Origin of the sequence: Roseibium sp. (assembly GCF_965232425.1) — a bacterium.
Lineage (GTDB): Bacteria > Pseudomonadota > Alphaproteobacteria > Rhizobiales > Stappiaceae > Roseibium.
The window spans coordinates 3,578,177-3,808,862 of record NZ_OZ246971.1; the positions used below are offsets into that span (position 1 = coordinate 3,578,177).

Here is a 230,686-nt window from a genome sequence, read left to right on the forward strand (position 1 = left end):
GCGTTCAGCGGCTCGATCACCGTCGACGAGGAGCAGAACGCCATCATCGCCAACGGCAACACCATCCAGGTGATCTACGCCAACTCTCCCGCCGAGGTGGATTACACCCAATACGGCATCCACAATGCGCTGGTGGTCGACAACACCGGCATCTGGCGCGACGAGGAAGGCCTCGGCCAGCACCTGAAGTGCCCGGGGGCGTCCAAGGTCATTCTGACCGCGCCGGGCAAGGGATCGATCAAGAATGTCGTCTATGGCGTGAACCACGGCGACATCACCGAGGACGACGCCATCCTGAGCGCGGCTTCCTGCACCACCAACGCGATCACGCCGGTGCTGAAGGTGATCAACGACGAATTCGGCATCGAGAACGGCCATGTCGAAACCATCCATGCCTTCACCAACGACCAGAACCTGATCGACAACTACCACAAGGGCGACCGCCGCGGCCGGGCCGCGCCGCTCAACATGGTGCTGACGAGCACGGGTGCGGCCAGCGCGGTTGCGAAGTGCCTGCCGGAAATGAAGGGCAAGCTGACCGGCAACGCGGTGCGTGTGCCGGTTCCCAATGTCTCCATGGCGATCCTGAACCTGAACCTCGGGCGTGAGACGACCGATCAGGAAATGAACGACTACCTGCGCGGCGTCTCTGTGCAATCCTCCCTGCAGGACCAGATCGACTACACGGCCTCCACCGAACTGGTCTCCTCGGACCTCGTCGGGTCGACCCATGCCGGCGTCGTCGACAGCCAGGCGACCATCGTCGACGGCAACCGGCTGGTTCTCTACGTCTGGTACGACAACGAAGCCGGCTACAGCACCCAGGTCATCCGCCTGATGCAGGAAGTCGCGGGGATGAAGTATCCGTCGGTTCCGGAGTGAGGGAAATAGCAGGGGCGAACGCGGAGGTGGATTTTCGAGCGGGAGCGGCGGCGAGGGTTCTGTCCATCAACACCATGGTGCCGCAGCCGAACGCTCACTAATTGTCGGTGAAGAAATCCTGAAGTCTGGGTGGAATGCTGAGACCCAGCGTGGCGTGTTCGAGTGGCTGGATCGGGGCCGCAAACAGAGTGACGGGTTTCCCAATTATCGAGCGAGAATGCAGACATTGGCGCACCCGGATATGGCTGCATTTACGGCCCATTGCCGAGCTTGGAGTAAAGCCCAAAGATCTCAACTGTGTTACGAAATCCGCTAATCCCTCAGATCTCATTTTGTAGAGTTGAATTGCCAGTGTGCGAACAAGTTACCAAACGTCACATCTTGGAGACGACTGTTATTGATTAGACATGAGTATTTTTTATTGAACCGTTTATACTCGACGTCTATTAGCCTCATGGAGTCCCTCTGTTGCTAAATCATGGTACGGACCAATTCGTTGGGGGCAGACCACACACCCACTCTTCGCCATGAGGCAGCGTTGCAGTTACAACCGCATTTAAGACTCTGAAATGCCGGCCAACACACAAAGCTCCTCTATCAACCGCCGAAATTTGCTTTGAACGTTATCAACATCTGTCTTCTTTGTTATGTAAGTCCTGTTGTGCGCTGCTGTGTCACCCAAGTCTTTAATCGAATCCATTACGTCGCCCATGCCGCGCGAGAGTCTGAAGTTGGAAGGATTTTTGGCTTGGCTGATCAAATCTTTCAACATCAAGTAATTGCCATCTGCATCACGAATTTGAGCCTCTTTTCCCTTTTTCTCAAAAGAGGAAATAATGAGAGATTCCATCATTCTGCGCATCAATACAGCCGCGCCATCATAGAACCCGTAGGTGTAGCTTCCATTGATTTGTTCTACCAAAGAGACCAAATATCTTCGTCCTCCGGTGCAAGAACTAGCCGTCAAAATGCTCTCATTTGAAACAGGTTTTACGACACCGGTGTAGCTTGAGAGCTTTTCGTTCAACTTAGCTAAATTAATACGGTGAAGTGCGTAGCCTTTGCCTCGTTTGACATACTGACGACGCTGCTTGCTGGTTCCTTCGTTGAGATACTGAGCAATACGACCTGGGACTGGGTGATTGATCGAGTTGAAAATGTTTCGGATTTCCGCAGATGCGCAATAGTCATTCTTTTGAACCACAGTCTGGTAGTAAACTATAAGCTCGACGAGCTCACGATTACTGAGTTCTTCGTCGGTTTCACAAAAAACCAAAAGTTCTTGCAGGCTAGCCAATTACTTTTCCCGCTTTGCAATATCGTGGTTGAACAGGTTTTCACCTTTTGGCGTTAGCGTAATTTCCCTGAAACCTCTCTCATAGACAATCAAATGATCACGATTCTGTGCGTTCCGAAGCGTATCCATAAACGATCCTGGCAGTTTGATCTTTGACTTACGCTCAGCGAAACAAGTATAAATGTCGTCTCCCGATATACTTTCAATGCTCGCTTTATCAGTGAGGAATTTAAGGAACACCACCAAATGTTCCGAATTGTTGTTCGATTTGTACGTTTCTGAAAATTCGTCTAATCCATGTAAGTCGAGCGTTGCATTGTATTTTGGCTTGTATGCAGTCGACCTTTTTCCTTTTGGTGTGGGCGTTGCGCTCTTTATAGGGTTTGTTTTATTTGCGCCAGCAAACTTAGAAGGCTGCTTCCGCGATCTGACTTTTGCAAGTCCTACGTTCTCTCCGCTCAATACTTCTTCGAAATACTGTTTACCCGGTCTATTTATCGAGTAACGGATAATCACTCCCTTTTTAGTGACATTGTCTTTCATTACATATTTGTTAGCCTTGCGCGAAATCGCCAGGGAAACGTTTGATGTCGCAACTGAAATCCCAAGTTGCGATAATATCTTGCTGATTTCACCAGTAGTCAAAGCTGGCTGTGAATTGAAATATTTTTCATTGATGTAGAGACACATCATAATTTTGTTCACAACGTCAGAATGACCTAAAATATGCTTTTCTAATGCTTCAGTTTCTTCGCAGTCGAATATTGTGTTTGCGATCTGAGAAAGATCCACGTCGTCGCTAGGTCCATCGGTTGCAGCAGCCTTTATATCTTCTTTGGGCTGGCCACTTTTTGCGGACGGTGCAGTCGGCTGAGACCCGCCACTGTATAGCATGGCCACGTGAGCGACCTCCTCCGCTGACCCTGAAACAGTTATCGTGGTCCCGTTAGCTAACTTGATCGTTGCTTCAGCCATCTGAATTCTCCATAAACTGAAACCTGATATATGTCTCGTTATTAAAGTCTTCAAGAATTTTTTTCTATTAAAATCTCATTTTACAAGAAAAATGCAGAGAATTTTACGAGTTACGAAATTGAAGTAAAAATAATTTGAGGTTATAGATGCGAGTTAAATGTGTTCAATGTATTGAAATATATATGACTTTTAGAATTTTTGAAATGATTAATCAAAGTGCTACGCTAATTTTTTTTGAATTTTCTATCTTTTGCTGATTTAGAGCCAACTAAATTTCTTGCAGTTTCAGAACATGCTCGCAGGCATTTGGGAGCTAACTACTCTGCAACGCCCGGCTCACCGTTGCCCGCGAAAAACCACACAGTTTAGCCAATGCTTCAGCGATGTTCATTTAAAACACTGGCATGACAATTATCTCAGATGTAGTTACGGTTGCATTCCGCCCTTTCTGGACAGTTATCGAATTCGCGCCGAATGTCCGCTTTCAAAAAAAACGTTTTTGAAGCCTTGAATGTCCGAAATGGGAGCGCAAAGCGGAGAGTTGCTCCAACTGTGCATCATGGGTAGCGGGGAGGGAGACACCCCTTGCGATGACAAGGCGGTTGTCGACATGCGCCCGGACAAAGACCACCCCCCTAAGGCTTTCCATAACTATCCGCAGTGCCACCCCTGTGCTTTGCTCAGCTCGCTTGGCCTTCGACCAACATCAGATTGACTAACTTCATTTTTTCCCACCGCCGGGTTTCTCCGGCCTTCAGACATTTCAAAACCCGGAGCAAGTCCCGTGTTCAAACGCATCAGGTTTCCGCTTCTTCTTGTCGTGCTGGCGATCGGGTTGGTGGGGTGCAACGGGGACGAGACGGAGAGCGGGCAGGGGGAGGCTCCCGAGGGCTTGAGGATCGTGCCGGTGTTCGGGCCGGAGCGCACGGATGTCAGTGCCGATGTCGAATGGAATTTCAGCAAGGTCGGCAAGGTGGAAAGCGTCGACAGGGGCGGGGACGGGTCGATCTTCTGGATCAACTGGGCCGAGCGGTTCGACCCGCTTGGCACCGACGGCGTCCACCCGCTGAGCGACGGCGAGATCGGCGTCGAGCTGACCTTCAAGGGGCATGACCACCGCGACATCGTCGAGCTGCCCGCCGCCGAAGACGGCAACCAGCGGCTTGAACTGGAAATCACCGGGCAGGGCCGCCTGGTTCTGGAAGCGGAGGGGTTGGCGGATGACGCGCTGATGGAACTCGGTTTTCACGGCAAGGGCGGCGGCGTGGGCGGCAGCGAGATCGGCCGGACCGGCTGGCGCAACCAGCGGGGCGCCAATTACGTGGCGCCGGGGATCTACGACGTCACGCTGAAGAACGAGGACACCGGCGAGACCCACACGCAGTCCGTGACCATCGGTGAAGGTGAGACGAGCACCTTGACCTTCACGTTTACCCAGTAACGGACCGCGCAACATGAGCCTCCTGTTTTCAGCGGAAGGAAGGATCGGGCGCGGCCGGTTCTGGATCGGGTTCCTGGTCCTGTTGATTGCCGGCGTTCTGATGTCCCTCGTGGTCACGGGGCTTGTGCTTACCCTCGGACAGACGGGCCAGTGGATCGGGTTCGCTCTCCTGCAGCTCTTCCTCTATCCGGCCATCGTGCTGTCAATGAAACGTCTGAGGGATCGCGGGCGCGCGCATCTCAACCTGTGGCTCATCGCCTATTTCGCACCGGGCATCCTGGCGAATTTCGCGCAGACTTCCGGCATCGGCTTCACACACGAAGACATCGGCGGGATCCCTGTTTCAAGCCCGACCGCGCTCGGCGGCGCGCTCCTGATTTTGGGCTTTGTCGCCTTTCTCGCCGCGATCGTCGATCTGGGCTTTCTGAAAGGCAAGGCGGCGCAGGCCTGAAACAGGCCGCCGTCACGCCGCAGGATGCGGGTCATGACGGCAGCCTATGCTGAACTCAGGCAAACGGATCGACCTGATAGTCGAACGGATTGTCCATGTGATCGACACCGTCGAACTCGCCGTTCTCGCGCATCTCGTTGAGCAGCGCCTCAAGTATGTCGTTGAACTCTCCCAGATCGGTCCAGGCATCTCCCATCAGGTTCACGAATTCGGCGAAGGCCGCATCGAAATCGCTGCCCAGGTTGAAGTTGAACTGGTCAAGGCCGGTCAGGAACTCCTCGCTGAACAGGACCGTGTCCGAATAGACGTTTTCGCCATCGAAGACGATGTATTCGAACATCACGTTCATCGACACCTGATAGGCCCCGGCCGTCTCGCACCAGGTCATTTCCATCTCGACCTCGAGCGTCATGGCGAAACTCTCGATGTCATAACCATCGGCCTCACCCATGATGTCCATGTTGAGGCCGTAGTAATAGTCCTCGAAGTTCTCGAAATCGGGCCCGGAGATCTGCTGGTTCTCGCCATAGGAGATTGTCACGTCGAGCAGCTTGCCTTCCCCGGCGCTGTACTCGCCCTGCAGGTTCTGGGAAACGCGGAAGCTCCAGATCGAAGTTTCCTGGCCGTTCGCATCGGTCTCCGTGGTCACGAAGCTTTCCCGGCGCTCGCCGAACAGCAGGTTGGAAACACTGCCCTTGTCGGAATCCACCTGCTCGGAATAGACATGGATGTTGCTGAGACCGGCGTTCTCGGTATTGGAATACATGAAGCCGGTTTCGACATCTTCATAGGTGACCTGCGGCAGGGTCTCCGGATCGAAGGACTGGAACGGATCGATGTTCTTCAGCGGAAGGTCGACCGAACCGGATGCGGCGTCGGAAAGATCTGTGTCCGGGAGGTCGATGCCGGTGCCGTCCTGACTGCCAGAGCTGTCTGCGTCCGCTTCCTCCATCCAGACCTGCTCATCAAGCCCGATCGGCGGTGTCACGGTGACCGGGGGGGCCGTATCGGCTTCGAAGTCAAAAGACGGACTGCCGTCCAGAAAAAACTGGTTCCAGGCGATTTCCCTGGTCGTCTGTGTATTTTGTACGTTGGTATCCATCTTGCCGTTCCGTCTTTGGTAAATTTATATTTGTACTCATGTCGCGTGATCCTGATTTGATTTGTATTTCCCGATTTTCAATAGAAAAACGTAATTATTACATTAGTTTAATTCTTGCTATTCCGTAATAATTCTACGTCTTCCTTTCGTTCTACTCACGTTATGCTTTTCGGTGGGGTGGGTCATGAACGTGATTGCTGCTTCGGGCGGCGGAAGACCTGCGGGGGTGCCGGTGGACGCGCGCGCTCCGGACGCAGGCGACAAGGCGTCTTTTCGGGTTTGGAGCAATCCCGTGCCGGAGGGTGGGCTCCCTCAGCGGTGTTGGTCCTGCGCGATCTTCTGCTTCAGCACCTTCAGGAACCGGTCCTCGATCGGGCTGGATTTTGCGTTGATGCGGCGGATCGCGCCGAGGGGGCGGTGAAACTGCGGGTGGTCGAAGGGCAGAAACACCAGGCGGTCCTCCAGGTAGGAGGCGGTGGTGGCTTTCGGCATGGTCGTGATCAGATCGGTTTCCGAAACGATCTCCAGAACCGACCGGATGGAATCCGTCTCGCAGCCGATCTGCATCGAGCGTACGCCGGAGGCGATCATGGCCGCCTCGGTCTGCTGGCGCAGCAGGCTTCCCCTGGAATGGGCGAGCCAGACCTGGGCTTCCAGGTCCGAGGCCATGATGCGCTTGCGCGAGGCGAGCGGATGGCCCGCGCGGCACATGACGCCGACCCCGTCGTCGATCAGTTCCTCGAACACCAGTCCGTCGACCGGTTCGGCAAGGCTCTCCGGTCCGAAGACCAGGTCGACCTGTCCGCGCTCCAGCATGGTCCTGAGTTCATGAACCAGACCGGTGCGGATCTCGACGCTGCAATTGGGGTTGGCCTTCATGAAGGGCGTCAGGGCGTTGCTCAGGAACCGGCCCGAGACGATCGGCGGCGCGCCGATGCGCAGCTCGCCGACGGAGCCCTTGGCCGACTGGTCGGCAACGATGCCCGCCTGTTCCTCGGCCAGCCGGATCGCCAGCCCGTTGCGGGCCAACCGCAGGGCGAGGTTGTTGGGGATCGACCGCCGCCCCTCGCGCTGAAACAGGGGCGCGCCCAGCCGCGCCTCGAGCGCCTTCATGTTGCGGCTGAGCGCAGGCTGCGTTGTGCCGAGGCGATTGGCGGCGGACTGGAAGGAGCCCGCCTCGACGACGACCGAGAGCTGGGCCAGGTGTTTGGGGTCGAGTTTCATGCCTGATTGGTATTTATAAGCCCAAAAGTTTGATTATTCCATATCAATCAGACTTGGTAACGTCCGGGAAACGTCTATGGGAGGATAGCATGTTTCATTTCAAGTCACTCGGCCGGGCCCTTCTGGGCGCGAGCCTTGTTCTGGCGCTGCCCGGTGCCGCGTCCGCGCAGATCTTCAAGGGGGAAACCGCCGGTGTCGGTGACCCGGTTCACACCATGTTCGTGGCGTTCGCCAACCAGGCCGGCAAGTCCGGGGTGGAGATCCAGGTCAATGCCGGTCAGACCCTGACCAAGTCCATGCTCAAGGGCGCGAAGGGGGACATCGATTTCTTTTCCACCGTGCCGTCGCTGGTCAACCTGATGGCCGGCCAGAAGCGGATGTACGAGAAGATCGAAGGCGCACCCGAGCTCGCCAAGAACATCCGCGCCATTCTCGGCTTCAAGGCCGGGGCCTATCACCCGGTGACCCTTTCAGGCTCGGGGATCGAAAGCTGGGAGGACATCAAGGGCAAGACCGTGTTCACCGGCCCGCCCGCCGGCTCGGCCTCCGCCACGTCGGAAGCGCTGATCAAGATCATCACCGGCTATGTCGCCGGGGAGGACTACACCGCCGTCCGGCTGAGCTGGGGTGAAGGCTACGCGGCGCTGGCCGACGGCAAGATCGACATGATGGTGCGCCCCGCGGAGATCGGTTCGGCCAATATCGAGCGGTTCGGCCTCAGCGGCGAGTTCCGGGTGCTGTCGATCCCCGAAGACAAGGTTGAAAGCGAAGAGATGCAGGCCCTGTTCGGTCGGCCGGGCCGCGGCATGCTGCAATTCAAAGGCGACGTCTACAAGGGGCAGCTGACCGACGGCGAGATCACCGCGCTCGGCTTCACCCAGTTCGTCGGCACCCATGCCGGCGTCGACGAGGACGTGGTCTACAACGCCACCAAGGCGTTCTGGGAGAACCTTGCCGAGGTGCACAACACCGCGTTCTTCCTCAAGGACGTGACGAAAGACAGCGCCTTCACATCGGTCAACGTGCCGCTGCATCCAGGTGCCGTGCGCTACTATGACGAGGCCGGCATCGCGATCCCGGACGGCCTGCGCCCCTGACCCTTCGTGACTGCCGGGCGGCGGGCCACCGTCACCCGGCAGCGTCTCCGATCCCTTCAATAAGTGATGGTTTGTCATGACCGATGCGGCTTCTTCTGCCAGCGTCACGACCCGCCTGTTCGGCTTCGCAGCGGCGCTCAGCTGCCTCGCCCTGGGTCTGATCACGCTCTACAGTTCAGGCGTCGGCCTGATCGATCCCAAGCTGCACCGCGCCGCCGGGTTCGGGCTTGCCCTGATCGTCGCCGTCTCGGTCTCGCAGAAGCGGCGGGGCGGAACCACGCCGCTCCATCTCGGTCTCGATGTCGCCCTGATCATCGCCGGGCTCTGGTCGATCTGGTCGTTCTACTTCGTCCAGACCGAAATGGAGACCGCGCTTTATGACGTCACCAATCGCGACGCGTGGCCGGCGCTTGCCGGCCTGGTCGTGTTCCTGGAACTCTGCCGCCGGCTTTGGGGCTGGGGTCTTTTCTGTGTCGGCACGTTCGGCGTGGTCTATCTTCTCTTCGGGCAGGACCTGCCCGGCATCCTCGCCCATTCCGGCTTTTCGCTGAAGGAGGTCGCCGAGGCGCTCTGGTACAACACCAACAAGGGCGTGTTCGGCTCGATCACCAACATCGTGCTCAGCACGGTCTTCATCTTCATCATCTTCGGCGTGCTGCTGGAAGGCACCGGCGCGGGCGACACCTTGTTGAAATTCGCTTTTCTCGCCACGCGCCGCACGAGGGGCGGTCCGGCCCATGCGGCCATCCTGGCCTCGTCCATGTTCGGCACCATGTCCGGCTCGACCGTTGCCAACATAGTCGGCACCGGCACCTTCACCATCCCGATGATCAAGAAACGCGGCTTCTCGCCGACCTTCGCCGCCGGGATCGAGGCAACGGCCTCGTCGGGCGGACAGATCATGCCGCCGATCATGGGGGCCGCGGCCCTGGTGATGGCCGATCTCACCGGCGCGGGCTATCTCAACATCATCGTCGCCGCGCTGCTGCCGGCGCTCTTCTACTATTTCAGCCTGTTCGCCGCCGTCACGGTCGAGGCCCGCCGCCAGGGCATCGAGGTGCAGGAAATGACCGTCGACGACGAGATTACCCGGACAGACCTGATCAACTCGGTGCTGTTCATCGGGCCGATCCTGGTGGTCATCGGATCGCTTGTCGCCGGACTGTCCACCTCTGCCGCCGGCTTCTACGCAGTCGTGGTGCTGCTGGTGCTCTCGGTCATCAATCCGGAGGTGCGCGGCGATCCGGCCCGGCTCTGGAAGTCGTTCCTGAAAGGCGCTGAATCCGGGGCGACGCTGCTGATCGCGATTGCCGCCATCGGCATCCTCGTGGGCTCGCTCGACAGCACCGGCCTCGGCCTCAAGCTGGCCAATGTCATTGCCAGCATCCGCGGCGAAAGCCTGTTTTCGGCGCTGCTCGTCGCCATGGCCGGGGCGCTGATCCTCGGCATGGGCATGCCGACGCTGCCCGCCTACCTGATCATCATCCTGGTGATGGGGCCGGCGATCCAGGAACTCGGCGTTTCGATGCTGACCGCGCACATGTTCGTCTTCTACTACGGTGTCGCCTCGTCGCTGACCCCGCCGGTCGCGATTGCCGCCTATGCGGCAGCGCCGATCGCCCAGGCCAATCCGCTGATGACCGCGTTCATGTCGTTCCGGCTGGGCATGGCGAAATTCATCATTCCGTTCATCTTCGCCTTCTACCCGACGATCCTGATCATCGAGCAGTTCAGCCTGTTGCCGTTCCTTTGGATCGTTGCCCGCACGTGCTTCTGCATCTGGCTGTTCTCGTCGGCTCTGTCCGGTTACGACCGCCGCCGGCTGACCGTGCCGGAGATCGTGGTGCGCTTTGCCGCCGCGTTCGCCTGCCTTGCCACCGATCCGATGATCCACCTGCCCGCCATCGCCATCGGACTTGCGCTGATCGCGTTCGATATCCATGCCGGCCGGGCCAAAGCCGCGATGTCCGAGGCGCCGAAATGACCAAGAGACCCAACTTCCTGTTCATCATCACCGATCAGCACCGGGCCGATCACCTGGGCTGCTACGGCAACAGGATGGTGAAGACGCCCAATATCGACGGGATCGCGGCCGGCGGCACGCGGTGGGAGCGCTTTTATGTCGCCAACCCGATCTGCATGCCCAACCGGGCCTCGATCATGACCGGGCGCATGTGCTCGGTGCATGGCGCGCGCCACAACGGCATTCCCCTGTCGAAGGATCACACAACCTTTGTCGAACTCCTGCGCGATGCCGGGTACAGCACCGGCCTGATCGGCAAATCCCACCTGCAGAGTTTCACCGGCCTGCCCGCCACCAACCGCTTCGAGGCGCGGGACGGTTTGACCACCCCGTCGGCGCATCTGCGCGATGCCTACAAGAACAACCGCCATTCGGCGGATTATGATCTCGAGGTTGCCCCCAATTGGGAGACACCCCTGGCCGAGCGGCTGAAAGGGGATTTCTACGGCTTCGGCCATGTCGAGGTCGCCGCCGATCACGGCGACCAGGCCTCCGGCGACTATCTCCTGTGGGCGCGGGCGCAGACGCCGGATTTCGATCGCCTGACCGGTCCGGAAAACGCGCTGCCCGACAACCGCATCACCGCGCCGCAGGCCTGGCGCACCGCCGTGCCGGAAGAGCTTTATTCGACCTCGTGGATTGCCGACCGGTCGGAAGCGTGGCTTGCGGAACAGGCAACAAGTGACGCGCCGTTCTTCCTGCAGATGTCCTTCCCGGACCCGCATCACCCGTTCACACCGCCGGGGCGGTACTGGGACATGTACGACCCGGCCGAGGTGGCGCTGCCGGCCTCGTTCGGCAAGGGCGACCTGCCGCCGATCCGGGCCATGAAAGAGGCGATGGAGAAGGGCACCGATCCGCGGGACAACCAGAACCCCTTCGCCGTGACCGAAGACGAGGCGCGGGCCATCATCGCCCTGACCTACGGCATGATCACCATGATCGACGACGCCATCGGCCGGGTTCTCAAACGCCTTGAAACGCTTGGGCTGGCCGACAACACGGTCGTGATCTTCACCTCCGATCACGGCGACTACATGGGCGATCACGGCCTGATGCTGAAACTGCTGCTGCACTACCAGGGGATCATCCGCGTGCCGTTCCTCTGGCACGATCCGGCCCACCCGCAGCACAGCCCGGTCGACACGGGGCTGGCCTCGTCCATCGACATTGCTGCCACCGTCCTGGCCCGGGCCGGCATCCAGGCCTTCAACGGCTGCAGGGCCGGGACCTGATCACCACGGTGCCGCCGGAGGCGATCGTGGTGGAGGAAGACAGCCAGCGCACCATGACCGGCTTCGACCGCCCCCAGCGCGTGCGCACGGTCGTCACCGACCGCTACCGCATGTCCCTGCGCGCGGGCGAGGACTGGAACGAGCTCTACGACCTTGAGGCCGATCCGCACGAACTCACCAATCTCTACGACGCCCCAAGCGCCGCCGCCACCCGCCACACCGTCACCGAAACAATGCTCCGCCGTATGATCGACCTGCAGGATCGTGCGCCGCTGCCGGCGTACCGGGCGTGAGGGGGGGATCTGGTCGAGCACATGGTGTCGACCCTTCAGAAAGGTGCCGGGACACGGTTTGGGACCGAATGTTTGAGCACAATCCGGTCTGCGTTCGAGGCAGTTCCAGAACCTGGTCTCAGCGTCGAGCGCAACGGTTGCGCCACCGATGTTCGCCGACTGCTTGCGTATGACAGATCCATTGTCACCAGCACCAGATCTAGGGTCTGTTGCTAGAGCACGATGTCATCCACGCTGCGCAGCACCCTAATGCCGCTTGTTCCGCGCAAGCTCTCAGCGAGAGAAAGATCTTCCATGGCATCACGACCAGTGAGCCGGCCGAAGTCCAGATGCAGGTCGCGTTCCAAGTTGCGGATCTTCACTTGATAGACGCCAAATGCTCCAGCCGAAAAGCGTTCAGCGGGCAAATCATTCAAAAGACTCTCCTGGCCAATACGGAAAGCGTGAGCCCTCAGGCGGCCATTGTCGCAGCTGAGGACGATTTTCCAGAAGGCTTGCGGGATCTGGAGACCTCGATGGCTTGGATCATCGGTGGAAAAGACCGGCCCATTGAAGATGGAAACACGACCATCGCGTGCCTGTGCGGCCACATGGTTCTCCAGTTGGCCCCACAAAAGCCACTCCTGTTCCAGGCTGCTCCGATTGTAGACTTTGTGCTGCGGGGCAATGTTCGTCCAAAAATAGGTGTCGTGATCGGCGCGAATGGCGGCGTCCCGTGTCTTTCCCCATGCCCCGTCTGCGCGACGGAACAGATGTCCACGATCGAGATCGTTGCTTTTGTAAAAATCATTGTTGGCTTGATGTTCGCTGCCAATCCGCGGGTCCAGGCTCCACGGTTCCTTGTCACGGGTTGCTCTTTTGCGAGCACTGGCATCGAAGTTGCCTGCCGACACAAAGGCCAGGCGGCGTTCCTTGCACATGAGCACGCTGTAATGGTCGTAAGTCAGCTCGGAGCCGTTTCCGTCAAGGCGTTGAACCAGGTTGTAAGGTGAGGTGTTCAAGAGCTTCGGCATTTCGACTCGTTCGCACAGGAAACTGCGGTCAAATCCCAACCGGTCCGCAAGCTCTTCCGGTCTGTACCGCCGTTCGGAGGCGATTGAGAAAGGTTCGCGAGGGGGGGTGACGACTGTTGAAACGGCCTCCGGTCCGTGGCCACCAAGCCGAACGGTCACTTCAAGCGGGACGGAAATTTGAAACCGTTGCTCTCCGCTTTCAGCTCGAGTTTGCATGTTCCCGGAGCTGTATTCATTGGCCGACGAAGCATCGTTGCCGGATGCCGGCATGGGTTCCGGGTGACGAGTCTTGTCGCTTTCATCGCTGTTGATGTATGGGTCCGGCACCCTTGGACGCATGTGGGCGAATGCCCCGTTCCTGCCGGCATTGCGTCCGATCTTCAGAATACGCTCCAGATATTCTATTTCCTTCGGTGACTGCGAAGCATTTTGCGCTGCCTCAAGATGCCGAATGATCTTTGAGATCCGAATACCCTGGTTGGCCCGCCAATAGATATTCTTTTGCATATGAGGATTGGCCTTGAGGTCGGCGACACTGCGATATGTCACCATATCATCCATCAGATAGTCACCGGCCTCATTGCGTTGTGGAACACCTGAATGGTGCAATCCGATCACCTCCCAGCGATCGCTGAAGACAGGCGACCCTGACGAGCCCTGAAGCGTATCGCCTGTGTATTGAAGCACATTATCGCGCAGGTGGCCCGTGGCTGTCGTATTGGCTGGCGTCGTTTCTGGCAGCGGCAGCATTTTGCTTTCGCGAAACACAACTTCCTTGAGGCGGCCTTGCGGGTGCTGGATAATATTGACCGGACCTTCAGCGCGCGCCTTTCCCAGAACATCCATCACCGGTATGTATCCATACGTGCTCAAGGAGGCGTTGTTGGTGAGGGAGTTCGGTGCCACCGCGACGACACTAAAGTCGAGCTCAGCATTGGTGACAAAGAACTGATCCGGCAGCAGATGGAATTCGTGCGAGGGCAGCGTGCCTTCGCTGAAGCGCAACTCATAATCCATCTGCACCATGGATCTGCGGGCTTCCTCCATTGTCGGCAGCACATGGTGGTTCGTTATCAAGATGCCTGGCGCAACCAGGAAACCGGTTCCGAAGCCGCTTTGCGGCGCGTGTTTGTATGTGATCCTGCCGACGCTTCGCAGAACGATAGGCGCACGCTTCAAATACTTGACGGAGACAAATTCTTCAAAGTCTCCAACGATACGTTCATTGTTTATGCCATCCAGACCACTTTCCATCGTGCTGAGCGTTTCAGCGATAGCAGTCGGGACTTGCAGTGTCGGGTCTTCCTCAATGATCCGCTTAACCTCATCTGCCAAACGCTTGGTGTAGAGCTGTTGCCGCTCTTTCGGCTCGGCTTTCAGAGAGGCACCGACACTTGCATGCTTCTCGCTTGCGATGCGCCGCTCCTCATTGATTTCCCAAACATCAACGGCGTTCTCCAGGGCGCCGATGGGGTATCCTGCGATTTTGTCGATGAAGCTCGTCGCACCAGCGTCCGTTGCAGTTTGAGTATAGCGTTCGCTGAAGATTGCGGATTGCGGTCCGGGAATATTCGCTGAATCGCTTGACTGAGATTTTTTGACGGCTGCCCCCTCGATATCGGTGGACATCATCGATTGATGTCCGCCGCCAACGAATTGACCAAGGATATCATTCTCGGTCATTTCTCCGGCTGAAGGCATCTGATTGTCGATCTGGGTACGAAGTTCAGCGCTCGCAACACCAGTCGCTGTTGCGCCTTCGCTCGCCAGACTGGTCAGTGAAGCCGGTGGCCTTGTAGGCAAGACATCCGTTTTTTTCTCAGCAATCAGATCTTTTACGGCATCAATAACGTCGCCTTGATTGGCCAACCAGCCGTGTTCACCCTCCACGTAGTAGCGCGGAACATCGCCCATTTCGGCGAGGTCCCTTGGGACCGTACCGTCACCGTCGAAGCTACTGAAAAAGGTAAACCCACTTTCGCTCAACTGAGCTGACTGCACTGTTGATTGGTTGATACCTATGATCTGATAAAACCGAGTGTCAGGTGCGGCTAGGCTGGCACGGTTTTGATCCGCATTCTGCAGGGTCACCGCTGTCGGAGCAGCACCCCCGGAAGGCCAGCCAGCTGGAGTGAAGAAGGGTTCACTAGGCCGACGATCGGGCGACGGCATCATCTCCACCAGACCAGGAAAATGCCGGATGATATCCTTGGCAAGTTGTTGTGGCGTGTGAATTTGGTCAATCTTGCCTATCGCCCTCAGCATTTTGCTTGTTAAGGCAAAGACCTCGACAGGTGAATAAGAGCCGTAGTTCGGCGTGCCGATGGTCACGACCTGCTCAACGAGTGACTTGTTTTGATCAAGGTCGGCAACGGCTCGTGCAACCAACCCACCCATACTGTGGCACACCAAGATGGCATTGCTGACACCGTCCGCTTGAATTCTTGCGTGTGCCCGACGCCCAAGCTCCGCAACGGTCAATCGCCAGTCATATGGCATCTCAGTCACTCTGTAACCGGCAAGCCGCAGACTGAACTTTAGCTTCAAATAAGGGGGTTGAATCACACCGGACGCATAGATTTCGCGTGAGTTGTCGCTGAGCTTCAGTTTCTTGAGCCCACCCAGAGGAATTTCCTTCGGATCGAGCCAGATAAGGTCATCCAGCAGAAACCTGCGCGCCGAGAGTCTCGAGCCCATAATCCCAGGCAGTACGTAGACGTGCTTTCGCGCTCTTTCACTTGCAAGGAAAGAAGCGCTCTCATCTTGAGAAATCCGATTGAGTTCATCAGCTAGCGGTTTCAACTCATTAAATAACTCGTCGCCAAGATAGGCGCGTAATACTGGTTCATTTTCGCCGGATAGCAAATTTTTTTCAATATCACCAATACTATGCATTAGTCTCGCTCCCAAGATTTAAAAATTATCTATCCTGCCTCTACGGTAATTTTCTTGCTGGATTGGCCTTTCTTCGGATGGCAAAATCGATGCTGGAATCAGATTCGCGCGGAAAATCACGATTCTTTTCAATCACTTGATATTTGCAAACAAAACTGTGGCATCGACACCGTCGCATTCAATCAAGGTAGTATACTCAATTTGTGCAATTTATGCGACATTATTCGAAATAAATTCGTCCTTTCTGTGTTTTCTTGGATTTATGCAAAGCGTTGGCACTGACCTCCCAACCTCCGACAACGGGTGGATATTGCTTGGCTGCGTAGATCACTCAATGACGCAGAATTCGCTCGCCGATTCCGATTTGTTGAGGCTCATGGCGTTTCAAATTGGTTTTCAAGATGACAGTGGATCGCTGAAATCAGCCGGAATGCGCGCCGACTTGACCGGGCGCCAATCAATCACATCCTAACTCTCTGGAAAAACTCCGGTCGTTCCAACAAAAGTGCTTAAAGCTTCCATCCGGAGCCGCACGAGCGGCCGGTCATTGACCGCCTCACAATTCGTGGCCGTCGCAGGTTGAGATCGACCCTACACCCCCTTCTATCCACGGGCGCCCTCTAGACCAGACGATCCGTGATGACCGTCAAGTCCGGCGATGTCGGCCCGTCCAAGACCCTCAGGTGTTTCAGAGATCGCCCTCGTTTCTCACAACCGACCCCCCAAGAACCGTCCCACATTTCCGCTACGTGACCCTCCCCTGACCAAGATCAAGGCGGTGCGGGGTTTCTGATGCTACTCAGCCGGGCGTGCCGGGTTTGGCGGTGGAGGGACCGTTGCGACGGTTCTGCCTGAGCGCGCCGGTGCAGGAGGTTTGATCGCGCAACAGTCTTCCGGGGGATTTGTCATGGGTGATGCGCATGCCGATTTGCCGACAGAAGGGGCCGGGCTCGAGCCGCCGATTGCCGCGGTGCGGGTGCTCAATGGCGGCCGGGCGGAGCAGCACCGGGAGCATCGCTTCGGCAGCCGGATGCCGAGGCTCTGGTGGGTGTTCTTTTCCAAAGAGTGGGTGCCGCTGCCGCTGCAGTTCTTCCTGATCGCGCACCGCGACGGACCGATCCTGTTCGACACCGGCATCGATCCGGCGATCACATGGGACAAGGGTTATATCTCGCAGGCCATCGGCCGTTTCCTGCTGCCGCACATCTTCCGGTTTGACCTCAGCGAAGCGGACCGCATCGACCATGTCCTGGAAAGAGCGGGCGTTTCTGCAGGCGACATAAGGACAGCGGTGATTTCGCATCTTCATTTCGACCACACCGGCGGGATCGCGCAGATCCCGCAGGCGGATCTGCTGGTGAGCGAGCGGGAGTGGTCGATCCTGTCGGAGCCCCACCCGGAGCGGGAATGGATCCTGCGCGAGCATCTGGAAATCCCGTCGGCGAAGTGGCGGCAGATCCGGTTTTCACCCACCGAGGATCCGCTTTTCGACGGCTTTAACGGGATCCATGATGTTCTGGGGGACGGATCGATGATCCTCCTGCCGACGCCGGGACACACCAGGGGGTCGCTGTCAATGTTGATCCGCCAGGCGGGGTGGGACCCGATCCTGCTGGTCGGCGACCTGACCTACGAGGCTGCTCTTCTGGACCAGGACGTTGTTCCGGGCGTCGGGGAGGCAGAGGTCCTGCGCGCGTCGTTTGCCAAGGTGCGCGCGCTGAAAAAGCGGCTGCCAAATCTCGCGATCGCCGCCTCGCATGATTTCGCCGCGGCGGAGATTGTCGCGCGCGCAACGGGCAATCCACCGGAGCGGAACGAGACGCGCGACTGAGCGAACGTATCCGGTCCTGAAGGCGGCGCGGTCCGGGGCTCGTTGGGTTTGTCAGAACCTTGGTGGTATTATTTGATTTTTCGGAAGAGTGTTTCCGTGTTCTTCCGGATTATCAGGGCGAAAAGACATTTTATCTGGTGTCCTGACCCTGGTGCGCAGAAATTCGCGCGCGTGTTGTCGCCCTGGGTCGGGTGAACGTCTTTCCACCTTTCAATTCGAATGTCCGGAGCACGCAGACAGAATGGATTCGCTGACACAGTTTGCCCTCGGTGCAGCCCTTTCCGCGGCGTGTCTCGGCTCGAAGACGGGACCGAGAAAGGCAGCGCTGATCGGCGGGGTGATCGCAACGCTGCCGGATCTGGATGTCCTGATCCCGTTCGAGACGCGGATCGATCAATATGTCTATCACCGTGGCTGGTCGCATTCGTTCTTCATTCATGTGCTTGCAACGCCGGTCATCGGCGAGGTGCTGGTTCGGGGTTTCAATTCTCTCAAGCACCACCGCGCACTTGTCTGGATGACCGTTTTCCTGTGTCTGACAACCCATGCGCTGCTCGATGCGATGAACGCCTACGGCGCGCGGATTTTCTGGCCGTTTCATCCCGATCCCGTCGGGACGGGATCCGTCTTCATCATCGATCCCGTCTTCACCGTTCCATTGCTTGCCGCTGTCGTCTGGGCGCTCGCCAGCGGCAAATGGTCAAAGGGGTTGAGCAGGTTCCTTGCCGGATCACTTGTCTTCAGCGCCGGGTATCTGGTGTGGGGCCTTGCCGTTCAGGCCTACATTCATGATCGGGGGAAAGCGATATTTGCCGCGAAGGGCCTGGACGTCAAAAACGTGAAGACCGTGGTCACGCCCTTCAACACGCTGCTGTGGCGTGTCATCGGCCAGGCGGACGGCCAGTATCACAATCTCTATGTGTCGCTGTTCGACGGGGACGAAGACGCAATTGTCTATTCGCACGCCTATGACGCGTCGCTCGTCTCCTGCGTCGCCGACGATCCGGAGTACCGCAAGATGCTCTGGTTCAGCGACGGCTTCGTCCGGACCGATCTCATCGACGGCAGGATTGTCGCCTCGGATTATCGCCTTGGCCTGTCGCCAACCTACATTTTCCGCTTCGCGATCGCGGACTACGCGGATGGCGCGGCCCGAAAGATAACGCCCGAGCCGATCGTGCCGAGCATTTCGAATGCGGGCACGGAATTCGGCTGGCTGGGAACCCGGATGTCGGGACAGCGCATGATCCGGGCGTCCGAGCAGGAGCTTGTAAAACAGACCAACGCGAACCAGGTTGCCGGATGCTAGGCGCTAAAATCCGTGATAACCGCCGTGCCCGGTGACGTCGGGCCGTGCATGGCGCGGAGTTCCGCGCTGGCGGCGGAAAGGGGGACTTCGCGGGCGACGATCGGGCGGATGTCGACTGCGCCGCGTTCGATCATGTCGAGAAGGCGGGGGTATTTCCACGACGGCATGCCACGGGTGCCGTAGAAGGCAAGCTGCTTGGTGTAGATGGCGCGCATGTTCACCTCCATCCGGCCACTGCCCGAGGGCATGCCGACCTGGACGTGGCGGCCGAGAAGAGCGAGGCACTCGAGCGAGGCATTGGTCGTCGCCTCGATCCCGAGCGCCTCGATGGAGACCTGCGCGCCGCCGCCGGTGATCTCGCGGATCCTTGCCGCGACATCGCCTTCGGACGCGTTCACCGTGGCATCCGCACCGTATTGCCGGGCGTAGTCCAGCTTCTCCTCGACGATATCGACGACGACGACCCGAGCGCCAAGCATCTTGGCCAGCAGCAGGACGGAAAGGCCGATGCCGCCGGTTCCGTGAACGGCGACCCATTCCCCGGCCGTGACGGCGGCCCGGTCGGTCAGCGCGTGCCAGGCGGTCGTGACCCGGCAGCCGAGACCTGCGGCCAGCGCCGGCGACAGCCACTCCGGCAGGCGCACGAGATTGTGGTCGAACGGCACGGCGACATATTGCGCATAGGCACCCGGTGTGCCGAAGCCCGGCACGATCTGGTCCGGGCAGGTGTTGGAAACACCCGTCTGGCAGGCGGGGCAGCGGCCGCAACTGAGGATGAACGGGGCGATCAGCCGGTCGCCAACGGCATATTGGGCGTTCGGGCCCGCTTCGACGACGGTGCCGCAATATTCGTGGCCGAGGATCGACCCGCTGACGACCTTCGGATGTTCGCCGGTCCAGCCGTGATAGTCGGAACGGCAGACGCCGCAGGCGGCGACCTCCAGCACCACGCCGTTATCCGGGCAGGCCGGATCGGCGACCGTCTCGATGACAAGATCCTCGTTGAATGTCCGAACGACCGCCGCGCGCATTCCGCCGCCCCCCTTGCTTCAGGCCGCTTTTCAGGCCAGCTCTCAGACCGGCCGTTCTCCCTTGACGGTGACACGGCGGCCCTTGCGCTCCTCCGGCCAATAGTCCCAGATCGCGCGGTGCATGCAACAGCGATTGTCCCAGAAGGCCATGTCGTTCAGCGACCAGCGGAAGCGGATCTGGTAGTTGATGTGCTCGGCATGCTGGAACAGCATCTCGAGGATCGCGTCGCTTTCATGGTCCGACAGGCCCATGATGCGGGTTGTGAAGGTCCGGTTGACGAAGAGCGACTTGCGGCCGGTCTCCGGGTGCGTGCGCACGATCGGGTGCACCGCCTCGGGGCATTCGATGTCCGCATCCTTGCGGCCCCGGTCACTATAGCGGCCCTTGTAGATGTGCTCCGAACTGTGCAGCGCGGAGAGCCCGCCGAGCATCTCCTTCACCGGGTCCGACAGATCGTCATAGGCGGCATACATGTCGCTGAACATGGTGTCGCCGCCGCAGGGCGGCAGGATGTTGATCTGCAGCATGGTGCCGAGCGGGGGCGTCTCGTCGCAGGAGACGTCGGAATGCCAGAACTCGCCATTCGCCACCTTGGAGTCCTTGGTGGCGTGGATTTCGAAGATCTCCGGGTAGCCTTCCATCGTCGGTGCGGCCGGGTGCGCATGCAGCGGGCCGAAGCGCTTGCCGAAGGCGATGTGCTGCGCGGGCGGGATTTCCTTCTGCTCCTTGAAGAACAGGACCTGGTAGCGGAAGAAGGCGTCGCGGATCTCGTCGAACTGATCGTCCGGCACGGGCTCGCTCAGATCCACCCCGTAGATCTCCGCGCCGAGGTTCGGGGCAAAGGGTTTGGCAGTGATCAGCTGGTAATCGTTTGTTCTCGGAGCGACCATCGGGAGCCTCGTGTTATCCGGCGTGTTTGAGATTGGCCGCGACCATAATCATAAAATCAAATTGATAAAAACGATTTTTCCTTTATCAAAACACAAGAAAAACTTTATCAGAATAAGCCCTTTGCCCGGCCAGGAGACCATTCATGAGCATTCGCGCGCTGCGCACGCTTCTGTCGATCCATCACCACGGCAGCTTTCGTGCTGCGGCGGAGGCGGAGAACCTGACGCCGTCCGCCGTCAGCCTGCAGATGCGTACCCTGGAGGAGGCGTGGGACCTGACCCTGTTCGACCGCTCCCTGAGGACGCCGAAGCTGACGGAGACAGGACTTGCGCTGGTGGGCGAGGCGGAGATGGTCATTGCCGCCTATGACGGTCTGGCCGACCGGGTGTCGCCGAAGGACGAGATTTCCGGCGAGCTGATCCTGGGCGCGGTTCCGACAACGCTCACCGGGCTGGTGCCGCTCGCGCTGTCGGAATTGAAAAAGCGGCATCCGGGCATTCGTGTGCGCATTGTCCCTGGGCTGTCGAACCAGCTGCTTTCCCAGATCGATCGCGGTCAGATCCATGCGGCCGTCATCTCGCGCCCCGACCTGCTCTCAAGGTCGATGCGTTTTTCAAGGCTCGCCGAGGAGGTGCTGGTTCTGCTGGTTTCGCAGACGACGGAAGATCTCTCCCCGGAGGCGCTGCTGCGTTCCCGCCCGTTCATCCGCTTCAACCGGGACGCGGTGGTGGGAAGGCAGATCGAAACCTGGCTGCAGAACAGCTCCATCCCGGTCCATGACGCGATGGAGCTGGAAAGCCTGGAGGCGATTTCCAGCATGGTCGCTGCGGAGCTCGGGATCTCCATCGTGCCGCAGCGCTGCATCCGCGAAAGCGGCCGCCTGCCGCTGAAGACGCTGTCGCTTGGCGACAACAGCCCGAGCCGGGTGCTGGGTCTGGCAAGCCGGGACGGCTCGCCCCGGACCGGCCTTGTCAGCGCTGCGGAAGCCGCCCTTCTGGAAGCCGTCGCGATCGGCGAGTTCACGATTGCGCCGTCACGGTGAGGGGGATGTGAGTCTGCCGGAAGCACGATGCCGTATTGCGCGCGTCCGGGAGCGGTCCCGGAGGTGTCGGTTCCGGTCTGCTCCTCATCCTGAGGTGCGGAGCGAAGCGAAGCCTCGAATGATGGGCCGCGCACACATGCCTGCCGCCATCCTTCGAGACGGACCTTCCGGTCCTCCTCAGGATGAGGCTCTGGGACTGGTCAAGTCTGTTCGGACCGCACCCACCGGCGTTATCCCGGACTTGATCCGGGATCCATTCCACGTTGCGGCGGATGCGTGAGCCGGGGGCAGGGGTGGGCGGTTGCGTCGTGCTTGCGAAACTCCTGCTCTGGAAACGAGTGGATCCCGGATCTCCGCTGCGCTGCGTCCGGGATGACGGTGGAGGGGCGTATGACCGGTAGCGCCAACTCACCTCATCCTGAGGCGCGCAAGCGTGTGTCTCGAAGGGGGCACACGGTATTGTCCTCTAGCAGATCCTTCAATACAGGCCTGAGGTCTTTCTCAGGATGAGGGTGTTGTTCTTGTCGTTCTCAAGCCGCACGCCGGACCGCACCCAACGGCGTCATCCCGGACTTGATCCGGGATCCAATCCACGCTGCGGCGGATGCGTGAGCCGGGGGCAGGGGTGGGCGGTTGCGTTGTGCTTGCGAAACTCCTGCTCTGGAAACGAGTGGATCCCGGATCTCCGCTGCGCTGCGTCCGGGATGACGGTGGAGGGGCGTATGACCGGTAGCGCCAACTCACCTCATCCTGAGGCAGCGCAAGCGGGCGTCTCGAAGGATGGGCCGCACGGTATTGTCCTCTAGCAGATCCTTCAAGACAGGCCTGCGGCCTTCCTCAGGATGAGACTGTCTCTGCCTTCGTCTGGCAGTGGCGGAGAGATGGCCAATTGCAGCCTCTGCCGGACGACAATTCCGAACAAGGGTCCGTCGCGCGGTTCAATTGCCTTTTGAGACCCGGCAGCAGCCGATCAGGTGTGCGCCGGACGGCCGGACAGGAACGCCAGCAGCCTTGCCGTCAATTCGTCGGGGGCTTCCTCAGGGATGGCGTGGCCACAGGGGAGCGCACAGCCGGTCACGTTGTCCGCCTTTTCCTGCCAGGTCGAGATCACATCGTAAAGTTCGCCGACAACGCTTTTTGCGCCCCAGAGCGCGAGAAGCGGCGCGGCTACGCGGTGGTGCGCGTCGGCTTCGTCGTGTTCCAGGTCGATCGTGGCCGAAGCGCGGTAGTCCTCGCAGATCGCGTGGATCGTTTCCGGGTTGCGATAGGTTCTGAGATATTCGGCGATGGCGTCCTCGCCGACCGCGCCTTCTGTCCTGACCTGGCCGGAAATGTGGCGCCGCAGGAAATATTCCGGGTCACCGCCGATCATCCTTTCGGGAAAATCATGGGGCTGGATCAGGAAGAACCACCAGAAGTATCTCGTGGCGAATTCCTTGTCCGTCTGCGCATACATCGTGCGTGTCGGGGCAATGTCGAGAACGGAAAGGCGCTCCACCGCGTCCGGAAAATCGAGCGCCAGCCGGTGCGCAACGCGGCCTCCGCGATCATGGCCGATGACGGAAAACCGCTCGTGGTCGAGGCTTTCCATCAGCGCGATCTGGTCTCCGGCCATCACCCGCTTGGAATAGGGCAGGTGCTCGGCATCGCTCCCGGGCTTGCCGCTGTCGCCGTAGCCGCGCAGATCCGGGGCGATCACCGTATATCCGGCGGCGGCAAGCCGTGTCGCGACCTTGCGCCAGACAATGTGTGTCTGCGGATGGCCGTGAAGCAGCAGGACAGGCGGGCCTTCACCTGCGCAGGCATAATTGATGTCGACGCCGGGCAGGTTCGCCGTCTTCAGTGCAAACCCCTGGAGGAAGCGTGATGCGGTCATCTAAGGGGTTTCCATAACCGCGTCTGCAATCGCGGTCCCGCAGGTCTTCGTGTCCGCCGGGCCACCGAGATCGGGTGTCCTGAGAGCCTGTTCGGACAGCACGCGTTCGATCGCCGTAACAATCGCCTGGCTCGCCTCGCCCGCTCCAAGGTGATCGAGCATCATGGCCGCCGCCCAGATCTGGCCGACCGGGTTGGCGATGCCCTTTCCGGCAATGTCGGGCGCCGAGCCGTGGACCGGTTCGAAGAGCGAAGGGTATGTGCCTTCCGGGTTGATGTTGCCCGAGGGGGCGATGCCGATCGTGCCCGTGCAGGCGGGGCCAAGGTCGGACAGGATGTCGCCGAACAGGTTGGAGGCGACGACGACATCGAACCAGTCGGGGTGCAGCACGAACTGGGCCGTCAGGATGTCGATGTGATACTTGTCGACCTTCACGTCGGGATAATGTGTCGCCATCTCGGCGACCCGTTCGTCCCAATAGGGCATGGTGATGGAGATGCCGTTCGACTTGGTCGCCGACGTCAGGCGTCCGCCGCGCTGTTCGGCAAGGTTGAAGGCATATTTCAGGATCCTGTCGACGCCGGTGCGGCTCATCACGGTTTCCTGCATGACGATTTCGCGATCGGTGCCGGGGAACATCTTGCCGCCGATCGAGGAATATTCGCCCTCGGTGTTTTCGCGCACGATCATCATGTCGATGTCGCCGGGCTTGCGATTGGCGAGCGGCAGCGGCACGCCCGGCATGGCGCGCGCCGGACGCAGGCTGACATACTGGTCGAATTCCCGCCGGAACTGGATCAGCGATCCCCAGAGCGAGATGTGGTCGGGCACAATGTCCGGCCATCCGACCGCGCCGAAGAAGAGTGCGTCGCTCGCGCCCAGCCGTTCCTTCCAGTCAGGCGGCATCATCTCGCCGTGTTTCACGTAATAGTCGGCGGAGGCGAAATCATGCTCGATGAACTCGAAGCCGAGGTCGAATCGCTTTTGCGCCGCGTTCAGGACACGCAGTCCCTCGGGAACGGTTTCCTTGCCAATGCCGTCGCCGGGGATGACCGCTATGTTCCAGCTGTTTTGCGCCATTTTCATTCTCTTCCAGGTGGTTTGATTGCCGGGCAACGTGGCACTTCGGGCAAACGGTGTGCAAGGAAAAAGAGGCAAAAGGCCGTGAGGGGACGCGGTCCGCAAAATGCGGATCGAGCTGCCCACCACCCGGTCCGGCCGGTATCGCCGACAGGTGTGAAAGGTTCGTCCGGGGTACCGGCTCACGGCTTCTTGCCAGCAAATCAATTTCTAGCGAGTGATCCAGAATTTATTAATATTCACAACGACTTGAGGGAGATCGAGTCTCGCGCGAATGTGTGCTGTGCGTGTGGCGAAGTGAGCTGAATCGAGGGTCTGTTCCCTTAAGGTCTGCCTGCATCCAATCACGGGTGCCTTTCAAACGGGTTGACCAGGAGGGCAACATGAAGACACTGAAAACGCTGCTTGGGGCAAGCGTGATGGGCCTGCTCATGGCAGGGTCGGCGCAGGCCGCCACGATTGACATTACCTTCAACAATTCCAACGGGTTCGGATTTCTGGTGACGCCTGTCTACACGGGTGTTCATTCCGGTAACTTCGATGCGTTCGACGCAGGTTCGGCGGCAAGCGCCGGCGTCGAACAGGTTGCGGAAGTGCCGGTTCCACCCAATCCCCCCAACCTCATTGCGGGTGAGCGCCTCGCGGTTGAGCCCAATTCGCAGGGCGGCTTCATTTTCGGTCCGGGCGGACCGATCCAGGATGGGGAATCAGGCACGCTGACCATCGATGTCGCGGACCCGACAACGAACCGCTACGCGACCTTCCTGTCGATGTTCGTGCCGTCGAATGATACGTTTTTCGGTAATGACAATCCGTTCGCCTACGAAATCTTCGATGCGGCGGGCAACGTGATCGAGCAAACGATCGAGATCACGGGAAGCTCCATCTGGGATGCCGGAACCGAAGTGAACCAGTTGCTGGGAGCGGCGTTTCCCGGCCAGGATATTCAGGACGGCGTTGCTGAAGGCGGGGTCATCCAGCGTCTTCTCGACATTGACGACGGTCAGGGCGGTAACGGCTTCACCGCGCTTGAAGCCCTGTTCGGGGTTACCAATGCGGGCCTGATCACGTCCGATACCGTTCTCTTCACCATCGATATCGAAGCGACGCCGGTGCCGCTGCCTGCCGGTGGTGTTCTCCTGCTTGGCGGCCTCGGTGCCATGGGTTTCGCCGCCCGCCGCCGCGCCAAAAAGGCCTGAGCCGACTTTCTCATCCGGGCGCGCATGCGCCCGGATGACCCTGTCAGCGCCGAAACGTCCGCGGCCGTTGCAATTCATGTCGCCTGGCGGCCTTGCTGGCGGAGGCCCGTGGCGTAGGCCCACAGGCTCAGTGCGACGGCGGCGGTGGATACGATCGTCATGACCGTCCCCGGCACGAAGTGCACGTAGCCGCCGAGATCCATGAATACGAAATAGCCGACATCGGTGACCCAGCCGACAATCGCGGTCATGAAGATCGCCGTGACCGAGCCGCGCCAGACAAAGATACCGCCCACCACCGTAAAGGCCCCGATCCAGAGCAGGTTGAAGCCGTGCTGGTTAATGAGCGCGCCGACGGCTGCGTGGTAGTCGTTTGCCAGCATTGCAGGATCGACCGCATCGGCAATTCCGGCGACAGCCGCGGATGTTTCCTGCCCGATGGTCATGATACCCGCGAACATGTGGACGAGGCCCCAGATGACCCAGAGGATTGCCGCGGCCCTGAGTGCATGCCTATGATTGCCGGTCATTGAACCTCTCCTTTTCCGAGTCGGCCCGATCGCCGGTCCGGAGATATTTAGTGGACTTAATCCACTATTCTGATTTAGTGGATAAAGTCAACAATATCGTGGCCATGCAAAACACCGAACTTGCGCTTCTAGTCGACCGCTTCATGCGGAAGATTCACTTCGGCCTTCAGTCCAAGGCGCACGACTTCGACCGGGAGCGGGTCGGTCCGGGCGGTGGCATCGTACTGCTGACGCTTGCCGACATGGGCTGTCCCAGACTGAACGAGCTGACCCGCCGCGTGGCGCGCGACAAGTCGCAGATGACCCGCACGATCCGCTCTCTGGAAACGAAAGGCCTGGTGGCCCGCAAGACGTCGCCGGACGATGCCAGGGTGAGCCTGGTTCATCTCACCGGGGAAGGGGAAGCGGTGGTCGACGAACTCCGGCAGGCGGTCGCGGAAACGATCGGAGAGATCCTCGCGCCGATTTCAAGGCAGGAAGAAAAGGTGCTGCAAGATCTGCTGGAGCGCGCTCTGGCGGCCGGGGATACAGGCGACAGGCCTGCAGAAAAAACATGATTCAGCTGTTGCTGTTTTCCGACTTCGCAGCACTTGGAGCGGCCGGTATCAGGGTCTGAAACCAGATGGCGGCTTCCATGCGGTGTGGCCGGCGCCGCAGTGCTGAGCGGCGCGAACCCGCTGTGTAGGCTACCGGATGACAAGCGTTGCCTTGAAGCTTCTGGTCTCTTTGGCCTGCGCGGGTTCGTTGCCAAGAAGCGCAACCACTTCCCGCGCCAGGTCTTCCACCGGAAGCCGGACCGCCATGATCCCTTGCGCCACCCAGGCGTACCAGTGGGGATCGCCATAGCCGACAAAGGCGAAGTCCCGCCCCGGCTTCAGTCCCTGATGCATGAGCGCGCTCAAGGCGCCGTTTGAAATCTCGACACCTCCGCAGACGATACCGGTGGCCTTTCCTGCCGCCAGCAGGTGTTCCGCACTTTTTCGCCCCATCCCGAATGACGGTGCATCCGTGTGAACAAGTGCCGGGTCTTCGGGCAACCCGGCCTGTCTGAGCCCCTCCCGATAGGCGTTCAGCCGGTTGCGCCCCGAAGACAGGTCGCCGCTTGCACCGATATATCCGATCCCGCGGTGCCCATGGTCTGCAAGATGCAGGACCGCGTCGCGCAGAGCGTCATGATCGTCCACCAGGACGGTCGCCTGCGCACCAGAGCCCTCCCGTCGGCGGACAAGCTCGATGATGCTCATGGGGGTCATATCCGGAAGGGAGGCGTCAGGCGCACCTGGTGAGGGAACCATGACGACCGCCATCGCCTGGAGTTCGCGCAGCCGTTCGAGCGCCTGTTGTTCCAGGCCGAGGTCGTCATTGGTCAGGTGAATGACCAGATGCAGGGACTGCGCCGCGCAGACCTCGGCCATCACGTTTGCGAAGCGGGCGTAAAAGTCGTTCACGATGTTGGGCAGCAAGAGCCCCACGATCCGCGTTCCGTCACCGCGCATGGCCGTCGCGGCGGCGTTTTTGACGTAGCCGAGTTCCCGGGCACGTTTCACGATCATCTCGCGCGTACTTTTTTGCACATTCGGGTGGTTGGACAGTGCCCGCGACACCGTCATGTGCGAGATGCCAAGATCCCTGGCGATGGATTTGATCGTGATGCGTCCGGACACGGAGCTACCCTGATTTTTCTTTCGGTTGGACGAAACCTGCGCGGCAGCCTTGACAGGTTTCTGCCATATATACTAATTGTTCACGTGAACATTGCAAGGAAATCGATCGTGGCGACGGAGCTGGACAAACGATGCCGTGCCCTGGTGGCAGAGCTCGGGCTCGGAATGCCAGGCGACGTCGAGGAAGTTGTACCGTTAACGGGCGGCGTTGCGTCGGACATCGCCATGCTGCGTGTCGGGGAACGGCAGATCTGCGCGAAGTTCGCCTTGCCCAAGCTGAAGGTGTCCGCGGACTGGTTCGCGCCGGTGCACCGGAATGCGGCAGAGTATGCCTGGCTGAAGGTCGCCGCCGACGTGTCGCCGGAAAGTGCGGTGCAGTTGTTCGGGCGATCTGAAACCCAGCACGGTTTCGCCATGGAATATCTTGCCGGGGACGATGTCTACCTCTGGAAAACCGCGCTTTTGGACGAGGTGCCGGATCAGGGCGAGGCCGCGCGTGTCGCCGACACGGTTGGCCGCATCCACGCGGTGTCGGCCCGGTCCCGATTTGACCGCGCACCCTTTCAGAACAGCGATGACTTCCATGCGCTGCGCATAGACCCCTATCTGAAATACACCGCGGGCCTGCACCCGGGACTTGCGCAGCAAATCGGGGCGCTGGCCGACATGCTTTACGACAATCGGCAGGTGCTCGTGCATGGCGATGTCAGCCCGAAGAACATCCTGTTCCGTGCCGGCCGTCCGATCCTTCTGGATGCGGAATGCGCGAGCATGGGGGATGCGAGCTTCGATCCGTCTTTCTGTCTGAACCACCTGGTTCTGAAAGCTGCGCATCTGCCGGGGTCGCGCGGCCGGCTTCTTGAAGATGTCGGCGTGTTCTGGAAGAGCTACGAACCGCATGTCGGCTGGGAGCCGGCCGGCGATCTTGAAGCGCGCATCTGCCGCCTTGTGCCTGCCCTGATGCTGGCGCGGGTCGACGGCAAATCCCCGGTTGAATATCTCCGTGAACCGGTGAAGGCGAAGATACGCCAGACGGCGATTGACCTGCTCAAGAACCCTTCTGATCACCTGGACCATTTCTCGTCGAGACTGGCCAAAGAATTTAAGGACATTTGAAGTGACAGCGATCAGATCGATCAACGGGAGACGTGTGTGGGACTCCCGCGGCAATCCCACGGTAGAGGTGGACGTCGTCCTTGAAAACGGCGCATGGGGACGGGCAATTGCACCGGCGGGCGCGTCGCGCGGGAGCCGTGAGGCGATCGATTTGCGTGACGGCGGCGAGCAATTGCGCGGCAAAGGCGTCGGCAAGGCCCTCAAAAGCGTGAACGGTCCGATTGCGGACGCCTTGACCGATCTGGACGGAACAGACCAGCCGGTGGTGGACCGCGCGATCGTGAGCCTCGACCCGTCACCGCTGAAGACCGATCTGGGTGGCAACGCAGCCGTGGCGACCTCGCTCGCGGTCCTGCATGCGGCAGCGGCCAGCAATGGCAAAGCGCTCTGGCGGCATGTGGCCGACACATATGGCTGCACGCCGTCGCTTCCGTTGCCCGAGATTCAGATCTTCGGCGGCGGCGCCCATGCTGGACGCCGTGTCGACATTCAGGATTTCATGATCATGGTGCCCGGCGCGTCCAGCTTTGACGAGGTCATGGAAATCACCAGCGAAGTCTACTTTGCCGCCGGCGACATCATGGCCGAACGCGGCAAGCTGGCCGGTGTCGCCGATGAAGGCGGCTGGTGGCCCCTGTTCGACAGCAACGAGGAAGCGCTTGAAACGCTCGTGGCCGCCATCGAGAAAGCCGGTGAGAGGCCCGGCGAACGTGTGGTGATCTCCCTCGACATCGCGGCCTCGGAATTCGGCCGGAAGGGCAAGTACCGGCTTGCGCTGGAAGGGCGCGAGATGGACAGCGCCGACCTGATCGATCTGCTTGGCGGCTGGCTCGACGCCTATCCGATTGCCTCGATCGAGGATCCGGTGGGCGAGGACGACACATCCGGCATGATCGAGTTCACGCGCCGGTTCGGCGACCGTGTGCAGATCATCGGCGACGACTACCTTGTGACCAACGCTTCGCTTGTCGGGCAGGCCGTCGAGGACGCTGCCTGCAATGCGGTGCTGATCAAGGTCAACCAGGCGGGGACGGTGAGCGAGGCCGTCGATGCGTTCGTTGCTGCGAGAGCGGCCCGCTGGGGGGCGATCGTCTCGGCCCGCTCGGGCGAAACTGAGGACACGAGCATCAGTCACCTGTCCACCGGTCTTGGCGGCGGTCAGCTCAAGGTCGGGTCATTTCAGCGTTCGGAACGCATGGTGAAATGGAACGAATGCCTACGCATTCAGGATGAGCTTGGCGCCCAGGCCTTCGTCGGCGGAACACCGCTTGCCGGGACGTGGTGGGGGAGGCAATAACACTCCCATGCGACTATAATACGCTGCGGAACACGAACCAGTTGAAGGCCACATAGGCGAGCGGGAAAACGAAGCGGCACGCGATGTCGAGAATCTTTGCGCCCTCGCGGTACTTGATCGTGTTCAGATATGTCGTCGTCAGCGAGACCAGCAGCGCCAGGAAGACGAATATGGTCGCGCCGCCGATGAAGAAGTCCATGAGCGTGAAGTATCCGAGCGGTGGCAGCATGTTGGTCGCCGCGAAGATGAACGCGATGATCGTCAGCATGGAGGTTGCGGAGAGGCCGATCTGCGGGCCGTATTGTGCGGGGTCGATCCAGAAGACACTCCATGACATGAAGACGATCAGCGAGATCGGCAGAATGATCTTCCAGACATAGAACGCGCGGATGCGTTCGGCCTCGATCGTTAGATCGAGTTTCGTCCGGGTTTCGTCGAATGCGTCGGCGATGAAGCCGCTGTCGATCTGCGCCGCCACACCCTTGATGCGCCAGTCGGAAATGTTGAGAACATCATAGATCCCGACAAATTCCGCATCGAGTTCGATGAAGGCTTCCTCCGGTTCATAATCCAGCAGAATGAAGCTCAGATCGATCGCCTGGGAATCGAAGGGGAAGTCGCGCAGCGCGTGATAGCTGGCGAGCGTGCCGGAAATGCGCTGGAGGTATGTGACCGTGCCATTCGGACCGATGGTTACCGTCTCCGGCCAACGCTCGAAGAGCCGCCCGGAGTTCAGCAGAACCAATTCCGGAAACCAGACGGATCCGATTTCCAGTTTGCAGCCTTCCAGGGCCGCAAGCCGGTCGTCCTGCCACGTGCGGCGGATCGCCAGATCGATCGTGATGGTCTGGTCGACGTCGTTGATCTCACGAATATCGATGACTCGGACACCTGTCTTTATAACGGTCGGCACCCCGTCCGGGTCAGGTCTGATATGCGTGCGCATGTCCGGAACAGCGCATGTGTGCTGGTCTGAAGCAGACAGGTTTTCCTGCGGGGTCTGAGAGTGTGCGGTTGACGCAAGAACAAGTAAAAAGAGTAGAGCAAAAATACGCACCATCGATCCGACCAATAGTTTCCGGGTAGTATTGCCGCTCCGCGGGCGAAATGAAGAAAAATTATTTCTTGTTCCGATGGTCGCATCATACGAAAAAAAGCTATGTGCACAATCTTGAAAATGCGACTTGCGGCGAGGGAGCTATCGAAAACTGACCCTGCTTGAGGGTGTCCGGAAGGATTACTGGGTTGGGTGGAAACATGCGCAAGCCGACGCGGGCCAGCGAGGCCCGCGTCATCAGTCCGTCAGCCGATTGCCTTCGGCAGGTCGGGATCGCTTCCCCATTCTGCCCAGGAGCGGTGATAGACCTGAAGCCGCGGAAAACCGAGAAGGCGAAGCGCAACGTAGCTGTGGGACGAGGCCAGGCCCGTCTGGCAATGCATGATGATCTTCCGCTCAGCCGTCACGCCAAATCTTGCGAAATGCGCCTGCAGATCACCGGCGGGCAGAAACCGTTTGTCCGCATCGAGGTTGCCGCCCCAGGGGATGTTAACCGCCCAGGGAACATGGCCTTCCGCATAAAGTTTTTGCGGGCGTACATCGATCAGGATGCTGTCCGGATCCGAGCGCCGCTGCAGCACGTCATCCGCCGTTGCGATGCGCCGGGGACTGAGCGCTGCCGCGAAGTCCGTTTCCGGGTTGGCCGTGGTTTCTGCCGACAAGGGGAACCCGGCGGTGCGCCAGGCGGCAAGTCCACCGTTCAGCAAGGCGACGTTGCGATGTCCGAGATATTCAAGCAGCCAGAGCATGCGCGCGGCGTGGAAGCCTCCCCGGTCGTCATAGAAGACGACACGTTTTGCAGCGGTGACACCAAGTCTGCCCAGAAGCTGCTCGATCTCAGTGACCTGCCGGAGCGCACCCGTGACCGGACTGTGGCCGGTCGCGACGGCATCGGGATCCAATTGCACCGCCCCGGGTATGTGCCCGGCGGCATATTCTTCGGCTTTGCGCACGTCGATCAGCACAAGGTCTTCCTGATCCGCAACGTCTTCCGGCTCGACCAGCAGGCCCGTGTTGGCAAAGCCGGGTGTCGCGGCGAACCCGCTGCCCGGCAGGGCCAAGAGGGTCATCGACAGGCCCATGAGGCCGAAGCCGCGGCGCGTGAGTTTCAGTGTCATATCTTGTTTCTCCGGTTCTGCGTCAGGACGGCATTTCAACAAGTCTCAGGTAGGGAACCGGGCTTTCCCAGCCACCCGGGAACCGTTCCTTGGCAATGTCGTCACTGACGGAGGGAACGATCACGACGTTCTCGCCCGCCATCCAGTTTGCCGGCGTGGCGAGCTGGTGCCTGGCGGTGAGTTGCAGACTGTCGATGACGCGGAGCACTTCATCGAAGTTCCGGCCGGTTGTCATCGGATAGGAGACCGTCAGCTTGATCTTCTTGTCCGGACCGATGATGAAGAGGGTCCGCGCCGTCGCGTTGTCCATGGCGGTGCGCGAACTGCTGTCGCCCGATGCATCGTCCGGCAGCATCTTGAACAGCTTGGCAATGCGAAGATCCGGGTCACCGATCATCGGAAAATTCGGGCTCTGACCGGTTACGGTGTGAATGTCTTCCGACCAGCGCAGGTGTTCCGCAACCGGATCAACGGAAAGACCGATGAGCTTCACGCCGCGGCGGTCGAACTCGTCCTTCACCTTTGCGACCGCACCGATCTCGGTCGTGCATACCGGGGTGAAATCTTTGGGATGGGAAAACAGGACGCACCAGCTGTCGCCGAGCCAGTCGTGAAACTGGATCATGCCCTCGGTCGTGTGGGCCTTGAAATCCGGAGCCGCTGTATTGATGGAAAGTGGCATATCGCAATCCTTTTCTGGATGTCGCGCCGCCGTGGCGCGCTCAATGCCGTTCTCCTAACGTCTGCCTCCGGTTCGATCCTGAAGGACTTGTGAAAGAAACCTGAAAGCTCGAGGGTCAGGACCCATAAATGAGGCTGAAATGGCATGCGAAATGGCGAAATGCCGTTAGGAAGCCCGCTTGTCGCGCTTTTCCTCGCAGCGCATCGCCGTTTCCTGCACCAATTCAACCAGATTAATGAGTCCTGACCCTAGGCGGCTGCCAGGGCATGGCGCATGCGGCGGAAGCGCCGGTCCTGCCGCAGCCCGGTGAGCCCGGGATCGGCATCAAGCCAGAACACATCCCGCCAGCCGTGGTCGAACAGCTCCTCCAGCAACAGGATCGCCTCATCGGTTTCCCCGATCAGGGCCATGGCGGAAGCGTGATAGATCGCCTGGCTGCTTCCACGCACGTCTATATCGTCCATCGAGGCATAGGCGGCCTGCCGTTCACCCAGCAACGCCATCAGGACGGCTGCGGCCGTCAGGGCACGCGGGTCTGTCGGATCCTCTTCGATGCGCGCCCGCGCCCGTTTCAGGGCGCGTTCCGCGTTGCGGCGCGATCGTGCCGGATCGGTGGCCGACGACAGTTGCGCAGCGATCAGGTAACCCTTGATGTTGTGGGGCTCCAGGTCTCCGACCTGTTCAAAATAGGACATCGCAGCATGCCGCTTGCCGCAGGACATGAGGTACCAGGCCGCGTTGTGCAGGATCAGCGGGTCGCGCGGGTTTCTGGAGAGCGCGAGCGCGTGGCCTCTTTCGGCGGCCTCCCAGCGTCCGAAGAGGGCATGCACGTATCCCAGAGCGGACTGTGCGAGCGCCGAGCGCGGATCGAGCGAAACCGCCAGTTCTGCCTCCGCACAAGCCTCGTTCAGAATGTGCCTGCCTTCCGACCAGTATGTGTGAGATCTTGCAAGAGCGATCGAACGTTCCGCGCGCACGGACGGGCAATCGGGCGCTATTTCCACCGCTTCCGCCGTCAGCTGTTCGGCACGTTCCAGGGAGCCTTCGCCGCAGCGAACCATTTCACTCCGGGCTTCAAGGCAAAGCGCGTGCGCTTCCAGACTGAAATCCCGGTCCGTTGCGGTGCGCGTGACCGGGACCCCGCTGTCGACGGGGCGTATCACGGGTTTTGTCAAGCGGTAGCCGGTTCTCGCGATCGTCTCGATCAGCGCCCGGTTGCGAAGCTTCCGGCGAAGTTCCGAAACGACCTGCGAGAGGCTTTCGTCGCTTACGGTGACATCCGGCCAGATGCGATCCAGGAGATCGCCACGCTGCAGAACACGCCCTTCTGCTTCCGCCACGACCAGCAGCAGCCTGAGCGCGCGCGGCGACAAGGTTACAGTGACGTCTTCCCTGATTGCCTGGCGCGTGTCGCAGTCGATGCGCCAACCGTCTAGCTTGATAATCATGTTTGCAAACCGGCAGAAAAATTCTGCAGACCCTAGTCGCGGTCCCAAACGGTTTCCATACGAAATCTGCAATCGCACGCAAAAGTGAATGATTGAAAAGGGCCGGAGGAGAGTCTGCGTCGCGTGCCCAGGTGCTGGCTGTCTTGTTCTGTTGATACGCAGTCAGTGCAGGCTCAGGAGCACTTCGATATCCCGCTGGCTGAGCGGGGCGAGCAGGGCCTTTTCCTCGGCAGTGAGTTTGGCGTCGCCGTCGACATACTGCCTGATCTGAAGCGCAATCTGGCTGGTCGGCTGATAGTAGAGATCGCCGCCCAGACGGCTCAGCTCGACAACGAGCCGCTGCACCAGTTCCTTGCGCTTTTCGGCATCCAGATCGTGACGTTTTTCCTGCAGCATCGGTCGCTGTCCCCGTTTCGGTCCTCGGCCCCTCATAACAAATCTAGTGCGGATGCGGGAGCGGTCGAGGGCCAGAAGCCTAGACCGTCGCGAGATCCTCCTTGCGGCGGCCGTCCCGTGCGGTGCCGGTGTTGATTGTGGTCGCGGGCTCCAGGAGAATGACTTCGCAGGTTTCCGTCAGGGCGACTGGGCAATGTTCGACACCGTGGGGCACCACGATGAACTCTCCTTCCTGAATGATTTCCTCCCGGTCACGGAAACGCATCAGAAGCCGCCCGCGATGGACGAGAAAGAGCTCGTCTTCCCTCTCATGGAAGTGCCATGTGAAGTCGCCCTCGAACTTTGCAAGCTTGATCAGCATGTTGTTGATCTGCCCGGCAATACGCGGAGCCCAGTGGTCATCAAAACTGCTGAAGGCACGGTCGAGATTTTTCTTGGCGAAGGGAGACAGGTGACCGTTCAATTCGGCAACATCGCGAATGATTGCCGAAAGCTGGGCTTCCAGACCGTCGCCTTCACTCGGGTAGTCGCCATCAAGGGCGGCCGTTCCGATCGTGAAGCCGGCGGCCCCGGCCTCTTTCACGGATGCAATCCGTTCCGGATCTGCAATCGAGCCGGCAACAATCACCGGCTTTTCCGCGGCCCTGCAGACAGCGGCGATGAGACCTGAAATGTCGTCCAGGGGGGAGCGGTAGGCCAGCAGATCAAGGCCATGGACACCTTCGCGTGCAGCCATTGCCCGGGCGCTTTCGACGATCTCCTGCTGACTTCCCTTCAGGATGCTCGGGTGTCCGACGATCTCGCCGGGGAACGGGTAGTACTCGGTCGCGGTGCCTTGCAGGATCGGCAGAACGTCGTCCACCCGCGTGCCGCCGAGCAGGATGTCGACGCCGATCTCGACGGCGGCCTGCGCCGAGGCCACTTCACTGTTGCGGTCAAGGCTGACCACTTCCAGGTAGGACGTCGCTCCCTTGGCCCTGATGGCTGAATTGAGCTCCTTCAGCTCTTCGATTGGCAAGCCGATATCCTTGAAGCCGATATGGCGGACACCCAGGGATAGAGCGGTCTCAAGATGCTGTGCGGCTTCCGCCACCGTGCGGTCGTTCCGGGTGAGCATGAAAATGAAACGCAGACCCATCAGGCGGCCTCCTCGTTGTGTTGGCGTGTGGCGGCCAGCTGCCGCGCAGTGTGAATGGCGACGGCCAGGCTGCCCGCATCCGCGATGCCTTTGCCGGCAATGTCGAATGCGGTGCCATGATCAGGCGAGGTGCGCACGAAGGGCAAGCCCAGGGTCACGTTTACCCCCTTTTCCACGCCGAGATATTTCACCGGAATGAGTCCCTGGTCATGATACTGCGCCACAACGACATCGTGTTCACCCTTGCGTGCGGCCATGAAGACAGTGTCGCCGGGCCAGGGGCCCGATGCGTCGATGCCCTCGTGCCGTGCCGCCTTGATCGCAGGTTCGATGACGTCGATCTCCTCGCGGCCAAAGAGCCCGCCTTCGCCCGCATGAGGGTTCAGACCCGCGACGGCAACTTTTGGCCGTTCAATGCCGAGATCCCGGCAGGCCTGGTTCGCCAAACGGATCGCCGTCATTTGGGCCGTGAAATCCGCCCTTTCGATGGCATCGCGCAGACTAAGGTGGATCGTGACCAGGACAGTCCGGATATCATCATTCACCAGCATCATGGCGGCCTGGCCGGTTCCGCCCAGTTCGGCCAGGATCTCGGTATGTCCCGGATAGTCGAAACCGGCAGCGGCCAGGGCCTGCTTGTTGATCGGCGCCGTCACGAGGCCGGATGCCCGGCCGGATCTTGCGAGCATGATCCCCGCCTCGATCGCCCTGAACGCGGCATGTCCGCTTTCAGGCGAGACCGCACCGACAGGAAAGGCGCCGTCGGGTGATGTCCGCAGAACCTCCATGACACCTTCCATGGGCGCGGCAGTTTCGAGCGCTTCGATCTCGCGAACAAGCAGCCCGGAACCGAGCGCGTTAGCAGCGTCCTTCAGGATGAAGGGACACCCGGTTACAACGCAGTTGTCCGCGTCACCCTTCGCAAACGCCTTGACGATGATTTCCGGGCCGATCCCGGACGGATCACCCATGGAAATGACGAGCGGTTCAGAGATCGGGGTCACGTTGCGCGCTCCTTGAAACCAGGACTGATACTGCGATCTGCGAAACCTTTCCGCAGGCGGCAGGATCGCCGGTGCACAGTTTGAACTCATGGCTCTCAATCTGGCGCAATTCCCGCCGAAGACAAGCAATGGTTTCTCACCAAAAACGGTGATAAAAGATCACCAATGAAACGATCCGAACTTCCTTATCTCGACGACCTGCGCGCCTTCGAGGCAACCGCGAGAAACGGGTCTGTGCGCGCTGCCGCAGACGAGCTTTCCCTGACCCACGCGGCGGTGAGCCGCAGGGTCGCGCGCGTGTCGGAGACGGTCGGTGCCAAGCTGTTTCGCAAGGTGGGGCGCGGGTTGGTGCTGACGCCGGCGGGGGAGAGCCTGCGCGATGCCTGCCGGCGCAGCTTCGACGATTTGCTGCGCACGATCACTTCCATCCGAAACGCGGAGGGAACCTCGGACCACGCGGTCCTCCTCTCCTGCGAACGCTCGGTCGCCATGCGGTGGCTGATCCCGCGCCTGAGCCGTTTTCAAGACGCGCATCCGGACGTGAAGGTTCACCTGTCGGTTGGCGGCGGTGCCATCGAAGTGCAGGGCAATGGCGCGTTTCTCGCACTTCGCCGGCTGGATTTTGCGCTCGACGACGGATGGACATATCAACCGCTGTTTCCCGAACGTGTCGGTCCCGTCATGGTGGATGGCATGCGCGCGCGTTTCGAAGCGGGCGACTATGTTGCTCTCGTCACCAAAACCCGTCCGGACGCATGGGACCGTTGGCTCGTCGCCAACCCAGACGCGCCGCGGCCGCGGGACCGCCTGGGCATGGACCATCATTTCCTAATGGCGGAGGCGGCGTGTTCCGGCCTCGGCGTGGGATTGTCACCCTATGTGATCGCCGCCGACGATGTCGCCGGCAACCGCCTTGTCGCCCCTTTCGGCTTTTCACCCGACGGGTCGGACTATGGCCTTGTGTATCGCGCCGGTGCGGCATTGTCGGAAGAAGCGCAATGCCTGGCGGACTGGATCCGGTCCACATGCAAACCGCTTGGGAACCGGTCTGACTGAGGCGAGGTCAACTAGCCTTCATCGCCACGTGCCGTGAAACGATGGATGTCGACGGCTTCGATATCCACCTGGATCACGACCTCCTGCTTTATGTCGCGCGAGAGTTGGGCCACGAACCGGTCCAGACCGGCCTGGGCGCTGTCGAGCTCTGCACGGTCCGCCGTCATGACGACGGAGACAAGCACCCGGCCGTGCCGGTAGTCCACACTGACGGAATGGATACGGCCAACCTTGTGGTCTTCGTTCATGGCCCTGTCGAGATCGAGGTTCTTGTTGACGATCCTGAGCAGGCGGTTCTTGACGTAGATTTCGTAAAGTGCGGTCTGCAGGGGCGGCATGAGCGCGTAGCTCCCGACCATCATCACCATCAGCGTCGCGAGGCCCTTTTTCCAATCGCCATAGTTCTGGACGATGAAGACAAGGCCCGCGATGATGACGATGCCAACAAAGTTGGTCAGGAACAGCAGAAACCCTCCAGCGGCAATATCAAGACCGCCATCGCGGAGCCCCAGGTCTTCCATGCCGACACCGAGCGCCGAACTCGCCTTGTCGCCGAGGGCGAGCCCGATCCCCGTCACCGCCAGCGGCGGCACGAGGGCAACGGCAATCGCGACACCGGCGATCGAGTCGGCAATGCGGGGCCGCGTCTGCGCATACGCACCGGCGCATCCGGCGGCGAGGGCGACGACGAGGTCCAGCATGGACGGACTGGTGCGGGCAAGGATTTCCGGACCGACGACACGCGCGCCAACCAGGAGAACACCGCAATAGCCGACCGCCACAACGCAACAGGACCCCAGAACCGCCGTCACCAGTGCACGCAGGACAAGTTTGATGTCGAAGGTGGCGATCCCGAAAGCCGTGCTCATGATCGGTGACATCAGAGGGGCGACGATCATCGCGCCAATCACGGTCGCCGTGCTGTTGGCGATGAGGCCGAGAGTCGCAAGCACGGCGCTGAGCGAGAGCATCAGGAAAAACGGCACCGTTGCCCGCGAGGTCCGGTCCATGCGGTCGGCGAGATCTTCCCTGCTGGTCAGCTCACTGTGGAGCGGGCTGTCGAACAGCCTCGACCGGACGGCGCTCCAGAAACGCTTCATAGGGCGATCCGCCCACGAAGCCCGAATATGGCCAGGCTGTCCTCACCCGGGTTCAGAGCCGGATTCGCGATCAATTGTACACTCGGCGTGATCGCCAGGTTCGGGGAAACGGTCAGGCGATAGAAGACCTCCGCCGTATACTGATCATCGGGGAATGCCTCTCCGGGATCGGACCAGTTCAGACCGATGCCGAAGAGATCGGTCTGGCGGGTGTAGTAACCCAGTCCTGCCGAGACGGTTGCCTTGTAAAGGGCGGCTTCTCCCTGTGAGATCCCGGCACGCAGGAACGGCATCCAGCGATTGTCGAAGAACCACGACGCGGATCCGGCGACTCCCCAGTCATCCCGGCGCGAACCGTCCTCCGCGCCGTCGCTTTGCCAGAAGGTCAGGTGGATGTTGTCGAAATAGATTCGATCCTGGCTGCTCATGTAGCCGATCTCGATGCTCTTGAACGTTTCGCCGGTCTTGAAGACGTCGAAGTTCGGTTCAGCAGGATTGCCGTTGGCATCGGCGATGCTCGCGATCGCATAAATGTTCTCGTGAAGGCGAACACCGCCGGCAATGGCAAGGCCGGGATTGGGTGCGTTGATCGTCGGGTTGGTGTTGAAGGCCAGGTTCTGGAAGGCAGTGTAGGGGCTGACAAGGCCGTAGACATCGACAAAATCCGTGACGTCGATCTGGCCGGCCTGCACCGTCCAGATCCGGTTTGGTCCCCGCTGTGTCCAGAACAGGTTGGTCAGGGCGAGCTGGATGTCGTTGAAGGCGGTTCCGGTGATCGACTGGGCGCCGCTGTCGAAGCCGAAGAATTGCGGCGCGACGGTCGTATAGGCGGTTCTGTGCTCCAGCTTGGCGGTGAGACCGCCACTCTCAAACGCCTGCCAGGTGCCGTATACCCTCGCAATGCCGCCGGCGGCGTGACCCTGGCCGACATCCGCGTTCGACCATTGCCCGAGGCTGAGATAGTCGATCTTGAAGTCAATGTTGGCGTTTTCCTTCAGGGTCTGCTTGAAGCCGAACCAGGCCGGCAGGTTCGCCTGGAGAAAGCGGGATCTGAACTGCGGGTCCGTCAACCCGTCGCCCTCCGCGAGCTCCGCGCGGACGGAACTTGGTCCGCCAAGACCCGGTGGGTCCGTATCTTCCGCCCATGCCGGACCCGCTGCCGCTACAGCGAAAACGAGGCAGAGCGACAGCAGCGATGTCCGGGAGCGGCCAGTCATTTCCGGTCAGCCTGCCTGCCATCGTCGGCGGACGATGGCCGAAGGGGCCACGGTTTTGCGGTCTTCGGGGACGTGAGCGTTTCCACGCTGGCGACATCTATGGTGAATGTCGAGGCCATTTTCACCGGGCCATCCACCACGCGCATGATCCGGTTTGAGGGATCGATTTCAAGTCGGCCGCTCACTTTGACCGGCTCGTAGATGAACTGAGGGTACCAGGCTTCCTCGAAGACGAGCCTCAAAAGCTGATTGGGCGGCGGCGGCGGCACGTGGCTGCACATGCCGCGCTCGGGAACGAGGTAAGCAGTGAACCTTCCCTCTGCGTCCGGTGGCGCCGGGATCACGAAACCCGACAGCGTTGCCTGCGAACCGTCGAGATCGGGATTGCCGGCAGTCGCCGCCCGCTCGCGCCGCTCGGCAACGACCCAGCGTTGGGAGATCAGCCAGTCCGGCTCGATCCCGGCCGCTTCCAGTTCGCCAACCGCGTCGGCAAGGGTCTCTTCCAACCCGGCGCGCCGGTTGCCGGCAAGGTCCGGGCCTTGCAGCTCAGTGCGGGCGCGAACAATCGTCAGAAGTGCATCAAGCTGCTCAGCGCTCAGATCGCGGTAAGGATCCTCGAAGGTCTGCACGGACCGGTCGGGCAGTTCGTTCCAGGAAACCTCGGTTGCAAGCGCCGTGTCATGGCATGGCAGCGCAAGAAGCGCGGCGAGTATTCCCGTGAGGCCAAACGTCATCACTGATCCAAGCGATAGAAAAGTCATCTTTTCCGGCTCCCGATCAGTTCAGCGTGTTCTTGAAGATCTGGCCGTCCTTCATGATCAGGCGGATCGTTTCAGGGCTTTCCGGACGCGGATCCGCGCCGAACCATTGGTCCCCCGTGCCGACAACGGAAAAATCCTCCAGCGGGTTGCCGTCGATCAGGAGAATGTCCGCATACGCTCCCTCCTCGATCACGCCGAGCTTGCCCTCCAGATAGGGGTTCATGAAGTCACCCGAGAGGGCAACGATCTCGCCACCGGTCGAGGTCAGCGTGACCATGGAGGTGTACGCGCCGAAGAAATCGTTGTTGAGATGCTTTTCGTAGGCGATCTGAATGTTGCAGGCCTCCACGGAGCCGACGCAGTCGGTTTGGAAACCGCGCTTTACCGGGCATTTTTTCATGTTGTCGATGTAGCCTGCGAAGGTTGCGGAAGCCGATTTCGCCTTGGCGAGGCTCGACGGCACGTTGGCGACCGCAGGAATGTCGAGCAGGCCCGGGTCGAATGCGGTGAGGTTCGTTGTGATATAAGCACCCTTTTCGTTCATGACCTCAGCGATTTCGCAGTCGAACGAAAATCCGTGCTCGATCGACTTCACGCCTGCCTCAAGTGCGTTCAGGATGGCTTCCTTGCGATAGGAATGTGCCATCACGTAACTGCCATATTCGTTTGCGACCTGGACGGCTGCCTCGATTTCCGCCTTTGATCCGGCGAGCAGCTGCCAAGGGTCGAAGGCGGACACGACACCGCCGGACTGCATGTATTTGAGCTGGGTGGCTCCCATGCGGAAATTGTTGCGGCCGTATTTCTGGACGTCGGCGACGCTGTCGACTTCCTGCGCCATGTTGAGGCGGCTGAAGTTGGTTTCCGATCCCGGAGGCGCGGTGAAATTGGCGAAGTCGGCGTGGCCGCCCCGAGTGCCGAGGAAGGCAGCCGACGGATAGTATCGGGGCCCCGGAATCTGACCCGCATCGATGGCCCGGCGCAGGCCTCCATTGCCGCCGCCCGCGTCACGCACGGTGGTGAAACCCTGCATCAGGTACATTTCTGCCATCCTGGTTCCGTGAATGCCGAAATCTTCCCAGGTGGTGTTGGACTCCATCAGCGGCAGGCTTGGTCCCATGAGCATGAGGTGCGCGTGGGTCTCGATGAACCCGGGTGTCAGCGTGCGTCCACCGCCGTCTATGACCTCGGCGTCCGGCGCGTCGATGGCACCGGTGGAGACCGACTTGATCAGGTTTCCTTCCACAAGCACGCTCGCGTTCTCGATACGCTGCTCGTTCACACCGTCAAAGACGTGGACATTGGTGAACAGCACCTGGCTCGGCGCGGAGGGTTCCTGGGCGGTGCCGCCACTGGTCAACAGGCCGGCGAAACCCAAGAGGCCCAATGAAAGGCCCACTGACTTGCTGAAATAGTGCATGCGACTCCATCCCACTTTCTTGTTTCTTCACCGGATCCGTTCGAACGGATGATGTTTATTTGTTCAAGTGGATTTATTGCAGACAATTTATGTTCTGCTGTCAAACAAGAAGTAGTGCGTTACATAATTACTATGTTTATCTGACAATGGAAGATTTGATTAATTTTTTGGAAGCTCTCGAAGTGCCTCCCGGTTACGCCGTGCCGACCGGAGTGTTGTGCGGCCGCAGGTCGTCCGGGCGGGTGGCGATATGCTCTTCCAGTTTCGCGCGAATGCCGGCGGCGTCCGGGTCGTCGAACAGATTGGTCTGTTCGAATGGATCCGCGGTCAGGTCATAGAGTTCCCCCGCGCCCGAGTTCAGGTCGATGGTCAGCTTGTGCGTGCGCGTGCGCACGGTTCGCAGTTCCAGCGCCACGCCGACGCGCCCGGGCAGAAGCCCCCACTCATTCAATGCGAAGTCGCGTGTCGCGTCTGCCGTTTCCAGGAGCGGGCGCACGCTTTGTCCATGCTGGGTGAGCAGAGGATCGGCGCTCCCATAGTCAAAGAAGGTTGGGCCGAGGTCCAGGGTCGACACCGGCTGGTCGACCGCCGCACCGGCCCGGATACCCGGGCCCCTTGCGATCATCGGAACCCGGAGCAGGCCCTCGTAGTGCATCGGGCCTTTCAGGATCAGGCCGTGATCGCCCAGCCAGTCGCCGTGATCGGAAACGTAAATCACGATGGTGTTGTCAGCGATGCCGGCTTCCTGCAACGCGATCATCAGTCGTCCGACCTGGTGATCGATGAAAGCCAGTTGCCCGTAGGTGTTGGCGATGATCTCGCGCAGCTGTTCGTCCGTCTGCGGGGCGATGCGGCTGTACTGCTTGCGAATGTCCGCGAATTTCGGGTCCGCGGGATCGTTTTCCATCGCGGCCCTGTGCCACCAGGGCTTGTCGTCGAAGTGACGGGTGCGGTTCTCGGGAAGATCGACGTCCTCGGGCTTGTGCAGCCAGGACCAGGGTTCGGGGCAGTCGAAGGGATGATGGGGATCGGGAAAGCTGACCCAGGTGCAGAACGGCTTTTCGTTGTCGCGCCCGTGCTTGAGCCACTCGATTGCCCGGTCCGCGGTCCAGGGCGTGTTGTGCCAGGCCGTCGGCAGCCGCGAATGCCAGGTCTGCGCGGCGTCCTTGGTGTCGCCGGCGTTTTCCCACATCAGTTTGATCTTTTCGTCGCCCTTCCCATCCATGTGAAAGAAGCGTTCGTAATGCTGTCCGGCGGGCGGCTTTTCAGGCGCCCACCAGTTGTGGCCGACAAGCATCAACTCAAGGTGCTGGAAGCCCATGTAGGGCCCGTTCCAGTCTGCCGGGTAGTCGGCGGAAGAGCGCAGGCACTCGGGTGAACCGGTCGGCTCGTAAGTGTGATAGGTCGAGAAATGCGCCTTGCCGAAATAGCTGGTCTGGTAGCCGGCGGCCGCCATGGCACCTGCCCAGCCTTTTTCGCCGATCTCAGGGTCGAGATCGATGCCGTTGTCATGGACCCCGTGGGTCCTGCAGAGCTGACCCGTCAGGATCGAGGCGCGCGCAGGCTGGCAGACCACGGACGGGGTGATGCAGGCCGTAAAGTGCGTGCCTTCGCGCGCCAGCTGATCGAGATGGGGCGTCTTGACCTTGCGCCCCATGAAGCCGAAGCAGTCGGCGCGTTGCTGGTCGGCTGAAATCAGCAGGATGTTGGGACGGGTCATTTGCCTGAAACCTTGGGACTGCGGATGGAGAAGAAAACGATCGCGACCGCTGCCAGGATGAAGACCGCGGCGATGGGGCTTTTCAAAAGAAAGAAGGGGTCACCGCCCGTGGCGGAGAACGCCTGGCGCGCGGTGTCCTCGAGCCGGCTACCGAGAACAAAGGCGATCACGAAGGGGAGCGGGGAAATCCCGAAGCGTCTCATGAAATAGCCCAGGACGCCGAAGCCGAAGGCGAACCAGACGGCACTCATTGCCGTTTCCTGAACGTAGAGAGAGGCGAGCGTCAGCAGGAAGACGACTGGCAGAAGAAGCTGTTTCGGGATCCGGGACAGCACGCCCAGGGATCGCATGAAAACGCCGCCAACGGTCCAGTTCAGGATGTTGGCGATGATCATCGTCGTGAACAGCCCGAAGACGATCACCAGTTCCGGGTTGAGGTCGGTCGAAAACTTGAAGACGGCCGGGCCCGGATTGAAACCGCCGATGCTCTCGGCGGCCAGGATCAGGAAAACCGCCGCCGTGTTTCCGGGAATGCCGAGCGACAGCACCGGGATCAGGTTGGCACCCGAGACGGACGAGTTCGCGGCTTCGGTTGCCGCAATCCCTTCAGGCGCACCCTCGCCGAAATCCGGGTCTTCGGGAGCCTTGCGCCGGTTGTAGAAGCGTTGCCCGGTGGCGTAGCCGATTGTCGCTGCCAGCGTGGAGCCGATCCCCGGGAGCGCGCCGATTGCCGTTCCGATGACCGAGGAGCGGGCGATGAACGGCAGAATGCGCTTGATGTCCTGCCAGTGCAGGCGCTGGTCGCCCTCGTCCTTGACGATCTCGATCGCACCCGTGCGGCGGGACTGGTGCCAGAGGGTTTCGAGCTCGGTGAAGATCGCGCCCAGCACCAGGATGCCGATCACGGCCGCGGTAATCGGAATGCCGTCCGACAGGGCATCGGTGCCGAAGCTCAGACGCGGGTAAAAGTCCTCGCCGGTTCCGATGAACACGGCCAGGAGACCGAGGCCGCAACTCAGGAGACCCTTGGCCGGAGAACCGCCGACGACGGCCGCAATAAAGCTGAGCGAAAGAATGATCAGCGCGGTCTTTTCGGGAAGGTCCAGGTAAGCCTCGACCAGGATCGCCAGAAAGGGTGCGCAAACGATCAGGACGAGATCGGAAAACGTGTCGCCCGAAGCGGAAGAGAAATGCGAGATCTTCAGCGCTTTCCGCGCTTTTCCGGAGCGCGCCATCGGGTAGCCGTCGAGCGTGGTCATGAAGGCGTCCGGCGTTCCGGGCGTGTTGAAGAGGATCGCCGGTACGGCGCCGCCGACCGTCGATCCTTTCATGACGCCGATGAGGAAGCCCATGACCGGCAGCAGGGCGTCGGCGTTGAAGCCGAAGACCGAAATCAGGATCGGCAGGGAGATCGCCATGGCGATGACGCCACCGAGCCCCGGCGTCGCGCCAACCACGATCCCGAGGACCAGGCCGAACATGACCATCACCAGTGTCACGGAGACGGGCAGGCCGAGAAACGAAAACAGTTCCGGTCCCTGAAAGACCGCGAGAGCCCCCATCCAGATGTAGTCGAGCGCGCCGAGGTCACTCATCAGACGTCTCCGTTCGGAGGCAGGAGCACATCGTCAAAAGGCAGGTCGTAGAGCATGATGATCCCGGCGACCGCGAAGAGCGCGATCAGACCCGCCCGCAACGAGGGTTTGCCCTCCACGAAGGCGATCATCGAAAAGACCATGAGGCCGCCGCCAAGCGCGAAACCGACATATTTCCAGGGGGGCGTGTCACGCAGGAGCCTGTATTCCTGATCGCCGTGAAAGAGCCCGACCGCCGCGGGCCCCGCCCATCTCATGACAAGGATCGAGGCAGCGCCAAGCACGACCATCGCCGCGATGAATTTCAGGTTTTCCAGGCTGGGGCGCGTTTCCTCGGAGCGGCGTTCGATCAGCAGCATCAGGCCGGCGAGCAGAATGAACACCGCGGCAAGCGTGGGCGCTAGACTGTCACCGACAACATACTTTCCGCGCGAGCGCTCAACCAGCCACGTATCCGTGTCGAGAGGAATCCAGACAAGGGCGACAACAAGCGCAAAAACGATACAGGCAAGGCCCAGAACAAGATTGGTCGAGGATTTCTGCATGTTCCGGCCCCCGTCGGTAAGAAAGATTGCGGGCGGGATCAGACCGCCCGCAAAAGGGGTGTCGGTTTATTCGTTGACCACCGAGATCAAGGCTCCGGATGCGTCGAAGCTTTGCTGGAGGCTGGTTTCCAGGTCTGCGCCGGAGATGACGACCGGTCCGCCGAATCCCTTTGTGATGAACGCATTTGCCTTGCCGCCGTCGCTTGTGACGATCTCACCGATCGCTTTTGCAATCGCGTCGCGCGCGGCCGGGTCCATGTCGGGTGGCCCGGCGAAGAGGAAGGTGGTTTCGTTGACGAACTCGACGCCGAATTCCGACAGCAGCGGTGCATCCGGCGAATTGATCAGCGGCTCGCCCCTTGCCGACGCGAGTTCGACCATGTCACCCGCCGCGACGGCCTTGGCCTGAATGCCGGCGCCGAAGCCTATGTCCATGTCGCCGGCGTTGAGGCCGTTCATGACCGCCTTGCCGCCCCGGACCGAGATGATGTTGAAATCGACGCCGTTTCTCTTGCCGGCGAGGTAGGCAATGTCGCCCAGCAGACCGGTCATGACGCCGAAGCGGATCTCCTCTCCGCCCTTGGCGGCTTCAATGACGTCGGCAAAGGAGGTGTAACCCTTGGACGTGAGCGCAACGACGGCCATCTGGGTGCCGGCCGTCGTCGTGATCGGAGTGACATCGGTTGGCTTGCCCGCCTTCGCGGATGCCATGTTGTAGCCGAGCGTTTCTGAGACGATCATGCCGATCGTGGTGCCGTCGGCAGGGGCGTCTTTCAGCGCCTTGACGGCGTTCAAGCCGCCTTTGCCGGTCACCTGCTCCGGGATGACCTTCCAGCCATGACGGGCTTCCAGTTCCTCCGCGATGAGCCGCGCCTGGGTGTCGGCTCCGCCGCCTGCTGCGAAGGCTATGATCATTTTGATGGGGCCAGGCGGTGTCCAGTCGGCAGCTTGGGCAGATCCCCCCGCGACGGTGAGGAATGCGGCTGCCATGATAGCTTTGAGCGTTTTTTTCATGTTGTCCTCCCTGTTTGAACAAGAGAGCCACAAATTAGTTGACTGGTCAACATTAAAGTTGACGGGTCAACCAAACCGGGTGAAACTGCTGCCATGACCAAGAGCCCGAGCCAGCAGGCGGAAGATGCCGACGCGTTGTTCGCCCAACCGCTGCACCAGTTTCTGACGTATCGTCTGTCGCGCGTTCAGGCGAAGCTGAACACGCAGGCGCAGCGGATCCTGTCCCAGGCGGCAGACATTTCGCTCATTCAATGGCGCATCATCGCACTGATCGGCTCGTCCGGGGAAAGCCATGCGGGTGAACTCACGCGGCGGGCGGCGCTCGACAAGGGGCTTTTCAGCCGGAACCTGAAGACCCTGATCAAGCGTGGGCTGGTTTCAAGCCGCGAGGACGACGCGGACCATCGCATTTCAATCCTGTCCCTGACAGAGGGCGGGCACGCTCTTTATCAGAAAGTCCTGCCGATCATGCGTGCGCGCCAAAGCGCGCTGAGGTCCACCATGAGCAAGTCGGAACTCGACACGTTGTACCGCGCGCTCGACAAACTCGAGATCGCGGCAGAAAGGGATGACCTGGACATATGACGCAGCCGAATTTCCTCGTCATCATGTCGGATGAACACCAGTCCCGGGCCATGGGCTCTGCCGGGCATCCGTTCGTGCAAACGCCGAACCTCGACCGGCTCGCCGCACGGGGTGTCCGTTTCACCGATGCCTATACACCGTCGCCGATCTGTGTTCCCGCGCGGGCTGCCTTCGCGACCGGCAAACACGTTCATCAGAACCGGCTCTGGGACAACGCCATGCCCTACACCGGTACGCCCTGCGGCTGGGGTCACGCGCTGCAACAGGCGGGTATCCCCGTGGAGAGCATCGGCAAGCTGCATTACCGGCATGACGAAGATCCGGCAGGTTTCGACACAGAGCATATTGCAATGCAGGTCGCCGGGGGCGTCGGCATGGTGTGGGCCTCGATCCGGCAGGAAGACGAGCGTCTGAAGATGCCGGGCCGGATGCTCGGCGACTATATCGGGCCGGGCACCAGCAACTACACGGATTACGACGATGCGGTGGTTGAAAGAACGGTTCGCTGGTTCAAGGAAAGAGCGCTTTTTGAAGAGGCGCGTCCCTGGTGCCTTTATGTCGGCCTGGTCGCGCCGCATTTTCCCTTCGTGGTCCCGGAAGACTATCTCGGCCTTTATCCTGCCGATCGCCTGCCGGAGGTGAAGCTGCATCCGAACACGGGCTACGTGCGGCATCCCTGGGTCGAGAAACAGAACGCGATGGCGGATTCGGAAAGCAAGTTCCGAGATGAGGCCGAGCGGCTGTGCGCCATGTCGGCCTATTACGGACTGACAACCTGGATGGACCACAATGTCGGCCGGATCCTGAGAGGTCTGGAAGCGGCGGGCTTTGGTGAGGACACCCTTGTTGTCTACACGTCCGATCACGGCGACAATGTCGGCGCGCGCGGCTTGTGGGGCAAGTCGAACCTCTACCAGGAAAGCGTTTCCATCCCGATGATCATGGCAGGGCCGGGGATTGCTCCGGCGACCTGTGACACGCCCGTCAGTCTTCTGGATCTGTCGGCGTCGATCCCCGCGCATTTCGGTCTGGACTTCGCGTGCGAAGGGGAGCCGCTTCAGGCTATTGCCGGCCGGCCCGTAGACCCGGAGCGTCCGATCCTCAGCCAGTATCACGCCGTCGGCGCCGTCTCGGGTGCCTTCATGCTGCGCAAGGGGCGCTGGAAGCTCAACCGGTACGTGGATTTTCCACCCGAATTGTTCGATCTCAAGTCGGACCCGGAGGAGTTGACCGACCTTGCCGCCGATCCTGCTTACCGGGAAACGGTCACGTATCTGGAGGGTGAACTGCGTGGTCTCGTGGATGTCGAGGCCGCGAATGAACAGGCCTTTGCCGACCAGGCGGCGCTGATCGAGGGTTATGGCGGCCGCGAAAAAGCAGTGACACTCGGTGCGCCCGCCGCGACACCGCCGCCGGAGCTCAACGGATGAAACTGACGGTGCTCGGCTCCGGTTCGCCAGAACCCTATTCCCGGCGCGCCTCGTCAGGATACCTGATCGAAACGGGTGAGGAGAAGATCCTGTTCGACTGCGGCGGAGGGGTGGTGAGCCGGTTGATCGAGGCCGGCCACAGCCCGGCCGATATCGACATGCTCTTCTTCAGCCACCTTCATTCCGATCACATGATGGACTACGCCCGGCTTGTGCATGCGGCCTGGGAAATGGGCGGCAAACAGCTCAGGGTGTTCGGTCCGCGCCCGCTGCAGCACATCCATGACTGCCTGTTCGGACCGGAGGGCGCGTATGCGCATGACCTGCGTGCCCGGATCGACTTCGCTCCCAGCCAGGAGGTCTGGCGCGCGCGCGGCGGCAAGGTGCCGCGGCCGTGGCCGGCGCCCGAGATAACGGAAATCGACCCCGGTTTCGCGCTGGATACAGGGCAGTGGCGCTTGTCATCATGCAGCGTTCCACACGCACAGCCGCATCTGACCTGCATGGCGTTCCGGCTTGAGTGCGGGGCGAAGACGTTTGTCTATTCCGGGGATGCAGGTCCTTGTGATGATCTGAATGCGCTCATGCAGGGTGCTGACCTGCTCCTGCACTGGTGCTACCGGCTCGACGGGGAACCGGCGCAGCCGCTGATGGCCCAAATGACTCCGACGCCGCGCGAAATTGGCGAGCTTGCGAAATCGGCGGGGGTGAAGCGGCTCCTCCTGACGCATTTCAGGGTGCACATGGATGCTCCCGGGAACATGGCCTCCGCGCTTACCGTGCTCGCCGATGCGTTCGGCAGCAACGCCGCTGTCGCCGAGGATCTTGACGTCCACGAAATCTGACATCACGCCGGATTGCAGTGCCGTGATCGATGGCCGTCTTTCCGTGCTTTCTGATCTGGCGCATGTTTGCGGGATGGAAACATATCTGTTGCGTGCGCTTCTCCTCCTCGCCCTGTGTTTCGCAGGTCCCGCCGGGGCGAATGAACATCATCGGTTCCTCGGCACGTGGGGGACGGCAGAACAGTGTGCCCGTGCGCCGATCAAACCCGGCGGCACGGTGCTGGCGGCACCGTTCGAGATCGGACAGCTCTGGATGAAACAGGGGCAGCTCTGGTGCAGGCTCGACTGGGGGCCGGTCGAGACTGGTGACAACAGTGCTTTCACGGCGGCAACGGCACAATGCGGCGAGGACAGTGTGCGCGGCTATTTCCTCGGTATGAGACTGACCGGCGAAGAGCTGACGCTGCGCTGGGATTTTCCCTACTACAACGGCCCCCTGAAACGCTGCCCGGCTTCGTGATGCCGGATGACGGCTGCCGAGGCCGACGTGCTCGCAATGAATTGAAGCGGGCGCTTTTGCACGTCTAACCCTGATGTTTCCGTGAACTCGAAAACCCTCAAACAAGTATTCGAAAGTCAAATATCTTCTCGGATCGTATGGTGTACTCTTTACACAGGCGATTACGGCACGCTTTAATTTGAAGCAGCCAGATGTCTTGGACTCATGGGAGGGGAAAAGGACGTGCGAGCCACCGATACGACGAACCCGGAATATTTTCACAAGGTCGTCGACTGCCAGTATGCCTGCCCGGCGCACACGCCGGTGCCCGCCTATATCCGCCTGATCGCGCAGCAACGCTATACCGATGCCTACCTGATCAACTGGGAAAGCAACGTGTTTCCGGGCGTGCTCGGCCGGACATGCGACCGTCCGTGCGAACCGGCCTGCAGGCGCGGCCGCGTCGAGGAGGAGCCCGTGGCGATCTGCCGGCTCAAGCGCGTCGCCGCCGACTTCAAGGACGAAGTGGCGGACATGCTGCCGAAGGCGGGGCCGCCCAACGGCAAGAAGGTCGCGCTGATCGGGGCCGGCCCGGCTTCCCTGACCGTCGCCCGCGATCTTGCTCCGCTCGGCTATGAGCTGCATCTATACGACGAACAGGCCAAGGGCGGCGGCTTCATGCGCAGCCAGATCCCCTCGTTCCGGTTGCCGGAAAGCGTTCTGGATGAAGAGATAGGCTATATCCTCGACATGGGCATCACCACCGTGTTCAACACCTATGTCGACAGCATGGCCGACATGCTGACCAAGGGCTATGACGCGGTCTTTGTCGGCTCCGGTGCGCCCAAGGGGCGGGATCTGCCGAAGCTTCCGGGCCGCAAGGAAGCCGATGCGAATATTCACATCGGCATCAACTGGCTCGCCAGCGTCGCCTTCGAACACATCAAGGAGATCGGCAAGCGCGTGATCGTGCTCGGCGGCGGCAACACCGCCATGGATTGCTGCCGTACCTCGCGCCGGCTTGGCGGCGAGGATGTGAAGGTGATCGTCCGCAGCCCGTTCGAAGACATGAAGGCCTCGCCCTGGGAAAAGGAAGATGCCATGCACGAAGGCATCCCCATCATCGACAACCATGTGCCGCGCGAGTTCGTGGTCGAGGACGGCAAGCTCGTCGGCATGACCTTCGAAAAAGTGAAGGCGGTCTATCACCGGGACGGACGCCGCGAACTGGTGCCCACTGGCGAGGAACCCGAGTTTTTTCCCTGCGATGATGTGCTTGTCGCCATCGGCCAGGAGAACGCCTTTCCGTGGATCGAAAAGGAGACGGGCATCCGTTTCACCAGTTGGGGCACGCCGATCATCAATGATGACGAGACGTTCCAGTCCACCCGCAAGGAAGTCTTTTTCGGCGGCGACTCCGCCTTCGGGCCATCGAACATCATCACCGCCGTTGCCCATGGCCACAAGGCGGCCGTCTCCATCGATCTCTACTGCCAGGGCAAGGACCTTTCCAAGCGGCCTCCGCCGGATGTCACTCTTGTCGGACAGAAAATGGGCATTCACGAATGGAGCTACGATTCCATTCCGATCACCGACGAGCGCAAGATCGTCCCGCTGGAGGATCTGAAGAAATCCCTGAGCGACCGGATGGTCGAGGTGGAGCTCGGTTTCGATCCGGAAACGGCTTTCATCGAGGCGGAGCGCTGCCTCAACTGCGATGCGCAGACGGTGTTCACCGATTCCAACTGCATCGAGTGCGATGCGTGCGCGGATATCTGTCCGACAAGCTGCATCACCTTCACCCAGAATGCTCCGGAGAAGGAACTGCGCGGCAAGCTCATGGTCCCGGCGGACAATCCCGAGCAGGATCTTTATGTCTCCGGAAAGCTGCCGACCGGGCGGGTGATGGTCAAGGATGAGGACGTGTGCCTGCATTGCGGCCTGTGCGCCGAGCGGTGTCCGACGGCCGCATGGGACATGCAGATGTTCTTCTACAACGTTGCCAAGGCGACGCCCAACCTGGTGGATGTCAAATGAAACAGCTCGAGGGCGTCAACGATTTCGTGGTCAAGTTCGCCAATGTGAACGGGACCGGGTCCGCGTCGGCAAACCATCTCTTTGCCAAGGCGATCTTCCGGATGGGCGTGCCGGTCAGTCCGCGCAACATCTTTCCGTCGAACATCCAGGGTCTGCCGACCTGGTACGAGGTCCGGGTCAGTGCCAAGGGCTATCTCGGCCGGCGGGGCGGCGTGGACCTGATGCTGTGCGTCAATCCGCAGACCATGGAAGACGATGTCGCCAGTGTCGGGCCGGGCGGCTATTTCGTCTATGATTCCACCCGCCCGCTGGCGCCTCACCTGAAGCGCGACGACATCAGCTATTTCGGTATCCCGCTGACGGAAATGTGCATGCGCGAGTTCAAGGTCGCGCGCCTGCAGCAGCTGTTGAAGAACGTAGTCTATGTTGGTGCCCTGGCCGCTCTGCTCGATATCGACTTTTCGATCCTGAAGGACCTTCTGAACGATCAGTTCAAAGGCAAGGAGAAGCTGATCTCGCCCAACGTGCACGCGCTCGAAATGGGGTATCAGTTCGCCCAGGAAAACTTTTCCTGCCCGCTGCCGATCCGCCTGGACCCGAGTGTCATCGACGCTCCGCATATCCGCGAGAGCCAGCATATCCTGATGAACGGCAACACGGCGGCAGCCCTTGGCGCCATTTATGGCGGCGCGACGGTTGCGGCCTGGTACCCGATCACCCCGTCAACTTCGGTGGTTGATGCCTTTTCAAAATATGCGGAACGGATGCGGATCGATGCCGGTACCGGCAAGCGGAATTTCGCGATCCTGCAGGCCGAGGACGAACTGGCAGCCATGGGGATCGTGGTGGGAGCCAGCTGGAACGGCGCGCGGGCCTTCACGGCAACATCCGGCCCCGGACTTTCCCTGATGAGCGAGTTTCTGGGGCTGGCCTATTTCGCCGAAGTCCCGGTCGTGCTGATCGACGTCCAGAGATCGGGACCGTCCACGGGGATGCCGACCCGGAGCCAGCAGTCGGATATCCTTGCGGCCGCCTATGCCTCCCACGGCGATACCAAGCATGTCCTGCTGTTCCCGGCGACACCGCGGGAGTGTTTCGACATGACCGTACAGGCCTTCGACCTGGCGGAGCAGCTTCAGACGCCCGTGATCATGATGTCGGATCTCGATCTGGGCATGAACGACTGGATGTCGCCGCCACTTGAGTGGGACGACGACTACGAGATGAACCGGGGCAAGGTGCTGGACAAGAACGCGCTGGAGGAAGCGGAAACCTGGGGGCGCTACGTCGATGTCGACGGCGACGGTATCTGTTACCGCACCCTGCCGGGCACGCATCCGGACAAGGGCGCGTTCTTCACGCGGGGATCGTCAAAGAACGACATGGCGGTCTATTCAGAGAAGGGCGATGACTACGTCGAAAATGTCGACCGGCTGCTGCGCAAGTTCGAAACGGCAAAATCCTATGTTCCCGTTCCCAAGGTGCATGACCCAATCCCGGTCAAGAAACCGAAAACCAAGCAGAAGCTCGGTGCGCTATTCTTCGGAACCTCCGCGTCGCCCTCCTATGAAGCGGTCGAGATCCTCGCCGCGGAAGGTTACCCGATCGACGTGATGCGCATCCGGGCCTTCCCGTTCCATGAGAGCCTCGACGCCTTCATTCACGAGCATGACCTGGTGTTCGTGATCGAGCAGAACCGCGACGGTCAAATGCGGCAGCTGATCATGAACGAATGTCATATCGCGCCGGACAAACTGACCTCTGTCCTGAACTATTCCGGTACGCCGATCACCGCGCGCACGATTGCGCGGCAGATCCGGCGCTCCCTGAACGCCACGAGCGCAGATGTCGTCAAGCTGCATCCGGAGACTGCCTGATGTCCTATTACAAGCCGAAATTCCAGCACCCGAAACTGCCGAAGAATGCGCTCGGCTACACGGTTGCCGATTATGACGGATCGATTTCGACGCTGTGCGCTGGATGCGGGCACGACAGCATTTCCGCCGCGATCCGCAATGCCTGTTTCCTGTCTTCGATTCCGCCACACCGCATTGCCAAGCTTTCGGGCATCGGCTGTTCGTCGAAGATGCCGACCTATTTTCTCGGGCGCAGCCACGGCTTCAATTCGGTGCATGGACGGATGCCGTCCGTTGCGACCGGGGCGAGCGTTGCCAATCGCGACCTCATCTACCTGGGTGTTTCCGGTGACGGCGACACCGCCTCCATCGGCATGGGCCAGTTCGTTCACCTGATCCGGCGGAACGTCAACATGACCTACATCGTTGCGAACAACGGCTGCTACGGTCTGACCAAGGGCCAGGACAGCGCGACCGCCGATCTGGGGTCCGTCGGCAAGTACGGCACGCAGAACCCGTTCGAGGGCATAGACCTTGCGAGCCTTGCAGTGCTTCAGGGGGCAAGTTTCGTCGCGCGCAGCTTCTCCGGCGACAAGGAACAGCTGGAACCGCTGATCCGCGCGGCCATGGCGCATCGGGGCTTCGCCTTTATCGATGTGGTGTCGCCATGCGTGACCTTTGCCAACAATGTGGGGTCGACAAAAAGTTATGCGGCCACGCGTGAGAATCTTGAGGCCATGCCCGTCGACTTCGTACCGATGCGCGAGGAGATCCGCACGCAATACAAGGAAGGATCGACCCAGACGGTCACGTTGCATGATGGCTCGAACATCAATCTTCACAAGGCCAGCAAGGACTACAAGGCCGACAGCCGCGAAGACGCTCTCATGGCGCTCCAGGCGGCGGATCGCAATGGAAAGGTGCTGACAGGGCTCCTCTACCTCGATCCGACGTCACAGGATCTCAACCATACGCTGGAACTCGCCAGCCAGCCGCTCAACAGCATGGGCAAGGACGAACTCTGCCCGGGAAGCCGGGTGCTGAAGAGCATCAACGAAGGTTTGCGCTAGTCACGCAATCCAGCGTTGACCGGTGTGTCGAGGATCGCCGTTTTGAGGTAATTCTTCCGTCTCTGGATTTGTCATTCCGGCTGGAGCGAAGCGGAAGGCCGGAAACCAGTAGTCTCTTGTTTCGCCGGTTTTTTCCAATCGCCAGCCGCGTAGTGTCCTGGGTCCCGGTCTTGCCGCTTGCGCGGCAAACCGGGAGGGCAAATCCGGGAAACCGTTCCGTGCTTTGACTCGGCGCTGGGCGCATTGGACGGATGAAGCTCAGGGCACTCAGATGTTGTCTTCCGACAGCCAGCCATCTGCCTCGGTCTCGACCCAGGTCGCGTTGCGCTCATCGAGAAAATCCATGGAATGGATGACGGTGCTGCGGGCGTCCAGAAACGCGACATTGTAGTTCTGCGCCATGCCGCCGTAACCGACGCGATCCTTGTTGCCGGAAAAGTCCGGCCAGTTCGGATGGCTCGTCGAGCGTGGGGCGGAGAGCGGAATACCGCAGACGGACCCGGACAGGCTGAAGTGGCAATGGCCGAAGAAGATATGCCGGATGACGGCTTTGTAGTCTTCCAGAATGTCCTGGAATGCGTCCAACTGGACGATGCCGATCTGGTCCGCGTTGGCAACATGGACCGTCATCGGATTGTGATGCAGGAAGATGTAGGCGTTTGAGTTTTGGCGCACGACATCGTCGAGAGCGGCGCGCAGCCAGGCCTGCCGTTTGGCGCAATAGTGACCCGCGTGGGTGTCGGGCTCGTTGGTGTCCAGAAACAGGAAGTGCCCAAGCGGTGTTTCCTCTACCCACTGGACAAAGCCGTCTCCGTCGACAGGTGTCTGTGGAAATGACGCGCGAAAGGCCGTCCGGTCGTCGTGATTACCGATCATCAGGCGTGGGTTCATCGAGACCAGGCCGGTTTCGTCCAGAAGCGCGGTCAGATAGGCGTAATTCGCGTCCGTGCCGTGATGCGCAAGATCACCCGAAATGACAACCATGTCCGCATCTGAACAGTGTTCCTGGACGTGCGCGGCGCAGGCCCGAAAGTTGTCTGCCGGGATCGACCCCATGATGGGATCATCCTGAATGTGCGTGTCCGAAATGTGAACGATCTTCAAGGCAGTGGCTCCGTTCCGAGTGTGTTTGACGACTGATTTCGCAGTTTGCGGGCAAAGTCAATCGGGACCGACATGCGGAAGGACCACCCGGTCATCGGCGCACAAGTCGCGGTTAAACGGATCGCCGTGCATGCGCGTGAGGCGCGGCTTCAGACATTACGAAATTTTCTAAAATGAAGGAAACTCGTGCTATGATTTCCCGATACAGCGCATGAGGCCTCTATGACCGGACACCAAATCGACCAACTCCTTCAGCCGCCACGTCGCGGATCTATCCCGCGGGCCCCCGCTTTTATCGTCACGCTTTATGGCGACGCGATCGAACCGAGGGGCGGGACGTTGTGGATGGGAGATCTTGTCAGTTGTTGTGCGAAGCAGGGGATCAGCGAAAGTCTGGTCAGAACCGCGGTATCAAGGCTTGTCGCGGCCGGCAAGCTGCTGGGCGAGCGGATCGGGCGCCGGAGTTTCTACAGGCTGACGGAACAGGCGCAAGAAGAATTCAGGTCGGCGTCAAAGGTGCTCTATACACCCCCGCCCGTGGCGCGAGGCTGGCTGCTCGCCTTGAAGACCTGTGAAGCCCTTCCGGATGGCTGGGTTTCGATGGGGAGCGGCGTCGCTCTCGCCCCCAATCGTTCCGATATCGTTCGGCTTTCCGGCGCTGTTGTCTCGGGCGAGGCGATCGGCGAACGGAAGGACTGGCCGGACCTTGCCGCCGATCTGTGGGATCTGAAAGTCGTCGCCGAGAGGTACCGGTCGTTTCTGGAGCGTTATGACGCGCTTGGAAAAGTGCTGCGTGACAGCGGCCTGAATAATGTTGACGGCAAGAACGCGTTGGGCCTGCGGTTGTCGCTCATCCATCACTATCGGCTGGCGGCGCTGAAAGATCCACGACTGCCGCGCGAAGCCTGGCCCGAAGACTGGCCGGGACCTGACGCACGGCGGCTTTTCGTGAGCATCTACCTGGCGCTTGCTGCTGCCGCTGACGCGTATATCGGGGGATCGTTCAGCGATTCCCGCGGTTTGCTGCCATCTGCGACAGAGGTGACGGACCTGCGGCTGGACAGGCTGGCACGCGAGGCGGTCTCGTTCACCGGCTGAACAACACTGCTTCCCAACACTTGCCGCATCAAAGGATCACACTTTCTTTTGATCTGGGGTTTCAAGTGTGATGTTTTGATGTTATAACGCTGACCGTTCGGTCGACGAATAAAGGTCGTCCGCGAGTTTGCTGCGGGAGAGAGCAATGCCGGAAGCCTATGTCTGCGATGCGGTCCGTACCCCGATCGGGCGCTATGGCGGCGCCCTGTCATCGGTGCGCGCAGACGATCTGGCCGCAATTCCGCTTGCGGCCCTGAAAGAGCGCAATCCGGATGTGGACTGGGACGCGGTCGATGACGTCATCCTGGGCTGCGCCAACCAGGCGGGCGAAGACAACCGGAACGTGGCGCGCATGGCCGTGCTCCTGTCCGGTCTCCCGGTGAACGTACCGGGCACGACGGTCAACCGGTTGTGCGGGTCCGGCATGGACGCGATCGGACTGGCCGCCCGAACGATCCGTGCAGGCGATGCAAACCTGATGCTCGCCGGCGGTGTGGAAAGCATGAGCCGCGCGCCGTTTGTTGTCGCAAAGGCGGGAACGGCCTATTCGCGCAATGCGGAAATGTATGACACGACGATCGGCTGGCGCTTCAAGAACAAGCGGCTTGAGAGCGCGTTCGGGACGCATTCCATGCCCGAAACGGCCGATAATGTCGCCAAGGACTTTTCTATTTCGAGGCTTGACCAGGACCGGTTCGCGGCGGAAAGCCAGCGCCGCTGGGAAGCTGCTCAACAAGCAGGTGTCTTCAGGGACGAGATCGTTCCCGTCACGATCCCGCAGCGCAGGGGCGAGCCGATCATCGTCGATACGGACGAGCATCCGCGCCCGGGCACCAGCGCCGAGGCGCTGGCGAAACTGCGCGGTGTCAACGGGCCGGACCTCACCGTGACCGCCGGGAACGCGTCCGGCGTCAATGACGGGGCGGCCGGGGTGATCGTTGCTTCCGAAGCTGCGGCACACGCAAACGGGCTTGTGCCGAAGGCGCGGGTTGTTGCGATGGCAGCGGCAGGCGTGCCGCCCAGGATTATGGGGATCGGACCGGGGCCGGCGACCCGGAAGGTGCTCGATATTGCCGGTCTTGGCCTTGAACAGATGGACGTGATCGAACTCAATGAGGCCTTCGCGTCGCAATCGCTGGCCGTCCTGAGGGAACTCGGGCTGCCGGATGATGCCGCGCATGTCAACGCGAATGGCGGCGCCATTGCGCTCGGACATCCGCTCGGCATGTCCGGGGCACGGCTGGTTCTGCACGCGGCCTACCAGTTGCAGCGCACCGGCGGTACCTACGCGCTCTGCACCATGTGCGTGGGTGTCGGGCAGGGCATCGCGCTGGTACTGGAGCGGGTGTAGGATTGGAACGCACACGGCCTGAACAGGTGCTTTTGGAGGAAATGCGATGTATGCGCAGCTCGTGAAATCGGAAGGTCTCAAGTCCCGCGAAGAGATGTCGCCGGAAGAACGTGCCTTTCAGGACCGGGTCGACAACGGTGAAAAAATCGAGCCGAAGGACTGGATGCCGGAGGGGTATCGCAAGACCCTGATCCGCCAAATCGGCCAGCATGCTCATTCGGAAATCGTCGGTCAGCTTCCGGAAGGCAACTGGATCACCCGGGCACCGACCCTGGAACGCAAGGCCATCCTGCTGGCAAAGGTCCAGGACGAAGCCGGGCACGGGCTCTATCTCTATTCGGCGGCCGAGACCCTTGGAGTTTCCCGGGACGAGCTTCTGGAGAAGCTGCATTCGGGCAAGATGAAGTACAGCTCGATCTTCAATTACCCAACCCTGAACTGGGCCGATATCGGCGCGGTCGGCTGGCTTGTCGATGGTGCGGCGATCATGAACCAGGTGCCGTTGCAGCGCACATCCTACGGGCCCTACAGCCGGGCCATGATCCGGATCTGCAAGGAAGAAAGCTTCCACCAGCGCCAGGGTTACGCGATCATGATGAAAATGGCCGCGGGGACACCGGAACAGAAGGACATGGCGCAGGATGCGCTGAACCGGTTCTGGTTTCCCTCGCTGATGATGTTCGGGCCGTCCGACAAGGACTCCGTTCATTCGGCGCAATCCATGGCCTGGAAGATCAAGATGAACACCAACGACGAGCTGCGCCAGAAGTTCGTCAACGAGACCGTGCCGCAGGCCGACTATCTCGGCCTCAAGGTCCCGGACGACAAGCTGGCGTGGAACGAGGACAAAAAGGGCTACGATTTCTCCGAGCCCGACTGGTCCGAATTCTTTGAAGTCATCAAAGGCAATGGCCCGTGCAATCGCGAGCGCCTCGATGCCCGCGTCAAGGCGTGGGACGACGGTGCCTGGTTCCGCGAGGGGCTGAATGCCTATGCGGAGAAGGCCGCCGAGCGCCGCAAGGCGGCTGCGGTCGCAGCTGAATAATCGAAACGAGGAGAGGGAGGAACTGCCATGTCCAAGAAAGAATGGCCTCTCTGGGAAGTGTTCATCAGGGGGCAGCACGGCCTGAACCACCGGCATGTCGGCAGCCTTCACGCACCGGATGCCGAGATGGCGATCAACCACGCGCGTGACGTTTACACACGCCGGCGCGAAGGTGTGTCGATCTGGGTTGTGCCGTCGAAGGAGATCACTGCATCGAGCCCCTCCGAGAAGGGGCCACTGTTCGACCCGGCCGAAAGCAAGACCTACCGGCATCCGACTTTCTTCGACATCCCCGACGAAGTGGGGAAAATGTGATGTCCGATGCGCAGACAAACGTTGCCGACCGGCAGGCGGATCCGTTCCTGACCGAGGAGGCCATCCGGCCCGCGTTTTTCGAATGGCTCTGCCGGATGGGCGACAACGCGCTCATCCTCGGGCACCGGACGTCCGAATGGTGCGGTCACGGACCGGTTCTGGAAGAAGACATCGCGCTTGCCAACACGGCGCTCGACCTGATCGGGCACACACAGATGTGGCTCGGGCTGGCGGGTGAAGTGGAAGGAAAAGGTCGCGACGCGGACGATCTCGCCTATCTGCGCGACGCCATGAAGTTCCATAATCTGTTGCTGGTGGAGCTGCCGAAGGGCGACATGGCGGTGACGATCGTGCGCGAGTTCCTGTTCGATGCCTATCATCACCTGTTGCTCGGGTGGCTTGCCGAACAGTCGAAGAGCCCGCGTGTTGCGGAGATCGCGGCCAAGGCGCTCAAGGAAGTCAGCTACCATCTCGACCGCGCGTCCGACATCGTCGTGCGGCTCGGCGACGGAACCGAGGAGAGCCATCGCCGGATGCAAGAGGCGCTCGATCTGCTGTGGCCCTATACCGGTGAAATGTTCACCGGCGATGATGTCGACACGGCGCTGGCTGAAGCCGGCATCGTGCCGGATCTTGCCGGGTTGCAGGGTCTTTGGGATGAGAGTGTCCGCTCCATCCTGGACGAGGCGACGCTCAAGACACCCGAACCCGGCGGCTATGCGCATCTTGGCGGCAAACAGGGACGGCACACGGAACATCTCGGCTTCATCCTTGCCGAGATGCAGTTTCTGCAGCGTGCCTATCCGGGCGCGAGCTGGTGAGGCGCGGCGATGTCTTCAACGCTTCTTCCGGCAATCGACGAAATCTGGACCTGGCTCGCAGAGGTTCCCGATCCTGAAATCCCCGTCGTCTCGGTAACAGAACTCGGCATCGTCCGGGATGTCGGATACGAGGGCGACCTGCTTGTTGTCGCGGTCACGCCAACCTATTCGGGATGCCCGGCAACGGCCGTCATCGATCTCATGATCGAGGAGAAGCTGCGCGAAAAGGGTGTGCGCAACCTGCGCCTTGAAAGGCGGCTTTCGCCGCCATGGACCACGGACTGGGTCACGCAGGATGCCCGGGACAAGCTGAAATCGTTCGGGATTGCACCGCCCATCGACGGCACCGCCAGCGATGGAATGAGTTCCCGGGCGGCACGGCTGTCAGGGGCAAGCGGCCCGGACGTCGCCTGCCCGCGTTGCGGCAGCACCGATACGGAGCGGGTCAGCCAGTACGGCTCGACACCGTGCAAGGCCGCGTGGCGCTGCCGGGCATGCCTGGAACCGTTCGACTATTTCAAATGTATCTAGACGCAGGAAGAGGGCAGCGCCCATGGCACGATTCCATTCGCTCGAAGTGACCGACATTCGCCGCGATACGCGCGATGCGGTTGTGGTCACGCTCAGGCCGGATGCGGCTGATGCCGACGCGTTCAGTTTCATCCAGGGTCAATACCTGACGTTCCGCCGGGACTTTGACGGGGAGGAGCTGCGCCGGTCCTACTCGATCTGTGCCGGTCTCGACGAAGGCTGCCTGAAGGTCGGCATCAAGCGTGTCGATGGCGGTGCCTTTTCGACCTGGGCGAATGAGGAACTGAAGGTGGGGGACCGCCTCGATGCAATGACACCGATGGGCCGGTTCCATACCGAATTGCAGCCTGCGTCTGCAAAAGGCTATCTCGGTTTTGCCGGCGGATCCGGCATCACGCCAGTGCTGTCCATCATCAAGACGGTTCTGGCGCGTGAACCGGACAGCACCTTCACGCTGATCTACGCCAATAGGCAAACCAGCTCGATCATGTTCCGGGAGGAACTCGAAGACCTCAAGAACCGGTATCTCGGGCGGTTGTCGCTGATCCATATCCTGGAAACGGAAAGCCAGGACATCGATCTCTTCACCGGGCGGATCGACGCGGAGAAGATGGACCTCCTGTTCAAGCTGTGGATCGACGCGGACGAGGTCGACACCGCCTTTATCTGCGGCCCGGAACCGATGATGCTGACCATTGCGGAGAGCTTGCGCAAACACGGTCTGACGGACGAGCAGATCCGGTTCGAACTGTTTGCTTCCTCCCAGCCGGGACGTGCGAAGGCAAAACCGGTCTCGAAGGCTGCCGCCACCGCTGCGGGCACCTGCGAACTCTCCGTCACGCTCGACGGGACGACGCGAAATTTCCAGATGCAGAAAGACGGAACGTCCGTACTGGAGGCAGCGGTCGCCAACGCCATGGATGCGCCGTTCTCCTGCAAGGCCGGGGTCTGTTCCACATGCCGCGCCAAGGTGCTGGAAGGCGAAGTGGAAATGGAAGTGAACCATGCGCTTGAAGACTACGAAGTCCGCGCCGGCTATGTCCTTTCCTGCCAGTGCATTCCCGTCTCCGACAAGGTGGTGATCAGCTATGACGAATGAGGCAACACTTCCCGACGAAGACGCGATGACGCTGTCCGACTATCTGGAAAAGGGTGGAAAACTGACGTCACCGGAAAACGTCCCGGCGCGCTACCGGGGCGAGTTGCTGCGGCTGATGTCGTCCTTTGTCGATAGCGAGCTTGCCGGGTCGGCCGGTTTCGCCGATGCCATCAACTGGGCACCCGGTTTGAAGGAGCGCATCGCCGCGTGCCGGATCACGCTGGAAAAGGTGGATCATGCCGAGCGCATTCTCGATCTGATGGGTGATTTTGGAACCGACAAGGCGCTCTACACCAACGCGCATTCCTGGTCGCAGCGCCAGGATCGGGACGCGCAGGTCGATCCGAAACGGCAGGGCGGCGACATGCGCCTGTCCGTCTTCCACTATCCGCTGGAAGGCTGGACCGACGCCGTCGTCATGAATTTCCTCATGGGGCTTGCGACGGTGCACCAGCTCAAGGAACAGGTGCTGACATCCTACCAGCCACTCAGCGAGGAATTCCGCGCGATCCTGCCAAAGGAAACGCGGCACATGGAGCTCGGGCAGGAGGGGCTTGCGCGTGTGTCGGAAACACCTGCCGCGCGCTCCGACGCTCTCGCTTCGATCGCCTACTGGATGCCGAAAGTTGCGGAGACTTTCGGTCCCGCGCAGTCGACCCGTTTCGACCGGCTGAAGAAAATGGGCCTGCGGCACACCGAAAACGAGACCTTGCGGCGCGCGTGGACAGCCGATGCCGAGGCACGTCTGGCAAGCCTCAAGCTTGCCTGAACATTCTAGAAAGGACGATCCATGAGCGGGACGGGGACGGCTGCGCGCCGATTGAAGAGCTATGTCGAAGGCGCCTGGCGCACGGGCGACGGTGAGGGTGCGCCGGTCCTGAACGCGGCAACGGGCGAGGTCCACGCGTTGATCGGGACCGTCGGGCTCGATTTCAAGGCGGCGCTCGAATGGGCGCGCGCCGTCGGTGGTCCGGCACTGCGGGCCCTGACCATCCACGAGCGTGCGCTGATGCTCAAGGCGGTCGGCCTGAGTCTCATGGATCAGAAGGAAGAGTTCTACCAGGAAAATTTCGCGACCGGGGCGACCCGCACCGATGGCTGGATCGATATCGAGGGCGGGATCGGCACGCTGCTCACCTTTGCCTCCAAGGCACGCCGGGAATTGCCGAATACGAAGGTCCTGACCGAGGGCCCTGTCGAACCGCTGTCGCGCGACGGGACGTTTTCCGCGCAGCATATACTGACGCCACTGCGGGGCGTTGCGGTCCATATCAACGCGTTCAACTTTCCCGTCTGGGGCATGCTTGAAAAAATCGCGCCGACGCTGATTGCCGGCATGCCATGCGTGGTCAAACCGGCCTCCCAGACCGCATACCTGACTGAACTGGTGGTGCGCCGCATTCTTGAAACCGGTATCTTGCCTGACGGCGCGCTTCAGATCGTGACCGGGTCGGCGGGCGACCTGCTCGACCATGTCATCGAACAGGATGTCGTGACCTTTACCGGTTCCGCATCCACGGGGCAGAAGCTGAAATCAGGCGCGGCGATCCTGCAGAACTCCGTGAGGTTCACCATGGAAGCCGACAGCCTGAATGCGTCGATCCTCGGGGCAGATGCAGGACCGGGCACCGATGAGTTCAACCTCTTCATCAAGGAGGTCGCGCGTGAAATGACCGTCAAGGCCGGGCAGAAATGCACGGCGATCCGGCGTATCATCGTGCCCCAGTCCTACGAAGACGCTGTCGCAGAGGCCTTGTCCGCACGCCTGGCGTCAACTCCGATCGGATTGCCTGACAACGAAAACACCCGGATGGGCGCATTGGTCTCGCTCAGGGACCGGGAGGATGTGAAGACCAAGGTCGGGCTTCTGACCAGGGAGGCAGAGATCGTCTCCGGTTCACTTGATGGTGTCGCGCTGTCTTCGGGTGACGCGGAGAAGGGCGCGTTCCTGTCGCCGATCCTGCTGCGCTGCGCCGATCCGGCCGGTGCGGAGGCTGTTCACTCGGTCGAGGCCTTCGGTCCCGTGGCCACGGTCATGGCCTATTCCGACAATGATGAGGCGGTTGCGCTTGCTCAAAAGGGCCGGGGCTCGCTCGTCTCTTCGCTGTTTACGGATGACAGCACGGTCGCCCGCGAGATCGTGACGGGCCTTGCGCCTTTCCATGGCCGCGTTCTGATCGGCAACCGACGCTCGGCGAAAAGCTCAACGGGACACGGGTCGCCGCTGGCTCCGCTGGTACATGGCGGTCCGGGCCGTGCCGGTGGCGGTGAGGAGATGGGCGGCATGCGGGGTGTGAAGCACTTCATGCAGCGCAGCGCGATCCAGGGAACGCCCGAGCTTCTGTCTGCGGTCACCGGTCAATGGACCGAGGGAGCCGCGGGGCACAGCGACATCCATCCGTTCCGAAAATCCCTGGCGGACCTGAGGATTGGCGATCAGATCATCACGAACGCGCGCGAGGTCACTCGGGAAGATGTGGAGCACTTTGCCGAGTTCACCGGGGACACGTTCTATGCGCACATGGACAGCGAGGCGGCGAAGGCAAATCCGTTCTTCGATGATCGGGTGGCGCACGGATACCTGATCGCTTCCTTTGCCGCCGGGCTGTTCGTCGATCCGGAGCCCGGGCCGGTGCTTGCCAATTACGGTGTCGACAACCTGCGTTTCCTGACCCCCGTCTATTTCGGCGACAGTCTCAAGGTCCGGCTCACCTGCAAGGAAATCAATCCGCGTGAGAATGCCGAGCACGGTGAAGTGCGCTGGGACTGCCAGGTAACCAACCAGAAGGACGAGGTCGTCGCCCAATATGATGTCCTGACGATGGTGGCCAAGGAGTGGCCGGCGGCCGCCTGATCAAAGCCGAGATGTATGTGATAGGCTGAGAGCGGAAACGGCACTACGGCGAGGAAGACGGCTTGATTGCACACACACATCTGCATGTCAGCGACTATGAGAGGTCCAAGGCGTTCTATCTGAAGGTGCTTGCGCCGCTTGGCTACTCGATCTCTATGGAAGTCGGCGATGCCGCCGGCTTTTTCGACGGCAGAAACACGGATCTCTGGGTGGTGAAGGACCCGGTCGTGCCGACCCATATCGCCTTTGAAGCCAAGAGCCGGGAGGAGGTGCACGCCTTCTACGAGTCGGCGCTACTGGAAGGGGCGGTCGACAATGGCGGTCCCGGCTATCGTCCGCAATACTGGCCCGGATACTACGCGGCCTTCGTTCGCGATCCAGACGGCCACAATATCGAGGCGGTCTGGTACGATCACAGCAAGGTTGACTGAACCCGGATGGGTGGGTCACCGCGCGTGCCGCGTCCCGGATCGTTCACCCGCTTGGACTGAGGTCTCCCGCCGGTCAAAAAAATCGGCCGGTCACAAGGACCGGCCGATCTGCTTTTTCAAGGACTGTCGCGATCAGCCGACGAGGCCGCCGTCTTCCCGTGTCACCGCGATGATTGCGGACCGCGGAACGGAGTCGCCGCCGCCCGGCCAGTGGCTGTTGCCGCGCTCGCCCGGGTGCTGGATACCGACGAACATGGTCCGGCGGTCCGGGCTCCAGGTCAGGCCGGTGATCTCGCACTCGTTCGGGCCGACCATGAAGCGGCGGATTTCGCCCGTGACCGGGTCGCCCGCGAGCATCTGGTTGTTACCCTGGCCGGCAAAATCGCCTTCGTTCTTGTAGCTGCCGTCCGTCTGGATCCAGACGAGGCCATTGGAGTCGAAGGCCAGGCCGTCCGGCGAGTTGAACATGTTGTCGGCGTTGACGTTTGCGGAGCCGGCGTAGGCGTCGGAGTGAACCGTCGGGTTGCCCGCGAGGACGTAGAGGTCCCAGGTGAAGCCCGGAGCCGTGTGGTCTCCGCTATCCGGACGCCAGCGTACGATCTGACCGTAGTTGTTTTCCGCGCGCGGGTTCGGTCCGTTGACGGAGGTGTCGTCACCGCCGGCATTCGGCTTCACACCGCGGTTCTTGTTGTTGGTCAGGCAGCAGTAGACTTCCGGGGCCTTGGGATTGGCCGCAACCCATTCCGGGCGGTCCATCGTGGTTGCGCCGACAGAAGACGCAGCCTGGCGCGTATGGACATGGATCTCGGCGTGATCCATTCCGGTCGTTTCCGGGGTCAGGGCGACCCAGGCGCCCGTGCCGTTATCGGAGAACTTGGCGACATAGAGTACGCCATCACTCAGCAGGTCGTCGGTCGGAGCACCGGGTGCATAGACGCCGTTGGAGACGTAGCGGTAAACGAACTCGCCGCGCTCGTCGTCGCCCATGTAGACAACCACGCGGCCGTCATTGTTGACCACCGTTGCTGCGTTTTCGTGCTTGAAGCGGCCGAGGGCGGTCCGCTTTTTCGGTGTCGAGGCCGGATCGGTCGGATCAATCTCGACAACGTAGCCCGCACGGTTCGGCTCGTTCGGGTGCTTGGCGACATCGAAGCGCTCGTCGATTTCGGCCCAGCCGTAGCCCCAATCCTTGGTGTTTACACCGTAGCGTTTCATGGCCGGGGTGATCGACTTCGGATTGTCGTCCTTGACGTCTTCGCTGGAAGAGAAATACCCGTTGAAGTTTTCCTCGCAGGCAAGATACGTGCCCCAGGGGGTGGTGCCGTTGCCGCAGTTGTTCCAGGTTCCGAGCGTTTTGGTTCCGGTCGGGTCGGCATCGGTTTTCAGCAGGTCGTGTCCTGCCGCCGGACCTGTCAGGTCCATCTCGGTGTTCGGCGTGATGCGGCGGTTATAGGGGCTGTCCTTAACCATCTGCCACTTGCCGTCGACGAAGGCGATTTCGACGACGGAAACACCGTGCGCCATCATGCCCTTTGCGATGTCGTCCTCGCCGACAAGGCGGCCGTCTTCCGCATTCGCCGAGATGATCGAACGGTTGGTGTATTCATTGTTCACGACAAGCAGAAGTTTGCCGTCGTGCGGGAACACGTCCATTCCGTCGGTGTTGTCGCCGAAGGCGCGTTCCTGGCTCGCAGCGGTGCCGCGTGTCGCATCGTCGAATTCTGCTCCGTCCGACCACATGGGGTCGCCCCAGCGCATCATCACGTCGACCTTGTAGCCGTCCGGCACGATGACTTCATCAGCGGTGGAGGTGCCGATCTGGTCGAACGCGAAGCGGCCGGACGCAGCCTCTGCAGAACTCAGGCTGCCGCCAAGGGCCGCGAAGCTGCCGAAAGCCATGACGCCGCCGAGAAAACCGCGACGGCTCAGGGCCGATTCAACGATCCGGTCAAAGTCACACTCTTCCGGGCGCGGGTTTACCATTTCGTCGAATTCGTCGAAGGTAAGTGTGTGATTCTCGTTATCTTTCATGAGTTTATCCTACTGGCTCGCATAAACACTAGCTGGCTCTTGCAATGTCGCAACACCGATTCCAGACCCCGTCAAAAGCGCACATGCCATCCCGTATCTGGAACAACATGACCCCGCGCCCGTCCGGCAGGTGCAACGTATCACAGAGGTGATAGGGTCTTACGTTTCTTTTTTTTAACTTTGATGACGCCGCCGGAATTTGAATACTTGTTTTTATTTTTCCGGCTAAGTTAATCACCTTTTGGCGCAAGACACCAGAACCTGTTGCAGGACAGCCAATTGTTGCGATGTTTCAATCAGTTCTTCGGAAGGGACAGCAAGAACAGGCAGATTTTCTCGTTCCGGCTGTTGCCAGGGTTGTGGTGTTCATTGAGTGTCGTGCCACCGGAAGACGGCGGATCTCTCGCTTCCAGGCTGCGTTTGCAGTCGTCAATCGTCAATTGAATTTGGTCAAAAAGCACCTAGACTCAGTGTATGCCTGAGGTCGTAGCGGAAAAAATGATTTTGCCGGCAGGGGGCGGAGCATTTGCCCTGTCGTCACTGACGCTCGGCATTTTTCTGAACGATCAACTGTCGCACCGGATCTCGCAGGGCGCGGACAGGGCCCTCCATCGTCCGCTCCGCAAACACCAGGGCTGGCTGCTCCCGGCCGGGAGCGAGGGTGTGTGCGAATACGACGAAGACCTCGAGTTCGTGACCGTTTCACTGGATGACAAGCTGCTCGACGAATTCGGCCTGTCTTCGGGAGCCGGATTCCAGGCGATCATCGGCGACATCGATCCGGTCGTTCTGAGCATCTCGCTCAATGCGGCAAAACTCGGGGATGGCGGACTTCTCTACCGGGAGACCATGTCCAGGGCGCTCGCGGCACAGGTCGTACAGCTGATCAAGCCCGCACCGGTCTGGCATGCCGGCATTGAAGACCGGCGGCTGCGCAGGGTTCTGGACTACATCCATGACAATCTGGCGAATGACCTGACGCTTGCCACCATGGCGGACCTTGCGGCGATGAGCGGCACGCATTTTTCCAAGGCGTTCAAGAAGCAGGTCGGCGTGTCACCGCTGCAATACGTCATCGGGGCCCGGCTTGACCTTGCCTCGGTCCTGCTCAGGACAAGCCATCTTAGCGTATCGGAGATCGCATGGCGGGCAGGATATCAGGACATGAGCCGCTTTTCGCAGCATTTCAAACGCAAATTCGCCGTGACCCCGGCGGTCTACAGGGAGCGTTAGGCGGGCCGGAAGCCGATGCGTAGGGTTTGCTGCCTGCGCTGACAGGCAGCAAACCGCCCCGTCATTTGGCTTGTGCGGCGCGCTCGCCGGCCGTGGCCACCAGGCCCCGGTCACCCGTCTCCCACAAGGCGGTCATTGTCAGTGAGGTGACGAGCCAGCGGCCGCCGCTGCTGGTGAGTTCGTAGGTGTAGCGCCCGCCGAGTGTCCAGAGGCCATCGCCGATCCGGTGTGTTGCCGTGAAATCAGCCTCTGCAACGGCGTTTTCACCGTCAATGGATGTGATCGAATGGTTGGTGACCATGTGGTGCGTGCTGTCGAAGCCGGGCAGAAAGCCGGACCAGCCCGCGACCAGTTCGTCGGCGGGCTGGGTGACCGGATCGCCGCCCCACAAGCTGGTGTAGTCACTGGTGACGGTGTCGGCAAAGGCACCGCGGACGCGCTCCCAGTCATGCCGGTCGGCTCCGGCGGCAATGTCGGTGATGGAGCGGCTGATTTCCGTCTGGTCCGCTATGGCGGTTCCTCCGAGCAGGGTTGTTGCAGCGAGTGCTGCCAAAAGCGTGTGTTTCATGTGATGTTCCTTTGAAATGAGGCGTCTCATTGCGCTGACCCGGGGCGCGCGGTCAGGCGAGTTGTCCGCCGGTCGCGTCGATATCCATGCCGTTGAAGGCCGTTGCCGCATCCGAGGCCAGGAACAGAACGCCTTCGGCCATTTCATGAGGGTCCATGATGCGGGGTGTTACGAAAAAGCCGGCCATGCCCTCATAGGTCAGTCCCTGGTGGTCGAAGCTTTCCCGCAGCATCGGCGTGTCGACGGCCAGCGGCGAAATCGATGCGACGCGGATGTTGTCCGCAGCCAGCTTGGCACCTGCGCGGGTCAGTCCCAGAACCGCGTGTTTGGATGCGTTGTAATGCGCCGTGTTCGGAAATCCGCGGTGGGCCGCAACCGAGGCCATGTTGATGATGACGCCGCCCCCTTGGGCCTTCATCACCGGGATCGCGTATTTCATGCCGTAGAAAACACCGAAAGTGTTGGTGCGCATCATGTCCTCGAAGTTCCCGATGTCGATGTCTTCGATCAGGTTGGGCGTCATGAAGATGCCGGCATTGTTGAACAGGACATCCAGGCTTCCGTAGGTTTCGGTCGCTGACCTGATGAACCGGTCCACCTGATCCGGTTCCCGCACGTCTGTCTGGATCCATGTGACATCGCCGCCCGTGTCGCGGATGTCCGCTTCAACCTGACGGCCCAGCTCGTCACGGCGGGCACCGAAGACGACCTGTGCGCCTTCCATGGCGAACGCCCGCACGGTTGCTTCACCGATACCGGAATTGCCGCCCGTCACGGCAACGACCTTGCCCTTGAAGCGGCCGTCGGGCCTGAGCTGGCTCGGAGCTGCTGCCGGCTGCATGCTGTTGGCCAGCGCGGCCGAAGAGGCGAGCGTCGCTGCTGCCGCGACACCGCCTGTCAGGATCGCGCGGCGTGAGGTGTTGGTGTCATGTGACATCGTCTTTATCCTTTCCATTGGAAGTGATTGGGTGATGAAGATTGACTGTTCGCGAAACGGCCAGAAGCGTCCGTTCAACGCCCGCCGGACATGGCCGCCTTGAAGTGACCAGCGACGAAATCCGCCGCCTGCGTCATGATTTCCGGATCGTCGTAGAACTCGAACTGGGTCACGTTTTCCAGCCACTTGACGGATGCGTCTCCCTTGAAACCTTCAAGGAAAAGGTGCGCACCCTGCGGTATCGCGGCGGCTTCCGAGTGAATGAGCGCCATGGGCTTGTCGAGGCGGCCGGGATCGTCTGCCGGCCAGTAGGTCAGCCATCCCTCCCAACCGGCATTGTTCCACTTGTTGTCATATTGCGGGATCGCGCCGCGCGCGGGCTCGTGGTAATAGCCGCCGATGGGCATCAGGACGCCGTCCGCGCCTTCCGGGCCGGCTGCCGGGATGATCTCCCCACCTGCGGCCGCGGCCTTGCGCGACGCGTCAATGAGCGCTGCAACGCTGTCCGCTCCACCATAGACCGTCTCGACGATTTCCCGGTTCTGGAGCCAGGGGGCGACCAGCGCGATGTGCTCCACCAGAGGGTTTTGCGATACGGCGTCGATCATGTAGCCGGCCGATGCGCAAATGCCGAGGCCAAAGATCTGTGAGGCGTCGACTTCGGGGCGGGCTGCGGCGAATTCGAACGCTTTTCGAATGTCGCTGGTTTTCGCCTTCGGGCTCTCCACGTAGCGTGCACCACCCGGCAGATCACCGGACTTGCCCCAGCCCCTGAAGTCGAAGGTGAAAGCGGCGAACCCGTGCCTGACCAGCGCGCGTGCGTAGTTCGCGGGCATCTGTTCCTCAACGGCGGTCCACGCGCCCGTGATGATGACGGTGGCGAGCGGTGAGCCGTCGTGGTTTTCCGGCAGGTATAGCGTGCCCGCGAGTCTGGACCCGGTATTTTCAAACGCAACGGAACGGGTCATGACCTTGGTGCCCGTGCCAGTACCCGGTGCCGTCTCGTTCGACGAAGGGGTGTGCGAAGTCGGCATGTGAAAACTCCATCTGAAGCCAACGGGATCGTGATGACGTGAAGATGGCGGTTTTCGCCGAGCCTGGTAGGCGCGATTCCTGTCAAAGCCTATGCGTATCCTGTGTTTCACCAGGAGCGGACGATGCGATCGTCCGCCAGGGACCTGTTCTAAAGTGCACTGGCCCGTGACCTAGCTCTTCCCTAGTCTGAAATGCATCAACGTGACTTTGCCGCCGCGGCGGTCTCATTGATCGGGGGGAGCGGAATGAAGAGGCTTGCGTCTTTGTGCCTGGCATTGGCCTGGGGTCTTCTTCCTGGCCACGTGCAGGCCGTTTCCTTTGAGGGCAAAAAGACGATCAGTCTCGTGGATCAGGCAGGTGAGCGTTTCCCCGTTGCGCAGGTGGTTTTCACGCCCGCGGACAGCGGCAGCCGTTACGAGATCATTTGGCAGGATGGTGTCTTTGCCGACCACTTTCTGTCGATGCGGCCATTCAAGTGCCTTGAGGGCACGGACAAACACTGGTGCCGCGTTCCCTATCCCTACGAGATCAGGCGCACCATATCCGAACAGGACCTGACGGACCTCGAATATGATCTTCTGTTCGTTTGGAAGGGCGCAACCGAATACGGCATCAATCTCTGGAACGGCGTCTACTACAAGCTTGAAAATCAGGATGGCAGGCTGGTCGGCACGCTGCATGAAATGGACATGGACAAGCTCGGCGTGCCGCCGGAGGCGGGCGACCTCAGACCGGTTCGCGAAGCCGATCTTGAAGAAGGCTACCCGGAGAGCCACTGGCTTCCGGGCCTCGTAATCGAGTGAGCGGACCGGCACCGCCGTTGAAGCAGCCCCGGTCCGGTCCGGATTGAAACCTATGCCCGGTCAGGGTTTTGCGGCGGCCGTGTCCATCCCCGAAATGTCTTCCGAAGGCTCCGGTTTTGCGCCGGTGATCTTGCGCAGCATCGGCGCGATCTCGGCATGCCGAAATTCAAATCCGTGATCAATGAGCTTCTTCGGAATGACGCGCTGGCTGACCAGCATGGTCTCTCGCGCCATGTCGCCAAGGGCCCAAGTCAGAGCCCAGGCGGGAATGCGCAGGAATGCCGGCCTGCGGACGGCCTGGGCAAGGGCGCGCGTGAAGGCAACGTTGCGCACGGGAACCGGAGCGGTGGCGTTGACCGGCCCGCTCAAGGTGCCGTCCGCGATCGCGTGCGCAATGACCCGGATGAGATCGTCCCGCTCGATCCACGACATCCACTGCCGGCCATCCCCGAGCCTTGCACCGCCGCCGAATTCAAACGGGGTCAGGAGCTGTGCCAGCATGCCGCCGTCAACGCCGAGCACGAGACCCATACGCAGCCGGATGACACGAACGTCGAATTTTTCGATTTTTGCTGCCGCCTGCTCCCAGCGCGCACAGACCTCGCGGGTGAAGGCCGCTGCCGGTTCCGATTTTTCCGTGAGCACTTCATCACCACGCGGCCCGTACCAGCCGATGGCCGATCCGCTGATCAGGCAGTCCGGTTTGTGATCGAGGCGGGCGACCAGAGCCTCCAGTGCCTCTGTCGTTTGAACACGAGACCGGATGATCCGCGCACGTTTCTTCGCGGTCCAGAGGCCGTTCGCGATCGGATCACCGGCAAGGTTCACCAGCGCATCGAAATGCGCGTCGTCCCTGACCTGGTCCAGGCTCGTGATCACGCGCACCGGGTGACACAGCGTCCCGGCCTTTCTGGCATCGCGTGTCAGAACGGTGACGTCGTGGCCCGCCGAAACCAGCGCCTCGACGAGACGCGAGCCGACAAAACCGGTGCCACCGGTCACGAGAACATGCCGGTGCGGCGGCAGTACCGACACGAGTTCCGCCGGGTCGCCGCGCAACAGCCTTTCACTTCTGGCGGCTGCCAGCAGGTCGCGCGCTGCGAACACGGCGACGCCGCATGCGGCGAGGCTTGCCATCACGCTCCACCATCCGTAACTGACGAAGGTTGCCGCCGTCGGTTGCTGGCTCCACTGCCACAGGATCGGGGCCAGAAGGGCCAGGATCGCACCGTAGTTCAAGGTCAGCAGCGTGTGATTGATGCGCTCGGTCCAGGGGAGCTTGCGCGACAGATCCTCTTCGACGAAGTCCCAGAGCGTGATCATCACCTCAACGACGAGAACCAGAGCCAGCGCCGCCGCAAACAGACCGTGCGGCTCGATCCATGCAAAGCAGAGAAAGATCAACCCGTAAAAAAAGTTCCTGATGCCGTGCAGCCGCAGTTCCAGTTTCTGGGACGCACGCCAGGCAAGGCGTTCGGTCAGTTCATGATGAAAGAGCGTGTCGAACAGGCCCATGGCAATCTGAACGGTAATCAGGGTCCAGAGAAAGGGATCGGTCATGGTTGAACCTCCATGTCGTGAAACAGCGCATCCTGGTGGATGAGCTCGCCGAAAAACCGGCTTTCAAGGGTGAGAGAGAACAGGAAACGGGTGCCGCCGAGGTCCCGGTGGGTAATGGTCAGCGCGCCGGGACTGCACCAGCCGGGCAGCCGCAGCCGCCATGACCCGAACTGCAGAAAGTAATGGTCGCTTGTGAAGCTCAGGCCGTCGTCTGCGACACCAACGCGAAGCGCCATGCCGATCCCCGAGCCGATATATTCCTCGATCCCGGTCGGACCGGCAAAGCGTTTCGAACTGTGAATGACCTGCGGAAAGCCGGAGGCCCGGCCGTATTGCCGGATCCAGAACTGTCCGTCTCCTGCGCAGTCTTCGGTGACCGTGACAACGGCGGGCTGGTTGACGGATGTCATGTCATGCGGAAGCGGTGCACCGACGAGCCTTGCCAGATGTGAAAGGATGCAGCCGGCGAAATTGCGCCGCATCGAGACGACGATGCCCTGATAGACCACGCTCGAACCGCCTTTCAGGCGTTTGCCGAAACGGCGGCGGACGGACGGGGGGAGTGCCTGCCAGGCCGGTTCGCCGAGCAACCGGCGGAACCGTTGGTCCGGGAGCGTTGTGCCTTGGTGACCGTCGATATTCTCCAGCATATCCAGTCCTTCCTGTTTTATTTGTTATTTCTGTATAAAGAGAAATTAAAGAGCAAAAAAATTTGCGGCTACCTTGCGGTCTTGCCGCCGATCTTCAGGAGGGTGAGTACCTTGTTGCCCATCTTCATCAACGCGGCAAGGTTGGACTTGGGAACGCTGAGCATCTGGGCCGACCACTTGTCAGCCGTGGCCAGAAAATCCTGCATTGCGTGCATGCGCCCGAGCACCGCAGGATCGAGGGCGGTTTCGGTCTCCGCCTGTGTCACGCACATGTCGATCGCCCGGATTGCCGGATCGATCTCCCGCTCCTTGCGGCCCCTGGCGATGAGCAGCGCCATTTCCCAGACATCGGTCTCGGCGATAAAATGCTCACGCCGGTCACCCGCGACGGGCACGCGCTGGATCAACTTCCAGCCGACCAGTTCCTTCAGGGAATTGGAGACGTTGGAGCGCGCGATCCCGAGTTCCTCGGAGATCTGTTCCGCATTGAGCGGTTCGGTGCTGAGATACAGGAGGGCGTGGATCTGCGCCACGGACCTGTTCACGCCCCACTGGCTTCCCATGTCTCCCCAATAAAGGATGAACTGAGATTTGGAAGAGTTTTTATCTCTGTCGGTAATTTCTGTCATGACAGAAATATCTGTCAATTATGTGCGAGAGTCAAGGCCCGCGCAACTTCGCGCCCGTCCGGCATCGGATGGATCAGGGCCGCGAGAGACATCGTGAGACTTGTTGACGTAGTGAGATCATTGGAACAAAGTAAGAACAATCTAATCTCCAAGACGGAGCGAATCCATGCATCTCGACGGCTATTCGGCAAAATCCGGTACCTTCCTGCCAGTCTGGACCCTGGAGATACAGACCCTGCCGGAGGATACCGACCGTATTCTCGACGAGGTCATGAAAGTTCATCCGCTGAGCTTCGGGCGGTACCAGCGCAATGCGAGTATTTCCGCCGTCGGCAGGGAAACCGCCCAACCGGAACCAGGGTCCACGACAACCACCCACGTGGCGGGTTTCGAGGCGGGAAACACCGAAACCTACCCGATGGTCGAACTCAAGATCTCCATTGAGCGGGATCTGGCGATCCTCGAAAAGGTGATGGATGCGATCCTTCTTGTGCATCACTACGAAGAACCGGTGATCTTCCTGCGTGAGGACTGGGCCTCCAGGGCGGCCTATGACCCGAACAGCAGCAATCCGAACCGGTGGTGGAACAACGGGCGCGGCCTGCCGGACCGGATCGACTAGGTGATGGACTCACAAATGAGGCCGATTTGGCGGCAGAAATGGGGCTGTACCCTAGCCCGGTCTGGTTATGATCTGCGTTGAGGCACGACCGGTGCGAAGATCTCCAGTGGGTCGGCGACGCCCTTCAACTCGCGGGGTCCGACGGACCGCCAGCTGTTTTCCGATTTTGCCGCAAAGTCGCCGGAGGCCAGAACGGTTTCGCCCAGCGCACCGCACAGGCCCTCAATGCGGCTGGCGATGTTGACGGACGACCCGATGACGGTGAAGTCGAGCCGGTTGCCGCCGCCGACATTGCCATAGAAGACGGAGCCGGGATGAAGGCCGATGCCAAACGTATAGTTGGTCCGCGGCCGGTCTGTTCCTGAAACCTGCAGGGCCGCAGCTTCCGCTCTTGCCACGGCTGCTCCGACATCATCTTGATGCGGAAACACCGCCAACAGGGCATCCCCAATGAATTTCAGGACTTCGCCGGAATGGGCCTCGATCGCGTCCGTCAGCGTGCCGAAATAGTCGTTCAGAAGTTTCAGCAGGTCATCCTCGCTGCGCGATTGCGCCAGGGACGTGAAACCGCGCAGATCGGAAAACCAGATCACCGCGTCGATGGTGCTGCCGTCACCGCGGGCGATCTCACCATCAAGCACCCGAAGACCGGCCCTCGTGCCGACATAGGTCTCCATGAGCGTTCTTGCGGTATTGCGCGCGATGAAACCCTCGAACACGAGCGTCAGCGCGGGCAGCGTCGCGTCAATCAGGGCCTTGGCGCGGCCGTCAAATCCGCCGGGCGACTTGGTGGCCAGGGTCAGGACCTTGAAGGTTTCATCGGAGAACTGCAGCGGCAGGGCCTTGTATTGAAAATACCCCTCCGCCCACAGATCCTCACCGATCGGGTAACGGCTCCTTTCGCCCGGCAGATCCAGGCGAAGTGATGTTGCTTCGCCGCGCGTGTAGATCTTGTGGATCGGGCTCGCCTTCAGCATTTCCATCTGGTCCGGCGTATAGACGAACCAGCGTTGCTCCGGGCCGGTCTCCAGATCCCAGAAAACATAGGATGACTTCGCGATCGGGTGCAGGATCGGTGCGCCGAGTGTCGACCTGTCGACCTGAAGTCCGGCCTCACGGAGTTTCAGGCTGTAGCCGTTCAGCAGCGCCGAGGGCGTTTCCAGGCGAGGTCCCTCGACCATCAGCCAGCGGATGATCTCGTCACTTGATATCGTGGCGTTGGTGTTCATAGCGCACCCTGTCTGATCCGGTCCGACGCGGCGAAGCCGGTCGCCAAGACAATAGGACCGTTTTCCGTTTCGTGCGCGATAACGCTACCGAAATTCTTTTTTCAACGAAAAGAAAAAGACTTAGGGCATCGCAAAGCCGCTTTATACGAAAGCCGGGGATTAACACTTTTGGCTGACTGCGCTAAGTAAGTTGCGTACGTTTCTTTTTCCAAAGGGCCGGTCAAGGCCCACAAAAAAACCCAGGGGGAAACATATGACGATCCGTACTTTCGCCATTGCTGCGGCGACGAGCCTTGCATTGACGGCACCGGCTGCCGCCCAGGAAGCCTTTGAAATGACCTCGGCCTTCGGTAAAAACCTGCCGATCCTCGGCACGGCTGCCGTGGGCTTTACCGAAAAGATCAATTCCATCTCCAACGATGTCGAGTTCGAGCACTTCGATCCGGGCGAGCTGGTTCCGGCCCTTGAAGCGCTTGACGCCGTTTCCAGCGGGTCGGTCGATGCCGCCTACACGACATCCGGGTACTGGCAGGGCAAGATCCCGGCCGCTTCGCTGTTTGCCGCAGTGCCGTTCGGCCCGGAAGCCGGCGAATTCCTCGCATGGATGCTGTATGGCGACGGTGCGGAGCTGTTCCAGCGCATGTATGACGAAAACGGCTACAACGTTCACGTCATTCCCTGCGGCATCATCGCTCCGGAAACCTCCGGCTGGTTCAAGAACGAGATCAACGGCCTCGAAGACCTTGAAGGCCTGAACATGCGTTTCTTCGGTCTCGGCGCGGAAGTGATGCAGAAACTCGGTGTGTCCACGTCGCTGCTCGCTGGCGGCGATATCTTCCCGGCGCTGGAGCGCGGTGCGATCGATGCGACCGAATTCTCCATGCCGCGGATCGATGCGCGTCTCGGGTTCCACAACATCGCGAAGTACAACTACTTCCCGGGCTGGCACCAGCCGGCAACGATGTTCGAGCTTCTGATCAACAAGGACCGCTGGGACGATCTGGACGAAGTTGCCCAGAACCAGATCCAGATCGCCTGCATGGCGAACATCACCGACAACTTCGCGGAAGGTGAAGCCACCAACTTTGATGCGATGCAGGAAAACGTCGAGAAGAACGGCGTGACCATCAAGCAGTGGTCGCCTGAAATGCTTGACGCTTTCGAAGCAGCGTGGGTCGAAGTTGCCGCCGAGCTGGCCGCTGAAGATGCGTTCTTCAAGGAAGTCTGGGACAATCTCCAGGAGTTCCGTGCCGGCTACAAGGTCTGGAACGACAACATTTACCTGCCGCGTCCGCGCAACTAAGCGGGCTGCACTGATCCGTCCGGAACCCCGGACGACACAATGCATACCGGGGCGTCATCGCCCCGGTATTCTGCTGGGTGTGGAGGCGTCCGGCATATCGCAGGCAAGGCGGGGAGCATATGGACAAGCCTGAAGAAGTCATTTCAGCCGATGGCAGCGTCGCGATCACCGATCCGGGCGCGGTTGGACGCGAGGAACAAAATCGCGGCGACCGGTTCGTCGTTTTCATTTCCAATCTTTTTGCATGGCTCTTCCCGTTCCTGATGGTCGCGATCTGCGCCCAGGTTGTCCTGCGCGGGGCCGGCATGAACCAGGCCTGGCTCGACGATTTCCAGTGGTGGCTCTACGGGTCGGCGGTGCTGGTCGGCATCGCTTATGCCGTAACAACGAACAGCCACGTTCGCGTTGATATCCTCTATGAAGGCTTCTCCAGACAGAAGAAGCTCAGGACCGACATCGTCGCCCTGACCTGGCTGTTCCTGCCGTTCATCATCCTGAGTTGGGATGTCACGCTGCACTACACGCTGTCGTCCATCAAGGCTGACGAGGGATCCGACAGTCCGAACGGGCTGCACAATCTCTGGATCCTCAAGACGCTGATGAACCTGTCCTTCATACTCATGGCGGTGGCGGCGTGGTCGATCTACGTGCGTCTCTTGTCCAAGCTGACGAAGCCGGTTCTCTGGAAGCAGTTGCTCTACGCGTTTCCTTCGACAATGTTCGCGGTGAACCTTGCCACATACTACGCGCTCTGGTGGGTGGTTTGGCTCATCAGCCCGCCCGACACAACGGCGCGGGATATTGGTCGGCACGTGATTTTCGACGAGGTCGAAGTCGGCAATTACGACATCAAGTACACGATCATGATTACGCTGGTCCTGACCTTCGTGGTGATCGGCACAGCCAGGCTTTTCAGCCGCAACAAGACGGCGTGAGACAGATAGATGCTTGAATTCATTGGCCAGTTTCTCACGCTGAACGAAATCGCCGTGATGGTGATGTTCATCACCTTCATCTGGATGCTGTTTCGCGGCATCCCCGTCGCCATGGCGCTGGTCGGGGTCAGCCTCGTCTTCGTGCTGCTTGCCGAGTTTCTGCTTGATCCGAACCGCTCGTTCTTCCGGGACATCATCGAGTTCGACCGGACCGGCATCAGCTATCAGCGCATGCAGGCGCTGTCCGGGCGACTGTTCGGCGGCATTGTCAAGAACCCGGTTCTTGTCGCCCTGCCGATGTTCATCTTCATGGGTCTGATGCTCGATCAGTCCGGTGTCGCGCAACGCATGATGCACTCGATGCAGAAGCTGTTCGGATCTCTGCGCGGCGGCCTGTCGCTGACAGTCATGCTGATTGGTATCATCCTGGCAGCATCCACCGGTGTCATCGGCGCATCCGTTACGCTCCTCGGCGTCATGGCGCTTCCGGCAATGATGAAGCAGGATTATTCGAAACCGATCGCGACGGGGACAATTGCCTCTGCAGGGACGCTCGGAATTCTCATTCCGCCGTCGATCATGCTGGTCATCATGTCCGACCAGTTGGCGATCAGTCTTGGCGACCTTTTCATGGGCGCGCTGTTTCCGGGCCTGATCCTTGGCGGGCTGTACATCGTCTTCATCGTCATCTACGGCCTGATCAATCCAAAGGCGATGCCGGCCCCCGAAAAGCCTGAAAAAGTGCACTGGGACGACGTCAAGGAGGTTCTCCTTGCCGTGGTGCCGCCCATGTTCCTGATCCTGCTTGTTCTGGGATCGATCTTCGCAGGTATTGCGACACCGACCGAAGCCTCCGGTCTCGGGGCGATGGGGGCGACGCTGCTGGCTCTGGCCAACCGGAGGCTGAACTGGAAGGTTGTCAAGGACGTAAGCCGGTCCACATTGAACACCTCCGGTTACATTGTCGGTATCTTTCTTGCCGCCAACTTCTTTGCGTTTGTGCTCAGGCGCTATGGCGGTGACGAGATCGTGCAGCACCTGGTGCTCTCGGTGTTTGAGGACCCCTACATGACCGTGGGCTTCATCCTGCTGATTGTCTTCCTGCTGGGCTTCCTGCTCGACTGGATCGAGATCACGATCATCATCATGCCGCTGATGCTGCCGATTATCGTCGGCCTCGACCTCGCCGTTCCCGGTTTCGACCAGGTTCGGGATCCGTCGGTGGTCTGGTTCGCCATCCTGGTTGCGGTCACATTGCAGACCTCGTTCCTGACACCACCCGTCGGGTTCGCGCTGTTTTATCTGAAGGGCGTCTGTCCACCCGGCGTGACGCTCGGGCACATCTATCGGGGCGTCGTTCCCTTCGTGATCCTGCAGTTGTTGGGTCTGCTGATCGTGTTCTATTTCCCGGCACTGACGACCTGGTTGCCGTCTGTTGCCTACGGTAATTAGCGAGGCCGCCTGGAACGAGCAGACCGGTTGAATTCGGCCCTCAAGCGTGCGCGCTGCCGGGCATGGCTGGCGCCGGGTTCGCGGATCGATAAACCCTTGTCGTATCTAACCCCGGCGCGCCGTTGCAGAGTGCCGGAACGCGGAGGCATCCATGAGTGAAAACGAGGCTTTGCTCAAGCTGAGTGCGGTAGAGCTGCGCGACCGGCTTGCCGATGGCAGGCTGTCCGCCGTCGAGCTTGCGAAGGCCTGCATTGAGCGCATAGCAGCGCGCCAAGTGGACGTGCTGGCCTGGGAATGGTTCGACAAGGATGTCGTCTTGCGAGAAGCCGAGCGCCTGGATGCGCTGAAGGCAAGCGGAGCGCCGCTCGGTCCCCTTCACGGCCTGCCCGTAGGCGTCAAGGACGTCATCGACACGGCGGGCATTCCAAGCGAGAACGGCTGTCCAGTCGATGCGGGGCGCGTGCCCCGGGAAGATGCGGAGGCGGTGAAACGGCTCAAACAGGCCGGAGCCATCATGTTCGGCAAGACGGTCACGACGGAACTCGCCTTTCTCCACCCCAACAAGACACGGAACCCGGAGAACCTGGAGCACACGCCCGGCGGGTCCTCGTCGGGGTCGGCGGCGGCAGTGGCCGACGGAATGGTGCCTCTGGCCATTGGGACGCAGACGGGCGGGTCCGTCGTGCGCCCGGCCTCGTTCTGCGGCATTGTCGGCCTCAAACCCAGCTTCAACGCGATCCCGCGAAAGGGCACGTTGCTGCAATCCCATTCGCTGGACACGCTCGGTGTTTTTGCGAATGACCCGGCAGGGGCTGAGCTCCTGGCCGATGTTCTGAGCGGTGAGGCAGTGCAGAGCCCGGAGCCTGCCGCATCGCCCGTGCTCGGGTTCGTGACGCCTCCCGGATGGGACCGAGCAGACCCTTCGCTTCCCGCCGCGTTCGATCGCTTGCGTGCTGCGCTTGGAGACAAGGTGATCGACCTGTCGCTGCCGGAGGCATTCGATGATGCCGCTCGGCTGCGCGCGGTGATCAACACCGTGGAGATGGGCCACTATTTCGAGCACTATCTTCAGCGCGGCGCAGACAAGCTCGGTCCGCCGACACGGGCTGCGATCGAAGAAGGCTTGACGCTTCGCGCCGTCGACTACCTTGCCGCCAAGGCGTTCCAGGACGACATGGAGGGGATGCTTGCACCGCTGTTCGAGCGCTGCGATGCGATCCTGTGTCCGGCGGCGCCCGGGCCCGCGCCAGCCGGTTTGACCTCGACGGGCGACTCGATCTTCAACGGGCTGTGGACGATGGCAGGCACGCCGGCGATCACCCTGCCGCTGCTTTCAACGCCGGGTGGTCTTCCCATGGGGGTCCAGCTCGTCACGGCACGCGGAGAAGACAAGGCGCTTATGTCGGTCGCGCATTGGCTCTGGGACTGGAGCAAGGAGAACGATTGGTAAAGGCGGCGCGTTGCGCCGCCTTTAATCAGGCTCTCCAAAGTTCCGCGCGCGCCGCGTCGCCGCATAGGGACCCTAGCGGTGGCGGTTGCGCGGAACGAAGCCGGTGTCTTCCGCAGGTCTCATGTCGCGGACCCAGACCTCACGGTTCGGATGCAAGCCGCCGCCACGTACCGCCGGGACCGCCGTGTGGCGTGCCCGGTGCAGCAGCCGGGTGTCGGCGACCCCGCAGTTCGGATGAATGCCGCCATTGTCGGCAACGGCTTTCTCCCAGACCGCCTTTCGCGCCGCGAGCGTTGCCGGATCGTCCAGCGCCGCACAATTCACCGTGTTCGAATTGAGGTCGACGATGATCTCGTCGCCGTCCTCGACAAACGCGATCGGTCCGCCGAGCGCGGCCTCGGGGCCGACATGACCGATGACCAGGCCGACCGAGCCGCCGGAAAAGCGCGCGTCGGTCATGAGCGCAACCACGATGCCGCGTTCGCGGCAGAGTGTCGTGATGCGTGAGGTCGGATCGAGCATTTCCGGCATACCCGGACCTCCGCTCGGTCCGTCGTAGCGGACGATGACCATATCCTGATCCTGAAAGCTGTCCGGCGCTTCGTCGAGCGCCTTGATCAGGCCGGCCTCGCCCTCGAACACCCGGGCTCGTCCCTTGAAGAGATTGTTCTCCAGACCGCCCTCGACACCCGCGAGTTTCAGGATCGCCGAAAAGTCCGGTGACAGGTTGCCGCCGAGCATCCGCAGGCCGCCGGTCGGTTTGAACGGGTCTGCAACGGTGTGGATCACGTCGCCATCGGGTGCAGCGGCATCGAGATCGGCGACCTGTTCGGCAAGCGTGCGGCCGGTGCAGGTCATCATGTCTCCGTTCAGGAGACCGGCGTCCAGAAGTTCCTTCACGATGACCTGAACGCCACCCACACGATCGATGTCGAGCATGGAATACTTGCCGTATGGACGCGCATTCGTCAGGACCGGAACGACATCCCGGGAGAGATGATTGAACTCTTCCGGTGTCATCACGTCGCGCCAGAAGTGTTCATATCCGGCCGCGCGGGCGATTTCCGGAACGTGCAGGACGACGTTAGTCGATCCGCCGATGGCCATGGCCACGATCACCGCGTTGCGAATGGAATCGCGCTTGACGATGTCGCGTGGCTTCAGGCCGGTTTCCATCATGGATGCCAGATAGGCGACAAGCTGCTGCGGAAATTCCTCAAGACGGCGCGGGTCGTCCGACGGTGGGGCCACCATGTGCAGCGGCTGAAGGCCGACCACGCCGATGAAGGTCTGCATGGTGTTGTAGGTGAACATGCCGCCGCAGCTTCCGATGCCCGGGCAGGCGTGGCAGGCAATGCGGTGGCGAACCGCCGCGTCGTGGTGGCCGGCGACCTGGTAGGCGCTGACGATGTCCAGCATCTCGCCCGTTTCCGGGTCCTTGCCCGGCCTGATGGTGCCGTCGGACATGATGATTGCCGGTTCGTTGTGTTCCAGAACCGCGGCCATCGTCCCGACCGGGGGTTTGTCGCAGGCAACGACGGCAATCGTTCCGGCGAGTCCCGACGCTTCCAGGTGCTCGCACAGGCCATCATTGGTGACCTCACGGCCGATCAGCGAATACCGCATTTCACGCGTGCCGTTGCGGATGCCGTCCGACGTGGCGATGGTGTATTCCGGCTGAACCAGCCGGTATTTCAGCTGGCCTTCGCCGTTGCCGATACGCGACTTCAGGTGCTCGTGAATGGCATCTACCTTGCGGGCAACGCCCAGGTAGCACTGGCTGTCCCCCTTGGTTCCGACGACGCCGACAGAGGGTTCGTGGATGAGCTCCGGATCGGTGCCAAGTTCATTGGCAATCCCAATCGTTTGTGCGGACCGGCCGGGGTGGCGGTCAATCAGGACAATTCTGGATTTCGTCATGTGTCACTTCTTGTTCAGCTGCGCCCGCCCCGTGCGTTTCTCGGTCCTGGTCCCGATCCCTGGAAAGCCGCGGGGTGGGTATGCTTGTAATCGACATGGGCGCAATTTCAACCGGCGAATCGGCAATACCAGTACGGTTTGCGCGAATGACGCCGGTGCATCGATGCCGGGATCAAGCGCAATCCTGCACCAGCGCCGGTTCTTTTGAAAGAACCGCCGCGGGAAGCACGATGCCGCGCAGAACCGGCAGACAAAGGTTCTTCCGAGGCCAGTTCCGGTGGAATACCCGGTCCCTTCGGCGAAATTCATTGATCCTGCAAGCAGATTTCTGTTGGGATAAAGGCCTCAGAAAAAAGAAAAGCGAGTACTGCGTCCCGAACAGGTTTCCAGAAGTTACTGACTTGCCGCAAGGCACGAAAGAGTGGGTGAGACCGGAATGCACTTTGAAGTCTTTGCAATCGGAACCGCCTTCGTTTTCGGGCTCATGGTGCGGCAAATCGGTCTGCCGCCGCTGGTCGGGTTTCTTGCCGCCGGTTTCTTCATCAATTTCATTGGTCCGGGTTTCGGCATGCCCGTCGAAACGGGCCCCATTCTCGACTACGTCGCCGAACTCGGCGTTCTGCTCCTGCTCTTCACCATCGGGTTGAAGCTGAAACTGCGGCAGATCACCGAGCCCCAGGTCATCGGCGGTGCGCTGATCCATTTCGCGGTCTCGGTCGCCCTGTTCACGCCTATTGTCTGGCTGCTTTTCACGTCCGGCTGGTTGAGCGCCGTTCTGATCGGCATCGCTCTTGCCTTTTCGTCCACGGTGCTGTCGGCAAAGATACTCGAAGCCAAACGCGAACTGGGTACGTTTCATGGCAGGACGGCCATCGGCATCCTGATCGTTCAGGACATCATTGCGCTGGTCGTTCTCGCGATCTTCGCCGGAAAGCTGCCCGGTCCCTGGGCACTGCTGATCTTCGCCACGCCCCTGCTCAGGCCGCTGCTGTTCCGGTTGCTTGATCTGGCCGGACATGACGAAGTCCTGTTGCTGACCGGCATGATGCTGAGCCTTGTTGTCGGCGGGGTCGGCTTTGAACTTATCAGCCTGAAGGGCGAGATCGGCGCCCTGGTCATGGGGCTCTTGCTCTCGGGCCATCCGCGTGCCGGCGAGTTGTCGAACTCGCTCTGGGCTCTCAAGGAAGTCTTCCTGATCGGTTTCTTCCTGTCGATCGGAATGTCCGGTTTGCCCGACTGGAACGCGCTCTCCTTTGCGCTTGCCCTGGGGCTTCTGCTGCCGCTGAAGGGCGTTCTGTTTTTCTTCATCCTGATCGCGTTCAAGCTCAGGGCGCGCACGTCTTTCGTGACCGCCCTTTCCTTGATGGCCTACAGCGAATTCGGTCTGATCGTGGCCGCAGGCATTCCGGCCGCCGAGGAATATCTCGTGCCACTGGCCATCGCGGTTTCGGTGTCCTTTCTGATCGCCGCGCCGCTCAACCGGTTCGCGCATGCGATCTTCGAACGTTTCGAGACGCAGCTGCAACGGTTCGAGTTGCAGGCCCGGCATCCAGACGAACAGCCGACTGATCTCGGCGATGCGGATGTCATGGTCTTCGGAATGGGCAGAACCGGAACCGCGGCCTATACCGCGCTGATCGACAAGGGGCATCGCCCGGTCGGACTGGATGCGGACATGTACAAGGTCGAGGGGCACGCCGGCGCCGGGCGCAACGTGATCTTCGCCGATGCGGAAGACAGCAATTTCTGGCATGGCGTGGATTTGAAAGGCATCTCGGCTGCCGTCCTGGCAATGGACGATCTGGAAGCCAAGCTGATCGCCGCCCGCATGCTGCGGGCCAGCGGTTTTTCCGGAACGATCGTCAGTCATGCGCTGCATGCGGACCACGTTGAACAGATTGCCGAGGCAGGTGCCGATCAGACCTATCTGACCATGCAGGAAGCAGGAGAAAGCCTGGCAGCGCACGCCATCGAGCCGGCCGTGGTGCGCGAAACCTAGAAGCCCGGCGTTTTTGAAACTCGGTCAGGTGCTAGTCGAATTCAAAGACAAAACTGCTGATCCGGGCGTATAGCCCCTGCTGCGCACCAACAGAAACGTCATTCCAGGTATTCGGCCCCGATTGGCCTGTTTTCTGACGTCCTGCACCGAAAAACTCGCCGTAGTGTTCTTCACCGTTTTCGTTGTTCGGTTGCCCCTGAGCCCAGTTGGTGAACGTCAGATCCTCTCCGTTTATCCAACTCCATCCACCAGATGGTTCAGTAGAGCGAGAGATCTGAATGAGGCCGAATCCCGGTCCGTGCATATTGCCTTGCCGCTCTCGAACGAACTTCGGATCCTTGCTAAAAAGCGTGTAAATGAAGTCGTTCTCTGCCTCACTTGACACGGTTGCCAGGTATCCGCCAGCTGCTTGAGCCAATTGACTCGCCATTTCCCAGGTCAGCTTGAGCGAAGGCGAGCTGTTGTCGTTTCGCAACACGACATACAGGCGGCCTTCGAAATAACCGAACACGTAGTGGTACCGCGACAGGGTTTCCATGACGCGCTTGAGTCTCGGTTCCAGAAATTCCGGAATATCAAGGGTCGTGTATTGCCGACTGACATCTGACTGCAATTGCAAAACCGGACGGGGGTCGACGAGGGAGCGCAAGAGATTTTCGTCTATCTTGTCGCCGATCGACAGTCCGTAACGAGCTCTTGCCGCAAAAACCGCGCGTCGTGTTCTTGGTCCCAGACTGCCATCTGAAGGCCCCGGATCGAAGCCGGAAAAACTCAGTGATGCCTGGAGCAACTCTGTCTGCTCGCCGGTTAGGATCGCTTCACCGGAACCATCGTATGCGGCATTCAGCCAAGCGCCCGCCTCCAATCGATTGGCACTGTCCCGCAGCGATTCCAGTCTCCGTCTCGCTGATCTCACAAGCTCGTTGTCGGGATACGCATTTGCGTATTTCTCAACGAAACTTTCCCAGTTGATGACGGTGTTCAGCCGATCTGCGCGGACAAAGGCAGCACTCAGATTTGTCTCGGGTCGATCGGGGGGCGGGACGAGAAATATGTCGGTGCTTGGCAACGAGCCGTAGGTAAACGGCTGCTGTGCACCCTGGGTTTGCTTGAATACACTGTCTCGAACCTTCCGGAAGAGCTTGCCAATTTCCAGGCCCGGTTCATCCATGTGCTCAAGGAGCCCGCTGGCATAGGGGCTGTTTCTTCCCAGTCCGTCAAACGCCACGGTTCCTTCCTTTGCCGCGTAACCTATGAGTACGCCGTCCGGTAGCGCTCCCCCTTGCGGATCAACGCGAATTAGTCCTGTTCCGATCGATCGGGTTGGCTGGTTCTGCCTGAGGCGTTCGGCGAACGGATTGTTCCGGCATGCGTCAACAAGAACCAGTTTGATGCCTCGCATCCTGGCGACGGCAACCATCAGACTATCGAGCGTTACCGTCTCGTCTTCCGCGTCATTGTCCCTTTCAAGTTTGGCGTCAACGGGAATCAGGAAATTGGTCTGGTCGAGTTCGATGCCGTGACCTGCGAAATAAATCAGGGACAGGTCCGCATTCTTGGCCGCGTCTGCGAAATCGGTGATTGCGCTCTGCAGCTGCTCGCGATCCAGATCCAGTTCGAGACGAACCGTGAACCCGATTTTGGTAAGTGTTGCTGCCAGGTCGGAGGCATCATTGATCGGGTTCGCGAGCGTCGCAACGTTTTCGTACGTGGCGTTGCCGATCACAAGCGCGAAGCGCTTTTCATCGTCGGCATTTGCCGCAAATGCGACAAGCATGGAAAGTGCACAAAGTACAGATCTTAGCATTCCCGTTCTCCTCGCAACTGCGAGACGCAGTGCATCGGTACAACGCTCGAAATGCCCGTTGTCGAACCCCGCTCTACAAAGACTAGCTTACCGACAAGTCTTTTCGCAACAAACGTCCACGCGCGATGAGCGGCGCGCCGATGCGGGTGTCGATGATCTTGTTGGGAAGCCGGCAGTGACAACGGATGCCGCGGGTGCCTCATCGCGGAGGGGCAGTCTATTTTCCACTCCGGCTGACTTCGCCTACCGCACCTTCTTGATGCCTTCCAGGATCAGGGTCGTGGCGACGTTGGCGTAGTCTTCGCGGGAGATCGGCCCGCCCTCCTTGAACCACATGTAGACCCAGTTCATCATGCCGAAGAGGGACATGGTGACCGGCATCAGAAGCGGCCGGTCGGGGTTCGCAAGATCCGGGTGGATGTCCTTCAGGACACTTGAAAAGTGCCGTACGATCCGCCGCTCGATGGCGACGATCTCGGCCTTCTGTTCCTCAGAGAGCGCCGGGCCGGCATTGAGCTGGACCTTGTGCTGATCATCGGCACCCCGATAGCTGTCGAGCACCGTCAGGACGAGTTTGCGCAGTCTCTTTTCGGAGGGTAGCGACGGGTCGTCTGCCTCTTCCAGCGCGGCATCGAGGATGGCCAGATGCGACTGAATGATGGCGAAGATCAGCGCGCCTTTCGACGGGTAGTAGTGGTAAAGCAGCGATTTGGAGACCCCCGCCTCCTGCGCGATCTGCGACATGGACGCCTTTTCCATGCCCTGGGTCGCAAACACATTGGCCGCCGTCAGCAACAGACCGTGCTGTTTTTCTTCAAAGTCACTGGCGCGGGTTCTCGCCATGTGTTCCGGCCTCCGTTTTCGAAACCAGGTCTTGCCCTCACGAAATTGACGGCATTGATATGACCTAAGTTTGCGCCTTCATTGGGGTTTTAGCCTGCGTTTCCTGGATTGACCAGCCGGTCCGTCAATTAACGGTGGACCGGTGGATTGTCGGTTTCGGCCCGGCTCGTGGCGTGACGGTCAACGCCACGACAGAGACCGGACCCTTGCACTCAGTCCTTGGGGCGGTTGTCGACCACACGCTGCGCCTTGCCTTGCGAGCGGGCCACGCCGTGGGGTTCATGGATCTGTACCTTAGACGACACACCGATTGTCGACTTTATGTGATGGGCCAGTTCCTTCGCCGATGCATCGCGGGCTTCACTGCTGCTTTGTTCAGGCGTTGCCTCGGCGTGAATGATCATCGCGTCCATGCGTCCCTCCCGTACCAGTTCGATCTGGAAATGCGCCGTCAGGCCGCCGCATTTCAGGATCTGTTCCTCGATCTGGGTCGGGAAGACGTTCACACCCCGCAGGATAATCATGTCGTCGCTGCGTCCCGTGATCTTTTCGATCCGCCGCATGGACCGGGCGGTGCCGGGAAGGATGCGGGTGAGATCGCGCGTGCGGTAGCGCACCATCGGCAGACCTTCCTTGGTCAGCGTGGTGAAGACCAGCTCGCCGGTCTCGCCGTCCGGCAGAACCTCGCCACTGACGGGATCGATGATTTCCGGATAGAAATGATCCTCCCAGACATGCAGCCCGTCCTTGGTTTCCACGCATTCCTGGGCGACGCCGGGTCCCATGATCTCCGACAATCCGTAGATGTCGACGGCGTGCATGTCGAAGGCCTCCTCGATTTCCGCACGCATGGCGTTGGTCCAGGGTTCGGCGCCGAAGATGCCAACCTTCAGCGAGGATCGGCGCGGATCGAGGCCGAGACGCCGGTATTCGTCGAGGATCGAGAGCATGTAGGAGGGTGTCACGGTGATGACGTCCGGCCGAAAATCCTCGATCAGCGTGACCTGGCGTTCCGTCATGCCCCCGGAAATCGGAACCACGGTGCAGCCGAGTTTTTCGGCGCCGTAGTGAGCTCCGAGGCCCCCGGTGAACAGGCCGTAGCCGTAGGCGTTGTGGAGGATGTCGCCCTTGCGTCCGCCGGCGGCGCGGATCGAGCGCGCGACGAGATCGGACCAGTTGGAAATGTCATTTGCGGTGTAGCCGACCACCGTGGGTTTGCCTGTGGTGCCGGACGAGCCATGAATGCGGACCAGTTCCTCGCGCGGTGTGGCGAACATGCCGAACGGGTAAGTGGCCCGCAGATCCTGCTTTACCGTGAACGGAAATTTGGCCAGGTCAGCGAGTGATTTGAAGTCCTCCGGGTGGACGCCGTGTTTGTCGAACTGGTCCTTGAAGAACGGTGAGTTCCGGTAGGCATGATCGAGTGTCCAGGCAAGGCGTTTTTGCTGCAGGTCCGAGATCTCGTCGCGGCTGGCGATCTCGATCGGGTCAAGGCTGTCACGGTCAGGGGTGAGATCGATCATCGAGGGTCCTCCCGGGTCGCGGAGTGCGCTGTTTCTGGTTATTCGGTCAAGAATGTGCGGTTGACGGTGCGGGAGTGGCCGCGAAATTCCGCGATCACCGTGCCGTCTTCGCGTGTGAGACTGATGTCGTAGATTCCCGATCGTCCCTCTTTGGAAACTTCGCGCGCATGTGCGGTCAGTACATCGCCGAGGGCGCCCGGTTTGACATATGTGATCGCGCAATGCTGGGCGACCGTCATCTGGTTGTAGGTGTTGCAGGCAAAGGCGAAGGCGCTGTCGGCCAGTGCGAAAAGATACCCGCCATGCATGTTGCCGTGACCGTTCGTCATGGTCTTCGTTACGGTCATGCGCATGTCGGCCTCGCCCGGGGCGATGTGCACCAGTTCCATTCCGAGCGCCTGCGAGGCATTGTCGTCTTCCCACATGATCCGGGCGCAGGCTTCGGCCAGTTCCTGCGGTGTCATTTCGGCAAGGGGCTTCATGCTATCGCCCCTTGAACACGGCCGGGCGTTTTTCGAGAAACGCCGTCACGCCTTCCGCGTAGTCGTCGGTGCAACCGGCCGTTCGCTGGCAGTCCCTTTCCATGTCCAGATGGGTGTCAAGGTCCTGTGTCGGCGCCGCCTGGATCAGCCGCTTCGTGAGACCGAGACCGACGGTCGGGCCGGCTGCGAGCCGCGTTGCGATCATTCCTGCCTCTTCCATGAGGGCATCATCGTCGACGGTCTTCCAGATCAGGCCCCAGCTCTCGGCCTGCTCGGCCGGCAGCGGCTCGGCAAGGAGGGCAAGTGCCTTGGCGCGCGGCTCTCCCAGAATGCGTGTCAGGGACCAGCTGCCACCTGCATCCGGAATGAGGCCGATCCTGGAAAAGGCCTGAATGAACTTTGCGGACCGTGCTGCCAGAACGATGTCGCAGGCCAGGGCTATGTTGGCGCCTGCGCCCGCAGCAACGCCGTTCACGGCGCAAACAATCGGCTTTTCGAGCGAGCGCATCAGCCGCAGCGTGGGATTGTAGAAGGTGTCGAGCGTGTGGCCGAGGTCCGGTTTTTCGGTGCTTTTGCGCGGGTCGCGGTCGCCAAGGTCCTGGCCGGCACAAAAGCCCCGGCCCGCTCCGGTCAGGAGAACCGCGCGGACCGCATCGTCCTTCGTCGCCTCTTCAAGCGCAGCCCGAAGGGCGTGGTGCATGTCCTCGTTGAACGCGTTCAGCTTGTCCGGACGGTTCAGCATGATGTTCAGGACGCCGTTCTCAAGCGTCGAGACAACGGTCTGGCTTTGCGTCATTTTCCACTCCCTGGACCCCTGGCTCCCCGGTCCGCGATTTCTTTATTGCATAAACCGTCCGGTCGATCAATTATAGTATTGTCTGATTTTCGTTCGTGATCAGCGTCTGGGGCAGAGCAAGCGCATCTAAACCGTATGGTGCCCATTTGAACCGGGGATCGCAAGCGGCCGGATCTGTCTGATTTCTTCAAGGGGAGGGGCCATTGGACAGCATGTATGGAAGGAATCCGCCGCAGGGCCCGGCGTCCGGGACTGCGTTGCTCGACAGCAAACCGGTGCATGGGCACTGCCGGCCAGTTGACCGGTCTTCTCTTTACCGCAGAGCGTTGCCGGGTCTAAGCTTGCCGGGACACGAGCGAACCCACGCTTCATCTCCCGTAGCGAACAGGTCGATCGAATGACGCCTGACAACATCGATCTCGCCATCTCACCGCTGGCACCGACGCGTGCCCGGCTGCAGCCTGTCGAGGAACTGACCGGAAACATCCGAAATGTGTGTGGCGATTTCGAAATCGAACCGCCGGATACCGAAAGCGGATGTGTGAACGGCGACGTTTCCACCGTGAGCGTGTCACGCTTCGAAACAGCGATTGTTTCCCTGAACGCGAAACGAGTTCTGCGCGACAAGCGCATGATCAAGAGAGACCCGGGAGAGCATCTCTTCCTGGTGATACAGGACAAAGGCAATTGCTGGATCCATCAGAACGACACGTCCGTTCATCTCGCACCCGGTGACATGTACCTGGTGGACAGCGCGCATTGTTCGGAGTTCGTCTATAACGGGGTCGACGCGCGGCAGGTGTCGATCCATCTCCCCCGATCGGAAATGCTGCACCGGTTTGGTGCGATCTGTACCGGCGGAATTGCCATCGATCGCACGGATCCCCTGTTCGTGGCGATGCGGGCCGTGCTCACCAAGATCTTTGCCGATGACGCGAGCGTCGCGCCGCATCACGGGGAAGCCTTTCTCAGTATCCTCGGGGCCTATTTCCGGAGTGTCGAACATCAGGAGGCTCTTCGGGACCGGACATCCAAGGGGGTGTTGTCGCGAGCCCTGTCGCTGATTGACAGGCACGCGACGGACCCCGATTTCGGGCCGCAGAAACTGGCGGAGCTCCTCCAGGTTTCGCCGCGGACGCTTCAACGGCAATTCGGGGCGCTTGGCGAACCCGTCGGCAAGCGCCTGCTCGCGGTCCGACTGGAAACGGCGCGGGCACGCCTCAACGCGGCACCGGCAGGGCCGGGGCGCAATACGATATCCGATGTCGCCTATGAAAGCGGCTTCAACGATCTTTCCTATTTCTACCGGGCTTTCCGCGACAGGTACGGGATGCCGCCCGGCGATCTCAGGAAGAAAGTGTCGCTCTGAACCAAAGCCTTTGGCGTCCTCGCCCAAGACTGCCGCGCCTAGGTGAGTATCGTATTCGTGAGGGAGCCGGTCCGCGAAGACACGCATTGGACCAGGAGCCGGGAGGACGCTCTTGATCCGAACCTGAAGCGGTGTTCGATGTTCCGGTTCCGGGCTCAAAAAGAGAAACCGGAGAGGGTTCATGAAAATCAAGCAGATCCTGACCTCAGGCGCGGTTCTGGCCGGCATGGCCACGAGCGCGCTGGCGCATCCGCTGGACGGACTGACTGCCGAAGAATACCAGAAGATCAACCAGATCCTGAAAGACAGCGGGACCGTCACGGACGAAACCCTGTTCCCGTTGATCGAGCTGAAAGAACCGCCGAAGGCGGATGTTCTGGCGTGGAGCGATGGCGACGCGCTTGACCGCAGGGCCATGGTTCAGTTCACCACCGCGGACGGGTTCAGCGAAGCCGTCGTCAACATCACGCAAGGCACAGTGGAGAGCAATGCGGCGATCCCGGATTCCGGCCAGCCGATGATCCTCTTCGCCGAATTCATGACCGCGCTGGAAGGCGGGCTGAGCCACCCGGACATGATCGCCGGACTTGAGGCCCGCGGGCTGACGCCCGAGGATGCCTTCTGCCTGCCACTGACAGCCGGAAACTTTTTCACGCCGGAGTTCGAAGATTCCCGCCTGATGAAAATCCCGTGCTACCAGAACCCGACCGGTTCGAATTTCTATGCCAAGCCCATCGAGGGGCTGTTCACGCTTTTCGACGTGGGCAAGAAGGAAGTCATCGAGGTCGTCGATACCGGGGTCGTTCCCATACCCCAGGATCCGTGGGGCTACACGGAAGAGGAAATTGCCGAACGCGTGCCGCTTCGTCCCGAGACCAACCGGGTTCTCCTGAAGCAGGAAGGCGGCCCGAACTACAGGATCGACGGCAGCCATGTCGAATGGGACATCTGGCGTTTCAATTACCGCGTCGACAAGCGGCCGGGGCTGGTCATTTCCAATCTTGACGCAAATGACCAGGGAACATGGCGGTCGGTGATCTACCAGATGCATCTTTCGGAGGTGTTCGTCCCCTACATGGACCCAACCGAGGGCTGGTACTGGCGGACCTACATGGACAGCGGCGAATACGGGTTCGGCCTGTTCCTGACACCGCTGCGCGCCGGGATCGACTGCCCGGACTACGCGACCTTCCTGCCCGCATTGATCACGGATGACGCCGGCGCTCCGCTGGAAATACCGGATGCGATCTGCATCTTCGAACGCAACATAGGCGATCCGGCCTGGCGTCATTTCGAGATCTTCGCGCAAGGTCCCGACCAGTTCACTCCGGCCGAAGGACGCCCGGAAACTGAACTGGTGGTGCGCACCGCATCTGAAGTCGGCAACTACGACTACCTGATCGACTACCGCCTGAAGCAGGACGGGCAGATCTTCATCAAGATCGGCGCGACCGGTCTTGATGCGGTCAAGGGTGTCGCCTCGACGTCGATGAATGATGCAACGGCGGCCGAGGATACGAAATACGGCACGCTGATCGCGCCCAACCTGGTGGCCGCCAATCACGACCACTATTTCAACTTCCGCATCGACTTCGACATCGATCAGCCGGTCAACCACATGGGCACGATGGAAATCGTTCCCGCGGACCTCGACCCGAACCATCCGCGCAAATCCATGTGGACCTGGAAGCACGAGATGCCAGACAGCGAACTGGACGCACGCTACCGTTTCAGCGCTTCAAAGCCCAAGCACGTGCACATCACCAATCCGGCACGAGAAGGGTATCTGGGGCAGACTCCGAGCTGGATGATCCATCACGGCTCGATCGCCTATGGCCCGTTCGATTTCGAGAACGATCCTCCGTTCAAGCGCAACGCCTATATCGAATACTCGTCCTGGACCACGGTACATGATCCGGAACAACGCTATGCCGGCGGAAAATACGCCATGCAGAGCGACGGGTCGGACACGCTTGCCGAATGGGTCAAGGCGGACAGGCCGCTGATGGGCCAGGATGTGGTGTCCTGGTTCACCGCCGGCTTCCATCACATTCCCCGCATGGAGGATTGGCCGGTCATGTCGACGGAATGGAAAACGGTGCACATCATGCCGTTCAATTTCTTCGCGCATAACCCGGCGATGACATTGCGGAAATAGCATTCCGGCCGGGGCGTGCGCGCCCCGGTCCGTGTTGTTACGCCGGTGCCGGGACTTACAGGCGCAATAGCAGAGTGGACAGGAAGACGTCTTTGGTGTCGTCCAGTTTGCTTCGCCCCCAGATCGCCTGCAGCGTGGGTTCGGAAATCGCGAAATAACTGACCGCACCGATCAGCTGGTAGGCGGCTGCGGTGCGTTCCGCTTCGGTGCGGTAACGCCACTTGGGCAGGTCGGTGAGGAGATCGACGCTCTTGTCGAGGAAGGTCTTCAGGTACCACTTGCGGCTGGTCTCGACACGGTCCAGATTGTCGAGCAGCTCCCTTGCGATGAGTCGGCCGTCACACGGCGCGTGCTGCGCGTGGTCCAGCAGTCTTTCCAGAAAGAAACGCAGCCTTTTCTCCGCGCTCTGATCCAGTCGCGCAACGTCCTCGATGATGACATCGAACCGCCCGGAAACGTCCGTCAGCACCGCGGCGTAGAGGGCTTCCTTCGTCTTGAAGTGATACAGGATCGACTGTTTCGTCAGCCCCAGTTCAGCGGCGACATCCGCCAGGGACGCGCCGTAGAACCCGCGTTCGGAGAACAGCCGCAATGCCGTGTCGATGAACTTTTTTTTCGGAGAATCGATTTGCCCGGTCATGGCGCGATCATAGCATTCATTTGACAACTTACCAGTCGTAAAGTAAAACTTACCGAATGGTAAGGATTGTTGAATTGCGGAGAGAAAGAAGATGGACCGCGCGCTGGAAATCTCGCTGTTGCAGGAACTGAAGGGGTTGAAGGAGAACGGCCTGTTCTTTCTCGATGACGACACCCAGTCGTCCCCTGTCGCACGTTATCTGTGTGCCGACCGGTTCGAGCGTGAGCGGAGCGGGATCTTCCGGCGGTTTCCGACGATTGCCGCACATGCCGGAGAATTGCCCGAAAGCGGCAGCTTCCTGACGCGGCAATTTGGCGGACTGCCGATGTTGCTCACGCGTGACAGGAAGGGCGCGATCAATGCATTCGTCAATGTGTGCCGTCACCGGGGCGCGCGCCTTGTCGGTGAAGACAGGGGCTGCAAGCACAGCTTCAGTTGTCCCTATCATGCCTGGACCTGGAACAGCTCCGGCGCGCTGCGCGGCGTACCGCATGAAAAACCGGGGTTTCCGGATCTGGACCGTGAGGCCTTCGCCCTCAAGCGCCTGCCGGCCGTGGAGCGCTTCGGACTTGTCTGGGTTATCGCTGACCCCGATGGCACGCCGGACTTCGACGTGTTTCTCGAGCCGATTGCCGGGGATCTTGCATGGGCAGGCCTGGACACGCTCGGGGTCGCGGCCAGCGACACGTTCACTCTGTCCGCGAACTGGAAGCTGCTGGTTGAAGGGGGGCTGGAGGCCTATCATTTCAAGGTGACGCACAAGGACACCATCGGTCCGCATTTTCCGGACAACCTCTCTAGCTACGAAATGCTCGGGCCCCATATCCGGTCGGTTCTGCCGCGCACGTCCATCGCGTCCCTCAGCGCCGGTGACGCGGAGCGCTGGTCCATTCGCGACCATGCCAATGTTCTCTACAGCGTTTTCCCGGCGAACCAGTTCCTGCTCATGCAGGACCACATAGCCTGGGTGAGACTGCATCCGCTCTCGCCCGGGCGTACCGAGGTTCAAATCACCACCCTTGCACCGGCGGCGGCCATTACGGAAAGCCGGTCGGAGCATTGGCAACGGAACCACAAGATCACGTCGCTGACGCTTGCGGAAGATTTTGCCGTCAACGAAGCGGTGCAAGCCGGGCTTGAGAGCGGTGCCAACACGGTCCTGACCTTCGGGCGCTACGAGGGTGCCCTTCACAGATTCAACGAAGAGGTCGAAAAATTCCTGATATGAGGACCGGATTTCCGGGTCTGACTGCAAACGGAAAATGGAATTTTCCCGGCCAAAAGGACTTCTTTGAAGGCCGTGCAAATTTCAACCAAGATTTGCAGTCTTTTGCATTTCGGGCGCCCTGGCGTGTTTTGACAAGCGTTTATTGACAGTTTTACTAATATTTGCAGCGAAGAATAGTTACGGTTTTATACTTAAGGTTGAAGTGCCAATTCTTATATTGAAAGTCAAAAAGGCGCCAATACGACTCCAGAAACGTTTTGGATCAATATTTTTTTTACTTAACAGTGCGTAACTCAGCGGCAATGAAAACTTTGAGTCCGAAGGGACACGCCATGACGATTTTTTTCGGCAACTCCGCGAAGGCAACAATCGAGGCCTTCAGCCGCTCGCAGGCAATGATCGAATTCACGCCCGACGGGCACATCCTGAATGCCAATCCGAACTTCCTCGGGGCAATGGGTTACACGCTCGACGAGATCAAGGGCCAGCATCACCGGATGTTCGTGGACCCGGACTATGGCAACAGCCTTGAGTACAGGGAGTTCTGGGCCGAACTTGCAGACGGTGAATTCAAGGCGGAAGAATTCCTGCGGTTCGACAAGGCCGGAAACGAGGTCTGGATCCAGGCCTCCTACAATCCGGTTGTCAACGCAGCCGGTAAGGTGGTCAAGGTCGTCAAGATCGCGTCCGACATCACCGCGCAGAAAATACGCAGCGCCGATTTCGAAGGGCAGGTCGATGCCCTCAATCGCTCGCAGGCGGTGATTCACTTCGAACTCGACGGCACGATCCTTGACGCCAATGAGAATTTTCTCGGTGCCATGGGCTATACGATCGATGAGATCCGGGGACAGCATCACAGGATGTTCGTGGAAGCTGAGTACGGACAAAGCGACGCGTATCGCCGGTTCTGGGAAGAACTTGCCGAGGGTCAGTTCAAGGCGGATGAATTCAAGCGGGTTGCCAAGGGCGGGCGTGAGATCTGGATCCAGGCCACCTACAATCCGATCATGGACGCCTCGGGCCGTCCGTTCAAGGTCGTGAAATTCGCATCCGACATTACGGATCAGGTTCTGGAGCGACAGCGCCGCAGGTCGGTTCAACAGCAGATCGACGCGGATCTCACGGAAATGTCCCAGTCGATTTCGCAAACGGCCCATCAGGCCAGCGAATCCGCCTCGGCTGCCGAACAGACGTCTTCAAGCGTGCAGACGGTGGCTGCAGCTTCCGAAGAGCTTGTTGCCTCCATTCAGGAAATCAGCCGGCAGGTTCAGGTGGCGCTCGAGGTTTCCGGCAACGCACAGGGCGAGGCGGAACGGTCCAGCGAGATCATGTCCGGTCTTTCCGAAGACGCCAAGACCATCGGTTCGGTCATCGAGCTCATCGACGGGATCGCCGACCAGACCAACCTGCTGGCGCTCAATGCGACCATTGAGGCGGCGCGGGCCGGCGAGGCGGGCAAGGGATTTGCGGTGGTTGCCTCCGAGGTGAAGAGCCTTGCGTCCCAAACCAGCAAGGCGACGGAAGAGATCTCCACGCAGGTCAACTCCGTGCAGGAAACAACCGAGCGTGCCGTTGAAGCAATTGAGTCGATCATGGGCGTGATCAAGAACATCGCCGAAATCGCCACGAGCATTTCGACCGCGGTCGAAGAGCAGACCGCCGTCACCAACGACATCTCGTCCAACATGCAATCGGCGGCCCAGGGGGTCGAACTGGTGACATCCAACCTGCAGACGATTTCGTCCTCCGCCAGCCAGCTGGAAGGATCGACGAACACCGTGCGCGAAGCGTCCCAGTCTCTGATGTAAAGGCAACCGCAAAAGGGCGGTGCCGGTTTGTTCGGGACTGTGCCCGCTTGGTGCCTGGATCACGTCAGGCATTGAGCGGAACTGCGGGGTCCTGCTGCACTGATGGCGTCTCTTGGCGCTTTGCCGCTACCTGAAGCATGAAGCGGTGCAGTTTCGCGCAACAGTCATTCAGCTCATAGCGCGAGACGATTGTGCGACGCGCTTCGGTGCGCAGCGGGCGGAAGGTGTCCGGATTTGCCAGGGCGTCCTCTATTTTGTCCGCAAAACCGTCGATGTCGAAAAAATCCACCAGGCGGCCATTGATGCCGTCGCTGACGACTTCCCGCACCGGCGGCGTGGCGGACGCGATGACCGGTGCTCCGCAGGACATGGCTTCCAGAAACGACCAGGAGAGGACGAAGGGGTAGGTCAGGTAGACATGGGCTGCCGTTACCTGAAACAGACGCACAAGATCGCGATGGGGAATTTGACCGAGGAAATGCACCTTGTCCGGTGACAGCCCGGTTTCCTCCAGAAGCTGTTTGCGCCAGCTGTCACCGCCCTGCGGCCCGCTTCCATAACTTATGCCGTCACCGCCCGCGATGACGAAACGGACGTCGGGATTGCGTTTGCCGACTGCCGCCGCAGCGCGCATGAACTGCGGAAAGCCGCGGTAGGGTTCCAGATCGCGGGCCGCGAAGGTAACCACCGGGTCTCCGGCACTCAAAAGCGTTCCATCCGGCAAGCGGAAGGAAGCCAGGGCGTCGGGACGGGCGCGGGAGGTATCAATGCCTTCGTGCTGGGCCACGATCTTGTTGCGGTATTCGGCCGGATATCTGCTTTTCTGCCATATCGTCGGGCTGATGCCGTAATCCATCTGGTCGAGCGTCGCCAACTGTACGGTGTTGCGCAACCGCATGGTCTGCCTTCGCTCAAGGCTGATCTCGTCCGACGGGGCGAAGCCGGCATCTCCACCCTGGGGATGGAAATAGTACTCGCAAAACCCGATGACCGGCGTATCGGGAAGGGCGTCCTTGACGAACATCATCCCGCCCCAGGCAATATGCCCGACAACGAGATCCGGCGCTCTGCCGTGCAGCGAAAGCCGGCTCAGAATGTCGGCAACGCGCCGACCTGCCTCAATGTAGGGAATAGATGCTTCTTTGCGGTCCCGACGCCCGTGCGCGCCGGTGTCCGCGCTGCCATACCGCAACACGCGGAGCCCGGGGACGGGCCTGTCGGTGCTTTCGCAGACCAGCGTGACCGTCCACCCGTCAAGGATGAGACGCCGGGCAATGTGTACGAATTGCCCGGGGCCATGCCGGTGCACAAAAACAACATGCATTGGCGGCGCCTCTGGTCAGAACCCGTTGACGCCCATCCGGCCGTTGCGCTGCTGGAGATCGGTCGCCCAAATGACTTCCAGTTTCCGCAGCAGGGCAAAGGTTTCTTCCAGTGCCATGCGGTCGCGCTCGTTGCGCACGATCTGTGCCTGGTTGACTTCGTCTGCCGACTTTATCGCCTGGCAGAGCGACTTGCCCTTGTCGGTCAGTCTGATCCTGGCCGACCGTCTGTCCCGCGCGGATGCGGTGCGGTCAACATATCCGGACTGAACCAGCTGTTTCAGACTGTAGGAGGCATTGGATCCGAGATAGTGCCCCCTGTCCATAAGGTCGCGCACCGACAGGTCGTCGTCGCCAATCGTGAACAGGAGCATCGCGTGAGACGGCGATATGTCATCCGCCCCGATGCGGATCAGATCGACGCGAAGACGATCCAGGTAGCGCCGGTACATTCTCTCGATAACGCGAACGAGTTCGAAGTGGTTTGCGTGAGAGTACGGGTTCATTTCGGCTCTCATGTCCGACTCCGCTATTTTGTATGTATTCTCGTCCACCTTTGGTTTGGGGATGTTGATCCGGCCATTTATCTGTTGTGGTGCATCAGTGAATATTTTGTGCATACGCCCCTAACTCCCACCAAATTTCGAACTAAATTCGAAATACTTTCATTACCGAGTTGCTCCTTGTCTTCGCGGTGGTTGGTTATTTTTATTTATAATTTTATCTTTTGCATGAGAATCAATTGCGTGCCACAATTAAATCCCAAACTTCTCTCAAGTTAGTCTACAACCTTCCATCATTTATAGGGAAAAGATGTGTCGATTTCTAGGCAAATACTGAATTTTTTCGCACGTGCGAACTCGTCTTTGGGTTGAATGTTTGGAGAATGGTGAATGGTTGAGCAGGTGAAACCAGCGGCAAACGACCCGTCCTTGCTGGTTCGAGAGGCCCGGAAGACCTTTGCAACTGGATTAATCGCTGCCGCTATTTTGAGCGGCTTCATCACGCTCCTGCAGCTTACGGCTCCGCTCTTCATGCTGCAGGTTCACGACCGGGTTCTGAACAGCCAGAGCCTCGACACGCTCGGGATGCTCGTCATCATTGCCGCCGGTGCACTGGCGCTTTACGGAATTCTGGAGTTCATCAGAAGCCAGATTTTTCAGGTCATGGGAACCGAACTCGTCCGCCGCCTGAATCACACCGCGATCGAGGCAGGAGTTAAATCTTCCCTGGAAAAGGGCGGCAGCCTGGCGTCCGAGGTGCTTCGCGACCTGAGTGATCTTAGGAGTTTCATCACCAGCAACGCCATCAGTGCTCCGCTCGAAGCGCTCTGGGTGCCCATGTTCCTGGCCGTGCTGTTCATACTGCATCCGCTTTACGGTCTGTTAGCCATAATCTCGGCTTTTGTCCTGGTCGGGCTCAATCTCATCTCGGACATGGCGACCCGCTCCCTGCTGAAGGAAGCCAATTCCGCGAATGTGGAAAATGTCGCGAAGATGGGCTCGACTCTGCGCCACGCGGAAACGATCGAGGCGATGGGGCTGATGCCGGCGCTTGCGCGGCGCTGGCAAAAGAGACAGCTGCATGCGAGCGAACTGATGGCCTATGGCAGCCGGCGCGGCAAGGCGATCCACGCGCTCACCCGGAGCCTGCGCATGGGCATGCAGATCGGCGTGCTCGCACTTGGTGCCGATCTGGTCATCAAGGGAGAGGTGACGGCCGGCACGATGATTGCCGCCAGCATCATCACGGGCCGGTTGCTGATGCCCTTCGACAACATGACCGAGAACTGGAGACAGTGGGTGTTTGCGTTCACGGCCTGGGGGAGGGTTCGCGACGTTCTGGAGAATCACGCATCCATCCGGCAAACCATCGCAACGCCGCCCAGCCAGGGACCGCTGCAGGTCGACAAGCTTGTCTTTGTCGCGCCGAACACGCCGGTCCCGGTGATCAAGGGCATTTCCTTCACGCTTGAGCCAGGCGATGTTCTGGGCATTGTCGGACCGTCCGCGGCGGGAAAGTCGACGCTGGCGCGTCTTCTGGTCGGTGCTCTCCAGCCGACGACCGGCGGCGTGTTCCTGGACGGACACAATGTCTATCTGTGGGAGCGGGCGTCTTTCGGCGCGATGATCGGTTATCTGCCACAGTCGGTGTCGTTGCTGGACGGAACGGTGCGCGAGAACATCTCGCGCATGTATGATGCCGATCCGCAAATGGTCATCGACGCGGCGCGATCCGCCGGCGTTCATGAAATGATCGGCCGCATGCCGCTCGGCTACGACACGCCCGTCGGCGACAACAAGTTCACATTGTCGGGCGGCCAGAAGCAGCGTGTCGCTCTGGCTAGAGCCCTGTTCGGGCGGCCCCGCCTGCTCGTTCTTGACGAACCCAACGCAAATCTCGACACCGAAGGTGAAGTTGCGCTCCTGCGGGCGATTTCGAGCGCCAAGGAAGATGGTGCCATCGTCATCGTGATCGCGCACCGCCCGGCCATCATGGAGGCTGCGGACAAGATCCTGGTGCTCGAAGACGGCAGGATCAGCCAGTTCGGTGACCGGACGGAGGTCGTGAGCAATATCTCCCGGCGCCTGCCTGCACCAAAACCGACGCCTGCCCTTCCGCCGAATGGAGAGGTCGCATGAAGACGGATCCGGAAAACAAGGTTGCCAAGACGGCGCAGCACGCGCCCGACACCGCACAGAGACCGTTCTGGCAGCCGGCGGACAATCTGGACGCGGAAAAACCCACGAGCCTTCGCGGTCCGCTGATCGCCTCGTCGATCGCGGTCGTGATCGGTTTCGGCGGTTTCCTGCTTTGGGGGTTCACGGCGGATCTCGACAGCGCTGCGGTTGCGACGGGCAAGGTCATCGTCGACAGCCAGAGGAAGACGATCACGCATCTTGAGGGCGGCATACTGCGCCGGCTTCTCGTTCAGGAAGGAGACTTCGTGAAGGCAGGCCAGCCGCTGGTCGAACTGGACGACACGCGGGCGCGCGCGGAACTCGCCCAGTTGCGCGCCAAGAGAATCAGCCTCATGGCGACGCTTGCCAGGCTGCGCGCGGAAAGGGATCTGAAGGACGAGATCGAGATGCCACCGGAATTGACGAAAAGCGATGCGATCGCGGTCGCGGACGTGATGGCGGCAGAGCAGCGCTTTTTTGAAAAGCGGCGCAAGGTCTATGAAGGCAAGGTCGCGTTCCAGCAGAAGGAAATCGAGCAGTTCGAGGCCCAGATCGAGGCCACCGAAGCTCAAATCGAGGCGAACACGACCCGGCAGGCATTGCTCAAGGAAAGGGTCGAAGCACTCACCTTGCTGGAAAAGAAGGGTTTCGCCTCCAAGGCGATCCTGAGCGACGAACAGCTCGAACTGAGCGAACTGATCGGCGACGGCGGTCAGTTCGCGGCGGACAAGGCGCAGCTGGAGAAGGCGCGGCAGGGCGCGGAAGTGGCGCTTCTGCAGGCCGAGCAGGAACTGCAGAGCGAAATCGCGAGCGAGATCCTGACGGCGCAGCTCGAACTCAACACCACGAACGAGCAGATCATTTCTTCAAAGGATATTCTCGACAGGCTGGTCGTGTATGCCCCGCAAAGCGGGATTGTCTACGATATCGAGATGCGCACGCCGGGCAGCGTTGTCGAGCCCAGCAAGGCAATCATGGACATCGTCCCCCAGGATGAGAAAATGCTCGTTGAAGTGCGCATGAACCTCAAGGACATTGATCATGTCCGGGTTGGGTCGCAGGCGCGAATCAGGCTGACTGCCTATGACAGGCGGAACGTGCGTCCCCTGGAGGGCGCGGTGTCCTTCGTTGCGGCCGACCAGAGCGTCGACCAGCAGACACAGGAAGCGTTCTACGTGGTCCGGGCGGAGGTCGACCAGACGGAGCTTGCCAACAATCCGGTGGTTGCCCTTTATCCGGGAATGCCCGCCGAAGTGCTGATCGTGCGCCGGGCGCGCAAGGCAATCGAATATCTCGTGGAGCCGATTTCCGACAGCTGGAGCCGCGCTTTCCGCGAAGACTGACACCTGACGATCCCTGTAAATTTTCTTGATGCCGGCAGCTCATTGTTGAGCTGCCGTTCATTTGTGCATTGCAGCATAGAATTGCGGCACGCGTAGCGGCTTTCAGACTTTTTTCTTTAGTTCTACTAACCTTCGCGTGTATGCGGGTTTAGTTCGAAAATTTATTTTTTCTGATTTAAGTAATTGAAAAAAATCATAAAAGTATCTTTGATGGCGAATTCTGTCCTGCAAAAGACGGAAAAGTGTTTCGAAAATAGATGTAATTCATCTGAATTAGTCTGGTAAATTTGGTATATCCTTTGAGTAATATCATATAAAATACTCTATATTCTAAATATTGCCTTACTTTTTTCACTATTCATCCCTTTGCTTGCAGTTATAAATGTGTATTGTAATTTCGCACCGCAAGAAAACGGGATTTGTGCGGTGCGGGGTGCCGCGGTTTCCGGGGCGTTGTTTAAGTGAGGTAAACTTCAGGAGTAAGCTATGGCCACAATTGAAGGCAGTGCTTTCCAGGATTTCCTACAGGGTACAAGTGCCCAGGATTTCATTTTCGGGCTGGGCGAAGCGGATGTTGTCGTGGGCAATGAAGGCGACGACTTTCTTTTCGGTGGCAAAGGCGGAGATCTGATCGTCGGTGGCGAAGGTGCCGACAAGATTTTCGGCGAAGGCGGCAACGACGTCATTCTTGGCGGCGCTGACGCGGACACCATCTTCGGTGGTTCCGGGTCCGACTATATCGAAGGCGGCGATGGTGGTGACATCATCCTCGGCGGAGAGGGAACCGACATCATCGACGGCGGTGCCGGCAACGATCTGATGTTCGGTGGCGGAAACCATGACGTGTTCGTTTTCACCGGTGGTGGTGGCAACGACATCATCATGGATTTCCAGGTCGGCGATCTCGTCCAGATTTCTGCAAACATCAACAACACCGGTATTGGCTCTGCGGCGGACGTCGCGGATCGCGCGACGCAGGTCGGCAACAATACGGTCATCGATCTGGGCAACGGCGATACCGTGACGCTCAACAACATCGATGCAGATGACCTGAAGGACAATCCTGAAGGCTTCATCGTCGTGACATAACGTGACTGCCCCGGGGGTGTCCGTCCCGTCGGGCGGCCCCGGTGCTGTCATCATTCGCCGGCCGGATCAGCGTATCGTTACGTAGTGAAGTTTAAAGATGCTCGAAACTCTCGGCACATACGCGGAATCGCCATTCGATGCCCCGCAGTTTCTGCAGTTGACGCCCGAGGTTTATCTGGTCGCCTGGGATCCTGCACACACCGTCAATGCGCCGCCGCAGCTCGAGGAGATGTCAAGCCGGAAGTTCTCCGCCATGGCCAGCGTGCGTCTCGCCCTGCTCGACGGCCGCTCGCGGATCGTCTGGGCGCTTGGTGTCAAGGAGGCGGCACCACTGCGGTTGAAGTTGACCGCCGGAACGGTCGGCTCGGGCGCCGAGTTGGCGTTCAATCCCGAAACCGGCACGGTCGCAGCGGACCCGTTCGCTCTCACAAGCGGACTGACCCAGAACGCCTGCGCGGTTCTCGTCACCACGATCCTCAACACCTGGTCCGGCATGTTCCGGCTTTCGCGTTCGCGAAGCTTTCTCGGTTTTGCCAGGAAGCTGCTCCATTCGGTGAATGATGCACCTCCGGTTGCCGACTGCGTCGCGTGCGTCGGCGAGACCAGAATTATCGAAACCCTCCTGAACAGCGAGTGCTCCGACGTCACGTCCGCCGTGCTGATCGGCGACGACGGGATCAGGCGGCTCGAGACCGAGCCGTTCAATGCCCTCTACAATGGTGGCAAGAACCGCTTGTTCGTCGGTGCAGTCTCAAGCGCAAAGGCACCGTCGAAAAGTTTCCTCGTCTTGTCCGGTCCCTGGGGGCTTGCCATACGGCGGCTTGAATCAGGCGGCGAGCCGCGTTCGCTCAGCACATGGTGGGCGGCCAACACGCGCAAGCTGCCGGAACTGCGCGATCATCTCATTACCAGACTTGGCAGCAAGACGCCGGAAACCAGGGCGGCCGTGCGCGACCTTCAACTGGCGGAACCGATGCCCGCCAGGCGGCATGGTGCGCTTGGCGAAACGGCATCCTTCTGTGCCGTGGAAACGGCCCTGACCGTCGAGAGCGGCGTGCTTGCCGGCGGCTGGATGCGCGATCCGGGCAGATCGTATGCGGGGCTCGACCTCCTGGTTCCCGGGCTCGAGCCGCAACCTCTCGAACTGCACAGCTTCGATGGTGTCCTTCCCGAATCCCAGGGCGGATACGCGATCCGAAAGTTTGTGGCCTTTGCACCGGCAGGTGCAAAGATGAAGCATCACATCCAGCCACGATTTGAGCTCAGGCTGGCGTCGGGCGAGCGGGCACCGCTCGTTCCGCCGCCGCAGCCGGGCGATGCGGTGGACAGCAGGGCGAGTGCGCTCGGAGTGGTTCCACCCAGGCATGCGAGCGATGACGTCATCTCGCAATGTCTCGCGCAGCCCTTCGCCGAATTGCAGAAGCGCTTCGTAGACCAGGTCGGGACCCCCGGCGAAATCACGACCGGGGCGCCGGTTGATGCGCCAACAGTTTCGATCGTCATTCCGCTCTACAAGGTGTACGAGTTCATCAAGCCACAGCTTGCCGCGTTCGCGTCGGACAGATGGCTGGCTGAAAACGCGGAAATCATCTTCGTGCTGGATTCCCCGGAGCAGGCAACCCATGTGGAAGACCTGCTGATCGGATTCCATCTTCTTTACGGTCTGCCGATCCGGCTCGTGGTCATGGAGCAGAATGGCGGCTACGCGCTCGCCTGCAATGCCGGGGCCGCGCGCGCGAAAGGCCGTTACCTGGCAATGATCAACTCCGATGTCGTGCCAACCGGGAGCGGGTGGCTCGAGCAGCTCTGTGCCAGCCTGATGATGGACGAGCAGGTCGGTGCGGTCGGGGCAAAGCTGCTTTACGCGGACAATGCCATTCAGCATGCCGGCCTGAAGTTCATTCACGACGAAAAGAAGCGCTGGTTCAACCACCATTATTTCAAGGGCTTTCCGCGTTTCTATGCGCAGGCCAGCCAGTCTCGCGAGGTGCCGGGTGTGACCGGTGCCTGTCTCGTCATGGCACGTTCCGACTTTGAACAGGCCGGTGGCTATACGACCGACTTCATCATCGGCGACTACGAAGACAGCGATCTCTGTCTCAAGTTAAGGGCCAGCAACAAGAAGATCTACTACTTGGGTGATGTCGAGCTTTATCACTTCGAGCGAATTTCTATAAAGAAAAACGGTGATTACACGCGGGGAGTTGCGTCTCAATACAATCGTTGGCTTCAGCAACTCAGATGGGAACAGGAAATTATGGATGTCATGTCGTCAATCGGGGCAAGGGACGGGGTACTGGCCGGATGAATTCACCCGTTGTCATTCCGGACCATGTCCGTTTGAAGTCGGCACCGCTGGGCGGCGACAGGCTTGCCCTGCTTCAAAAAACGATTGAGCGGAATCGTTTTCTGCCCGTCCCGCCGCAGGAAGAGAATTTTGTCGGCGACGGCGACTACCTGGCAATCGGAACCGAGTTTCTGGGACACTTTGTCGATCTCGGCGGACTGCGCGAAGACGAACGCGTCCTCGATATCGGATGCGGCATCGGGCGGATGGCTGTCCCACTGACGCAATATCTCGACCCGGAAGAGGGGCAGTATACCGGTCTCGATCCGGCGCCTGCCGGCATTCATTGGAGCGCGCAGCATATCGGAAGCGTTTATCCCAATTTCCGTTTCATGCATCTCGATATCGCCAACGAACTCTACAATCCGAACGGGTGCATCCAGGGCACGAACCTGTCGCTGCCGTTCGATAGCGGCTCCTTCGACTTCGCGATCATGACGTCCGTCGTCACGCATCTGCCGGCCAACGAAATCGAGCCCTATTTCCGTGAAATCTCCAGGCTGCTCGAGCCGGGTGGCCGACTGTTCGTTTCCGCCTTCATCATGGAACCGGAAAGCCAGCGCAACGCTGACCTGACGCCGCGGATCCGGTTTCACCGGTCGCCCGAAGGTCCGTCCTGGCACGCGGACAAGGCGGCGCCCCTTGCCGCGGTCGCCTTCGACGACGGGTTCCTGGACACGACGCTGCACAGAACGGGCTTTGATGTCGCCCTGAAGAAGCTCGGTCACTGGCGCGGTCAGACCGGCAGCCGGCACTACCAGGATTTCTTTGTCGCCGTTAAGTCGTCGCGGGGTCAGGGCGCATGAGGGTTCTGGTTTTCGCGCACAATCATCCGGACCTCCATCCCGGCGGCACGGAGACCGTTGCGCTTGAACTGTCAAGGGCGTACCGGGACGCGGGGCACCAGTCGCTCTTCGTCGGGGCCACCAACCAGTTGCATCGCGAACCGCACCCGGGCACCAGCTTTCAGGCCATCAGCGACAGCGGCGATGAACTGCTGATGTGGGCGGGCCATTTCGACCGCTTCAACATGAGCCAGATCGACCTCAGAGCGTTCGTTCCCGACATGACCGCCCTGCTGGAGAGTTTCCGGCCCGACGTGGTGCATATCCACCACCTGATCCTGTTTGGCGTCGAGCTGCCGGTGCTGATCCGCCGGGTTCTTCCGGACGTTCGCATCGTGATGACCCTGCATGACTATTACGCGATCTGTGCGAATGACGGCGTCCTGATGCAAAGCCCCGATGAACCGTGTGCCGCGCTTGGGCCGGGCGGCCTGTGCCGCTGTCTCGAGGCGGCGAAGCCCAATGACATGCGGCTGCGCGAGCGTTTCATCAAGATCCATCTCCAGGCGGTCGACCAGTTCGTCTCGCCGAGCGCTTTCCTGAGGGACGTCTATGTCCGCTGGGGGCTGCCGGCCGACAAGATTTCGGTCATCCGCAATGGCCGTCCCGAAACCGCAGCGGCCGAGAGCCGGGCCGGGACCGAGGACCCGAAACGAGTATTCGGCTTCTTCGGAAACATGACGCCCTGGAAAGGCATCGAGGTTCTGCTGCAGGCGGCGAAGCTGCTGATCGAACGCGACGTCGACTTCGAACTGCGCGTGCATGGCGGCTCTCCCTTTCAGAGTTCGGAATTCGTTGGCCGGATCGAGGCGCTGTTCAAGGACACGGCTCCGCATGTCACTCGCCTCGGGCCCTACAAGCCGCATGACGTTGCAGACCTCATCGAGCCGGTCGACTGGGTGATCGTGCCCTCGCTCTGGTGGGAAAACGCGCCGCTGGTGATTGCCGAGGCACAGCAGCACAAGAGACCCGTGATCACGACCGGCGCCGGGGGGATGGCGGAAGCGGCTCGAAACGGTGTCGACGGGCTTCACGTTCGCAGAAACGATCCGTCCGGCCTGGCTTCCATGATGGAAAAAGCCGCCGCCGACCCGAAGATGTATCGCGACCTGGCGGAGAACATCCAACAGCCTCCTGCCGTTTTTGAGGTCGCGGAACAATATATCCAGCTTTTTGAAGACGAGAGCCGGTTCGCGGACGACCCTGCAGCCTGACGAGACCACCATGACCGCAGCAAAACTGGAAGAAAAAACCGAAGTCACGGACGAGGACAAGGGCGAAATCCCGAAGATCCAGGGCCGAGTTGATGCGTTCGAAGACGGGCGTCTTCTCGGGTGGGCCTGGGATGCCGCCAATCCCGATGACCGCATGACGATACACGTTCTTCACGACGGGAACCGCGTGATGAGCAAGCTGGCGGATACCAAACGCATCGATCTGCAGCGAAACGGCATCGGCGATGGTGCCTATGCGTTCGACCTGCAGCTTCCGCAGGCGGCCGCGTCGGCGCCGGAGGGGCTGTCGGTGATCGCCGAATCCCCGCGGGACGGGGTGCAAATCCAGCTGCCGCGCCCGAGCGCCGAAGAACGCGCCGCGGAAGCGGCCATAGCGCTGCCGCTCTCGATCGTCATGAAAAAGCTGGACCGGGTGATCGCCATCCAGGGGCAGAGCGCGCTCGGACAACGGGACGCGACGGCGCTCCTGAAGGAGACGACCAGCCGGATCGACACACTCGCATCGACGGAAGGAGAGCTTGGCGAGGCGCTCGCGATCCTGAAAAACGGGCAGGGTGATCTGGCACAGCGCGTCAAAGAACTCGAGGTTTTTCTGCTGCGCTTCGATACCACGCTAAAGAGTTTTGATGATCGTCTGACGGCCCTTGCCGACCGCAGCCGCAACAGCCTCAAGGTGCACATGCTGCTGCTCGCCATTTTGGTCGGGTTCGTCGGCGGGATGGTCTTTGCCGCCGCCGGCGGTTTGTGGAGCTGACGAGAATGGAGCCGGTTGTTACGCTTGAAGGTGCAAAGAGGCTCTCCGACGCATCTGTCGAGCACAGGAAGCTGACGGGCGAGCGGTCGGATTGGCCCGATGCGGTTGTGCCGGCTGACGGCCGCAGTGTCCTGTGCACGGCGGTTGACCGCGACACGATCCTGCTTGCAGGCGTTGGCGAAAACTTCGCGCGCAATCTCCAGGCCGTGCTCAACGAGGATCCCAAGACCACGGTTCCCTGCACGATCGTATCGCTTTCGCAGAAATCGAACCGGGACCGTTCACGTGCACCCTTCGTTGCGATCCTGTCTCTTGATTCCGTGGCGGTGCCCAGGCTTGAAAGGGTGTCGATCCGCAGCAAGGGGCATTCCCATCCTTATGCGATCAAGTACGGCCCGGTCGCCTTCGATGTTTTCGTCGGACTTGTCGGCGACGCTGTTTCGCAAAAGGAGGCAAGTGTCGTCGAAGCGCTCATCGATGCGCTGATCGCCTCGAATTCAGAGGTGAAGAACCAGGCGGTCGCGGCAAAGCTGGTCATGCATGTCGCGCGCAGGGACGGCTATGTCGAAATGCTCGGACAGTTCGACGAGGGCGATTTCTACATTCAGGGCTGGTCGAAGGACCCTCCGGTCGGCCGCAACCGGGTGTTTGTATTCGACGGGTCGCTGCGTGTTGCCGATCTCTCCTCTTGCCTGTTCGAAAGAAAGGATACGGGCGGCAAGGCACCCGGATTTGCAGGGATCCTGGAGAATGTGAACGATATCGGTGCCTCCGCGATCCGGAGCCTGTTCTTTCGAGGCCGCGGCGGCTGGAGCAAGGTCGATGTGCACGAACGGGGCACGGTCTCACAGGCGCGGGCCCTGCCCGGCCATCTGAGGGCTCTTCTGCCGCGTCTTAATGTATCCGGCGGAGCCCGTGACAAACTTGAGCGGGCATCACGAAGGTTCGACGGGCGGGAAACGGTCAGCGAGCTCGATGTGCCCGTGCGGATCGGTGTCGATTTTTGCGCTGCGACGCATTGCGGCAACATCGTGGTTTCCGGTTGGCTTCTGAACCCTGAAGATCATGCCGAAGCCGTCCATCTGCGCGCCGGCGAACGTTCATCAAGGCTGGACAAGATCTGGACCACGCAGAACAGGCCGGATGTCAGCGAGACCTTTGAGGACCTGTCGCCCTTCGTGGGCACCGCGACCGGAAGCGATCGTCACGGATTTCTCGCTTTCGTTCCCGAATTGGGCGGCTGTTCCGAAGGCAAGCCGTATCTTGAGGTGGTTCTCAGAGACGGGCGGTCGGCCTATGCGCCAATTGCCCTCGGACGCACCTCGTTGCGGTCCGCACTTCGCCGCCTCGTTGCCGGGCTTGATCCGACGATTGCCTCGTCAACCGACATCATCGAGCGTCAGTTCCTTCCCTTGCTCGGTGCGGCCTCGCACGCGGAGCCGACCGTCGAGGACGTGAAGGACATCGGTGCAATCCCGGAGACGCCCCCAAGGTCGATCGTGATCGGGTCCGACGGTTCGATCGACAGGCTGAGGACGCTTTTGCCGGTGCTCGCACTTGATCCGCTCCTCAGGGGAACACCGATTGTCGTCTGTGCGGCCGGGAACGCGATCGACGAACAGTTTCAGGAGATTGCGCGTCTGGCGTCGTTTTACGACCTTTCCTTGAGGGTCGTGCGGGCCAACAGGATCGAAGACCCGCTCGATGCGATCCAGGCGGGTCTTCAGGCCGCGCCTTCCGAAACGGTTGCCTGTCTCGGCTCCGGTGTGGTGCCGCTTGTTCCCGGGTGGCTGGACACGCTGGTGGCGGAATTTCGAAAGCAGGACGAAGGCTGTCTGGTGACACCAACCGTGCTTTACGAAGACGATACGATCCGCTGGGCCGGAACCTGGATCGAAAGGGAAGATGGTGTGCACGCCCTGAAACAGCACTATGTCGGCTACCCGCGCCGCACGCTCATGGGGGCCGAGGTCACCGAAGTCGTGGCCGCCACGTTCGACTGCTGCGTGTTGCCGAAATCCGCGTTCCTGGCGTCCGGAGGCTTTGCCCGGACCTACCTCGGGACGGACGAGAAGGGACTGGACGCGACCCTGAAGTTGCGGGCCGCCGGGCTGAAATCCTTCTGGGTGCCGCAGGTGGAAATGGTGCACCCGGAAAACGGCCAGGGAAGCGAGCGTCTCTGGCACAAGCTTGTCGGGCAGCACGACAGGAGACAGTTCGAACAAGTGTGGAGCAACAGGCTTGGCGCGATGAAGGAGGGTTCGCAATGACCGGCACGCCCCCGGCAAAGCAGGACGCAGCCGCCGACGAAACCGTGCGCGTGCTCGTCATTTCGCATGGCCATCCGGTGTTGTCCCTCGGAGGCGCCGAGGTCGCCTCCTACAATCTTCATCTTGGTCTGAAATCGGCAACGGGATCGCAGTCGTTCTTTCTCGCACGGGTCGGCGACGACTATCCGCGGCACGGCCGGTCAGCTTTGATGGGCGTGGCGGATGCGGAAGACGAGTTACTCTATCACGCGGACGAATACGATCACTTCCTCATTTCGAACCGCAACACCGGTGATCTCCAGACCGATCTGCGCCGCTTCGTCCGCTCGCTAAATCCGGACGTGGTTCATTTCCATCATTTTATCGGGCTTGGTTTGGAAGCCCTGCATGTCGTGCGGAGCGCGCTTCCGAACGCTGCGATCATCGTGACGCTGCACGAGTTCCTGGCGATCTGCCACCATCATGGCCAGATGGTGAAGACGGGTACGCATGCGCTTTGCCGGATGTCGTCTCCCATTGCCTGCCACGGTTGCTTTCCCGAGATTTCGCCCGGCGAGTTTCTGCGCCGAAAGCAATTCGTGCAGTCGCTGTTCGGCCTCGCCGACGGCTTTATCGCGCCCAGCCGGTTTCTTGCCGAAAGATATGAACAATGGGGTCTTCCCGGCGAGCGGATTTCGGTGATCGAAAACGGTCTGAACGTACCCGAAAAGGCGGGTCCCAGGCGGCTCAGGGATGCCGGCGACAGACGTTCTCGTTTCGCGTTCTTCGGTCAGATGACGCCCTACAAGGGGGTCGATATCCTGCTGGACGCGGTTCAGCGCATCCCGGACAGCATCTGGAATGATGACGCGTCGCTGACCATTTTCGGCGGCAACCTGGAAAGACAGCCGGAAGCGTTCCGTAATAAAATCGCCGGCCTGATCGAAAAGACAGATGGCCGTGTCCGTTTCGCGGGCGCTTATCAGAACAGGGACATGCCGTCCCTGATGCGCCAGGCCGACTGGGTTCTGCTGCCTTCCGTCTGGTGGGAAAATTCACCCGTCATCATTCAGGAAGCGTTCCATCACGGGCGGCCGGTGATCTGCAGTGGCATCGGAGGCATGGCCGAAAAGGTGAAGGACGGTGTCGACGGACTGCATTTCCTTGCGGGCAGTCCCGAGGACCTTGCCGACAAGATGACCGAGGTGCTGCAGAACAAGGATCTTTGGAATTCGCTTCGGGCGGGGATCATGGAGCCGAAAAGCTATCGCGACTGCGCACGGGAACACCTTGGTTTCTACAGGTCGGTTCTTGCCGGCCGCCACAAAGGCGCACCGGCGATTACCGGCGATTTGCAACAAAGTGCATAGGAGCACCTGCAAGAGAATGGTCGGGCGATCGGGACGAGTGGAGAGCCTCTCTGTCCGCCGGTGATTTCCTTCCGCGTTGCTGGTCAGCACCGTTCAGGCACGACCAAATTTGCTGCGACGCACAATTTCCGTGTTGTTGCAATCTCGGTGGTTCGTACGGTTGCAATATCGTACCAGACGTTGAGTGAAAGGTTGCAATCTGAGGCTTAAGATTAGATATTATTTTCAATTTCAAATTACTTTCTGAATAATAATCAAATTATTTCAGAAGTAAATTCAATAAAAATTTTCTAAAACTAATTAAATACATAAAAAAACAGTAATTTTACTATGCTGCGCCGCATTATTGTCATAAACTGACGCAAATTTCTGATACTGTACTTGGTGATCGAGTGTGGGCCTTTTTGGAAAAAACGCCCGTAATGTGTGAAATTTGGGGGCTCTAATGACAGTCGTAGCCACGCAAGAGGCATTTCCAGTTGAGAAACCGGCAATCGAGGAAAGGCTCCTCAAGGATCTGACCCTTATGGTGGTCGGCGTCGGACGGCAAGAGTTGCCAAACGCGCTTTTGGGTGCGGTGCAAACGGTCTGGTTTGAGGGCATCTCGGATGGCCAGGTCCTGTTCTCCGATCAGAACGGTGCGGTCTTCCAGGTGATCGAGGCACCGACCATGGCGTTTGCCGTTCTGGCCGAACCGGGCACCTCATCGGATGTTGACAGTCTCTTCAAATGGCTCCAGCGGCAGGGTGTCGTTCAGCTGCCCTCGGTCGTCAGCTGGAGCCGGGGCCAGGAAAATGAAGCGATTTCATCGATCCTTGCGCTGGTCACGGAGCACGTGAAATCGGCGGCCAGACGGCTCGTCCTGTCGAACCGGGAGCTGAGAACGCTCCGGAGCATGAATGACGACCTTCAGAACAGGTTCGCTGCGATTGAATCCTTCCTGAACAGGAACGGCCTGCAACCGCTCGATCTTGTCTTCAGCAACGAACCTGCCGAGAACCCGCTCAACGCCAACGTGCTTGCGAGCGCCTCCCAGGAGGGGATCAGCCAGATCCTGCCTGTGCCGAGTTCCGGGGTCAGCGGCGTCTCGGTGCACGTGGATCAGCTCGGCCTGCGCCAGGATCTCAAACTGCGGGCGCAACTGGTCACGCTTGAAGATCTGCGCATTGTCGACAGCTGGCAGATTTCTAGCGGCGATCTGGCCAGCGGCTGGAACATTTTCGGACTTTCGAAATCGACCGCCGGTCTTAACCGGACGCTGGAGTTCAGGCTTCAGATCGAAGAAGCGGACGAGGACACCCCGCGTCTTTCACTCGGCAGCCTGCAGCCGATCGAAATGTTCCAGGTGCGGGACGCGTCCAATGGCATGCCAGTTCTGAAAAACAGCCTGGCGCTGCAGGTCTGGGGCGGCATTCCCGGCGTTTCCATGCCCTCGTCAGCCAACTACATTCCCGCTCAGTCCCAGCAGCTCTCTCAGGGCGAAGGCTTCCGGGACCTGCCGATTGCGCCCGGCATCCTGGAACATGCGAGTCTTGCAAATTCCGACGAAGTCACATTCGATTTCGAGGCGATCATGCCGTTGCCTGCGGAACGGGCGATCGGCTGTCATCCGCCCGCCGAAGGCATGACGATCGGTGAACTTCCCGCAGCGTGTCCGCCCCAGATCATCCGCATGTCGGCGAAGGCCTTCATCGACAACAGCAGGGCTGCCGACATCGATTTCGCGATCGCCGTGGCTGGCAATCTCGATGCAGCGCGGGCTCTTTTCCGCGAGGAAAGGGAGCAAACGGTGGGCGAGGCCTACTCGGGCTGGAAAACCGTTTCGTTCGGCGAAAGCGCTCATTTGAGCGCCTTTGCCAGCGAACAGGTCGGTGCCTGGCAGAACGTTTATTTCGCCACACGGATGAGCGAACAAGGCAGCAATGATTTCGCATGGGCGAAATTCACGAATTTCCGCGCAGTTGTGAGCGGATAACCGGATGTTGCGTCAAACGGTAAAAGAACAGGATCATCCGAATGTGCGGTACGCACAGTTCGGTGGTTCCGAAAAACCCTCTGCGACAATCGCCATTCTCATCCCGGTCTACAAGCATTCGGTGCTGTTGACGGAGGCGGTGGACTCTGCCCTGTGCCAGGAAGCACCCTTTAACATCGCGGTGGTGATCGTCGATGACGGATGCCCCTATCCCGAGACGGCGCAGGTCGGTCAGGCCTACGCGCTGGCGCATGAGAATGTCTACTACCTGAGAAAGCCGAATGGCGGCCTGAGTTCAGCACGCAACTACGGCATCGATTTCGCGCTTCGCACCTTCAGCGACCTTGAGGCGGTCTACTTCCTGGACGCTGACAATCGCATTACCCCGACGGCCATGCGGGTCCTTCTGGACTACATGCGGGCAAACAAGGGGATAGACTGGATCTATCCGAATATCGACAAGTTCGGGATCGAATGGAACGGCAACTACACCGCCCAGTATTCCAGGCTCCTGCACGTCGTTTTCGACAATATCTGCGAAGCCGGCAGCCTGGTTTCCCGGAACATCCTGGATGCCGGCGTGCGTTTCGACGAAACCATGAAATCCGGCTTCGAGGACTGGGAGTTCTGGCTGCAGGCGATTTCGCTTGGCTTCAAGGGCGCCAATCACCCGTTTTTCGGTTTTGAATACCGCCAGCGCGCCGAAAGCATGCTTCGCGATTCCAATCGGACGCGGGAGAGTATTCTCGGATACATCAGAACCAAGCACAAAAAGCTGTTTTCCGCCGACACGCTTCTGCGCTGGGAGCACGAGGAAACACCCCGTTTCGTGTCCTTCGGGACGGATTCCTTTCTTGTCGAAATGTTCACCGACCCGGTTGTCGAGCATGACAGGCGCGGGTTCGAGGAATTCGTCAAGATGTTCTGGGCCGCACGGACCGAGCCGGAGACGTTCGGCGTTCCGCCTTTCTGGCTCTGGATGTCACCGGCACATCGCGATGCCCTGAACGGGTTCGGGCTGCTGCACAATGTCCTCTGGCTCGGAGAACGCCTGTCGCAGTCGCACAACTTCGTCGCCATCCGGTTCGAAAGCGACAAGGACAGGCTGGGCGTGGAAGTGGCAACGCTCGGGGAGGGCCGGGAACTCACGAAACGTCCACTCGGCTGGATGTGTTCGCTCGGGATCGTGCAGCAATGCGTCGAAGACAAGTCGGACGACTGGGTGCGCACCCTCAGAAAGACGCAGCCGTCTCCGAAAATTGCCGAGATAGTCGTCCGGGGTCCGTTCTCCGCCGACGATATTCAGGGAACGGCGCTGTCGGCGACGAACTCTCTCCTGGCAACGCTCGGTGCGCTGCGGGATTCCGGCTACAGGAACGGTCCGAACAAGAGGTGGATCTGGAGATCTGCCTATTTCCCGGATCGAAGCAAGTATCACGAGTTGCTGCGGCACTCGCTCGGTGCCGCGCCCCTGATGCCGCGCCTGACCACCGAGGACGGGCCGCTGCGTGTCGGCCTGCTGTTGCCGATCGCCACTTTCGGCGGCGTTGAAAAGGTCGCCTACGCAGCCGCTCACGTTCTGAAGAAAGCGGGATGCGAAGTGCATCTGTTCGTGTTCGGGCAACCGGTCTACCACCGGATACCGGACAATGACGGTCTGTTCGACAGCATCAATTTCCTGGCCGACGACTACCCGCTGTGGGGCGGTCCGAACATGTTCTCCGGACACGATATCCTGATGGGCCACGACGAGAATGCCAAGGCCCGGGAAATTATCGGTTTCCTGTCCGGCCTCGATGTTGTCGTCAACAATCAGCTGGCGCCTGCCAATGCCGTTTTCGGCGAATTGCGGCGCCGCGGCGTGAAGATCGTCAACTACATTCACGTGCTCGATTCATCGGAGATGGGGCGCGCGGCGGGGCATCCCTACCTGGCGCTTGCCTATGAGCATATCTACGACAGCGTCCTGACCTGCTCGCGCGATATGGCCGAATGGCTGCACGGGATGGGTGTGCCGAGCGCAAAGCTGCTGCACATTCCAAACGCTGCAGGCTACCCGCTTTCGAGCGAGGACGTGGCGCGGCTGACATCTGCCAGAAGCCAGGCCCATGAAGGCCCGCTCAAGGCGCTCTTCCTGGGAAGACTGGATCGTCAGAAGGGGATTGAACGCATCTATGCAGCCGCCCGTACACTGAAGAGACGCGGTGTCGCGATCGATTGGCGGATCGTCGGATCCGACGTCATGGACAGCGGCGCCGGCGGCTCGTGGAGACAGCGGTTTGCCGATGTGGGCATTCGCGTTGAACCTCCGGTCTACGACAGCCGTCTTCTCAGCAAGCTGCTCGCCTGGGCGGATGTCTTCGTTCTCCCGTCCCGCTGGGAAGGGGCTCCTCTGACCATCATCGAGGCGCAGCGTCTCGGCTGTGTTCCGATTGCCACCAATGTCGGTGCCGTATCGGAGCTGATCGATCACAAGAAGGACGGGATCCTGTTGCGGTCGACCGATGACGGCGTTGTTACGCATGACCTGACGGTTGCGCTGGAAGCCATTGCCAAGTCTCCGCAGGTCTTGAACGGGCTTTCGGCGCGCGCCGCTCAACGGGCGGCCGACCGGAACTGGGACAAGAGCCTGCAGCCATTCCTGAGGCAGCTGCACACATGGTTCCCGGAACGCTTTCAAAGCATCCGGCGCACAAAGGTCGCCTTGCCGCAGTCCGAGACGACAAGCGAGACAACAGACGTCCGGAAAGACGGTGGCGATGACGCCGCGTGGCAAAACTCAGTCCGTCAATCCTCCGCGCAATAACTGAAGGGCGCATTTGGCCCAAACACTGGAAGGTGCAGATCGCATGAAAAAGCTCTTCGTTTTAAATGGCGGCGCGGCCGTCAAGCCAGGCAATAAATCGGCATTCCTGAAAATCGATGATCCGCTTTCGGCCTTTGCGCGCGGCGGCATCAACACGGGCGACGTGCTCGTTTACGACGCCATGCTCAAGGCGCTCGCCTATGACCAGATCAAGAACCTTCAGTTCGCCCATGCCGGCGACGAGAAACTCTGGCCGAAGGAGGACTACGACGCGACCGTGATCCGGGGCTCCAACTACCTCACCGAGACGGTCGATATCGGCAATGTCGTCCCCCTGTTGAAGAAACTCAAGGGTCCGATCGTACCGATCGGCGTCGGTGCACAGGCCGCGAAATACAAGAAGCTGGAACTGCCGAAAGGCAGCGTGGAGGCCTGGAAAATCATTGCCGACAAATGCGAGACGATCGGCGTGCGCGGCGTCTACAGCGCCGAGGTCTTCAACGACATCGGCATCAAGAATATCAGGATCATCGGCTGCCCGAGTTTCTACAGGAACCTGCGTCCCTCGATCGAAATCAAACCGATCGACCCTGCCAATGCACGTGTCGGACTGACGCTCAACAGGTACCTGTCGGCGGATTATGCATCGAACGCGACCAAGACGAACCGGATGCAGCGCGCCTTGATCCAGGCCGTCGCCAAGCGGTCCGAAAACCGTCTCTACTCGCAGGGCGAGCGCGAGGAAACGCTTGCCATCTTCGAGCAGGGCGAGGCGAAGCAAAAACATATCCGCTCCATCCTGGAAAAATACAGCCTTCAGGGCGACAAGGATGTGGAGACGCTCGTCAGCGATCGCATGCAGGCCTTTTTCGACGTCGATGAATGGGCTGCCGATGCGAAGAAGAATGTCGACGTCCTCGTCGGCTTCAGGCTGCACGGTAACGTCATCGGACTGCACCAGGGCATCCCGGCGGTCTTCTTCACCTACGATTCCCGGATCCGGGAACTCTCTACGCTGTTCGCCATTCCCTCGGTTGAAGTCGAAGACTACATGCCGATCAATCTGGAGAATATTTTCGAGAAGGCAGACTTCTCGAAGGTGCAGCACGTCTACCGGCTGAACTATGCGGAGTATCACCGCTTCCTGACGGAAAACGGCCTGAACCACGTGCTTGTCCAACCTGTTGCCGCGCCGCCGAAGAAGGCGCTCGAAAAACCCAATCTGGTGCAGACGGACCAGAACCTGGGCGAAGTGACCGAGTGGTTCCAGGACGAAGTCGGCTACATGACGGGAGAGATCCAGACCTTGCGCGACAGGGCCTGGAAACTGGAACTCGCGCTTCGCGAAGTCAGGTCTCCGGAGCCCAAGGCGAAGATGGCGAGCTGATAGTGAAAATGGCCCAGGTGCGGGAGTTCCATGTTCCGGATCGCCGCCGCTTTCTGAAAGCGGTGGCGGGCGGCGTCGCGGCGCTGGCCGTTCCGGCCCTGCCAAAAGCGGCGGTAGCGTTCTCCGGCGGCCCGTTGCCCGCGCCGCTTGCGCGGGCCGAGGGCGACTGGCAACTCACGTTCGAGGATGAGTTCGATGATCCTGTTGCGTTTCAATCGACGTGGGAGTCCCTGAAACGCGGCGGTCACAAGCACCTGACCATGCGGTATCCGCGCAATGTGCTGGTCGAGGACGGCGAGCTCGACCTGGAACTCGGCCATCAGAACGATCCGAAACGTCCGTTTACCGGCGGATACATCCGGACGCGTTCCTTCCGCCAAACCTACGGCTATTTCGAATGCGAGATGCGCATTGCGAGCGAAGCGGGGGTCAACAATGCGTTCTGGATGGTGTCCGACAGGTCCAAGCAGGGCGACACGCAGTTCGAGCTCGACATAGCCGAGGTCAAGTACCCGAACATCGTTCAGGTGTCTGCGCGGCGCTGGAAACCGGAAAAAATCGTTCTGGCGGCAACCTACCGCACGGAGGCGCAGCTGGATCAGTCATTCCATCGCTATGCGATGCTCTGGACCGAGGACGAATTCCGTTTCTTCGTCGATGACATCGATGTCTTCGACGTTGAAAACAGGTTTGCCCACACGCCTGCCATGCTGCTGTTCAGCAACGCCGTGGCTCCGTTTGCCGGCAAGAACGACGGTGATGTCGAAGGTGCCGCGACGACGATCCGGAACGTGCGCGTCTATCGGGATTTCGCTGCATAACTTGGCTTAAAAAGCATTCGAAGACAGGATGCTGCAGCGAAGTTTTCAACTGCGCTGCGTGCAATTGCAATGTCCGTCTTTCAGCTTGCGGGTGTCTCGTATCCGCGCGGGTTCTTGCAGACCCAATTCCACGTGTCGCGGCACATGGCGTCGAGATCGCGTTCCGCCTTCCAGTCGAGCACCTTTTCAGCCAGCTCCGTGTTGGCGTAGCACTCGGCAACATCGCCATCGCGGCGGGGGGCGAAGGTGTAACGGATTTCCTTGTTCGAGGCGCGCTCGAACGCGCGCACCATCTCCAGCACGCTGTAGCCGTTGCCGGTGCCTAGGTTGACGGCAAAACAGTTCGACGGCGCGTCTCCGGAAGCCAGGACCTCATGCGCGCGCAGATGTCCCTCGACAAGGTCGGTCACGTGGATGTAGTCGCGCACGCCCGTGCCATCGCGCGTGTCGTAGTCGTTACCGAACACGGACAGCTGCTCGCGTCGGCCGTCCGCGACCTGGGTGATGAACGGCATGAGATTGTTCGGAATACCAAGCGGGTTTTCACCGATCTGGCCGCTGAGATGTGCACCGACCGGATTGAAATAGCGCAGGATACCGAAACGCCAGGCCGGATCGCTCGCGGCAACGTCTCTCAGCATTTCCTCGATCATGAGCTTGGTTCGGCCATACGGGTTGACGGCGCTTGTGGGGTGATCCTCCGTCAAGGGCAGAAACTGCGGCTCGCCATAGACCGTCGCGGATGAGGAGAAAATCAGCTGCTTTACACCGGCATTCGCCATCGCCGAAAGCAACCGGTGGGTACCGACCACATTGTTTTCGTAATACGCCAGCGGCATCTTGGTGGATTCGCCAACCGCCTTCAGACCGGCAAAGTGAACCACGGCGTTGCACTTGTGTTTTTCAAGTATTTCTTCAAGTTTAGCCTGGTTGCGAATGTCGGCAATCTCACAGGGGACCTCGCGGCCCGTGATCGCTTCGATCCGCTGCAGGCTGACATCGCTGGCATTCGACAAATTATCAACAACGACAATGTCGTAACCGGCCTCAAGAAACGCGACGCAGCAGTGCGAACCAATGTAGCCGGCGCCGCCGGTGATGAGTACTGTCATATGACCCCCGTATCGTCACTGAATCAGTTATATACCCTAAAACTGATGAAGGTTTTTTAAAATCGATCCTTTGTCTAAAATGTGACGATTAAATATTTAAATGCTTCAATTTTATACTTAATTTCATCGTTTTAATCTGTGTGTTTGATTGCCGCAGTTCGACATGGTCGTTCCGTTCGCTGTTTCGGAGACCAGGCCGCTTTGCCCGCGAAAAATCATGGCGCAACCGCGGCACCAAGAGCGGAGCATCACTCCTTTACGGCCCTGTCGGCACCGGTGGTGAACGCATTGCTGATCGCTGCGACCGCCTCCTGAGGTGTTGACCGCGCGTGGATGACATACCAGTCGAAGCGGATCTGGTCCGCGCCGAATTCGGCGACATCAAGCCGTGCCGCAAAGGCGGAATTCTCGACGCAGACGTTAGGCAGAATGGACGCGCCCATGCCCTGCGATACCATCTGGCAAATCAATTCGGTGGATTCGATCTTGACTGCTTTGCCGGGAAAGGACTTGCCGCGTTCGAAAAACAGATCGTATTCCCAGCCCGGTTCCGGCCTCAGACCGTAGGTCAGAAAGGTCTTTCCGGAAAAGTGCAGGGGCGTGACCGTTTCGCCCATGCGCGGGCCTTCGCCTTTCGGGAAGACGGCAACAAGCCTGTCCCGCGCAACCAGCGTGCGCGGGAGGTCGGGCAGCGTGGGCATATCGGGTAGAAAGGCGAGATCGGCGTTTCCACCCGCAACGGCCTCAACCACCTGGTCGTTCGGCATCTTTTCCAGCTGCACCGAGATGCCCGGTAGGGCCTGCTGGCACATGTGGATCAGGCGGACCGTGAGATATGCCGGATCGAAGTGGCTCAAGACGAGGGTCAGCTGACGGGCATTCCGCTTGCCCTGCCAGATTGCATCGCTTTCAGCCTGGCGCAGCACGGGCAGGGTTGCGCGCCCTGCCGTCGCGACCGTCCGTCCGGCTTCCGTCAGTTCCAGACTGCGTCCGTTCTTGCGCGCCAGCGTCACGCCAAGGCGCCTTTCCGCCTCGCGCAGCCTCTGTGTCGCCGCAGACTGGGTGATCCCCAGGGAGGCCGCTGCCGAGGACAGAGTTTCCCGATCCTTGAGTGCGCAGAGGAGGGACCAGTGGGCGATATCCAATAATTGCATAAGCAACTCTAATGCATTTGACTTGAAAACCCATTTTACGTGCCGGTTTTCCGCTGTCATTCATTTTCAGGTCTGATTTTTGAAGGGAGGCGCATATGAAGCATGACGATGACACGGCAGCGCTTGGCGCACTGGCCTGCGTCGACCTGGACGCCTGGCCAATTCATGAACCCGGCGCGGCAGAGTACGCGCTCAAGGTCGCCCGCGTACGCAAGGATCTCAAGGCGGTCGGATGTGCGCGGATCGAAGGTTTCATCCGTGAAGCGTACCGTCAGACCCTTGCTGCAGAGGTGAACGGTGTTGCCCCGAGCGCCCATTTTTCGACGTCTTCGATCAATCCCTATTTCACGCCGGACGATCCCGCTCTGCCTGAGAGCCATCCGCGGCGGCGTTATTCGGAAAACACCAACGGCTTCGTCGCCATGGACCGGTTTCCGGCAAACGGCCTGAGCCTGTCGCTCTACAGAAGTCCGGATTTCCAGCGGTTCATCGCCGACTGCCTGGAAGAAGAGACACTGTTCACTTTCGACGACCCGCTTGCCGGCGTCGTTGTCAATGTCATGAAGGAGGGCCAGCAGCTGGCCTGGCACTACGACACCAACGAATTCATCGTCAGTCTGCTGACGCGGAAACCGCATGAGGGAGGGGCGTTTGAGTATGTGCCTGACCTTCGGCAGCCAGGCGACGAGTGTTACGACGACGTCGAACAGGTGCTGGACGGCCGGTCGGACCGTGTGCGCAGATTGTCGCTCGAACTGGGCGACCTTCAGATTTTCAAGGGCCGGTTTTCCCTGCACCGCGTGGTGAAGGGGAAAGGCGAACGCCATACCGTGATTTTCGGGTATGCAAAGGAACCTGGTTTCATCGGCCGGGTCGAGCGGACCCGGAAGGTCCACAATCGCGTCACGCAGGCGCATATTGATGCAGAGAAGCATGCGCGCAATGACGGGCTCGCGGATTGACGCCGGTGCCCGTTTCGCCCGTGCCCACAACGGCGCCGAGTGAGGGGATTTAGCGCCTTAAAACGACTGCTGCCGGAAACGGTTTCCCGGTTCCGGCAGATCAGTCGAGCGATTGTTTCGCTAGGCGCTACGGGTTGACGACGACATAGACTGTCGTTCCGTCCTGGGTGACAGCCTGGTAGTAGACACCGCCGCAATTGTAGTAAGCGTTGTAGGGTGTGCAGCCGGAGATGTTGTGGCGACGGTTCACCCTACGGGATGTTCTGCGGGCCGTCCGGCGTGCAGCGTTCTGGGACGCGGTCTGTGCGCTTGCTTCCCCAACCTTGAACGAGAGGGAACCGGTGGATTGCGGGGTGGGAAGATCCACATTTCCGACATAGCCGATGGAGAAGGCTGCAGCGGCGAGTGTGAGTGCCTTGGCATTCATTTCGATTTTCCTTTGATCGTGGTGCCGCGCCTTCGTCTCTTTTCGGGCAGCGGCGGATTTATGTCTGGTTTCGTGTTGCTTTGGTGAGGTTCGGGCTCAGTTGTTTTCGTAGGCGTTTTCCGCTGCCTCATGACGGCGGTTCACGCGTCTGGACGTGCGGCGCGAAGTCCTGCGGGCAGCGTTCTGCGACGCGGTCTGTGCGTTGGCTTCGCTCATCTGAAGCGTGAGCGGTCCGCCCGTGGCGAAAGAGTTCACGTTGACTTCGCTGACGTAACCGATCGAGAAGGCGATCGCTGCGAGGGTGAGTGCTTTCAGTTTCATATTCCTGCTCCTTGGCTGTTCAACCGCCCCCCAAAAGGGCAGTTCGTTTGTTGACAAGCCGAATATGGTTGAAGGAACAGGGCGCTTCTTTAGGCGTCTGGCCACGTGTTTATTCGTTCTGGCCAAAGTGCATTCCGTCGCAAAAAAATGCCGGCACCTCGCGCGGGTGCAGAATGTAAGTGAGACGAAAAAGTTAATTTTTTCAGATGTTTGACGTGTACCCATGACGCGCGGTTTGCCTGAAGACGTGATGCCGGCAGTGCAAACGAACAAAGGCTCCCGGCAGACACCGGGAGCCTTTGTTCGTTTGTGAGGCGGTTGGCGGGGATCAGTGACCGGAGCCGGCGAGACCGATACCGGATGCCAGGCCGAGCCAGGCCCTGATGCGCAAACCGACTGCCTTGATAATGCCAAGGGCCTCGATCACGTGCGCCGTCACGGTGCCTTCGAGCGGGCCCTCCAGGTGCGTGGTGTAGGTCTGGACGAGACAGCCGCTGCCCGGGACAAGAAGGTCCTGGTGTTCCGGGTGGACGAGATCGAGATGCGCCACGATCTGTCCGCGCTTGACGCGTTCGGCCGGTTCCATCAGTCGGTTGGTCGGCGCCATCTGGCCGGACGCGATCGGTTCCTGGATCCGAGTGATGCGGGCGGGCAGAACCGTGTTGGTCATGGCGATATTGAAGTTGCTTTCGCAGGCGATTTCCGCGGCCATGCCTTCGTAGAGTTCGGTGCGGGACACCTGCGAGAAACCGGCAACGATCCGTCCTTTTTCCTTCGGTGTGCGGTCCGGGACGATCATCATCGCCGGGCTGATGGCAGCCTGCGCCGCCCGGGCCCCGACGCTCAGGGTCAGCTGTTCGACGGTTCCGTCGACAAAGCTGTGCACGCGGGTCTTTGCCAGTTCCACTTCGGCCTGCTTCAGGGACGCCCTTGCGCTTTCCAGCTGTGCCGGCAGGATGTTGTTGGCCTGGATTTTCGCCGTGGCCAGTTTGCTTTCGGCTGCATCGACTTCAGCCCTGCGGGTGTCGCGTTGCGATGTCGCCCGCTCCATCTGGCTGTGCTGATAAGCTGCGGATCCCCGTGCCTTGAGTTCGAGGTGATCTGCGAGGGTCAATTCGGCCTGCTTGAGCGCGGATTGTGCCGCGGCAAGCGAGGCTTCTGCGGTCTCAACGTCCATGTGCGCTGCCACGATTGCAGCTTCCACTTCCTCGACCTGTCGGCGGCCGACTTCCACTTTTGCGCGTTCCGAGCTGTTTTCGATTGAAAAGAGCGCGTCTCCGACCTTTACGTGATCACCACCTTTCACGAAGACCTCGGTAACCGTGCCGCCTGCCTCGGCGACCACCGGAACCATGCGGTAGGGAACCAGGCCGGTATAGGATTTGGGGTAGTAGTAGAAGACCGCAAAGAAGACGATCAGGGCCAGGACGAACCACAGGAACAGGGCCCGGTGGACGTTGTAGAGCGTGACGGGCATGCCGCGCCAGCGAAGATACATGACCCGCAAAACGAACGGGAATGAGGTGACAAGGATCTCGATCATTTCGCGGTCTCCTGTTCCACCGCTTGCAACTCTTCGGGACGCCACCACAGCATGAAGTCCCGGGCGATCGCAGTCATGATGAGGGCTGCGGGAAGCAGGATGCTGAAATGGCTGAGCGCCGGCATGATTTCGTAGGCGAGGGCGACCGTCAGCATCGTCGGGATGGTCGTGCGCAGCGGTGTGCCCTTGGCGCGATGCTCCGCGTAGTGATCGAACTGCGAATAAAGGTGTATCAGCAGAAAGATTGCGAGCAGGAAGACCACAAGTCCCACCCAGGTGTAGGTGTCGGTTTCTCCCGGCGGCACCCACCATCTGGGTTCACCACCGGCGGCAGCGGCCGATGTTGTCATTGCGCCGAGAGCAAGAAGCGCCGGCAATGCGAGCTTTTTCACGATATGTGTCCTTTGCTTTTTCGGTAAAAAGCCACCCCCCCAAGGGCAGCATGTTCCGTTCACGAGGTTCAGATGGTGAAAAGTCGTGGGCCGATCTTTTGAGCTCTGGCCACGTGTTTCCTTTTTCTGGACAATCGGGCAGCATCGATTGGCTGGCGAGGCCGCAAGGACAAGAGAGAAGGGTGTTCCGGTAACATGCCGAAACTAAGCGCATACCGGCTCAAGCATGTGGCCCGGGTCTATTCGCAAGAGCCAGGAGAGCCGAGGCCATTCGAGGATCTGCTGACCGATCTCGGTGTCGATCCCGCGATTCTGACCGACCCGGACGCTCGCGTGGAACTTTCAGCGGAGGCGGCGGTCGTGACCCTGGCATGCGATGCCCTGGGCGATCAGACCTTTGCCGCACGGGCCGGCCTTGCAACACCGGGAGCCAAAACGCTGCTTGCCTATCTGGCGAATGCGAGCGCGACGGTCGGACAGGTGCTCGAATTCGCTCAAAAATACTATGCGCTGGAAGACCCGCATCTGACCTTCAAGCTGGTCAACGCGAACGCGGGGCCGATCGTCGCGCTCGAAACGGCAGTGCTTTCCGGGCATCAGGCGCCGCGTCACCGCGAGCTTCTGGTCTTCGGCATGTACAAGAGGATCACGCAAATCGCCGGTCCGGAGTTCGGGCCCTTGACGATCTATCTGGACAGCAATGACGCGGCCCATTGCGGCAAGCTTGCGGATCATGTCGACTGCGCGGTCATTCACGGCCAGTCCTTCAGCGGTGTGCAGCTGCCCGAAGGCGGTCTGCAATATCCCATTCCGACCTTCGATTCCGCCCTGCTCGATCACCTGCGCGCCCACGGGGATGCGCGGCTGGAACAGATGCCGAAGGAAAATGCCAGCCTTTCGGAAAAGGTCGTCGCGCTTGTGCGCCAGCAGCTGCCCGGACACCTGCCGAGCGGAGACGAGGTTGCCGAGCAACTGTTCATGACGCGGCGGACGCTCACACGCCGCCTCGGCGCGGAGGGAACCAGCTACAAGGCGCTGGCCGAAGCCGCAAGATGCGAGCTTGCCAAGAGCCTCCTGAAGGGTCAGAGCAACATCGCGCAGGTGGCTTTCCTGCTCGATTTCTCAGACCAGGCGGCGTTCTCGGTGGCGTTCAAACGCTGGACCGGAACAACGCCTGCACAGTTCAAACGCGCCAGCATGTGATCAGTCCAGATCCGCGAGCCAGCGTGTTTCTTCCTGCAGTTCGAGCGGATCGCCGAAGCCGGATGTGCCGAGCCAGGTTTCAAGTGCATCCAGCGACGAGGCCGGGGCAAAGGTGCCGGATTGATCGTGACTGGCCGCGATCGCGATCTTTGGGCTCCAGGTGCCGTTCACCCGGCAGGCGACCGAAACGATCGACGGACCGTTGACCGCCTCGTAGTCGAACTCCCGGCAAAGCGTCTTGTCGGCGTCGATGAACGAAGCGATGACGTTCAGCGTCGCGCCGGAGGCGAGCACCGCACTGCTGCCGGATGCCGCGGCGGAGAGGGTAACGGCGATTTCCGGGTCGGCCAGGGCCGCCATGCCGAACGGCGGTTTGGTTTCCTGCATGCCGAACGGTCCGAGACCCACTCCGGCGGCAACGCCGATTGCAAGCGTGATGGACGCCGCAAGCGCGGTTGGCCAATGGCTCACCCAATTCCTGCGTGTGAGAGGGACCACATTGTCGTCGCGCGGAGCGGCCTGTCGTCCGATGTCCTTTTCCAGGATTTCGGAAACTTTTTGCGCGAGGGCATCGGGTACCGGTGGCAGGTCCGCAGCCGCAGTCTTGAGCTGGCGCGCGGTTTCCGTAAACAGCCGGATTTTCTCCCGTATGGCCGGGTCCGCCTGGGCTGCCAGTTCGACTTTGCGCGCCTCTGCTTCCGGCAACTGGCCGTCCGCGTAGGCCATGATGATTTCATCGGTCATCTTCATTTCATCCATCATTTATCTCGTCCTGTGCGGAAAACGTTCTGAGGCTCAATTTATTCCGGTCATTGCCGCAATCGCCGCGCGTGCGCGTGACAGCCGGCTCATGATGGTGCCCTTCGGAATGCCCAATATGTCAGCCGCCTCGGCGTAACTCAGCTCCTCGAAGCAGACAAGCACGACCACTTCCCGCTGTTCGAGCGGCAGTTGGTCGACCGCCTTGAGCACATTTGCGACCATCAGCCTCGTGTCACCCGGATGACTGTCTTTGCCGCCGAGGTCGGGCGCGTCGTGAATATCCAGTTCCTGTCCGCGCACCTTCTGTTTCCGGGTCATGTCGATCCAGGCGTTCTTGAGGATGCGAAACAGCCAGGATTCGATACGCGATGACGGGTCGAAGCTTTTCCTTGCCACAAGCGCCCGCTCGACCGTGATCTGAACAAGGTCGTCGGCAATATGTGCGGAGCGGCAGAGCGAAAGCGCAAATCGTCTCAAGTTGGGCAATTTCTCGGTCAGGGCAGTATGAAAACAATCCGGCATTCGACAACCTTTTCGGAAATCAGGCGCCCGATGGAATTTTCAGACGGCTGAAACGTAATTGAAACGAATACGATTGACGCACCGGATTATTCCCGAAAAAAGTGCGTACCTGAAAGGACCCGACATGATCCGCCTGATCGCCCTTGGTTTCGCCCTGTTTCTTGTTCTGCCTTCGACCGTTCATTGGTCGCCGGACGGCTCGCACCCCATGGCCGCCTATGCCGACGACGAGGATAGCGACAACGACAGCGACGACGACAGCGATGATGACGACAATGACAGCGATCCGGGAGGCGGACAAGGTGGCGGCCAGGGCACGCAAGGCCGGTCCGGGTCGACGGGTGCCGGTTCGACGGGGGCCGGTGCAGGGCGTCTCTTTGCGCCGCTCAGGCGATTGTTCGGCGAAAGGGAGCGGCAGCCGCGTGCGCCGCGAAGCGCGGCCGCGCCACCTGTCCTTTTCGTCGCCGGCGAAATCATCGTGCTCAATCTCAACGCAACGGATCTTCAAAGCCTCCTTGACGCCGGTTATACGGTGCTGGAACAGCGTTCGGCTGCCGGCGGGCAGACCTACTACCGCCTGGCTGTGCCGGACGGTCTTGCGCTTCCGGACGCGCGCGATGCCGTGCGGGCGCTGCCGTCGGGCGGGAACACCGACTTCAATCACTACTACCGTCCCGAACGTGGCGAAACCGACTGTAAGGGGGAAACCTGCCCTGCCTACGAGCTTGTAGGCTGGCCCGGCATTTCCTCGCAAACCGGTCCCGCCTGCCCGGATGTCGGCAGCATCGGCATCATCGATACCGGCATCAACGACAAGCATCCGGTTTTCAGCGGATCGGACGTGATCGTCCTGCGCCTGGCGGACGAAGCGCTTCCGGCCTCGAAGGCGAGCCACGGTACTGCGGTTGCGGCATTGCTTGTCGGCCAGCCCGAGACGCGTGTGCGCGGGCTTCTGCCACAAGCCCGTCTGGTTGCGGTCGATGCCTTCCACCGGGCCGGCCGCGATGAGCGTGCCGATGCGTTCACGCTCGTCGAAGCGCTTTATGCGCTCGCCGACGAGGGCGTGACGGTGATCAATCTCAGTCTTGCAGGGCCGCCAAACAGCGTGGTCAGGGCAGCGATCCAAGATCTTTCCGAAAACAAGCGAATTGCATTTGCCGCAGCCGCCGGCAATGGCGGTCCTGCCGCGGATCCGGTTTATCCGGCCGCGTATGACGAGGTCCTGGCGGTAACGGCCGTGGACCGAAACAAACGGGTCTACAGGCGGGCCAATCGCGGCGACTACATTGACCTGGCCGCACCGGGCGTCAACATCTGGACCGCAGCTTCGATAAAGGGCGCAAAGTGGCGGACTGGGACCTCCTTTGCCGTTCCTTTCGTGTCGGCAGCTGCCGCGATCGTACGGGCGAAACACCCCGGCAAAACGCCGGCAGAGATCTATGACCTGTTGCGGAACGCCGCGTTTGACCTGGGAGATCCGGGCCACGACCCGGTCTACGGTCATGGTTTGCTGCAGGCGGATGGTTTGTGCTGAGATTTCCATCAGCGGGGCGCGCCGGCCGGGGTTGACCGGCGTCGGACGATTTGCTTACGGCTGCTCTCAGGATGTCCCGATCCGTTGCTTCTCTGCAATCAGGACCAGCGTCGTGCCAAGCGAACTCGCCTGTTCCCGCAGGTCTTCGAGCAGGTCGCTTTCACCGAGGAGACGGTCGTCGTGAACCACGAGCAGGCGCGGTTGCCGGAGCAGGGCGCGCGCGATGCGAATGCGGATCTGGTCCCTGTCGGACCGGGCACGGGAGGCCGCGGCCGTTGTTGCCGGAACAAGACCGGGAAACCTGCCGAGAATGTCCGTCTCCCCGGCCTTGCCCTTTACCCGGGACCCGAGCACAACAGCCGGCTGGTTCTTCTGATAGACCGGGATCCCGTTGATGGGGGAAATGAGCGTCACGCTGCGCCAGAGCGCTTTCCGGCCAATATCGGCGAACGAATGATCGGCAAGCCGGATGGCCGCCTGTGCCCCTGCCTGCGTCAGGCCGCACAAACACAGGGCAACGTGCCGCCGGTCCTGCGGATCGTCCAGTTCCAGCCAGGTGCAGCCTGCCGGCTTGATCAGACCTGAGAACCGGTCGCCGGACGGGAGCTCCAGAGCGGAGATTTCAATGGGGTGAGACCAATCGGGTTCCAGGCGCCGGCCGGTTTCCAGGGGTGCCAGCGGCGGGATGCCGAAAACGCGGGCGAGCTTTTCGCGCGCAACCTTGTTTGCCTCGAAGTATTCCAGGCCCGCCGCGCCGGCTTCCAGCTGGGCTGCCAGAAAGGCGAAAATCAGCAGGAACTGAGCAATCGCATCCGTATCGATGCCACCGGACAGCGCGTAGGAGATGACCGCGACAGGAAACGTTGCCCGGCTTGCCGCCCGCATCGTTCCGGACCAGGTTGCGCGGGAAACGAGCAGCGAGCAGACGTCTGTGCTCTTGACGGCCAGCCGGTCGAGAATGGGTGTCAGCTTCCCGTGCAGCAGGAGGGGAAGGCGTTCTGGCAACGTTCTTCCCAGCAGGATCGCGATATTGCCGCGCCTTTGCCGCGATGTCCTGATGCTCCTGCGCAGGCCGGGCATCGCCAGTGCCGTCCCGAGTACCCAGACGGCGAGTCCCACGGTCAGGGGGACCAGGTAGGACGGGCGCAGCGCGACGATCCAGCCTGCGAGCGTCATCAGCGTCGCTCCCAACGTCACGAGCGCAATCAATCCCCTGGAGAGCCACAGCTTCACGGCTCCAAGGTCATTGACGAGCCTTGTCAGGGACAGGCCTGTCGCGGGTGATTTTCCGTCGAAGGGCAGCAGGAGGACATGGCGGGCATAGGCCAGTCTCACGTCGTGAACATAGGAAAGTGCAAACCGTTCGGCGCCCCGGTTTTGAAGAATGAAGGCGCCGAGTGTGACAAGCGTGGATATGCAGAGCACCATCAGGACCGGGGCGCCGTGAACGTCGGGTTTGCCGGTCAGCAAGGCGGCCGAACCGGTCGACAGCGCGATTGCGCCCAGTGTCTGCGCGAAGCCGGTCAGGACCAGCCAGGCGCAGACCAGGCCGCGCCGGGCATTCCATACCGGTGGAAGGCCCGGCTTTGTGGGCCGGTGGCTCATGTCACTGCGCCACCGCGAGTTGCCCGCAGAGCGTCTGCTCCATGATGTCGGATATCGTGCCCGGTGAGTGCAGATCGGGCAGGGAAAAGGCGGGAATGTCCACGTTCATGATGATTTCGCGCACCGCAAGCGGTGACTGCATGACCGCTCCCGACACACCGAGAACCCGGTAATCCAGTTCCTGCAGGCTTCTGGTACCGGCGACGGCGCCAAGGGCATCTCCTGCCGCGAAAACGACACCGTCAAAGAGCGAATGCATCAGGGGGCTTGCCGCGATCTGGCGGGTCTCTTCCTGAAACAATCCATCGGCGATCTCGACGACGGCGACATCGCATTGCGATCTGTAGAGGGTCCGCAACAGGTTTCGTGTCGTGCCGACGATCTTGTCGAGCGGGGTCCCGAAGGTCGTTGCAAGGCCACCGTCCGTGAAATCGAGGACCTTTGCAGCGCCGGAGTCGTGCATCAGCCAGGGATCACCGCCGGCGGCGGTGCCGGTGACTTTCAGTGCTCCGACCCTGTACCCGCTCTTTGCGAAGCCGTGCACGAGCGCGGCGGCCGTGGCCGTCTTGCCTGCATTCATGGATGTGCCGAAGACACCGAACACACAGGAGGGCATGGAACATGCGATCGTCGGCAGGGCGTAGTCGGTGAGGTTAAGGGCCTGGCCATCGGCCGCGCACAAAACGCCGACCGGTTCCACGACGGTCGGACCGGACAGTCTGTCATGCCAGGAGGCTGCCTTGGCGGCAATGCCGCCCGCGGCCACCATGTGGCAGGTTTCCAGCTTTTCGGGAACGTAGGCTTCGTACTGGTCGGGTGCGTATCTGTTGCCGAAGGCAAGCACTATTTCATCACCTACGCGCAACGATGCCTTGCGTCCGTTCGGGAGTTCGATCCGCTTGTGCGAGCCGAGCGCCTGAACCCGCGCCAGGACGATGTCGCCCGGCTTGGGCGTGCAGGCGTTCGTTGCAAGGTGGCTGCAATCAGAAAAATTCACGCGGCGCACGGCATAGGATTTCTTGGCGGCTGTCAGCCTGGTGGGGGCAATCGGTTCCATGTCTGTCTCTCTCAACGTTTGCTACAACCGCAACGCTGCGGTCATGTGAGAAACGGGCCCGCATCGGAAAAATTCCAGGGAACATCACTTTTTTGAAAGGGATAAACCCGGACAAACCGCACGTGCTGTTGCACAGGACCGGAAAAAGTGCTTGAGCCATGACTCATGGCCGATTGCCCGCAAGCTCTGCGCCAGCGGGAAAGGGCGGTAATCGGCACCCAGTTGTGATATCGAGGTCCGCCGGCAACACCGATGGGCTCTTGAGATGAAATAGACGTCGGGGAACCGGAAGCCGTTCAGGATCGAACGCCCTTCCAGACACCGGTAAGGAAAGCGAGACAAAGTTGACGAAGACGATTGCCTCTGAAGATCTGCAATTCAACATTTTGCGCCATCTGAAGAAGTCGCTCGGCAAGGATACGGCGAATGCGACCCTCTACGACTGGCGCACGTCCCTGTCGCTGGCCTTGCGTGACCTTGTCGTCGATCCGTGGTTTCAGTCCACCCGCAAAACCTATGAAGCTGCCGGCAAGCGGGTTTACTACCTGTCGATGGAGTTCCTGATCGGCCGCCTTCTTGAAGATGTGGCCGTCAATCTCGGGGCGGAAAGCGCCTCGCGCGCGGCGTTGGAGAGCCTCGGTCTCGATTATGACGAGGTCGTCCATGACGAACCGGATGCCGCGCTCGGCAATGGCGGTCTGGGCCGGCTGGCCGCCTGTTTCCTCGACAGTCTGTCAACGCTCGGAATTCCGGCCTACGGCTACGGTATCCGCTACGAACACGGCCTGTTCGAGCAGCATTTCGAGAACGGCCGTCAGATCGAGGTGGCCGAGGGCTGGTTGTCGCAACGCCACACGTGGGAATTCGAGCGGCCGGAAGTCAACTATCCGGTCGGCTTCGGCGGGCACGCCAACGGAACCTGGGACCCCGCCGAAACGGTCATCGCCAACGCATATGACACGCCCATCCTCGGCTGGAAGGCACGCTGGGCGAACACGCTGCGGCTCTGGTCGGCGAAGCCGACGGTTCTGTTCGACCTGGGCAGTTTCAACCGCGGCGACCTCGTGGGTGCCGTGGTTCCCGAAGCCCTTGCCCGCGCGATTTCAAGGGTTCTTTATCCCGACGACACGACTGAAGCGGGCAAGGAACTCCGCCTGAAGCAGGAGTATTTTTTCACCTCCGCCTCGCTGCAGGACATTGTCCGCCGCTTCAAGTCGGAAGGGTTCGATATCGAGACCCTGTCCGATCACGTCGCCATCCAGCTCAACGATACCCATCCGGCGATTGCCGGACCCGAACTGGTGCGGCTGCTCGTGGACGAGAACGGCGTGGAGATGAAGAAGGCCATCGACATCGCCAAGGCCTGCCTCGCCTACACCAACCACACGCTGTTGCCGGAAGCGCTCGAACGGTGGGATCTCGGCCTGTTTGCGCGCACGCTGCCGCGTCATCTCCAGATCATCGAGGTCATCGAGGAAGAACATCTTGCCGCGACCGGAAGCCATGTCCGGATCATCGAGGACCATGCGGTCAAGATGGGTGAGCTTGCCTTCGTCATGGCACACCGGGTCAACGGCGTATCTGCGCTGCACTCCGAACTGGTCAAGAAAACCGTATTTCACGATCTCAACCAGACCTATCCGGACCGTATCATCAACCAGACAAACGGCGTCACGCCGCGCCGCTGGCTCTACAGCTGCAACCCGCCGCTCCGGACGCTGATCACCAAGACGATCGGGGACGGGTGGGTCGATGACCTGGAACAGCTCAGCCGCCTCGAGCCGCACATTGCAGATACGGGCTTTCTGGATGCGTTCATGGCCGCGAAACGGGCGAACAAGGAGCGGCTTGCCAGCTGGTTTGCGGAGCAGAATGATCTTCAGATCGACCCGTCCGCCATGTTCGACGTGCAGATCAAGCGGATCCATGAATACAAACGCCAGTTCATGAACATTCTGGAGACCATCGCGCACTGGAATGAAATCAGGGACAACCCCAATGGTGACTGGACGCCGAGGCTGAAGATTTTCGGCGGCAAGGCGGCGCCGGGCTACGTGGTGGCCAAGGAGATCATTCACCTGATAAACGATGTCGCCAGGGTGATCAATGCCGATCCCGTCACCCGGGACAGGCTCAAGGTCGTCTACCCGCCGAACTACAATGTCTCCATGGCGGAGATCCTGATCCCGGCTGCCGACCTTTCGGAACAGATCTCCACGGCCGGAAAGGAAGCGTCAGGCACGGGCAACATGAAGTTCGCGCTCAATGGCGCACTGACAATCGGAACGCTCGATGGCGCGAATGTGGAAATCCGCGAGCGGGTCGGTGCGGAGAATTTCTTCCTGTTCGGCCTGACGGCCGAGGAGGTGGTCGAGCGCCGGAACCAGCACGACTATTCACGTGCGGCGATCGCCGCGAGCCCGCGCCTGACGCGGGTGCTCAACCAGATCGCCGACGGATTGTTTTCACCGGGCGATCCCGGGCGCTATCATGGCCTGGTTCGCCTGTTGCACGAGCACGACTATTTTCTCGTGACCTGTGACTTCGACGGCTATTTCGACACCCAGCGGCAAGTCGATACCGCTTTTGTCGATCATGCGCGCTGGGCACGGATGGCGGCCCTGAACACGTCCCGCTCGGGATGGTTCTCGTCTGACCGGACCATCCGGGGTTATGCTGCGGATATCTGGAATACATCGTCCCTTCTGGACAGATCGTGAGGTAGGACATGAATGCGGCCGGTCGTCGCCCCTTTCAGCAGATCAGCGAAGGCAGCTTTGACGATCCCTTCTCCGTGCTGGGGTTGCATGAGACCGGCGGCAATCAGAGCCTGACCGTCTTTCACCCCGATGCGGATGAAGTCGAGGCGATCGACGCGGCGACCGGTGCACGCGTTGCCGTTCTTTCCTCACATGAAGCGCCCGGGATCTTTCATGCGGTCACCGGACGGTCGGATCGCTTCGCCTACCGGCTGCGCTTCAAACGCGGCGGCGAGACATGGGAGGCCGACGATGCCTACCGGTTCGGCCCGGTTCTAGGGGAACTCGATGAATACCTGATCGGCGAAGGCTCGCATCTGCGTCTTTGGGAAAAACTGGGTGCGCACGTGATGGAGCACGAGGGCACGCGGGGCACGCATTTCGCCGTCTGGGCACCCAATGCCCGGCGGGTTTCGCTTGTCGGAAACTTCAATTCCTGGGACGGGCGCCGAAACGTCATGCGCAGATGCGGCGGAACGGGTGTGTGGGAAATCTTCATGCCGGATCTTGGTGAAGGGGACGTCTACAAGTTCGAACTGACCGATGGCGGCGGCACGCTTCTACCCGAAAAAGCCGACCCGTTCGGGTTTGGCGCAGAACATCCGCCGAAGACGGCGTCGGTGGTGCGGGACCTCAACCGCTACACATGGCGCGACGACCGCTGGATGTCGGCACGCGGCGAAAAGCAGCGCATCGATCAGCCAATCTCGATCTATGAAGTGCATCTCGGCTCCTGGCGGCGCATTCCGGAAGACGGCAACCGGTCTCTCTCCTATCTGGAGCATGCCCGGGAGCTTGTCGCCTACGCGAAGAACATGGGCTTCACGCATATCGAACTGTTGCCTGTTTCGGAGCATCCCTTCGACGGGTCATGGGGCTATCAGCCCATCGGTCTTTTCGCCCCGACGATCCGCTACGGTACGCTCGACGAGTTCCGCGCCTTTGTCGATGCGTGCCACGAAGCCGGTCTGGGTCTGCTCATCGACTGGGTTCCAGGGCATTTCCCCGAGGACGAACACGGTCTTGGCCGTTTTGACGGTACGCCGCTCTACGAGCACGCCGATCCCAAGGAAGGCTGGCACCCCGACTGGCGGACCTACATCTACAATTACGGCCGCACGGAAGTTCAGAATTTTCTGATCGCCAATGCGCTCTACTGGATGCGCGAACACCATGTCGACGGCCTCAGGGTCGATGCGGTCGCCTCGATGCTCTACCGGGATTATTCGCGGGAAGACGGGGAATGGGTTCCGAACGAATACGGCGGACGCGAGAACCTGGAGGCGATCGACTTTCTGAAACGTGCCAACACGCTTGTCTATGCCGACATGGACGGCGTGATGACGGTTGCCGAGGAAAGCACGGCCTTTCCCGGTGTCAGCGCGCCCGCGGATGCGGGCGGTCTGGGGTTCGGCTACAAGTGGAACATGGGATGGATGAACGACACGCTCTCCTACATCAAGGAGGATCCGATCCATCGCAAATACCACCACAACAAGATCGAGTTCGGGCTGCACTACGCGTTTTCGGAGAACTTCGTTCTGCCCCTGAGCCACGACGAAGTGGTGCACGGCAAGGGATCGATCCTCGACCGGATGCCGGGCGAAGGGCCGGACAAATTCGCAAATCTGAGGGCCTATTACGGTTTCATGTGGGGGCACCCGGGCAAGAAACTGCTCTTCATGGGATCGGAATTCGGACAGGGCTGGGAATGGAACCACAACGAAAGTCTCGGCTGGCACCTTCTGGAAAATGATCTGCACAAGGGGGTCCAGAACCTGGTGCGCGATCTCAACCGTCTCTATGCGCAAACACCCGCGCTTCATGAACTCGACTGCAAGGCCGAAGGGTTTCAGTGGATGGAATCGAATGCCGATGATTCCGTCTTCGCCTGGATACGGCGCGGCAAGCCCGGCACACCTCCGGTGCTGGTGGTCAGCAATTTCACGCCGGTCATGCGCACCGGCCGCCGGATCGGCGTTCCGCAGCGCGGAAGGTGGGTGGAACGGGTCAACACGGATGCCGAGGCCTATAGCGGAAGCGGGGCCGGCAATCTGGGGGGCGTGGCAGCGGATGAAGTTGCCTGGTCCGGACAACCATTTTCGCTTTGCCTTACGCTTCCGCCTTTATGTACTCTGTTCCTCGAATGTGAAGCTCCGGCAAGCTGACCGGGCTGGCAACAGGGGAGGAACTGGGATGTCGATGCAGGATCAACGCAGTCTCGCGCGGCAGGCGATGGCATTTGTCCTTGCGGGCGGACGGGGCAGCCGGCTGAAGGAACTGACCGACCGGCGCGCGAAACCGGCCGTCTTTTTCGGCGGCAAGACGCGGATCATCGATTTCGCTCTCTCCAATTCCATCAATTCCGGGATCCGGCGCATCAGTGTCGCGACGCAATACAAGGCGCACAGCCTCATTCGCCATCTGCATCGCGGCTGGGGTTTCTTCCGGCCGGAACGTAACGAATCCATGGATATCCTGCCGGCGTCCCAGAGGGTCAACGAGGAGAGCTGGTATCTGGGCACCGCGGACGCCGTCTATCAGAACATCGACATCATCGAAAGCTACGCCCCCAAATACATGATCGTGCTTGCCGGGGATCACATCTACAAGCAGGACTACTCCAAAATGCTGGAGCAGCATGTGAATTCCGGTGCGGAGGTGACAGTCGGCTGCATCGAGGCAACGCTGGAGGAGGCCAAGGGCTTCGGCGTCATGGCCGTCGACGAAAACGACCTGATCACCGACTTTGTCGAAAAACCCGCCGATCCGCCGTCAATGCCGGGCAATCCGGACCAGGCGCTCTGCAGCATGGGCATCTACGTTTTCGAGACAAAGTTCCTGTTCGATGTCCTGCGCGAAGATGCTGCCGATCCCAGTTCGAGCCACGATTTCGGCAAGGACATCATTCCGAAACTGGTCAAGAACGGCAAAGCCTTTGCGCATCCCTTCAGCCGTTCCTGCGTGCAAAGCGGCCTCGAAAAAGAACCGTACTGGCGCGATGTGGGCACAATCGACGCCTTCTGGCAGGCCAATCTTGACCTCACCGATTTCACGCCCAGCCTCGATATCTACGATACCGAGTGGCCGATCTGGACCTACCAGGAACTCAATCCGCCTGCGAAATTCATTCACAACGAGGAAGGCCGGCGCGGGCAGGCCATTTCCTCCATGGTGTCCGGCGGCTGCATCATCTCCGGCTCCAGCCTGTTGCGGTGCCTGATGTTCACGGGTGTGCGCTGCAATTCCTATTCACGCCTTGAAGGTGTCGTCGCGATGCCGCATGTCGATATCGGCCGGAATGCCCGGCTGACAAACGTTGTCATTGACAGGGGTGTCCAGATCCCTCAGGACCTCGTGGTCGGCGAAGACCCGGAAATGGACGCCAAGCGGTTCCGCCGGACGGAGAACGGGGTCTGCCTGATCACGCAGCAGATGATAGACAAACTCGAGGCCTGAAGATGAACGTCCTCCTTGTTGCTTCCGAATGCGCGCCATTCGTAAAAACCGGAGGACTTGCCGATGTCGTCGGTGCATTGCCGAAAGCGCTCGAACCGCATGGTGTCAGCAGCCGCATCATCCTGCCGCTTTACCCGGCACTGAAAGGACTCGCCGGCAAGGCGCACTTCGAGCTGGACCTCGGGGTTCTGCACGGCAGTCCCGCGCGTCTCCTTTGCGTCGAGGCTGAGGGGATTTCACTGATCCTGCTGGATGCGCCCGGTCTCTACGACCGGGGTGCGGGGATCTATCTCGATGAAAGCGGGGAAGACTGGTCCGACAACGCGCAACGCTTCGCCGCGCTCTGCGAGGCCGCCGTTCGTGTCGCGCTCAACGGCATCGATGGCTGGCGGCCCGATATCCTGCACGCTCATGACTGGCAGGCGGGTCTTGCTCCCTGGCACCTTCACCAGGAAGGGGCCGATATTCCCTGCGTGCTGACCATCCACAACATCGCCTTCCAGGGCCTGTTTCCTTCGGACCTGACGGACGAGCTGAAACTCGATCCGGACGGGTTCTCTCCAGAAGGCTATGAGTATTACGGCCAGATCAGCTTTCTGAAGGCGGGGGTTGTCGCGTCAAAACGCATCACGACGGTCAGCCCGACCTATGCACGCGAGCTGATGTCACCGGAATTCGGCATGGGGTTCGACGGTCTCCTTCAGGCGCGCAGGGCCGACCTTACCGGGATCCTCAACGGGATTGATCTTGAGGTCTGGGATCCGCAGACGGACCCGGCAATCGCAGAGAATTACACGGCGCGAACGCTCAAACGCAAAGCCGTCAATCGGGCAGCGCTCGAAAAACGGTTCAGCCTTGCTGCAAACCCCGACGCCCCGCTGTTCTGTGTCATCAGCCGCCTGACGGAACAAAAGGGGCTGGACCTGCTTCTGGATGCCTTGCCGACCCTGGTCGGGAGGGGCGGCCGGCTGGCGTTGCTTGGAAGCGGCGGCAGCCAGCTGGAGGACGCGTTTCGCAGCGCTGCGGTCGCGCATGCCGGAAGCGTCGGTGCGATCATCGGCTATGACGAGAAGCTCTCCCATCTGATGCAGGCGGGTGCCGACGCGATCCTGATCCCCTCGCGTTTCGAACCGTGCGGTCTCACCCAGCTCTACGGGCTTCGCTACGGGACCCTTCCGGTCGTGTCGCGCACAGGTGGTCTCGCGGATACGGTCATCGATGCCAATGATGCTGCCATCAAGGCCGGATGCGCGACCGGCTTCCAGTTTGCGCCGGTGACCACAGCAGCCCTCTCAGACGCCATCGACCGTGCCTGCACCCTGTTTGCGGACCGCAAGCGCTGGGCGGCACTGATGCGCAACGCGATGCGCCACCCGGTTGGCTGGGACAGCTCGGCCACCGAGTATGAGGCCCTGTTTCGGTCTCTTTTTGACAGCCGAAGCGAGGGTGCCGGATGAGCACACAGATGCTGCCGGGTTCACCAAACCGGCTGGGCGCCCGTTTTGACGGCGAAGGTACCAATTTTGCGCTTTTTTCGGCCAACGCGCAGAAGGTGGAGCTTTGTCTCTTTTCCGCCGATGGCGCCAGCGAGACCGCACGGGTCGCCCTGCCGGAGCGCAGCGGCCCTGTCTGGCACGGCTATCTGCCGGGCGTTCAGCCCGGAACGCTGTACGGATACCGGGTGCACGGGCCGTATGCGCCCGAGCATGGACATCGTTTCAATCCGAACAAGCTGCTTCTGGACCCTTATGCGCGGGAGTTGCGGGGGGCGTTCCGGCAGCATGAAGCCCTTCTCGGCTTCGACCCCTCCGATCCTGCAGGCGATCTCTCGTTCAGTTCGCTGGACAGCGCCGCCTATGTCCCGAAAGCGGTGGTGAGCGCGCCAGAGCCCCTTGTTCCCGGTGCGGAGCGGCCGCACTGGCGGCCGAACGAGATGCTGATCTACGAGGCCCATGTGAAGGGGTTGACCAAACAGTTCGGTGGTGTTCCGGAGGCGCTCCGCGGGACCTATGAGGGTCTGGCCTCGGATGCGGTGCTTGAACACTTGCAGAAACTCGGCGTCACCTCCATCGAGCTTCTTCCCGTTCATGCATTTGTCGATGACGCCTTCCTTGCAAAGAAGGGTCTCAGGAACTACTGGGGCTACAACACGATCGGGTTTTTCGTGCCCGAACCGCGATACCACGGACCGGCAGGGCGGGCCGGGTTCCGGGCGATGGTCGAACGGTTCCACGCAGCGGACATCGAGGTGATCCTCGATGTGGTCTACAACCACACGGCGGAAGGGGATCACCGGGGACCGACGTTCAATTTTCGCGGCATCGACAATGCGTCCTACTACCGTCTGATACAGGGTCAGTCCCGCTACTATGTGAATGACACGGGGACCGGGAACACCGTCAATGCCTCCCATCCGTTCGTGCTGCGCATGATCCTCGACAGTCTGCGCTACTGGGTCGAGGTCATGGGTGTCGACGGTTTCCGGTTCGATCTGGCAACAACGCTCGGCCGAGAAGCGCACGGCTTCGACCCGAACGGCGGATTTTTTGACGCCCTGAGGCAGGACCCGGTTCTTGCCGATGTGCACCTCATCGCAGAGCCCTGGGATATTGGACCGGGCGGATACCAGCTCGGCCAGTTTCCGCCCGAATTCAGTGAGTGGAACGATCGGTTCCGCGATACGAGCCGCCGCTATTGGCGCGGTGACGATCACAGCACCCAGGAACTGGCGGGCTGCGTTCTGGGGTCTGCAAGCCAGTTCGACCGGGACAGCCGCCGGGCGTCGTCTTCCGTCAATCTGATCACCGCACATGACGGTTTCACACTGGCCGACGTGACCCGCTATTCGCGGCGTCACAACATGGCGAACGGCGAAGACGGCCGAGATGGTCACAACGCAAATTTCAGCGACAATTTCGGGGTTGAGGGCGACAGCGACGATCCCTTGATCGTGGCCAACAGATCGCGCCGTCAACGCAATCTGCTGGCAACGCTGTTTCTGTCTCAAGGCACACCGATGCTGCTTGCGGGCGACGAAATCGGCAACAGCCAGAGCGGCAACAACAATGCCTATTGCCAGGACAACCCGATCGGCTGGATCGACTGGGAAAACCGGGACGACGCGCTTGCCGACTTCGTCGCCGGGCTTGCAGCGCTGCGCAAGAGCCACTCCAGCCTGAGGCAATCCCGGTTCCTGCACGGCGCGACGCGCGCGCTCGATGGGCTGCCGGATGTCGAGTGGCTGGACTTCAACTGCAGGCCGCTCGACTGGCGGGACCCGGGGTTGTCGTCCTTCGCCCTGATCCTCAGGGGATCGGGTGAATGCCCGCAGGAAGCCCAGGTTCACGACACGTTGCTGCTGTTGTTCAACCGCGATGGTGACGACCTGAACGCACGGTTGCCCGATGCAGCAGAAGGCTTCTTCTGGCGGCTTGAACTGGACACCTCGGCCGACGAGGCCTTCCCGAAATCCGAAGCCGCGGTAGACATGGTTCCTGTCCGGGGACAATCGGTTGCCGTTCTGGCCCTGATCGCGTCAGGCGGCGGCGCATGAGCGGGACTGCGTTACACGAACTGGCGGCGCTCTGCGGCGTGCTCCCGGTCTTTTACAATCTGGACGGCAATGAGCACCGAACCGGCGACGATACCCGGCGCGCAATGCTCCGGGCGATGCGGATCAGCGCTGAAACCGACACGGAGGCGGAGCGCGCTCTGGAGCTTCTCCGGTCGGAGCGGGACGCTCACATCGTATCGCCCGAATTTGTCGTGACCGCCGGGCACGGCGCGACTATTCCGGTCAGGCAATCCTGTGACTGGTCGCTGAGCGACGAAGACGGCCGGAAGATCGTGGAGGGCTTTGCCGAGCACCATGTGGATCTGCCTCCGCTGGAGGTGGGGGTCTATTTCCTGAGCGTCGCCACCGGTGACCGCACACAGGTTGCCCTCGTCCCCGCCGCTCCGGAACGCACGCCTTCGCTCGCATCGCGCCTCGGAACGGAGCGCGTCTGGGGCGTCACTGCCGCCCTTTACGGTTTGAAATCCGAACGCAATCTCGGGATGGGTGACTATGCCGATCTTGCTACGCTTGCCGGAACGCTCGGGCAGAAGGGGGCCAGTTTTCTCGGCATCAATCCGATCCATGACTGGGGCTGGTCGACAACCGACATTGCCAGTCCCTATTCACCGTCGCACCGCGGTTTTCTGAATACGCTGCATATCGCCGCTGACGGCATTCCAGGTCTTGCAGAAAACCAACGGGCAGCGGAGCTTGTGGGCCGGGTCCGTGACGCGGCCGATCGGGACGTCCGCGCTATCGACTATCAGCAGTACCGCGCGCGGCTGCAGCCCTTGCTGAGAGATCTGTTCGCTCTATTCATGCAGGACGCGGACGAAGGTGCCCGATCACGCTTCCGTCTTTTCGATCAGGCCGGCGGGGATGACCTGCAGCTTTTCGCCGTTTATGAAACGCTCGCCGTGACACATGGCGAGAACTGGCAGCTCTGGCCCGATGCGATCCGGGACCCGAAAACGGCTCCGCACTCTAGCGTCGATCCGCAGGAGACCGATTTTCACAAGTGGCTGCAGTGGGTCGCGAATGCGCAGCTGGAGCGGATTTCAAGTGCACATTCCATGCCGCTCGGGCTGTACCTGGACCTTGCCGTGGGTGCCCGCCGCGACGGGGCCGAAGCCTGGATGGGCCAGGACAGCCTGGCGACCGGGGTCTCCCTCGGCGCACCGCCGGACCATCTCAGTCCAGAAGGCCAGAACTGGCAATTGGCCGCCTTCGCGCCGTTGCTGAGCGCAAAAACGCACTATCACAATCTGCGCAGCGTGCTCCGGCAAACCATGCGGTCCGCCGGGATCATCCGCATCGACCACGTGCTCGGTCTGAACCGCAGCTTCTGGATCCCGGATGACGGCAGCCCAGGGGCCTATGTTCAGCAGCCGTTCGAGACACTGCTTGCACTGGTCGGGATAGAGGCGCATCGCGCCGACTGTGTCGTGGTCGGTGAGGATCTCGGGCTGGTTCCGGACGGGTTCCGCGACGCGCTCAGTGCGCGCGGCCTCTACGGATATTCCGTTCTGCAATACGAGAAGGAACCGGACGGGTCTTTCCGCGATCCGGCCCATCTGCGCCCTCACAGTCTGGCGTGTTTCGCAACGCACGATACGCCGACGCTCCACGGCTACTGTGCGGGACGGGACATCGACTGGTGGCAAAGGCTCGGCTGGATCGACGCAGATGGGGCCGGGCGCCTGCGTGAAGACCGCCGATCTTCGGTCGCGGCTCTCGTTCCGGACGGGAGCGAGCCCGGACCGGCCGTTCACGCCCGGCTGGCGCACGCGCCCGTTGCCATGACGTCGGTGCAGCTTGACGACATACTCGGCGAGGAAGAGGCGCAGAATTTGCCGGGGACGATCGACGAACATTCAAACTGGCGTCGCATCTATGATGCACCGCTTGAAACTCTCGGCGGTGTTCCAGCCCTCAACGAGACGGCAGGGATCATGCACGCTGCAGGACGCGCAAATACCTATCCGGACGGAGACGACTGACATGGACATCAAAGTGGTTGCAACCAAACCGATTGACGGACAGAAGCCCGGAACATCCGGTTTGCGCAAAAAGACACGGGTCTTCATGGAGCCGCACTACCTCGAAAATTTCGTTCAGTCCGTGTTCGAGGCGATCGGCGGGGCAGCGGGCAAGACGTTCGTGGTCGGCGGCGATGGCCGCTATTTCAATGCCGAAGCGATCCAGACCATCCTGCGCATGGCAGCCGCAAACGGTGCGGAAAGGGTCATTGCCGGGCGGGGCGGGCTTCTGTCGACACCGGCTGCGTCTCATCTGATCCGCAAGAATTCGACGGATGGCGGCCTGATCCTGTCCGCGAGCCACAATCCCGGCGGCATCGACGAGGATTTCGGCCTCAAGTTCAATATCCCGAACGGCGGCCCGGCCCCCGAAGGAGTGACGGAAGCCATCTATGAGGCGACGAAGACGATCTCCCAATATGTCACGGTCGAGACGCCGGACGCGGATCTCGATCGTCTTGGAAACCAGAAGATCGGCGGCATGATCCTCACGATCGTCGATCCGGTGACGGATTACGAAGCCCTCATGAAGGAACTGTTCGATTTCGACGCGATCCGCGCGCTTATCGCGTCCGGGTTCCGCGTCCGCTTCGATGCGATGCATGCGATCACAGGCCCCTACGCAAGGGCGATCCTCGAAGGCTCTCTGGGGGCGCCGGCAGGAAGCGCGATCAATGCCGAGCCATCCGTCGATTTCGGCGGCGGGCACCCGGACCCGAACCCGGCCTGGGCCAAGGAACTGATGGCCGAACTGATGAGCGATGCCGGGCCCGATTTCGGGGCGGCCTCGGACGGTGACGGCGACAGGAACATGATCCTCGGCCGGAACTTCTACGTTTCGCCCTCCGACAGTCTTGCCGTCCTGACGGCAAACGCGCATCTGGCGCCCGGATATGCAAACGGTATTTCAGGCGTTGCCCGTTCGATGCCGACCAGCGGCGCTGCCGACCGGGTCGCCGATGATCTCGGCATCGAGTGTTTCGAAACGCCCACCGGGTGGAAATTCTTCGGCAACCTGCTCGACGCCGGACGCGCGACGATCTGCGGCGAGGAGAGCTTCGGAACGGGCTCCAATCACGTGCGCGAGAAAGACGGGCTCTGGGCCGTCCTGTTGTGGCTGAATATCCTGGCGGCCAGAAAGTGCTCGGTTGGCGACCTGGTTCAGGATCACTGGAAGAAATACGGCCGGAACTATTATTCCCGGCACGATTTCGAGGCGCTGCCGAACGCGGACGCGAGCGCATTGATGGATCGTGTGACCAGTCAATTGACTTCGCTCGCCGGGCAGTCCGTAGCCGGTCTGACCGTCGAGAGTGCCGACAGCTTTGCCTATGAAGATCCGATCGACGGATCGAAAAGCAGCAATCAGGGACTGCGTATCCGCTTCACAAACGGCGCGCGTGCCGTCTTCAGGCTGTCTGGAACCGGAACCGAAGGGGCGACCCTGCGGCTCTACATCGAACAGCTGGAAACCGATCCGGGCAAGCTGGACCAGGACGTCCAGTCAGCGCTCGCGCCGGTGATCGCGGCAGCGCATGAAATTGCCGGTATCGCTCAATTGAACCGAGCCGGTCCGGACGTCATCACCTGACGCCTTCATGCTGTTCGCGTCCAGGGACGTCTGAACGTCCCTTGACGCCTTTTTCATCGGGATTTCGGGCGTTCTGACGCGCTGGATCTCTCGCGGGAGGCGGGAGCGCACGCTGCCTTGTTGACAGCAGGTGTGAAATTCTATTGCACTGCAACAAAATTATTGCACAAAAAATGGCTCTGCGCATAATGCGGGCATGAGTAGCGGAATTTCGATCCTCGTCATCGATGATAACAAGATCCGGGCGTCCATCATCGAAGAGGGGCTGCGCGATGCCGGACATGACGAAGTGCTTCTCGTTCACAACATGGACGGGCTTGTCCGCCAGATCTCGGAAATCAATCCGGACGTGATCGTGATTGATCTTGAAAATCCCAATCGCGATCAGCTGGAGCACATGTTCCAGGTCTCAAGAGCCGTCAGAAGACCGGTCGCCATGTTCGTGGACAAGGCCGACAGCCAGTCGATCGAGGCGGCCGTGGACGCCGGTGTGTCCGCCTATGTGGTCGACGGCCTCAAACGCGAACGGGTCAAGCCCATCCTGGATATGGCCGTCAGCCGCTTCAACGCGTTTTCAAAACTCTCAAAGGAGCTGGAGGACGCGCGCACGGAGCTGGCCGACCGGAAAACCATCGACCGCGCGAAGGGTATCCTGATGAAATCGAAGGGGCTGTCCGAACAGGCGGCTTACGATCTCCTGCGACGGACGGCGATGAACCAGAGCCGGAAGATCATCGATGTGGCGCAAAGCCTCGTCATCGCCAGCGGCCTGCTGGGAGATTGAACATGTCAAACCAGAATACCTGCCGGGGAGAGGCGGCCAGATCGGAAATCGGAGGAACGTCGTGGGGCAGCTGACACCCGTATTTGCAGGCTTCATTCCACTTCTGGACAGCGCGGTTCTTGTCGCTGCCAGGGAGATCGGGTTCGCGGAAGAAGAAGGGATCGCGCTCAAACTGGTGCGCGAATCTTCTTGGGCCAACATTCGCGACCGGGTCGCCGTCGGTCACTTCGACGTTGCCCACATGCTCGCGCCCATGCCGATCGCCGCGAGCCTGAACCTGACCAGTCTCGCCGTTCCCATGCTGGCCCCGATGATCCTGGGGCTCGGCGGCAATGCCATCACGGTGTCAACGGCGCTCTGGCGGGAAATGGCGGATCTCGGATCAGACCGGAACGGTGATCCGGCCTCGACCGGGACGGCTCTGGCGAAGGCGGTTGCGCGGCGGGGCGACGATACCCAAAGCCTCTTGCGGTTCGGGGTCGTGCACCCGTTTTCCGGTCACGCCTACGAATTGCGCTACTGGCTCGCCGCGGCGGATATCGACCCGGACAAGGATGTCGAGATCACGGTTTTGCCGCCGCAGCTCATGGCCGACGCGCTGGCGGCCGGGCAACTGGACGGATACTGCGTCGGGGAGCCCTGGAACACGGCAGCCGTTGCCGCCGGGACCGGCCGTATCGTCACCTACAAGCAGGCGATCTGGCCGGATAGCCCCGAGAAGGTGCTGGGCGTGACGCGAAAGTGGGCGCACTCGAGCCCCGAAACACTGGCAGCCCTGATGCGGGCCATGTCGCGCGCGGCAGACTGGTGCTCAGATCCTGCGAATGTGGACCACCTGACAGGTTTGCTTGCAGGACCGGATTACCTGGCCTGTTCACCGGATCTCTGCCGCCCGGCACTCAGCGGCGATGTGCGCCTGGGGGCGACCACATCGGTTGCGCGTCCCGACTTCCTGAAGTTCTCCGGCGGACTGGCCGCGGCGCCGTCGCCCGTTCACGGAAAGTGGTTCTATGACCAGATGGTCAGATGGGGGCAGGCGAATTATTCGGCATCCGGCGAAGCCGATGTCCTGGAAATTTTCTCCCCCGCGCTCTACCGGGATGCCTTGCAGATCGGTGCGGCGCCGGTGGAAAAATCGATCCGGCTGTTTGACAGCGCACCGGCATGACAGGGGCTTGCAGAGCGCATCCGGTGAGCGAGTATCAGAATGTGTGCGCTGCACAAAAAACTGTCACTTGCCTCAATTGTCAGCCAACAATTCGTGCACCCGGTGCCGTGATGCAAAATTGGGCGTATGGGTAAAATAATGAAAAACAAGAAGAAATGGTGTTTCGACCGAGTTGGCACGCTTCATGCTAACAATATCTCGTGGCCGACGCTGGCCTAAATCATATCGCGTCCATTGACGGACGCCCAGGCAAAGCCGCCGTTCTGGTCTGCACCTCTCCTCCCTTTCGCAGACCAAGACGGCGGCTTTTTCATTTTGAGCCGGCGTCCGGACAAGGGCGCAAAAGACAAGAGGGAACAGGACGTGACGAACACGAAAAAATTCCAGATGACCCGCCGGCTGGCGTTGGGGGCCCTGATGGCCGCAACGGCCTTTGTGCCGGCTTCGTCTGCATTTGCGGAAATGCTCGATGTCGAGAAAGACGAACTCACCTTCGGTTTCATCAAGCTGACCGACATGGCACCGCTCGCAGTCGCTTACGAACTCGGTTATTTCGAAGAAGAAGGCCTGTTCGTGACGCTTGAGCCGCAGGCCAACTGGAAGGTGCTTCTGGACCGGGTCATCACCGGTGAGCTGGACGGCGCGCACATGCTTGCAGGTCAGCCGCTGGCGGCAACGATCGGCTTCGGCACCAAGGCGCACATCGTGACGCCGTTCTCCATGGACCTCAACGGCAACGGCATCACCGTTTCCAACGAGATCTGGGAAATGATGAAGCCGCATATCGAAATGCAGGATGACGGCAAGCCTGTCCATCCGATCAAGGCGTCTGCGCTGAAACCGGTGGTCGATCAGTTCATCGATGAAGGCAAGCCATTCAACATGGGCATGGTCTTCCCGGTCTCGACCCATAACTATGAACTGCGGTACTGGCTGGCGTCCGGGGACATTCACCCGGGCTTTTACTCCAAGACCGATATTTCAGGCCAGATCCAGGGCGAGGCCCTGCTTTCGGTGACGCCGCCGCCGCAGATGCCGGCAACGCTCGAAGCCGGCACGATCTACGGCTATTGCGTCGGCGAACCGTGGAACCAGCAGGCGGTCTTCAAGGGGATCGGCGTTCCGGTCATCACGGACTACCAGATCTGGAAGAACAATCCGGAAAAGGTCTTCGGCCTGACCAAGGAGTTCACCGAAGAGAACCCGAATACCACGCTTGCCATCACCAAGGCGCTGATCCGTGCCGCCAAGTGGCTGGATGAAAACGACAACGCCAACCGGATGGAAGCCGTCGAGATCCTTGCCAGGTCCGAATATGTCGGCGCCGACGCGGAAGTGATCGCGAACTCCATGACGGGAACGTTCGAATTCGAGAAAGGCGACAAGCGGGAAATCCCGGACTTCAACGTGTTCTACCGTTACTATGCGACCTACCCGTACTACTCCGACGCCGTCTGGTACCTGACGCAGATGCGCCGCTGGGGCCAGATCCCGGAGCACAAGCCGGACAGCTGGTACGATGAAGTCGCCAAGTCGGTCTATCTGCCGGAAACCTATCTGAAAGCCGCCCGCCTGCTGGTCGAGGAAGGCCATGTCGCCGAAGAGGACTTCCCGTGGGATTCCGACGGCTACCGCGCCCCGACGCCGGCAGCCGACATCATCGACGGCATTCCCTACGACGGAAAACAGCCGAACGCCTATATCGACAGCCTGCCGATCGGCCTGAAAGGCAAGCAGATCGTCGACGGTAACGAAGTCGTCGGTGGCTGATCCGGACATCCGGAGCAGCGGGCGTCCCGTCCGCTGCTCCCCTTCTGAAATTTCCAATTCAAAATAGTGGACGCTCCCCATGGCCAATGCCGATACCGCCGGATCTCCGGATCTCGCCCGGGCCGCCCGGAAAGAAAAACTCTTCACCTGGATCAACAAGACCGGCGGTTGGCTGGATGCGCTCGGGTTCTCCTGGCTTGTGCCGCTGATGAAGATCGCCGCGGGCGACAGCCCGAAGGAGCAAATGGGGGAATTGAAGCGTGTGCTCCTGATCCCGCTCCTCGGCATCGCCGCATTCCTGGTTCTGTGGGGCGCACTCGCACCGCAGGTCCAGACGTCCCTTGGCGCCGTGCCCGGACCGGCAGCCGTCTGGAGCCAGGCGATGAACCTGTGGGACGACCATGTCCGCGAACGCGAAAAGGCGGCCGCTTTCTATGAGCGCCAGGACACGCGCAACGCCAAATACGAGGCGGAAGGCAAGACGGACAAGATCAAGTGGCGGAATTACACCGGCAAGCCGACCTATATCGATCAGATCGGAACGTCGCTCAAGACGGTCGGCCTGGGCTTCCTGATCGCGACGATCATCGCGGTCCCGCTCGGGATCGCCTCCGGCCTGTCGAGATCGTTCAATGGTGCGATCAATCCGCTGATCCAGATCTTCAAACCCGTGTCTCCGCTCGCCTGGCTGCCGATCGTCACGATGATCGTGTCGGCCACCTATGCCAATCCCTATGACTGGCTGTCCAAGTCGCTGCTGATTTCGGCCGTGACCGTGACCCTGTGCTCCATGTGGCCGACCCTGATCAACACCGCGCTGGGTGTTGCCTCGGTGGACAAGGACCTGATGAATGTCGGACGTGTTCTGCAGTTGCCGACCTGGAAAACCATCACCAAGCTTGTTCTGCCGTCGTCCCTGCCGCTGATCTTTACGGGTCTGCGCCTGTCCCTGGGTGTGGGCTGGATGGTGCTGATCGCTGCGGAAATGCTGGCGCAGAACCCGGGCCTCGGCAAGTTCGTCTGGGATGAATTCCAGAACGGGTCGTCGCAGTCGCTCGCCAAGATCATGGTTGCGGTTCTGACCATCGGTCTGATCGGTTTCATGCTCGACCGTCTGATGTTCGCCCTGCAGCGCGCATTCACGTTCAGCGCCAACCGCTAAGGAGACATTTATGTCCTTTCTGGAAATATCCGGTGTCTCCAAGTCCTACGGTGAGGGTGCCAACCGCACGGACGTCCTGGACGACATAAACCTGAAGGTGGAAGAGGGCGAGTTCATTGCCATTGTCGGGTTCTCCGGAACCGGCAAGACCACGCTGATTTCCCTGCTGGCCGGCCTGATCGAGGCCGACCAGGGCGGGGTGATCTTCAAGGGGAAAGAGATCGACGGACCGAGCCCGGACCGGGGCGTGGTGTTCCAGTCCTATTCCCTGATGCCGTGGCTTTCGGTCACCGGCAACGTGGCGCTCGCCGTCGACACGGTCTTCAAGAAGAAGTCCGCCAAGGAGCGAAAGGCCATCTGCGACAAGTATATCGAGATGGTCGGTCTCGCCCATGCGCGGGACCGCAAGCCGGCGGAACTTTCCGGCGGCATGCGCCAGCGCGTCGCCGTCGCACGGGCGCTTGCCATGCAGCCCGAACTCCTTTTGCTCGACGAACCGCTGTCTGCTCTGGACGCTCTGACGCGCTCCAAGCTGCAGGATGAATTCGCGGCGATCTGCGAGCAGGAAAAGAAGACCATCGTCCTGATCACCAACGATGTCGATGAGGCCATCCTGCTGGCCGACCGGATCGTGCCGTTGAAACCCGGTGCGAAGGCAACGCTCGGACCGGAATTCACGGTACCGTTCAAGCGTCCGCGCGATCGCGGTGAGCTCAACCACGATGACGATTTCATCAAGCTGAGAGCCGATATCACGGAATACCTGATGGCTGTCGGTGCGGAGCGCGGGGCGGACATGGAGCGGGATATCGTTCTGCCGAACATCGTGCCGATCACGCAGCGGGTCGCCAAGAACGACAAGTTGCCGTCCGCTTACGAGCGTGCTGCCGAAAGCGTGAAGGACGATCGCTTCCTCGAGTTCTCCCAGCTCAAGAAGGTCTACCCGACACCGAAGGGGCCGCTCACGGTCGTTGACGGGTTCGACCTGAAAATGAACAAGGGCGAGTTCATCACGCTGATCGGCCACTCCGGCTGCGGCAAGTCGACGGTTCTTTCCATGGTCGCCGGGCTCAATCCGATCACGGAAGGGGCGATCATCCTCGACGGGACGCATATCACCCAGGCCGGACCTGACCGGGCGGTCGTGTTCCAGGCCCCCAGCCTCATGCCATGGCTGACTGCCTATGAGAATGTCGCCCTCGGTGTCGACAAGGTCTACCCGGATGCGTCGAAATCCGAAAAGCGCGACGTCATCGAGTACTACCTGTCGAAGGTAGGCCTTGCAGATGCCATGCAAAAGGCGGCGGCGGATCTGTCCAACGGCATGAAACAGCGTGTCGGTATCGCGCGCGCCTTTGCGCTTTCGCCGAAACTCCTGCTTCTGGACGAACCGTTCGGGATGCTCGACAGCCTGACGCGATGGGAGCTGCAGGACGTCCTGATGGATGTGTGGAAGCGGACGCAGGTCACCGCGATCTGCGTCACCCACGACGTCGATGAAGCCATTCTCCTCGCTGACCGCGTCGTCATGATGTCGAACGGTCCGAATGCGCGGATCGGCAACATCATGGATGTCGATCTGCCGCGTCCGCGCTCGCGCAAGGAGCTGCTCGCACACCCGGACTACTACGCCTACCGCGAAGAGTTGCTGGACTTCCTGGAAGCCTATGAAGGCGGTGCGGACCCCAGCGAAGAACAGCTGAAATCCATCCAGGAAAAACGTGCAGCCCGCATGGCTCGCCAGAAGGCGGCCGTCCAGGCGGCCGAGTGAATGCAGGAGTGAAACCAGACATGACGCCAGATCAGATCCAGCTCGTGCAGGCCTCGTTCGCAAAGGTCGTTCCGATATCCGACAAGGCGGCCGAGCTGTTCTACGGCCGGCTTTTCAAAATCGCCCCGGACATCAAACCGCTGTTCACTTCCGATATCGCGCAGCAGGGCCGCAAGCTGATGACCACGCTGGGCGTGGTCGTGAACGGGCTCTCGGATTTCGATGCAGTCCTGCCGGCCGCCAGGACACTTGCAGTCAGGCACGTCGACTACGGGGTGACACCCTCTCACTATCCGCCGGTTGGCGCGGCCTTGATCTGGACCCTTGAACAGGGTCTGGGAGACGCCTTCGACGATGCCACCAGAACCGCCTGGAGCGAGGCTTACGCGGTGCTTTCGAACGTGATGATCGAAGCAGCCTATTCAAACGCGGAGGCCGCGGAGTAGACCGATGGAAAAGAAGAAACTTGTCATCATCGGAAACGGGATGGCGCCGGGACGGATGCTGGAATACCTGTTCGAAAAGGACAAGGACGCCTACGCCGTCACCATATTCAACGCAGAACCCAGGGTGAACTATAACCGGCTGATGCTGTCGCCCGTCCTGTCGGGTGAAAAAGCCTATGAAGACATCATCACCCATGGCGATGACTGGTACGGCGAAAACGGGGTCACCCTCCACAAGTCCGCCAGGGTTTCGGAAATCGACCGCGCCGCCAAGACGGTCACCGCCGAAAACGGCGTCAGCGCCCCATACGACAAGCTGGTGATCGCGACCGGATCCAACCCGTTCATCATCCCGCTTCCGGGCAAGGACCTTGACGGGGTCCTGACCTACCGCGATCTGGACGATGTGGAAAAGATGCTGCAAGCCGCCAAGGACGGCGGGCGTGCAATCGTTATCGGTGGTGGTCTTCTCGGCCTTGAAGCGGCTGCCGGTCTGAAGATGCAGGGCATGGACGTCACGGTGCTTCACCTGATGCCGACCCTGATGGAACGTCAGCTCGACCCGGCCGCGGGTTTTCTTCTGGAAGAGGAATTCAAGCGCCGCGGCATCGAGGTGCGCACCAAGGCCAACAGCCACGAGATCCTTGATGACGGCTCGGGCCGGGTGAAGGGTATCCGGCTCGATGACGGCACCCAGATCGACGCGTCGATCGTCGTCATGGCGGTCGGTATCCGTCCGTCCTCCGATCTTGCCAAGTCCGTCGCGCTTGATGTCGGGCGTGGTGTTCAGGTCGGCGACGACATGCGCACCAGCGACCCGGACATCTTCGCGCTCGGCGAGTGCGTCGAACACCGCGGCATGTGTTACGGACTTGTCGCTCCGCTCTATGAAATGGCGGAAGTGATCGCCGACAACCTCTTGGGCGGGACTTCGGAATACACGGGCTCCGTCACCGCGACCAAGCTGAAGGTGACAGGGGTCGATCTTTATTCGGCCGGGGACTTTGCCGAGGGCGAGGATCGCGAGGAAATCGTTCTGCGCGATGCGGCTGCCGGGGTCTACAAGCGGCTCGTCCTGAAGGACAACAGGATCATCGGCGCCGTTTTATACGGCGAAACCGCCGACGGACCCTGGTTCTTCGATCTCCTGAAAAAACAGTCGGATGTCTCGGAAATGCGCGAGACGCTGATCTTCGGCCAGGCGTATCAGGGGGGCGCCCCCCTGGACCCTACGGCGGCCGTTGCAGCCTTGCCGGATGATGCGGAAATCTGCGGCTGCAACGGCGTATGCAAGGGCAAGATCGTCAATGCGATCTCCGAAAAGGGACTGTCGTCGCTGGATGATGTCAGGGCGCATACCAAGGCGTCGGCATCCTGCGGCACCTGCACGGGTCTCGTCGAGCAACTGATGCAGGTGACGCTTGGGGATGCCTACAATCCGGCTGCGGTGACGCCCATGTGCGGCTGCACGCATCTGGGCCACAGTGAAGTGCGCCGGCTCATCAAATCCAAGCAACTGAAAACCATTCCCGCCGTCATGCAGGAGCTGGAATGGACGTCCTCCGGGGGCTGCGCGAAGTGCCGCCCGGCGCTCAACTACTATCTCGTCAGCGACTGGCCGGACGAATATGCCGACGACTACCAGTCCCGCTTCATCAACGAACGGGTGCACGCCAACATCCAGAAGGACGGGACCTATTCCGTCGTGCCGCGCATGTGGGGCGGCATGACCTCGTCCAAGGAGCTGCGGGCGATTGCCGACGTGGTCGACAAGTTCAACATCCCGGCGGTGAAGTGCACCGGCGGTCAGCGTATCGACATGCTCGGCATCAAGAAGGAAGACCTTCCGGCGGTCTGGGCGGATCTGGGCAAGGCCGGTTTTGTCTCGGGCCAGGCCTATGCGAAGGGCTTGCGGACGGTGAAGACCTGCGTCGGGACGGACTGGTGTCGCTTCGGAACCCAGGATTCCACCGGTCTCGGCATCAAGATCGAAAAATTCATGTGGGGCTCCTGGACGCCGGCCAAGCTCAAGCTTGCCGTCTCCGGATGTCCGCGGAACTGCGCGGAAGCCACCTGCAAGGATATCGGTGTCGTCTGCGTGGACAGCGGTTACGAGATCCATTTCGCCGGTGCGGCTGGCCTCGATATCAAGGGCACCGAGGTGCTCGGTCTGGTCAGGACCGAGGAAGAAGCGCTCGAGCACATCGTTGCGCTGACGCAGATGTACCGGGAGCAGGGCCACTATCTGGAGCGGATCTACAAGTGGGCAAAGCGGATCGGCTACGACGAGATCCGCAGCCAGATCATGGACGATGAAGACAAGCGGAAAGCCTATTTCGAACGGTTCGTCTTCAGCCAGAAATTCGCCCAGGTCGATCCATGGTCCGAGCGCGTGTCCGGCAAGGACAAGCATGAATTCAAACCGATGGCGATCCTGCAGGCGGAGGCGGCCGAATGAACGCGGAAACGAGAAACTGGGTGGCGATCGGAGATCTCGCCGACATTCCGCGCGAAGGCGCCCGCGTGGTGAAGACCGATCGCGGCTGCATTGCCGTGTTCCGCACCGTGGATGACGAGGTCTTTGCCCTGGATGACCGCTGTCCGCACAAGGGCGGTCCCCTCAGCCAGGGCATCGTGCACGGGTCCTCCGTCACCTGTCCGCTGCACAACTGGGTCTTCGATCTTGCGACGGGGCTGGCGCGCGGTGCCGACGAAGGCTCCGTCCCCGTGACGGCGGCGCGTGTCGAGAACGGCAAGGTGCTGCTTGCCGCCGATGATCTGGCCCGCAGGGCCGGATGAAGGAAAGACCGGAAAATGGCGATTGAAGATAAGAACGAGACGCCCGGGTCTGGAGAGGAAAGAACGAGGAGCGCAGGGTGACCGCTTTTTCAAACACAAAAACGGTCAAGACCACCTGCCCCTATTGCGGTGTTGGCTGCGGGGTCCTTGCGACGCCCCAGGCTGACGGGTCCGTCGACATCAAGGGCGACCCGGAGCATCCGGCGAATTTCGGACGCCTGTGTTCCAAGGGGTCGTCTCTCGGGGAAACACTGTCGCTCGATGACAGGATCCTTCATCCGCAGGTCGGCGGGAAAAAGACGGACTGGCCGGAAGCGCTCGATCTCGTCGCCGAAACATTTTCGCGCACCATCCAGGAGCATGGCCCGGACAGCGTTGCCTTCTATGTCTCCGGTCAGATCCTGACGGAAGACTATTATGTCGCCAACAAGCTGATGAAGGGCTTCATCGGCGCGGCGAATATCGACACGAATTCCCGCCTCTGCATGGCGTCTTCGGTCGCCGGGCACAGGCGTGCGTTCGGCTCCGATACCGTGCCGGGAACCTACGAGGACCTGGAAAGCTGCGATCTGCTCGTTCTGGTCGGATCCAACCTTGCCTGGTGCCACCCGGTCCTGTTTCAACGGGTCGAGGCGGCGAAGGCGGAAAATCCGCAGATGCGGGTGGTTGTCGTGGACCCGCGCGAGACCGCGACCTGCGCTATCGCCGATCTGCACCTTGCGCTGAAACCGGATACGGATGTTGCGCTCTTCAACGGTTTGCTGGCCTTCCTGGCGGACACCGACGCGCTAGACCATGCTTACATCGACCAGCACACCAACGGCTTCGATGAAGCGCTTGCGGCGGCCGGGCCGTGCGAAATCAACCGGATCGCCGAAGAAACCGGCCTGTCCCCGCGTGACCTTGCAACGTTCTACACAATGGTGTCCCGCACGCCCAGGACGGTCACGGTCTACAGCCAGGGCGTCAACCAGTCGGTCAACGGGACGGACAAGGTCAACGCGATCATCAACACCCACCTGGCGACCGGGCGTATCGGCTGTCCCGGCATGGGGCCGTTCTCGGCAACCGGCCAGCCCAACGCCATGGGCGGGCGCGAGGTCGGTGGGCTTGCCAACATGCTGGCGGCCCACATGGCGATCGAGAACCCGGACCATCGCGCCCTCGTGCAATCCTTCTGGAACAGTCCGGTGATCGCAGAGCGGCAAGGTCTGAAAGCCGTCGACATGTTCAAAGCGGCACGGGACGGCAGGATCAAGGCGATCTGGATCATGTCGACCAACCCGGTCGACAGCCTGCCGGATGCGGACGGGGTCGCGGCGGCGCTTAAGGCCTGTCCCTTCGTGGTCGTTTCGGACGTCACGCATGCTGCCGACACGGTCGTCTACGCGGATGTGCTTCTGCCCGCGGCCGCGTGGGGTGAAAAGGACGGCACGGTCACCAACTCGGAACGCAGAGTTTCCAGGCAGACATCTTTCCTTGCCCCGCCGGGCGACGTCAGAGCGGACTGGTGGCAGATCTGCGAGGTCGCGCGCCGGATGGGTTTCGAGACCGCCTTCGACTTTGACGGCCCGGCCGCGATCTTCCGCGAACACGCCGCCCTGTCGGGTTTCCGGAATGACGGCTCCCGCGACTTCGATATCAGCGCCTATCGCGACCTGTCCGGGCGCGACTTCGACAGGATGCAGCCGTTTCAATGGCCGCAACGCACGGGCGAGGGACAAAGGACCACGCGTTTCTTTGCGGCAGGCGGGTTTTTCACCGCCGACGGTAAGGCCTCCCTCGTTGCGGTCAAGCAGGCTGCCCCGGCAGCCCTTGGCAAGCGCTACCCGTTCGTTCTCAACACCGGCAGGGTCCGCGATCACTGGCACACGATGACGCGCACCGGCAAGACAGCGCGGCTTTCCTCCCACATCGCCGAACCTTTCGCGGAGCTGCATCCGGAAGATGCGGCCTTGGCAGGTATTGCTGCTGCGGATCTCGTCGAGGTGAAGAGCCCGCATGGTGCCGTCATTGTCCGCGCCCAGGTAACGGAACGGGCCCGCAAGGGCTCGGTTTTTGTTCCCATGCACTGGACCGACCAGTTCGCATCCAATGGCCGGATTGATGCGGTCGTCTCTGCCGAAGTCGATCCGGTCTCCGGTCAGCCGGGCTCGAAATTCACGCCTGTCTCGCTGCGCAAGCGCAGCTTCGACTGGTACGGTTTTGCCGTCCTGTGCGAAAAACCGGGCGCTCTTCAAACCGGTTATTGGGCGCTCGCGCCCGCCTATGGCGGCTGGCGCGTCGAACTGGCAGGAAGCAAGCGCGACGACATCGAGGGCCTCGTCCAGTCACTGCTGGGCGAAGACGCCGAACTACTCCGTTTCGAGGACGCAGGTCTCGGGCTTCAGCGCGTTGCCGGCTGGACCGGCGATACGCTTTCGGGAGCCTTCTTCTTCGGGTCCGAACCCGTTTCCGTGTCCCGGCAATGGGCCTGCGGGCTTTTGGCGGCCCCATCGACCGACCGGCAAATGCGCCTTGATGTGCTGGCCGGACGGCCTCCCGCCGACATGCCTGACAAGGGCGCCATCGTCTGCTCGTGCTTTCAGGTCGGGTGCCATGAAATTGCAGCCGCCGCCGCACAGGGTGCGGCAACCGTCAGGGCGGTCGGCGAGTGCCTGAAGGCCGGAACCAATTGCGGTTCCTGCCGATCGGAAATCCAGTCCATTCTCGATACAAAGTTCAAGGAGACCTCCGATGAGGCCCGTATCGCCCGCGCCGGGTAAGGCGCTGAGACGCCGGCGTCCGGCGCGTGTGGATGCCCTTGCAAGTCTGCCGTTGTTCTTCCCGTTGAAGGCACGGAAGGTTGTGCTCGCGGGCGGCACGGACGCTGCGGCTTGGAAAGCGGAGCTTCTCGCCGCTGCCGGGGCCGAGGTTCACGTCTACGCGGAACGCCTCGACGAGACATTTGCCACGCTTTTGTCCGGTGGCAGCGTCAAGGGCAGTTTTGTGCATCATCAACGGGTCTGGAGCACCGATTGCTTCGACGGTGCCGCGCTGGCCATCGGCGACGCGGCCAGCGATGGCGAAGCGCAGGCATATTACTGCGCGGCCCGCGCAGCCGGTGTGCCCGTCAACGTGATCGACAGGCCCTCCTTTTGCGAATTTCAGTTCGGTTCGATCGTCAATCGCTCACCGGTGGTAGTCGGGATTTCGACCAATGGTGTCGCGCCCATTCTCGGACAAGCGATCCGCCGCCGCATCGAAACCCTTTTGCCGATCAGCCTGCGTGACTGGGCCGCGCTTGCCGGGCGCGTGCGTGCAAACGTGCTGGCCACTCTTGCAGCCGGATCCGAACGCCGCAGGTTCTGGGAAGGCTTCACCGATCTGGCCTTCTCTGCGCGATCCGTCCCGGACGCGGAAGACGAGCGCGCAATAGACACGCTGCTTGACGAGGCCGGGGCAACGGCAACCGGGCGCGTGACCCTAGTCGGCGCAGGGCCGGGAGACGCGGAACATCTCACGCTCAAGGCGATGCGCACGCTTCAATCCGCCGATGTCATCCTGTTCGATGACCGGGTCGACGATACGGTGCTGGAACTGGCGCGCCGGGAGGCCAAGCGTATGCTTGTCGGGCGCAATTCCGATCCGGACACAGCCGACGAGGACATCCGGGACCGCATGGTGAGGCTCGCACGCCAGGGCAAACATGTCGTTCGCCTGAAGTCCGGTGACCCTGTCTCCTGCGAAGAGACGCAAGACGATCTGAAGCGTCTTGACGATGCCGGTATCCCGGTTGCCCTGGTGCCCGGTGTTTCCGGTCTCCCGAATGACGTTCCGGATATGCGGGCAGCGAGGGCGGCTGCGCGGTCAGCGCACGGCTGACGGCTGTTTAACGTCAGAGCGACGGACTGGTCAGGCCGGTGAAGTCGAGGGCGCCGAAAGCGGGGATCGAGATCCTGGCCGCAGCCGGATTGATCCCGGCAACCAGGCCCAGGAAATTGAGCTCCAGTCCGACCTTGCTGCCGACGACAAATCCGAAGTAACCGCCCGCGGTCGCAAAGAAGGCTCCGTCGTCGCGGTAGCCCAACCATCTACCGTCCGCCGGAAAATCCCGTCCGATCGCGGTGCTGGGTGTTGACGCGGCAAGGGCGGGGACCCGCTGCAGAACTGTCTCGACGAAGGTATTCGAATTGGGCCCCGGCCAGATCGTGTAGTCCCCCCGCTCGCGCCAGCGATATCCCGCGATGGCGCGTTCCACTTTCGGCAGGAGTTCTTCTGCTTTTTCTCCGACCAGACGGTAGTTGATGACGGGCTTGTTGGAATACCAGTGCCCGTCGGCGTCGTAGGCATTCTTGCGGACGGGCGTGCCCCACCCGACGACATCGTACCGGTCATATCGCTCTGCGCCCTTGGGCTTGAGCACCAGCCAGGAGTGTGTCGCGAAGGCCCCTTTCATGCCTCCCGTGCGCGCGGTCAGAACATAGATTTCCGCCTGATCGGCAGGCGGCTTTTCCGGAAGAATACCTGCGCTTGCCCATGTGGCGTAGCGCCAGCCCTGCGGGCGGTCCTTCAGGCTCCAGACCGCCAGGTGCAGCAGCGCGGGGAGGATGAAAACGGCAAACAGGAAAACAACGGTTCGTCTGGCAAATCGCAGCGTCAGACTTGTGGTTTTCGACATCGCAGACCCTTCACCATGCGAACGCGTGCGCCGGACCGTCTCGCCTCTCTGTCAGGCACGACCGCCTTTGCGGTCACCTTGACGCAAGGAAATGGAACACAATGAATGTGTGTACTTTTTGGCGGCGGGGAAGGGGGACGGGTTCACCCGCCTTCAAAAATGCGTTTGCGGGCGTTTTCGACATGATCACGCATGGCCTGCCGCGCGCCTTCCCGATCGCGCGCCTCGATCGCGTTGAAGATGTCGTAGTGTTCGGACTGCACCAGCTTCATCCGGTCCTGCGGTTTCGTCAGCGACAGGTTCCGGGTCAGATTCATGCCGGTCAGGATGTTGGACTTCATGGAGGAGCGCGCGGCAACGAAATACTTGTTGTCCGCGGCATTGCAGACGGCAACATGAAAAATCTCGTCCGCTGCCACACCGAGTTCTCCTTCGGCGATGCAGCGATCCAGCTCGGTCAGCGAATCCTGCAACTCCTTCAGGTCGGCGTCCGTGCGCCGTTCCGCGGCAAGAAAGGCGGCCTCGCCCTCGACGGCCGCCCGGAACTCAAATGTGCGCTGGATGTCGGCAATCGATCCCACCGGGGCGAAGTCGAGTACGGCGCCTTCGGGCCGCCGCTTGACATAGGATCCGGACCCCTGGCGCGAGACGACCACGTCATCTTCGCGCAACTGCTTCAGGGCCTGGCGCAGGATCGGCCGCGAAACGCCGAACTCGTCCGACAGCATCTGTTCCGTCGGCAGTTTGCCGCCGACGGGGATGTCCCCGTCCATGATCTTGGCGAGAATGCTCTCATAGACCTTGTCTGAGAGCGTCCGATCCCGGATCTGCCGGTCCGAAGCCGATTTTTCCCTTACCTGCCGTTTTCCTGTCGCCACGATCTAAACCTGTCCAGTGTTGACGGATCGGTCGGGGGATAGAGCCCGAAAGTCGATGCGCCCTGTTTGACCATCTCCATGACAAAGTCCTCGAACACCGTCATTTCGGTGGCCTCGTCCGCTACCTCATTTGCCATATGTTGCGGCACGCAAACAACACCTTCGTTGTCGCCGACGATGATGTCTCCCGGGAAAACCGAAACACCACCGCAGGCAATGGGATCATTCACGGCAACGGCGTGGTGTTTGGTCAGGTTGGTCGGTGCGCTCGGCCGCGCGTGGTAGCCGGGCATCTCAAGTTGCGCGATCTCGGGCGTGTCCCGGAACCCGCCATCCGTTACGATACCCCGGCAGCCGCGCGCCTGCAGGCGGGCTGCAAGGATGCACCCCGCGGAGGCCGCAGATGCATCCCCGCGGGAATCGATCATGAAAACCGCGCCTGCCGGACACTCCTCAACGCCCTTGCGCTGCGCGTTGGCGGGATCCGCGAAAGAGTCCAGATGGTCGAGATCCTCGCGGGCCGGGATGTATCTCAGCGTATAGGCGATCCCGACCATGTTCGGTCCCGGACGCAGCCGATGGATGCCTTGCAGAAAGATGTTGCGCAAACCCCGCTTGAACATCACCGTCGTGAGCGTTGCCGTGCTGACATTCATGAACTTCGTTTTCGTCTGATCGTCCAGACCCGTCATCCGGTTCTCTCCACCGCTCCAGTGCAAACAGGCACGTGTTTCTTCTTCGTGATGATTAAGCCCGCAAGGAAAACTTGTCAATTATTTGTAAAGTCCAAAAGCGAAAATTTCACGGCGATAGCGTCTGGCACTTGTTTCTCCTTGTAAGTTTCTGAACTCAATTCATTTTTCCGAGATTTGGCCATTTTGACAGCGCGTCGCGTACGTTTGCGGCTCTCCCGGGACAAGCAGGTTCAGGGCGATTTTCGCCGGTTTCAGCGCTGAATTTTTGTGTGCGCAGTTTATTTGTAAAAATTTGTGTTGATTTGTGCTGGTTGATTAAGATACCGATTGCAGTTGGTGATTTCCCCGGTTCGAGGCATGGGGCCGCGATCTCGGGCAGCAAGTGCGAAGGATGAATGAGACCGGAGGTGAAACTCCGAAAAGCGCAGCAAAATCAGTTTGTTTTCGTATTTCTGTTCGGCCGATGTCCCTGTGACACCAGCTGGACTCACGGATCAGGTCTCGGATTTGCCCTCTATCGCTGTGTGATTTGATCTGATTTGTAAACCGTGGTTGACCGGGCGTGACAAAGCCGATGCGGCGGGTTGCGGCCCTGTCCTCACTGCAAGACCGGAGACGGCGAAAGAGACGCACTCGGACAAGGGCAGGCAGCATCCGGGTGCGCCCGCGCAGGTTCCGTTTCCGCGCACCACATCCGGGCGGCCTGGCTCACACGAGACCGAGCGTTCCGAAACAGACGACACTCAATGCTCTTAAAGGAGAAAACGAAAATGGATCTCAGCGGAAAAACAGCAATCGTCACGGGTGGCGGACGCGACATCGGACGCGCTTGCGTGCTTGCCCTGGCGAAGGCAGGGGCAAATGTTGCCATCAACTATTTCAGCAGCAGCAGCGGCGCAGACAGCGCGGTTGAAGAGATCGTCTCCGGCGGCGGCAAGGCCTTTGCTCTTCGGGGTGACATGACAAAACCGGACGAAGTTCAAGCCCTCGTTGATAAAACAGTCAGTGAATTCGGTGGGTTAGACATCGTCATGCCGATTACGGGCGGCTTGATTGCCCGGAAGACAGTCGCCGAGATTACGGCAGAGCACTGGCAAAATGTCTTCGACCTGAACGTTTCCTCCGCCTTTCTGCTTGTCCAGGCATCGCTGCCGCACATGAAGCCGGGTGGGGCGATCGTGACGATGGCGTCGCAGGCTGCCCGTGATGGCGGCGGACCCGGTGCGCTTGCCTATGCAGCATCCAAGGGCGCGGTCCTGACCATGACCCGCGGGCTTGCCAAGGAGCTTGCGCCCGATATCCGCGTCAATTCCCTCTGTCCCGGCATGATCGACACCGACTTCCACAATGTTTTCACAAAGCCGGATGTCCGGAAACACGTGGCCGGCGTCACGCCGCTGAAACGCGAGGGAACGTCGGAAGAAGTTGCCAACCTGGCCGTCTTCCTGGCGTCCGATCAGGCCGCATTCATGACCGGCGCCTGTGTCGATATCAATGGCGGCCTGCTGTTCTCCTGACGCCTTGCTCAGACCGGCATACCCCGCCTTCCGGCAATCCGGGGCGGGGTTGTTCCATCAGGTTTCGGACCGGTCTTACAAATAACGAACTCTATTTTCCCGATAAGTTTCAATGTCTTGAGCCAGAAATTTCCAAAAATTTGTTTAATTGATTTTTATACTTGTAAAAATTTGTAAAATAAATATCGTGAAGCCAGATCAACAGGGAGGTACCAATGATCCGTTTCAAGTCAATCAAAGCCGGTCTCATGCGCGGCTCCGTTCTGGCCGCTGTTCTCGCAGTCACCGCCGTGACCGCGGAGGCGCGCGACCTTCGTGGATGGAACATTCACGTGGAGGACTATCCCGTGTCGCACGGCATGGAATCGTTCCTGAAGGAAGTCAGCGAAAAGACGGGCGGCGAGCTTTCCGGCAAGGTCTATCACAGCGGTGTCCTTGGCTCGCAGCCGGACGCGATCGAGCAGACACGCCTTGGCGTCATCGATTTCGGTGTCTTCAGCCTTGGGCCGATGGGCCAGGTCGTGCCGGAAGCGAACGTCGTCTCGCTGCCGTTCATCTTCAAGAGCATCCCGCAGATGTACGAACTGATGGACGGTGAAGCCGGTGCCGCACTGAGCAAGGGTCTGGAAGCGAAGGGCCTGGTGGCGCTCGGGTTCTATGACGCCGGTGCACGTTCGTTCTACACATCCGTCAAGGCGATCAACGAGCCTGCCGATGTCGGCGGGATGAAGATCCGCGTGATGAACAACGACCTGTTTGTCGGAATGGTGGATTCTCTCGGCGGCAATGCGACGCCGATGGCGTTTGCCGAGGTTTATCAGGCGATCAAGACCGGTGTCGTGGACGGGGCGGAAAACAACCCGCCGAGCTATGAATCCACCAACCACTTCGAAGTCGCGCAGTACTACTCGCTGACACAGCACCTGATCATTCCCGAGTGCCTGTGCATGAGCAAGAAGACCTTCGACAGCCTCACGCCGGAACAGCAGGCGATCGTCAAGGAAGCCGGCCGTAACAGCACCGAGCTGCAGCGCAAGCTCTGGCAGGAGCGAGAAGCGGCCAGCATGGCCAAGGTCGCCGAGGGCGGCGTGACCGTGAACGAGATCGCCGACAAGGCGGCTTTCCAGGAAGCAATGGCACCGGTCTACGATCAGTTCCTGTCGCAAAATCCCGAGCTGAGCGAGCTCGTCGAAATTTTCAGAAACGCCAACTGACAATGCTGTGCACCGCGGGCCGCGCCATGCGCGGCCCGCAAACTCCCGGGGGGAAACAATGCCGCAGGGCGAGAATTTTCTGGTGCGGCTGGAGCTGTCTCTGGTCTGGTTGAAGCGCCTCTGCGTGTTTGTGGGTTCGCTCGCCCTTGTGGTCCTCGTGGCCACTTTCGGCTGGCTGGTCTTCGGTCGCTACGTCCTGAACGAGACACCCACATGGGTCGAACAGCTCGCGCTGGTCCTGATCTGCTACATCACCTTTCTCGGGGCCGCCGTCGGTATCCACGAGCAGTCCCATCTCGGCGTCACCCTGGTGCGGGATGCCCTGCCGCCAAAGGCGCGTCAGCTGCTTCTGCTGATGACCGATCTCTGCCTGGCCGTGTTCGGCGGCGTCATGCTGGTGGCGAGCCTCGAACTCTTCCAGTTCGGCTGGTCGACGCTCCTGCCGATGCTCAATATCCCCGAGAGCATCCGAACCGCTTCCGCCGTCGCCTGCGGCGGACTGATGGTCATATTCGCAGGCGCAAGATTCATTTTGCGGGGGCGTTCGGCCCTTCGCGGCGAGATCTACGAAAAAGAAGAGAGTAACTGAGATGGGTCTTGCTATCCTGCTGGGCGTCTTCGGCGTCAGCGTTCTCCTGGGCGTTCCCGTCGCCTTTGCAATGGGTATCTCGGCAGCCGCCGCCTTCTGGTATGAAGGGTTTCCGCTGCTGATCACGTTTCAGCGCACGATTTCGGGCATCACGCCGTTTTCGCTCCTGGCCATTCCCTTCTTCGTCTTTGCCGGCGAGCTGATGTTGCATGGCGGGATCGCCGTTCGTCTCGTGCGCTTTGCATCCTCTCTTGTCGGTCATGTCCGGGGCGGCCTGGCGTCGGTCAACATCTTCTCAAGCATGCTGTTCGGCGGCATATCCGGGTCTGCCATTGCCGACATTTCCGCGCTGGGATCGCTGCTGATCCCGGTGATGAAGGAAAAGGGCTACCGGCCGGACTACGCCGTCAACGTGACCGTGACATCGTCCATCGCCGGCATCGTCATTCCGCCCAGCCACAACATGATCATCTTCGTTGTGGCGGCCGGCGGCGGCATTTCCATCTCGAAGCTGTTCCTTGCAGGCGTCATTCCCGGAATACTGATGTGCCTGTGTCTTGCCGTTGCGGCCTATTTCGTGGCGCTGAAACACAATTACGGGTCCGAACCCTTTCCCGGCTGGAGTGTCGTCGTTCAAACGGCCGTTGGCGCGATCCCCGGGCTGATCACGGCCGTGATTATCGTCGGCGGCGTCCTGTCAGGCGTGTTCACCGTGACGGAGTCCGGCGCCTTCGGAGCAATCTACGCGCTTGTGCTGACGGCCGTGGCCTACCGGACGCTCGGCTGGAACGAGTTCGTTGTCTCCGTCACGTCCGCCTTGCGGACCACCGCCATGGTCATGATCCTGATCGGGTTCGCCAGCTCGTTCGCATATCTTCTGGCGCTCTATCAGGTTCCAGCCAAACTCAGCGATTTCCTGCTCGGCATCTCGGAACAGAAGATCGTCATCCTTCTCATGATCAACCTGATGCTGCTTGCGCTCGGCATGATCATGGACATGGCTGCGCTGATCCTGATCTGCACACCGATCTTTCTGCCGATCGCGCGGGAACTCGGAATGGATCCCGTGCAGTTCGGCATCATGCTCCTGGTCAATCTGGGTCTCGGCCTGTGCACACCACCGGTCGGCACGTGCCTTTTCGTCGGGTGCGCGGTCGGCAAGATAAAGATCGAAGAAGCGCTGAAATCGATCTGGCCCTTCTATCTCGCCCTGCTGGCCGCCCTGCTGCTGGTCACGTATGTGCCGGCGATCTCCATGTTCCTGCCGTCGCTGTTCGAGTAGCGATGTGTTTCGCGATCGGGCGTCTTGAGCAATTGCCTGATCGTTTCTCAGGGCGGGTCACGTGGCGAGTTTCTGCTTTGTGTTCGGACCGACAATGCCGTCGGCAACAAGCTGGCTCCGGCGCTGGTATTCGGTCACCCCTGCATATGTCTTCGGACCGAAGATGCCGTCGGCTGCAAGGCTCTGAACGCCCGGCAGCGCCTTGTGATTCAACAGGTTCTGAAGAGCGGTGACATCGTCGCCGGTATTGCCGGTCTTGAGATACTGCTTGCCTGCCTTCAGCTTGGCGATCTCTTCTTTCAGCCACTTGATGAGATCGTCCTGACCGAACGGGAAAAGGATGGGCCGGAATGTCGCCTCGGAATCCTTGAAGTTCTTCGCCATGTGCAGTCCCTTGATGATTTCATTCGGGTCGTGACCCTGGTGAAAGAACTGCAAGTGCTTTTCGCAATCCAGCCAGCCATTGATGATTGCGATCCGCTCGGCAACCGTCAGCGGAGAGGGGCCCTTGTAGTAGACGCCCCCATAGACGTAAAGCGCGTCACGCTTGTCCTGCTTTCGTGCATAATAGTTGTGTCTCAACGCAGCGGACACGACCTGAACGGACTGATTGTCCGTCAGGCTGCCGAGAAGTTTGGTCTTGTTGCCGATCTTTGCCCTCTTGGGAAGGTTGGCGACATAGTAGCCGTGTTTCTTTGCCTGCTCGGTCTCGAACTTGTAGAACTCCGAGGGTTCGACCTGGCCGAAACCCCACGCTGTACCAGCGCCTTCCTGCTCCTGGTTATTGAAGAAGGACTCTTCCCAACAGATCGCGATCAGCAATTCCCAGCTGAAAACGTAACCGATGCCATGGTTGCTCGCGATGAGCGCCTTCATTTCGTCATATGATTTTCCTGGAAGCTTGGGCATGTGGCTCTCCGACAAAAATGCATAAATAAAGTCCTGTAAAAATACGGGTGACGTAAGGTTATCACAATTGCGGAGGAGGCGCAGTCGTTTCGGGAAATTGCAATCAACGCAATGGGTTGATGGTCGTGTGAATGTCAGCCCTCATCCTGAGGAAGGCCGAAGGCCTGTCTCGAAGGATCGGTGGTTCAGCCTCATCTCGCGGCCCATCCTTCGAGGCTTCGCTTAGCTACGCACCTCAGGATGAGGAGCAATAGAGAGAAGCTCCGTCATATATATCTGTTCTGGCCAGATCAGCGCGTTGTTGGCGGTTAGGGACCTGTGCGCCTAGTCGGCGCACAGGTGACAGGCGACCCTTGCCTTTTCCGTGCCGAATTCCCTGACTTCGGGGCGTTCCCTTCGGCAGATGTCCTCCGTCAAGGTGCATCTAGGATGGAAGCTGCAGCCGCTCGGCTTGTTGATCGGGTCGGGGATTTCGCCCTTCACGATCTCGGCCGTCCGGCCGAATGCGTCGATATGGGGGGCGGCGTCCATGAGCATGCGCGTGTAGGGGTGCCGCGGCTTGTCAAACAGCGTGTCCCTGTCAGCCACCTCGACGAGGCGGCCCAGATAAAGCACGCCGATTTCGTCCGCCATGTAGCGGATGACGGAGAGGTCATGGCTGATGAACAGGTAGGTCAGACCGAGTTCGCGCTGCAGGGCCTTCATCAGGTTAAGCACCTGGCTCTGCACGGAGACATCAAGCGCCGATGTCGGCTCGTCGCAGACAATGAATTCCGGATTGGAGGCGAGGGCGCGGGCGATCGCAATACGCTGGCGCTGGCCGCCGGAAAATTCGTGCGGGAACTTTTCGCCATCCGATTTCGCAAGGCCGACCTGGTCGAGCAGTTCCGCGACACGCCCGTCCACCTCGGAGGCGGGCAGCAGGTCGAAGGCCCGGATCGGTTCGCCGATGATATGGCGCACGCGCCAGCGCGGGTTCAGCGACGCATAGGGGCTCTGGAAGATCATCTGGATGCGCCGGCGCATCGCCATCTTCTTCTTCTCGCTGGAGATGGCGAAAAAATCCTCGCCGTCGATCAGAACCTGGCCGCTGGTCGGTTTCTGCAAGCCGACGATCATGCGCCCGATGGTGGACTTGCCCGAGCCGCTCTCGCCCACAAGCGCGAAGGTCTTGCCTTTCGGAATTTCGAAGTCGACCGTGTCGACGGCGGTCAGGTATTGCTTGGCCTCAAGGGCAAGCATCCTGTTGAGCCAGGGCTTGGACACGTCAAAAACCGCGCCGAGCTGCCGCGCGCTGATCAAGGGTGTTTCACCGGTCATTCGGAGACTCCGGAGATCTCTTTTGTTTCTGGATTGACGGCCGGGTCGTAGAGCCAGCAGGCGACCTCGCTGCCATCGACCGGTTCAAGAATCGGAATGTCCTTGAAGCACACGGAGAAGGCCTTTTCACATCGGGGATTGAAGGCGCAGCCTTTCGGGATGGCACGCAGGTTCGGCATCGATCCGGGGATCTGGCTGAGGGCGTGCATGGTGCCTGTCGTCGACGGCGTGGATGCCATGAGCCCCTTGGTATAGGGATGCGACGGGGTGCTCAGCACGTTGCGCGTCGGGCCGATCTCGGCGATGCGTCCGGCGTAGAGAACCGCGACACGATCCGTTGATTCCGCGATGACACCCATGTCGTGCGTGATCAGGATCACCGCCGTACCGCGCTCCCGGCAGAGCTTCTTGAGCAGCGCCATGATCTGCGCCTGCACGGAGACGTCGAGCGCCGTGGTCGGTTCGTCGGCGATGATCAGTTCCGGTTCGGCAGCAAGCGCCAGCGAAATGACGACGCGCTGGCGCATGCCGCCGGAGAACTGGTGCGGGTAGGCGTCGATGCGGGTGGCGGCGGCCGGAATTCCGACTTCCTCCAGCAGCGCGATGGCCCGCTCGCGCGCCTCGCCGGATGACACGGGAAGGTGCGTGCGGATCGTCTGGATCAGCTGCTGTCCGACGGTCATCAGCGGATTGAGGCTGGTCAGCGGGTCCTGAAAGACCATCGCGATGCGTTTGCCGCGGATCCGGCGCAGGCGGTCTTCCGGAAGATTGTCGATCCGCTCACCGTCAAGGGCAATTTCACCGCCGCTGATCCGCCCCGGACGGTCAATCAGGCCAATGATCGCCGATCCGCACATGGACTTGCCGGCGCCGGATTCACCCACCAGGCCGAGAATTTCGCCGGCGCGGACTTCGAACCCGACCCGGTCCACGGGCCTGAGCATGCCGCTGCGGGTCGGAAACTCGACGATGAGATCTGAAACTTTGAGAAGAGGAGTATCGGACACGGGTCTATCGCAGTTTTGGGTTCAGGATGTCACGCAGCCAGTCGCCGAAAAGGTTGACGGACAGGGCCAGTGCCAGAAGGGTGAGCGAGGGAAACAGCAGGATCCACCATTCGCCGGACAGGATGTACTGCCGGCCGACATTGATCAGCGTGCCGAGCGAGGGTTCGGTCTTGGGCGCGCCCACGCCGAGGAAACTCAGCGTCGCTTCCGCGATGATCGCCAGGGCGAGACTGATCGTGGCGATGACGAGGATCGGGCCGGTTACGTTCGGCAGAATGTGCCGGAGCATGATGCTCCAGCGGGTCAGTCCGATCAGGTTGCCCGCCTGCACGTATTCCTTCTGGCGTTCGACCATGGTGGCGCCGCGCACGGTGCGGGCGAACTGGACCCACTCCGACAGGCCGATCGAGATGATCAGCACCCAGATTGCCATCTCATCCCTGAGATCGGGCGGTATGAGGCCCTTGCCGATCCCGTAGAGCAGCATGGCGACCATGATGGACGGGAAGGTCATCTGGATGTCGGCGATGCGCATGATGATGCCGTCGAGCCAGCCGCCGGCATAGCCGGACAGGAGCCCGAGCACCACGCCGAGGGTCATGGCGAAGAGAACGGCGACAACCCCGACGAACAGGGAAATCCGCAGGCCGAAGAGGATTGTCGACAGCACGTCGCGGCCCTGGTCGTCCGTTCCCAGGAGAAAATAGTCTCCGGTGAATTCGTTCGCGGACATCGGCTTGGTGAAGCCGTTCATCAGGTTGAGGCTGGCCGGGTCGAAGGGGGTGTACGGCGAGATGAGCGGGGAGAGCACCGCGCCCAGCACGAGCAGCAGGAAGGTCAGCGACGATACAATGATGACCGGCGAGGACTTGTAGGAATGCCATATGTCCGAGTTCATCCAGCGCTGCCACGTGGACGTGGCGGCCGCTTCGTTGAATTCGGGCCGAGCCGAGGCTCCCTTGGGGGTCTGGATGTCCATGAGCGTCTTGTCCTCAGTTATTGCTCACGCTCAGGCGCGGATCGATCGTGAAGTAGAGCAGGTCAACGATCAGGTTGATGGTCACGAAGATCACCGCAACGAGAAGCAGGTAGGCCGACATGACGGGAATGTCGACGAAGCTTACGGCGTTGATGAACAGGAGCCCGACGCCTGGCCACTGGAACACGCTTTCGGTGATGATCGCGAAGGCGACGATCGATCCGAATTGCAGGCCCGTAACCGTGATCACGGGGACGAGCGTGTTTTTCATGGCATGGCCGAAATTGACGGTTTTCTGGCTGAGGCCGCGTGCCCGCGCAAAGCGGATGTAATCCGTTCTGAGGACCTCGAGCATTTCCGAGCGCACGAGACGCATGATCAGTGTCATCTGGTAGAGCCCGAGCGTGACGGCGGGCAGGATCATCGACTTGAAGCCATTCCAGGTCAGGATGGCCAAATCAACGCCGAAAAGACTTCGTGTTTCGCCTCGCCCGAATGCGGGCAGCCAGCCGAGATTGACCGCAAAGAGCCAGATCAGGAAAACGCCGATCAGGAATGTCGGCAGGGACACGCCGACCAGGGACGCCGTCATGATGAAATTGGCCACAACGCCGTCCCGCCGGATCGCCGTGTAGACGCCCAGCACGAAGCCGAGGGATATGGCGATCACGCCGGACAGGAGCGCAAGTTCAAGCGTTGCCGGCAGCCGGTCGAGGATGAGCTCTCCAACCGGAAGTCCAGCGCGGTAGGACACGCCGAAGTCTCCGGAAAGCGCACGCTGCAAAAAACGGAAATACTGGACGATTATCGGATCGTTCAAGCCGAGACGCTCTTCCAGTTCGGCCTTGTCGGCCAGGGTCGCTTCCTGCCCCAGCATGTTCTCGACGGGGTCGCCCATGAACTTGAACATGGCGAATGAAATGAAACCAACTGCCATCAGGACAAGCAGGGCCTGTCCCAGGCGTCGTATGATGAAAGCAAGCATTTTTTAAACGCCAATCAAAACCCAGTGCGTCCGCGGCTTTCGCCTTCAGGTCTTGCCCCGACGGTTCTCCCTCGTTCCCGAGAACCAGCGGTTCCAGCACTTTCTGCCCCGGCAGCGGAGCTGCCCTTCACTGCGGGTCGACCGGCCGGCAATTGGCCCGACACCGGTGGCGCGCAGTTCAACCAAAACAGCCACCGTGCCCGCTGCCGAGGCAGCAGGCACGATGGCTTTCGTTCAAGACTTACTTCTTGAAGGTCAGGAACTTGAAGTGCGGCTGGTCTTCCGGCTGGACCGGGAAGTCAACGTTGTCCTTCATGCCCCAATTGAGCACCTGGTTATGGATCGGAAGGTAAAGGGTTTCAGCCTTCGCCGTATCCCAGATTTCGCCGATCGTGGCGTTGCGGACTTCCGCATCCGTTTCCGAGGCGAGGCTCTGGATCTTGGCGTCAATGCCGGCATCGGAATAACCCGTCCCGTTCCACGAGCCGTATTTGTCGGTGGTCGTGTGAACCAGGAAGTTGAAGATGTACTCGGAGTCAAAGGTCGGAACACCCCAGCCGAGCATGTAGAAATCGGTTTCCCGGTTCGTGATCAGCGGGAAGTGCTGGGCTTTCGGCTTGGCGTCAAGGTTCACCTTGATACCGATCTGACCGAGCATCCCGACGGCGGCCTGACAGATCGCCTCATCATTGATGTAACGGTCGTTCGGGCAGTTGAGCGTCAGACCGAAGCCATCGCCGTAACCGGCCTCTTCCATCAGGGCCTTCGCCTTGGCGACGTCGTATTCCGGATAGGCGTCGAGCGCTTCTGTCCAGCCGTTGACGAACGGAGGCATGATCACGCCGGTCGGGGCGGACTGCTCGCGCATCACGACCTTCTTGATGGCGTCGCGGTTGATGGCAATGTTCATTGCCTCGCGGACACGCTTGTCGGCGAGCGGGTTCTTGCCGTCGACAGTGTCGCTGGTCAGGTCATCGGCACCGAGATTCATGCCGAAGAAGATCGTCCGGTTCTGGGGCGCCGTGTTCAGCTTGAGGCCGTCGGTTTCTCCAACGCGCGCCAGATCCTGCACAGGAACGTCCTGAATGAGGTCAACCTCACCGGACAGGAGTGCCGCCACGCGGGTCGCGCCTTCCTGGATGGGCGTATAAATGATTTCGGTGACTTCCATCGGGAACTCACCCTTGCCCCAGTAGTTTTCGTTCTGTTTCAGAACCGTCTTGGAATCCTGCTTGCGGCTGTCCAGCACGAATGCGCCGGTGCCGTTGACGGAGCGCACACACGGATTGTCGCCGCCATTGGCAATATCCTGCGGTGCTTCGCAACCGTTTTCGAGCGTCCAGTCCGCATCCATGATGAAGAGATTGGTCAGGTTGTTCGGCAGCAGAGGGTTCGGACCGGTGGTCTCGATCTGCACCGTGAGGTCGTCAACCTTGCGCACGTCCTTGACCGACGCCAGCAGCTCTTTCATCGCGGAGGTCGGCATCATCGCGCGCTTGAGCGAGAAGACGACATCATCGGCGGTGAAGTCCTGGCCGCCATGGAACTTGACGCCTTCACGCAGCTTGAATTCCCAAACGTTCGGGTCTTCGGTCGGCTCCCAGCTGGTTGCGAGGGCCGGGATGATCTTGGCTTCCATGTCGCGCTGCAGGAGCGGCTCGTACATCTGGTGCGCAAGAGCGTGGGTCGGGCCTTCGTTCTGGGCGTGCGGATCGAGCGTCAGCGAGTCGCCTGCGCGCGCCCAGCGAAGCGTTTCAGCATTGGCTGCGCTGAGGCCGGCACAAAGCGCCAGGCTCGCGGCAGTCAGCTTCAGGAATGTCTTTGTCATAATGTTCCCCTTTGTTTGAACCGGGGCCGGTTGTCCGGCGCGATCTTATAATGATCCCCAGCTGGCTTTTAAGGATGTTTGCGCAGCCGCATCTGCTGGAGTGAAACAGAATGCAACCCAAGCTGCGCTATCCTGACCGGTAACAGACCGCTCCGGCCTACCGGAGTCAAGGGGTATCTGGAAAAGGCGCGCCGCTTCCGGAAAGGTGTCGTTACGGCAGGGATTCCGGCGCTTCTGCGTGGATGGATCGGCGGCCGCGCGGTTCGGGTTTCAGGTGACTTCGCGTTCACAAAGGCGTTCAACGATTGAACGGCCGTTCGGCATGTCTCGAAACCGGTCCGAAATCGCGGCAACCTGCTTCTCGCCAAACGCTGAAACAGGTGAAAAAAAATGGTGGTTTTTCGTTCTGGTTTAGGCGGTTAGGTGCGAACGGGTTGCCTTGCAAACCTCTGGAGGAGACCCGTCTCGAAGGGTCGTCGAAACAATGCTGCGCCTCTTCGGCTTCCGTTGACTTCAGACCGTGCCGAGTTCGGAAAACGGGATCGGATCATCGGGCGGCGTTCCAGGTTCCTGCAATGCAAGATGCCACCAGCCGACGTCGCACCATCGACCGTTCTTGAAGCCGACACCCCGATAGATGCCGACCGGCCGAAAACCCATGGCTTCATGGATGCCGACGCTCGCCTCGTTCGGCAGTGTTATGCCGGCATAGGCAGCGGCAAAACCCTGCCGGACGAGGATGTCGAACAGGGCCTTGTAAAGGCGGCGTCCGATGCCGCGGCGCTGCGCGCGCGGCGCCATGTAGATGGTCACGTCACAGGACCATTGATAGGCCGCGCGCTGCCTGTGCTTTCCGGCGTAGGCATAACCCAGGATGTCGCCGTCTTCCTCGTGAACCAGCCACGGGAAGGTCGCGGTGGTTGCCGCCACCCGGCGGGCCATTTCCTCCGCCGTCGGGCATTCCGTCTCGAAGGAGATGACGGTGTCCCGGACGTATGGCGCATAGATTTCAGCGAGGATGTCACCATCTTGCGGGGTCGCGGTACGAATGGTCATTTCAGGAAAATCCCGGAGTTCCGGAGGGCGTTTCAGATACGGGTGCGGATTGGTCGTGCCGATCAGGTTGGCACATGGCAATACATCTATTCTTCAGATGTCCAGAACGGAACCCCTTTCGACGATCTGCCCTTCGAGCAAAGTTGATTGAAGCCCGGTGTTTGTGTCCAGCAAGTCCATGAGCTGCACCGCAACCGAGCGTCCCATTTGCCGGGCGGGCAAGTTCGTGGTGGTCAGCGGGGGGACGATTTCGGTGGACCAGTCCAGATTGTCGAACCCCATGACCGACATGTCCCCGGGGATCGAGAGGCCTGCGTCGGCAAGTCCGAAATAGGCACCGAGAGCCAGGACATCGCTGAGGCACAGGATCGCGGTGACTTTCGTGTCCTGTTCCAGAAGCGTCTGAACAGCCTGTTTGCCCCCGGAGGCGTCAAGGCTGGTCTCGAAAAAGGTGACGTTCATCGTGTCGTCGCAGGCCTTGCGGGCGCCGTCGACACGTGCGGAAATCCTGTCGCTCGATCCGACCGGACCATGGACAACGGCAATCCTGGAATGACCCTTCGATTTCAAGAAGGTGAGTGCCGCGTAGGCGAGGCCGGCATTGTCATATCCGATCATGGGCGTGGAAATTGCCGGATCCCATACGGAGGTGAACACGTAGGGGATGTTTCTGCCTTCAAGCAGTTCATATAGCTCCGGGCTGTGCCTGGCGCCGCTCAAAATGAAGGCTTCGGACCCCATTCCCAGAAGCTTGCGTGCTTCCTTGAATTCCCGTTCCTCGTCACCGTTGGAAATCGCCAGAACGAGGGAATACTGCCTTTCGGACAGGGTCTCTTCGATGGCCGAAATGAACTTGGCGTAAATGGAATACTCGATGTTCGGAATGATCGTGGCGACTGTTTTCGTCTTGTTCGTCGATAGCGACCGCGCCGCTGCATTGGGAAAGTAGTTCAGCTTTTTGCACGCGGCTTCAACGCGTTGGCGGGTTTCTTCAGTGACTTTCGCAGACCCGTTCATCACCCTGGAGATGGTGGCGATCGAAAGCCCTGTTTCGCGCGCCACATCCCGTATCTTGCCGATTCTTTTTTCCAAGCGCTGTTCCATCCCGTCACGTGATGAAAAGTTAGCCTTGACAATATCTCGTTTCAAGTTGTTTGATGTAACCGGTTTCATTGGAGCTGACAGGGGCGCAAGCCTCTTTTTGATTGGCGATCATGAAACCGGTTACATCGCGTAAGCCAGGATCGGACGACTTCGAGGGAGAAGGTCGCAGGGAATGAGAACCGAGACCGACCACAGCGCTATCCGTCAGGTCTACCGGGGCCTGAAAGAGCCGGTGTTTTTCCAGCTTCAGGTTGACTGGGGCTGCGTCGGCACAGTCGATGTTCCGGCAGGGGCCCTGATCTCCGTAACGAACGTGGACGGCGGTGGACGGCTTCTGCTCACGGCGCGCGGACCCGAAGACAGGCATTTCACGACACGGCCACTCGACGTCCCGGCCCCCGACGGTGTTCAGGAATATCCGGGCGTGTTCGACCGTGACATGCTGGCATCGCTCGCCGCCGCACGGGGCAGCAGTCTCGACCTTGCCAGCTTCCATTCGATCTTCGACGGCAGCTCCTTGCCCGGCGACCAGTTTGTCACCAGAGCGCTGGAGCAAACGAGCCTCTATGTCATCGCACCCATGGACGACGACTATGTTGCAGGTGGTGGCGGGTCCAGTTTCACGGTCAGGATCAAACCGCCTGAAGGAAGATCACAGGACAGCTGGCTGCCGCCGCCACTCGGCAAGATCCGGGACGAATGGCACGTCGGGCGCGGCTCCGCCAAGGCCTATGAAGTCAAAAAGGGCCAGTTCATCCAGATCATCGATGTCGAAGGACAGCAGTGTTCCGACTTCATGGCCATGTGTGCCAGAAACCTCGAGGCAGGGCGTGAGCGCTATATCGATTCCACCGTTTCACGCACAAAGACGCACAGCGCCTATCCGCTTCCGGGCCTGTTCGACAAATTCTACGATCAGGACATCAATCCGCTCCTGTCCGTGCGCCAGGACACGGTCGGCAGGCACGACACGTTCGCGCTTGCCTGCACGGCCAACGGCTATGAAGAGCGCGGGTTCCCGGGGCACCTGAACTGTTCGGACAATATCAGCGCTGCGTTCTCTCCCTTCGGAATCGGCAAGCGCGCGGCGTGGCCCGCGATCAACTTTTTCTTCAACTCCTGGATCGACTGGTCGGCGCACGGGCTTGTCAGCGACGAGGCCTGGTCCCGGCCGGGCGACTACGTGGCGATGCAGGCATTGACCGATCTCGTCTGTGTTTCAACGGCCTGTCCGGACGACATCGATCCGATCAACGGCTGGAACCCGACGGATGTTCACGTCAGGATCTATGAGGAGGACACCTCGATCTCACACTCGGTTTCGTGGCGTTCGCAGCCCGAGGATAGCGGGAAACTGACCCGTCATTCCGCCTTTCATCCGCGCACGTCGCAATTGACCAGCCGCTTCGTCGCATCACGTGATCTCTGGTTGCCCGCGCGTTTCGACGGGACCGGCGCCATCGAAGAATACTGGGCGTGCAAGAACGCGGCGACCCTTCAGGACATGTCAGGCCTCTACAAGTTCGATGTCGTCGGACCTGACGCCGAAGCCTTGCTCCAGACCTGCCTGACGCGGGACGTTTCGAAGCTGTCGCTGCATCGCGGTTTCTACGCGCTCGTCTGCGATGAGCGCGGCAGCGTTCTGGATGACGGGACGCTCTTCCGCATCGAGCAACATGCCTTCCGCTGGTGTTGCGGCTCGGAGAACTCGGCGCTGCATCTGCGCGAACAGGCGGACGCGTTGTCCCTCAATGCCAGGGTGCTCTCGCCGGGCAACCGACTCGTCAATCTCGCAATCCAGGGGCCGAAGTCCCGGGACATCCTGCGCGACCTGGTGGTGACGCAAGCGACGCGTCCGGCGCTCGATGCGCTGAAATGGTTCGGCTTCACCGTCGGACGCCTTGCTGAGCCAAACGGTCCGTCGGTCATGGTGAGCCGGTCCGGCTTCACCGGCGAGCTTGGTTACGAAATCTTCTGCGACCAGGACGACGCACTGACGGTCTGGGATCTCGTGGTGGAGGCCGGTGCACCGCACGGGCTGGTACCCATGGGCTCCGAGGCCCTGGCCATGCTGCGGATCGAGGCCGGCCTCATGGTTGCCGGCGCGGAATTCGGGCCGGACAGCGACGCGTTTGAATCCGGCCTGGGCTTCGCCGTCGATTTCAAGAAGAAAGACTTCATCGGACGAACCGCGCTTGAGCGCAATGCCACGGCGCCACGTCGCAAGCTGGTCGGTCTGACATTCTCGGGAAGCGAGGCTCCGGTGCACGGGGACCGGATCTTTGCCGGCCGGGAACAAGTCGGCGTGGTCACGAGCGGAACCTATTCGCCGGAACTGGGACACGCGATCGCCATGGCCAGGATCGCAGTCGAAAACGCCGAGATCGGCGGCACTCTGGAGGCAGGCAAACTCGACGGACACATGAAGCGGCTGCCGTGCACCGTGGTCGACCTGCCGTTCCTCGATCCGAAACGGGAGAAGGCGCGCGCGTGACTGGTACAGCTAAAGAAGGCGTGGTCGTCACGCAGAACGTCTGGAAGATCTTCGGCCCGCGCGCCCAGGAGGCGATGGATGCCGTCAGGCGCGAAAATCTGTCGAAAGCCGAGGTGCTGGAACGGTATCAGGCCGTTGTCGGTGTTCGGGACGTGTCCATTTCGGTCGGCGAGGGCGAGATCTTCTGCATCATGGGGCTTTCCGGGTCGGGCAAGTCGACGCTGGTGCGCCACATCAACCGGCTGATCGAGCCCACGGGCGGCGACATCCTGATCAACGGGGTGAATGTCGGCGACCTCAACGCGGAAGATCTGCGCATCATGCGGGCGGACAAGATCGGCATGGTGTTCCAGAACATGGCGCTGCTGCCGCACCGCTCGGTGCGCGACAATATCGCCTTCGCACTTGAGCTCAGGAATGTCGACGCCTTCACCCGCAGGCAGGTCGCGGACCGGGTCATCGAACTGGTCAGTCTCCAAGGCTATGGCGACAGGATGCCGAGCGAATTGTCCGGCGGCATGCAGCAGCGCGTCGGGCTGGCGCGCGCCATGGCCGCCGATCCGGATATCCTGCTGATGGATGAACCGTTTTCCGCGCTCGACCCGCTCATCCGCCGCGGACTTCAGGACGAGTTTCTGGAGCTGTCCAGGACGATGAAGAAGACAACGCTTTTCATCACCCACGATCTGGACGAGGCGATCCGGATGGGGAACCGGATCGCGATCATGAAGGACGGCGAGATCGTCCAGACTGGGACGCCGGAGGAAATCGTCACCAAGCCCGCCGACGACTATGTCGCCGACTTCGTGGCCGGTATTTCGAAGCTGAAGCTCATTTTCGCGCACACGGTCATGCGGCCGGTTGCTCAATACGAGGCAAGCGGGGCGTCGCTGCCCGGTCTCGACGCCTGTCCGCAGGCGACGCCCGATGACGACCTCGACATCCTCATTGCGCGGTCGGTCGGCCAGGACAATCCGATCGTCATCATGAGCGACGACAAACCGGTGGGTGTCGTCACCAAGGACGACTTGCTTCGCGGCATGCAGGGGGAGGTCTGACACGACATGACCGATGAAACGGATTTCCGCAAACCGATTACCGAATTCGCCGGACCGAATGGTGACTACTACGCAGATGTCTTTCTGAAGATCCAGAAGGCGCAACTGCCGAGATTCCACGTCAACCGGGCCGCGCTCGCCGGCAGCTTCATCTGGGCCGCGCTGCGCGGCAACTGGCTGTTGTTCACGATCGGGTTCGTCGTCGATCTCGTCGCGCTCATCAATCTGGCGCTGGTCTACAAGTATTCGCAGGCGGCGGCCGACAACGCGGACAAGGCCTATCTGGTGGAACGGTACGAGGGCTGGTCGCAAACCCACCTGATCGGGGCGATCGTGGTCTTCATTTTCGGGCGGCTGCTGTTTGCCTGGCTGGCGGACCGGTTCTACGCCAAGCAATACGAGAAATGGCGCATATCGCATGCGGTCAACAGCAATTTCCTGCCGTCCCGTCTCCTGATCGCACTGCTGATTTCGGTGCTCGTTCTTCCGATCATGCTTTACCGGAGCACGCAATTCGCGCCCGACGAGCGTGCCTGCATCCGTCAGGACCGCGCCATCGCGCAGGGCGAGGAAGTCGCGTTCAAGGCAAAATTCGACTGCCTGGTTATCGGCGAATTCCCGACGCTCTTCTGGATCCAGCGCCCCGACGAGATTTCGTATCCGCGCGACGACAACGGCAACCGGATCGTGTTGCGGACGCCGCCCGCCGAGGACGCACCCCCGGTCAATCTCAATACCTACACATCGCAGACGATCGATGACGGGATCGGTTACCTGACCGTTTTCTACGGCGCCTTTTTCGACGGGATCACGCGGTTCCTGCGTGGCATGCTGAGTGCGATCACATCCGTCTTCGTCGGCACGCCCTGGCCGGTCACCATGTGTGTCCTTCTTTTCGTCGCCTACAAGATGGCGGGAACACGAACGGCCATCTTCGTCGGTGCCTCGCTGATCTATCTGGCGCTGTTCGGCTTCTGGCAGACGGCCATGGACACGCTGTCGCTGGTGGTCGCGGCCTCGATCATCTGCGTTGTTGTCGGACTGCCTCTCGGGATATGGGTCGGCAAGTCGAGCCGGGGGCAGACGATCATCACCCCGATATTGGACGTGATGCAGACGATCCCGTCCTTCGTCTACCTGCTTCCCGCGATCGCCTTCTTCTCGATCGGCAAGCCGCCCGCGATCCTTGCGACCGTGATTTTTGCCATGCCGCCGATGGTGCGGCTGACGGCGCTCGGGCTCCGGCAGGTGGCGGAGAACACCCGCGAAGCCGCGCTCGCATTCGGCGCAAACCCGCGGCAGCTGCTGCTCAAGGTGGAGCTGCCGCTCGCCCTTCCATCCATCATGGCCGGTATCAACCAGGTCGTGATGATGAGCCTCTCCATGGTGGTCATCGCCGCGCTCATCGGCGCGGGTGGCATGGGCTACGTGGTGACCGAGGCCCTTGAGAATACCGAGACCGGACGCGGCGTGCTCGCCGGCGTAGGAATTGCCCTGTTGGCCATGATGATCGACCGGGTGGTGCAAAAGGCGAATGCAAATCGCCAATAAGAGCAAAATCCGGGGCCACGGGCCCTGTAACCTTCTTGAAGGGGACCAACATGAAACTTGCTAGAAATCTTCTGTTCGGGACGGCGTTTTCCCTCATTGCCGCAAATTCCGCACTGGCGGCCGATGATGCGACGGTGAAGATCGGCGACCTGACCTGGACCGGTGCAAAGGCCATCGGCCATGTCATTCAGGCCGTCATCAACGGCCCGCTCGATTCGGAAGCCGTCATCGTTGAAGGGCTTTCCGACGGATCGATCATCGCTGCCGGCATGGACAAGGGCGACGGGTCCGCGGACGTCTACACGGATCTGTGGATGCCGAACCGTGCTGCCATCTGGGACAAGTATATCGACGGCGCCAAGACGGTCGGTCACAACGAGCCCTACAAGGGCACCCAGAAAATGTATGTCCCGTCCTTCATGGCGGACAAGGTCAGCTCGGTCGACGATCTCAAGGATCCCGAAATCGCGGCCATGTTCGACAAGGACGGCAACGGCAAGGGTGAATACTGGTCCGGCGATGCCGGCTGGAAATCGACCCGGATGTGGCAGGTCAAGTTCAAGAGCTACGGCCTTGATGAACTCTGGGAGCCGGAAATCCTTCCCGACGCGACCTTCAAGGCACAGCTGAAAACCGCGATGCAGCGTGAACAGCCAATCCTGTTCTATTACTGGACGCCCGAATGGGTCCACGCCGCCTACGACATCACGCCGCTCGACGAGCCGGCGCGCACGGAAGGCTGCGAGAACGTCAATCTCGACAAGGAAGACTGGCTCGAAGCTTCCTCCTTCGCCTGTGCCAGCGAGGATGCAAGCATCTACGTGGCCTATTCCAAATCGCTGGAAACACGCAATCCGCCGGTTGCAAAGTTCTTGAGCCAGATGGCGCTCGATCCGGCCGTTGTCAACGAATGGATCCTGAAAATCGGCCGTGACAAGATGGACCCGCGCGACGTTGCCGAGGACTGGGTCGCCAACAACATGGACGTGGTCAATTCCTGGATTGAATAATCCGGCTTTGACATGACATCGGACGAAGCGGCGGTGTATCGCCGCTTCGTGACCCGCCGCACTCGGGTGGCCCGGTCAGACTTCTTTGAGGGCCAGAACGCGCAGGGGACTGCCCGTCCCGTTCCTGATTTTCAGGGGAGGGGTCACCAGCATTGAGCCGGTGGCCGGAAGCCTGTCGAGATTGCAGAGGCACTGCAATCCGTATTTGCCTGCACCATGCAGATAGAAGTGCGCGGGATAGGGCGGCGTATAATGCGAGCCCTGGCCGGCATCCGTGCCGATCGTCTCGGTGCCGAAGCCGAGAATGTTGCGTTCATCGACCAGGAAGCGGATTGCTTCCGGTGTCGGCCCGGGCGAATGAGGACCGTCGTCGCGCATGTTCAGATAGGCCGAACCGCTGCGGTGGGACCAGTCCGTGCGCATGAGGACCCAGCAGCCCTCAGGGATGCGGCCATGGGTGCGCTCCCAGTCAGTGAGAATGTCCGGCGTCAGCTCGAAGTCGTCGTTTCCGGCTGCGCCCTTGGAGCAATCGATGACGACGGCGGGGGCCATGAGGTTGCCGGCGGGGATTTCGTCGACGGAGCCGTTGGCAACGTCGCGGCCGCTGACCCAGTGGCTGGGCGCGTCGAAATGCGTTCCGGTGTGCTCCGACATGGATATGTTGTGCCATTTCCAGGCGGGGCCCCTGTGGTCGTAGCAGCTCACCTCTTCCATGCGGAACCGCGCGCACTGGCCGAACTCGGGCGGAAGAACGATAACGGGAAAGTCCGGGTCAAGGGTGTGGGTCAGGTCGACGATCTCGATCGATCCGCCGGCGAGCGCACCGGCCAGGTTTTCCAGCAGAGTCATGAGCGGAACCCCGTCATTTCCCGTTCCTGTATTTTCGGCGAGGCGCGGAAGCGTTCGATCACGTCCCTGGCGACGTCGCCGCAATAGACGTCTTCCAGACCGTCGACGAGGCCCTGCACGATGCTTCCGGCAAGCGCCTTTGCAGGCACTTTCGGGGGCGGTAGCTCCTGGTGCCAGTCGTCATCCGTCGGACCCACAAAGACATTCAGGACGCGAAGCCCGGATGTCCGGAAATCGGCGCGCATGTTCTGGCTGAGCGAGAGCGCCGCCGCGTTCGAGGCCGAGAAACAGCCATAGTCGGGCAAATTGGCGATGGCATAGGCGGAGAGAATGTTCACCCAGGCGACCGCTGAATTGGTGCCATCGGCGGTGCGAGCGCACATGGCCGGACCGAAGGCCTGTGCGAGACGCATCAGGCCCAGGTAATTCACGTCCATCTCGTTTTGCGCAAAGACGGTATCGCTCCGCGTCATCAGACCGCCGGGCCGGACGTATCTGGCATTGTTGATCAGGATATCGGTCTTGCCGCCAAGTTCCGCCGCCAGCTCCTCGACCGACTTGCCGTCGGTGACATCGAGGGGCAGCACCTCGACCCCCGGGACTGCCATGATCTCGTCGTGATAGCGGTTTGGCCGCCAGTCTTCGGAGAGCCCGACAAAGACCTTTTCCGCTCCCGCGGAGTTCAGGGCACTGACGATCGCCGGTGTGTTCGGATTGCGCGCGTCGGTTATGAGCACGCGGCGGTGCCTGGGTGTACAGCTCGTTTCGCGGAGCCGCGGATCATCTTCCATAAAAGGTGTCTCCTTCACCGGCAGTGCCATCATGACACCCTGGCCGGACCGGTCCAGCTTGATCGCAAGCCTGACATCTGCGCTCTCAGCGACGTCGCCGTGCACATGACATATGACGGACGGGCCGACGTCGAGCTTTACCGTTCCAACGCGCACCGGCAATTGCCTGCGAAAATAGAGATCCGTCGTGGCGCGCACCTGCGTCTCCGCGATAAGCTTTCCGTCCGGAGAAACGTCCTGCCAGTCGAGATCGACCGACAGGCATTTGGAGCAGGCATCGCGTGGCGGGTATTGGACAGCGCCGCACGCGCCGCAGACCTGCAGCATGAAGCGTCCCTCCGCTGCCGCTGCGGCCAGACCAAGAGCTGCCCTGCTGCGCTGCTGCGGCGGTGTCTGCGGGACACCGGTCCGCCGTTGCGGGTTCTTCTTCCCCGGAGGGGCGATCGGTTCGCTCATGCGCGTCCCCCCTCGATGATCGCTGCACCGGAACAGACGCCGCGGTCGTAGTTGATCACACCGAAGCCGGAGACCATGGCACGGGATGCGCCTGGAACCTGCGTCGGTCCGGCCTTTTCCGTGACCTGGCGGATCGCCTCGACTAGGCCGATATAGCCGCCAGCGGCCCCGGCCTGACCTGCAGAAAGCTGGCCGCCGGAGGTGTTGTGCGGGAAGTCTCCCGAAATCGTCAGGTCGCGGTTTTGCACGAACTGGCTGCCTTCGCCCTTCTCGCAGAACCCAAGATCCTCGAACTGCATCATCGAGATCACCGGATAGTCGTCATAGGTCTGCAGGAGGTCGATGTCGGAGGGGCCGCAGTCTGCCATGCCATAAAGGTCGTCGATATCCATTGCCCAGCCACCTCTGAGCTGGATGGGATCGTCGGCGAAGGCATTGTGCCGCTCGATCGTTCCGGCAATCACCGCGAAGGGCAGATCCCGCCGCCGGGCTTCCTCGACGGTCATGACCAGGAACGCCTCCGACCCGGCGCAGGGCATGACACAGTCAAACAGCGCGATCGGATCCGAAATCGGCCGGGCGTTCAGATACTGATCGAGCGTGAGCGGTTTTTTCATGAGCGCATTTGGATTGCGCAAGGCGTTGTCGCGCTGTGCGACACAGATCCGGCCGAAATCCTCGCGGGTTGCCCCATAGTCCTTCATGTAGCGGTCCGTCAGGAGCGCGAAATTGGCATTCGGGCCGCCAAACCCGTAGGGATAGGAGGCATCCTGGGAGAACCGGCTGAAGCTCGACAGAAGGTTCCGGAACGAGTCGATATGATTTGTGTCACCGGCGACACAGGCCACGATATCGGCGTCGCCCGCCTGAACGGCCCTGGCTGCGCGCCGAAGCGCCACGATGCCGGAGGCACCTCCCATCGGGACATGATCGAGCCAGCGCGGACAAAGGCCGAGGTGCTGGGTCAGGCCAACGGCATTGTCGGGGAACAGGGTGAAACTCGAAACGGCGAACCCGTCGATATCACCCGGTCTCAGTCCTGCCTGATCGAGGCTTTGCTTGAGCGCGCGCGCAATCCACCAGTGCGCTGTTTCAACCGAAAAGCGCTGGTAGGGAACGGTCGCAGGGCAGACGACTGCCACCCCTTCGTAGCCAAGGCGCGTCCGGCTCATGAAACCTGTCTTTTCTTGAGATGCACCAGATTGATTGTCGATGATTTTTCCAGGTGATGCAAAGCAAGCGCTTTCAGCTCGGCGCGCTGAATTTTCTGGGTCGATGTCAGGGGCAGGCTGTCCACGAAGGCAATATATCCCGGCACCTTGTAATAGGCCATCTGGCCGAGAGCCCAGCGGGTTATCGCTTCAGCCGTTTCAGGCCCGGGATCCCGGACTGTCAGACAGGCAAAGACCTCGTCGCCGCGAATTGGATCCGGCACGGGTGCGACTCCTGCGGCCGTCACGTCGGGATGGCGCATGAGCACACTCTCGACATCCACGGCAGCGATGTTTTCGCCCGACCGGCGAATGACGTTCTTCCGGCGGTCGACAAAAAACAGGAAGCCGTTCGCTTCCTGCCGCACGACGTCACCGGTGTGAAACCAGTCGTCCTTCCACGCGTTTTCGGTTGCCTCCGGATCCTTGTAGTACTCGCGGAAAAATCCCCGCGCCGGTTCGGCCCCGTTTCGCCGGACAAGCAGTTCCCCCGGTTCGCCTTCCGGAACATCACTTCCGGTTTCGTCGACAAGACGGACTTCCAGCCAGTCCGGCAGGCGGCCGAGCGCGGCCTTGCCGACAAGCCGGTCCGGCTGGTTGTTCATGATAACCGCACCGGCGCCGGTTTCCGTCATTGCCCAGCCTTCGCTCAGGGGAAAGCCGAAGCGGTCTTCGAACGGCGCGTGGAGCTTGGGATCGACACCGGCACCGAAGCCGAAGCGCACAGTGTGGTTTCGGTCGTTTTCGCCCGGTGGCATTTCCATCAGGATGGAGGGCATCACGCCAAGATAGTGCAGGCACGTTGCCCGGCTGTCGCGCACACTCTGCCACCAGGTCCGCGGGTGGAACCTGTCCAGGGCCGTCAGGCATCCGCCGACACGCAGCATCGCCATGAAGGAATAGGCCATGGCGTTCATGTGGAAAATCGGCAGGGGCGTGATCATGCGTTCGCCGCCTTCGCCGAGGTCGGCAATTCCGCCCAGCCCCGCGTAAAACTCCGCGACTTCCGAGAAATAGGAATTGTCTAGAACACAGCCCTTGGGCTTGCCCGTGGTGCCGGATGTATAAAGCACTGCCGCTTCCCGGTCGTCTCCGTTCTCAGAAAGGCGGGCCGTGACCGCGTCCTTGCGCGGGGAGGGGATTGCGCCGTCCGCCGCAATGACATCTGCGTCGATGCCGCTTTCCCCAACCGCGGAGCGGAGTGCTTCGAGCCGGTCCGGCACGGCGATGATCAGTGCCGGCTCCGCATGGCCGATCAGGTATTCCAGTTCGCTGGCGCGCAGATCGGGATTGATCGGCACGACCGACGCCCGCAGGCTGTTGAGCGCAAGCCAGATCAGGAAGTAGTCGGGCCGGTTTTCCAGAAGCAGGGCGACGCGCATGCCTTCGCCTATGCCGGCCTGTTGAAAGCGGGTGGCGTGGTCGCTCACACGGCGCATCGCTTCGGCGTAGGTCATTTCGCCGGAGGGGATTGCGTAGGCGTTTGCCGTCTCGGGCAGCACGTTCAGCATCGGACGGTCGGGCCAGCGATCATGGGCCGTGACGAAATAGTCGTATACGGTCGCCAAGCCACCTTTCAAAGTCCCGTCCTCCCCGATAACGCATGCTGATCACGATGCGATATTTATATGAAAAAACATATTAATTGTCTTCTTTTCTGTCAAAGAGAAATTCCGAAGAGGCTGAAAAGCAAGGGCTCAAGTGGTGCTGCGGAGCGGTTAGCTCCTGTTTTATTGAGCTTTTTTCTTCGGAACGTGGAGCTGGAACCCATTCGGTGCGGTCATTTCAAGGGAAGTTTGATTTAGATGAAATTTCATATAAATTGAATTCCCGTTGACCGGATGACAGAATGGGCGGGTCATGCGGGCGGCCATTTCAGGGCCGGTGTGAGCGGGAGAAGATGATGGGTGGATATGAGGGACGGACGGCGCTTGTCACTGGAGCGAGCACGGGTATCGGCAAGGCCATCGCAGAACATTTGCTGGAGCGCGGCTGCAAGATCATCTCGGTTTCACGACGGCCGTTGGAGATCGCGTCCGAAAACGTGACGTCTCTCTGCGTCGATCTCAGTGATCCACAGGCAGTCCGGGACTGCGCCGATCTCATCCGGGAGACGCACAAGGTCGATATCCTCGTCAACAATGCCGGGGTCGTGCGCAACACGCCGGTGGAAGATATCACCGACGCGGAATTCGACACGCTTCAGAACCTGCACCTCAGGTCCGCGATCGTGCTTGTGCAGGCAGTGCTGCCGCATATGAAGGCGCAGGCCTTCGGGCGCATCGTCAACATGTCTTCGCGCGCGGTCGTCGGTCTGTCGCAGCGAACGGTCTACGCCGGTACGAAGGCGGCCCTCATCTCGATGACGCGAACCTGGGCGCTTGAACTCGGCAGCTACGGCATCACCGTGAACGCCATTGCCCCCGGGCCGGTGGTGACCGACATGCTGACCGCCGACATTCCGGAAGAAAGCGAAACGTTCAGGAAGCTGGCTGCGTCCCTGCCGACAAAGCGTCTGGGAGATGCCGGCGATGTTGCCCGCGCGACGCTTTTTTTCACCGACCCGGAGAACAGCTGGGTAACGGGCCAGACGCTTTTTGTTTGCGGTGGCGCAAGCCTCGGGTCCCTGACGGCGCTCTAGGACATCCCCTGATAGAACAGCCCGCAATGGCGTGTCTGAATTTGTTCGGACGCGCGGTGTTGAACATGGCTCAAGTCAGGAATCCAGCCGAAGCTGCCGGAGAGATTTTGAAAGAATGCGGCACAGGGCATTTTCGACCGGTGTCTGGTTGCTCCGCGAGGGGATAAGGAGACCGATCCTGAGGTCCTTCAGAAAACTTGATTTCAGGGAAATATAGCGCAGCTTTCCGGCTTCGATTTCCTCAAGGAAACCGATTTTCGAATATAGCCCGATACCGCGGCCGCTGATGATCATCGACCGGGCGAGCGGCAGGGAATTGGTGAAGCAGGCGGTCTTTAGCGGGATGTTGTTGTCGGCCAGGGCAAGATTGACGAGGGAGCGCTCGGCGAGCGCGTCATAGGATCGGATGAGCGGAAACGGTGTCAGGTCCTCAATGTCCAGAGCATCGCGTTCCGCCAGCGGATGGTTCTCCGTCAGGATCGCACCGATCGGTGCGGACTTCTCCGTTCGCACGCGCACGCCGGGGTGGAGATCGTTGCAAAAGGAAATCCCGATCCCGGCCTCGCCCTCGGCGACGGCTCTGACGATGTCGTCCGGCTGGGCGGTCTGTATCGAATAGGTGATATCGGGGTATTCGCGGGCGAACTGATCGATGGCCGACGGCAGAAGGCTGAGCGCGACGGAATCGAGTGATGCAATGTCGATGTGTCCGGCACGCAAATCCCTGATATCCGCGACAAGATGCAGGATCTTTTCGTAGTCGAAGATCGTCTTGCGGCAATGCTCAAGGACGACCGCTCCTGCCGCCGTGAGTTCCACGCCCTCCGCATGCCGGTCGAACAGCTTCACACCGAGACGTTGCTCTATATCGAGTATCTTCCTGTTCACGGAGGACGACGACACGTGCAGGACCGCCGCGGCGCGGCGTATGGAGCCCTGCCGCGCGACTTCGTCGAAGTAGTTCAGAAACTTGCTGTGCATGTAAACTCTACCTTGGGTCATGACCCTATGACGATGCAAAAAAGGCATCGCTATGCGCCAAACTAAATTCTATCCGCAACGCCTGGCGGGCGTCTACTCTGAAGAAAAAAGGGAGACACGGACAAAACACCTACCAGGAGATCGTTCAGATGACACACAGGGGACTCAATCGCCGGCACGTTTTGCAAGGGCTCGGAGCGGCTGCCGGACTGGCGACAACCGGGACTTTTCTTTCCGTCGGCCCTTCGGCGGCTGCCGACTTCAAGATCAGGATGCAGCTCGGCTGGCTGGCGTCCAACGGCATTCTCGGCGAGGTCATGGCCGACAAGCTGGGCTATTTTGCCGAGGAAGGCCTTGAGCTGGAGATCATCCCCGGCGGACCGAACATCGACGGCGTGGCGTCCGTTGCTTCCGGCGCCAACAATTTCGGGTCGATTTCGTCGTCTCCCTCCCTGATGCTGGCCCGTTCGGCCGGGCTGCCGATCAAGTGCGTCGCGGCCGGGTATCAGCAACACCCGTTCACCTATTTCTCCATGGAAGCCAATCCCGTGCGCAAGCCGGAAGATCTCGTCGGCAAGAAAGTCGCCACACAGGGAACGGCGCGGATCCTGCTGCGTGCGCTTCTTGCAAAGAACGGCATTGACGAAAGCCAGGTCGAAGTCTCCGTCATGGGCGGTGACATGGCGCCGCTCAAGGTCGGGCAGGTCGACGTGGCGACCGGCTGGCAAACGAATGTCGGAGCGCTTTCCGTGCTTGGCGACGAACGGGTCGACATGAAACTTTGGGATGCTGGCATCCAGCTCTATGCCAACCCCTACTACACGACAGATGACGTGCTGCAGGAGAACGGCGACAAGATCACCGCCGCGATCCGCGCGATCTCACGTGGCTGGGGCGCTGTCTATGAAAATCCGGAAGCCGGTGTCGACGCGCTCGTCGAGCGCTATCCGAACCTGGACAAGGACAGCGAAATGAAGGCGGTCGATCTGGTCCTGGGTTTCTCGTTCAACGACAAGACCAAGGCCGGCGGCTGGGGCATCATGACGGCCGACAACTGGCAGGAACAGATCGACACCTACAACAGCCTCGAGCAGTTCACCAACGGTGCGCCGGACGTGGCCGACATCATGACGCTGGACATTCTCGAAGCCACCAAAGATGTCCGTCCAACATTTGGCTGATTTCGCGGACGCATGTCCCGAACAGGAACCGGCTGGCCGCAAGGTTGCGGCCCGCCTGTCCGGAGCCTCGGTGAAATTCGGACGTTTCACCGCTCTTAAAAACATCAGCCTGGAGATCGGCGAAGGCGAGTTCTGGACCATCCTCGGCCCGTCCGGGTGCGGCAAGTCCACCATGCTGAGATTGGTGTCGGACCTGGTTCCCGCGGCCGAAGGCGAGGTCACCATCCTCGACAAGTCGACAGAAGCCGCGCGGCTTGCACGCGAATTTGCCTTCGTCTTCCAGGATGCCACCTTGCTGCCGTGGCGCAGCGCTTTGAAGAATGTGGAACTTCCCCTCGAAATGGGCCGCAAGCGGGGGCTGCAGATCCCCGCTTCGGATCGAAGCCCGCAGGAACTCCTGGAACTCGTGGGACTGAAGGGACGTGAAAACGCCCTGCCGCACGAACTTTCCGGCGGTATGCGCCAGCGGGTCGCAATCGCAAGAGCGCTTGTGTGCAAACCGAAGCTGCTGCTGATGGACGAACCGTTCGGTGCGCTGGACGAAATGAAACGTGATCTTCTGAACCTGAAGCTGCGCGAGATCTGGCAGGAAACGGGCGTCACGATCCTGTTCGTGACCCATTCGATTTCGGAAGCGGTGTTCCTCGGTCAGAAGGTGCTGATGCTGCGCGCCAATCCGGGACGGGTGATGGACGTGGTCGATATCGACCTGCCGCCCGACCGGAAAATCGCCCTCAGGGAAACGCCGGAATTCAACCGCTATTGCGGCCGGCTTCGCCAGTTGCTGGAGGAATGCTGATGTCTCTGACCCAGGTTTCCCCCGACGTCGAGGACGACAAACTCGGCATGCTCGAACAGGCAAGGCTGAGAGCGGCTCAGATCGCCATTCCTTTTGGAACGGCCGTCTCGATCTTGCTGGTCTGGCAGATCGGGGTGCGGCTTTTCGAGGTTCCGACCTATATCGCGCCCGCGCCGACCGATGTCCTTGCCGTGTTCGCCAATGAGTACACGCTGCTCTTGCGGAACTTCTGGCCGACCCTGATCGAGAGCCTTTCGGGCTTTGCCGTCGGCAATCTGGCGGCGATCCTGATCGCGGTCGCCTTCGTGCATAGCCGGACGGTAGAAATGGCGTTCTTTCCGATCGCGGTCTTCATCAACACGATCCCGATCCTGGCCATCGCTCCGATCCTCGTGCTGATTTTCGGTGCCGGAATGACGGCCAAGGTCGTAATCGCCGCGCTGATCTGTTTCTTCCCGACCCTGGTGAACATGGTGCGGGGGCTGCAGTCGGTGTCACCGCAAACCCTTGAGCTCGCACGTATCCTGTCCGCGTCCAAGTCGGAGATCTTCTGGAAGATCCGGTTGCCGTCGTCGCTTCCGTTCCTGTTCTCGGCTCTGAAGATCGCGGCAACCACCTGCGTGATCGGTGCGATCGTCGGTGAATGGATCGGTGCCGATGTGGGTCTGGGGGCGCTGATCATCGACAGCACGTTCAATTTCCGCTCACCGCTTCTCTACGCGACCGTTTTCGTCTCCTCCGGCTTGTCGGTGCTGTTGTTCACGGCTGTTTCGGTTGCCGAAAAGCTCGTTGTTCGCTGGTAGCGCCGCCGCCGGCAACTGGATTTCAAGGAAAAGGATCAAGGACAATGGCAGAACGTCATACGACAACCGTTCAGGTCGAAGGCGCGCAGGTTCCGGTCGTTGCGGACTGTGATGTGGTGGTGATCGGTGCCGGGCCCGCCGGTCACGCTGCTGCAGTTTCGGCTGCCCGGAACGGTGCTTCGGTCACGTTGCTGGAGCGCTATCACCACCTGGGCGGCATGGCGTCCGGCGGGATGGTTCTCGTTCTCGACGACATGGTCAACGAGGGCAACGAGATCGTCACCACCGGGATTGTCAGTGAATTCGTCGACCGGCTGGAGCGGCAGGATGCTGCGGTCTACCCGCCGTCCGAGGACTGTCAGACCAACTGGCAGATGTGGCAGAAGTGGTCGCGCTGGGGGTGTATCGACTTTCACAAGGCGATGATGCCGCAGCCGATCATTCACGCGGTTGCGTTCGACCCGGACGGCTGGAAACGGGTCAGCCTGGACATGGTGGTGGAAGCGAAGGTGAACCTGCGCACGCACAGCTGGTTCTCGGATGTCCTGATGGAAAACGGCCGGATCAGCGGCGTCATCGCCCAGACCAAGCTCGGGCGTCAGGCCATTCGGGCACGTTATGTCGTCGATGCCACCGGCGACCTGGATGTCGGGGTCGCGGCCGGGGCGGACTACATCGACGGCCAGTATATCGTCACGACCGTTTTCCGGCTCGCGAATGTCGACACCGACAAGGCCGTCGCGTTCGAATTCGCAGAGCCGGAGCAGTACAAGAAACTCGACCGGGAAGCGCGGCGCAGGATCGGCGGGGCCTGGGGCATGTGGTGGCTCAAGACGCCGATCCCGGGGGTGGTCTGGTGCAACTGCCCGCACATGCCGGGTTATGACGGGCTGTCCGTGGAAGACATGGTCGCCTCGGAAATCGAGGGCCGTGAGCGCATGATGAAGCTGCACGCGTTCGCGAAGGAAAACATTCCGGGCTTTGAAAATGCCACGATGCTGGGAGCTGCCGAGCAGATGGGCATCCGCCAGACGCGGCTCTTGCAGGGGGAATATGTCGTCAACAAGGACGACGTGAAGTCCCGGCGCTACTTCGCCGACACCGTGTGCCGCGGCCGTGACTACTACACCCCGTATCGTGCACTGCTTCCCAGGGGCATCGACAACCTGATCGTCGCCGGACGCCACTATTCCGTGGAAAGCGATGCGCAGAAGCTGTCGCGCGAAATTCCGCCCTGCATGGCGCAGGGTGAAGCTGCGGGCGTTGCGGCCGCCCTGGCGCTCGACGGAAACCAGCCGCTCCGCATGGTCGACTACAAGGCCATCCAGAAACAAATGCGCGCCCAGGGCGCCGATCCGGGAGACAAACCGTCGCCGAACGCTCTCATAGAAGATCACGTCGCGGCGGAATAACAGAGGCTCACATGTCAGAGAAAATCATGCCACTTGATGGCATTCGGGTCATCGACTTCACGCAAGTCATGCTGGGGCCCTGCGCGACCCAGATGCTCGGTGATTTCGGAGCGGACGTGATCAAGATCGAACGGCCGGGGGCAGGAGACCTCAGCCGCGGGTTCTACGGCGAGCGCACGGAAGAAGCGCTGAACAATGCCGTCTTTGCTTCGTTGAACCGCAACAAACGGTCGATCGAGATCGACACCAAGTCCGAAACGGGCCGCCAGCAGGTGCTTGATCTGGTGAAGACGGCCGACATCGTCGTCGACAATTTCCGGGCGGGGGTCATGGACCGGCTGGGTTTTGGCTACGACGCGCTGTCGAAACTCAACCCGCGGATCATCTGCGCTTCCGGTACCGGCTTCGGCTCGTCCGGCCCCTACGCCCACAAGGGCGGGCAGGATGTGCTGGCCCAGGCGATGACAGGGGTCATGGAGAAGACCCAGGACCCTTCGATTCCGAAATCGATCTATCCGACGACGCTTTGCGACTATTCGGCGGGCATGCATCTCGTGCAGGGCGTGCTTGCAGCGCTCCTGATGCGCGACAAAACGGGTCGCGGACAGAAAGTCGAGGTCTCACTCTATGACAGCATGATCGCGATGCAGATGCAGGAAGCGGCGCAATGGTCGAAACACAGGGAAGTTTTGAACTGGGCCGCCATGCCGCTGACCGGTGTTTTCGACACCACTGACGGCGCCATCGTTATCGTCGGCGCCTTCAAGGCGAACCCCTTGCAGGATATCTGCACTGCGCTTGAGATCGACGACCTGTCGCCCGACTATCCGACGCTGGACGTGCAGCGCAGGCACAAACCGTTCCTGCAGCAGCGGTTCCGGGAAGCGATTGCCGGGAACTCGTCCGCCTACTGGCTGGGACGGCTGGAGGCGCAGGATCTTCTGTGCGCCCCCGTCCGATCGCTTGGAGACGCCTTGGCAGACGCGCAGACGAAGATCAACGGCATGCTACATGCCATCGACCATCCGGTGCTTGGCGAGATCACCCTCGCGGGTTCGCCCGTCCATCTGAGTGACGCGCCGCTTGTCGTCCGTCGTGTTCCTCCGAAACTCGGGGAACATACGGAAGAAGTGCTGCAGGAACTGGCCGTGCTCCTCAGCAACGAGGCGGCCGAATGAGTGTCGACTTCAACGTTGATGGTCACGTCGCACGCGTGACCATCAACCGGCCCGAGCGTCTGAACGCCGTCGATAGCGCCGCTCATGCGCGACTGGCGGAGATCTGGGAAGAGGTCGAGCAGAACCCGGACATCCGGTGTGTCGTTCTCACTGGCGCCGGTCCGAAGGCTTTCTGCGCGGGCGCGGACCTGAAGGAAGACACCGGCCTGACCGGGGTGGACTACTGGAAAAACATCAGTGCGTCCGGGTTCACGGGGATTGCGCTCCGGCAGATGTCGACCCCAGTGATCGCGCGCGTCAACGGTCTCGCCCTCGGCGGCGGGCTGGAAATGGTTCTGGGGTGCGATATCGTCATCGCTGCCGAGACGGCGCGGTTCGGGCTGCCGGAAGCGAAGGTCGGGCGCGTACCGCTCGACGGCGGCATGGTGCTGCTTCCCCGTCTGGTTCCGCGAAACATCGCCATGGGCATGATGATGACCGGACGGCTGCTGCCGGCGCCGGAGCTGGAACGTTACGGATTGATCAACGCGATCGTTCCGCCTGAAGACCTGGACGCGGAGACCGACCGATGGGTGGCCGAGCTGCTGATGTGTGCTCCGCTCAGCCTGCGGGCGATCAAGGCCATCAACCGTCAGACGGCGCATCTGGCGGCGCAGGAGGCGTTTCGGTATCCGACGGACGAACTCGAGGCGGCGCTTTGTTCAGATGATGCCGACGAGGGGGTTGCCGCATTTCGGGAAAAGCGGGCGCCGGTCTGGAAAGGGCGTTGATCGGATGACACTCGTCATTACGAGCACCTGTATTGACGTGAAGGACGGCATATGCACAACAGTGTGCCCGGTCGACTGTATCTATGAAGGCGAGCGGATGTTCTACATCCACCCGACCGAATGCATCGAGTGCGGGATGTGCGAGAGCATCTGCCCCGTCGATGCGATACGGTATGCCGACGAGGTCGAGGAGGCGCAGCACGCTTTCCTTGCCATAAACGATGCAGCGTTTCGTGACGGCGCCAACACCCTTCTGGAACCGGGCGGGTGGTCGAAAGGTGACGAACCGCTCAAGGACCCACCCGGGCTGGCGACGCTGGCCGAACACTATCTCAGAAAGGACACGCGTTGATGCAAGGCGTTGTTGCAGCCGTTCCAACCCCGGTCGACCGGTCATTCACTCCCGTCAAGGATCTGTTCCTGGAGCACTGCGATTGGGTGCTGAACAACGGCTGCGACGGGATCAATGTCCTGGGGTCGACCGGTGAAGCGAGTTCGTTTGATGCCGCTGCCCGGCGCGATGTGATGACCTGGGCGGCCGCCGCGTTTGCCAAGGAAAAGCTGATGGTTGGGACGGGCACGCCGTCCCTCAGGGAAACGATTGCGCTGACCGAACACGCGGATGATCTGGGCTACAAGGTGGCGCTGGTTCTGCCGCCCTACTACTACAAGCCCGCGACACCGTCGGGCCTGAAAAGCTGGTATCTGGCGTTGCACGATGCCCTGGGGTCGCGCGGCATCAGGATCTATTTCTACAACTTTCCGCAAATGACCGGGATCACGATCCCGGTCGACGTCATTTCCGATCTTGCCACCATTGCGCCTGACCGTTTTGCCGGGATCAAGGATTCGTCCGGCGATCTGGATTATTGCAGGTCCATCGTTGCGGCGTCTCCGTCCCTGAGCGTTTTTCCGAGTTCTGAAACCGCGCTGCAAACGGCCGTCAAAGATGGCTTCGCCGGATGCATATCCGCCACATTGAACCACACGGCACCAAGGGCCGGGGAGATCTGGTCCAACCGGGACGCGCCTGCGCCGGCAGCTTGCGGGGAGATCGCACGGCAGAGGAGTTTGATGGCCGGACCGACACTGATCTCCGGTATCAAGTTTCTTGTCGGGGAAAGGACGGAGAACACGGAATGGCGCCGTGTGCTGCCGCCTTTCCTGACGCTTCCCGAAGAGGCCGGAGCGGCCTTGAAGCAGAGCCTCGCACAGGACTGAAGCAATGGCGGACGAAGACACCTGGACCCGGCGTTTCATGGCGCTCTGCGATCAGATCTCGGCGTGGTCCGAGGATCGCGATTTCCAGGTGGGCTGCGTCATTGTCTCTCCCAACGGGCACGAGATCAGATCGACCGGATATAACGGCCTGGCGCGCGGGGTCTCTTCTTCCGACCCGGCAAGGTTCGACCGTCCGAGCGGCGAAAAGTTCTTCTGGTTCGAGCACGCGGAACGCAATGCGATCTACAATGCAGCGCGCGCGGGTGCTCGGCTGGAAGGGTGCACGCTCTACGTCAACCGGTTTCCCTGCGCGGATTGCGGACGTGCCATCATTCAATCCGGCATCCGGAAAATCGTTGCTCCGCCGATACCGGAAGCAGACGGGGCACTCGATTACAGTTTCAAGGTTTCCCGGCAGATGCTGCGCGAAGCCGGCGTTGTGGTGGCCGAGTTCACGTAAGTTTCCGGCGATCATGTCGCGGAGCGACAGGCGCGCGCTTAAGTGAGAGTGCCGCTTCGCCGGTGCTAATACCGGCATCCGACTCCCGATTTTTCTTCTGAACAATACGAAAACTGCGGCTCGGCCCAAGTGCCTGATGCCGTACGTGCGGATCCGTGTGACTGCATCTTTCGGCTGCCGGGTGGGGCCGGTTTCCGAGCGCCGCTTTCAGGGGCCGTCTTTTTGAACGCTTGACCGTTCGTGCTCATTCTGCAATATTTTTCACCAACGCATTTTTTTGCAGTCTTCGAGTGGTGGAATGGCGATCGACGCAAAAACCAATCCCGATGTCGCGGCACGCGCAGCGTGGCTGCATTTTGTCGGCGGGCTCACACAAGGTGAGGTCGCACGCCATCTGAACGTGACCAACACCCGGGCGCACCGGTTGATCGCGCGGGCGCAGGCCGACGGCCTGGTCCAGATTTTCGTCGATGTCGAAGCGACCGAATGCGTGATGCTGGAACGGCAGCTGATGGAGCGCTTCGGCCTCAAGTTCTGCCGGGTGGCGATGGAAATTCCCGAGAGCGGACCGATGCCACTCCGCTCGCTTGCGACCGTCGGCGCGCAGTATCTGATGGAGGTGTCAGGCGGCAGCCGGCACAAGACGATCGGGCTCGGCAACGGCCGGACCCTGACGGCTTCGGTCAACGCCATGGGGCGCGACCCGGTGGTCGGCAAGCAATTCGTGTCCGTGCTCGGCGGCCTCACGCGCTCTTTCGCCGCCAACCCGTATGACGTGATTTATCGCCTCGCTCAGAAAACGGGGGCCGAGGCCCACCTTCTGCCGGCACCGCTTTATGCGAACACGGCGGAGGACAAGGCCGTGATGATGAAGCAGTTCGGCATCGCCGACACGATGTCCCTGATCGACGAGGCCTCGCTTGTGGTGCTGGGCGTCGGCAGCCTCGATCCGGACTCGGGCAGCATCATCGACACGGCGATTGATGATCTCAACAGGACGAGAGAACTCCGCGAAAGCGGAGCTGTCGCGGAACTGCTCGGCCAGTTCTTCGACATTGACGGGCGGCAGATCGAAACGGAGTTCGACCAACGGGTCATGGCACCGCCGATCGAAAGCCTGAAAGGACGCGAAGTGACCGCGATTGCCGGAGGAGCAAACAAGGTCAAAGCGATCACCGCTGCACTCAAGAACGGTCATCTGACCGGTCTGTTGACTGACGAGGTAACTGCAAAGGCGCTTGTAGAAGATCACCAATGACGCGACGAGCCTGAATTCACTAGGGAGGAAATACAGATGTACGAAAAGGAAAAAGATGCCATAGGAGCGTTCCTGCGCGGTGAAATGGATCGCAGAGCTCTTATTCGACGTCTCGGCGGACTTGGCATGACCGCGGCCTCCGCGGGCACGCTCTACAACATGATGGCGACCAGTGCGCTTGCCGCCGACTTCGACTGGCAGAAGCACAAGGGCAAAAGCGTCAAACTGCTCCTGAACAAACATCCCTACACGGATGCGATGATCGCAAATCTGCCGGCGTTCAAGGACCTGACCGGCATGGATGTTTCTTATGACATCTTCCCGGAAGACGTCTATTTCGACAAGGTCACGGCGGCCCTGTCCTCGCGTTCCAGCGAGTATGACGCGTTCATGACCGGCGCCTACATGACCTGGACCTACGGTCCGGCCGGCTGGATCGTCGATCATAACGAATGGCTGAACGACGATTCGAAAACCAATCCCAACTACAACTGGGCCGATATGCTGGAAGGCGTGCGCAAGTCCTGTGCCTGGAACGGCGTGCCCGGTGGCGAACTCGGCTCCGCCGATGCCAAGCAGTGGTGCATCCCCTGGGGGTATGAGCAGAACAACATCACGTTCAATGCGGCCATGTTCGAAAAGGCCGGCGTCAAGGTGCCGACGAACCTCGACGAGATGCTGGAGGCAGCCGCCGCCGTTCAGGCGGGCAATGACGGCGTCTACGGTGTCGGTGTGCGCGGATCGCGGTCCTGGGCGACCATTCACCCGGGCTTCCTGTCCGCCTATGCCAATTTCGGCGAGTCGGATCTGAGCAACGACGGCGGCAAGCTCAGTGCGGCGATGAACACGGCCGGGTCGAAGGAGTTCCATGCCAAGTGGGTCAAGATGATCCAGGAAAGCGGTGCGAGCGACTGGTCGACCCATACCTGGTATCAGGTCGGAACCGATCTGGGCGCAGGCAAGTCGGCAATGATCTTCGATGCTGACATTCTCGGCTACTTCATGAATGGCGGCGAAAACGCTATGGCAGGCCAACTGGCTTTCGCACCGTTCGCGGCGAACCCGGCAGCGTCGGCACCGACCCCCAACATCTGGATCTGGTCGCTCGCCATGTCGAAGTTCTCCAAGGATCTCGATGCCACCTGGTACTTCATGCAGTGGGCGTCCGGACCGGAGCACGGACTGTTCGGCGCAACGGAAATGGACTTCGTCAATCCCGTCCGCAAGTCGGTCTGGGACAGCGACGTTTTCCGCGAGCGGCTGAACAAGAACTATCCGGGATACGTGGAAATGCACGACGTGTCCGCACCCGGGGCGTCGATCAAGTTCACGGCGCAGCCGCTGTTCTTCGACCTGACCACGGAATGGGCAGCCACGTTGCAGCGCATGGTTGCCAACGAGGTTCCGGTCGATGAAGGCCTTGATCAGCTTGCAGAGAGCATGAACTCCCAGCTCACCGAAGCGGGACTGAGATAGGCCGCAGCCTGCGGCATGTGCGGTTCCCAACGCCGCACATGCCGTCCTGAGCCGACAAACAAAGACAATCCAGACCCGGTGTTTCCATGACCGACACCTTGACGACCCGGCGGCGTCAGCTGATCTCGCCCAGGGCACTCCCCTATGTTCTGAGCCTTCCAGCGCTCCTCGTGTGCATCGGGATCCTGATCCCGTTCGTGACGGCGATCTATTATTCGCTGCAGCGCTACCGGATGTCCCAGCCCTGGAACCGGGGCATGAACTGGGGTGAGAACTACGTCAAATTCCTCACCGACTCCGATTTCTGGAACACGCTGAAAGTGTCTCTGGTCTATGCGGGCTCCACCGTCGTTCTGGAACTTCTTCTCGGTCTGGCGATTGCACTGCTCCTGAAGAAGCGAAGCACCGTCAACAATTTCATCTCCATCATGCTGCTTCTGCCGCTGATGACGGCCCCTGCGCTTGCAGCCCTGATGTTCAAGCTGATGACCAACCCCAATTTCGGGATCCTCAGCTATTTCATGCAGGTGATCGGATTTGACGACTTCCGCTGGGGCTCGTCGCCGGACACGGCGCTGTTCACCGTGATCCTGGTCGATATCTGGGTCTATACGCCCTTCATGATGATCCTGCTGCTTGCCGGATTGCGATCGTTGCCCACCCAGCCCTTCGAGGCGGCGGCCCTGGACGGGGTGCCGCAACTGGAACAATTCTGGCGGATCACGCTGCCGATGCTGATGCCCTATATCCTGACGGCTGCCCTGTTCCGCCTGCTCGATTCCATTCAGCAGTTCGATATCATCTACGCAATGACGCAGGGCGGGCCGGGCGATACGCTCATGGTGTTCCAGGTCGAGGCCTATCTGAATTTCTTCCAGTCGACCAATGTCGGAAGATCGGCGGCGCTGCTTCTGATCCTGTGGGCAATCACCTACGTGCTGTCCAACATCTTCGTCAAGAACTGGCTCCGCTTGAGAGAGCGCGCGAAAGGGGGCGCGTAAGATGGATCATACTTCCTTCCTGGAACGCTGGTTCCGGCGCGCGGCGCTCACGGTGATCATCGTCTTCTTCATGTTCCCGATCTTCTGGATCGTGCTCATGAGCCTTCAGACCAACGAGACGATCCTGAGATCTCCTCCGTCCATGTCGTTCGCGCCGACACTGGACAACTATATGGCGATCCTCGCCGGCCGCCTGGATTCAAACGTCGCCAGCATGGGGATCGACTTCGTCAACAATCTCATGAACTCGATCATCCTGTCCGTCTGCTCCGTGGCGGTCGCACTGGCGCTGGGCGTTCCGGCGGCCTATGCATTCGCGCGGCACAAGTTCCGGGGATCGGAAGACATTGCCTTCACGCTGCTGTCCTTCCGCTTCGCCCCGCCGCTGCTGGTTCTGCTGCCGCTGACGCTCTATTTCCAGGAGATCGGCCTTGCGGACACCTATCTCGGGCTGGTCTGGGTCTACCAGTTGATCTGTCTGCCGCTGATCCTCTGGATCGTCAGGGGGTATTTCGAAGATATTTCGCCGGACATCGAATATGCCTACCGGATCGCGGGCCACAGCTGGTTCTCGACCTTCCGGAAGATTGCCCTGCCACTTGCCGGTCCCGGCATTGCGGCTGCCGGACTGCTCGCCTTCATCTTTGCGTGGAACAATTTCATCTTCGCTCTGGTTCTTGCCTCCGCAGACAAGCAGCCGGTGACGGTCGGTGCCCTTGCCTTCGTGACGGCGTCGGGTATCCAGTACGGACAGATCGCGGCTGCCATCGTACTGTCCATTGCACCGACACTTGCGCTTGCGCTTTGGGCACAACGATATCTTGTCGAAGGGCTTTCCCTCGGTGCGGTGAAGGGTTGATCTGAATGGGATTTCTTGAACTCACATCACTGACAAAAACCTTCGGTGCGGAAACCGTGCTCGACGGCGTGTCGCTGAGCGTACCCGAGGGCGGGACCCTGGTGCTGTTCGGCAAGTCGGGCGCCGGCAAGACCGTGTTGCTGAGGAGTGTTGCCGGGGCGATCGAGCCGGACAGCGGCACCATCCTCATCGGGGGCGAGGATGTCACGGACGTGCCACCCGAATACCGCGGGATCGGCATGGCGTTTCAGAACTTCGCCCTTTTTCCCCACATGAGCGCCTACGACAACATCGCCAGTTCGCTGACCTCCAAGCGCATGTCCGCGTCGGAGATCCGCACGAAGGTGGAGGCGGTCGCGCAGCTGCTGAAGATCGAGCATGTGCTTTCGCACGCACCGAAGGCGCTCTCGAATGGTCAGAAACAGCGGACCGCACTGGCCCGCGCGCTGGTTTCCGAACCCAGGGTTCTTCTGCTCGACGATCCGTTGCGCAACGTGGATGCGAAGCTGCGCTTCGAGATGCGCCTGGAGCTGCCCCGTCTTCTGGCCGATCGCGGCGCGACGATCATCTATGTCACGCAGGACTACAAGGAAGCCATGGCGCTCGGTGACCGGATCGCGGTTCTCGATCAGGGCAAGATCGTCCAGATCGGCTCGCCGGCCGACATCTACCGGCGGCCCGCCAATACGCAGATCGCCCAGTTGTTCGGCGATCCCACGATCAATCTTCTCGATATCGTTCCGAAGGAAGACGACCGGGGCCTACATGGTTTCATCTCCGACCAGAGGGTCGACTTCCACGGGCGGTTTCCCGGCGTTGCCGGCCGGGACTGCATCGTCGGTCTCAGGCCGGAGGCGTTGTCTTTCACCGTGACGGGCGGGTTTCCGGTCACCATCGAGGCGGTGACCCCGTTCAACGAAAAGACGGTTACCCTCGTCACGACCCTGCGCGGGCGGGAAATCCTTCTGTCGCAACCGGCGCAGGATCCGGTCCCGCCGGGGCCTGAGGTCAACCTCAGGATCGCGGCACAGGACGCCATCCTGTTCGACCGCGAGACAGGAAACAGGATCGCGCCGGAACCGGACGGCAACCGCGTGGAGGAAGCGGCATGAGCGCGCAACTCCATCTGAAATCGGTCAACAAGAAGTACAATCCGGGCACTGCGCATGAAGTGCATGCCGTGCAGGATCTCGACCTGGAGGTTCGGCGCGGCGAGATTGTCGCCCTGCTCGGATCGTCAGGCTGTGGCAAGACGTCGACATTGCGCATGATCGCCGGTTTCGAGGAGGTCAGTTCCGGCGAGGTCGATATCGACGGACGCCGCATCGACCGCCTTGCACCCGCCAAACGCGGTGTTGCGATGGCCTTCGAGGGCTACTCGCTCTACCCGCCGCTTTCGATCCGTGAGAACATCGCGTTTGCGCTCAAATCGGAAAAACTGCCTCAGCCGGAAGTCAACACGCGGGTCGAGCAGATTGCCGCGCTCCTGGAAATCGACGACATCCTCGACAAGTATCCCAATGCGATCTCCGGCGGGCAACAGCAGAGGGTCAGCCTCGGACGCGCCCTCATTCGCCGTGCGGATCTTCATGTTCTTGACGAACCGATGGGACAGCTTGAACCGCAGCTGCGCGCGATCCTGCGCGGCCGTATCAAGCACTACATCAAGGAACACGAACTGACGGCCATTCTGGTCACCCATGACCAGACCGAGGCCAATGCACTTGCCGACCGGATTGCCGTTATGGAAGGCGGCGTGCTGCAGCAGTTCGACACTCCCGAGAACCTGAAAAACCGGCCGGCGAACATCTTCACCGGTGCTTTCATAGGCGAGCCGCCGATGAACCTTTTTGAAGCGACGGCACAGATTGGTTCCGACCGGGTCGAGCTGCGTCTGTCGCCGGACATCGTGCTGTCCTATCCTTCCTCTGCCTTTTCCAGTGATCTGCAGCACCGTATTCAGCAGGACCAGGGGATCATGATCGGGATCCGGCCGCATTCGGTTCAACTGACCGAGGAGGGACTGCCCGCGGAGGTGTTCGCAAACCAGTGGCTCGGCGACCAGACGCATATTGCCGCGCGTTTTGCCGGCGGGAGCATCGTTTCGGTCGTGCATGATCTGGCGCTACCCAAACCCGGTGAGCGGATCAGCGTCGCGATATCAGCCGACGACCTGCACATATTCGACACCAGGTCGGGTGACGCACTCAGCCACGGAGGGCAGCTGGCATGAGTGCAAAGGATCTCCTCATCGGGATCGATGCCGGGACGTCGGTGATCAAGGCGGTCGCCTTCGGGCTGGACGGACAGCAAATTGCGCTGGCAAGCCGCCGGAATGAATATGTGAGCCTCCCGGACGGGGGCGTGGAGCAGGACATGAACCGCACCTGGGCCGACACCGCCCTCGTGCTGGCCGAGCTGGTCGAGCAGGTGCCGGCTTGCGCGGCACGGTGCGCGGCGATCGGCGTCACCGGGCAAGGCGATGGCACGTGGCTCATCGATCGGGACGGCGAGCCGGTTCATGACGGCTGGCTCTGGCTCGATTCCCGCGCCGCCGCGACCTCGCGCCGGCTGGCGGAAATGCCAGGCGGCCGTCTCATCTATGAGCGCACCGCGACCGGCATCAACGTGTGCCAGATGCGCACGCATTTGTGCTGGATGAAGGAGCATGCACCTGAACTCCTCAAAAAAAGCACCAGTGCACTTCATTGCAAGGACTGGCTCTACTTCAAGCTCACCGGTGTTCTGGCCTCGGACATTTCCGAGGGCGTCTTCACATTTGGTGACTACAGGACGCGTGACTATGCGCCGGACGTGATCGAAAGCCTCGATCTGGCCGAACACAGGGATCTGCTGCCGCCGATCATCGACGGCACGACCGTTTCGCACGGTCTGACCCCGGAGGCCGCGGTGAAGAGCGGCCTGCGCGCCGGGACGCCGGTCTGTCTCGGGCTGGTCGATGTCATGTGCAGCGCGCTCGGGGCCGGTCTCTACGATCCGGCGGTTTCGCCCGGCCTCACGATTCTCGGTTCCACCGGCATGCACATGCGCTTCGTGGGAAATGCAGACGCGGTGGTGCTGAACGAGGACATGTGCGGATACACGATGCCGTTTCCCGGCGGCGCATTCGCGCAGATGCAGACCAACATGGCCGCCACGCTGAATATCGACTGGGCGCTCGGTCTCGCGGTGCAGGTGTTTCAATCGCAGAACCTGAGTGTGGATCCGGAACAGTTCCTGGTTTCCATGGACGATCTTGTCCTTGGCGCAACGCCAGGCGCAGCCTTCTTTCACCCCTATATCTCCTCAGCCGGCGAACGGGGGCCCTTCACCAATCCCGATGCAAGGGCGAGCTGGACCGGTCTCGATCAGGGGACGACTTGGGCCGACATGCTGCGCGCCGTGTTCGACGGTCTCGTGCTCGCCGCCAGGGATTGCTACCAGACCATGGGCCACGTGCCGGGCGAGATCCGGATGACGGGAGGTGCCGCCAAGTCGAACGCCTGCCGCTCGCTCCTGTCCGCCTGTCTGAATGCGCCGGTGCGCACAATCGCGCAGCCGGAGGCGGGGGCCGCAGGCGCGGCCATGATCGCTGCCGTTCAGCAGGGTCTGTTCAGGAACGTGGCAAGCGCGGTGGACAGCTGGGTCACCCCGCTCCTGAACGACGCGGTTCTTCCCGATGAGGAACTGGTCCGGCTCTACGACACCCTTTTCGACGGTTATCTGGAAACGAGGCTTGCCCTGCCGAAGGCCTGGGACCGGCAGGCGCAGGCGAGACGGGAGCTGACCCAATGACGACTGTGGCGATCATAGGCGACCGGTTCATGGAGTCCTCGGTCTTCGAGAGGGAAATCCTCGCGTTGTGCGGTGACCGCGTCACCTGCAAGTGCCTGGACCTGGCTTGGCCCGACGAGGCGATGGAACACGGCTACGCTTCTCCCGGCCTGGAGGGATTGAAGGAATACATGGGAACACCGGAAATGGTGCTTGAGCACGTGCAGGACGCACAGGTGCTGGTCACACATCTGGCCCCCGTTTCCGTTGGCGTGCTGGAGGCAGCGCCCAATCTCAAGCTCGTCGGGGTTTCCAGGGGCGGACCGGTCAACATCGCCATGGACGAAGCACGGGAGAAAGGCGTCCTTGTCGTCAATACGCCCGGACGGAACGCCTCGGCCGTTGCCGAATTCACCATCGGTGCGATCATCGCCGAAACGCGCAACATCACCAAGGGCCATGATGCCTTGCGCAAGGGCGACTACAGGGGCGATCTCTACCGTGCGGACATTGCCGGCAACGAACTCTCGGACATGTGTGTCGGCGTCATCGGCTACGGCAATGTCGGCACCCGGGTGGTGAAGCTGCTGCGCGCGTTCGGAACGCGCGTCCTGGTCGCCGATCCCTATGTACAACTCTCCGTGGAGGACAGCCGCGACGGTGTCGAACAGGTCGCCCTCGAAACCCTTTTGAAGGAATCCGACGTCGTCACACTGCACCCGAGGGTGACCAAGGAAACAACAGGAATGATTGGCGCAGACGCGTTTGCGGCGATGAAGCCGGGGGCAGTGATCGTCAACACGGCCCGTGGTCCGCTGATGGACTACGACGCCCTGTTCGAAGCCCTGTCGAGCGGGCACCTGGGCGGGGCGATGCTGGAAACCTTTGCTGTGGAGCCGACCAGGCCCGACGATCCGCTGTTGCAGCTGCCCAACGTGACACTGACGCCGCATATTGCCGGGGCGTCGCGCAAGACCGTGAAGATAGCCGCGCAGAGGATTGCCGAAGAAGTGCGGCGCTGGATTTCAAACGAACCGCCACTCAGTCCGTGTTGAGGTCTGAATGAACCTTGTGACGTCTGACCACACCAGATACGAGCCGCAGGGACGATCCGCCGATCGCCCCGTGGACCTGCTGGTCGTTGGCGGAGGGATCAATGGTGTGGGCGTCGCGCGCGATGCCGCCGGGCGCGGCTTGTCCGTCGTCCTCTGCGAAAAGGGAGACCTCGGCGAAGGCACGTCCTCAAGATCGGGGAAATACATCCACGGCGGTTTGCGCTACCTGGAATATTATGAGTTCAGGCTCGTGCGCGAGGCGCTCAACGAGCGCGAGGTCGTTCTGGAGGCCGCGCCGCATCTTTCCTGGCCGCTGCAGCTGGTGTTGCCGCACAGTCCCGAGCAGCGGCCGCGATGGCTCATTCGCCTCGGACTGTTTCTTTACGACAATCTGGGCGGCCGGAAACGGGTGCCGCGCTCCTCTGCGCTTGATCTCAGGCACAACATTGCCGGCGAAAGGCTCAAGGACAAATACAAGAAGGGGTTCAGTTACTGGGACGTGTGGATCGATGATGCGCGCCTGGTTGTCCTGAACGCGGTGGATGCGGCCCGGCGCGGTGCGCAGGTGTTCACCAGAACCCCGTGCGTATCGGCGCGGCGGGAAGGGGATGTCTGGCGTGCGGAGCTCAGAGGCGACCAGCCCGGCAGTCCGACAACCGTCTATGCAAAAGCAATCTTCAACGCGGCCGGACCCTGGGTCGAAAAGGTCATCGGCGAGGTTGCGGGCGTGAATTCGCGCATGCGTGTGCGCCTGGTCAAGGGCAGCCACATCGTGCTGCCCAAGTGGTGGCAGGGCGACCACGGCTACGTTCTGCAGGCGCCCGACAAACGCCTAATCTTCGTCAATCCCTATTTCGACGACATGGCGCTTATCGGCACGACCGACATCCCCTTCGACGGCAAGGCCGAAGACGTCGCGATCGACCAGTCGGAGGTCGACTACCTGCTCGGCATTCTCGGAAACTATTTCGACCATACGTTCAGCGCGGACGACGTCCTGTTCGACTATTCCGGCGTCCGGCCGCTTTTCGACGACGATGCCAGCAAGAGCGCGTCTGCCGTGACACGCGACTATCAGTTTGAACTCGACGGTTCGCTTGACCCCGGTGCAAAGTCGCCGCCGCTTCTCTCCGCTTTCGGCGGGAAACTGACGACCTACCGGAAGCTGTCTGAGCACGCGTTGCAAATGCTCGGCCCCTACTTTCCCGAGATGGCCGGAGCCTGGACGGCGGACACCCCGCTTCCGGGTGGCGACCTGCCGGACAAGCAGTTCGAGACCTGGTTCGCCGGGTTCAGCAAGCGTTACGGTTTCCTGCCCGAGGCGTTGCTGCGCCACTTGGGGCACTGTTACGGAACCGATGCCGTGCGTCTGCTGGACGGCGTCAACGCCCTGTCCGATCTCGGGCACCATTTCGGACACTGTTTCTTTGAACGTGAAGCCGTCTGGCTGATCGAAAACGAATGGGCCGTGAGCGCTGAAGACATTCTGCTCCGCCGCACGAAGCACGGGCTGTTCCTGACGCGGCAGGAAAAGTCGGATTTTGAAACCTGGTTGGAAAAGAGGCCGACGCTTGATGAACCCGTTTCTAGAATTGCGGAATGATGCGGAGTTCGAAAGACTTCGATCAATCTCCGCCGAACTGGGCAGGGACCCTTTGCAGGTTCAGGGGCCAGGCGGCAACACGTCGCTGAAGCGGGACGGGCAGATGTGGATCAAGGCCTCGGGCACGTGGCTGGCCGAAGCGGATACACGCGACATCATGGTTCCGGTGTTTTCCGGCCGGTTCGTGGCCGCCTTGCAATCGGGAGACGAAGACGCCGGCGATACGGCGCGGTTTCTTGCCGACGTGGACGGAGCGCCGGCACTGCACTCGTCGATCGAAACATCCGTACACGCGCTGCTCGACAGTCCCGTCGTTCTGCACACGCATTGCGTGGCGACGATTGCGATCGCCATCCGCTCCGATGCCGAAGAGATTGTCCGGGACAAGCTTGCCGGTCTTGATGCGGTGTTCATCCCTTACGCGAAGCCTGGCCTCGATCTCGCGCGGGCGATCATGGCGCGGGCAACGGGCTCGACCAAAATCCTGATCCTCGGCAATCACGGCCTGGTCGCGACCGGACAGAGTGCCGGCGAGGCGCGGGACCGGCTGTTCGAAGTCTCCCGGCGGCTGGAACCTGCTTCGGTCGACCTTGCAGGCGAAGCGCAGGCGGCCTTTGTCCGCTCCCTGGTGGGAACGGACTGGGTGCCGGCGCCCTTTGAAACGACGCAGGCGGTCGCGTTCCACGACGGCCTGCTTGAGATCGCGGATGGCAATTCCCTCTATCCCGACCACGTCGTGTTTCTCGGGCCGGGATGCGTGGTCGCAAGGGAAGGGGAAACGGTTGCCGAAGCGGCGCGCCGGGGATCGGCGGGGCGGTCGGCGCGAAAACTCGTGATCTGTCCGGGCAAAGGGGTCGCCATCCCCGCGGACGCAAATGCTGCGACCTTGACACTGGTGCGTGCCTTTGGCGACGTGCTCGTGCGCGTTGCGCCGGGTTCGGATGTGACACGTCTGTCGGACCAGCAGGAGAACGAGCTGATCAACTGGGATGCGGAGAAGCTGCGCCAGGCCCTCAACACGAGCGATGGCGCAACAGCATGACACAATTTCTTGCGCTCGGGATCGATGTCGGCACGTCGGGTGTACGCGTGGCTGCGCTTTCCGAGGACCTTGAGGTTGTCAAGGTGACGAAGGCGGCCATGGATCTTTCCAGGGGGCCGAGAAATGACTCTGCCGTCTGGCTGGCGGCACTGTCGGAGGCGCTCTCCGGGATGCTCAGGGCCATCGACCCCGGCAATGTCACGGCAATCTGTGTCGACGGGACCTCAGGAACCGTGCTCGCGCTGGATGATGCTGCCCGGCCCCTGGGGTATGCGCTGATGTACAACGATACCGTCGACGATCCGTCGATCCCGAAGGCAATCGCCGCCGTGGCTCCCAGGCAAAGCGCGGCTCACGGGGCCAGCTCCGCCCTTGCCCGCTGCATCTCATTGCAGACAAGGACCGGTGTCGCGCGCATTGCCCACCAGGCGGACTGGATCGCGGAACAGCTGGCCGGAAGGCCCGTGCCGAGTGATGAAAGCAATGCGTTGAAAACAGGCTATGACCCGATCGAGAGGACCTGGCCTGACTGGATGCCGGCGACCGGGATGGACACCCGGCTTTTGCCGGATGTCGTCGCGACCGGGACGATGACCGGCGTCACGAGCGGTGCGTTCGGACTGCCGAAAGGCATCCCGATCGTTGCCGGTGTTTCCGATGGCTGTGCGTCGTTTCTTGCCACCGGTGCCTCGAGCCCCGGAGACGGCGTGACCGCACTCGGCACGACGTTGACGCTGAAACTGCTTTCCGACAAACCGATTTTTGCACCCGAATTCGGGATCTACAGTCATCGTATCGGCGATCAATGGCTCGCGGGTGGTGCCTCCAACAGCGGCGGCGAGGCGCTTGCGGCCCATTTTCCGCCTGACGAGATCGCTTCGTTGAGCGAGCGGATCGATCCCGAGATCCCGACGGGACTGGACTACTATCCCTTGCCGCGCACCGGCGAGCGGTTTCCGGTCAATGACCCGTATCTTGAATCGCGTGTTGATCCGCGCCCGGAAAAACGGGAAGAGTTCCTGAAGGGGCTGCTGGAGGGGATCGCGGCGATCGAGAAACTCGGATTTGAACGGCTCGCCGGACTGGGCGGCCCGAAACTGACATCCATCCGGACGGTCGGCGGCGGTGCGTCCAACAGGATATGGACACGCATGCGCACGCGAATGCTGAACACACCCGAGGCTCCGGTAGCGTCCGGAGAAGCGGCGGCAGGGTCCGCGCGCATTGCCTGGGGCTTTGTAAAGGATCGCGCATGACCCGCCGCATCTCTGGCCTGGGCGAGATCATCGAGGAGTTTGACGGCATCCTCATCGATCAGTTCGGCGTTCTTCATGACGGAAAGGCGGTCTTTGCGGAGGCCTTGCCCTGTCTTCGCAAAGTCGCCGAGATAAACATGCCGGTGGTCACGATCACCAATTCGGGGCGGATGAAGGAGCCGAACAGACAGCGTCTGAACCGGTTCGGGTTCACCGAAGACCTGATCGGGGAGGTGATCACGTCGGGCATGGTCGCCCGCGCCCGGATCACCGAGATGCTCGCCGCCGGAGATCTTGCGCCTGGCGACAGGGTGCTGAACCTTACCCGCGAGAATGACACGACCGTGCTGGACGGATTGGGGCTTGTCCCGTCAGATGACCCTGGTGACGCCATCCGTCTTGTGCTCATTTCGGGTCTCAAACCGGAAGAGGTTTCCCGCGCATCCTATCGCGATATGCTGGGTCCGCTGGCAAAAGCGGGGGTTCCCGCTATCTGTGCCAACCCGGATCACGTGGTCTATGCCGACGGCAAGGCAGCGTTCGGTCCCGGACGTGTTGCGCAGGATTACGAAGAGGACGGCGGCAGCGTTACCTACGCCGGAAAGCCGGGTCCGGAGATTTTTCGAAGATCCCTGGCGGTTCTCGGAGATCCCGATCCCGGGCGTGTGCTCATGATCGGCGACAGCCATCATCACGACATAGCCGGTGCGGCCGCGATCGGCTGCCGGACGCTGCTGATCGCAGGTGGTGTCCAGGCGCTGTCTTCGGCCGACGGAGTTCTGCCGGACTATTCGCTCGAAACGCTTCGCTTTTGAAACGACGGTCAGGTGCCCGCGTATTCAGGCCGGTAACTTGCGAATTGCCGGGCAGAAAGGGCACGCCAGGCATCCTGCATTGACGGATCGGGAATGACCGTTTCCCCTTCTTCGCTCATGGCCGCCGCCGCGGCATCGAGGGTTTCGAACCAACCTGCTCCGGTGGCCGCGCTCATGGCCGCTCCGAGAGAGGACGCTTCCAGGCTTTGCGAGATGTGGACCGGCAGACCGGTCGCATCGGCAAACATCCGGGTCCACAGGGGGCTGTTGCCGCCGCCGCCGACGGCGACGATCTTTTCGATCTTCAGACCGTTGTCCTGCATGGCCGTGATCGCGCGCGCGCTTTCCAGCGTCATGGCCTCCAGAACCGCCCGGTAGAGATGACCTAGGCCATGGTTCGGCGACAGGCCGTTGAAACTGGCACGCGCACCTGTGTCCCAGTGCGGATCCATGCAGCCTGTGAGGTAGGGGCAGACCGTGACGCCTTCCGAGCCGAGCGGTATCGTCTCGGCTTCCGCTTCCAGCCTTGAGAACACCGAGGGGTCGTCGCGCCCGCCTGCGAAGGTGTCGACGAACCAGTTGATCAGGAAGGCGCCCGCGCGCTGGCATCCTTCCAGAAAATAGCCGTTGCCGGTCGGTGACGTCATGGTGCGCCAGTTGAGGCTGATCATCGGATCGGGTGCCCAGGCCCCGGTAATGAGGGCGGTTCCGAGATTGAGATAGACGACACCCTCGCGGGCCGCGTTGACGCCGAGCCCCGCGCACTGGCCGTCGCCGCCGGCGGCGACCAGAGGCAAGCCTTCCGGCAGACCGGTGCCGGCCGCCGCTTCTGCCGTAACCGTTCCGGTGACCGTGCCCGGGCGCGCAAGCGTTCCGAGCTGATCGGCTCGGATGCCCAGGTGCGTGAGAAATTCTTCGGACCAGGTCATGCTCTCGATATCAAGCAGGCCGAAAGGATCGGCGCTCGTCCAGCTGGACATCCAGTTGCCGGTGAGACGTCCGGTCAGGAAACAATGGACGTCGGTGACCTTTGCAGCCCGTTCGAGGACCTCCGGCTGGTTGCGGCGGAACCAGGACAGCCTGTAGATCACAGGCGTGATATCGATCGGTTTTCCGGAAACGCGGTGCAGTTTCTCGGCTCCGATCTCGCGGCTCAGGAGCTCGACCTCCGCGCGGGCGCGTTCGTCGAGCCAAAGTGCGGCGGGACGCAAGGCGTTTCCGTCGGCGTCGAGAAAGGCAACCGTCTCGCGCTGGTTGGAGATCGCCAGTGCGGCGACGCGGGACATGTCGATCTTGTTCCCAAGATCCTGCAAAGCCGTGCACGCGGCGGACCACCAGTCCTCGACGTCCTGTTCGACCCAGCCGGGTTGCGGCTGGGACAGGGGAATGGACGCACGCCCCTCGGCCACCGGGGTTCCGTTTCGTGTCCAGGCGACGGCCTTGGTCGATTGCGTGGAGCTGTCGAGCCCGATGACCAGGTCCTGCGTCATGTTTTCTCCCTCAGCAACGCTTCGGCCGTCGACCTGTCCGTAACCAGATCGGTGACGTATCCGCCGGTCAGGCAGGCTTTCAGGGCCTGCAGTTTTTCAGTTCCGCCAGCAACGCAAATGCGCTCGGGAACGGCTTTCAGATCCTGAAGCTCCATTCCGATCTGCCGCCCGGACAGCGGCCCTTCGAGGGCGTCTCCCTGCGCGTCGATGAACCGGCCGATCACGATACCGGCAGCGCCGGCCTTCATGTAGTCTTCGGCGGAGGGCTGGATCAGGTTGTTGCCGTCCGCCCACCTGGTTTCGTCGTTGAGTTCACCGACGCCGAAGACCACCGTGGTGCAGCTGTGAACCCGCTCGAAATGGCGTTTCAAGGAGGGTTCGCGCAGAAGCGCGGTGCGAAGGTCCGATGTGGTGACGACTGCCGGCGCGTGGAAGTTATGGCACTTCGCACCGAGACGGTTTGCGATGAAGAGCGTACAGGCTTCCGGGGACGTGACATCATCCCCGAGCGAGCTGCCCGAGACCTGCACCACACGCAGGCTCTCCTGATTTCTCTCCGGCAAGGCGTTTGCCAGTTCCAGCATCGTCCGGCCCCATGCGACGCCAAGCGTCATGTCCTTGCGCAGGCGCGACAGGAGTATCTGGGCTCCGGCGATGCCAAGACGCTTTCGAAGCTGGGTCGGATCGCCGTCTTCTTCGCTGATCTCGGGGGCAATGAAGGCGCCCTTCAGGTTGAAGCGGGCCGCGAGCCGTTTGCTCAGCTCGGCCTGTTCCAGCAGACCGGGTGCCAGACTGATGGTGACAAGCCCGCGCCTGCGCGCATCCGCGAGGTAATTGGCAACCGATGCACGCGACACGCCCAAGGCCTTGGCAACCTCCGCCTGGGTGCGTGACTCGGCATAGTAAAGCCAGGTCGCCCAGGCCGTCGTGTCCTCGACAAACCTGACATTTTCCTCGCCTGAACCGTCGCTTTTCCTGTCTGACATTGTTTCGCTTTCGCCTTTGCGATCCGTGAAGTTTGAAATTCGATTTGACAAATGTCAATAGATGTTGTCATTTGTCATTCCTGAACTGAAAGGTTTTGCATGCCCTCAATAAGTCAACAGACTCCCTCTTTACCAGAGCGGCCGGAAAACGGTTGGATGGAGCATATTGAGGACGTGTATCTCGGCCGATGGGTGAACCCGGAAACCGGCGAGACCGGACCGCGGGCTCCGGTCGACAAGATCCTGATTTCCGAATCGATTGACGGAGCCGAGGGTGACCTCGTGCGCTCCGTGGGCATCGGCGATTCAACCGCGATGGTCGCCGATGCCAACACTTGGGATGCCGCAGGTTCAAGGATTGCGCATACCCTGAAAAGCGCCGGCATCACGGTCGGCGAAGTCCTGCTCGAAGGCAAACCGCACGCAACCGTTCACGCGGCCGATGAACTGGCGGTTCGGCTCCAGGAATTTTCGTCCGTCATTGCGGTGGGATCCGGCACGGTGAACGATCTCACCAAATACGTCACGGCCAAGGACGGCCGTCCCTACTGTGTCTTCGGTACGGCCGCCTCGATGGACGGCTATGCGTCGACGACGGCGTCGATGGGTTTGCCGAGCGGACTGAAAATCTCCTTGCCGGCCCATGCGCCCAAGGGGGTGTTCCTGGATCTCGGCGTGATTGCGGCCGCGCCGAGCCGGATGGCGGCTGCAGGTTTCGGTGATTGTCTTTGCAACAGCGTCGCACGGATCGATTGGTGGATGTCGCACAAGCTGCTCGGAAGCCGGTTCTGGATGGAGCCCTATCTCATCGGCGAACCGGACGCAGGCATGCTGGAAACCCATGCGTCCGGCTTGAAGCAGGGCGATGTCACGGCTGTCGGCTATCTTGTCCGGGCCCTTGTCCTGTCCGGTCTCGGCGTTGCCTTTACCAAGGTCTCCAACCATGGCTCGATGGGTGAGCACCAGATTTCCCACTATATCGACTGTTTTGCCGGCGACCGGCATACCGGAACGTTGCATGGCGAACAGGTCGGGGTCGCGACGCTGACAATGGGCCGCATTCAGGATTGGTTCCTGAACCAGGAACAGCCGCCGGAGATCCGCCCGACCCGCGTTGACGGCGAGGACATGGCGCGCCGGATGGGGACCGAAATCGCCGCGCAGTGCGAAGCGGAATATCGGAAGAAAGCGCTGGACGAGAACGGCGCGGCGCGGCTCAATGAACGTCTGCAGGAGATCTGGCCGCAGCTGCGCGCGGAGTGCCGCAAGCTGGTCGATCCGGTCAGCAACATGACGGCGAAGCTCAACGAGGTTGGTGGCGCGACGAGCGGACGGGACCTCGGACTGCCCTCCGATTTCTACCGCGAAGCCGTCCGCCATGCGCACGAGATGCGGAACCGGTTCTCGTTCGCGGATCTCGCCTGCGATGCGGGCCTGCTGGACGACTTTGCGGCGAGGGAGGTCTGAAACGATGCAGCCGATCGCCTCCATGCCCCGGGATACCGCCGCGTCGATCCACACGGTCATGGCCGATATCGACGACACGCTGACGAGTGACGGGCGTCTTCCGGCAAGTGCTTATTCGGCGCTGGAGAAGCTCAGGCACGCAGGTTTCAAGGTCGCGGCGATCACGGGCCGGCCAGCCGGATGGTGCGACATGATCGCCCGTTTCTGGCCCGTTGACGGCGTGGTCGGGGAGAACGGCGCTTTCTACTATGCCTATGACAGTGCTGCGCGGCAGATGCGGCGGGTCTTTGCGGCAAGCGACGTCGTCAGGCGGAACAACAAGCTGCGCTACGAGCAGATTGCGGCACGGATCCTGAGGGAAGTGCCCGGGGCCGCGGTCTCAGCGGATCAGGCGTTTCGCGAGGCGGACCTTGCCATCGATTTTTGCGAAGACGTGCCTGCGCTTGAGCGCGACGACGTTGATCGCATCAAGGCGATTTTCGAAGACGAGGGCGCGGTGGCAAAAGTGTCCTCGATCCATGTGAACGGATGGTACGGCAGTTACGACAAGCTGACCATGACGCGCAGGTTTGCGCGCGACGTTCTGAACCTGGACCTGGACGCGGAGAAGGACAGGATTGTCTTTTGCGGCGACAGCCCGAACGACGCGCCGATGTTCGGTTTCTTTCCGAATGCCTGCGGCGTGGCGAACGTCCTCGACTTCAAGGGCCGGATCGACGCGGAACCCGGCTGGATCACGACCGGGCGGGGTGGTGAAGGATTTGCAGAGCTCGCGAACGCCCTGATCGCAGCAAGAAACGTTTCAGACAGGAGAATGAGCGCATGAAGAAGGCCGAACTGGCACTGCGCGAGGACATCATTGCCCGTTGCCGGGAAATGAATTCCAGCGGTATCAACCAGGGAACCTCAGGGAACATCTCGGTCCGGTACGAAGACCGGATGCTGATTTCTCCGTCGGCGACACCCTATGACCAGATGACGCCCGACATGATCGCGTCGGTCGGACTTGAAGACACGAGCGGCCGCTACGAAGGACCGCTGAAACCGTCGACCGAATGGCGTTTCCACCAGAAGCTGCTGCGCGGCCGTCCCGATGCCGGTGCGGTGGTTCATGCGCATCCGACCTACTGCACGACGCTGGCAATCGCGCGCAAGGAGATCCCCTCCTGCCACTACATGATCGCCGCGTTCGGCGGAAACAACGTCCGGTGTGCGGGTTATGCGACTTTCGGTTCGGAAGAACTCTCCGAACTTGCCATCGACGCCATGACGGACAGGACAGCCTGCCTGCTTGCAAATCACGGCATGATCGCGATCGGCGAGAACCTCGCCAAGGCGATGTGGCGCGCGATCGAGCTGGAGACCATCGCAAAGCAGTATTACCTCAGTCTTGCGATCGGTGGTCCGGTGCTCCTGAGCGACGCGGCCATCGATGACACGCATCGCGGTTTTGCCGGCTACGGCCTGCAGGACGATGCCGGAAAAGAGACGCCAAAACCCAAACGCCGCGCCGCGAAAAAACCGGCAGCGAAAACGGCAGCGGCAAAGAAACCAGCGGCAAAGGCGGCGGCAGCAAAGAAACCTGCGGCAGCAAAGAAACCTGCGGCGGCAGCCGCGAAACCGGCTGCAAAGACGGCAGCGGCCAGGAAGCCCGCGGCGAAAGCGGCGGCTGCCAGAAAGCCTGCTGCAAAAGCAGCGGCCACCCGGAAGCCGCCGGCCGGGAAGAAGTAACAGCGCCAAATTGATGGGAGGATCGGCATGGCGTTCGTAAGAACCAGAGGATTGCAAGGCTATATCACCGGCGACAGCCCGGTGCCGTGGCTTGCGCCACTGGTCGCCATGCTCGTGGTCTTCACGATCTATCCCCTGTTCTACAACATCTGGCTTTCGTTCCATGAATACGCCCCGTTCAAACGGCGGCTCGTCTATGTGGGCACGGAGAACTGGAGCACGCTGGTCAACGATCCGCGTTTCTGGGAAGCGCTGTCGGTGACCTTCACCTACTTCTTCGTGCTGCTGGCTATCCAGGTCGTTCTGGGGATGATCATTGCGCTGCTGCTGGATTCCGACGAACCCGGCTTCGGACTGCTGCGCGGCCTGCTCACCCTCACACTGGTCATTCCGCCGGCGATCACGGGCATGATGTTTCTTCTCATGGAAGATCCCGAGTTCGGCGTGCTCACCTATCTGCTGGAATCCCTCGGGATCCTGACCGGGCAGGATCCGATCCTGGCGACAAGTTCGACGGCGCTGGCGGGCGTGATGCTTGCCGATATCTGGCAATGGACGCCGTTCATGGTGCTGATCTTCCTGGCCGGGCTGAGGTCGCTGCCTCAGGAGCCTTATGAAGCCGCGATGCTGGACGGCGCGTCTGCGTTCCAGACATTCCGCCGGATCACGCTGCCGATGATGTCCAAGGTGATCGCGGTTGCCGTCCTGATCCGCGGCATCGATCTGTTCAGGGCGTTCGACTACATGTTCGTGATGACGTCCGGCGGTCCGGGAACGTCGACCTACACGCTGTCGCTCTATGCCTGGCAGCAGACCTTCAGTTTCATCAAGTGGGGATACGGAGCGACGCTGAGCCTGGTCAGTCTCGTGCTGATCCTCGTGATCGCCAACCTATTCATCTGGATAGCGAAGGTGCGCTGGTGATTGTCGAGAGCAAATATCGGCGCTACTCGCGCATGGCCGCCGCGTGGTTTATCACCTCGCTTTTCGTGTTCCCGCTCTATTACTGGGGGACCACGGCCTTCAAGGAAGCCAAGGAGATCTTTTCGGTTCCGCCGACCGTCTGGTCGTTCACGCCGACGTTGCGCAACTTCGAGGAAGTCTTCGGCATTTCCTTCGGCTTCCTGCGCCAGCAGGAGGTTCTGCCCGGCGGCGGCAATTTCTACATGGCGCCGCGCCTGTGGGATTCGATCGTCGTTGCCGTGTTTTCAACCGCGCTGGCGATCGCGATATCGACCTTCGCCGCCTACGCGCTCAGCCGGATGGACTTTCGCGGACGCCACCACTTCGTCGCCTGGGTTCTGTCGACCCGCATGATGCCGCCCGTAGCGGTCGCAATCCCGATGTTCTTCATCTACAAGGACATCGGCCTGATGGATTCCTATACCGGGATCATCCTGATCCATGCGCTGATGAACCTGCCGCTTGCGGTGCTGCTGCTCAAAAGCTTCTTCGACGACATTCCGAGGGAGATCGACGAGAGCGCCATTGTCGATGGCGCAAGCCGCTGGAAGATCTTCCGCCGCATCATCCTGCCGATGGCCAAGGGCGGCATCGCGGCGACCGCGGTCCTGTGTTTCATCTTTTCGTGGACGGAGTTCATTTTCGTCCTGACCCTGACGCAGACTGGGCTGAAAACCGTGCCGGTCGTGTCGTCGAGTTTCGTCACATCCACAGGCACCGCCTGGGGCAACATGGCAGCCTTGGGAGTGGCTGCGATGGCTCCGGCGTTCCTCTTCATCCTGCTGGTCCAGAAGCAACTGGTCCGCGGGCTGACACTCGGTTCCCTCAAGCAATAGGAGCAACACAAAGTCTTCAGGAGACCATCTTTCACGTATCACGGGAGGAGTTAGTCATGAGAGATACAGACAGGAAACAATATCGCGCCAATCTGGTGGACGCCTTCGTCAACCGGCGCATGGGGCGGCGGGATTTCATGCGAAATGCCGGCCTGCTCGGATTGAGCGCTGCCGCCTTCGGTGCGGGCATGCGCCGGCCCTTCGGTCTGGGTTCGATGCCACTTGCCAATGCTGCCGACGACCTTCGGCCATCCGACGAGGTCCTGAAATGGGTGAAGGATGTGTCCGGACCGTTCAAGGGAACGACGCTCAAGCTTGCGACGGAATCCACACCACCGTCGAACGCGATCAACAGCCAGCTCAAGAAGTATTTCGAAGAAGCCTCCGGAATGACGGTCGAAATCGAAGTGCTGCCGCTTGAGCAGGTGCTTCAGAAAATGACCCTGGACATCGCGTCGCAGCTCGGCACCTACGATCTCTACTACATCGACCAGAGCTGGGCGGCGTCGGTGAGCCAGGATGTCTTCGATCCGCGCGAGCAGATCGAGAACAAGCCCGACCTTGCGATGCCGAACTACAATATCGACGACTTCCTGCCGGCGCTTGTCGACGGTATCGCGAAGTATGAGGATCGCTGGGTTGGCGTCCCGTACGACATTCCGATCTTCATCATGATGTACCGGAAGGACATCTGGGAAGAAATGGGCTTCGAAGCGCCGTCGTCCCTGGAAGAATACTACCAGCAGGCCAAGGCGATCACCGATGCCATGGGACCGGACCTCTACGGTTCCACGGGTCAGATGAAATCCGGGCACTACAGTCTTGAATGCGACTGGACGGCATGGCTCTGGGGCCATGGCGGGTCGATCTTCAACGCGGACGGGAAGTTCTCGGGCAACGACGAATACGGCCTGGAAGCGATGGACTACTGGACCAAGCTCTGGAAGACCATGCCTCCGGGCGTGACGGGCTGGACCTGGGACGGCCAGGGGCAATCCGTTGCCCAGGGCGTCGCCGCGTCGATGATGAGCTGGGGCGAATTCTTCCCCTATTTCGACGACCCGTCGGCCACGAAGGTGTCCGGTCTCATGGAAGCTGTCCGCTGTCCACCGCCGATGCGGGCGCTGCGCACGGTCGACCAAACCGGGTTCGGCGAGATCCCGGGTGTCGGACACCAGGGCGGCTCGTCGCTCGCGGTTTCGAAAAACTCCAAGAACCCGGACGCTGCCTGGATCTTCATGCAGTGGGCGACAAGCTACGACACGCAGGTGCTGATCACGGCTCTGGGCGGCGGTACCGGGCCGACACGTGAAAGCGTCTACGATGATCCGCGCATCATCGCCAACAACCGCGTCGGACCGGGCACCACCCGGCACCTCAACGTTGTGCGCGACACGATTGCGATGGACATGGGATCGGAACCGGATCTGCCGCAATGGGCGGAACTGTCGAACGACACGATCCCGGTCCGGCTCGGCAAGTACTTTGCCGGTGACTACGGTTCGCCGAAGGAAGCAATGGACGACATTGCGGTTTCCGTCGACAAGATCGTCTCGGGCTAACCGTTTTTCGCAAACGAGAACAGGGGAGGGTGGCAACACCCTTCCCGCCAGTCTGGGCAGGGAGGAATCCGTGGATACCAAGCCTCTTGTCGCAATAACCGGAGCAAGCTCCGGTATCGGCGAAGCAACAGCGCGCGCCTTTTCAGCCGCTGGACATCCGGTTCTGCTGATGGCCCGCCGGATGGACCGCATGGAAGCGCTCGGCCTGCCGAACGCCGTTCTCCGCCAGGTGGATGTGCGCGACCGGCAGGCGATCGCAGACGCCGTTCGCGACGCCGAAGACCGTTTCGGACCGGTCGACATGATGTTTGCGAATGCTGGCATCGCACGCCTTGCCGATATCGGCCGTCAGCCGCCCGAAGAGTGGGACGAGATGATCGACATCAACACCAAGGGTGTGATGAACACCGTCCACGCGGTGATGAACGGAATGATGGAGCGCAAGCGCGGGACACTCGTGATGATGAGCTCCATTGCGGGCCGCAAGGTCTATCCCGACCACACGGTCTATTGCGGGACCAAATACTTCGTGCACGCGGTGTCCGAGAGCCTGCGCGAATATCTGTCGGCTTACGATGTGCGCGTGATCGTGCTCTCGCCGGGCGTGATCGAGACGGAAGTGCTTTCCGGTGTGCTGGATGAAGAAACGCTTGCAAACTACAAGAGCAACAAGGTCAAGATGGGCGGAGGCATCGGTGCGGACATCGTCGGCGACCTGATCCTCAATGCCTATCAGCTGCCGCAAAAGGCCCTGGTTCAGGAGATCTGCCTGACGCCGACGCGGCAAACCTACTGAGGAAATCAGCTTTTATGGCAGAAGTCGCCTATCACAATATCTGCAAGTCGTATGGATCGTTCGAGGTCATGCGCGACCTGTCGCTGTCCATTCACGACGGAGAGTTCGCGGTGCTGCTCGGCGCATCCGGCTGCGGCAAGACCACGCTCCTCAGAATGACGGCAGGCCTGGAAAACATAACCGGCGGCGAACTCACCATCGACGGCAAGGTAATGAACGAGGTCCATCCGCGCGACCGTGACATTGCCATGGTGTTCCAGAACTATGCGCTTTATCCGACGATGAAGGTGTTCGACAACATTGCCTTCAGCCTGGAAGTGAAGCGGCTCAGCAAGGACGAGATCAAGAGGAAGGTCAACGAGGCGGCGGCCGTCCTGAACCTGACCGAATATCTCGACCGCTATCCAAGGGAACTGTCCGGCGGCCAGAGACAGCGGGTGGCGATGGGACGGGCCATGGTCCGCGACGCCAAGGTGTTCCTGTTCGACGAACCGCTGTCCAACCTCGATGCCAAGCTCAGGGCGCATATGCGTGTCGAGATCCGTCAGCTGCACGAGCGCCTCAAGGCAACGACGATCTACGTCACCCACGACCAGATCGAGGCGATGACGATGGCGGACAAGATCGTGCTGATGAAGGGCGGCAAGATCGAGCAGGTCGGAACGCCGGATGATTTATATGATCGGCCGGCAACACGGTTCGCCGCCGACTTCATCGGATCACCCTCGATGAATTTCATTGAGGGCGAGATCACCGTTGAGAAGGGCCATCCGCATTTCGTCGGGCCTCATATCAATCTGCCGCTCGATGCCGGGTTGAAAGCCGAGCCGGGACAGAAGGTGATCTGCGGCTTGAGACCCTCGGACCTTCTCACGACCGGGAACGGTGAGATTACCGGTACCGTCAAACTGGTCGAAAAAACTGGGGCCGACGTCAATATTCACGTCGACCTGAGCGAAACCGCAAGTCTCGTCGCCACGATGGCGCGGGACAATGGCGCGGCCGCGGGTGATCCCATCGAGTTGACGATCCCGCCAAGGGCCGTGCATCTGTTCGATGCAAAGACCGAAATCCGGATTGAAACGGAAATCCTCGAACAGGATAGTCTGCCCAAGGTGGAAAGCCTTTAGCTTCCCGTGACTAGGAGGGGAATGGGCCGCGTTTCCACTTCAGGCTGCCCCTGAGCCTGCACGTTTGGTATGATTGACGGTGATTTGCAACCGCAGTCTGTTCATTGGAACGTGCAAGATGTTTTCAAGATTGAAAGTTCTTTTCGCCTTCATCGCCATCTTCGGCTTCTCTTCCGCCGCGTCCCTGTCAGAGGAATTCGGCTATGTCGGTGACAATCACAGTTGGTCGCTCAGCTGCAACGCGTCCGGCTACGTCCTGAAATCCCAATATCCTGTGACCCGCTTTTTCGAGGCGGGCGCGGCGTCGTCGGTGACGCGCGAAAGGGAGACGCTCTATCTCGGGCGCTCCTGCGATGCATCGAGCACGACGATGGGTGAGGGCAAGTGGTGCTGGGCCAATGGCGGCTTCTTCGCAGAGTTCGAGACACACAGGATCAGTTTCCCGAGGCAGGAAGTGATCTGCCCTGGCGGAGGAGACGATTCGCTTGCGTGCGGCTGCTGACGCACACGCCAGCCACCCGCAGTGAGGACCCCTCAGACGATACCGCCGCCCGCACCGGAGACGACGGGGCGCGTTTTTGCGACCGTCTCCCGGTAACGGGATGTCCGGTAAGCGGATACCGGGTCGATCGCGGCACCCTTGTCCGCGCGGGCCATCGCCAGGATCGGTTCAACGTCGGTGCGAAAGGCCGTTTTGAGCGTGGTGGTCGCCATCAGCGCGTCATTGCTTTCCTGACACGTTTCCAGGGCGGGCCGGTCGACGATCAGCGCCTGGGTATAGGCTCGCTGCACTTCCATGGCAGATACCATCAGGCTTTCGATCGGGTCGGTAACGTTGTGTGACTGGTCCAGCATATGGGCGGGGTCGAACCCCGGCACCGCGCGGGTTTCTGCATCCACCAGTTCGTTGAAGACCAGGAACAGGCGATAGGGATCGATGCTGCCCGTATCCAGGTCGTCGTCGCCGTATTTGCTGTCGTTGAAGTGGAAGCCGCCGAGCTTGCCGAACTGGATCAGCCTGGCAACGATCATCTCGATGTTCACGTTCGGCGCATGATGTCCGAGATCAACCAGGCAGAAGGCCCGCTCACCGAGTTCCGTGGCAATCAGGTAGTTTGTGCCCCAGTCCTGAACAACGGTTGAGTAGAAGGCCGGCTCGAAGATCTTGTGTTCGGTGAAGAGACGCCAGTCGCCAGGGAGCCGCGCGTAGATGGTTTTCGCACTTTCCAGATAGCGTTCCAGCTGACGGGTAAAGTGGGTCTGTCCGGGAAAGTTCGACCCGTCCCCCACCCAGACCGTCAAGGCCTTCGACCCGAGCGCTGCGCCGATCTCGATACATTCCAGATTGTGCTCAATGGCCTGTTGCCTGACAGACGGATCGGTATGCGAAAGCGACCCGAACTTGTAGGACTGCCGCTGGTCCTCCTGATCCTGGAAGGTGTTGGAGTTCATCGCGTCGAAAGCAAGACCGAGTTCGTCGGCCCTGTTCCTGAGCAATGTCGGGTCCGCCTTGTCCCAGGGGATATGCAGCGAAACGCTGGGCGTTGCGCCGGTCAGCTCGTGAATGACTGAGCAGTCCTCGAGCTTGTCGAAGATATTGCGGGGTTCTCCTGGCCCGGGAAACCGTGCGAACCGGGTACCGCCTGTTCCCACGCCCCAGGAGGGGATGGCAACGCCATAGGCGGATACTTTCCGTTTGATCTCGTCGATGGCAACACCGCGCCGCTCGAGTTGCTCGCCAAGAGCGTCGTAGTCGCGGCGTAGGTTGGTGATGAGCTTTTCGTTTTCCTGCGCGACCAGCGCGCTGTCGATCATGGCCATGACCGGTCTCCTCTAGGGTACGGACTCATAAATGAGGCCGAAATGGTTTGAGGCGGCTTGCTTCTCGTCAAGGAGTGGAAGGGCAGGAAATGTGGTTCATTTTCAAACCTTTCGCGACGCGGAGGAGGAGCAAGCCGGTCAAATCCGAAGGACATGGAAATGGCTTCCCCCCGTGTCGTCAGCGTGCTTGACCGGGCGGGAAGCCCGCTCCGCGCACCCTTCCTGACGGGATTTCGCCATTTCGCATGCCATTTCAGTCTCATTTATGAGCCCGTACCCTAGCGCGTGAAGGCCTGAACGTTGCCGGCATCGACGTTCAAGATGTTGCCGGTCGATTTGGATGAAAACTCGGAGGCAAGGAAGTAGGCCGCTTCGGCGATATCTTCCGGAAGAACAGACCGTTTCAGCAGGGAACGCTGGCGATAGTGCTCCTCGAGATCCGCCGTGTCCTTGCCATAGGCCTCCGCCCGTTCCTTCAGCCAGTCGCCGGACCAGATCTTCGATCCGCGCAGGACGGCGTCCGGGTTGACGGTGTTGACCCGTATACCGTCGGGAGCGCCTTCGAGCGCGAGGCAGCGCGCAAGATGCAGTTCGGAGGCCTTGGCCGTACAGTAGGCGCTGGCGCCGGGTGATGCAGCGAGGCCGTTCTTCGATCCGATAAAGACAATCGCACCGCCCGTGCCTTGCGTCTTCATGAGCTGAAACGCGGCCCGGGAAACCAGAAAGTAGCCCGTAGACAGGATCGACATGTTGCGGTTCCAAAGGTCCAGCGAGGTATCCTCGATTGGCGCCGAGGAGGCGATCCCCGCATTGGAGACCAGAATATCGATGCCGCCGAATTCCAGCGAGGCCCGCGCAAAACTGTCGGCGACAGCGTCCTCGCTGGTGACATCCATCACCACCGACCGGACCAGATCTTTCGAGTGCCGCCCGGAAAGCACGTCCGCGGTTTCCGACAAGGCCTCTTCATCGATATCGGCCAGGACCACGCATGCGCCTTCGCGCAGGAACCGTTCCGCGGTCGCGGAGCCGATACCCCCCGCGCCGCCGGTGACCAATGCGATCTTTCCCGCCAGACTTTTCGGTTTCGGCATCCGCTGAAGCTTTGCTTCCTCAAGAAGCCAGTATTCGATGTCGAATGCTTCCTGCTCCTCCAGGCCCCGATAGGTCGAGGCGCTCGATGCGCCGCGCATGACGTTGATGGCGTTGGTATAGAATTCCGCAGAGATCCGGGCTGTTGCCTTGTCCTTGGCGAAGGTGATCATGCCGACGCCCGGAACCAGGTAGACGACTGCGTTCGGGTTTCTGAGCGCGGGACTGTCCGGTCGGCGGCACCGCTCGTAGTAGGCTGCGTAATCATCCCGGTACTGCGCAACCGCGTCAGCCAGCCCGGCGATCGTATTCTCGATGTCCGGGGTCTGCGGGTCGAAGCCGACCACGAGCGGACGTATCTTGGTGCGCAGGAAATGGTCCGGGCAGCTTGTCCCGAGTTGGGCCAGTGCCTCCATGTCGTTGGAGCAGACGAATTCCAGAACCGCGTCGCTGTCATCGAAATGGCCGACCATGTGCTGGTCGCCGCTGATCATGCCACGAATGACCGGCATTAGGGCAGCGGCGGTCCTTCGGCGCTCCGACGGTGGCAGGGCGGTGCATTTCGCGCCGCCGAATGCGCTGTGGCCGAGCGTTTTCTGCTCGAACCAGCCGATCGCCTTGTTGATCGTGTCGATCGTGATTTCGTAGCAGGTTCTGGCGTCGTCCGCCCAGGTGAACAGACCGTGGCTTTCCAGGACCACCCCTTTTGCAGCGGGATTTTCGAGGCAGAATTTTTCGAGCCACAGACCGAGTTCGTAGCCGGGGCGTTTCCATGGCAGCCAGCCGATGTCATCACCGAAAATGTCGGCGGTCATGGCCTTGCTGTCGGCTGCTGCCGCGATCGCAATGATCGCGTCCGGGTGCATGTGGTCGACATGTCTGGCGGGAACGTAGGCATGCAGCGGGGTATCGATGGAGGCAGCGCGCGGATTGAGGTTGAAGGTGCAATGCGGCAGGTAGCCCACCATCTCGTCTTCGAAGGCGACGCCGCGATAAAGACCCTTCAGAGCGCGCAGCTTGTCCATGTAAAGCGTTGCAAAGCCGTCCATTTTTATGGTGCCGACGTCGCCGCCTGATCCCTTGACCCACAGGACTTCGGCCTGTTCGCCGGTCAGTGGGTCTTTCTCCATCGCCTTAACCGAGGTGTTGCCGCCGCCATAATTGGTGATGCGCTTGTCCGAGCCCAGAAGGTTCGAGCGGTACAGCAGCAACTCGGCTTCTGTCATCGACTGCGCGGTGACGTCATCCCATAGGTTTTGCAGCCGTGATCCCGCAGCAGAGTTCAACATCGATACCTCCCGAAAATACGCCTGACAGAGCAAGCCTCTTTGATTAGAACCTCGCTCGAAAGCACCGTCGTGTCAATCAAAAACAATCAAATTCAATCATATTGCACTGCAATATGAGCGTTTGTGACAATTATTGATTGACAATGACTGCTTTTGATGAAAACGTTTGAGCAACGGGAGAACGGAATGCACGAGAAAGAACGCCAGAGGATCATCCTGTCCGCAGTCCAGGACCGGCCCGTCGTGACGGTGCAGGAACTGGTGACCCTGACGGGATCTTCCGAGGCAACCATTCGCAGGGACATCGCAACCCTGCATGTGCAGAAGAAGCTGCGCCGGGTGCGCGGCGGTGCGGAGTCGATCCATCCGCCCCAGTTCGTCGGTCTCGCCGGACGGCCGTTTTCGGTCAACGAAACAATCAACATCGCTCAGAAACGCGCAATCGCGCAAAAGGCCGTCGAGCTGTGCGAGGACGGCGACCCGATCATCATCAACGGCGGCACGACAACCTTTCAGATGGTGCACCCGCTCGCGACGCGGCGCATGCAGATCTTCACCAATTCGTTTCCGATCGCCGAGCATCTTCTGAAGAATTCCAAGAACACGATCATGCTCTCCGGCGGAGCGATCTACCGGGAACAGAACATCATCCTCAGTCCATTCGACAACGACGTGACGCGGAACTTCTACGCCAAGCGCATGTTCATGGGCGCACAGGGTCTCGGAGCGCTCGGGCTCATGGAGGCCGACCCGCTCCTGATCCAGGCGGAGCAGAAGCTGATCGGGCAGGCCGACGAACTCGTGGTTCTGGCAGATTCCTCGAAATTCAGTGCCCGCTCATCGCTGATCCTGTGTCCGCTGGAGCGCATCTCGACCGTCGTGACGGACGAGGGAATTCCCGACCACGCGGCCAACATGCTGGAGCAGGCGGACGTCAAATTAATCGTGGCGCAGACGAGCGCCGCACAAGCAAAGGCGACCTCAAGCGGGTAGCCGGTGTCCTGCCGGAACCTGGGAGGACCGGCAGCTATCTAGGGAGGAAGACAATGAAACTCTTGAAGTCACTGTTAGCAGCAACAGCCGTTGCCGCCATGTGCGTAGCTGTGCCGGCACAGGCTGAAACCAAGCGGATCGCCCTGGTCGTCAAGGCCCTCGGCATCGGCTTCTTCGAAGCAGCAGCCAAGGGCGCGGAAGAAGCTGCCAAGGAACTCGGCGACGTTGAAGTCATCTATACCGGTCCGACCGATACGACCGCCGAGGGCCAGATCGAAGTCATCAACGCGCTGATCGCGCAGAAAGTCGACGCGATCGCCGTCTCGGCCAATGATCAGGATGCGCTCGTTCCTGCCCTGAAGAAGGCGATGCAGCGCGGTATTACGGTGATTTCCTGGGATTCGGGCGTTGCGGCAGAGGGCCGTCAGCTGCACCTCAATCCGTCCTCGAATGCCCTGATCGGCAACATGATCATCAAGCTCGCTGCGGATCATCTGCCTGACGGCGGAGATGTCGCCGTCCTGTCGGCATCGGCGACCGCGACGAACCAGAACACCTGGATCGAGGAGATGAACAAGGTCAAGGACAACTATCCGGGCATCAACGTTGTCGCGACGGTTTACGGCGATGACCTTGCAGACAAGTCCTACCGCGAAGCCCAGGGTCTCATGCAGAGCTATCCCGACCTGAAGGCGATCATCGCTCCGACCTCCGTCGGCATCGTCGCTGCCGCGCAAGCCGTGTCCGATGCCGAAAAGGCCGGACAGGTCAACGTCACCGGTCTTGGCCTTCCCTCGGAAATGGCCGGCCACATCGACTCCGGCGCGTCCAAGTCGTTTGCAATCTGGAATCCGATCGACCTCGGCTACTCCGCGACGATGCTCGCCTACAACCTTGCGGCCGGCAACGCCGAAGCCAAGCCGGGTGCGGAAATCCCGATGGGACGCATGGGATCGTTGACGCTGAATGACAACAATGAAGGCGCGATGGCCGACCCGTTTGTCTATGACAGCTCGAACATCGACGATTTCAAGGATATCTTCTAAGCTTCGCTGACCAGGCAGCAGCCGGCCCGGGCAACCGGGCCGGCCCATGACCCAAACAGATTTCACACACCGGGGGACTGGGAATGCTTGCGAACACGCAGGGCATCGGCGACGTGCATCCGTCAGCAGCAAATGAGCAAAAGCCGATCCTGTCCCTGAGGGGCATTTCGAAGTCCTTTCCCGGCGTCAAAGCCCTGTCCGAAGTCGCGCTCGATCTCTATCCCGGACAGGTCACGGCCCTCGTCGGCGAGAACGGCGCCGGCAAATCGACCATCGTCAAGGTTCTGACAGGGATCTACCAGCCGGATGAAGGCGATATCACCATAAACGGCTTGGCCGTCAGC

General features: G+C 60.7%; 193 protein-coding genes (2 of these 193 cut by a window edge). 119 read left to right on the forward strand and 74 right to left on the reverse strand.

Going from position 1 to position 230,686, the window contains the following annotated elements:
- Positions 1 to 882 carry the 3' portion of a glyceraldehyde-3-phosphate dehydrogenase gene (locus tag ACO08A_RS16420; RefSeq protein WP_422037066.1) on the forward strand. The gene continues 552 nt to the left of window position 1, outside the view, so only the last 882 of its 1,434 coding nucleotides appear in the window; its start codon lies beyond the left edge, outside the window; it ends in the stop codon at positions 880 to 882.
- A gap of 556 nt (positions 883 to 1,438) precedes the next feature.
- Here the strand turns inward: ACO08A_RS16420 and ACO08A_RS16425 are convergent.
- Together ACO08A_RS16425 and ACO08A_RS16430 are read right to left on the reverse strand one after the other, a co-directional pair.
- The gene (locus ACO08A_RS16425; RefSeq protein ID WP_319383792.1) at positions 1,439 to 2,179 is read right to left on the reverse strand and encodes a hypothetical protein; all 741 of its coding nucleotides are present in this window, start codon (positions 2,177 to 2,179) and stop codon (positions 1,439 to 1,441) included.
- Complete coding sequence (locus tag ACO08A_RS16430; RefSeq protein WP_422037067.1) at positions 2,180 to 3,154, reverse strand: hypothetical protein; 975 nt, start codon at positions 3,152 to 3,154, stop codon at positions 2,180 to 2,182. It abuts the gene before it with no gap.
- 784 nt (positions 3,155 to 3,938) lie between these two features.
- Between ACO08A_RS16430 and ACO08A_RS16435 the strand changes: the two genes are divergently transcribed.
- Together ACO08A_RS16435 and ACO08A_RS16440 are read left to right on the forward strand one after the other, a co-directional pair.
- Positions 3,939 to 4,595, forward strand: coding sequence for a hypothetical protein (locus tag ACO08A_RS16435; protein ID WP_422037068.1), 657 nt, complete (start codon positions 3,939 to 3,941; stop codon positions 4,593 to 4,595).
- Positions 4,596 to 4,608: 13 nt separating this feature from the next.
- Complete coding sequence (locus ACO08A_RS16440) at positions 4,609 to 5,046, forward strand: DUF805 domain-containing protein (RefSeq protein ID WP_422037069.1); 438 nt, start codon at positions 4,609 to 4,611, stop codon at positions 5,044 to 5,046.
- 55 nt (positions 5,047 to 5,101) lie between these two features.
- Here ACO08A_RS16440 and ACO08A_RS16445 read toward each other — a convergent pair whose 3' ends face one another.
- Entirely contained in the window at positions 5,102 to 6,148 is a 1,047-nt protein-coding gene (locus ACO08A_RS16445) for a hypothetical protein (RefSeq protein ID WP_422037070.1), read from the reverse strand.
- Positions 6,149 to 6,460: 312 nt separating this feature from the next.
- On the reverse strand, positions 6,461 to 7,372 hold the full coding sequence (locus ACO08A_RS16450) for a LysR family transcriptional regulator (RefSeq protein ID WP_422037071.1): 912 nt from the start codon (positions 7,370 to 7,372) through the stop codon (positions 6,461 to 6,463).
- 89 nt (positions 7,373 to 7,461) lie between these two features.
- Here ACO08A_RS16450 and ACO08A_RS16455 point away from each other — a divergent pair, with 89 nt between their 5' ends.
- The 4 genes from ACO08A_RS16455 to ACO08A_RS16470 all read left to right on the forward strand — a co-directional run bounded on the left by ACO08A_RS16455 (position 7,462) and on the right by ACO08A_RS16470 (position 12,020).
- Positions 7,462 to 8,469, forward strand: a complete 1,008-nt coding sequence (locus tag ACO08A_RS16455; RefSeq protein ID WP_422037072.1) for a TAXI family TRAP transporter solute-binding subunit — start codon at positions 7,462 to 7,464, stop codon at positions 8,467 to 8,469.
- 76 nt (positions 8,470 to 8,545) lie between these two features.
- Positions 8,546 to 10,453, forward strand: coding sequence for a TRAP transporter permease (locus ACO08A_RS16460; RefSeq protein ID WP_422037073.1), 1,908 nt, complete (start codon positions 8,546 to 8,548; stop codon positions 10,451 to 10,453).
- The gene (locus ACO08A_RS16465; RefSeq protein ID WP_422037074.1) at positions 10,450 to 11,727 is read left to right on the forward strand and encodes a sulfatase; all 1,278 of its coding nucleotides are present in this window, start codon (positions 10,450 to 10,452) and stop codon (positions 11,725 to 11,727) included. The genes ACO08A_RS16460 and ACO08A_RS16465 overlap by 4 nt, the downstream gene beginning before the upstream one ends.
- A gap of 26 nt (positions 11,728 to 11,753) precedes the next feature.
- Positions 11,754 to 12,020 carry a sulfatase/phosphatase domain-containing protein gene (locus ACO08A_RS16470; RefSeq protein ID WP_422037075.1) on the forward strand — a complete coding sequence of 89 codons (267 nt, stop codon included), beginning with the start codon at positions 11,754 to 11,756 and terminating at the stop codon, positions 12,018 to 12,020.
- A gap of 212 nt (positions 12,021 to 12,232) precedes the next feature.
- Here the strand turns inward: ACO08A_RS16470 and ACO08A_RS16475 are convergent, their stop codons facing one another.
- On the reverse strand, positions 12,233 to 15,928 hold the full coding sequence (locus tag ACO08A_RS16475; RefSeq protein ID WP_422037076.1) for a DNA/RNA non-specific endonuclease: 3,696 nt from the start codon (positions 15,926 to 15,928) through the stop codon (positions 12,233 to 12,235).
- A 907-nt stretch (positions 15,929 to 16,835) separates the two neighbouring features.
- On the opposite strand from ACO08A_RS16475, the gene ACO08A_RS16480 reads away from it, so the two are divergent.
- Both ACO08A_RS16480 and ACO08A_RS16485 read left to right on the forward strand, forming a co-directional pair.
- Positions 16,836 to 17,759, forward strand: coding sequence for an N-acyl homoserine lactonase family protein (locus tag ACO08A_RS16480; protein WP_422037077.1), 924 nt, complete (start codon positions 16,836 to 16,838; stop codon positions 17,757 to 17,759).
- 241 nt (positions 17,760 to 18,000) lie between these two features.
- Positions 18,001 to 19,068: a metal-dependent hydrolase gene (locus ACO08A_RS16485; protein ID WP_422037078.1), complete on the forward strand. Its 1,068-nt coding sequence runs from the start codon at positions 18,001 to 18,003 to the stop codon at positions 19,066 to 19,068.
- Here the strand turns inward: ACO08A_RS16485 and ACO08A_RS16490 are convergent.
- Entirely contained in the window at positions 19,065 to 20,099 is a 1,035-nt protein-coding gene (locus ACO08A_RS16490; protein WP_422037079.1) for a zinc-dependent alcohol dehydrogenase family protein, read from the reverse strand. The two genes, ACO08A_RS16485 and ACO08A_RS16490, sit on opposite strands and share 4 nt — an antisense overlap.
- Before the next feature lie 42 nt (positions 20,100 to 20,141).
- Complete coding sequence (locus ACO08A_RS16495; RefSeq protein WP_421979447.1) at positions 20,142 to 20,990, reverse strand: TauD/TfdA dioxygenase family protein; 849 nt, start codon at positions 20,988 to 20,990, stop codon at positions 20,142 to 20,144.
- 143 nt (positions 20,991 to 21,133) lie between these two features.
- On the opposite strand from ACO08A_RS16495, the gene ACO08A_RS16500 reads away from it, so the two are divergent.
- Positions 21,134 to 22,033, forward strand: coding sequence for a LysR family transcriptional regulator (locus tag ACO08A_RS16500; RefSeq protein ID WP_422037080.1), 900 nt, complete (start codon positions 21,134 to 21,136; stop codon positions 22,031 to 22,033).
- A gap of 970 nt (positions 22,034 to 23,003) precedes the next feature.
- Here ACO08A_RS16500 and ACO08A_RS16505 read toward each other — a convergent pair.
- Both ACO08A_RS16505 and ACO08A_RS16510 read right to left on the reverse strand, forming a co-directional pair.
- Complete coding sequence (locus ACO08A_RS16505; protein ID WP_422037081.1) at positions 23,004 to 23,909, reverse strand: alpha/beta fold hydrolase; 906 nt, start codon at positions 23,907 to 23,909, stop codon at positions 23,004 to 23,006.
- A complete protein-coding gene (locus ACO08A_RS16510) occupies positions 23,910 to 24,989 on the reverse strand; it encodes a tartrate dehydrogenase (RefSeq protein ID WP_422037082.1) in 1,080 nt (359 codons plus the stop codon). It abuts the gene before it with no gap.
- A gap of 383 nt (positions 24,990 to 25,372) precedes the next feature.
- Between ACO08A_RS16510 and ACO08A_RS16515 the strand changes: the two genes are divergently transcribed.
- On the forward strand, positions 25,373 to 26,188 hold the full coding sequence (locus tag ACO08A_RS16515) for a spondin domain-containing protein (protein WP_422037083.1): 816 nt from the start codon (positions 25,373 to 25,375) through the stop codon (positions 26,186 to 26,188).
- A 74-nt stretch (positions 26,189 to 26,262) separates the two neighbouring features.
- Here ACO08A_RS16515 and ACO08A_RS16520 read toward each other — a convergent pair whose 3' ends face one another.
- Positions 26,263 to 26,718 carry a hypothetical protein gene (locus tag ACO08A_RS16520; protein WP_422037084.1) on the reverse strand — a complete coding sequence of 152 codons (456 nt, stop codon included), beginning with the start codon at positions 26,716 to 26,718 and terminating at the stop codon, positions 26,263 to 26,265.
- Between the two features lie 104 nt (positions 26,719 to 26,822).
- On the opposite strand from ACO08A_RS16520, the gene ACO08A_RS16525 reads away from it, so the two are divergent.
- Positions 26,823 to 27,275, forward strand: coding sequence for a MarR family winged helix-turn-helix transcriptional regulator (locus tag ACO08A_RS16525; protein ID WP_422037085.1), 453 nt, complete (start codon positions 26,823 to 26,825; stop codon positions 27,273 to 27,275).
- Positions 27,276 to 27,404: 129 nt separating this feature from the next.
- Here the strand turns inward: ACO08A_RS16525 and ACO08A_RS16530 are convergent, their stop codons facing one another.
- Entirely contained in the window at positions 27,405 to 28,382 is a 978-nt protein-coding gene (locus tag ACO08A_RS16530; RefSeq protein ID WP_422037086.1) for a LacI family DNA-binding transcriptional regulator, read from the reverse strand.
- A 108-nt stretch (positions 28,383 to 28,490) separates the two neighbouring features.
- On the opposite strand from ACO08A_RS16530, the gene ACO08A_RS16535 reads away from it, so the two are divergent.
- Complete coding sequence (locus tag ACO08A_RS16535; RefSeq protein ID WP_422037087.1) at positions 28,491 to 29,498, forward strand: phosphotransferase family protein; 1,008 nt, start codon at positions 28,491 to 28,493, stop codon at positions 29,496 to 29,498.
- 1 nt (position 29,499) lies between these two features.
- Positions 29,500 to 30,795, forward strand: a complete 1,296-nt coding sequence (gene eno / locus ACO08A_RS16540; RefSeq protein WP_422037088.1) for a phosphopyruvate hydratase — start codon at positions 29,500 to 29,502, stop codon at positions 30,793 to 30,795.
- Between the two features lie 13 nt (positions 30,796 to 30,808).
- Here the strand turns inward: eno and ACO08A_RS16545 are convergent, their stop codons facing one another.
- The 7 genes from ACO08A_RS16545 to pdxA form a co-directional block, all read right to left on the reverse strand.
- Positions 30,809 to 31,741 (reverse strand): hypothetical protein, encoded by a 933-nt coding sequence (locus ACO08A_RS16545; RefSeq protein ID WP_422037089.1) that lies wholly within the window; start codon positions 31,739 to 31,741, stop codon positions 30,809 to 30,811.
- A 356-nt stretch (positions 31,742 to 32,097) separates the two neighbouring features.
- On the reverse strand, positions 32,098 to 32,970 hold the full coding sequence (locus ACO08A_RS16550) for a sulfurtransferase (protein WP_422037090.1): 873 nt from the start codon (positions 32,968 to 32,970) through the stop codon (positions 32,098 to 32,100).
- Positions 32,971 to 32,992: 22 nt separating this feature from the next.
- Positions 32,993 to 33,652, reverse strand: a complete 660-nt coding sequence (locus ACO08A_RS16555; protein ID WP_422037091.1) for a peroxiredoxin — start codon at positions 33,650 to 33,652, stop codon at positions 32,993 to 32,995.
- A 248-nt stretch (positions 33,653 to 33,900) separates the two neighbouring features.
- The gene (locus ACO08A_RS16560) at positions 33,901 to 35,100 is read right to left on the reverse strand and encodes a winged helix-turn-helix domain-containing protein (protein WP_422037092.1); all 1,200 of its coding nucleotides are present in this window, start codon (positions 35,098 to 35,100) and stop codon (positions 33,901 to 33,903) included.
- Positions 35,101 to 35,262: 162 nt separating this feature from the next.
- Positions 35,263 to 35,496: a hypothetical protein gene (locus ACO08A_RS16565; RefSeq protein WP_420333771.1), complete on the reverse strand. Its 234-nt coding sequence runs from the start codon at positions 35,494 to 35,496 to the stop codon at positions 35,263 to 35,265.
- Between the two features lie 79 nt (positions 35,497 to 35,575).
- A complete protein-coding gene (locus ACO08A_RS16570) occupies positions 35,576 to 36,634 on the reverse strand; it encodes a cupin domain-containing protein (RefSeq protein ID WP_422037093.1) in 1,059 nt (352 codons plus the stop codon).
- The gene (gene pdxA, locus ACO08A_RS16575) at positions 36,634 to 37,605 is read right to left on the reverse strand and encodes a 4-hydroxythreonine-4-phosphate dehydrogenase PdxA (RefSeq protein WP_422041767.1); all 972 of its coding nucleotides are present in this window, start codon (positions 37,603 to 37,605) and stop codon (positions 36,634 to 36,636) included. Before pdxA ends, ACO08A_RS16570 begins: the two co-directional genes overlap by 1 nt.
- A 198-nt stretch (positions 37,606 to 37,803) precedes the next feature.
- Between pdxA and ACO08A_RS16580 the strand changes: the two genes are divergently transcribed.
- On the forward strand, positions 37,804 to 38,694 hold the full coding sequence (locus tag ACO08A_RS16580; RefSeq protein ID WP_422037094.1) for a LysR family transcriptional regulator: 891 nt from the start codon (positions 37,804 to 37,806) through the stop codon (positions 38,692 to 38,694).
- A gap of 11 nt (positions 38,695 to 38,705) precedes the next feature.
- Here the strand turns inward: ACO08A_RS16580 and ACO08A_RS16585 are convergent, their stop codons facing one another.
- The 8 genes from ACO08A_RS16585 to ACO08A_RS16620 form a co-directional block, all read right to left on the reverse strand.
- On the reverse strand, positions 38,706 to 39,794 hold the full coding sequence (locus ACO08A_RS16585; RefSeq protein WP_422037095.1) for a DUF389 domain-containing protein: 1,089 nt from the start codon (positions 39,792 to 39,794) through the stop codon (positions 38,706 to 38,708).
- Positions 39,791 to 41,011, reverse strand: coding sequence for a carbohydrate porin (locus ACO08A_RS16590; protein WP_422037096.1), 1,221 nt, complete (start codon positions 41,009 to 41,011; stop codon positions 39,791 to 39,793). The genes ACO08A_RS16585 and ACO08A_RS16590 overlap by 4 nt, the downstream gene beginning before the upstream one ends.
- Positions 41,008 to 41,772 carry a DUF3299 domain-containing protein gene (locus tag ACO08A_RS16595; protein ID WP_422037097.1) on the reverse strand — a complete coding sequence of 255 codons (765 nt, stop codon included), beginning with the start codon at positions 41,770 to 41,772 and terminating at the stop codon, positions 41,008 to 41,010. Before ACO08A_RS16595 ends, ACO08A_RS16590 begins: the two co-directional genes overlap by 4 nt.
- Before the next feature lie 16 nt (positions 41,773 to 41,788).
- Positions 41,789 to 43,192 (reverse strand): amidohydrolase family protein, encoded by a 1,404-nt coding sequence (locus tag ACO08A_RS16600; protein ID WP_422037098.1) that lies wholly within the window; start codon positions 43,190 to 43,192, stop codon positions 41,789 to 41,791.
- Between the two features lie 193 nt (positions 43,193 to 43,385).
- Complete coding sequence (locus tag ACO08A_RS16605; RefSeq protein ID WP_422037099.1) at positions 43,386 to 44,912, reverse strand: sulfatase-like hydrolase/transferase; 1,527 nt, start codon at positions 44,910 to 44,912, stop codon at positions 43,386 to 43,388.
- Positions 44,909 to 46,507 (reverse strand): tripartite tricarboxylate transporter permease, encoded by a 1,599-nt coding sequence (locus ACO08A_RS16610; protein ID WP_422037100.1) that lies wholly within the window; start codon positions 46,505 to 46,507, stop codon positions 44,909 to 44,911. The genes ACO08A_RS16605 and ACO08A_RS16610 overlap by 4 nt, the downstream gene beginning before the upstream one ends.
- Positions 46,507 to 47,052 carry a hypothetical protein gene (locus ACO08A_RS16615; RefSeq protein ID WP_422037101.1) on the reverse strand — a complete coding sequence of 182 codons (546 nt, stop codon included), beginning with the start codon at positions 47,050 to 47,052 and terminating at the stop codon, positions 46,507 to 46,509. Before ACO08A_RS16615 ends, ACO08A_RS16610 begins: the two co-directional genes overlap by 1 nt.
- Before the next feature lie 66 nt (positions 47,053 to 47,118).
- Positions 47,119 to 48,066 (reverse strand): Bug family tripartite tricarboxylate transporter substrate binding protein, encoded by a 948-nt coding sequence (locus ACO08A_RS16620; protein WP_422037102.1) that lies wholly within the window; start codon positions 48,064 to 48,066, stop codon positions 47,119 to 47,121.
- A 93-nt stretch (positions 48,067 to 48,159) separates the two neighbouring features.
- On the opposite strand from ACO08A_RS16620, the gene ACO08A_RS16625 reads away from it, so the two are divergent.
- The 7 genes from ACO08A_RS16625 to ACO08A_RS16655 all read left to right on the forward strand — a co-directional run bounded on the left by ACO08A_RS16625 (position 48,160) and on the right by ACO08A_RS16655 (position 56,328).
- Positions 48,160 to 48,651 (forward strand): MarR family winged helix-turn-helix transcriptional regulator, encoded by a 492-nt coding sequence (locus tag ACO08A_RS16625; protein ID WP_422037103.1) that lies wholly within the window; start codon positions 48,160 to 48,162, stop codon positions 48,649 to 48,651.
- Positions 48,648 to 50,081 carry a sulfatase-like hydrolase/transferase gene (locus ACO08A_RS16630; RefSeq protein WP_422037104.1) on the forward strand — a complete coding sequence of 478 codons (1,434 nt, stop codon included), beginning with the start codon at positions 48,648 to 48,650 and terminating at the stop codon, positions 50,079 to 50,081. Before ACO08A_RS16625 ends, ACO08A_RS16630 begins: the two co-directional genes overlap by 4 nt.
- Positions 50,078 to 50,926 (forward strand): MBL fold metallo-hydrolase, encoded by an 849-nt coding sequence (locus ACO08A_RS16635; RefSeq protein WP_422037105.1) that lies wholly within the window; start codon positions 50,078 to 50,080, stop codon positions 50,924 to 50,926. The genes ACO08A_RS16630 and ACO08A_RS16635 overlap by 4 nt, the downstream gene beginning before the upstream one ends.
- Positions 50,927 to 51,014: 88 nt before the next feature.
- Complete coding sequence (locus ACO08A_RS16640) at positions 51,015 to 51,386, forward strand: hypothetical protein (RefSeq protein WP_422037106.1); 372 nt, start codon at positions 51,015 to 51,017, stop codon at positions 51,384 to 51,386.
- A gap of 222 nt (positions 51,387 to 51,608) precedes the next feature.
- A complete protein-coding gene (locus tag ACO08A_RS16645; protein ID WP_421979424.1) occupies positions 51,609 to 53,402 on the forward strand; it encodes an FAD-dependent oxidoreductase in 1,794 nt (597 codons plus the stop codon).
- On the forward strand, positions 53,399 to 55,279 hold the full coding sequence (locus tag ACO08A_RS16650; protein WP_421979423.1) for a 2-oxoacid:acceptor oxidoreductase subunit alpha: 1,881 nt from the start codon (positions 53,399 to 53,401) through the stop codon (positions 55,277 to 55,279). Before ACO08A_RS16645 ends, ACO08A_RS16650 begins: the two co-directional genes overlap by 4 nt.
- Positions 55,279 to 56,328, forward strand: coding sequence for a 2-oxoacid:ferredoxin oxidoreductase subunit beta (locus ACO08A_RS16655; protein ID WP_421979422.1), 1,050 nt, complete (start codon positions 55,279 to 55,281; stop codon positions 56,326 to 56,328). Before ACO08A_RS16650 ends, ACO08A_RS16655 begins: the two co-directional genes overlap by 1 nt.
- Before the next feature lie 267 nt (positions 56,329 to 56,595).
- Here ACO08A_RS16655 and ACO08A_RS16660 read toward each other — a convergent pair whose 3' ends face one another.
- The gene (locus ACO08A_RS16660) at positions 56,596 to 57,432 is read right to left on the reverse strand and encodes a metallophosphoesterase (protein WP_422037107.1); all 837 of its coding nucleotides are present in this window, start codon (positions 57,430 to 57,432) and stop codon (positions 56,596 to 56,598) included.
- A gap of 222 nt (positions 57,433 to 57,654) precedes the next feature.
- Between ACO08A_RS16660 and ACO08A_RS16665 the strand changes: the two genes are divergently transcribed.
- From ACO08A_RS16665 to ACO08A_RS16710, 10 genes are all read left to right on the forward strand, one after another.
- Positions 57,655 to 58,530 (forward strand): PaaX family transcriptional regulator C-terminal domain-containing protein, encoded by an 876-nt coding sequence (locus ACO08A_RS16665; protein WP_422037108.1) that lies wholly within the window; start codon positions 57,655 to 57,657, stop codon positions 58,528 to 58,530.
- A gap of 145 nt (positions 58,531 to 58,675) precedes the next feature.
- Positions 58,676 to 59,881, forward strand: a complete 1,206-nt coding sequence (gene pcaF, locus ACO08A_RS16670; protein WP_422037109.1) for a 3-oxoadipyl-CoA thiolase — start codon at positions 58,676 to 58,678, stop codon at positions 59,879 to 59,881.
- Between the two features lie 46 nt (positions 59,882 to 59,927).
- Positions 59,928 to 60,926, forward strand: a complete 999-nt coding sequence (gene paaA / locus ACO08A_RS16675; RefSeq protein ID WP_422037110.1) for a 1,2-phenylacetyl-CoA epoxidase subunit PaaA — start codon at positions 59,928 to 59,930, stop codon at positions 60,924 to 60,926.
- A 27-nt stretch (positions 60,927 to 60,953) separates the two neighbouring features.
- The gene (gene paaB, locus ACO08A_RS16680; RefSeq protein ID WP_319383748.1) at positions 60,954 to 61,241 is read left to right on the forward strand and encodes a 1,2-phenylacetyl-CoA epoxidase subunit PaaB; all 288 of its coding nucleotides are present in this window, start codon (positions 60,954 to 60,956) and stop codon (positions 61,239 to 61,241) included.
- Between the two features lie 95 nt (positions 61,242 to 61,336).
- Positions 61,337 to 62,062, forward strand: coding sequence for a 1,2-phenylacetyl-CoA epoxidase subunit PaaC (gene paaC, locus ACO08A_RS16685; RefSeq protein ID WP_422041768.1), 726 nt, complete (start codon positions 61,337 to 61,339; stop codon positions 62,060 to 62,062).
- A gap of 9 nt (positions 62,063 to 62,071) precedes the next feature.
- Positions 62,072 to 62,593, forward strand: a complete 522-nt coding sequence (gene paaD, locus ACO08A_RS16690; RefSeq protein WP_422037111.1) for a 1,2-phenylacetyl-CoA epoxidase subunit PaaD — start codon at positions 62,072 to 62,074, stop codon at positions 62,591 to 62,593.
- Between the two features lie 22 nt (positions 62,594 to 62,615).
- A complete protein-coding gene (gene paaE, locus ACO08A_RS16695; RefSeq protein ID WP_422037112.1) occupies positions 62,616 to 63,692 on the forward strand; it encodes a 1,2-phenylacetyl-CoA epoxidase subunit PaaE in 1,077 nt (358 codons plus the stop codon).
- Entirely contained in the window at positions 63,682 to 64,461 is a 780-nt protein-coding gene (locus ACO08A_RS16700; RefSeq protein WP_422037113.1) for a Phenylacetic acid catabolic protein, read from the forward strand. Before paaE ends, ACO08A_RS16700 begins: the two co-directional genes overlap by 11 nt.
- Before the next feature lie 21 nt (positions 64,462 to 64,482).
- Positions 64,483 to 66,546, forward strand: coding sequence for a phenylacetic acid degradation bifunctional protein PaaZ (paaZ, locus tag ACO08A_RS16705; protein ID WP_422037114.1), 2,064 nt, complete (start codon positions 64,483 to 64,485; stop codon positions 66,544 to 66,546).
- Positions 66,547 to 66,608: 62 nt separating this feature from the next.
- Positions 66,609 to 66,977, forward strand: a complete 369-nt coding sequence (locus ACO08A_RS16710; protein ID WP_422037115.1) for a VOC family protein — start codon at positions 66,609 to 66,611, stop codon at positions 66,975 to 66,977.
- A 132-nt stretch (positions 66,978 to 67,109) separates the two neighbouring features.
- Here ACO08A_RS16710 and ACO08A_RS16715 read toward each other — a convergent pair whose 3' ends face one another.
- Entirely contained in the window at positions 67,110 to 69,008 is a 1,899-nt protein-coding gene (locus tag ACO08A_RS16715) for a PhoX family protein (protein WP_422037116.1), read from the reverse strand.
- A gap of 498 nt (positions 69,009 to 69,506) precedes the next feature.
- Between ACO08A_RS16715 and ACO08A_RS16720 the strand changes: the two genes are divergently transcribed.
- The gene (locus tag ACO08A_RS16720) at positions 69,507 to 70,241 is read left to right on the forward strand and encodes a helix-turn-helix domain-containing protein (RefSeq protein ID WP_422037117.1); all 735 of its coding nucleotides are present in this window, start codon (positions 69,507 to 69,509) and stop codon (positions 70,239 to 70,241) included.
- A 61-nt stretch (positions 70,242 to 70,302) separates the two neighbouring features.
- On the opposite strand, the gene ACO08A_RS16725 is transcribed toward ACO08A_RS16720, so the two are convergent.
- From ACO08A_RS16725 to ACO08A_RS16735, 3 genes are all read right to left on the reverse strand, one after another.
- Positions 70,303 to 70,809, reverse strand: coding sequence for a nuclear transport factor 2 family protein (locus tag ACO08A_RS16725; protein WP_422037118.1), 507 nt, complete (start codon positions 70,807 to 70,809; stop codon positions 70,303 to 70,305).
- Positions 70,810 to 70,861: 52 nt separating this feature from the next.
- A complete protein-coding gene (locus ACO08A_RS16730) occupies positions 70,862 to 71,746 on the reverse strand; it encodes an SDR family NAD(P)-dependent oxidoreductase (protein ID WP_422037119.1) in 885 nt (294 codons plus the stop codon).
- A 74-nt stretch (positions 71,747 to 71,820) separates the two neighbouring features.
- Entirely contained in the window at positions 71,821 to 72,780 is a 960-nt protein-coding gene (locus ACO08A_RS16735; protein WP_422037120.1) for an alpha/beta hydrolase, read from the reverse strand.
- 246 nt (positions 72,781 to 73,026) lie between these two features.
- Here ACO08A_RS16735 and ACO08A_RS16740 point away from each other — a divergent pair, with 246 nt between their 5' ends.
- Positions 73,027 to 73,584, forward strand: coding sequence for a hypothetical protein (locus tag ACO08A_RS16740; RefSeq protein WP_422037121.1), 558 nt, complete (start codon positions 73,027 to 73,029; stop codon positions 73,582 to 73,584).
- A gap of 60 nt (positions 73,585 to 73,644) precedes the next feature.
- Here ACO08A_RS16740 and ACO08A_RS16745 read toward each other — a convergent pair whose 3' ends face one another.
- The 3 genes from ACO08A_RS16745 to ACO08A_RS16755 all read right to left on the reverse strand — a co-directional run bounded on the left by ACO08A_RS16745 (position 73,645) and on the right by ACO08A_RS16755 (position 76,423).
- Positions 73,645 to 75,144 carry a TIGR01777 family oxidoreductase gene (locus ACO08A_RS16745; RefSeq protein ID WP_422037122.1) on the reverse strand — a complete coding sequence of 500 codons (1,500 nt, stop codon included), beginning with the start codon at positions 75,142 to 75,144 and terminating at the stop codon, positions 73,645 to 73,647.
- Positions 75,141 to 75,794 carry a DUF4166 domain-containing protein gene (locus tag ACO08A_RS16750; protein WP_422037123.1) on the reverse strand — a complete coding sequence of 218 codons (654 nt, stop codon included), beginning with the start codon at positions 75,792 to 75,794 and terminating at the stop codon, positions 75,141 to 75,143. The genes ACO08A_RS16745 and ACO08A_RS16750 overlap by 4 nt, the downstream gene beginning before the upstream one ends.
- A gap of 68 nt (positions 75,795 to 75,862) precedes the next feature.
- A complete protein-coding gene (locus ACO08A_RS16755; protein WP_422037124.1) occupies positions 75,863 to 76,423 on the reverse strand; it encodes a GbsR/MarR family transcriptional regulator in 561 nt (186 codons plus the stop codon).
- A 166-nt stretch (positions 76,424 to 76,589) separates the two neighbouring features.
- On the opposite strand from ACO08A_RS16755, the gene ACO08A_RS16760 reads away from it, so the two are divergent.
- Positions 76,590 to 77,045, forward strand: a complete 456-nt coding sequence (locus tag ACO08A_RS16760) for a hypothetical protein (protein ID WP_422037125.1) — start codon at positions 76,590 to 76,592, stop codon at positions 77,043 to 77,045.
- Between the two features lie 65 nt (positions 77,046 to 77,110).
- On the opposite strand, the gene ACO08A_RS16765 is transcribed toward ACO08A_RS16760, so the two are convergent.
- Positions 77,111 to 78,274, reverse strand: a complete 1,164-nt coding sequence (locus ACO08A_RS16765; protein WP_422037126.1) for an adenylate/guanylate cyclase domain-containing protein — start codon at positions 78,272 to 78,274, stop codon at positions 77,111 to 77,113.
- A 253-nt stretch (positions 78,275 to 78,527) separates the two neighbouring features.
- Between ACO08A_RS16765 and ACO08A_RS16770 the strand changes: the two genes are divergently transcribed.
- The 4 genes from ACO08A_RS16770 to ACO08A_RS16785 all read left to right on the forward strand — a co-directional run bounded on the left by ACO08A_RS16770 (position 78,528) and on the right by ACO08A_RS16785 (position 83,414).
- On the forward strand, positions 78,528 to 79,577 hold the full coding sequence (locus ACO08A_RS16770; RefSeq protein ID WP_421979398.1) for a TRAP transporter substrate-binding protein: 1,050 nt from the start codon (positions 78,528 to 78,530) through the stop codon (positions 79,575 to 79,577).
- 119 nt (positions 79,578 to 79,696) lie between these two features.
- Complete coding sequence (locus ACO08A_RS16775; RefSeq protein ID WP_422037127.1) at positions 79,697 to 80,512, forward strand: TRAP transporter small permease subunit; 816 nt, start codon at positions 79,697 to 79,699, stop codon at positions 80,510 to 80,512.
- Between the two features lie 9 nt (positions 80,513 to 80,521).
- Positions 80,522 to 81,964, forward strand: coding sequence for a TRAP transporter large permease (locus ACO08A_RS16780; protein ID WP_422037128.1), 1,443 nt, complete (start codon positions 80,522 to 80,524; stop codon positions 81,962 to 81,964).
- A 151-nt stretch (positions 81,965 to 82,115) separates the two neighbouring features.
- Complete coding sequence (locus ACO08A_RS16785) at positions 82,116 to 83,414, forward strand: amidase (RefSeq protein WP_422037129.1); 1,299 nt, start codon at positions 82,116 to 82,118, stop codon at positions 83,412 to 83,414.
- Positions 83,415 to 83,486: 72 nt separating this feature from the next.
- On the opposite strand, the gene ACO08A_RS16790 is transcribed toward ACO08A_RS16785, so the two are convergent.
- Complete coding sequence (locus tag ACO08A_RS16790) at positions 83,487 to 85,334, reverse strand: dihydroxy-acid dehydratase (RefSeq protein WP_422037130.1); 1,848 nt, start codon at positions 85,332 to 85,334, stop codon at positions 83,487 to 83,489.
- A 436-nt stretch (positions 85,335 to 85,770) separates the two neighbouring features.
- On the opposite strand from ACO08A_RS16790, the gene ACO08A_RS16795 reads away from it, so the two are divergent.
- Positions 85,771 to 87,333: a cation:proton antiporter gene (locus ACO08A_RS16795; RefSeq protein WP_422037131.1), complete on the forward strand. Its 1,563-nt coding sequence runs from the start codon at positions 85,771 to 85,773 to the stop codon at positions 87,331 to 87,333.
- Positions 87,334 to 87,364: 31 nt separating this feature from the next.
- Here ACO08A_RS16795 and ACO08A_RS16800 read toward each other — a convergent pair whose 3' ends face one another.
- The 5 genes from ACO08A_RS16800 to paaG form a co-directional block, all read right to left on the reverse strand.
- Positions 87,365 to 89,140, reverse strand: coding sequence for a caspase family protein (locus ACO08A_RS16800; protein ID WP_422037132.1), 1,776 nt, complete (start codon positions 89,138 to 89,140; stop codon positions 87,365 to 87,367).
- A gap of 243 nt (positions 89,141 to 89,383) precedes the next feature.
- Complete coding sequence (locus ACO08A_RS16805) at positions 89,384 to 89,983, reverse strand: TetR/AcrR family transcriptional regulator (protein WP_422037133.1); 600 nt, start codon at positions 89,981 to 89,983, stop codon at positions 89,384 to 89,386.
- A gap of 212 nt (positions 89,984 to 90,195) precedes the next feature.
- A complete protein-coding gene (paaK, locus tag ACO08A_RS16810) occupies positions 90,196 to 91,506 on the reverse strand; it encodes a phenylacetate--CoA ligase PaaK (RefSeq protein ID WP_422037134.1) in 1,311 nt (436 codons plus the stop codon).
- A 38-nt stretch (positions 91,507 to 91,544) separates the two neighbouring features.
- Positions 91,545 to 91,988 (reverse strand): hydroxyphenylacetyl-CoA thioesterase PaaI, encoded by a 444-nt coding sequence (gene paaI / locus ACO08A_RS16815; RefSeq protein ID WP_422037135.1) that lies wholly within the window; start codon positions 91,986 to 91,988, stop codon positions 91,545 to 91,547.
- A 1-nt stretch (position 91,989) separates the two neighbouring features.
- Positions 91,990 to 92,784, reverse strand: a complete 795-nt coding sequence (paaG, locus tag ACO08A_RS16820; protein WP_422037136.1) for a 2-(1,2-epoxy-1,2-dihydrophenyl)acetyl-CoA isomerase PaaG — start codon at positions 92,782 to 92,784, stop codon at positions 91,990 to 91,992.
- A 397-nt stretch (positions 92,785 to 93,181) separates the two neighbouring features.
- Here paaG and ACO08A_RS16825 point away from each other — a divergent pair, with 397 nt between their 5' ends.
- Together ACO08A_RS16825 and ACO08A_RS16830 are read left to right on the forward strand one after the other, a co-directional pair.
- On the forward strand, positions 93,182 to 94,153 hold the full coding sequence (locus ACO08A_RS16825) for a helix-turn-helix domain-containing protein (RefSeq protein ID WP_422037137.1): 972 nt from the start codon (positions 93,182 to 93,184) through the stop codon (positions 94,151 to 94,153).
- 181 nt (positions 94,154 to 94,334) lie between these two features.
- Positions 94,335 to 96,311, forward strand: coding sequence for a tyramine oxidase (locus ACO08A_RS16830; RefSeq protein ID WP_422037138.1), 1,977 nt, complete (start codon positions 94,335 to 94,337; stop codon positions 96,309 to 96,311).
- A gap of 55 nt (positions 96,312 to 96,366) precedes the next feature.
- On the opposite strand, the gene ACO08A_RS16835 is transcribed toward ACO08A_RS16830, so the two are convergent.
- Positions 96,367 to 96,951, reverse strand: a complete 585-nt coding sequence (locus ACO08A_RS16835) for a TetR/AcrR family transcriptional regulator (protein WP_422037139.1) — start codon at positions 96,949 to 96,951, stop codon at positions 96,367 to 96,369.
- 91 nt (positions 96,952 to 97,042) lie between these two features.
- Here ACO08A_RS16835 and ACO08A_RS16840 point away from each other — a divergent pair, with 91 nt between their 5' ends.
- Together ACO08A_RS16840 and ACO08A_RS16845 are read left to right on the forward strand one after the other, a co-directional pair.
- Positions 97,043 to 98,179 carry an aromatic ring-hydroxylating oxygenase subunit alpha gene (locus tag ACO08A_RS16840; RefSeq protein ID WP_422037140.1) on the forward strand — a complete coding sequence of 379 codons (1,137 nt, stop codon included), beginning with the start codon at positions 97,043 to 97,045 and terminating at the stop codon, positions 98,177 to 98,179.
- Positions 98,180 to 98,511: 332 nt separating this feature from the next.
- Positions 98,512 to 99,990: a methyl-accepting chemotaxis protein gene (locus ACO08A_RS16845; protein ID WP_422037141.1), complete on the forward strand. Its 1,479-nt coding sequence runs from the start codon at positions 98,512 to 98,514 to the stop codon at positions 99,988 to 99,990.
- 64 nt (positions 99,991 to 100,054) lie between these two features.
- Here ACO08A_RS16845 and ACO08A_RS16850 read toward each other — a convergent pair whose 3' ends face one another.
- Positions 100,055 to 101,314 carry a glycosyltransferase gene (locus ACO08A_RS16850; protein WP_422037142.1) on the reverse strand — a complete coding sequence of 420 codons (1,260 nt, stop codon included), beginning with the start codon at positions 101,312 to 101,314 and terminating at the stop codon, positions 100,055 to 100,057.
- 15 nt (positions 101,315 to 101,329) lie between these two features.
- The gene (locus ACO08A_RS16855; protein WP_420333720.1) at positions 101,330 to 101,830 is read right to left on the reverse strand and encodes a MarR family winged helix-turn-helix transcriptional regulator; all 501 of its coding nucleotides are present in this window, start codon (positions 101,828 to 101,830) and stop codon (positions 101,330 to 101,332) included.
- 375 nt (positions 101,831 to 102,205) lie between these two features.
- On the opposite strand from ACO08A_RS16855, the gene ACO08A_RS16860 reads away from it, so the two are divergent.
- The 13 genes from ACO08A_RS16860 to ACO08A_RS16920 all read left to right on the forward strand — a co-directional run bounded on the left by ACO08A_RS16860 (position 102,206) and on the right by ACO08A_RS16920 (position 122,214).
- Positions 102,206 to 103,954: a type I secretion system permease/ATPase gene (locus tag ACO08A_RS16860; protein WP_422037143.1), complete on the forward strand. Its 1,749-nt coding sequence runs from the start codon at positions 102,206 to 102,208 to the stop codon at positions 103,952 to 103,954.
- The gene (locus ACO08A_RS16865) at positions 103,951 to 105,336 is read left to right on the forward strand and encodes an HlyD family type I secretion periplasmic adaptor subunit (protein ID WP_422037144.1); all 1,386 of its coding nucleotides are present in this window, start codon (positions 103,951 to 103,953) and stop codon (positions 105,334 to 105,336) included. Before ACO08A_RS16860 ends, ACO08A_RS16865 begins: the two co-directional genes overlap by 4 nt.
- Before the next feature lie 486 nt (positions 105,337 to 105,822).
- Positions 105,823 to 106,425, forward strand: a complete 603-nt coding sequence (locus ACO08A_RS16870; RefSeq protein WP_421979380.1) for a calcium-binding protein — start codon at positions 105,823 to 105,825, stop codon at positions 106,423 to 106,425.
- A 97-nt stretch (positions 106,426 to 106,522) separates the two neighbouring features.
- Positions 106,523 to 108,733 (forward strand): glycosyltransferase family 2 protein, encoded by a 2,211-nt coding sequence (locus tag ACO08A_RS16875; RefSeq protein WP_422037145.1) that lies wholly within the window; start codon positions 106,523 to 106,525, stop codon positions 108,731 to 108,733.
- The gene (locus ACO08A_RS16880) at positions 108,730 to 109,578 is read left to right on the forward strand and encodes a class I SAM-dependent methyltransferase (protein ID WP_422037146.1); all 849 of its coding nucleotides are present in this window, start codon (positions 108,730 to 108,732) and stop codon (positions 109,576 to 109,578) included. The genes ACO08A_RS16875 and ACO08A_RS16880 overlap by 4 nt, the downstream gene beginning before the upstream one ends.
- On the forward strand, positions 109,575 to 110,831 hold the full coding sequence (locus tag ACO08A_RS16885; RefSeq protein ID WP_422037147.1) for a glycosyltransferase family 4 protein: 1,257 nt from the start codon (positions 109,575 to 109,577) through the stop codon (positions 110,829 to 110,831). Before ACO08A_RS16880 ends, ACO08A_RS16885 begins: the two co-directional genes overlap by 4 nt.
- Positions 110,832 to 110,841: 10 nt before the next feature.
- Positions 110,842 to 111,606, forward strand: coding sequence for a hypothetical protein (locus tag ACO08A_RS16890; RefSeq protein WP_422037148.1), 765 nt, complete (start codon positions 110,842 to 110,844; stop codon positions 111,604 to 111,606).
- A 5-nt stretch (positions 111,607 to 111,611) separates the two neighbouring features.
- Positions 111,612 to 113,876 carry a hypothetical protein gene (locus ACO08A_RS16895; protein WP_422037149.1) on the forward strand — a complete coding sequence of 755 codons (2,265 nt, stop codon included), beginning with the start codon at positions 111,612 to 111,614 and terminating at the stop codon, positions 113,874 to 113,876.
- On the forward strand, positions 113,873 to 115,225 hold the full coding sequence (locus ACO08A_RS16900; protein ID WP_422037150.1) for a glycosyltransferase family 4 protein: 1,353 nt from the start codon (positions 113,873 to 113,875) through the stop codon (positions 115,223 to 115,225). The genes ACO08A_RS16895 and ACO08A_RS16900 overlap by 4 nt, the downstream gene beginning before the upstream one ends.
- A 445-nt stretch (positions 115,226 to 115,670) precedes the next feature.
- Positions 115,671 to 117,200, forward strand: coding sequence for a DUF6212 domain-containing protein (locus ACO08A_RS16905; RefSeq protein ID WP_422037151.1), 1,530 nt, complete (start codon positions 115,671 to 115,673; stop codon positions 117,198 to 117,200).
- Between the two features lie 4 nt (positions 117,201 to 117,204).
- Positions 117,205 to 120,006 (forward strand): glycosyltransferase, encoded by a 2,802-nt coding sequence (locus ACO08A_RS16910; RefSeq protein ID WP_422037152.1) that lies wholly within the window; start codon positions 117,205 to 117,207, stop codon positions 120,004 to 120,006.
- Between the two features lie 43 nt (positions 120,007 to 120,049).
- Positions 120,050 to 121,393: a polysaccharide pyruvyl transferase family protein gene (locus ACO08A_RS16915; RefSeq protein ID WP_422037153.1), complete on the forward strand. Its 1,344-nt coding sequence runs from the start codon at positions 120,050 to 120,052 to the stop codon at positions 121,391 to 121,393.
- An 8-nt stretch (positions 121,394 to 121,401) separates the two neighbouring features.
- On the forward strand, positions 121,402 to 122,214 hold the full coding sequence (locus ACO08A_RS16920; RefSeq protein ID WP_422041769.1) for a glycoside hydrolase family 16 protein: 813 nt from the start codon (positions 121,402 to 121,404) through the stop codon (positions 122,212 to 122,214).
- An 80-nt stretch (positions 122,215 to 122,294) separates the two neighbouring features.
- On the opposite strand, the gene galE is transcribed toward ACO08A_RS16920, so the two are convergent.
- Together galE and ACO08A_RS16930 are read right to left on the reverse strand one after the other, a co-directional pair.
- The gene (gene galE, locus ACO08A_RS16925; protein WP_422037154.1) at positions 122,295 to 123,326 is read right to left on the reverse strand and encodes a UDP-glucose 4-epimerase GalE; all 1,032 of its coding nucleotides are present in this window, start codon (positions 123,324 to 123,326) and stop codon (positions 122,295 to 122,297) included.
- 248 nt (positions 123,327 to 123,574) lie between these two features.
- Complete coding sequence (locus tag ACO08A_RS16930; protein WP_422037155.1) at positions 123,575 to 124,480, reverse strand: LysR family transcriptional regulator; 906 nt, start codon at positions 124,478 to 124,480, stop codon at positions 123,575 to 123,577.
- Positions 124,481 to 124,575: 95 nt separating this feature from the next.
- Here ACO08A_RS16930 and ACO08A_RS16935 point away from each other — a divergent pair, with 95 nt between their 5' ends.
- Complete coding sequence (locus ACO08A_RS16935) at positions 124,576 to 125,442, forward strand: HalD/BesD family halogenase (protein WP_422037156.1); 867 nt, start codon at positions 124,576 to 124,578, stop codon at positions 125,440 to 125,442.
- A 127-nt stretch (positions 125,443 to 125,569) separates the two neighbouring features.
- On the opposite strand, the gene ACO08A_RS16940 is transcribed toward ACO08A_RS16935, so the two are convergent.
- The 4 genes from ACO08A_RS16940 to ACO08A_RS16955 all read right to left on the reverse strand — a co-directional run bounded on the left by ACO08A_RS16940 (position 125,570) and on the right by ACO08A_RS16955 (position 128,125).
- Entirely contained in the window at positions 125,570 to 125,869 is a 300-nt protein-coding gene (locus tag ACO08A_RS16940; RefSeq protein ID WP_319383701.1) for a hypothetical protein, read from the reverse strand.
- Positions 125,870 to 125,965: 96 nt separating this feature from the next.
- Positions 125,966 to 126,190 carry a hypothetical protein gene (locus ACO08A_RS16945; RefSeq protein ID WP_421979365.1) on the reverse strand — a complete coding sequence of 75 codons (225 nt, stop codon included), beginning with the start codon at positions 126,188 to 126,190 and terminating at the stop codon, positions 125,966 to 125,968.
- Between the two features lie 328 nt (positions 126,191 to 126,518).
- Positions 126,519 to 127,733 (reverse strand): HlyD family secretion protein, encoded by a 1,215-nt coding sequence (locus tag ACO08A_RS16950; RefSeq protein ID WP_422037157.1) that lies wholly within the window; start codon positions 127,731 to 127,733, stop codon positions 126,519 to 126,521.
- The gene (locus tag ACO08A_RS16955) at positions 127,730 to 128,125 is read right to left on the reverse strand and encodes a hypothetical protein (protein WP_422037158.1); all 396 of its coding nucleotides are present in this window, start codon (positions 128,123 to 128,125) and stop codon (positions 127,730 to 127,732) included. Before ACO08A_RS16955 ends, ACO08A_RS16950 begins: the two co-directional genes overlap by 4 nt.
- Positions 128,126 to 128,320: 195 nt before the next feature.
- Between ACO08A_RS16955 and ACO08A_RS16960 the strand changes: the two genes are divergently transcribed.
- Positions 128,321 to 129,328: a helix-turn-helix domain-containing protein gene (locus tag ACO08A_RS16960; protein WP_422037159.1), complete on the forward strand. Its 1,008-nt coding sequence runs from the start codon at positions 128,321 to 128,323 to the stop codon at positions 129,326 to 129,328.
- Here the strand turns inward: ACO08A_RS16960 and ACO08A_RS16965 are convergent, their stop codons facing one another.
- Both ACO08A_RS16965 and ACO08A_RS16970 read right to left on the reverse strand, forming a co-directional pair.
- Positions 129,329 to 130,090, reverse strand: a complete 762-nt coding sequence (locus ACO08A_RS16965) for an anti-sigma factor family protein (RefSeq protein ID WP_422037160.1) — start codon at positions 130,088 to 130,090, stop codon at positions 129,329 to 129,331.
- Between the two features lie 33 nt (positions 130,091 to 130,123).
- The gene (locus ACO08A_RS16970; protein WP_422037161.1) at positions 130,124 to 130,612 is read right to left on the reverse strand and encodes an RNA polymerase sigma factor; all 489 of its coding nucleotides are present in this window, start codon (positions 130,610 to 130,612) and stop codon (positions 130,124 to 130,126) included.
- 124 nt (positions 130,613 to 130,736) lie between these two features.
- Here ACO08A_RS16970 and ACO08A_RS16975 point away from each other — a divergent pair, with 124 nt between their 5' ends.
- Complete coding sequence (locus ACO08A_RS16975; RefSeq protein ID WP_422037162.1) at positions 130,737 to 132,146, forward strand: S8 family serine peptidase; 1,410 nt, start codon at positions 130,737 to 130,739, stop codon at positions 132,144 to 132,146.
- Between the two features lie 66 nt (positions 132,147 to 132,212).
- On the opposite strand, the gene ACO08A_RS16980 is transcribed toward ACO08A_RS16975, so the two are convergent.
- Together ACO08A_RS16980 and ACO08A_RS16985 are read right to left on the reverse strand one after the other, a co-directional pair.
- Entirely contained in the window at positions 132,213 to 133,751 is a 1,539-nt protein-coding gene (locus ACO08A_RS16980; RefSeq protein WP_422037163.1) for a hypothetical protein, read from the reverse strand.
- Between the two features lies 1 nt (position 133,752).
- A complete protein-coding gene (locus tag ACO08A_RS16985; protein WP_422037164.1) occupies positions 133,753 to 134,808 on the reverse strand; it encodes a hypothetical protein in 1,056 nt (351 codons plus the stop codon).
- Between the two features lie 344 nt (positions 134,809 to 135,152).
- Between ACO08A_RS16985 and ACO08A_RS16990 the strand changes: the two genes are divergently transcribed.
- The 17 genes from ACO08A_RS16990 (at position 135,153) to ACO08A_RS17070 (ending at position 161,976) form a co-directional block, all read left to right on the forward strand.
- On the forward strand, positions 135,153 to 137,528 hold the full coding sequence (locus tag ACO08A_RS16990) for a glycogen/starch/alpha-glucan phosphorylase (protein ID WP_422037165.1): 2,376 nt from the start codon (positions 135,153 to 135,155) through the stop codon (positions 137,526 to 137,528).
- A gap of 8 nt (positions 137,529 to 137,536) precedes the next feature.
- Complete coding sequence (gene glgB, locus ACO08A_RS16995) at positions 137,537 to 139,735, forward strand: 1,4-alpha-glucan branching protein GlgB (RefSeq protein WP_422037166.1); 2,199 nt, start codon at positions 137,537 to 137,539, stop codon at positions 139,733 to 139,735.
- Positions 139,736 to 139,763: 28 nt separating this feature from the next.
- The gene (glgC, locus tag ACO08A_RS17000) at positions 139,764 to 141,026 is read left to right on the forward strand and encodes a glucose-1-phosphate adenylyltransferase (protein WP_422037167.1); all 1,263 of its coding nucleotides are present in this window, start codon (positions 139,764 to 139,766) and stop codon (positions 141,024 to 141,026) included.
- A 2-nt stretch (positions 141,027 to 141,028) separates the two neighbouring features.
- On the forward strand, positions 141,029 to 142,483 hold the full coding sequence (glgA, locus tag ACO08A_RS17005) for a glycogen synthase GlgA (protein WP_422037168.1): 1,455 nt from the start codon (positions 141,029 to 141,031) through the stop codon (positions 142,481 to 142,483).
- Positions 142,480 to 144,579 (forward strand): glycogen debranching protein GlgX, encoded by a 2,100-nt coding sequence (gene glgX, locus ACO08A_RS17010; protein ID WP_422037169.1) that lies wholly within the window; start codon positions 142,480 to 142,482, stop codon positions 144,577 to 144,579. Before glgA ends, glgX begins: the two co-directional genes overlap by 4 nt.
- Positions 144,576 to 146,582, forward strand: coding sequence for a 4-alpha-glucanotransferase (gene malQ, locus ACO08A_RS17015; protein WP_422037170.1), 2,007 nt, complete (start codon positions 144,576 to 144,578; stop codon positions 146,580 to 146,582). Before glgX ends, malQ begins: the two co-directional genes overlap by 4 nt.
- A 1-nt stretch (position 146,583) precedes the next feature.
- The gene (locus tag ACO08A_RS17020; RefSeq protein ID WP_422037171.1) at positions 146,584 to 148,212 is read left to right on the forward strand and encodes an alpha-D-glucose phosphate-specific phosphoglucomutase; all 1,629 of its coding nucleotides are present in this window, start codon (positions 146,584 to 146,586) and stop codon (positions 148,210 to 148,212) included.
- 196 nt (positions 148,213 to 148,408) lie between these two features.
- Complete coding sequence (locus ACO08A_RS17025) at positions 148,409 to 148,996, forward strand: ANTAR domain-containing response regulator (protein WP_306141629.1); 588 nt, start codon at positions 148,409 to 148,411, stop codon at positions 148,994 to 148,996.
- 61 nt (positions 148,997 to 149,057) lie between these two features.
- A complete protein-coding gene (locus ACO08A_RS17030; RefSeq protein ID WP_422037172.1) occupies positions 149,058 to 150,164 on the forward strand; it encodes a CmpA/NrtA family ABC transporter substrate-binding protein in 1,107 nt (368 codons plus the stop codon).
- A gap of 417 nt (positions 150,165 to 150,581) precedes the next feature.
- A complete protein-coding gene (locus ACO08A_RS17035) occupies positions 150,582 to 151,934 on the forward strand; it encodes a CmpA/NrtA family ABC transporter substrate-binding protein (protein ID WP_422041770.1) in 1,353 nt (450 codons plus the stop codon).
- A gap of 79 nt (positions 151,935 to 152,013) precedes the next feature.
- Positions 152,014 to 153,096: an ABC transporter permease gene (locus tag ACO08A_RS17040; RefSeq protein ID WP_422037173.1), complete on the forward strand. Its 1,083-nt coding sequence runs from the start codon at positions 152,014 to 152,016 to the stop codon at positions 153,094 to 153,096.
- A 10-nt stretch (positions 153,097 to 153,106) separates the two neighbouring features.
- Positions 153,107 to 154,867, forward strand: coding sequence for an ABC transporter ATP-binding protein (locus tag ACO08A_RS17045; RefSeq protein WP_422037174.1), 1,761 nt, complete (start codon positions 153,107 to 153,109; stop codon positions 154,865 to 154,867).
- 20 nt (positions 154,868 to 154,887) lie between these two features.
- Positions 154,888 to 155,313, forward strand: a complete 426-nt coding sequence (locus ACO08A_RS17050) for a globin family protein (protein ID WP_422037175.1) — start codon at positions 154,888 to 154,890, stop codon at positions 155,311 to 155,313.
- Positions 155,314 to 155,317: 4 nt separating this feature from the next.
- The gene (gene nirB / locus ACO08A_RS17055; RefSeq protein ID WP_422037176.1) at positions 155,318 to 157,771 is read left to right on the forward strand and encodes a nitrite reductase large subunit NirB; all 2,454 of its coding nucleotides are present in this window, start codon (positions 155,318 to 155,320) and stop codon (positions 157,769 to 157,771) included.
- Complete coding sequence (gene nirD, locus ACO08A_RS17060; protein WP_306141623.1) at positions 157,768 to 158,112, forward strand: nitrite reductase small subunit NirD; 345 nt, start codon at positions 157,768 to 157,770, stop codon at positions 158,110 to 158,112. The genes nirB and nirD overlap by 4 nt, the downstream gene beginning before the upstream one ends.
- 77 nt (positions 158,113 to 158,189) lie before the next feature.
- The gene (locus ACO08A_RS17065) at positions 158,190 to 160,877 is read left to right on the forward strand and encodes a molybdopterin-dependent oxidoreductase (RefSeq protein ID WP_422037177.1); all 2,688 of its coding nucleotides are present in this window, start codon (positions 158,190 to 158,192) and stop codon (positions 160,875 to 160,877) included.
- Positions 160,849 to 161,976, forward strand: coding sequence for an SAM-dependent methyltransferase (locus ACO08A_RS17070; RefSeq protein WP_422037178.1), 1,128 nt, complete (start codon positions 160,849 to 160,851; stop codon positions 161,974 to 161,976). Before ACO08A_RS17065 ends, ACO08A_RS17070 begins: the two co-directional genes overlap by 29 nt.
- A 13-nt stretch (positions 161,977 to 161,989) precedes the next feature.
- Here the strand turns inward: ACO08A_RS17070 and ACO08A_RS17075 are convergent, their stop codons facing one another.
- From ACO08A_RS17075 to ACO08A_RS17085, 3 genes are all read right to left on the reverse strand, one after another.
- Entirely contained in the window at positions 161,990 to 162,772 is a 783-nt protein-coding gene (locus ACO08A_RS17075) for a DUF3750 domain-containing protein (protein WP_422037179.1), read from the reverse strand.
- Positions 162,773 to 162,915: 143 nt separating this feature from the next.
- Positions 162,916 to 163,650 (reverse strand): FadR/GntR family transcriptional regulator, encoded by a 735-nt coding sequence (locus tag ACO08A_RS17080; RefSeq protein WP_422037180.1) that lies wholly within the window; start codon positions 163,648 to 163,650, stop codon positions 162,916 to 162,918.
- Positions 163,626 to 164,342 carry a ribonuclease activity regulator RraA gene (locus ACO08A_RS17085; RefSeq protein WP_422037181.1) on the reverse strand — a complete coding sequence of 239 codons (717 nt, stop codon included), beginning with the start codon at positions 164,340 to 164,342 and terminating at the stop codon, positions 163,626 to 163,628. The genes ACO08A_RS17080 and ACO08A_RS17085 overlap by 25 nt, the downstream gene beginning before the upstream one ends.
- A 773-nt stretch (positions 164,343 to 165,115) precedes the next feature.
- On the opposite strand from ACO08A_RS17085, the gene ACO08A_RS17090 reads away from it, so the two are divergent.
- From ACO08A_RS17090 to ACO08A_RS17105, 4 genes are all read left to right on the forward strand, one after another.
- Complete coding sequence (locus ACO08A_RS17090; protein ID WP_422037182.1) at positions 165,116 to 165,862, forward strand: SDR family NAD(P)-dependent oxidoreductase; 747 nt, start codon at positions 165,116 to 165,118, stop codon at positions 165,860 to 165,862.
- A 215-nt stretch (positions 165,863 to 166,077) separates the two neighbouring features.
- The gene (locus ACO08A_RS17095) at positions 166,078 to 167,076 is read left to right on the forward strand and encodes a TRAP transporter substrate-binding protein (protein WP_319383672.1); all 999 of its coding nucleotides are present in this window, start codon (positions 166,078 to 166,080) and stop codon (positions 167,074 to 167,076) included.
- Positions 167,077 to 167,134: 58 nt separating this feature from the next.
- Complete coding sequence (locus ACO08A_RS17100) at positions 167,135 to 167,665, forward strand: TRAP transporter small permease (RefSeq protein ID WP_422037183.1); 531 nt, start codon at positions 167,135 to 167,137, stop codon at positions 167,663 to 167,665.
- 1 nt (position 167,666) lies between these two features.
- Positions 167,667 to 168,947: a TRAP transporter large permease gene (locus tag ACO08A_RS17105; protein WP_422037184.1), complete on the forward strand. Its 1,281-nt coding sequence runs from the start codon at positions 167,667 to 167,669 to the stop codon at positions 168,945 to 168,947.
- Between the two features lie 57 nt (positions 168,948 to 169,004).
- Here ACO08A_RS17105 and ACO08A_RS17110 read toward each other — a convergent pair whose 3' ends face one another.
- The 8 genes from ACO08A_RS17110 to ACO08A_RS17145 all read right to left on the reverse strand — a co-directional run bounded on the left by ACO08A_RS17110 (position 169,005) and on the right by ACO08A_RS17145 (position 178,123).
- The gene (locus ACO08A_RS17110) at positions 169,005 to 169,856 is read right to left on the reverse strand and encodes a peptidoglycan-binding domain-containing protein (RefSeq protein WP_422037185.1); all 852 of its coding nucleotides are present in this window, start codon (positions 169,854 to 169,856) and stop codon (positions 169,005 to 169,007) included.
- Between the two features lie 324 nt (positions 169,857 to 170,180).
- Positions 170,181 to 171,176, reverse strand: a complete 996-nt coding sequence (locus tag ACO08A_RS17115) for an ABC transporter ATP-binding protein (RefSeq protein WP_422037186.1) — start codon at positions 171,174 to 171,176, stop codon at positions 170,181 to 170,183.
- Positions 171,173 to 172,183, reverse strand: coding sequence for an ABC transporter ATP-binding protein (locus ACO08A_RS17120; RefSeq protein WP_422037187.1), 1,011 nt, complete (start codon positions 172,181 to 172,183; stop codon positions 171,173 to 171,175). Before ACO08A_RS17120 ends, ACO08A_RS17115 begins: the two co-directional genes overlap by 4 nt.
- Before the next feature lie 4 nt (positions 172,184 to 172,187).
- Complete coding sequence (locus ACO08A_RS17125; RefSeq protein ID WP_421979333.1) at positions 172,188 to 173,162, reverse strand: ABC transporter permease; 975 nt, start codon at positions 173,160 to 173,162, stop codon at positions 172,188 to 172,190.
- Positions 173,163 to 173,175: 13 nt separating this feature from the next.
- Entirely contained in the window at positions 173,176 to 174,147 is a 972-nt protein-coding gene (locus tag ACO08A_RS17130; protein ID WP_421979332.1) for an ABC transporter permease, read from the reverse strand.
- A 241-nt stretch (positions 174,148 to 174,388) separates the two neighbouring features.
- Positions 174,389 to 175,975 (reverse strand): ABC transporter substrate-binding protein, encoded by a 1,587-nt coding sequence (locus ACO08A_RS17135; protein WP_422037188.1) that lies wholly within the window; start codon positions 175,973 to 175,975, stop codon positions 174,389 to 174,391.
- A 513-nt stretch (positions 175,976 to 176,488) separates the two neighbouring features.
- Positions 176,489 to 177,031 carry an arsinothricin resistance N-acetyltransferase ArsN1 family B gene (locus ACO08A_RS17140; RefSeq protein ID WP_422037189.1) on the reverse strand — a complete coding sequence of 181 codons (543 nt, stop codon included), beginning with the start codon at positions 177,029 to 177,031 and terminating at the stop codon, positions 176,489 to 176,491.
- Between the two features lie 93 nt (positions 177,032 to 177,124).
- Positions 177,125 to 178,123, reverse strand: a complete 999-nt coding sequence (locus ACO08A_RS17145) for a LacI family DNA-binding transcriptional regulator (RefSeq protein WP_422037190.1) — start codon at positions 178,121 to 178,123, stop codon at positions 177,125 to 177,127.
- Positions 178,124 to 178,307: 184 nt separating this feature from the next.
- Between ACO08A_RS17145 and ACO08A_RS17150 the strand changes: the two genes are divergently transcribed.
- From ACO08A_RS17150 to ACO08A_RS17165, 4 genes are read left to right on the forward strand one after another with little or no spacing between them, the layout of a single operon-like run.
- Positions 178,308 to 180,629, forward strand: coding sequence for a DUF1989 domain-containing protein (locus tag ACO08A_RS17150; RefSeq protein WP_422037191.1), 2,322 nt, complete (start codon positions 178,308 to 178,310; stop codon positions 180,627 to 180,629).
- Complete coding sequence (locus ACO08A_RS17155; RefSeq protein ID WP_422037192.1) at positions 180,626 to 181,687, forward strand: quaternary amine ABC transporter ATP-binding protein; 1,062 nt, start codon at positions 180,626 to 180,628, stop codon at positions 181,685 to 181,687. The genes ACO08A_RS17150 and ACO08A_RS17155 overlap by 4 nt, the downstream gene beginning before the upstream one ends.
- Before the next feature lie 6 nt (positions 181,688 to 181,693).
- The gene (locus ACO08A_RS17160; RefSeq protein ID WP_422037193.1) at positions 181,694 to 183,238 is read left to right on the forward strand and encodes an ABC transporter permease; all 1,545 of its coding nucleotides are present in this window, start codon (positions 181,694 to 181,696) and stop codon (positions 183,236 to 183,238) included.
- A gap of 50 nt (positions 183,239 to 183,288) precedes the next feature.
- Positions 183,289 to 184,248, forward strand: a complete 960-nt coding sequence (locus ACO08A_RS17165; RefSeq protein ID WP_422037195.1) for a glycine betaine ABC transporter substrate-binding protein — start codon at positions 183,289 to 183,291, stop codon at positions 184,246 to 184,248.
- Positions 184,249 to 184,323: 75 nt separating this feature from the next.
- Here the strand turns inward: ACO08A_RS17165 and ACO08A_RS17170 are convergent, their stop codons facing one another.
- The 4 genes from ACO08A_RS17170 to ACO08A_RS17185 are packed head-to-tail and all read right to left on the reverse strand — an operon-like array spanning position 184,324 to position 189,123.
- Positions 184,324 to 185,097: a cyclase family protein gene (locus ACO08A_RS17170; protein ID WP_422037196.1), complete on the reverse strand. Its 774-nt coding sequence runs from the start codon at positions 185,095 to 185,097 to the stop codon at positions 184,324 to 184,326.
- A complete protein-coding gene (locus tag ACO08A_RS17175) occupies positions 185,094 to 186,344 on the reverse strand; it encodes an SDR family NAD(P)-dependent oxidoreductase (RefSeq protein WP_422037197.1) in 1,251 nt (416 codons plus the stop codon). Before ACO08A_RS17175 ends, ACO08A_RS17170 begins: the two co-directional genes overlap by 4 nt.
- Positions 186,341 to 187,516: a thiolase family protein gene (locus tag ACO08A_RS17180; protein WP_422037198.1), complete on the reverse strand. Its 1,176-nt coding sequence runs from the start codon at positions 187,514 to 187,516 to the stop codon at positions 186,341 to 186,343. Before ACO08A_RS17180 ends, ACO08A_RS17175 begins: the two co-directional genes overlap by 4 nt.
- Complete coding sequence (locus ACO08A_RS17185; protein ID WP_422037199.1) at positions 187,513 to 189,123, reverse strand: AMP-binding protein; 1,611 nt, start codon at positions 189,121 to 189,123, stop codon at positions 187,513 to 187,515. The genes ACO08A_RS17180 and ACO08A_RS17185 overlap by 4 nt, the downstream gene beginning before the upstream one ends.
- A gap of 335 nt (positions 189,124 to 189,458) precedes the next feature.
- Here ACO08A_RS17185 and ACO08A_RS17190 point away from each other — a divergent pair, with 335 nt between their 5' ends.
- Complete coding sequence (locus tag ACO08A_RS17190; RefSeq protein WP_422037200.1) at positions 189,459 to 190,196, forward strand: SDR family NAD(P)-dependent oxidoreductase; 738 nt, start codon at positions 189,459 to 189,461, stop codon at positions 190,194 to 190,196.
- Between the two features lie 75 nt (positions 190,197 to 190,271).
- On the opposite strand, the gene ACO08A_RS17195 is transcribed toward ACO08A_RS17190, so the two are convergent.
- Complete coding sequence (locus ACO08A_RS17195; RefSeq protein ID WP_422037201.1) at positions 190,272 to 191,177, reverse strand: LysR family transcriptional regulator; 906 nt, start codon at positions 191,175 to 191,177, stop codon at positions 190,272 to 190,274.
- Positions 191,178 to 191,326: 149 nt separating this feature from the next.
- On the opposite strand from ACO08A_RS17195, the gene ACO08A_RS17200 reads away from it, so the two are divergent.
- From ACO08A_RS17200 to ACO08A_RS17300, 21 genes are all read left to right on the forward strand, one after another.
- On the forward strand, positions 191,327 to 192,358 hold the full coding sequence (locus ACO08A_RS17200; protein ID WP_422037202.1) for an ABC transporter substrate-binding protein: 1,032 nt from the start codon (positions 191,327 to 191,329) through the stop codon (positions 192,356 to 192,358).
- A complete protein-coding gene (locus tag ACO08A_RS17205) occupies positions 192,336 to 193,157 on the forward strand; it encodes an ABC transporter ATP-binding protein (RefSeq protein ID WP_422037203.1) in 822 nt (273 codons plus the stop codon). The genes ACO08A_RS17200 and ACO08A_RS17205 overlap by 23 nt, the downstream gene beginning before the upstream one ends.
- Before the next feature lie 47 nt (positions 193,158 to 193,204).
- Positions 193,205 to 193,960 carry an ABC transporter permease gene (locus ACO08A_RS17210; protein WP_422041771.1) on the forward strand — a complete coding sequence of 252 codons (756 nt, stop codon included), beginning with the start codon at positions 193,205 to 193,207 and terminating at the stop codon, positions 193,958 to 193,960.
- Between the two features lie 44 nt (positions 193,961 to 194,004).
- Positions 194,005 to 195,372 carry an FAD-dependent oxidoreductase gene (locus tag ACO08A_RS17215; RefSeq protein ID WP_422037204.1) on the forward strand — a complete coding sequence of 456 codons (1,368 nt, stop codon included), beginning with the start codon at positions 194,005 to 194,007 and terminating at the stop codon, positions 195,370 to 195,372.
- An 11-nt stretch (positions 195,373 to 195,383) separates the two neighbouring features.
- On the forward strand, positions 195,384 to 196,550 hold the full coding sequence (locus ACO08A_RS17220; protein ID WP_422037205.1) for a CaiB/BaiF CoA transferase family protein: 1,167 nt from the start codon (positions 195,384 to 195,386) through the stop codon (positions 196,548 to 196,550).
- Positions 196,547 to 197,320, forward strand: a complete 774-nt coding sequence (locus tag ACO08A_RS17225) for an enoyl-CoA hydratase-related protein (RefSeq protein ID WP_422037206.1) — start codon at positions 196,547 to 196,549, stop codon at positions 197,318 to 197,320. Before ACO08A_RS17220 ends, ACO08A_RS17225 begins: the two co-directional genes overlap by 4 nt.
- Positions 197,321 to 197,324: 4 nt before the next feature.
- Complete coding sequence (locus tag ACO08A_RS17230; RefSeq protein WP_422037207.1) at positions 197,325 to 197,672, forward strand: 4Fe-4S dicluster domain-containing protein; 348 nt, start codon at positions 197,325 to 197,327, stop codon at positions 197,670 to 197,672.
- Positions 197,672 to 198,541: a dihydrodipicolinate synthase family protein gene (locus tag ACO08A_RS17235; protein ID WP_422037208.1), complete on the forward strand. Its 870-nt coding sequence runs from the start codon at positions 197,672 to 197,674 to the stop codon at positions 198,539 to 198,541. The genes ACO08A_RS17230 and ACO08A_RS17235 overlap by 1 nt, the downstream gene beginning before the upstream one ends.
- Before the next feature lie 4 nt (positions 198,542 to 198,545).
- Complete coding sequence (locus ACO08A_RS17240; RefSeq protein ID WP_422037209.1) at positions 198,546 to 199,001, forward strand: deoxycytidylate deaminase; 456 nt, start codon at positions 198,546 to 198,548, stop codon at positions 198,999 to 199,001.
- A 298-nt stretch (positions 199,002 to 199,299) separates the two neighbouring features.
- A complete protein-coding gene (locus ACO08A_RS17245; protein WP_422037210.1) occupies positions 199,300 to 200,259 on the forward strand; it encodes a sugar-binding transcriptional regulator in 960 nt (319 codons plus the stop codon).
- Between the two features lie 36 nt (positions 200,260 to 200,295).
- On the forward strand, positions 200,296 to 201,735 hold the full coding sequence (locus ACO08A_RS17250; RefSeq protein ID WP_422037211.1) for an extracellular solute-binding protein: 1,440 nt from the start codon (positions 200,296 to 200,298) through the stop codon (positions 201,733 to 201,735).
- An 86-nt stretch (positions 201,736 to 201,821) separates the two neighbouring features.
- A complete protein-coding gene (locus ACO08A_RS17255; protein WP_319383642.1) occupies positions 201,822 to 202,736 on the forward strand; it encodes a sugar ABC transporter permease in 915 nt (304 codons plus the stop codon).
- A 1-nt stretch (position 202,737) separates the two neighbouring features.
- Complete coding sequence (locus ACO08A_RS17260) at positions 202,738 to 203,595, forward strand: carbohydrate ABC transporter permease (protein WP_422037212.1); 858 nt, start codon at positions 202,738 to 202,740, stop codon at positions 203,593 to 203,595.
- A 5-nt stretch (positions 203,596 to 203,600) separates the two neighbouring features.
- Positions 203,601 to 204,707, forward strand: a complete 1,107-nt coding sequence (locus tag ACO08A_RS17265; RefSeq protein WP_422037213.1) for an ABC transporter ATP-binding protein — start codon at positions 203,601 to 203,603, stop codon at positions 204,705 to 204,707.
- Positions 204,704 to 205,828, forward strand: coding sequence for an ABC transporter ATP-binding protein (locus ACO08A_RS17270; protein WP_422037214.1), 1,125 nt, complete (start codon positions 204,704 to 204,706; stop codon positions 205,826 to 205,828). Before ACO08A_RS17265 ends, ACO08A_RS17270 begins: the two co-directional genes overlap by 4 nt.
- Complete coding sequence (locus tag ACO08A_RS17275) at positions 205,825 to 207,390, forward strand: FGGY family carbohydrate kinase (RefSeq protein ID WP_422037215.1); 1,566 nt, start codon at positions 205,825 to 205,827, stop codon at positions 207,388 to 207,390. The genes ACO08A_RS17270 and ACO08A_RS17275 overlap by 4 nt, the downstream gene beginning before the upstream one ends.
- The gene (locus ACO08A_RS17280) at positions 207,387 to 208,424 is read left to right on the forward strand and encodes a 2-hydroxyacid dehydrogenase (protein WP_422037216.1); all 1,038 of its coding nucleotides are present in this window, start codon (positions 207,387 to 207,389) and stop codon (positions 208,422 to 208,424) included. Before ACO08A_RS17275 ends, ACO08A_RS17280 begins: the two co-directional genes overlap by 4 nt.
- A gap of 7 nt (positions 208,425 to 208,431) precedes the next feature.
- Positions 208,432 to 210,027 (forward strand): glycerol-3-phosphate dehydrogenase, encoded by a 1,596-nt coding sequence (locus ACO08A_RS17285; RefSeq protein WP_422037217.1) that lies wholly within the window; start codon positions 208,432 to 208,434, stop codon positions 210,025 to 210,027.
- Positions 209,999 to 211,069 (forward strand): class II aldolase/adducin family protein, encoded by a 1,071-nt coding sequence (locus ACO08A_RS17290; RefSeq protein WP_422037218.1) that lies wholly within the window; start codon positions 209,999 to 210,001, stop codon positions 211,067 to 211,069. Before ACO08A_RS17285 ends, ACO08A_RS17290 begins: the two co-directional genes overlap by 29 nt.
- Positions 211,066 to 212,325, forward strand: coding sequence for an FGGY-family carbohydrate kinase (locus ACO08A_RS17295; protein WP_422037219.1), 1,260 nt, complete (start codon positions 211,066 to 211,068; stop codon positions 212,323 to 212,325). Before ACO08A_RS17290 ends, ACO08A_RS17295 begins: the two co-directional genes overlap by 4 nt.
- On the forward strand, positions 212,322 to 213,140 hold the full coding sequence (locus ACO08A_RS17300; RefSeq protein WP_422037220.1) for a TIGR01459 family HAD-type hydrolase: 819 nt from the start codon (positions 212,322 to 212,324) through the stop codon (positions 213,138 to 213,140). The genes ACO08A_RS17295 and ACO08A_RS17300 overlap by 4 nt, the downstream gene beginning before the upstream one ends.
- Positions 213,141 to 213,148: 8 nt before the next feature.
- Here the strand turns inward: ACO08A_RS17300 and ACO08A_RS17305 are convergent, their stop codons facing one another.
- On the reverse strand, positions 213,149 to 214,630 hold the full coding sequence (locus ACO08A_RS17305) for a xylulokinase (protein WP_422037221.1): 1,482 nt from the start codon (positions 214,628 to 214,630) through the stop codon (positions 213,149 to 213,151).
- A complete protein-coding gene (locus ACO08A_RS17310) occupies positions 214,627 to 215,616 on the reverse strand; it encodes a sugar-binding transcriptional regulator (protein ID WP_422037222.1) in 990 nt (329 codons plus the stop codon). Before ACO08A_RS17310 ends, ACO08A_RS17305 begins: the two co-directional genes overlap by 4 nt.
- 156 nt (positions 215,617 to 215,772) lie before the next feature.
- On the opposite strand from ACO08A_RS17310, the gene ACO08A_RS17315 reads away from it, so the two are divergent.
- The 9 genes from ACO08A_RS17315 to ACO08A_RS17355 all read left to right on the forward strand — a co-directional run bounded on the left by ACO08A_RS17315 (position 215,773) and on the right by ACO08A_RS17355 (position 224,603).
- Positions 215,773 to 217,083 (forward strand): iron-containing alcohol dehydrogenase, encoded by a 1,311-nt coding sequence (locus ACO08A_RS17315; RefSeq protein ID WP_422037223.1) that lies wholly within the window; start codon positions 215,773 to 215,775, stop codon positions 217,081 to 217,083.
- A 4-nt stretch (positions 217,084 to 217,087) separates the two neighbouring features.
- A complete protein-coding gene (locus ACO08A_RS17320) occupies positions 217,088 to 217,909 on the forward strand; it encodes an HAD-IIB family hydrolase (RefSeq protein WP_422037224.1) in 822 nt (273 codons plus the stop codon).
- Positions 217,906 to 218,814 (forward strand): class II aldolase/adducin family protein, encoded by a 909-nt coding sequence (locus ACO08A_RS17325; RefSeq protein WP_422037225.1) that lies wholly within the window; start codon positions 217,906 to 217,908, stop codon positions 218,812 to 218,814. The genes ACO08A_RS17320 and ACO08A_RS17325 overlap by 4 nt, the downstream gene beginning before the upstream one ends.
- 27 nt (positions 218,815 to 218,841) lie before the next feature.
- Positions 218,842 to 219,738, forward strand: a complete 897-nt coding sequence (locus ACO08A_RS17330; protein ID WP_421979301.1) for a carbohydrate ABC transporter permease — start codon at positions 218,842 to 218,844, stop codon at positions 219,736 to 219,738.
- Between the two features lie 32 nt (positions 219,739 to 219,770).
- Positions 219,771 to 220,613, forward strand: a complete 843-nt coding sequence (locus ACO08A_RS17335; protein WP_422041772.1) for a carbohydrate ABC transporter permease — start codon at positions 219,771 to 219,773, stop codon at positions 220,611 to 220,613.
- Positions 220,614 to 220,669: 56 nt separating this feature from the next.
- Positions 220,670 to 222,175 (forward strand): ABC transporter substrate-binding protein, encoded by a 1,506-nt coding sequence (locus ACO08A_RS17340; RefSeq protein WP_422037226.1) that lies wholly within the window; start codon positions 220,670 to 220,672, stop codon positions 222,173 to 222,175.
- Between the two features lie 70 nt (positions 222,176 to 222,245).
- Positions 222,246 to 222,971, forward strand: a complete 726-nt coding sequence (locus ACO08A_RS17345; protein ID WP_422037227.1) for an SDR family oxidoreductase — start codon at positions 222,246 to 222,248, stop codon at positions 222,969 to 222,971.
- 14 nt (positions 222,972 to 222,985) lie between these two features.
- Positions 222,986 to 224,101 carry an ABC transporter ATP-binding protein gene (locus ACO08A_RS17350; protein WP_422037228.1) on the forward strand — a complete coding sequence of 372 codons (1,116 nt, stop codon included), beginning with the start codon at positions 222,986 to 222,988 and terminating at the stop codon, positions 224,099 to 224,101.
- A gap of 130 nt (positions 224,102 to 224,231) precedes the next feature.
- Positions 224,232 to 224,603, forward strand: a complete 372-nt coding sequence (locus ACO08A_RS17355) for a hypothetical protein (RefSeq protein ID WP_422037229.1) — start codon at positions 224,232 to 224,234, stop codon at positions 224,601 to 224,603.
- 32 nt (positions 224,604 to 224,635) lie between these two features.
- Here ACO08A_RS17355 and rhaI read toward each other — a convergent pair whose 3' ends face one another.
- Positions 224,636 to 225,922 (reverse strand): L-rhamnose catabolism isomerase, encoded by a 1,287-nt coding sequence (rhaI, locus tag ACO08A_RS17360; protein ID WP_422037230.1) that lies wholly within the window; start codon positions 225,920 to 225,922, stop codon positions 224,636 to 224,638.
- 278 nt (positions 225,923 to 226,200) lie between these two features.
- Positions 226,201 to 228,303 (reverse strand): bifunctional rhamnulose-1-phosphate aldolase/short-chain dehydrogenase, encoded by a 2,103-nt coding sequence (locus ACO08A_RS17365; RefSeq protein ID WP_422037231.1) that lies wholly within the window; start codon positions 228,301 to 228,303, stop codon positions 226,201 to 226,203.
- Positions 228,304 to 228,489: 186 nt separating this feature from the next.
- Between ACO08A_RS17365 and ACO08A_RS17370 the strand changes: the two genes are divergently transcribed.
- The 3 genes from ACO08A_RS17370 to ACO08A_RS17380 all read left to right on the forward strand — a co-directional run.
- Positions 228,490 to 229,296: a DeoR/GlpR family DNA-binding transcription regulator gene (locus tag ACO08A_RS17370; protein ID WP_422037232.1), complete on the forward strand. Its 807-nt coding sequence runs from the start codon at positions 228,490 to 228,492 to the stop codon at positions 229,294 to 229,296.
- 53 nt (positions 229,297 to 229,349) lie between these two features.
- Complete coding sequence (rhaS, locus tag ACO08A_RS17375) at positions 229,350 to 230,342, forward strand: rhamnose ABC transporter substrate-binding protein (protein WP_422037233.1); 993 nt, start codon at positions 229,350 to 229,352, stop codon at positions 230,340 to 230,342.
- An 83-nt stretch (positions 230,343 to 230,425) separates the two neighbouring features.
- Positions 230,426 to 230,686: the beginning of a sugar ABC transporter ATP-binding protein gene (locus ACO08A_RS17380; protein ID WP_422037234.1), read on the forward strand. Its footprint extends 1,293 nt past the window's final position; 261 of the gene's 1,554 nt are visible here — the first part of the coding sequence; the start codon lies at positions 230,426 to 230,428; the stop codon falls past the right edge of the window.

Coding starts and splice junctions, on each gene's coding strand:
- ACO08A_RS16430 (WP_422037067.1), bottom strand. CDS start 3,154: ATGGCTGAAGCAACGATCAAGTTAGCTAACGGGACCACGATAACTGTT.
- ACO08A_RS16440 (WP_422037069.1), top strand. CDS start 4,609: ATGAGCCTCCTGTTTTCAGCGGAAGGAAGGATCGGGCGCGGCCGGTTC.
- ACO08A_RS16445 (WP_422037070.1), bottom strand. CDS start 6,148: ATGGATACCAACGTACAAAATACACAGACGACCAGGGAAATCGCCTGG.
- ACO08A_RS16450 (WP_422037071.1), bottom strand. CDS start 7,372: ATGAAACTCGACCCCAAACACCTGGCCCAGCTCTCGGTCGTCGTCGAG.
- ACO08A_RS16455 (WP_422037072.1), top strand. CDS start 7,462: ATGTTTCATTTCAAGTCACTCGGCCGGGCCCTTCTGGGCGCGAGCCTT.
- ACO08A_RS16460 (WP_422037073.1), top strand. CDS start 8,546: ATGACCGATGCGGCTTCTTCTGCCAGCGTCACGACCCGCCTGTTCGGC.
- ACO08A_RS16465 (WP_422037074.1), top strand. CDS start 10,450: ATGACCAAGAGACCCAACTTCCTGTTCATCATCACCGATCAGCACCGG.
- ACO08A_RS16475 (WP_422037076.1), bottom strand. CDS start 15,928: ATGCATAGTATTGGTGATATTGAAAAAAATTTGCTATCCGGCGAAAAT.
- ACO08A_RS16480 (WP_422037077.1), top strand. CDS start 16,836: ATGGGTGATGCGCATGCCGATTTGCCGACAGAAGGGGCCGGGCTCGAG.
- ACO08A_RS16485 (WP_422037078.1), top strand. CDS start 18,001: ATGGATTCGCTGACACAGTTTGCCCTCGGTGCAGCCCTTTCCGCGGCG.
- ACO08A_RS16490 (WP_422037079.1), bottom strand. CDS start 20,099: ATGCGCGCGGCGGTCGTTCGGACATTCAACGAGGATCTTGTCATCGAG.
- ACO08A_RS16495 (WP_421979447.1), bottom strand. CDS start 20,990: ATGGTCGCTCCGAGAACAAACGATTACCAGCTGATCACTGCCAAACCC.
- ACO08A_RS16500 (WP_422037080.1), top strand. CDS start 21,134: ATGAGCATTCGCGCGCTGCGCACGCTTCTGTCGATCCATCACCACGGC.
- ACO08A_RS16505 (WP_422037081.1), bottom strand. CDS start 23,909: ATGACCGCATCACGCTTCCTCCAGGGGTTTGCACTGAAGACGGCGAAC.
- ACO08A_RS16510 (WP_422037082.1), bottom strand. CDS start 24,989: ATGGCGCAAAACAGCTGGAACATAGCGGTCATCCCCGGCGACGGCATT.
- ACO08A_RS16515 (WP_422037083.1), top strand. CDS start 25,373: ATGAAGACACTGAAAACGCTGCTTGGGGCAAGCGTGATGGGCCTGCTC.
- ACO08A_RS16520 (WP_422037084.1), bottom strand. CDS start 26,718: ATGACCGGCAATCATAGGCATGCACTCAGGGCCGCGGCAATCCTCTGG.
- ACO08A_RS16525 (WP_422037085.1), top strand. CDS start 26,823: ATGCAAAACACCGAACTTGCGCTTCTAGTCGACCGCTTCATGCGGAAG.
- ACO08A_RS16545 (WP_422037089.1), bottom strand. CDS start 31,741: ATGCGCACGCATATCAGACCTGACCCGGACGGGGTGCCGACCGTTATA.
- ACO08A_RS16550 (WP_422037090.1), bottom strand. CDS start 32,970: ATGACACTGAAACTCACGCGCCGCGGCTTCGGCCTCATGGGCCTGTCG.
- ACO08A_RS16555 (WP_422037091.1), bottom strand. CDS start 33,652: ATGCCACTTTCCATCAATACAGCGGCTCCGGATTTCAAGGCCCACACG.
- ACO08A_RS16560 (WP_422037092.1), bottom strand. CDS start 35,100: ATGATTATCAAGCTAGACGGTTGGCGCATCGACTGCGACACGCGCCAG.
- ACO08A_RS16565 (WP_420333771.1), bottom strand. CDS start 35,496: ATGCTGCAGGAAAAACGTCACGATCTGGATGCCGAAAAGCGCAAGGAA.
- ACO08A_RS16570 (WP_422037093.1), bottom strand. CDS start 36,634: ATGGGTCTGCGTTTCATTTTCATGCTCACCCGGAACGACCGCACGGTG.
- pdxA (WP_422041767.1), bottom strand. CDS start 37,605: ATGGGTGATCCGTCCGGGATCGGCCCGGAAATCATCGTCAAGGCGTTT.
- ACO08A_RS16580 (WP_422037094.1), top strand. CDS start 37,804: ATGAAACGATCCGAACTTCCTTATCTCGACGACCTGCGCGCCTTCGAG.
- ACO08A_RS16585 (WP_422037095.1), bottom strand. CDS start 39,794: ATGAAGCGTTTCTGGAGCGCCGTCCGGTCGAGGCTGTTCGACAGCCCG.
- ACO08A_RS16590 (WP_422037096.1), bottom strand. CDS start 41,011: ATGACTGGCCGCTCCCGGACATCGCTGCTGTCGCTCTGCCTCGTTTTC.
- ACO08A_RS16595 (WP_422037097.1), bottom strand. CDS start 41,772: ATGACTTTTCTATCGCTTGGATCAGTGATGACGTTTGGCCTCACGGGA.
- ACO08A_RS16600 (WP_422037098.1), bottom strand. CDS start 43,192: ATGCACTATTTCAGCAAGTCAGTGGGCCTTTCATTGGGCCTCTTGGGT.
- ACO08A_RS16605 (WP_422037099.1), bottom strand. CDS start 44,912: ATGACCCGTCCCAACATCCTGCTGATTTCAGCCGACCAGCAACGCGCC.
- ACO08A_RS16610 (WP_422037100.1), bottom strand. CDS start 46,507: ATGAGTGACCTCGGCGCGCTCGACTACATCTGGATGGGGGCTCTCGCG.
- ACO08A_RS16615 (WP_422037101.1), bottom strand. CDS start 47,052: ATGCAGAAATCCTCGACCAATCTTGTTCTGGGCCTTGCCTGTATCGTT.
- ACO08A_RS16620 (WP_422037102.1), bottom strand. CDS start 48,066: ATGAAAAAAACGCTCAAAGCTATCATGGCAGCCGCATTCCTCACCGTC.
- ACO08A_RS16625 (WP_422037103.1), top strand. CDS start 48,160: ATGACCAAGAGCCCGAGCCAGCAGGCGGAAGATGCCGACGCGTTGTTC.
- ACO08A_RS16630 (WP_422037104.1), top strand. CDS start 48,648: ATGACGCAGCCGAATTTCCTCGTCATCATGTCGGATGAACACCAGTCC.
- ACO08A_RS16635 (WP_422037105.1), top strand. CDS start 50,078: ATGAAACTGACGGTGCTCGGCTCCGGTTCGCCAGAACCCTATTCCCGG.
- ACO08A_RS16650 (WP_421979423.1), top strand. CDS start 53,399: ATGAAACAGCTCGAGGGCGTCAACGATTTCGTGGTCAAGTTCGCCAAT.
- ACO08A_RS16655 (WP_421979422.1), top strand. CDS start 55,279: ATGTCCTATTACAAGCCGAAATTCCAGCACCCGAAACTGCCGAAGAAT.
- ACO08A_RS16665 (WP_422037108.1), top strand. CDS start 57,655: ATGACCGGACACCAAATCGACCAACTCCTTCAGCCGCCACGTCGCGGA.
- pcaF (WP_422037109.1), top strand. CDS start 58,676: ATGCCGGAAGCCTATGTCTGCGATGCGGTCCGTACCCCGATCGGGCGC.
- paaA (WP_422037110.1), top strand. CDS start 59,928: ATGTATGCGCAGCTCGTGAAATCGGAAGGTCTCAAGTCCCGCGAAGAG.
- paaB (WP_319383748.1), top strand. CDS start 60,954: ATGTCCAAGAAAGAATGGCCTCTCTGGGAAGTGTTCATCAGGGGGCAG.
- paaC (WP_422041768.1), top strand. CDS start 61,337: ATGGGCGACAACGCGCTCATCCTCGGGCACCGGACGTCCGAATGGTGC.
- paaD (WP_422037111.1), top strand. CDS start 62,072: ATGTCTTCAACGCTTCTTCCGGCAATCGACGAAATCTGGACCTGGCTC.
- paaE (WP_422037112.1), top strand. CDS start 62,616: ATGGCACGATTCCATTCGCTCGAAGTGACCGACATTCGCCGCGATACG.
- ACO08A_RS16700 (WP_422037113.1), top strand. CDS start 63,682: ATGACGAATGAGGCAACACTTCCCGACGAAGACGCGATGACGCTGTCC.
- paaZ (WP_422037114.1), top strand. CDS start 64,483: ATGAGCGGGACGGGGACGGCTGCGCGCCGATTGAAGAGCTATGTCGAA.
- ACO08A_RS16715 (WP_422037116.1), bottom strand. CDS start 69,008: ATGAAAGATAACGAGAATCACACACTTACCTTCGACGAATTCGACGAA.
- ACO08A_RS16720 (WP_422037117.1), top strand. CDS start 69,507: ATGATTTTGCCGGCAGGGGGCGGAGCATTTGCCCTGTCGTCACTGACG.
- ACO08A_RS16725 (WP_422037118.1), bottom strand. CDS start 70,809: ATGAAACACACGCTTTTGGCAGCACTCGCTGCAACAACCCTGCTCGGA.
- ACO08A_RS16730 (WP_422037119.1), bottom strand. CDS start 71,746: ATGTCACATGACACCAACACCTCACGCCGCGCGATCCTGACAGGCGGT.
- ACO08A_RS16735 (WP_422037120.1), bottom strand. CDS start 72,780: ATGCCGACTTCGCACACCCCTTCGTCGAACGAGACGGCACCGGGTACT.
- ACO08A_RS16740 (WP_422037121.1), top strand. CDS start 73,027: ATGAAGAGGCTTGCGTCTTTGTGCCTGGCATTGGCCTGGGGTCTTCTT.
- ACO08A_RS16745 (WP_422037122.1), bottom strand. CDS start 75,144: ATGACCGATCCCTTTCTCTGGACCCTGATTACCGTTCAGATTGCCATG.
- ACO08A_RS16750 (WP_422037123.1), bottom strand. CDS start 75,794: ATGCTGGAGAATATCGACGGTCACCAAGGCACAACGCTCCCGGACCAA.
- ACO08A_RS16755 (WP_422037124.1), bottom strand. CDS start 76,423: ATGACAGAAATTACCGACAGAGATAAAAACTCTTCCAAATCTCAGTTC.
- ACO08A_RS16760 (WP_422037125.1), top strand. CDS start 76,590: ATGCATCTCGACGGCTATTCGGCAAAATCCGGTACCTTCCTGCCAGTC.
- ACO08A_RS16765 (WP_422037126.1), bottom strand. CDS start 78,274: ATGAACACCAACGCCACGATATCAAGTGACGAGATCATCCGCTGGCTG.
- ACO08A_RS16770 (WP_421979398.1), top strand. CDS start 78,528: ATGACGATCCGTACTTTCGCCATTGCTGCGGCGACGAGCCTTGCATTG.
- ACO08A_RS16775 (WP_422037127.1), top strand. CDS start 79,697: ATGGACAAGCCTGAAGAAGTCATTTCAGCCGATGGCAGCGTCGCGATC.
- ACO08A_RS16780 (WP_422037128.1), top strand. CDS start 80,522: ATGCTTGAATTCATTGGCCAGTTTCTCACGCTGAACGAAATCGCCGTG.
- ACO08A_RS16785 (WP_422037129.1), top strand. CDS start 82,116: ATGAGTGAAAACGAGGCTTTGCTCAAGCTGAGTGCGGTAGAGCTGCGC.
- ACO08A_RS16790 (WP_422037130.1), bottom strand. CDS start 85,334: ATGACGAAATCCAGAATTGTCCTGATTGACCGCCACCCCGGCCGGTCC.
- ACO08A_RS16795 (WP_422037131.1), top strand. CDS start 85,771: ATGCACTTTGAAGTCTTTGCAATCGGAACCGCCTTCGTTTTCGGGCTC.
- ACO08A_RS16800 (WP_422037132.1), bottom strand. CDS start 89,140: ATGCTAAGATCTGTACTTTGTGCACTTTCCATGCTTGTCGCATTTGCG.
- ACO08A_RS16805 (WP_422037133.1), bottom strand. CDS start 89,983: ATGGCGAGAACCCGCGCCAGTGACTTTGAAGAAAAACAGCACGGTCTG.
- paaK (WP_422037134.1), bottom strand. CDS start 91,506: ATGATCGATCTCACCCCTGACCGTGACAGCCTTGACCCGATCGAGATC.
- paaI (WP_422037135.1), bottom strand. CDS start 91,988: ATGAAGCCCCTTGCCGAAATGACACCGCAGGAACTGGCCGAAGCCTGC.
- paaG (WP_422037136.1), bottom strand. CDS start 92,784: ATGACGCAAAGCCAGACCGTTGTCTCGACGCTTGAGAACGGCGTCCTG.
- ACO08A_RS16825 (WP_422037137.1), top strand. CDS start 93,182: ATGACGCCTGACAACATCGATCTCGCCATCTCACCGCTGGCACCGACG.
- ACO08A_RS16830 (WP_422037138.1), top strand. CDS start 94,335: ATGAAAATCAAGCAGATCCTGACCTCAGGCGCGGTTCTGGCCGGCATG.
- ACO08A_RS16835 (WP_422037139.1), bottom strand. CDS start 96,951: ATGACCGGGCAAATCGATTCTCCGAAAAAAAAGTTCATCGACACGGCA.
- ACO08A_RS16840 (WP_422037140.1), top strand. CDS start 97,043: ATGGACCGCGCGCTGGAAATCTCGCTGTTGCAGGAACTGAAGGGGTTG.
- ACO08A_RS16845 (WP_422037141.1), top strand. CDS start 98,512: ATGACGATTTTTTTCGGCAACTCCGCGAAGGCAACAATCGAGGCCTTC.
- ACO08A_RS16850 (WP_422037142.1), bottom strand. CDS start 101,314: ATGCATGTTGTTTTTGTGCACCGGCATGGCCCCGGGCAATTCGTACAC.
- ACO08A_RS16855 (WP_420333720.1), bottom strand. CDS start 101,830: ATGAGAGCCGAAATGAACCCGTACTCTCACGCAAACCACTTCGAACTC.
- ACO08A_RS16860 (WP_422037143.1), top strand. CDS start 102,206: ATGGTTGAGCAGGTGAAACCAGCGGCAAACGACCCGTCCTTGCTGGTT.
- ACO08A_RS16865 (WP_422037144.1), top strand. CDS start 103,951: ATGAAGACGGATCCGGAAAACAAGGTTGCCAAGACGGCGCAGCACGCG.
- ACO08A_RS16870 (WP_421979380.1), top strand. CDS start 105,823: ATGGCCACAATTGAAGGCAGTGCTTTCCAGGATTTCCTACAGGGTACA.
- ACO08A_RS16875 (WP_422037145.1), top strand. CDS start 106,523: ATGCTCGAAACTCTCGGCACATACGCGGAATCGCCATTCGATGCCCCG.
- ACO08A_RS16880 (WP_422037146.1), top strand. CDS start 108,730: ATGAATTCACCCGTTGTCATTCCGGACCATGTCCGTTTGAAGTCGGCA.
- ACO08A_RS16885 (WP_422037147.1), top strand. CDS start 109,575: ATGAGGGTTCTGGTTTTCGCGCACAATCATCCGGACCTCCATCCCGGC.
- ACO08A_RS16890 (WP_422037148.1), top strand. CDS start 110,842: ATGACCGCAGCAAAACTGGAAGAAAAAACCGAAGTCACGGACGAGGAC.
- ACO08A_RS16895 (WP_422037149.1), top strand. CDS start 111,612: ATGGAGCCGGTTGTTACGCTTGAAGGTGCAAAGAGGCTCTCCGACGCA.
- ACO08A_RS16900 (WP_422037150.1), top strand. CDS start 113,873: ATGACCGGCACGCCCCCGGCAAAGCAGGACGCAGCCGCCGACGAAACC.
- ACO08A_RS16905 (WP_422037151.1), top strand. CDS start 115,671: ATGACAGTCGTAGCCACGCAAGAGGCATTTCCAGTTGAGAAACCGGCA.
- ACO08A_RS16910 (WP_422037152.1), top strand. CDS start 117,205: ATGTTGCGTCAAACGGTAAAAGAACAGGATCATCCGAATGTGCGGTAC.
- ACO08A_RS16915 (WP_422037153.1), top strand. CDS start 120,050: ATGAAAAAGCTCTTCGTTTTAAATGGCGGCGCGGCCGTCAAGCCAGGC.
- ACO08A_RS16920 (WP_422041769.1), top strand. CDS start 121,402: ATGGCCCAGGTGCGGGAGTTCCATGTTCCGGATCGCCGCCGCTTTCTG.
- galE (WP_422037154.1), bottom strand. CDS start 123,326: ATGACAGTACTCATCACCGGCGGCGCCGGCTACATTGGTTCGCACTGC.
- ACO08A_RS16930 (WP_422037155.1), bottom strand. CDS start 124,480: ATGCAATTATTGGATATCGCCCACTGGTCCCTCCTCTGCGCACTCAAG.
- ACO08A_RS16935 (WP_422037156.1), top strand. CDS start 124,576: ATGAAGCATGACGATGACACGGCAGCGCTTGGCGCACTGGCCTGCGTC.
- ACO08A_RS16940 (WP_319383701.1), bottom strand. CDS start 125,869: ATGAATGCCAAGGCACTCACACTCGCCGCTGCAGCCTTCTCCATCGGC.
- ACO08A_RS16945 (WP_421979365.1), bottom strand. CDS start 126,190: ATGAAACTGAAAGCACTCACCCTCGCAGCGATCGCCTTCTCGATCGGT.
- ACO08A_RS16950 (WP_422037157.1), bottom strand. CDS start 127,733: ATGATCGAGATCCTTGTCACCTCATTCCCGTTCGTTTTGCGGGTCATG.
- ACO08A_RS16960 (WP_422037159.1), top strand. CDS start 128,321: ATGCCGAAACTAAGCGCATACCGGCTCAAGCATGTGGCCCGGGTCTAT.
- ACO08A_RS16965 (WP_422037160.1), bottom strand. CDS start 130,090: ATGATGGATGAAATGAAGATGACCGATGAAATCATCATGGCCTACGCG.
- ACO08A_RS16970 (WP_422037161.1), bottom strand. CDS start 130,612: ATGCCGGATTGTTTTCATACTGCCCTGACCGAGAAATTGCCCAACTTG.
- ACO08A_RS16975 (WP_422037162.1), top strand. CDS start 130,737: ATGATCCGCCTGATCGCCCTTGGTTTCGCCCTGTTTCTTGTTCTGCCT.
- ACO08A_RS16980 (WP_422037163.1), bottom strand. CDS start 133,751: ATGAGCCACCGGCCCACAAAGCCGGGCCTTCCACCGGTATGGAATGCC.
- ACO08A_RS16985 (WP_422037164.1), bottom strand. CDS start 134,808: ATGGAACCGATTGCCCCCACCAGGCTGACAGCCGCCAAGAAATCCTAT.
- glgB (WP_422037166.1), top strand. CDS start 137,537: ATGAATGCGGCCGGTCGTCGCCCCTTTCAGCAGATCAGCGAAGGCAGC.
- glgC (WP_422037167.1), top strand. CDS start 139,764: ATGTCGATGCAGGATCAACGCAGTCTCGCGCGGCAGGCGATGGCATTT.
- glgA (WP_422037168.1), top strand. CDS start 141,029: ATGAACGTCCTCCTTGTTGCTTCCGAATGCGCGCCATTCGTAAAAACC.
- glgX (WP_422037169.1), top strand. CDS start 142,480: ATGAGCACACAGATGCTGCCGGGTTCACCAAACCGGCTGGGCGCCCGT.
- malQ (WP_422037170.1), top strand. CDS start 144,576: ATGAGCGGGACTGCGTTACACGAACTGGCGGCGCTCTGCGGCGTGCTC.
- ACO08A_RS17020 (WP_422037171.1), top strand. CDS start 146,584: ATGGACATCAAAGTGGTTGCAACCAAACCGATTGACGGACAGAAGCCC.
- ACO08A_RS17025 (WP_306141629.1), top strand. CDS start 148,409: ATGAGTAGCGGAATTTCGATCCTCGTCATCGATGATAACAAGATCCGG.
- ACO08A_RS17035 (WP_422041770.1), top strand. CDS start 150,582: ATGGCCGCAACGGCCTTTGTGCCGGCTTCGTCTGCATTTGCGGAAATG.
- ACO08A_RS17040 (WP_422037173.1), top strand. CDS start 152,014: ATGGCCAATGCCGATACCGCCGGATCTCCGGATCTCGCCCGGGCCGCC.
- ACO08A_RS17045 (WP_422037174.1), top strand. CDS start 153,107: ATGTCCTTTCTGGAAATATCCGGTGTCTCCAAGTCCTACGGTGAGGGT.
- ACO08A_RS17050 (WP_422037175.1), top strand. CDS start 154,888: ATGACGCCAGATCAGATCCAGCTCGTGCAGGCCTCGTTCGCAAAGGTC.
- nirB (WP_422037176.1), top strand. CDS start 155,318: ATGGAAAAGAAGAAACTTGTCATCATCGGAAACGGGATGGCGCCGGGA.
- nirD (WP_306141623.1), top strand. CDS start 157,768: ATGAACGCGGAAACGAGAAACTGGGTGGCGATCGGAGATCTCGCCGAC.
- ACO08A_RS17070 (WP_422037178.1), top strand. CDS start 160,849: ATGAGGCCCGTATCGCCCGCGCCGGGTAAGGCGCTGAGACGCCGGCGT.
- ACO08A_RS17075 (WP_422037179.1), bottom strand. CDS start 162,772: ATGTCGAAAACCACAAGTCTGACGCTGCGATTTGCCAGACGAACCGTT.
- ACO08A_RS17085 (WP_422037181.1), bottom strand. CDS start 164,342: ATGACGGGTCTGGACGATCAGACGAAAACGAAGTTCATGAATGTCAGC.
- ACO08A_RS17090 (WP_422037182.1), top strand. CDS start 165,116: ATGGATCTCAGCGGAAAAACAGCAATCGTCACGGGTGGCGGACGCGAC.
- ACO08A_RS17095 (WP_319383672.1), top strand. CDS start 166,078: ATGATCCGTTTCAAGTCAATCAAAGCCGGTCTCATGCGCGGCTCCGTT.
- ACO08A_RS17100 (WP_422037183.1), top strand. CDS start 167,135: ATGCCGCAGGGCGAGAATTTTCTGGTGCGGCTGGAGCTGTCTCTGGTC.
- ACO08A_RS17105 (WP_422037184.1), top strand. CDS start 167,667: ATGGGTCTTGCTATCCTGCTGGGCGTCTTCGGCGTCAGCGTTCTCCTG.
- ACO08A_RS17110 (WP_422037185.1), bottom strand. CDS start 169,856: ATGCCCAAGCTTCCAGGAAAATCATATGACGAAATGAAGGCGCTCATC.
- ACO08A_RS17115 (WP_422037186.1), bottom strand. CDS start 171,176: ATGACCGGTGAAACACCCTTGATCAGCGCGCGGCAGCTCGGCGCGGTT.
- ACO08A_RS17125 (WP_421979333.1), bottom strand. CDS start 173,162: ATGGACATCCAGACCCCCAAGGGAGCCTCGGCTCGGCCCGAATTCAAC.
- ACO08A_RS17130 (WP_421979332.1), bottom strand. CDS start 174,147: ATGCTTGCTTTCATCATACGACGCCTGGGACAGGCCCTGCTTGTCCTG.
- ACO08A_RS17135 (WP_422037188.1), bottom strand. CDS start 175,975: ATGACAAAGACATTCCTGAAGCTGACTGCCGCGAGCCTGGCGCTTTGT.
- ACO08A_RS17140 (WP_422037189.1), bottom strand. CDS start 177,031: ATGACCATTCGTACCGCGACCCCGCAAGATGGTGACATCCTCGCTGAA.
- ACO08A_RS17150 (WP_422037191.1), top strand. CDS start 178,308: ATGAGAACCGAGACCGACCACAGCGCTATCCGTCAGGTCTACCGGGGC.
- ACO08A_RS17160 (WP_422037193.1), top strand. CDS start 181,694: ATGACCGATGAAACGGATTTCCGCAAACCGATTACCGAATTCGCCGGA.
- ACO08A_RS17165 (WP_422037195.1), top strand. CDS start 183,289: ATGAAACTTGCTAGAAATCTTCTGTTCGGGACGGCGTTTTCCCTCATT.
- ACO08A_RS17170 (WP_422037196.1), bottom strand. CDS start 185,097: ATGACTCTGCTGGAAAACCTGGCCGGTGCGCTCGCCGGCGGATCGATC.
- ACO08A_RS17175 (WP_422037197.1), bottom strand. CDS start 186,344: ATGAGCGAACCGATCGCCCCTCCGGGGAAGAAGAACCCGCAACGGCGG.
- ACO08A_RS17180 (WP_422037198.1), bottom strand. CDS start 187,516: ATGAGCCGGACGCGCCTTGGCTACGAAGGGGTGGCAGTCGTCTGCCCT.
- ACO08A_RS17190 (WP_422037200.1), top strand. CDS start 189,459: ATGGGTGGATATGAGGGACGGACGGCGCTTGTCACTGGAGCGAGCACG.
- ACO08A_RS17195 (WP_422037201.1), bottom strand. CDS start 191,177: ATGCACAGCAAGTTTCTGAACTACTTCGACGAAGTCGCGCGGCAGGGC.
- ACO08A_RS17200 (WP_422037202.1), top strand. CDS start 191,327: ATGACACACAGGGGACTCAATCGCCGGCACGTTTTGCAAGGGCTCGGA.
- ACO08A_RS17205 (WP_422037203.1), top strand. CDS start 192,336: ATGTCCGTCCAACATTTGGCTGATTTCGCGGACGCATGTCCCGAACAG.
- ACO08A_RS17210 (WP_422041771.1), top strand. CDS start 193,205: ATGCTCGAACAGGCAAGGCTGAGAGCGGCTCAGATCGCCATTCCTTTT.
- ACO08A_RS17215 (WP_422037204.1), top strand. CDS start 194,005: ATGGCAGAACGTCATACGACAACCGTTCAGGTCGAAGGCGCGCAGGTT.
- ACO08A_RS17220 (WP_422037205.1), top strand. CDS start 195,384: ATGTCAGAGAAAATCATGCCACTTGATGGCATTCGGGTCATCGACTTC.
- ACO08A_RS17225 (WP_422037206.1), top strand. CDS start 196,547: ATGAGTGTCGACTTCAACGTTGATGGTCACGTCGCACGCGTGACCATC.
- ACO08A_RS17230 (WP_422037207.1), top strand. CDS start 197,325: ATGACACTCGTCATTACGAGCACCTGTATTGACGTGAAGGACGGCATA.
- ACO08A_RS17235 (WP_422037208.1), top strand. CDS start 197,672: ATGCAAGGCGTTGTTGCAGCCGTTCCAACCCCGGTCGACCGGTCATTC.
- ACO08A_RS17240 (WP_422037209.1), top strand. CDS start 198,546: ATGGCGGACGAAGACACCTGGACCCGGCGTTTCATGGCGCTCTGCGAT.
- ACO08A_RS17245 (WP_422037210.1), top strand. CDS start 199,300: ATGGCGATCGACGCAAAAACCAATCCCGATGTCGCGGCACGCGCAGCG.
- ACO08A_RS17250 (WP_422037211.1), top strand. CDS start 200,296: ATGTACGAAAAGGAAAAAGATGCCATAGGAGCGTTCCTGCGCGGTGAA.
- ACO08A_RS17255 (WP_319383642.1), top strand. CDS start 201,822: ATGACCGACACCTTGACGACCCGGCGGCGTCAGCTGATCTCGCCCAGG.
- ACO08A_RS17260 (WP_422037212.1), top strand. CDS start 202,738: ATGGATCATACTTCCTTCCTGGAACGCTGGTTCCGGCGCGCGGCGCTC.
- ACO08A_RS17265 (WP_422037213.1), top strand. CDS start 203,601: ATGGGATTTCTTGAACTCACATCACTGACAAAAACCTTCGGTGCGGAA.
- ACO08A_RS17270 (WP_422037214.1), top strand. CDS start 204,704: ATGAGCGCGCAACTCCATCTGAAATCGGTCAACAAGAAGTACAATCCG.
- ACO08A_RS17275 (WP_422037215.1), top strand. CDS start 205,825: ATGAGTGCAAAGGATCTCCTCATCGGGATCGATGCCGGGACGTCGGTG.
- ACO08A_RS17280 (WP_422037216.1), top strand. CDS start 207,387: ATGACGACTGTGGCGATCATAGGCGACCGGTTCATGGAGTCCTCGGTC.
- ACO08A_RS17285 (WP_422037217.1), top strand. CDS start 208,432: ATGAACCTTGTGACGTCTGACCACACCAGATACGAGCCGCAGGGACGA.
- ACO08A_RS17290 (WP_422037218.1), top strand. CDS start 209,999: ATGAACCCGTTTCTAGAATTGCGGAATGATGCGGAGTTCGAAAGACTT.
- ACO08A_RS17295 (WP_422037219.1), top strand. CDS start 211,066: ATGACACAATTTCTTGCGCTCGGGATCGATGTCGGCACGTCGGGTGTA.
- ACO08A_RS17300 (WP_422037220.1), top strand. CDS start 212,322: ATGACCCGCCGCATCTCTGGCCTGGGCGAGATCATCGAGGAGTTTGAC.
- ACO08A_RS17305 (WP_422037221.1), bottom strand. CDS start 214,630: ATGACGCAGGACCTGGTCATCGGGCTCGACAGCTCCACGCAATCGACC.
- ACO08A_RS17310 (WP_422037222.1), bottom strand. CDS start 215,616: ATGTCAGACAGGAAAAGCGACGGTTCAGGCGAGGAAAATGTCAGGTTT.
- ACO08A_RS17315 (WP_422037223.1), top strand. CDS start 215,773: ATGGAGCATATTGAGGACGTGTATCTCGGCCGATGGGTGAACCCGGAA.
- ACO08A_RS17320 (WP_422037224.1), top strand. CDS start 217,088: ATGCAGCCGATCGCCTCCATGCCCCGGGATACCGCCGCGTCGATCCAC.
- ACO08A_RS17325 (WP_422037225.1), top strand. CDS start 217,906: ATGAAGAAGGCCGAACTGGCACTGCGCGAGGACATCATTGCCCGTTGC.
- ACO08A_RS17330 (WP_421979301.1), top strand. CDS start 218,842: ATGGCGTTCGTAAGAACCAGAGGATTGCAAGGCTATATCACCGGCGAC.
- ACO08A_RS17335 (WP_422041772.1), top strand. CDS start 219,771: ATGGCCGCCGCGTGGTTTATCACCTCGCTTTTCGTGTTCCCGCTCTAT.
- ACO08A_RS17340 (WP_422037226.1), top strand. CDS start 220,670: ATGAGAGATACAGACAGGAAACAATATCGCGCCAATCTGGTGGACGCC.
- ACO08A_RS17350 (WP_422037228.1), top strand. CDS start 222,986: ATGGCAGAAGTCGCCTATCACAATATCTGCAAGTCGTATGGATCGTTC.
- rhaI (WP_422037230.1), bottom strand. CDS start 225,922: ATGGCCATGATCGACAGCGCGCTGGTCGCGCAGGAAAACGAAAAGCTC.
- ACO08A_RS17365 (WP_422037231.1), bottom strand. CDS start 228,303: ATGTTGAACTCTGCTGCGGGATCACGGCTGCAAAACCTATGGGATGAC.
- ACO08A_RS17370 (WP_422037232.1), top strand. CDS start 228,490: ATGCACGAGAAAGAACGCCAGAGGATCATCCTGTCCGCAGTCCAGGAC.
- rhaS (WP_422037233.1), top strand. CDS start 229,350: ATGAAACTCTTGAAGTCACTGTTAGCAGCAACAGCCGTTGCCGCCATG.